The sequence below is a fragment of the Paenibacillus allorhizosphaerae genome (assembly GCF_042659105.1).
Lineage (GTDB): Bacteria > Bacillota > Bacilli > Paenibacillales > NBRC-103111 > Paenibacillus_G > Paenibacillus_G allorhizosphaerae.
In genome coordinates this window covers 519,042-746,138 of the sequence record NZ_JBHSRV010000002.1, presented here as the reverse complement: position 1 = coordinate 746,138, position 227,097 = coordinate 519,042, and the positions used below count along the sequence as shown (strand labels likewise).

At 52.2% G+C, this 227,097-nt stretch carries 249 protein-coding genes, 2 tRNA genes, 1 pseudogene, 1 riboswitch and 1 other annotated feature (2 of these 254 running past the window's edge); of the genes and pseudogenes, 26 read left to right on the top strand and 226 right to left on the bottom strand.

The features are described from left to right. The 9 genes from ACFQI7_RS12155 to ACFQI7_RS12115 all read right to left on the bottom strand — a co-directional run. Positions 1-99, bottom strand: partial view of an NAD/NADP transhydrogenase alpha subunit gene (locus tag ACFQI7_RS12155; RefSeq protein ID WP_218100583.1) — the start only. The gene continues 174 nt to the left of window position 1, outside the view; 99 of the gene's 273 nt are visible here — the first part of the coding sequence; it begins with the start codon at positions 97-99; its stop codon lies beyond the left edge, outside the window. A gap of 21 nt (positions 100-120) precedes the next feature. Further along, entirely contained in the window at positions 121-807 is a 687-nt protein-coding gene (gene nth, locus ACFQI7_RS12150; RefSeq protein ID WP_218100584.1) for an endonuclease III, read from the bottom strand. Between the two features lie 169 nt (positions 808-976). After that, complete coding sequence (locus tag ACFQI7_RS12145) at positions 977-3,709, bottom strand: S-layer homology domain-containing protein (RefSeq protein WP_218100585.1); 2,733 nt, start codon at positions 3,707-3,709, stop codon at positions 977-979. Positions 3,710-3,753: 44 nt separating this feature from the next. Continuing rightward, complete coding sequence (locus ACFQI7_RS12140) at positions 3,754-4,341, bottom strand: GerMN domain-containing protein (RefSeq protein ID WP_218100586.1); 588 nt, start codon at positions 4,339-4,341, stop codon at positions 3,754-3,756. Between the two features lie 13 nt (positions 4,342-4,354). Then, a complete protein-coding gene (locus ACFQI7_RS12135) occupies positions 4,355-6,028 on the bottom strand; it encodes an N-acetylmuramoyl-L-alanine amidase (protein ID WP_218100587.1) in 1,674 nt (557 codons plus the stop codon). A gap of 237 nt (positions 6,029-6,265) precedes the next feature. Continuing rightward, positions 6,266-7,762 (bottom strand): AAA family ATPase, encoded by a 1,497-nt coding sequence (locus tag ACFQI7_RS12130; protein WP_218100588.1) that lies wholly within the window; start codon positions 7,760-7,762, stop codon positions 6,266-6,268. Next, positions 7,755-8,291, bottom strand: a complete 537-nt coding sequence (locus tag ACFQI7_RS12125; protein WP_218100589.1) for a hypothetical protein — start codon at positions 8,289-8,291, stop codon at positions 7,755-7,757. The genes ACFQI7_RS12130 and ACFQI7_RS12125 overlap by 8 nt, the downstream gene beginning before the upstream one ends. 236 nt (positions 8,292-8,527) lie before the next feature. Continuing rightward, positions 8,528-9,031, bottom strand: coding sequence for a cell wall elongation regulator TseB-like domain-containing protein (locus ACFQI7_RS12120; RefSeq protein WP_230415220.1), 504 nt, complete (start codon positions 9,029-9,031; stop codon positions 8,528-8,530). A 6-nt stretch (positions 9,032-9,037) separates the two neighbouring features. Beyond that, on the bottom strand, positions 9,038-10,336 hold the full coding sequence (locus ACFQI7_RS12115; protein ID WP_218100590.1) for an amidohydrolase: 1,299 nt from the start codon (positions 10,334-10,336) through the stop codon (positions 9,038-9,040). Positions 10,337-10,652: 316 nt separating this feature from the next. Here ACFQI7_RS12115 and ACFQI7_RS12110 point away from each other — a divergent pair, with 316 nt between their 5' ends. Both ACFQI7_RS12110 and ACFQI7_RS12105 read left to right on the top strand, forming a co-directional pair. Then, the gene (locus ACFQI7_RS12110; RefSeq protein ID WP_218100591.1) at positions 10,653-11,273 is read left to right on the top strand and encodes a DUF47 domain-containing protein; all 621 of its coding nucleotides are present in this window, start codon (positions 10,653-10,655) and stop codon (positions 11,271-11,273) included. A gap of 57 nt (positions 11,274-11,330) precedes the next feature. Then, positions 11,331-12,332 carry an inorganic phosphate transporter gene (locus tag ACFQI7_RS12105; RefSeq protein ID WP_218100592.1) on the top strand — a complete coding sequence of 334 codons (1,002 nt, stop codon included), beginning with the start codon at positions 11,331-11,333 and terminating at the stop codon, positions 12,330-12,332. Between the two features lie 59 nt (positions 12,333-12,391). On the opposite strand, the gene ACFQI7_RS12100 is transcribed toward ACFQI7_RS12105, so the two are convergent. The 14 genes from ACFQI7_RS12100 to ACFQI7_RS12035 form a co-directional block, all read right to left on the bottom strand. Beyond that, the gene (locus ACFQI7_RS12100; protein WP_218100593.1) at positions 12,392-13,015 is read right to left on the bottom strand and encodes a redox-sensing transcriptional repressor Rex; all 624 of its coding nucleotides are present in this window, start codon (positions 13,013-13,015) and stop codon (positions 12,392-12,394) included. After that, a complete protein-coding gene (gene dinG, locus ACFQI7_RS12095) occupies positions 13,012-15,873 on the bottom strand; it encodes an ATP-dependent DNA helicase DinG (RefSeq protein WP_218100594.1) in 2,862 nt (953 codons plus the stop codon). The genes ACFQI7_RS12100 and dinG overlap by 4 nt, the downstream gene beginning before the upstream one ends. Before the next feature lie 90 nt (positions 15,874-15,963). After that, on the bottom strand, positions 15,964-16,611 hold the full coding sequence (locus tag ACFQI7_RS12090; protein WP_218100595.1) for a tetratricopeptide repeat protein: 648 nt from the start codon (positions 16,609-16,611) through the stop codon (positions 15,964-15,966). 122 nt (positions 16,612-16,733) lie between these two features. Continuing rightward, the gene (gene panD / locus ACFQI7_RS12085) at positions 16,734-17,117 is read right to left on the bottom strand and encodes an aspartate 1-decarboxylase (RefSeq protein WP_218100596.1); all 384 of its coding nucleotides are present in this window, start codon (positions 17,115-17,117) and stop codon (positions 16,734-16,736) included. 24 nt (positions 17,118-17,141) lie between these two features. Next, positions 17,142-18,008 carry a pantoate--beta-alanine ligase gene (gene panC, locus ACFQI7_RS12080; protein ID WP_218100597.1) on the bottom strand — a complete coding sequence of 289 codons (867 nt, stop codon included), beginning with the start codon at positions 18,006-18,008 and terminating at the stop codon, positions 17,142-17,144. A gap of 20 nt (positions 18,009-18,028) precedes the next feature. Next, complete coding sequence (gene panB, locus ACFQI7_RS12075) at positions 18,029-18,952, bottom strand: 3-methyl-2-oxobutanoate hydroxymethyltransferase (RefSeq protein WP_218100598.1); 924 nt, start codon at positions 18,950-18,952, stop codon at positions 18,029-18,031. Between the two features lie 373 nt (positions 18,953-19,325). Continuing rightward, on the bottom strand, positions 19,326-20,294 hold the full coding sequence (locus tag ACFQI7_RS12070; protein ID WP_218100599.1) for a biotin--[acetyl-CoA-carboxylase] ligase: 969 nt from the start codon (positions 20,292-20,294) through the stop codon (positions 19,326-19,328). Then, positions 20,291-21,574, bottom strand: coding sequence for a CCA tRNA nucleotidyltransferase (locus ACFQI7_RS12065; protein ID WP_218100600.1), 1,284 nt, complete (start codon positions 21,572-21,574; stop codon positions 20,291-20,293). The genes ACFQI7_RS12070 and ACFQI7_RS12065 overlap by 4 nt, the downstream gene beginning before the upstream one ends. 21 nt (positions 21,575-21,595) lie before the next feature. Continuing rightward, the gene (gene bshA, locus ACFQI7_RS12060) at positions 21,596-22,762 is read right to left on the bottom strand and encodes an N-acetyl-alpha-D-glucosaminyl L-malate synthase BshA (protein ID WP_218100601.1); all 1,167 of its coding nucleotides are present in this window, start codon (positions 22,760-22,762) and stop codon (positions 21,596-21,598) included. A gap of 39 nt (positions 22,763-22,801) precedes the next feature. Beyond that, entirely contained in the window at positions 22,802-23,506 is a 705-nt protein-coding gene (gene bshB1, locus ACFQI7_RS12055; protein WP_218100602.1) for a bacillithiol biosynthesis deacetylase BshB1, read from the bottom strand. Beyond that, the gene (locus ACFQI7_RS12050; RefSeq protein WP_218100643.1) at positions 23,499-23,921 is read right to left on the bottom strand and encodes a methylglyoxal synthase; all 423 of its coding nucleotides are present in this window, start codon (positions 23,919-23,921) and stop codon (positions 23,499-23,501) included. The genes bshB1 and ACFQI7_RS12050 overlap by 8 nt, the downstream gene beginning before the upstream one ends. A gap of 79 nt (positions 23,922-24,000) precedes the next feature. Then, positions 24,001-24,804: a 4-hydroxy-tetrahydrodipicolinate reductase gene (gene dapB, locus ACFQI7_RS12045; protein ID WP_218100603.1), complete on the bottom strand. Its 804-nt coding sequence runs from the start codon at positions 24,802-24,804 to the stop codon at positions 24,001-24,003. A 3-nt stretch (positions 24,805-24,807) separates the two neighbouring features. After that, positions 24,808-25,359, bottom strand: coding sequence for a tetratricopeptide repeat protein (locus ACFQI7_RS12040; protein WP_218100604.1), 552 nt, complete (start codon positions 25,357-25,359; stop codon positions 24,808-24,810). 50 nt (positions 25,360-25,409) lie between these two features. Beyond that, a complete protein-coding gene (locus tag ACFQI7_RS12035) occupies positions 25,410-25,748 on the bottom strand; it encodes a nucleotide pyrophosphohydrolase (protein WP_218100605.1) in 339 nt (112 codons plus the stop codon). 279 nt (positions 25,749-26,027) lie between these two features. Between ACFQI7_RS12035 and ACFQI7_RS12030 the strand changes: the two genes are divergently transcribed. Further along, positions 26,028-26,897, top strand: a complete 870-nt coding sequence (locus ACFQI7_RS12030) for a YitT family protein (RefSeq protein WP_218100607.1) — start codon at positions 26,028-26,030, stop codon at positions 26,895-26,897. A 20-nt stretch (positions 26,898-26,917) separates the two neighbouring features. Here ACFQI7_RS12030 and ACFQI7_RS12025 read toward each other — a convergent pair whose 3' ends face one another. The 12 genes from ACFQI7_RS12025 to ACFQI7_RS11970 form a co-directional block, all read right to left on the bottom strand. Next, positions 26,918-27,784, bottom strand: a complete 867-nt coding sequence (locus ACFQI7_RS12025) for a sporulation protein YpjB (protein WP_218100608.1) — start codon at positions 27,782-27,784, stop codon at positions 26,918-26,920. Between the two features lie 44 nt (positions 27,785-27,828). Next, positions 27,829-28,512, bottom strand: a complete 684-nt coding sequence (locus ACFQI7_RS12020) for a DUF1405 domain-containing protein (protein WP_230415222.1) — start codon at positions 28,510-28,512, stop codon at positions 27,829-27,831. Positions 28,513-28,581: 69 nt separating this feature from the next. Continuing rightward, positions 28,582-29,463 carry a c-type cytochrome gene (locus ACFQI7_RS12015; protein ID WP_218100609.1) on the bottom strand — a complete coding sequence of 294 codons (882 nt, stop codon included), beginning with the start codon at positions 29,461-29,463 and terminating at the stop codon, positions 28,582-28,584. Positions 29,464-29,520: 57 nt separating this feature from the next. Continuing rightward, the gene (gene qcrB, locus ACFQI7_RS12010) at positions 29,521-30,192 is read right to left on the bottom strand and encodes a menaquinol-cytochrome c reductase cytochrome b subunit (RefSeq protein WP_218100610.1); all 672 of its coding nucleotides are present in this window, start codon (positions 30,190-30,192) and stop codon (positions 29,521-29,523) included. A gap of 19 nt (positions 30,193-30,211) precedes the next feature. Then, positions 30,212-30,757: a ubiquinol-cytochrome c reductase iron-sulfur subunit gene (locus ACFQI7_RS12005; protein WP_218100612.1), complete on the bottom strand. Its 546-nt coding sequence runs from the start codon at positions 30,755-30,757 to the stop codon at positions 30,212-30,214. A gap of 228 nt (positions 30,758-30,985) precedes the next feature. Next, positions 30,986-31,450 carry a DUF2487 family protein gene (locus ACFQI7_RS12000; protein WP_218100613.1) on the bottom strand — a complete coding sequence of 155 codons (465 nt, stop codon included), beginning with the start codon at positions 31,448-31,450 and terminating at the stop codon, positions 30,986-30,988. Positions 31,451-31,564: 114 nt separating this feature from the next. Next, positions 31,565-31,753, bottom strand: coding sequence for an IDEAL domain-containing protein (locus ACFQI7_RS11995; RefSeq protein ID WP_218100614.1), 189 nt, complete (start codon positions 31,751-31,753; stop codon positions 31,565-31,567). Positions 31,754-31,800: 47 nt separating this feature from the next. Next, entirely contained in the window at positions 31,801-32,319 is a 519-nt protein-coding gene (locus ACFQI7_RS11990) for a gamma carbonic anhydrase family protein (protein WP_218100615.1), read from the bottom strand. 79 nt (positions 32,320-32,398) lie between these two features. Then, positions 32,399-33,523 (bottom strand): hypothetical protein, encoded by a 1,125-nt coding sequence (locus ACFQI7_RS11985; RefSeq protein ID WP_218100617.1) that lies wholly within the window; start codon positions 33,521-33,523, stop codon positions 32,399-32,401. Positions 33,524-33,666: 143 nt separating this feature from the next. Next, positions 33,667-34,257 carry a histidine phosphatase family protein gene (locus ACFQI7_RS11980; protein WP_218100618.1) on the bottom strand — a complete coding sequence of 197 codons (591 nt, stop codon included), beginning with the start codon at positions 34,255-34,257 and terminating at the stop codon, positions 33,667-33,669. A 91-nt stretch (positions 34,258-34,348) separates the two neighbouring features. Further along, on the bottom strand, positions 34,349-34,978 hold the full coding sequence (locus tag ACFQI7_RS11975; RefSeq protein ID WP_218100619.1) for an anti-sigma factor family protein: 630 nt from the start codon (positions 34,976-34,978) through the stop codon (positions 34,349-34,351). After that, positions 34,975-35,565, bottom strand: a complete 591-nt coding sequence (locus ACFQI7_RS11970; RefSeq protein WP_218100621.1) for an RNA polymerase sigma factor — start codon at positions 35,563-35,565, stop codon at positions 34,975-34,977. Before ACFQI7_RS11970 ends, ACFQI7_RS11975 begins: the two co-directional genes overlap by 4 nt. Before the next feature lie 965 nt (positions 35,566-36,530). Here ACFQI7_RS11970 and ACFQI7_RS11965 point away from each other — a divergent pair. Continuing rightward, complete coding sequence (locus ACFQI7_RS11965; protein ID WP_218099040.1) at positions 36,531-37,958, top strand: golvesin C-terminal-like domain-containing protein; 1,428 nt, start codon at positions 36,531-36,533, stop codon at positions 37,956-37,958. A 157-nt stretch (positions 37,959-38,115) separates the two neighbouring features. On the opposite strand, the gene ACFQI7_RS11960 is transcribed toward ACFQI7_RS11965, so the two are convergent. The 52 genes from ACFQI7_RS11960 to ACFQI7_RS11705 all read right to left on the bottom strand — a co-directional run bounded on the left by ACFQI7_RS11960 (position 38,116) and on the right by ACFQI7_RS11705 (position 80,204). Further along, entirely contained in the window at positions 38,116-39,204 is a 1,089-nt protein-coding gene (locus tag ACFQI7_RS11960; RefSeq protein ID WP_218099041.1) for a prephenate dehydrogenase, read from the bottom strand. Then, complete coding sequence (gene hisC / locus ACFQI7_RS11955) at positions 39,201-40,301, bottom strand: histidinol-phosphate transaminase (RefSeq protein ID WP_218099042.1); 1,101 nt, start codon at positions 40,299-40,301, stop codon at positions 39,201-39,203. The genes ACFQI7_RS11960 and hisC overlap by 4 nt, the downstream gene beginning before the upstream one ends. Positions 40,302-40,445: 144 nt before the next feature. Further along, positions 40,446-41,255: a tryptophan synthase subunit alpha gene (trpA, locus tag ACFQI7_RS11950; protein ID WP_218099043.1), complete on the bottom strand. Its 810-nt coding sequence runs from the start codon at positions 41,253-41,255 to the stop codon at positions 40,446-40,448. Then, a complete protein-coding gene (gene trpB, locus ACFQI7_RS11945) occupies positions 41,242-42,447 on the bottom strand; it encodes a tryptophan synthase subunit beta (RefSeq protein WP_218099044.1) in 1,206 nt (401 codons plus the stop codon). The genes trpA and trpB overlap by 14 nt, the downstream gene beginning before the upstream one ends. Beyond that, entirely contained in the window at positions 42,440-43,117 is a 678-nt protein-coding gene (locus ACFQI7_RS11940; protein WP_218099045.1) for a phosphoribosylanthranilate isomerase, read from the bottom strand. Before ACFQI7_RS11940 ends, trpB begins: the two co-directional genes overlap by 8 nt. Before the next feature lie 3 nt (positions 43,118-43,120). Next, positions 43,121-43,933 (bottom strand): indole-3-glycerol phosphate synthase TrpC, encoded by an 813-nt coding sequence (gene trpC / locus ACFQI7_RS11935; RefSeq protein WP_218099046.1) that lies wholly within the window; start codon positions 43,931-43,933, stop codon positions 43,121-43,123. Next, complete coding sequence (gene trpD / locus ACFQI7_RS11930; RefSeq protein WP_218099047.1) at positions 43,923-44,966, bottom strand: anthranilate phosphoribosyltransferase; 1,044 nt, start codon at positions 44,964-44,966, stop codon at positions 43,923-43,925. The genes trpC and trpD overlap by 11 nt, the downstream gene beginning before the upstream one ends. 81 nt (positions 44,967-45,047) lie before the next feature. After that, complete coding sequence (gene trpE, locus ACFQI7_RS11925) at positions 45,048-46,586, bottom strand: anthranilate synthase component I (protein WP_218099048.1); 1,539 nt, start codon at positions 46,584-46,586, stop codon at positions 45,048-45,050. A 360-nt stretch (positions 46,587-46,946) separates the two neighbouring features. Next, entirely contained in the window at positions 46,947-47,324 is a 378-nt protein-coding gene (gene aroH / locus ACFQI7_RS11920; protein ID WP_218099049.1) for a chorismate mutase, read from the bottom strand. A 3-nt stretch (positions 47,325-47,327) separates the two neighbouring features. Continuing rightward, positions 47,328-48,425 (bottom strand): 3-dehydroquinate synthase, encoded by a 1,098-nt coding sequence (aroB, locus tag ACFQI7_RS11915; RefSeq protein WP_218099050.1) that lies wholly within the window; start codon positions 48,423-48,425, stop codon positions 47,328-47,330. Positions 48,426-48,446: 21 nt separating this feature from the next. After that, entirely contained in the window at positions 48,447-49,610 is a 1,164-nt protein-coding gene (aroC, locus tag ACFQI7_RS11910) for a chorismate synthase (protein WP_218099051.1), read from the bottom strand. Positions 49,611-49,874: 264 nt separating this feature from the next. Next, positions 49,875-50,039 carry a hypothetical protein gene (locus tag ACFQI7_RS11905; RefSeq protein ID WP_218099052.1) on the bottom strand — a complete coding sequence of 55 codons (165 nt, stop codon included), beginning with the start codon at positions 50,037-50,039 and terminating at the stop codon, positions 49,875-49,877. A gap of 77 nt (positions 50,040-50,116) precedes the next feature. Next, complete coding sequence (locus ACFQI7_RS11900) at positions 50,117-50,908, bottom strand: CheR family methyltransferase (protein WP_218099053.1); 792 nt, start codon at positions 50,906-50,908, stop codon at positions 50,117-50,119. Between the two features lie 18 nt (positions 50,909-50,926). Further along, positions 50,927-51,370, bottom strand: coding sequence for a nucleoside-diphosphate kinase (ndk, locus tag ACFQI7_RS11895; protein ID WP_218099054.1), 444 nt, complete (start codon positions 51,368-51,370; stop codon positions 50,927-50,929). Positions 51,371-51,468: 98 nt separating this feature from the next. Beyond that, entirely contained in the window at positions 51,469-52,443 is a 975-nt protein-coding gene (gene hepT, locus ACFQI7_RS11890; protein WP_218099055.1) for a heptaprenyl diphosphate synthase component II, read from the bottom strand. Next, entirely contained in the window at positions 52,440-53,303 is an 864-nt protein-coding gene (locus tag ACFQI7_RS11885) for a menaquinone biosynthetic enzyme MqnA/MqnD family protein (protein ID WP_218099056.1), read from the bottom strand. Before ACFQI7_RS11885 ends, hepT begins: the two co-directional genes overlap by 4 nt. Next, positions 53,300-53,896, bottom strand: a complete 597-nt coding sequence (locus ACFQI7_RS11880; RefSeq protein WP_218099057.1) for a UbiX family flavin prenyltransferase — start codon at positions 53,894-53,896, stop codon at positions 53,300-53,302. Before ACFQI7_RS11880 ends, ACFQI7_RS11885 begins: the two co-directional genes overlap by 4 nt. Beyond that, positions 53,897-54,769: a UbiA-like polyprenyltransferase gene (locus ACFQI7_RS11875; RefSeq protein ID WP_218099058.1), complete on the bottom strand. Its 873-nt coding sequence runs from the start codon at positions 54,767-54,769 to the stop codon at positions 53,897-53,899. 17 nt (positions 54,770-54,786) lie between these two features. After that, positions 54,787-55,506, bottom strand: a complete 720-nt coding sequence (locus tag ACFQI7_RS11870; protein WP_218099059.1) for a demethylmenaquinone methyltransferase — start codon at positions 55,504-55,506, stop codon at positions 54,787-54,789. A gap of 13 nt (positions 55,507-55,519) precedes the next feature. Continuing rightward, complete coding sequence (locus tag ACFQI7_RS11865; protein WP_218099060.1) at positions 55,520-56,383, bottom strand: heptaprenyl diphosphate synthase component 1; 864 nt, start codon at positions 56,381-56,383, stop codon at positions 55,520-55,522. A gap of 89 nt (positions 56,384-56,472) precedes the next feature. Continuing rightward, the gene (locus tag ACFQI7_RS11860) at positions 56,473-56,994 is read right to left on the bottom strand and encodes a hypothetical protein (RefSeq protein WP_218099061.1); all 522 of its coding nucleotides are present in this window, start codon (positions 56,992-56,994) and stop codon (positions 56,473-56,475) included. A gap of 105 nt (positions 56,995-57,099) precedes the next feature. Beyond that, positions 57,100-57,321: a trp RNA-binding attenuation protein MtrB gene (gene mtrB / locus ACFQI7_RS11855; protein WP_218099062.1), complete on the bottom strand. Its 222-nt coding sequence runs from the start codon at positions 57,319-57,321 to the stop codon at positions 57,100-57,102. Positions 57,322-57,458: 137 nt separating this feature from the next. Further along, positions 57,459-58,379 (bottom strand): phosphatase PAP2 family protein, encoded by a 921-nt coding sequence (locus ACFQI7_RS11850; RefSeq protein ID WP_218099063.1) that lies wholly within the window; start codon positions 58,377-58,379, stop codon positions 57,459-57,461. Between the two features lie 139 nt (positions 58,380-58,518). Beyond that, a tRNA-Pro gene (locus ACFQI7_RS11845) sits at positions 58,519-58,595 on the bottom strand. Positions 58,596-58,807: 212 nt separating this feature from the next. After that, a complete protein-coding gene (locus ACFQI7_RS11840) occupies positions 58,808-59,461 on the bottom strand; it encodes a FusB/FusC family EF-G-binding protein (protein ID WP_218099064.1) in 654 nt (217 codons plus the stop codon). A gap of 401 nt (positions 59,462-59,862) precedes the next feature. After that, positions 59,863-59,939: transfer RNA gene (locus tag ACFQI7_RS11835), tRNA-Pro, on the bottom strand. Between the two features lie 163 nt (positions 59,940-60,102). After that, complete coding sequence (locus ACFQI7_RS11830; RefSeq protein WP_218099065.1) at positions 60,103-60,375, bottom strand: HU family DNA-binding protein; 273 nt, start codon at positions 60,373-60,375, stop codon at positions 60,103-60,105. A gap of 197 nt (positions 60,376-60,572) precedes the next feature. Next, the gene (gene spoIVA / locus ACFQI7_RS11825) at positions 60,573-62,051 is read right to left on the bottom strand and encodes a stage IV sporulation protein A (RefSeq protein WP_218099066.1); all 1,479 of its coding nucleotides are present in this window, start codon (positions 62,049-62,051) and stop codon (positions 60,573-60,575) included. Positions 62,052-62,321: 270 nt separating this feature from the next. Next, positions 62,322-63,047: a hypothetical protein gene (locus ACFQI7_RS11820; RefSeq protein ID WP_218099067.1), complete on the bottom strand. Its 726-nt coding sequence runs from the start codon at positions 63,045-63,047 to the stop codon at positions 62,322-62,324. Further along, positions 63,047-63,388 carry a 2Fe-2S iron-sulfur cluster-binding protein gene (locus ACFQI7_RS11815; RefSeq protein WP_218099068.1) on the bottom strand — a complete coding sequence of 114 codons (342 nt, stop codon included), beginning with the start codon at positions 63,386-63,388 and terminating at the stop codon, positions 63,047-63,049. Before ACFQI7_RS11815 ends, ACFQI7_RS11820 begins: the two co-directional genes overlap by 1 nt. A 22-nt stretch (positions 63,389-63,410) precedes the next feature. Continuing rightward, on the bottom strand, positions 63,411-64,034 hold the full coding sequence (locus ACFQI7_RS11810; RefSeq protein WP_218099069.1) for a nucleotidyltransferase family protein: 624 nt from the start codon (positions 64,032-64,034) through the stop codon (positions 63,411-63,413). Positions 64,035-64,051: 17 nt separating this feature from the next. Then, a complete protein-coding gene (locus ACFQI7_RS11805) occupies positions 64,052-64,345 on the bottom strand; it encodes a 2Fe-2S iron-sulfur cluster-binding protein (RefSeq protein ID WP_218099070.1) in 294 nt (97 codons plus the stop codon). Between the two features lie 20 nt (positions 64,346-64,365). Further along, complete coding sequence (locus tag ACFQI7_RS11800) at positions 64,366-64,527, bottom strand: DUF2768 family protein (RefSeq protein ID WP_377516909.1); 162 nt, start codon at positions 64,525-64,527, stop codon at positions 64,366-64,368. Between the two features lie 124 nt (positions 64,528-64,651). Further along, on the bottom strand, positions 64,652-64,930 hold the full coding sequence (locus ACFQI7_RS11795) for a stage VI sporulation protein F (RefSeq protein ID WP_218099072.1): 279 nt from the start codon (positions 64,928-64,930) through the stop codon (positions 64,652-64,654). 106 nt (positions 64,931-65,036) lie between these two features. Then, positions 65,037-66,086 carry an NAD(P)H-dependent glycerol-3-phosphate dehydrogenase gene (locus ACFQI7_RS11790; protein WP_218099073.1) on the bottom strand — a complete coding sequence of 350 codons (1,050 nt, stop codon included), beginning with the start codon at positions 66,084-66,086 and terminating at the stop codon, positions 65,037-65,039. A 27-nt stretch (positions 66,087-66,113) separates the two neighbouring features. Further along, positions 66,114-66,713, bottom strand: a complete 600-nt coding sequence (gene plsY, locus ACFQI7_RS11785; RefSeq protein ID WP_218099074.1) for a glycerol-3-phosphate 1-O-acyltransferase PlsY — start codon at positions 66,711-66,713, stop codon at positions 66,114-66,116. Positions 66,714-66,725: 12 nt separating this feature from the next. Further along, entirely contained in the window at positions 66,726-68,048 is a 1,323-nt protein-coding gene (gene der, locus ACFQI7_RS11780; RefSeq protein ID WP_218099075.1) for a ribosome biogenesis GTPase Der, read from the bottom strand. 166 nt (positions 68,049-68,214) lie between these two features. Continuing rightward, positions 68,215-68,403 carry a capping complex subunit for YIEGIA gene (locus tag ACFQI7_RS11775; protein ID WP_218099076.1) on the bottom strand — a complete coding sequence of 63 codons (189 nt, stop codon included), beginning with the start codon at positions 68,401-68,403 and terminating at the stop codon, positions 68,215-68,217. A 3-nt stretch (positions 68,404-68,406) separates the two neighbouring features. Next, positions 68,407-69,321 carry a YIEGIA family protein gene (locus ACFQI7_RS11770; protein WP_218099077.1) on the bottom strand — a complete coding sequence of 305 codons (915 nt, stop codon included), beginning with the start codon at positions 69,319-69,321 and terminating at the stop codon, positions 68,407-68,409. A gap of 49 nt (positions 69,322-69,370) precedes the next feature. After that, positions 69,371-69,997 carry a YphA family membrane protein gene (locus ACFQI7_RS11765; protein ID WP_218099078.1) on the bottom strand — a complete coding sequence of 209 codons (627 nt, stop codon included), beginning with the start codon at positions 69,995-69,997 and terminating at the stop codon, positions 69,371-69,373. Positions 69,998-70,074: 77 nt separating this feature from the next. Next, positions 70,075-71,145: a type 2 isopentenyl-diphosphate Delta-isomerase gene (fni, locus tag ACFQI7_RS11760; RefSeq protein ID WP_218099079.1), complete on the bottom strand. Its 1,071-nt coding sequence runs from the start codon at positions 71,143-71,145 to the stop codon at positions 70,075-70,077. Between the two features lie 30 nt (positions 71,146-71,175). After that, positions 71,176-72,405, bottom strand: a complete 1,230-nt coding sequence (gene rpsA / locus ACFQI7_RS11755) for a 30S ribosomal protein S1 (protein WP_218099080.1) — start codon at positions 72,403-72,405, stop codon at positions 71,176-71,178. Positions 72,406-72,491: 86 nt separating this feature from the next. Next, positions 72,492-73,076, bottom strand: coding sequence for a lysophospholipid acyltransferase family protein (locus ACFQI7_RS11750; RefSeq protein ID WP_218099081.1), 585 nt, complete (start codon positions 73,074-73,076; stop codon positions 72,492-72,494). A 2-nt stretch (positions 73,077-73,078) separates the two neighbouring features. Beyond that, complete coding sequence (gene cmk, locus ACFQI7_RS11745) at positions 73,079-73,765, bottom strand: (d)CMP kinase (RefSeq protein ID WP_218099082.1); 687 nt, start codon at positions 73,763-73,765, stop codon at positions 73,079-73,081. Between the two features lie 123 nt (positions 73,766-73,888). After that, on the bottom strand, positions 73,889-74,119 hold the full coding sequence (locus ACFQI7_RS11740; RefSeq protein WP_218099083.1) for a hypothetical protein: 231 nt from the start codon (positions 74,117-74,119) through the stop codon (positions 73,889-73,891). A 63-nt stretch (positions 74,120-74,182) separates the two neighbouring features. After that, complete coding sequence (locus ACFQI7_RS11735) at positions 74,183-74,836, bottom strand: flagellar brake protein (protein WP_218099084.1); 654 nt, start codon at positions 74,834-74,836, stop codon at positions 74,183-74,185. 158 nt (positions 74,837-74,994) lie between these two features. Next, positions 74,995-76,356, bottom strand: coding sequence for a germination protein YpeB (gene ypeB, locus ACFQI7_RS11730; protein WP_218099085.1), 1,362 nt, complete (start codon positions 76,354-76,356; stop codon positions 74,995-74,997). A gap of 103 nt (positions 76,357-76,459) precedes the next feature. Beyond that, positions 76,460-76,624 (bottom strand): hypothetical protein, encoded by a 165-nt coding sequence (locus tag ACFQI7_RS11725; RefSeq protein ID WP_218099086.1) that lies wholly within the window; start codon positions 76,622-76,624, stop codon positions 76,460-76,462. Positions 76,625-76,677: 53 nt separating this feature from the next. Then, positions 76,678-77,370, bottom strand: a complete 693-nt coding sequence (prsW, locus tag ACFQI7_RS11720; protein WP_218099087.1) for a glutamic-type intramembrane protease PrsW — start codon at positions 77,368-77,370, stop codon at positions 76,678-76,680. 27 nt (positions 77,371-77,397) lie between these two features. Continuing rightward, positions 77,398-78,642 (bottom strand): Glu/Leu/Phe/Val family dehydrogenase, encoded by a 1,245-nt coding sequence (locus ACFQI7_RS11715; RefSeq protein WP_218099088.1) that lies wholly within the window; start codon positions 78,640-78,642, stop codon positions 77,398-77,400. Between the two features lie 340 nt (positions 78,643-78,982). After that, positions 78,983-79,585 (bottom strand): genetic competence negative regulator, encoded by a 603-nt coding sequence (locus tag ACFQI7_RS11710; protein ID WP_218099089.1) that lies wholly within the window; start codon positions 79,583-79,585, stop codon positions 78,983-78,985. 226 nt (positions 79,586-79,811) lie between these two features. Next, on the bottom strand, positions 79,812-80,204 hold the full coding sequence (locus tag ACFQI7_RS11705) for a hypothetical protein (RefSeq protein ID WP_218099090.1): 393 nt from the start codon (positions 80,202-80,204) through the stop codon (positions 79,812-79,814). Positions 80,205-80,333: 129 nt separating this feature from the next. Here ACFQI7_RS11705 and ACFQI7_RS11700 point away from each other — a divergent pair, with 129 nt between their 5' ends. Further along, positions 80,334-81,215 carry a polysaccharide deacetylase family protein gene (locus ACFQI7_RS11700; RefSeq protein ID WP_218099091.1) on the top strand — a complete coding sequence of 294 codons (882 nt, stop codon included), beginning with the start codon at positions 80,334-80,336 and terminating at the stop codon, positions 81,213-81,215. On the opposite strand, the gene ACFQI7_RS11695 is transcribed toward ACFQI7_RS11700, so the two are convergent. Further along, positions 81,205-81,411, bottom strand: a complete 207-nt coding sequence (locus ACFQI7_RS11695) for a hypothetical protein (RefSeq protein WP_218099092.1) — start codon at positions 81,409-81,411, stop codon at positions 81,205-81,207. The genes ACFQI7_RS11700 and ACFQI7_RS11695 overlap by 11 nt on opposite strands. 1 nt (position 81,412) lies before the next feature. After that, a complete protein-coding gene (locus tag ACFQI7_RS11690) occupies positions 81,413-82,006 on the bottom strand; it encodes a CPBP family intramembrane glutamic endopeptidase (RefSeq protein ID WP_218099093.1) in 594 nt (197 codons plus the stop codon). Between the two features lie 70 nt (positions 82,007-82,076). Between ACFQI7_RS11690 and ACFQI7_RS11685 the strand changes: the two genes are divergently transcribed. Continuing rightward, complete coding sequence (locus ACFQI7_RS11685; RefSeq protein WP_218099094.1) at positions 82,077-82,988, top strand: hypothetical protein; 912 nt, start codon at positions 82,077-82,079, stop codon at positions 82,986-82,988. A gap of 91 nt (positions 82,989-83,079) precedes the next feature. Here the strand turns inward: ACFQI7_RS11685 and ACFQI7_RS11680 are convergent, their stop codons facing one another. Beyond that, entirely contained in the window at positions 83,080-83,403 is a 324-nt protein-coding gene (locus ACFQI7_RS11680) for a rhodanese-like domain-containing protein (RefSeq protein WP_218099095.1), read from the bottom strand. 132 nt (positions 83,404-83,535) lie between these two features. Continuing rightward, positions 83,536-83,784 (top strand) — a binding site (T-box leader). Positions 83,785-83,897: 113 nt separating this feature from the next. Between ACFQI7_RS11680 and serA the strand changes: the two genes are divergently transcribed. Continuing rightward, entirely contained in the window at positions 83,898-85,481 is a 1,584-nt protein-coding gene (gene serA / locus ACFQI7_RS11675; RefSeq protein WP_218099096.1) for a phosphoglycerate dehydrogenase, read from the top strand. Positions 85,482-85,581: 100 nt separating this feature from the next. Here serA and ACFQI7_RS11670 read toward each other — a convergent pair whose 3' ends face one another. From ACFQI7_RS11670 to ACFQI7_RS11550, 25 genes are all read right to left on the bottom strand, one after another. After that, positions 85,582-87,423 (bottom strand): ATP-binding protein, encoded by a 1,842-nt coding sequence (locus tag ACFQI7_RS11670; protein WP_218099097.1) that lies wholly within the window; start codon positions 87,421-87,423, stop codon positions 85,582-85,584. Beyond that, positions 87,424-88,140 carry a response regulator transcription factor gene (locus ACFQI7_RS11665; protein WP_218099098.1) on the bottom strand — a complete coding sequence of 239 codons (717 nt, stop codon included), beginning with the start codon at positions 88,138-88,140 and terminating at the stop codon, positions 87,424-87,426. It lies immediately after the preceding gene. Between the two features lie 42 nt (positions 88,141-88,182). Beyond that, on the bottom strand, positions 88,183-89,430 hold the full coding sequence (gene ccsA, locus ACFQI7_RS11660; RefSeq protein WP_230414941.1) for a cytochrome c biogenesis protein CcsA: 1,248 nt from the start codon (positions 89,428-89,430) through the stop codon (positions 88,183-88,185). Beyond that, the gene (resB, locus tag ACFQI7_RS11655; RefSeq protein WP_218099099.1) at positions 89,427-91,115 is read right to left on the bottom strand and encodes a cytochrome c biogenesis protein ResB; all 1,689 of its coding nucleotides are present in this window, start codon (positions 91,113-91,115) and stop codon (positions 89,427-89,429) included. The genes ccsA and resB overlap by 4 nt, the downstream gene beginning before the upstream one ends. Positions 91,116-91,191: 76 nt before the next feature. After that, positions 91,192-91,716, bottom strand: coding sequence for a thiol-disulfide oxidoreductase ResA (resA, locus tag ACFQI7_RS11650; protein WP_377516808.1), 525 nt, complete (start codon positions 91,714-91,716; stop codon positions 91,192-91,194). Between the two features lie 65 nt (positions 91,717-91,781). Then, on the bottom strand, positions 91,782-92,543 hold the full coding sequence (locus ACFQI7_RS11645; protein WP_218099101.1) for a pseudouridine synthase: 762 nt from the start codon (positions 92,541-92,543) through the stop codon (positions 91,782-91,784). 19 nt (positions 92,544-92,562) lie between these two features. Beyond that, positions 92,563-92,913, bottom strand: coding sequence for a hypothetical protein (locus tag ACFQI7_RS11640; protein ID WP_377516806.1), 351 nt, complete (start codon positions 92,911-92,913; stop codon positions 92,563-92,565). Between the two features lie 66 nt (positions 92,914-92,979). After that, positions 92,980-93,513 (bottom strand): spore maturation protein, encoded by a 534-nt coding sequence (locus ACFQI7_RS11635; RefSeq protein WP_218099103.1) that lies wholly within the window; start codon positions 93,511-93,513, stop codon positions 92,980-92,982. 5 nt (positions 93,514-93,518) lie between these two features. Then, on the bottom strand, positions 93,519-94,118 hold the full coding sequence (locus tag ACFQI7_RS11630; protein ID WP_218099104.1) for a nucleoside recognition domain-containing protein: 600 nt from the start codon (positions 94,116-94,118) through the stop codon (positions 93,519-93,521). An 18-nt stretch (positions 94,119-94,136) separates the two neighbouring features. After that, the gene (locus ACFQI7_RS11625) at positions 94,137-95,297 is read right to left on the bottom strand and encodes a D-alanyl-D-alanine carboxypeptidase family protein (RefSeq protein ID WP_218099105.1); all 1,161 of its coding nucleotides are present in this window, start codon (positions 95,295-95,297) and stop codon (positions 94,137-94,139) included. A gap of 204 nt (positions 95,298-95,501) precedes the next feature. Beyond that, the gene (locus ACFQI7_RS11620) at positions 95,502-96,197 is read right to left on the bottom strand and encodes an SOS response-associated peptidase (RefSeq protein ID WP_218099106.1); all 696 of its coding nucleotides are present in this window, start codon (positions 96,195-96,197) and stop codon (positions 95,502-95,504) included. Positions 96,198-96,209: 12 nt separating this feature from the next. Further along, the gene (locus ACFQI7_RS11615) at positions 96,210-97,298 is read right to left on the bottom strand and encodes an HD-GYP domain-containing protein (protein ID WP_218099107.1); all 1,089 of its coding nucleotides are present in this window, start codon (positions 97,296-97,298) and stop codon (positions 96,210-96,212) included. Positions 97,299-97,447: 149 nt separating this feature from the next. Next, positions 97,448-97,945 (bottom strand): GerW family sporulation protein, encoded by a 498-nt coding sequence (gene ytfJ / locus ACFQI7_RS11610; protein ID WP_218099108.1) that lies wholly within the window; start codon positions 97,943-97,945, stop codon positions 97,448-97,450. Between the two features lie 76 nt (positions 97,946-98,021). Further along, positions 98,022-98,711, bottom strand: a complete 690-nt coding sequence (locus ACFQI7_RS11605) for a DUF2953 domain-containing protein (protein WP_218099109.1) — start codon at positions 98,709-98,711, stop codon at positions 98,022-98,024. A 118-nt stretch (positions 98,712-98,829) separates the two neighbouring features. Next, entirely contained in the window at positions 98,830-99,450 is a 621-nt protein-coding gene (gene scpB, locus ACFQI7_RS11600; protein WP_218099110.1) for an SMC-Scp complex subunit ScpB, read from the bottom strand. Then, complete coding sequence (locus ACFQI7_RS11595) at positions 99,419-100,204, bottom strand: segregation and condensation protein A (protein WP_218099111.1); 786 nt, start codon at positions 100,202-100,204, stop codon at positions 99,419-99,421. Before ACFQI7_RS11595 ends, scpB begins: the two co-directional genes overlap by 32 nt. 36 nt (positions 100,205-100,240) lie before the next feature. Continuing rightward, complete coding sequence (gene ribH, locus ACFQI7_RS11590; protein ID WP_218099112.1) at positions 100,241-100,711, bottom strand: 6,7-dimethyl-8-ribityllumazine synthase; 471 nt, start codon at positions 100,709-100,711, stop codon at positions 100,241-100,243. Between the two features lie 44 nt (positions 100,712-100,755). Continuing rightward, entirely contained in the window at positions 100,756-101,967 is a 1,212-nt protein-coding gene (locus ACFQI7_RS11585) for a bifunctional 3,4-dihydroxy-2-butanone-4-phosphate synthase/GTP cyclohydrolase II (RefSeq protein WP_218099113.1), read from the bottom strand. 42 nt (positions 101,968-102,009) lie between these two features. Continuing rightward, complete coding sequence (ribE, locus tag ACFQI7_RS11580) at positions 102,010-102,678, bottom strand: riboflavin synthase (RefSeq protein ID WP_218099114.1); 669 nt, start codon at positions 102,676-102,678, stop codon at positions 102,010-102,012. Positions 102,679-102,682: 4 nt separating this feature from the next. After that, positions 102,683-103,798 carry a bifunctional diaminohydroxyphosphoribosylaminopyrimidine deaminase/5-amino-6-(5-phosphoribosylamino)uracil reductase RibD gene (gene ribD, locus ACFQI7_RS11575; RefSeq protein WP_218099115.1) on the bottom strand — a complete coding sequence of 372 codons (1,116 nt, stop codon included), beginning with the start codon at positions 103,796-103,798 and terminating at the stop codon, positions 102,683-102,685. A gap of 316 nt (positions 103,799-104,114) precedes the next feature. After that, a riboswitch (FMN riboswitch) is annotated at positions 104,115-104,279 on the bottom strand. Between the two features lie 57 nt (positions 104,280-104,336). Beyond that, complete coding sequence (locus ACFQI7_RS11570) at positions 104,337-104,768, bottom strand: peptidylprolyl isomerase (protein WP_218099116.1); 432 nt, start codon at positions 104,766-104,768, stop codon at positions 104,337-104,339. Between the two features lie 231 nt (positions 104,769-104,999). Further along, a complete protein-coding gene (gene lysA, locus ACFQI7_RS11565) occupies positions 105,000-106,331 on the bottom strand; it encodes a diaminopimelate decarboxylase (RefSeq protein WP_218099117.1) in 1,332 nt (443 codons plus the stop codon). Between the two features lie 122 nt (positions 106,332-106,453). Next, a complete protein-coding gene (locus tag ACFQI7_RS11560; protein WP_218099118.1) occupies positions 106,454-108,259 on the bottom strand; it encodes a spore germination protein in 1,806 nt (601 codons plus the stop codon). A gap of 28 nt (positions 108,260-108,287) precedes the next feature. Further along, on the bottom strand, positions 108,288-108,710 hold the full coding sequence (locus ACFQI7_RS11555; protein ID WP_329958230.1) for a stage V sporulation protein AB: 423 nt from the start codon (positions 108,708-108,710) through the stop codon (positions 108,288-108,290). Continuing rightward, positions 108,710-109,357 (bottom strand): stage V sporulation protein AA, encoded by a 648-nt coding sequence (locus ACFQI7_RS11550; protein WP_218099119.1) that lies wholly within the window; start codon positions 109,355-109,357, stop codon positions 108,710-108,712. Before ACFQI7_RS11550 ends, ACFQI7_RS11555 begins: the two co-directional genes overlap by 1 nt. 179 nt (positions 109,358-109,536) lie before the next feature. Here ACFQI7_RS11550 and ACFQI7_RS11545 point away from each other — a divergent pair, with 179 nt between their 5' ends. Then, positions 109,537-109,752 carry a DUF378 domain-containing protein gene (locus ACFQI7_RS11545; protein WP_218099120.1) on the top strand — a complete coding sequence of 72 codons (216 nt, stop codon included), beginning with the start codon at positions 109,537-109,539 and terminating at the stop codon, positions 109,750-109,752. A gap of 60 nt (positions 109,753-109,812) precedes the next feature. On the opposite strand, the gene ACFQI7_RS11540 is transcribed toward ACFQI7_RS11545, so the two are convergent. The 20 genes from ACFQI7_RS11540 to ACFQI7_RS11445 all read right to left on the bottom strand — a co-directional run bounded on the left by ACFQI7_RS11540 (position 109,813) and on the right by ACFQI7_RS11445 (position 127,048). After that, entirely contained in the window at positions 109,813-111,144 is a 1,332-nt protein-coding gene (locus ACFQI7_RS11540) for an ABC transporter substrate-binding protein (RefSeq protein WP_218099121.1), read from the bottom strand. Between the two features lie 108 nt (positions 111,145-111,252). Then, on the bottom strand, positions 111,253-111,474 hold the full coding sequence (locus ACFQI7_RS11535) for a hypothetical protein (RefSeq protein WP_218099122.1): 222 nt from the start codon (positions 111,472-111,474) through the stop codon (positions 111,253-111,255). A gap of 69 nt (positions 111,475-111,543) precedes the next feature. Next, on the bottom strand, positions 111,544-112,299 hold the full coding sequence (gene sigF / locus ACFQI7_RS11530) for an RNA polymerase sporulation sigma factor SigF (protein WP_218099123.1): 756 nt from the start codon (positions 112,297-112,299) through the stop codon (positions 111,544-111,546). 12 nt (positions 112,300-112,311) lie between these two features. Continuing rightward, positions 112,312-112,758: an anti-sigma F factor gene (spoIIAB, locus tag ACFQI7_RS11525; RefSeq protein ID WP_218099124.1), complete on the bottom strand. Its 447-nt coding sequence runs from the start codon at positions 112,756-112,758 to the stop codon at positions 112,312-112,314. Beyond that, positions 112,755-113,108, bottom strand: coding sequence for an anti-sigma F factor antagonist (gene spoIIAA, locus ACFQI7_RS11520; protein WP_218091279.1), 354 nt, complete (start codon positions 113,106-113,108; stop codon positions 112,755-112,757). The genes spoIIAB and spoIIAA overlap by 4 nt, the downstream gene beginning before the upstream one ends. 276 nt (positions 113,109-113,384) lie before the next feature. Further along, entirely contained in the window at positions 113,385-114,563 is a 1,179-nt protein-coding gene (locus ACFQI7_RS11515; protein ID WP_218099376.1) for a D-alanyl-D-alanine carboxypeptidase family protein, read from the bottom strand. A 140-nt stretch (positions 114,564-114,703) separates the two neighbouring features. Next, positions 114,704-116,038: a pyrimidine-nucleoside phosphorylase gene (locus ACFQI7_RS11510; RefSeq protein WP_218099125.1), complete on the bottom strand. Its 1,335-nt coding sequence runs from the start codon at positions 116,036-116,038 to the stop codon at positions 114,704-114,706. 123 nt (positions 116,039-116,161) lie between these two features. Then, a complete protein-coding gene (locus ACFQI7_RS11505) occupies positions 116,162-116,539 on the bottom strand; it encodes a cupredoxin domain-containing protein (protein ID WP_218099126.1) in 378 nt (125 codons plus the stop codon). 249 nt (positions 116,540-116,788) lie between these two features. Continuing rightward, complete coding sequence (locus ACFQI7_RS11500) at positions 116,789-117,199, bottom strand: flagellar protein (protein WP_218099127.1); 411 nt, start codon at positions 117,197-117,199, stop codon at positions 116,789-116,791. Between the two features lie 385 nt (positions 117,200-117,584). Continuing rightward, positions 117,585-118,055, bottom strand: coding sequence for a hypothetical protein (locus ACFQI7_RS11495; RefSeq protein WP_218099128.1), 471 nt, complete (start codon positions 118,053-118,055; stop codon positions 117,585-117,587). After that, complete coding sequence (locus ACFQI7_RS11490; protein ID WP_218099129.1) at positions 118,056-118,844, bottom strand: hypothetical protein; 789 nt, start codon at positions 118,842-118,844, stop codon at positions 118,056-118,058. It abuts the gene before it with no gap. Positions 118,845-119,155: 311 nt separating this feature from the next. After that, entirely contained in the window at positions 119,156-119,983 is an 828-nt protein-coding gene (locus tag ACFQI7_RS11485) for a purine-nucleoside phosphorylase (protein WP_218099130.1), read from the bottom strand. A 30-nt stretch (positions 119,984-120,013) separates the two neighbouring features. Next, entirely contained in the window at positions 120,014-121,189 is a 1,176-nt protein-coding gene (gene deoB / locus ACFQI7_RS11480; RefSeq protein ID WP_218099131.1) for a phosphopentomutase, read from the bottom strand. Between the two features lie 147 nt (positions 121,190-121,336). Then, the gene (gene xerD / locus ACFQI7_RS11475; protein ID WP_218099132.1) at positions 121,337-122,236 is read right to left on the bottom strand and encodes a site-specific tyrosine recombinase XerD; all 900 of its coding nucleotides are present in this window, start codon (positions 122,234-122,236) and stop codon (positions 121,337-121,339) included. A 101-nt stretch (positions 122,237-122,337) separates the two neighbouring features. Beyond that, the gene (locus ACFQI7_RS11470) at positions 122,338-122,577 is read right to left on the bottom strand and encodes a DUF4227 family protein (protein WP_218099133.1); all 240 of its coding nucleotides are present in this window, start codon (positions 122,575-122,577) and stop codon (positions 122,338-122,340) included. A 199-nt stretch (positions 122,578-122,776) separates the two neighbouring features. Further along, on the bottom strand, positions 122,777-123,901 hold the full coding sequence (gene ald / locus ACFQI7_RS11465; RefSeq protein ID WP_218099134.1) for an alanine dehydrogenase: 1,125 nt from the start codon (positions 123,899-123,901) through the stop codon (positions 122,777-122,779). Between the two features lie 153 nt (positions 123,902-124,054). Beyond that, positions 124,055-124,507: a ferric iron uptake transcriptional regulator gene (fur, locus tag ACFQI7_RS11460; protein WP_218099135.1), complete on the bottom strand. Its 453-nt coding sequence runs from the start codon at positions 124,505-124,507 to the stop codon at positions 124,055-124,057. Between the two features lie 100 nt (positions 124,508-124,607). Then, positions 124,608-125,252 (bottom strand): stage II sporulation protein M, encoded by a 645-nt coding sequence (gene spoIIM / locus ACFQI7_RS11455; protein ID WP_218099136.1) that lies wholly within the window; start codon positions 125,250-125,252, stop codon positions 124,608-124,610. A 54-nt stretch (positions 125,253-125,306) separates the two neighbouring features. Continuing rightward, positions 125,307-126,482, bottom strand: coding sequence for an endonuclease Q family protein (locus tag ACFQI7_RS11450; protein WP_218099137.1), 1,176 nt, complete (start codon positions 126,480-126,482; stop codon positions 125,307-125,309). Between the two features lie 2 nt (positions 126,483-126,484). Next, positions 126,485-127,048 carry an NUDIX hydrolase gene (locus ACFQI7_RS11445; protein WP_218099138.1) on the bottom strand — a complete coding sequence of 188 codons (564 nt, stop codon included), beginning with the start codon at positions 127,046-127,048 and terminating at the stop codon, positions 126,485-126,487. A gap of 174 nt (positions 127,049-127,222) precedes the next feature. On the opposite strand from ACFQI7_RS11445, the gene mciZ reads away from it, so the two are divergent. Continuing rightward, complete coding sequence (mciZ, locus tag ACFQI7_RS11440; protein WP_218099139.1) at positions 127,223-127,498, top strand: Z-ring formation inhibitor MciZ; 276 nt, start codon at positions 127,223-127,225, stop codon at positions 127,496-127,498. On the opposite strand, the gene ACFQI7_RS11435 is transcribed toward mciZ, so the two are convergent. After that, on the bottom strand, positions 127,395-128,513 hold the full coding sequence (locus tag ACFQI7_RS11435; RefSeq protein ID WP_218099140.1) for a DUF3866 family protein: 1,119 nt from the start codon (positions 128,511-128,513) through the stop codon (positions 127,395-127,397). The two genes, mciZ and ACFQI7_RS11435, sit on opposite strands and share 104 nt — an antisense overlap. A gap of 98 nt (positions 128,514-128,611) precedes the next feature. After that, complete coding sequence (locus tag ACFQI7_RS11430) at positions 128,612-129,745, bottom strand: M20/M25/M40 family metallo-hydrolase (protein ID WP_218099141.1); 1,134 nt, start codon at positions 129,743-129,745, stop codon at positions 128,612-128,614. A gap of 199 nt (positions 129,746-129,944) precedes the next feature. Between ACFQI7_RS11430 and prli42 the strand changes: the two genes are divergently transcribed. Continuing rightward, complete coding sequence (gene prli42 / locus ACFQI7_RS11425) at positions 129,945-130,040, top strand: stressosome-associated protein Prli42 (RefSeq protein ID WP_218091294.1); 96 nt, start codon at positions 129,945-129,947, stop codon at positions 130,038-130,040. Between the two features lie 9 nt (positions 130,041-130,049). On the opposite strand, the gene ACFQI7_RS11420 is transcribed toward prli42, so the two are convergent. The 4 genes from ACFQI7_RS11420 to lpdA form a co-directional block, all read right to left on the bottom strand. Further along, a complete protein-coding gene (locus ACFQI7_RS11420; RefSeq protein WP_329958231.1) occupies positions 130,050-131,417 on the bottom strand; it encodes a dihydrolipoamide acetyltransferase family protein in 1,368 nt (455 codons plus the stop codon). A gap of 14 nt (positions 131,418-131,431) precedes the next feature. After that, a complete protein-coding gene (locus tag ACFQI7_RS11415) occupies positions 131,432-132,415 on the bottom strand; it encodes an alpha-ketoacid dehydrogenase subunit beta (RefSeq protein WP_218099142.1) in 984 nt (327 codons plus the stop codon). A 1-nt stretch (position 132,416) separates the two neighbouring features. After that, positions 132,417-133,427: a thiamine pyrophosphate-dependent dehydrogenase E1 component subunit alpha gene (locus ACFQI7_RS11410; RefSeq protein ID WP_218099143.1), complete on the bottom strand. Its 1,011-nt coding sequence runs from the start codon at positions 133,425-133,427 to the stop codon at positions 132,417-132,419. A 137-nt stretch (positions 133,428-133,564) separates the two neighbouring features. Further along, positions 133,565-134,986, bottom strand: a complete 1,422-nt coding sequence (gene lpdA, locus ACFQI7_RS11405; protein WP_218099144.1) for a dihydrolipoyl dehydrogenase — start codon at positions 134,984-134,986, stop codon at positions 133,565-133,567. A gap of 146 nt (positions 134,987-135,132) precedes the next feature. Between lpdA and ACFQI7_RS11400 the strand changes: the two genes are divergently transcribed. Then, positions 135,133-135,402, top strand: a complete 270-nt coding sequence (locus tag ACFQI7_RS11400; protein WP_218099145.1) for a DUF2627 domain-containing protein — start codon at positions 135,133-135,135, stop codon at positions 135,400-135,402. Positions 135,403-135,436: 34 nt separating this feature from the next. On the opposite strand, the gene ACFQI7_RS11395 is transcribed toward ACFQI7_RS11400, so the two are convergent. The 3 genes from ACFQI7_RS11395 to steA are packed head-to-tail and all read right to left on the bottom strand — an operon-like array spanning position 135,437 to position 138,115. Continuing rightward, a complete protein-coding gene (locus ACFQI7_RS11395; protein WP_218099146.1) occupies positions 135,437-136,294 on the bottom strand; it encodes a hypothetical protein in 858 nt (285 codons plus the stop codon). Continuing rightward, the gene (locus ACFQI7_RS11390; protein ID WP_218099147.1) at positions 136,288-136,983 is read right to left on the bottom strand and encodes a glycosyltransferase family 2 protein; all 696 of its coding nucleotides are present in this window, start codon (positions 136,981-136,983) and stop codon (positions 136,288-136,290) included. The genes ACFQI7_RS11395 and ACFQI7_RS11390 overlap by 7 nt, the downstream gene beginning before the upstream one ends. Next, positions 136,943-138,115, bottom strand: coding sequence for a putative cytokinetic ring protein SteA (steA, locus tag ACFQI7_RS11385; RefSeq protein ID WP_218099148.1), 1,173 nt, complete (start codon positions 138,113-138,115; stop codon positions 136,943-136,945). Before steA ends, ACFQI7_RS11390 begins: the two co-directional genes overlap by 41 nt. Positions 138,116-138,287: 172 nt before the next feature. Between steA and ACFQI7_RS11380 the strand changes: the two genes are divergently transcribed. Continuing rightward, complete coding sequence (locus tag ACFQI7_RS11380; protein ID WP_218099149.1) at positions 138,288-138,476, top strand: DUF2524 domain-containing protein; 189 nt, start codon at positions 138,288-138,290, stop codon at positions 138,474-138,476. 389 nt (positions 138,477-138,865) lie between these two features. Here the strand turns inward: ACFQI7_RS11380 and ACFQI7_RS11375 are convergent, their stop codons facing one another. The 29 genes from ACFQI7_RS11375 to ACFQI7_RS11235 form a co-directional block, all read right to left on the bottom strand. Further along, the gene (locus ACFQI7_RS11375) at positions 138,866-139,342 is read right to left on the bottom strand and encodes an SRPBCC family protein (RefSeq protein ID WP_218099150.1); all 477 of its coding nucleotides are present in this window, start codon (positions 139,340-139,342) and stop codon (positions 138,866-138,868) included. 15 nt (positions 139,343-139,357) lie between these two features. Next, positions 139,358-139,999, bottom strand: coding sequence for a Type 1 glutamine amidotransferase-like domain-containing protein (locus ACFQI7_RS11370; protein WP_218099151.1), 642 nt, complete (start codon positions 139,997-139,999; stop codon positions 139,358-139,360). Positions 140,000-140,005: 6 nt separating this feature from the next. Continuing rightward, on the bottom strand, positions 140,006-140,413 hold the full coding sequence (locus tag ACFQI7_RS11365; RefSeq protein WP_218099152.1) for a hypothetical protein: 408 nt from the start codon (positions 140,411-140,413) through the stop codon (positions 140,006-140,008). 162 nt (positions 140,414-140,575) lie between these two features. Continuing rightward, on the bottom strand, positions 140,576-141,379 hold the full coding sequence (gene spo0A / locus ACFQI7_RS11360) for a sporulation transcription factor Spo0A (protein WP_218099153.1): 804 nt from the start codon (positions 141,377-141,379) through the stop codon (positions 140,576-140,578). 209 nt (positions 141,380-141,588) lie between these two features. Continuing rightward, positions 141,589-142,929 carry a SpoIVB peptidase gene (gene spoIVB / locus ACFQI7_RS11355; RefSeq protein ID WP_268966826.1) on the bottom strand — a complete coding sequence of 447 codons (1,341 nt, stop codon included), beginning with the start codon at positions 142,927-142,929 and terminating at the stop codon, positions 141,589-141,591. Positions 142,930-143,323: 394 nt separating this feature from the next. Further along, entirely contained in the window at positions 143,324-145,042 is a 1,719-nt protein-coding gene (recN, locus tag ACFQI7_RS11350; RefSeq protein ID WP_218099155.1) for a DNA repair protein RecN, read from the bottom strand. 20 nt (positions 145,043-145,062) lie between these two features. Beyond that, positions 145,063-145,512: a transcriptional regulator AhrC/ArgR gene (ahrC, locus tag ACFQI7_RS11345; RefSeq protein WP_218099156.1), complete on the bottom strand. Its 450-nt coding sequence runs from the start codon at positions 145,510-145,512 to the stop codon at positions 145,063-145,065. Positions 145,513-145,548: 36 nt separating this feature from the next. After that, positions 145,549-146,013, bottom strand: a complete 465-nt coding sequence (locus tag ACFQI7_RS11340; RefSeq protein WP_218099157.1) for a hypothetical protein — start codon at positions 146,011-146,013, stop codon at positions 145,549-145,551. Positions 146,014-146,083: 70 nt separating this feature from the next. After that, positions 146,084-146,923, bottom strand: coding sequence for a TlyA family RNA methyltransferase (locus tag ACFQI7_RS11335; RefSeq protein ID WP_218099158.1), 840 nt, complete (start codon positions 146,921-146,923; stop codon positions 146,084-146,086). A gap of 25 nt (positions 146,924-146,948) precedes the next feature. Next, positions 146,949-148,856, bottom strand: a complete 1,908-nt coding sequence (dxs, locus tag ACFQI7_RS11330) for a 1-deoxy-D-xylulose-5-phosphate synthase (protein WP_218099159.1) — start codon at positions 148,854-148,856, stop codon at positions 146,949-146,951. A gap of 303 nt (positions 148,857-149,159) precedes the next feature. Beyond that, entirely contained in the window at positions 149,160-150,068 is a 909-nt protein-coding gene (locus ACFQI7_RS11325; RefSeq protein WP_218099160.1) for a polyprenyl synthetase family protein, read from the bottom strand. Next, on the bottom strand, positions 150,065-150,319 hold the full coding sequence (gene xseB, locus ACFQI7_RS11320; RefSeq protein ID WP_218099161.1) for an exodeoxyribonuclease VII small subunit: 255 nt from the start codon (positions 150,317-150,319) through the stop codon (positions 150,065-150,067). Before xseB ends, ACFQI7_RS11325 begins: the two co-directional genes overlap by 4 nt. Continuing rightward, positions 150,294-151,673 carry an exodeoxyribonuclease VII large subunit gene (xseA, locus tag ACFQI7_RS11315; RefSeq protein ID WP_218099162.1) on the bottom strand — a complete coding sequence of 460 codons (1,380 nt, stop codon included), beginning with the start codon at positions 151,671-151,673 and terminating at the stop codon, positions 150,294-150,296. Before xseA ends, xseB begins: the two co-directional genes overlap by 26 nt. A 3-nt stretch (positions 151,674-151,676) precedes the next feature. Further along, positions 151,677-152,543: a bifunctional methylenetetrahydrofolate dehydrogenase/methenyltetrahydrofolate cyclohydrolase FolD gene (folD, locus tag ACFQI7_RS11310; protein ID WP_218099163.1), complete on the bottom strand. Its 867-nt coding sequence runs from the start codon at positions 152,541-152,543 to the stop codon at positions 151,677-151,679. A gap of 26 nt (positions 152,544-152,569) precedes the next feature. Continuing rightward, positions 152,570-153,028 carry a transcription antitermination factor NusB gene (gene nusB / locus ACFQI7_RS11305; RefSeq protein ID WP_218099164.1) on the bottom strand — a complete coding sequence of 153 codons (459 nt, stop codon included), beginning with the start codon at positions 153,026-153,028 and terminating at the stop codon, positions 152,570-152,572. A gap of 62 nt (positions 153,029-153,090) precedes the next feature. Beyond that, positions 153,091-153,330, bottom strand: a complete 240-nt coding sequence (locus ACFQI7_RS11300; protein ID WP_218099165.1) for a DUF2273 domain-containing protein — start codon at positions 153,328-153,330, stop codon at positions 153,091-153,093. A gap of 15 nt (positions 153,331-153,345) precedes the next feature. Further along, positions 153,346-153,906, bottom strand: coding sequence for an alkaline shock response membrane anchor protein AmaP (amaP, locus tag ACFQI7_RS11295; RefSeq protein WP_218099166.1), 561 nt, complete (start codon positions 153,904-153,906; stop codon positions 153,346-153,348). 78 nt (positions 153,907-153,984) lie between these two features. Continuing rightward, positions 153,985-154,398 carry an Asp23/Gls24 family envelope stress response protein gene (locus ACFQI7_RS11290; protein ID WP_218099167.1) on the bottom strand — a complete coding sequence of 138 codons (414 nt, stop codon included), beginning with the start codon at positions 154,396-154,398 and terminating at the stop codon, positions 153,985-153,987. A gap of 139 nt (positions 154,399-154,537) precedes the next feature. Then, complete coding sequence (accC, locus tag ACFQI7_RS11285; RefSeq protein ID WP_218099168.1) at positions 154,538-155,896, bottom strand: acetyl-CoA carboxylase biotin carboxylase subunit; 1,359 nt, start codon at positions 155,894-155,896, stop codon at positions 154,538-154,540. 148 nt (positions 155,897-156,044) lie between these two features. Then, positions 156,045-156,530 carry an acetyl-CoA carboxylase biotin carboxyl carrier protein gene (accB, locus tag ACFQI7_RS11280; RefSeq protein WP_218099169.1) on the bottom strand — a complete coding sequence of 162 codons (486 nt, stop codon included), beginning with the start codon at positions 156,528-156,530 and terminating at the stop codon, positions 156,045-156,047. Between the two features lie 261 nt (positions 156,531-156,791). Beyond that, positions 156,792-157,586, bottom strand: a complete 795-nt coding sequence (locus ACFQI7_RS11275) for a SpoIIIAH-like family protein (protein WP_218099170.1) — start codon at positions 157,584-157,586, stop codon at positions 156,792-156,794. A 91-nt stretch (positions 157,587-157,677) separates the two neighbouring features. Then, positions 157,678-158,313 carry a stage III sporulation protein AG gene (gene spoIIIAG / locus ACFQI7_RS11270; RefSeq protein WP_218099171.1) on the bottom strand — a complete coding sequence of 212 codons (636 nt, stop codon included), beginning with the start codon at positions 158,311-158,313 and terminating at the stop codon, positions 157,678-157,680. 7 nt (positions 158,314-158,320) lie between these two features. Further along, positions 158,321-159,070 (bottom strand): stage III sporulation protein AF, encoded by a 750-nt coding sequence (gene spoIIIAF, locus ACFQI7_RS11265; protein ID WP_218099172.1) that lies wholly within the window; start codon positions 159,068-159,070, stop codon positions 158,321-158,323. A 24-nt stretch (positions 159,071-159,094) separates the two neighbouring features. Further along, entirely contained in the window at positions 159,095-160,330 is a 1,236-nt protein-coding gene (gene spoIIIAE / locus ACFQI7_RS11260) for a stage III sporulation protein AE (protein WP_218099173.1), read from the bottom strand. A 69-nt stretch (positions 160,331-160,399) separates the two neighbouring features. Further along, positions 160,400-160,789 carry a stage III sporulation protein AD gene (spoIIIAD, locus tag ACFQI7_RS11255; RefSeq protein ID WP_218099174.1) on the bottom strand — a complete coding sequence of 130 codons (390 nt, stop codon included), beginning with the start codon at positions 160,787-160,789 and terminating at the stop codon, positions 160,400-160,402. 15 nt (positions 160,790-160,804) lie between these two features. Then, positions 160,805-161,008 (bottom strand): stage III sporulation protein AC, encoded by a 204-nt coding sequence (spoIIIAC, locus tag ACFQI7_RS11250; protein ID WP_041047208.1) that lies wholly within the window; start codon positions 161,006-161,008, stop codon positions 160,805-160,807. 61 nt (positions 161,009-161,069) lie between these two features. Further along, complete coding sequence (gene spoIIIAB, locus ACFQI7_RS11245) at positions 161,070-161,588, bottom strand: stage III sporulation protein SpoIIIAB (protein WP_218099175.1); 519 nt, start codon at positions 161,586-161,588, stop codon at positions 161,070-161,072. A 43-nt stretch (positions 161,589-161,631) separates the two neighbouring features. Continuing rightward, entirely contained in the window at positions 161,632-162,645 is a 1,014-nt protein-coding gene (gene spoIIIAA / locus ACFQI7_RS11240) for a stage III sporulation protein AA (RefSeq protein ID WP_218099176.1), read from the bottom strand. Between the two features lie 99 nt (positions 162,646-162,744). Further along, a complete protein-coding gene (locus ACFQI7_RS11235; protein WP_218099177.1) occupies positions 162,745-163,011 on the bottom strand; it encodes a YqhV family protein in 267 nt (88 codons plus the stop codon). Between the two features lie 355 nt (positions 163,012-163,366). On the opposite strand from ACFQI7_RS11235, the gene ACFQI7_RS11230 reads away from it, so the two are divergent. The 3 genes from ACFQI7_RS11230 to ACFQI7_RS11220 all read left to right on the top strand — a co-directional run bounded on the left by ACFQI7_RS11230 (position 163,367) and on the right by ACFQI7_RS11220 (position 165,571). Next, a complete protein-coding gene (locus ACFQI7_RS11230) occupies positions 163,367-164,206 on the top strand; it encodes a phosphosulfolactate synthase (protein WP_218099378.1) in 840 nt (279 codons plus the stop codon). Positions 164,207-164,266: 60 nt separating this feature from the next. Beyond that, on the top strand, positions 164,267-164,992 hold the full coding sequence (locus ACFQI7_RS11225; RefSeq protein WP_218099178.1) for a 2-phosphosulfolactate phosphatase: 726 nt from the start codon (positions 164,267-164,269) through the stop codon (positions 164,990-164,992). A gap of 114 nt (positions 164,993-165,106) precedes the next feature. After that, positions 165,107-165,571, top strand: coding sequence for a DUF441 domain-containing protein (locus ACFQI7_RS11220; protein ID WP_218099179.1), 465 nt, complete (start codon positions 165,107-165,109; stop codon positions 165,569-165,571). Positions 165,572-165,587: 16 nt separating this feature from the next. Here ACFQI7_RS11220 and ACFQI7_RS11215 read toward each other — a convergent pair whose 3' ends face one another. The 14 genes from ACFQI7_RS11215 to ACFQI7_RS11150 form a co-directional block, all read right to left on the bottom strand. Further along, positions 165,588-166,844 (bottom strand): aspartate kinase, encoded by a 1,257-nt coding sequence (locus tag ACFQI7_RS11215; protein ID WP_218099180.1) that lies wholly within the window; start codon positions 166,842-166,844, stop codon positions 165,588-165,590. Positions 166,845-166,934: 90 nt separating this feature from the next. Then, positions 166,935-167,525 (bottom strand): histidine phosphatase family protein, encoded by a 591-nt coding sequence (locus ACFQI7_RS11210; protein ID WP_218099181.1) that lies wholly within the window; start codon positions 167,523-167,525, stop codon positions 166,935-166,937. 178 nt (positions 167,526-167,703) lie between these two features. Next, positions 167,704-168,147: a DUF2663 family protein gene (locus tag ACFQI7_RS11205; RefSeq protein ID WP_218099182.1), complete on the bottom strand. Its 444-nt coding sequence runs from the start codon at positions 168,145-168,147 to the stop codon at positions 167,704-167,706. Between the two features lie 65 nt (positions 168,148-168,212). Then, positions 168,213-169,124 (bottom strand): sugar phosphate isomerase/epimerase family protein, encoded by a 912-nt coding sequence (locus tag ACFQI7_RS11200; RefSeq protein WP_218099183.1) that lies wholly within the window; start codon positions 169,122-169,124, stop codon positions 168,213-168,215. 74 nt (positions 169,125-169,198) lie between these two features. Next, positions 169,199-169,705, bottom strand: coding sequence for a DUF6886 family protein (locus ACFQI7_RS11195; protein ID WP_218099184.1), 507 nt, complete (start codon positions 169,703-169,705; stop codon positions 169,199-169,201). 60 nt (positions 169,706-169,765) lie between these two features. Then, on the bottom strand, positions 169,766-170,413 hold the full coding sequence (locus ACFQI7_RS11190; protein ID WP_218099185.1) for an adenylate kinase: 648 nt from the start codon (positions 170,411-170,413) through the stop codon (positions 169,766-169,768). Between the two features lie 229 nt (positions 170,414-170,642). After that, a complete protein-coding gene (locus ACFQI7_RS11185) occupies positions 170,643-171,125 on the bottom strand; it encodes an alpha/beta fold hydrolase (RefSeq protein ID WP_218099186.1) in 483 nt (160 codons plus the stop codon). After that, positions 171,122-171,859 carry an HAD family hydrolase gene (locus ACFQI7_RS11180; RefSeq protein ID WP_218099187.1) on the bottom strand — a complete coding sequence of 246 codons (738 nt, stop codon included), beginning with the start codon at positions 171,857-171,859 and terminating at the stop codon, positions 171,122-171,124. Before ACFQI7_RS11180 ends, ACFQI7_RS11185 begins: the two co-directional genes overlap by 4 nt. A 30-nt stretch (positions 171,860-171,889) precedes the next feature. Next, the gene (locus ACFQI7_RS11175; RefSeq protein WP_218099188.1) at positions 171,890-172,363 is read right to left on the bottom strand and encodes a GNAT family N-acetyltransferase; all 474 of its coding nucleotides are present in this window, start codon (positions 172,361-172,363) and stop codon (positions 171,890-171,892) included. A gap of 37 nt (positions 172,364-172,400) precedes the next feature. Then, entirely contained in the window at positions 172,401-172,823 is a 423-nt protein-coding gene (locus ACFQI7_RS11170) for an NUDIX domain-containing protein (RefSeq protein ID WP_218099189.1), read from the bottom strand. A 161-nt stretch (positions 172,824-172,984) separates the two neighbouring features. Then, complete coding sequence (efp, locus tag ACFQI7_RS11165) at positions 172,985-173,542, bottom strand: elongation factor P (RefSeq protein ID WP_218099190.1); 558 nt, start codon at positions 173,540-173,542, stop codon at positions 172,985-172,987. 104 nt (positions 173,543-173,646) lie between these two features. Beyond that, positions 173,647-174,720 (bottom strand): M24 family metallopeptidase, encoded by a 1,074-nt coding sequence (locus ACFQI7_RS11160; RefSeq protein ID WP_218099191.1) that lies wholly within the window; start codon positions 174,718-174,720, stop codon positions 173,647-173,649. Between the two features lie 2 nt (positions 174,721-174,722). After that, the gene (gene aroQ, locus ACFQI7_RS11155) at positions 174,723-175,169 is read right to left on the bottom strand and encodes a type II 3-dehydroquinate dehydratase (RefSeq protein WP_218099192.1); all 447 of its coding nucleotides are present in this window, start codon (positions 175,167-175,169) and stop codon (positions 174,723-174,725) included. A 106-nt stretch (positions 175,170-175,275) separates the two neighbouring features. Then, positions 175,276-175,773 carry a YqhR family membrane protein gene (locus tag ACFQI7_RS11150; protein ID WP_218099379.1) on the bottom strand — a complete coding sequence of 166 codons (498 nt, stop codon included), beginning with the start codon at positions 175,771-175,773 and terminating at the stop codon, positions 175,276-175,278. Between the two features lie 284 nt (positions 175,774-176,057). Here ACFQI7_RS11150 and ACFQI7_RS11145 point away from each other — a divergent pair, with 284 nt between their 5' ends. Together ACFQI7_RS11145 and ACFQI7_RS11140 are read left to right on the top strand one after the other, a co-directional pair. Beyond that, entirely contained in the window at positions 176,058-176,933 is an 876-nt protein-coding gene (locus tag ACFQI7_RS11145; RefSeq protein WP_218099380.1) for a DUF1385 domain-containing protein, read from the top strand. 32 nt (positions 176,934-176,965) lie between these two features. After that, positions 176,966-177,235, top strand: a complete 270-nt coding sequence (locus tag ACFQI7_RS11140; RefSeq protein WP_218099193.1) for a hypothetical protein — start codon at positions 176,966-176,968, stop codon at positions 177,233-177,235. An 88-nt stretch (positions 177,236-177,323) separates the two neighbouring features. On the opposite strand, the gene ACFQI7_RS11135 is transcribed toward ACFQI7_RS11140, so the two are convergent. Together ACFQI7_RS11135 and mntR are read right to left on the bottom strand one after the other, a co-directional pair. After that, positions 177,324-178,298 carry a patatin-like phospholipase family protein gene (locus ACFQI7_RS11135; RefSeq protein ID WP_218099194.1) on the bottom strand — a complete coding sequence of 325 codons (975 nt, stop codon included), beginning with the start codon at positions 178,296-178,298 and terminating at the stop codon, positions 177,324-177,326. 141 nt (positions 178,299-178,439) lie between these two features. Beyond that, complete coding sequence (gene mntR, locus ACFQI7_RS11130) at positions 178,440-178,862, bottom strand: transcriptional regulator MntR (RefSeq protein WP_218099195.1); 423 nt, start codon at positions 178,860-178,862, stop codon at positions 178,440-178,442. A gap of 197 nt (positions 178,863-179,059) precedes the next feature. On the opposite strand from mntR, the gene splB reads away from it, so the two are divergent. Beyond that, complete coding sequence (gene splB / locus ACFQI7_RS11125) at positions 179,060-180,106, top strand: spore photoproduct lyase (RefSeq protein WP_218099381.1); 1,047 nt, start codon at positions 179,060-179,062, stop codon at positions 180,104-180,106. 11 nt (positions 180,107-180,117) lie between these two features. Here the strand turns inward: splB and ACFQI7_RS11120 are convergent, their stop codons facing one another. From ACFQI7_RS11120 to ACFQI7_RS11105, 4 genes are read right to left on the bottom strand one after another with little or no spacing between them, the layout of a single operon-like run. Then, the gene (locus tag ACFQI7_RS11120) at positions 180,118-180,828 is read right to left on the bottom strand and encodes a cytochrome c biogenesis CcdA family protein (RefSeq protein ID WP_329958232.1); all 711 of its coding nucleotides are present in this window, start codon (positions 180,826-180,828) and stop codon (positions 180,118-180,120) included. A 29-nt stretch (positions 180,829-180,857) separates the two neighbouring features. Next, positions 180,858-181,661 carry a metal ABC transporter permease gene (locus ACFQI7_RS11115; protein ID WP_218099197.1) on the bottom strand — a complete coding sequence of 268 codons (804 nt, stop codon included), beginning with the start codon at positions 181,659-181,661 and terminating at the stop codon, positions 180,858-180,860. Positions 181,662-181,714: 53 nt separating this feature from the next. Further along, complete coding sequence (locus ACFQI7_RS11110; protein ID WP_218099198.1) at positions 181,715-182,497, bottom strand: metal ABC transporter ATP-binding protein; 783 nt, start codon at positions 182,495-182,497, stop codon at positions 181,715-181,717. Positions 182,498-182,529: 32 nt separating this feature from the next. Beyond that, the gene (locus ACFQI7_RS11105) at positions 182,530-183,495 is read right to left on the bottom strand and encodes a metal ABC transporter substrate-binding protein (protein WP_218099199.1); all 966 of its coding nucleotides are present in this window, start codon (positions 183,493-183,495) and stop codon (positions 182,530-182,532) included. Positions 183,496-183,687: 192 nt separating this feature from the next. Here ACFQI7_RS11105 and cysK point away from each other — a divergent pair, with 192 nt between their 5' ends. Beyond that, positions 183,688-184,617, top strand: coding sequence for a cysteine synthase A (cysK, locus tag ACFQI7_RS11100; RefSeq protein ID WP_218099200.1), 930 nt, complete (start codon positions 183,688-183,690; stop codon positions 184,615-184,617). A gap of 196 nt (positions 184,618-184,813) precedes the next feature. Here the strand turns inward: cysK and ACFQI7_RS11095 are convergent, their stop codons facing one another. After that, positions 184,814-185,539 carry a MerR family DNA-binding transcriptional regulator gene (locus ACFQI7_RS11095; RefSeq protein ID WP_218099201.1) on the bottom strand — a complete coding sequence of 242 codons (726 nt, stop codon included), beginning with the start codon at positions 185,537-185,539 and terminating at the stop codon, positions 184,814-184,816. A gap of 154 nt (positions 185,540-185,693) precedes the next feature. Here ACFQI7_RS11095 and ACFQI7_RS11090 point away from each other — a divergent pair, with 154 nt between their 5' ends. Beyond that, positions 185,694-186,563 (top strand): alpha/beta fold hydrolase, encoded by an 870-nt coding sequence (locus ACFQI7_RS11090; RefSeq protein WP_218099202.1) that lies wholly within the window; start codon positions 185,694-185,696, stop codon positions 186,561-186,563. A gap of 103 nt (positions 186,564-186,666) precedes the next feature. Here the strand turns inward: ACFQI7_RS11090 and ACFQI7_RS11085 are convergent, their stop codons facing one another. From ACFQI7_RS11085 to ACFQI7_RS11055, 7 genes are all read right to left on the bottom strand, one after another. Then, positions 186,667-187,740: a Gfo/Idh/MocA family protein gene (locus tag ACFQI7_RS11085; protein WP_218099203.1), complete on the bottom strand. Its 1,074-nt coding sequence runs from the start codon at positions 187,738-187,740 to the stop codon at positions 186,667-186,669. 56 nt (positions 187,741-187,796) lie between these two features. Further along, positions 187,797-189,797, bottom strand: a complete 2,001-nt coding sequence (gene metG / locus ACFQI7_RS11080) for a methionine--tRNA ligase (RefSeq protein ID WP_218099204.1) — start codon at positions 189,795-189,797, stop codon at positions 187,797-187,799. A gap of 478 nt (positions 189,798-190,275) precedes the next feature. Then, a complete protein-coding gene (gene yidD / locus ACFQI7_RS11075; protein ID WP_218099205.1) occupies positions 190,276-190,512 on the bottom strand; it encodes a membrane protein insertion efficiency factor YidD in 237 nt (78 codons plus the stop codon). Positions 190,513-190,652: 140 nt separating this feature from the next. After that, a complete protein-coding gene (locus ACFQI7_RS11070; RefSeq protein WP_218099206.1) occupies positions 190,653-191,339 on the bottom strand; it encodes an aspartate/glutamate racemase family protein in 687 nt (228 codons plus the stop codon). 121 nt (positions 191,340-191,460) lie between these two features. Then, complete coding sequence (gene mreB / locus ACFQI7_RS11065) at positions 191,461-192,528, bottom strand: rod shape-determining protein (RefSeq protein ID WP_218099207.1); 1,068 nt, start codon at positions 192,526-192,528, stop codon at positions 191,461-191,463. Further along, entirely contained in the window at positions 192,522-194,003 is a 1,482-nt protein-coding gene (locus tag ACFQI7_RS11060; RefSeq protein WP_329958233.1) for a sensor histidine kinase, read from the bottom strand. Before ACFQI7_RS11060 ends, mreB begins: the two co-directional genes overlap by 7 nt. Next, a complete protein-coding gene (locus tag ACFQI7_RS11055; protein ID WP_218099208.1) occupies positions 194,000-194,698 on the bottom strand; it encodes a response regulator transcription factor in 699 nt (232 codons plus the stop codon). Before ACFQI7_RS11055 ends, ACFQI7_RS11060 begins: the two co-directional genes overlap by 4 nt. A gap of 20 nt (positions 194,699-194,718) precedes the next feature. Between ACFQI7_RS11055 and ACFQI7_RS11050 the strand changes: the two genes are divergently transcribed. The 3 genes from ACFQI7_RS11050 to ACFQI7_RS11040 all read left to right on the top strand — a co-directional run bounded on the left by ACFQI7_RS11050 (position 194,719) and on the right by ACFQI7_RS11040 (position 196,365). Next, positions 194,719-195,243, top strand: coding sequence for a hypothetical protein (locus ACFQI7_RS11050; protein ID WP_218099209.1), 525 nt, complete (start codon positions 194,719-194,721; stop codon positions 195,241-195,243). 331 nt (positions 195,244-195,574) lie between these two features. Further along, a complete protein-coding gene (locus ACFQI7_RS11045; protein ID WP_218099210.1) occupies positions 195,575-195,904 on the top strand; it encodes a hypothetical protein in 330 nt (109 codons plus the stop codon). Then, positions 195,901-196,365: a type II toxin-antitoxin system VapC family toxin gene (locus tag ACFQI7_RS11040; protein ID WP_218099211.1), complete on the top strand. Its 465-nt coding sequence runs from the start codon at positions 195,901-195,903 to the stop codon at positions 196,363-196,365. The genes ACFQI7_RS11045 and ACFQI7_RS11040 overlap by 4 nt, the downstream gene beginning before the upstream one ends. Before the next feature lie 181 nt (positions 196,366-196,546). Here the strand turns inward: ACFQI7_RS11040 and ACFQI7_RS11035 are convergent, their stop codons facing one another. The 14 genes and pseudogenes from ACFQI7_RS11035 to ACFQI7_RS10970 all read right to left on the bottom strand — a co-directional run bounded on the left by ACFQI7_RS11035 (position 196,547) and on the right by ACFQI7_RS10970 (position 213,579). Beyond that, a complete protein-coding gene (locus tag ACFQI7_RS11035) occupies positions 196,547-197,023 on the bottom strand; it encodes an NUDIX domain-containing protein (RefSeq protein WP_218099212.1) in 477 nt (158 codons plus the stop codon). A 110-nt stretch (positions 197,024-197,133) separates the two neighbouring features. After that, a pseudogene (locus ACFQI7_RS11030) lies at positions 197,134-197,299 on the bottom strand (quinone oxidoreductase family protein); the annotation flags it as partial. Between the two features lie 35 nt (positions 197,300-197,334). Beyond that, on the bottom strand, positions 197,335-198,138 hold the full coding sequence (locus ACFQI7_RS11025; RefSeq protein WP_218099213.1) for an inositol monophosphatase family protein: 804 nt from the start codon (positions 198,136-198,138) through the stop codon (positions 197,335-197,337). Then, on the bottom strand, positions 198,139-198,738 hold the full coding sequence (locus ACFQI7_RS11020; protein ID WP_218099383.1) for a DUF2087 domain-containing protein: 600 nt from the start codon (positions 198,736-198,738) through the stop codon (positions 198,139-198,141). A 155-nt stretch (positions 198,739-198,893) separates the two neighbouring features. Beyond that, positions 198,894-201,128, bottom strand: a complete 2,235-nt coding sequence (locus ACFQI7_RS11015; RefSeq protein ID WP_218099214.1) for a hypothetical protein — start codon at positions 201,126-201,128, stop codon at positions 198,894-198,896. A 227-nt stretch (positions 201,129-201,355) separates the two neighbouring features. Next, positions 201,356-202,915, bottom strand: coding sequence for a right-handed parallel beta-helix repeat-containing protein (locus ACFQI7_RS11010; protein WP_218099215.1), 1,560 nt, complete (start codon positions 202,913-202,915; stop codon positions 201,356-201,358). 8 nt (positions 202,916-202,923) lie between these two features. Then, on the bottom strand, positions 202,924-204,960 hold the full coding sequence (locus ACFQI7_RS11005) for a heparinase II/III domain-containing protein (RefSeq protein ID WP_218099216.1): 2,037 nt from the start codon (positions 204,958-204,960) through the stop codon (positions 202,924-202,926). A gap of 1 nt (position 204,961) precedes the next feature. After that, positions 204,962-206,014, bottom strand: a complete 1,053-nt coding sequence (locus ACFQI7_RS11000; protein ID WP_218099217.1) for an SGNH/GDSL hydrolase family protein — start codon at positions 206,012-206,014, stop codon at positions 204,962-204,964. A gap of 27 nt (positions 206,015-206,041) precedes the next feature. Further along, positions 206,042-207,376 carry an ABC transporter substrate-binding protein gene (locus ACFQI7_RS10995; protein WP_218099218.1) on the bottom strand — a complete coding sequence of 445 codons (1,335 nt, stop codon included), beginning with the start codon at positions 207,374-207,376 and terminating at the stop codon, positions 206,042-206,044. Positions 207,377-207,562: 186 nt separating this feature from the next. Next, entirely contained in the window at positions 207,563-208,969 is a 1,407-nt protein-coding gene (locus ACFQI7_RS10990; RefSeq protein ID WP_218099219.1) for an extracellular solute-binding protein, read from the bottom strand. Between the two features lie 144 nt (positions 208,970-209,113). After that, the gene (locus tag ACFQI7_RS10985) at positions 209,114-210,577 is read right to left on the bottom strand and encodes a discoidin domain-containing protein (RefSeq protein WP_218099220.1); all 1,464 of its coding nucleotides are present in this window, start codon (positions 210,575-210,577) and stop codon (positions 209,114-209,116) included. Positions 210,578-210,629: 52 nt separating this feature from the next. Beyond that, complete coding sequence (locus tag ACFQI7_RS10980) at positions 210,630-211,433, bottom strand: heparin lyase I family protein (protein WP_218099221.1); 804 nt, start codon at positions 211,431-211,433, stop codon at positions 210,630-210,632. A gap of 219 nt (positions 211,434-211,652) precedes the next feature. Then, positions 211,653-211,838 carry a hypothetical protein gene (locus ACFQI7_RS10975; RefSeq protein WP_218099222.1) on the bottom strand — a complete coding sequence of 62 codons (186 nt, stop codon included), beginning with the start codon at positions 211,836-211,838 and terminating at the stop codon, positions 211,653-211,655. A 184-nt stretch (positions 211,839-212,022) separates the two neighbouring features. After that, positions 212,023-213,579 carry a DUF3889 domain-containing protein gene (locus ACFQI7_RS10970; protein WP_218099223.1) on the bottom strand — a complete coding sequence of 519 codons (1,557 nt, stop codon included), beginning with the start codon at positions 213,577-213,579 and terminating at the stop codon, positions 212,023-212,025. Positions 213,580-213,833: 254 nt separating this feature from the next. On the opposite strand from ACFQI7_RS10970, the gene ACFQI7_RS10965 reads away from it, so the two are divergent. After that, positions 213,834-214,025 carry a hypothetical protein gene (locus tag ACFQI7_RS10965; RefSeq protein ID WP_218099224.1) on the top strand — a complete coding sequence of 64 codons (192 nt, stop codon included), beginning with the start codon at positions 213,834-213,836 and terminating at the stop codon, positions 214,023-214,025. Here ACFQI7_RS10965 and ACFQI7_RS10960 read toward each other — a convergent pair. The 5 genes from ACFQI7_RS10960 to ACFQI7_RS10940 form a co-directional block, all read right to left on the bottom strand. Then, positions 214,022-215,200 carry a chromate transporter gene (locus ACFQI7_RS10960; protein WP_218099225.1) on the bottom strand — a complete coding sequence of 393 codons (1,179 nt, stop codon included), beginning with the start codon at positions 215,198-215,200 and terminating at the stop codon, positions 214,022-214,024. The genes ACFQI7_RS10965 and ACFQI7_RS10960 overlap by 4 nt on opposite strands. Before the next feature lie 141 nt (positions 215,201-215,341). Then, a complete protein-coding gene (locus ACFQI7_RS10955) occupies positions 215,342-217,600 on the bottom strand; it encodes a hypothetical protein (protein WP_218099226.1) in 2,259 nt (752 codons plus the stop codon). A gap of 46 nt (positions 217,601-217,646) precedes the next feature. Next, positions 217,647-218,825, bottom strand: a complete 1,179-nt coding sequence (locus ACFQI7_RS10950) for an ABC transporter permease (RefSeq protein ID WP_218099227.1) — start codon at positions 218,823-218,825, stop codon at positions 217,647-217,649. Then, positions 218,822-219,541 carry an ABC transporter ATP-binding protein gene (locus ACFQI7_RS10945; RefSeq protein WP_329958234.1) on the bottom strand — a complete coding sequence of 240 codons (720 nt, stop codon included), beginning with the start codon at positions 219,539-219,541 and terminating at the stop codon, positions 218,822-218,824. The genes ACFQI7_RS10950 and ACFQI7_RS10945 overlap by 4 nt, the downstream gene beginning before the upstream one ends. Before the next feature lie 24 nt (positions 219,542-219,565). Beyond that, the gene (locus tag ACFQI7_RS10940) at positions 219,566-221,230 is read right to left on the bottom strand and encodes an efflux RND transporter periplasmic adaptor subunit (RefSeq protein ID WP_230414944.1); all 1,665 of its coding nucleotides are present in this window, start codon (positions 221,228-221,230) and stop codon (positions 219,566-219,568) included. Between the two features lie 228 nt (positions 221,231-221,458). Here ACFQI7_RS10940 and ACFQI7_RS10935 point away from each other — a divergent pair, with 228 nt between their 5' ends. After that, a complete protein-coding gene (locus ACFQI7_RS10935) occupies positions 221,459-222,028 on the top strand; it encodes a DUF5655 domain-containing protein (protein ID WP_218099229.1) in 570 nt (189 codons plus the stop codon). A gap of 107 nt (positions 222,029-222,135) precedes the next feature. Here the strand turns inward: ACFQI7_RS10935 and ACFQI7_RS10930 are convergent, their stop codons facing one another. Then, positions 222,136-222,774 (bottom strand): NADPH-dependent F420 reductase, encoded by a 639-nt coding sequence (locus ACFQI7_RS10930; protein ID WP_218099230.1) that lies wholly within the window; start codon positions 222,772-222,774, stop codon positions 222,136-222,138. A 170-nt stretch (positions 222,775-222,944) separates the two neighbouring features. On the opposite strand from ACFQI7_RS10930, the gene ACFQI7_RS10925 reads away from it, so the two are divergent. Further along, positions 222,945-223,811, top strand: coding sequence for a LysR family transcriptional regulator (locus ACFQI7_RS10925; RefSeq protein ID WP_218099231.1), 867 nt, complete (start codon positions 222,945-222,947; stop codon positions 223,809-223,811). An 11-nt stretch (positions 223,812-223,822) separates the two neighbouring features. Here the strand turns inward: ACFQI7_RS10925 and ACFQI7_RS10920 are convergent, their stop codons facing one another. The 5 genes in view from ACFQI7_RS10920 to ACFQI7_RS10900 are tightly spaced (at most 26 nt apart) and all read right to left on the bottom strand, a layout consistent with a single transcriptional unit that may run on beyond the window. After that, a complete protein-coding gene (locus tag ACFQI7_RS10920) occupies positions 223,823-224,209 on the bottom strand; it encodes a hypothetical protein (RefSeq protein WP_218099232.1) in 387 nt (128 codons plus the stop codon). After that, positions 224,206-225,627: a hypothetical protein gene (locus tag ACFQI7_RS10915; RefSeq protein ID WP_218099233.1), complete on the bottom strand. Its 1,422-nt coding sequence runs from the start codon at positions 225,625-225,627 to the stop codon at positions 224,206-224,208. Before ACFQI7_RS10915 ends, ACFQI7_RS10920 begins: the two co-directional genes overlap by 4 nt. A 9-nt stretch (positions 225,628-225,636) precedes the next feature. Further along, complete coding sequence (locus ACFQI7_RS10910; RefSeq protein WP_230414946.1) at positions 225,637-226,101, bottom strand: hypothetical protein; 465 nt, start codon at positions 226,099-226,101, stop codon at positions 225,637-225,639. A gap of 26 nt (positions 226,102-226,127) precedes the next feature. Continuing rightward, on the bottom strand, positions 226,128-226,712 hold the full coding sequence (locus ACFQI7_RS10905; protein ID WP_218099234.1) for a hypothetical protein: 585 nt from the start codon (positions 226,710-226,712) through the stop codon (positions 226,128-226,130). Further along, on the bottom strand, positions 226,709-227,097 hold the 3' portion of the coding sequence (locus ACFQI7_RS10900; protein ID WP_218099235.1) for a metallophosphoesterase family protein. Its footprint extends 667 nt past the window's final position; the window shows 389 of its 1,056 coding nt (coding positions 668-1,056); its start codon lies beyond the right edge, outside the window; its stop codon occupies positions 226,709-226,711. Before ACFQI7_RS10900 ends, ACFQI7_RS10905 begins: the two co-directional genes overlap by 4 nt.

The window sequence follows — 227,097 nt, the reverse complement described above, 5'->3', positions numbered from 1 at the left end:
TTGTTTCTCTTCGTTTTCCTGCAGCGGCGTTTCCAGCACTTTCTCGTAGATGTCCGAGAACACTTCAAAGTCGTTTGTATATACCGATATGCATTTCATTATGGTTCAATCCTTTCTTTTTTACAACTTGGCTTCTTTTTCCTTCTGTTTAGGTTGCCTGCTCGGGGACGTTTTCATACGTTTTTTTCCCTCGCGACAGTGCTCGACCAGCGGGCAAATTTCGCATTGCGGATTTTGCGCCTTGCAATGGTACCGTCCGAAAAAAATGAGACGATGATGCGTTTGTGTCCATTCTTCCCGGGGAACCCGTTTCATCAGCTTTTTCTCGACTTCAAGCACCGAATCTTTCTCACCGGCAAAACCTAACCGCTTGGACACACGCTCCACGTGCGTATCTACCGCAATGGCTGGAACGCCAAAAGCATTGGAAACGACGACGTTCGCCGTCTTCCGGCCTACGCCCGGCAGCTCGACAAGCTTCTCATGCTCCCGGGGAACATCCCCGTTATATTTGTCAAGCAGCATGGCGCACAGCGCCTGAATATGTTTGGCTTTGTTGCGGTACAGTCCGATTCGACGTATATCCTGCTCCAGTTCTTCGAGAGGAACAGCCAAGTAGTCCTCCGGCCGTTTATACTTTTGGAAGAGCGTGGCGGTAACTTTGTTCACTGTTTCATCCGTGCATTGCGCGGACAAGAGCACGGCAATCGTCAATTCGAACGGATTCGAATGATGGAGCTCGCAGTGGGCGTCAGGGAACATGGCTGCGATCGTATCGAGTATGTATCTTGCTTCCTTCTGATTCAACGTCCCTGCCCCTTTCATTCCCTTTCTACCAGTTTACCGAATCGAAAGAGTCGAATCAATCTCTGTACTGGGGAAAATAAGAACTTTTTACGAAAAAAAACCGCCCATGCAGCAGATTGCCTACTACATAGACGGGAGAAGTCCTACAAAAGTTACATTAATTAATAGATTATTTCTTTTCGATCTCGATAATTTTGTCATCCAGCACATAAATCGTCACTTCTTCGTTCTCTACGAACGCACTCGCTGCGACGGATTGGGTCCCTTTGTGCAAATACGCTTTGGCGAAGAAGTTATACGTTGTTTTGTCGTTGTTTGAGGTTGGCTTCAAATAAAGCTGATTCAGCACCGTATCATAGGAAGAAATGGTGCGCTTGGACGGCGTAGCGACTTGAATAATCGTTTTGTCATTCGCGTCTTTAATAATTTCCACGCGGTCGTCCGGTTTGATCGAGCTCAGCGCCGACGAAATCGATCCGTTCAATTTAACGGTATACTGTTGACCGACGGGCAGTACCTGGACGCCGCCCTGGAAGTCCTGAATTGTCAGCGTACCGAGCGATACATCCATCGAAGTAACTTTCCCGCGAACCGTATTGAGCAGTACAAGCTGATCCAGCTTCGTTCCGTTGAACGTTGCCTTCACATATTCGTCAAGCCCAATATCTTCGAAACTGTGAGAGGCTTTTCCGGGATTGACGATTTTGTCGTTGTTCTCGATGACAAAAGTCAAAAGCGTCCCGTTCTCGTCTTTTACGCTAAGCTGGCGGGTACTGACGTTCGTAACCAGCGTTTTGTAAACGCCGACCTTCTTGACCGCGATCGAGCTGATGTATTCCTGCGCACCGCTGCTGATGCCAAGGGCAACCGTATCCCCGACTTTCAGGTCGGACATCGTTGCGCCCGTTTTGTCCAACGTTTCGACCGGCGTGGTCGATCCGCCCTTAAACGAAAGGTTTTGGCCGCTGGCGCTGCGGATCGTGATTTCTCCCATTTGCGCATTGAGCTGCGCTACGGTTCCTTCGATCTTCGTCGTATTTGCGATTTGCACGATTTTGTCTTTGGAAATCTTCAAATCAACCTTCGTATTTTTAACGAAAAGCGTTTGGAAGCTGCTCATCGGAATCGTGCTGTCTCCATAGCGGATAATCGTTTTGTCTTCAAGCTTGAACGCCGCTACGCTGCCGTTGTCCGTAGTAATCGTAAGCACTTTCGAATCGTTATCGTAACTCAAAATGGAAGCAAACGTATATTGCTTTACCGAACGGTTAGTGACGGTCGTATTGATCACCTTATTATTCAACAGGTCGAGCTTTAACTCGTCGCCGACTTCCAGATCGTACAAGCTGGCGCTGCTCATTCCCTCGATCGTTACAAGCGCGTTGGTGGCGATATAGTATGCCTCCAGCGCGGTGCCGCCGCTTCTGGTGATCGTCATGATTTGTTTGTCATCGCTCAAGCTGATCAGCTTACCTTGCACCGTTTCGCCGAAATCCGCCTGTTTCGTAATTTTTATTGCTGTAAGTACATTTGCTTTTACGTCATAGGTGACGGTATCGCCTACGCGCAGCTTGGTTAAATCAACAAACGTGCCGTTCGCTTGAGTAACCGCAACTCCGTTTTTCGTGGAATACGTTTCGTTTTGTCCGCTTTTTTCTAGGAACGTGATCTGGTTTTGATCCTTGTCGATGCTAAGGACGGTTCCTTCCGCCGTTTTGCTGACGGGAGCCTGTTTCACGACAATTTGCGTAATTTTCGGATCTTTGAGCAGCGTAACACGTTGAAGCGCGATGATGCTGCCTGGCGCAATTGAACCGATGCTCAAGCCGCGTCCATCTTTATCCGTTACCGTAACGTTCTGGGCGATTTCGAATAATTTCTTTTGATTGCCTTGCTGAATCGATACGATCATTTGGTCCAAATAAATTTCGTTCAGCGTGCCTTCGTTCGTTTCCAGTTGCTGCTGATCGTTCGTTAATTCGATATACAGCGCGTTGCCCGAATTTTGTACAACATAAATTTCGTTCGTCAGCTTGATGGAAGACAGCGGAATTCGCGTATCGTCCTTGGCATTATAGACGACGGTATCCGATGTTATCGAATAATCCTTCGTTTCGCCCTGCGCATTCAGAACGCTGATCTTCCGGTCTGTTTGTCCCATCAGGTAGCCGGTCATGACGCGGTCGGAGCGCGTCGTCAGATGCTTGTCCGCGCGGCTGAGGAAGGTGGCCATCTGCGCCCGCGTGACTTTTCCTTTCGGCTGAAACGTGTTGCCGTCCATGCCCTGCACAATTTGAAGCTGTACTGCGGCATTTACATATCCATTCGCCCACGAAGACATCTCGGTGGCATCATTGAACGTCGAGCCTTGGGTTGCCTGCTGATTCGCCGAATTTTGCTTGCCGATCGCGCGGATGACAAGCTTTGCTACCCATTCGCGTGACGCTTCGCGCGAGCCCCATGCGGTTTTCGAAGCGCTGTCGGCCATTTCTTCCTGTCTGTCGATCAAGCCGCGCTCGAATGCATACGCAACGTAAGGTTTAAAAAACGTATCCACGCTGACGGGCAGTACCGTATCCGCCTTGCTCTTCAGCGCTTCGGATTCAAGCCCCATCATGCGCAGCGCCATGACGATGACTTCCTGCTGCGACACGGTGTTTTCCGGTCGATATTCTTGCTTTTCGTATCCTTGGATAATCCCGAGGGAAGCCAGCTTCGTAATATGTTTGATGGCCCAGTGCGTGGCGCTTACGTCGGCAAAACTGAGCACAAGTCCGCCAATGGCACTCGTGGAAGTATTCGTCACGGGGTCCGCCGCATAGGCCGGACTGCTCATTAGCATGGACAGGGCGAGCGCGGCCGCGGCCATTTTTCGCATCTGTTTTTGTTTGTTCCTTTTCATGAATAAACTCCTCTCGGTCTATCGGTGTTCAATTCGTCATGATGTTATTTCTGGCCTCGCTTGAATGGGTGCGGAAGATCCATATGCCCCATCAAGCTCTCCACTTTCTTCCCGTCGAGCAAAACGTCGAACGTTTGAACTTCGCTAAATTGGAACAGCGTGTTTTGCAGCGCGCGCAGCAGCATCTCCTCCCCGCCGGAGCCGAGTCTTGATTCCGGTGACATCGATAAATCGATCGTCAACGCGCCGTTTTTGAATACAACGGACTTAAAGGTGAAGCCTTTAAATAAAGGAACGGCTTTCGGGTCGCTGCTGACCGTAAGCGCTTTGAGCGCGGCTGCGTACTTGTCCTGGTCCTGTTTATACGTTATCGATACTTCTTTCTCAACAAGATTCTCCAGCTTGTCATCAGAGAAATAAGCTTTCATTTTCAACTGCTTTTCCTGAGGCTGTACCGGCGTTTGCGGCGTCTGGGGCGAGGTACCCTGCGTATTGCCGCTCCCGCTCCCTTGCGAAGATGTGGCAGGAGGTATTGCTCCTGTTCCCTGCGGCGCAGGCTTTTGCCCGCAGCCCGATACCAGCAGGGCGACGACGGCTGCTGCTGCCATTCCTTTATGCCATTTCTGTAGCATCGTTACCCACTCCTTAGTCGATATTCAGTTGCTTCTTGATCGCTGCGACGATGGATGCGGCAACTTGGTTCTGGAACGATTCCGAATACATCTGCGCTTCATCCGATCGATTCGATAAAAAACCGATTTCAAGCAATACGGAAGGCATGGTCGTATTCCTTATGACATGGAAGCTTTCTTTCTTCACCTTTCGATCCGGGAAACCTGTTCCTTCCAACAAATACTTGTGCATCAGGTTCGCGAATTCCTGACTTTGCGGTGTGTAATAATACGTTTCCGTCCCGGACACGTTTTCTTTGGTAGCGGAATTGCCGTGAATCGAGACGAACAGGTCGGCCTCGATCTCATTTGCTTTCCCCGCGCGATCCGACAACTCAATGAACGTATCGTTTGATCGCGTCATGACGACTTCGATCTTGGACTCCTTTTGAAGCAGTGCGGCCACTTTCGTAGCGAGCGGGAGCACAAAATCTTTCTCGTTTCGCTTCGTTACCGAAATCGCGCCCGTGTCCGTGCCGCCGTGCCCCGGATCGATCACGACTCTGTATTTTGACTTCACTTGTCCGGTTTGACCGATCTTCACGGAAAACTCACCGGTTGGCTGCACATCCGTCATCAAAAACTCATATTTTTTCGGTAAATCTATTACTATTCTAACGATAGATGGCTCATTTGAAAATAGCGAATAACGAATTTGCGAGACTTGCTCGTTTTTTTCAGCCACAATTCCTTCCTTGTTCGGACCGACTTTTGCCGCGAGCGACTCGTCAAGCTTGGCCTTCGGCACGTCGATGACGATCCGGTACGGTTCCGCCAGTTGAAAAGCTTTCGGTTTCAATGTCTTGTCCGTCGTTTTTATCGTGACCGTATCCCCTTGAAGCAAAATGGCTTGTACGAGCGATTCACCCGGGTTTACGGTTTTGTCACCGCCGGTGGCAGGGGGCGTCATCGTATTCGGCTTTCCGGACGTCCCTGCGTTCTCCGTTTTATTGTCCGTTGGGCTATCTCCCGCTTTCACGGTCGTTCCGGGGTCTGTCGAAAATGCCGGTTGATCCTTGGAGGCGTCTTTGGACGGATCTTTGGGTTGATCTTTTGACGGATCTTTTGATGGATCTTTGGTTTGTCCCGCTGCCAAATCTTTCGATGGATCGTTCACGTTGTCCTTTTGCCCGGACGTCTCGCCTGCGTTGGCACTGCCGGGCTTGCCGTCCTGCGCGGAGCCGTTCGCTGCATTATTGCCTTGTGCGGTCGAATCCTGCTTGGGTTTATATAAAAACACCGAACGCGTCGCTTCCTCCCAAGTCACATCTACGCCAAGCTGTTCGCTGACAAAACGGAGCGGCAGCATCGTATTACCTTCGATAATCGCGGGAGCCGTTTCCAACAAGTACTGCTTGTCGTTAACGACTGCGTTTTTCTTGTCGATGAACAGCTGGATGCTCGTTTGTTCCTTGTTAATCGTTACTTTGCGCTCTTTGCCCTCCCATGCCACCTTGGAGCCGATCGATTCGGCGATGATGCGCACCGGCACGATGGTATTGCCCCCCACGATCTGCGGCGAAACCTCGGCAACGAGCGGCTTACCGTCCATAAAGAGCTGAACGGACGGCATAGCGGCATTGGCAAGGGTCGGCAGCAAGAGGATCGACATCAGCAGCATGATGAACCAAGCTGTAATCATCTTCATTTTCTGCACCTCGTTATGTATGTTTTTGAAGATTTATGTGGAACGCCGGAGCACCATCGTACTCCATGCCGTATTAAGGAACACACTGGCGAAATATACCATTATCTTAGACTTAATTCTACCAAAAAAGTTGCACTTTCTGCTAGTTTCTGATGAATTAAATAGATTACATGCGAATGAGCCAGAAAAACGGAAAAATCCGGCGGTTTTTGCACCGCCGGATCTCAATTTGCTTAATTAAATGGTAACGGTTCTCGATTGCTCGAGCAATTGTCTGAATTGCTCGCCTGATAATACTTCCTCATGGATCAAAATCCCAAGCGACTGTTCGAACACTTCCCTATGCTGCTCAAGCATCGAACGCGTGGCTTGCGTCAACTCTTCAAGAATCGATGCATTCTCCTTCATCAATTCCTCTTTGGTCACCATGTCGCGGTCGATAATGCCGAGCTTGGTAAGCCCGGAATCCATCATCGTTCGCACCATGTTCAGCGCCTGCTCGAAATCGTTGCGCGAGCCTGTGCTGCGCCCGCCGTAAAACATCTCTTCGGCAACGGCACCGCCAAGGGCGATCATAATTTGATGCTCGATTTGTTCCTTCGTGTACAAATATTGATCCTGCTGCGGGTTATGCCGCACGAAACCGAGTGCCTTGCCCCGTGGGCTAAGCGATACCTGTGAAACGGAACCCGGGCGTACAAGCTCCGCCGCTATCGCATGTCCGAGCTCATGTAGGGCTACGCGCTCCCGCTCCTCCTTCGTCGATTCACGGTCTGTCTTCTCGCCCAGCATCACTTTATCTACCGCAAGCGACAGATGCCGCTGCTGGATGTTCTCCGACTCATCGCGCATTGCATAAATCGCCGCTTCGTTCATGACGCTCTCAAGCTGCGCCCCGGAAAAATGAAACGTTTCCTGCGCAATCGACTCGAGATTGGCTTCCGGAGCAAGCGGTTTGTTTTTCGCATGGATGTTAAGAATGTGCACGCGGCCCTTTTTGTCCGGCAAATCAACTTCGATATGCCGGTCGAAGCGTCCAGGGCGAAGCAGTGCGGGATCGAGCATCTCCTTCCGGTTCGTAGCGGCCATAATGAGAACTCGCGGCGTTTCGGTCGTATGAATTCCGTCCATCTCCGTCAGCAGCTGATTGAGCGTCTGATCGTACTCGCGATGCTGGCCGCCGTCTCTTTTACCGCCGATGACGTCGATTTCATCAATAAAAACGATCGCGCTATTCTTGTTTTCCTTCACGGCTTGTGCTCTCGCTGCTTTAAATAAGTCGCGAATCCGGCTGGCGCCGACGCCTACGTACATTTCGACAAATTCGCTGCCGGACGCCGCCATAAAGATCGAGTTCGTGTAATGCGCCGCGGCTTTCGCCATCAGCGTTTTCCCCGTTCCCGGAGGCCCGGTGAGCAATATGCCTTTGAGCGGGCGTATCCCGAGCCGCTGTATATCCTCGTAGCGAATCAGGAAATCGAGCGCTTCCTGAAGCTCCCGCTTCGCGCGGTCTTGACCGCCGATCTCGTCAAATGTCAAATAGCTCGGCGCCCTGCTGCGCGATTTATGGTCGGAACCGACGCTCATACCGTTTCGGGCGCGCGTCATAAACAAAAATGTACCTAAAATAACGGTCATAAATAATACCGGAATAATGTTTACGCCAATAAACAATAGAAAAGCAATGAGAACCGGCACGGCGCCGATCATTATTTCTTTTCCGTACTTACTCATTCGGCCACACCCCCAATTGGGCCGGCGTCCGAGGAAGCATAACATATTTGCTGTTAGCGCCGTCGGTAAGCGTGATGTACACAAACTTATTATCCATCTCCGTCGCTACTTTTAAACCGCCGCCGCTCTGCTGCGCACGCGCTTCAAGCGCAGCCGGGATTTTCGCATACTGCTTCGTCTCCATCGCCTGAGCGACTTCGAATAAAGCCGAAGACCACCACGCATCCAACTTAGGAGAATCGGCGTTTACGACTTTCAGATTAAGCTCTTTTTTGCCAAGCGCCGTTCCGCCGTCTTTCATGATACGATCATACACTTCCCGGAGACTCGTTCCGGGCGCCAGCTTCAGCTCCATCGACGCTTCCGTTCCACCGAGATTCATGGAAACCAGCTCCACACCGGGAATGGAAGAAACGACTTTATTTAAAGGATTTTCCATCGCATAACTTTGATATCCGAAATATCCGCCAAAGAGTACAGCGGCTGAAATTACAACACTCGTCAAGACAGGCAAGAGACGTATTTTCATTCAATAACGTCCCCCTTTCTATGAATATATCATATTTTGTATACCATGAGTATATCACATGATATATATCAAAGCGAATGCAATGAGTGGCAACCTATCCAATCCACAATAAGGCCAAACGAATATCTCCGGGCTGACCTAACAATAAAATAAAAGCTTCTGAATCAACGACTTTTGATCATAATATATAAAAAAAGCCGCGAATACGCATCTATTGCGCACTCGCAGCCTTATCATTATCGGATGGACAATCTCCACGTATCCATTAACTGCCCGTCCTTAAACGTATAATAATCATAAAAATATTGGTCTTTCTTTTCTTCACCGGGAGGCAGCTTATAAAAGATTTCCCATACCGGTGCGTTGTTCATGATGCCCGGCAATGCCCTCACGATTGTGGCATCGGCATGCCGTTCCATTGTTGCAAGCTCGGCCTGCTGCGCCGTAATGCCCCCCGCAGCCATTTCCGAACGAATTTCATCTTCCGCCACCCATACGACCACCGGCTGTCCGATTTTATCTTCGCCTTGAATGACCGTGTACGGCTTTTGGCCCACAAAGCGATCGACCTTGACCGCCTTTGTCAAAATCGTCTTTTCGTAGGCCGACAACACCGCGGCCCGCTCCCTATTCCATTCTTCCTTCATAACCGAGTTGAAGAACCAGCTTGACAAAGCAACAGCAACGATCACGATTGCCGAGAGCAGCAATATCACTTTCCACTTGGTCTGCATCACCATGCCGCATTACTCCGCGGTTAATCGTTCAAAGCATTGCTGAGCTTCATATTTTACCTTTTCTTCGTCCAGCGTCAAGCACTCGCCGTTTCGGACAATAAAACGACCATCGACGCATACGTCCGTCACATCCCGCGAAGAAGCCGAATAAACGACATGAGAAATCATATTGGTCCGCGGGTAAAAATGCGGTTGATCCATATCCATTGCGATGAAGTCGGCCTTCATGCCTTCTTTCAACGCCCCTACGTCATTGAGCCAAATTGATCTCGCCCCGTCGAGCGTCCCCATTTTTAAGGCATCCCAAGCGGCAACCGCTACCGGATCGCCGGATACGCCTTTGTGGATCAAAGCGGCCAGCCTGATCTCTTCCAGCATATCGAGGTTGTTGTTGCTGGCGGCGCCATCGGTTCCAAGCGATACGAGCACGCCGGCCTTTTGGAGCTCAGGCACGCGCGCAACGCCGCTTGCCAGCTTCAAGTTGCTGCCCGGATTATGCGACACGCGGACATCATATTTAGCGAGCAGTTCGATTTCCTCGTCCGTCAAATGTACCGCATGAGCGACTAACGTGGGACGTGTGAATACGCCGAGCTTTTCCAGATGCGCTACCGGTCTCAAGCCGTATTGGTCTACGTTATCCTGCACTTCTCTTGCCGTTTCAGACATATGGGTATGCATCGGCAAATTGAGATCATGCGCTGCCTGGACGATTCTTTCGATATAATCCGGCGGGCAAGTGTACGGACCGTGCGGCGACATCATCGCCGTAATGCGGCCGTCGGCTTGTCCGTGCCAATTTTTCGCGAACTGAATCGCTTCGGCAAGCTTCGCATCCTGAACGTCACGCGGACAAAGGCCGATAACCCCGCGGGTCAAACATGCACGAATCCCGCTGACCGCCGACGCTTCCGCCACCTGATCCATATGATCGTACATATCGACGAACGTCGTCGTCCCGCCTTTGATCATTTCCAGCAGCGACAGCATCGTCCCGATCCTTACGTCGTGGGAAGTGAACTTCCCTTCCATCGGCCACATTTTTTCCTGCAGCCACACTTGCAGCGCCATATCGTCCCCGTAACCGCGCAGCAGCGACATCGCGGCGTGCCCGTGCGTATTGACGAAGCCCGGTAAAAATAATTTCCCTTTGCCGTCTACCTTCTCCGTATATTGCTCCAGCGGCTGCGGCAGCTGCTCACCAATATATGTAATCTTGTTGCCTTCAATCTCCATGTATCCATGAATCAAAGGCGAATCCTCATTCATCGTTATAAACGTACCGTTATAAATGATTGTTTTAGTCATTTTCGCTACACGTCCTTTACTTTCCGATTGCGACTCCATCCTCCAATGTACCCCTTTAAGCTCGTAAAATCAAGCATGTACTGTTATAAATTAGTATGGCTTCTTATAAGAAATTGTTCATGAACATCCTTTAAACGGGTGAAACTATGATTGCATTCCCATGATGTAGTATGTTATTTTTATTTTTGTGTGAAATCTTACAAATTTTCTACATAAATCTTACAAATTTCACTCGTTCCATTTGCTTTCAGTGTAGGGGTCTGTGCATGTGCAACACAAAAAAATACAGAGAAGAACAATTTTAGGAGGAAAAATCATGCTGTTTTCAAAAAAAGACGATACCGATTTTCTGCTTCTGTTGATCCATGCCTCGGAGAATACACTGGAAGCGGCGCAAATGTTTCGCACCGCCGTTATGGGGGACGAGCCGCCCGCGACGTACTATCCGAAGCTGAAGGAGCTCGAGAGCAAAGGCGACAATATTACGCATCAAATATTCAAAGGCTTGAACAAAGTGTTCATTACGCCGATCGACCGTGAAGACATTATGGAACTCGCTTCCAAGCTCGACGATGTGATCGATGGCATTGAAGCGACGATCGCCCGTTTCGATTATTTAAACATCACCGTCTCGGACAAGTATATGAAAGAATTTTCCGCAGTGATTGTGGCGAGCTGCCAGCACATCCTTGATTCCTTCAAGCTGTTGTCCAAAAAAAAATATTCGCAGCTTACGGAGCATACGGTACAAATTAACAGTTTAGAGAATGAGGCGGACCGTTTAATGCGCGAAGGCATTCGCGAAATATTTACGAATCCGAAAGACCCGTACCATGATTTTAAACTGAAAGAGCTGTATGAGCGGCTGGAGCAAACGACCGATGCTTGCGAAGACGTGGCGAATATTTTGGAGAGCGTTGTACTTCGATACTCCTGACGTTGTTCCTTCAAGTAAGCAAATTTTGGAACAACCAAGCTCACGTAGGAGGAATTTATGTTAACTATATTGATTATCATCGTTGCACTTGCGCTCTTGTTCGATTTTATTAACGGTTTTCACGATACGGCCAATGCGATCGCAACTTCGATATCGACAAGGGCGCTATCGCCGCGTTTCGCTGTAATGATGGCCGCCGTGCTGAACTTTGTCGGCGCGGTCTTTTCGTCGGAGGTAGCCAAAACGGTCGGCGGCAAAGTGGCGAATCCGGCTACGATCGAGAATGGGATGCACATCGTTATTGCAGCGCTGTTGTCCGCCATTATTTGGAACCTGGTTACATGGTATTTCGGCATCCCGTCTTCCTCCTCGCACACTTTGATCGGTTCGCTCGCCGGCAGCGTCATCGCCGGTGCAGGGGTTTCCTCCGTCAACTGGTCAGGCTTTAAGGAGATTGTTCTGATTCTGGTGTTCTCGCCTATCGTTGCTTTCGGTACCGGCTTTCTTGTGATGTGGATTATCAAAAAGCTGATCCTCGCTACGGGCAATCAGTCTCGCACGAAAATGAACCGCGTTTTCCGCTACCTGCAAGTCGTTTCCGCGGCGCTGCTCTCCTTCTCCCACGGCGGCAACGATGCTCAAAAGGCGATGGGAATTATCGTATTTGCGCTCGTAGCAATGGAATACCAAACCGATCTGGATGTGCCGCTGTGGGTCAAACTCGCGGCCGCTACGGCAATGGGACTTGGCACATCGATCGGGGGCTGGAGAATCATTAAGACGATGAGCAAGAAATTGTTGAAAATCGAACCGATCAACGGATTCGCTTCCGATCTGAACTCGTCCATCGTCATCCAAGTGTCCACGCATATGGGTATGCCTTTGTCGACAACGCATGTCATTACTTCATCGATCATCGGGACCGGTTCGGTTTTGCGGTTTTATGACGTCAAATGGGCGACGGTTACCCGGATGATCATGACTTGGATCATTACGATTCCCATTAGCATTGCGCTCGCTTATCTCATTTACAAAGTCATCTTCGTTTTCTCATCGTAATAACGAAAAAGACAAGCCTGCAGCGAATTGGCTCGCGATCAGGCTTGTCTTTTTTTTATCTAATCCAAGTAATATGCCAAACTTTGAAGCTCGGTCGTAAAATCGGCGTGATGCACCCGAATCTCGTTCGGCACTTTTATAATAATCGGCGCAAAATTCAATATCGCTTCGACTCCGGATTCCACGAATTGGTTCGCCACGGATTGCGCTTCCGCCGCAGGAACGGTAATGATGCCGATGCGCACGTTCAATTCTTTGATCGTCGGGCACAGCTCCTGCATCGGTTTGACCTTTAAATTGTTGATCGATTCCCCGACTTTGTTCGAAAGCGCATCGAACACGGCTACGATCTTCATATTGTCCTTTAAATAAGCGTTATAATTGCATAAAGCGCGGCCCAGATTGCCGGCCCCGACTAATGCGACGGGGATCACTTTATCCAGTTTTAAAATTTGCCTTATTTTTTCAATCAAATAATCGACGTCGTACCCGATCCCTTTTTTCCCGAACTCCCCGAAATAAGCCAAATCTTTACGAATTTGCGCAGGATTCAGGTCCAATTTTTGCCCCAAATCCTGCGAGGATACGGTTTGTACGTTTTTTTTATGCAATTCATTTAAAAACCGTAAATATACGGGCAGCCGGCGAACGACCGCTTCGGAAATTTTCATCGTTTTCGTCATGCTTCGTTCACATCCATCCACTGCTTTATTCTTGGCACCAACTGATTCGAGGGCATATGTTCGATTTTCGGACCCGGCAGCGAGTATAAAAAGTATTTGCCGTACGTTGTATCAATGACCCGGGTGTCGTAAATAATGACGATCCCTTTATCGGAAGCGGTGCGCACAAGACGGCCGAATCCTTGTTTAAAGCGAATCACCGCCTGCGGTACCGACAATTTCATAAAAGCGTTCTGGTTCAGCTTCTTGAGCTTTTCCGTCTTGGCCTCGACCAGCGGATGATTGGGCGGCTGAAAGGGCAAGCGTACGATCGCCAGACACGTTAGCGCATCACCGGGAATGTCGACACCCTCCCAAAAGCTACTTGTCCCGAGCAGTACGCAAGCCGGGCTGTTCTGAAACAGCCGCGTCAGCTTACTCCGGTTGCTGCTGTCCACACCCTGGCCGAGCACGTTGATGCCAAACGGAGCAAGCATATTTTTCAATGCGGTATGCGTGTTTTTCAGCATCCGATTTGAGGTGAACAGCACCAGCATGCGGCCTTTCGTTTCCAGCGCCACCTCAGCAAGCGATGGTATCAGTTTGTCCAGGAACTCTTTTTCGCCGCTGCTTCCGCCGCGAAGCGTAGGAAAGTCGCGCGGGATGGCGACTAGCGCCTGCTGACGGTAATTGAATGGCGACGGCAGGAGCACCGTCTTCAGCTTGCCGCCGTCGGCATCCTCCCGCCTCAGCCCTAATTGATCGCAGGTGTAATCGAACGATTTGCCTACGGACAACGTGGCGGAGGTCATCACTACGCTATCTTTGGCATCGAAGAAATGCTGCCGAAGCAACGCGCTCACATCAATCGGAACGCATGTAAGAAGCAAGGACCGGTTCTTGTTATAGCTGCCCGCTTCCAGCCAGTGTACATAATTGTCGTCAGGCATTGTGATGAAGAAATGCAATGCGTCGCGATGGCGCTGCAGCTGCTTCACGGTTCCACCCAAGTCGGTGACGAGGCTTTGAATGTTATATTCCTCTTGATGATCTTTCATCTCGCTGAGCATTTTATCGAGCCGCTTCAATGCCTCGTTGAATCCCGAATGCATGTTCTCTTCGATCAACGCCAGTTTATCCCAACCCGCAGGGAGCGAATCTTTCATTACGCGGTATACGTACGAACTGCCTTCGGTTTGCGACGGATCGCTGCGGGAGGCGACAAGCTGGTAAAACAGCTCCGTAATTTGATCCCATTCTTCTTTCAGCGAAATCAAATGATCGATGACTTGATCGATCACCGCGCACCATGCTTTCGGCCGTTCTTCCTCGAATATATGAATACGCGAACGAAGGGTCGAAAGCTGTCCGGAACGCGCATCTTTATACAACCAAAACAGCGTATTCATTAAGCTGTGATAATGCAGCTCAATGCCCAAATGCTTGCCTGCCACTTCTTCAAAATGATGCGCTTCGTCAATCACCAGATGCTTATACCCGGGCAGCAGCCGGTTTTCCGCGATCATGTCGGTGAACAGCAAGGAATGATTCGTTATGATCACATCCGCTGTATTTGCATCGTTTTTCGCGCGGTGATAAAAACATTTTTTAAACCATGGACAGTTGCGGTTCAAGCATGATTCCGAATCGCTCTGAACGGTATGCCAAAACTGCCTGCCTTTGCCGGCAAAATGCAGTTCTTCTTCGTCGCCGCGCTCTGTATCTCCAAGCCAAACGAGCATTTGTCCGGCGGTAATCCGATCGTCACGGCCGTTCTCAAAGTCAAGCATGTTGATTTTGTGCTCGAATTTGCGGAGGCACAAGTAGTGACTTCGGCCTTTCAATACCGCGGCTTTGAACCCGACAGGAAACAAATGCTGGAGCAAGGGCACATCCCGTTCGCGAAGCTGCTCCTGCAAATTGATCGTATGTGTGCTGACGACCACTTTTTTATCTTGCTTCAATCCGTAAAAGAGCGCGGGGATTAAATATCCAAGCGACTTGCCCGTACCTGTACCGGCTTCGATCATCAAGTGCTTCCCCTGTTCGAATGCGGATTCAACTTCTTTCAGCATTTGAACTTGGGATTCCCGGTCTTCATAAGCTTCAAACCGCTGCTGAAGCACCTGCTTCAAATGGTTGTAAAAATCGCCGAACTCCCCCGGCATCGCTTGAATATCCACTTCGCTGCGAACCGCTTCTTCCTCTCCCCAGTCGCCGACACGAAGCGCAAACTGACGAAAGTAGGATTCTGATTCCGAATCTTGATGCGGCAGCGACTCTTTAAATTGTATCATTTCATGCAGAAACCAAGCAAAATCGTTAGCGGCGGAATCGTCGAACACCATCTCGAGCCGTTGAAGCGTTAATAACGGAAGCTTTTGCAGCCGCTCTACGCATTGGAGCCAAATGAGCGCCGTCACTTCGGCGTCACTGTCCGCTTGGTGCGGTCGCTCGTGCTCAATGCCGAATTCGTGGCACACGGCGCTCAGCTGCAAGCTCGATAAGCCTGGGAACAATACGCGCAGCGCGTCCATCGTATCAAGCACCCGGCCGTCGAAGGAAAAATATCCGCTCTCGTCAAGTCCGCGCTGTAAAAATGCGAGGTCGAACCCAACGTTATGCCCGACCAGTACGGATTCCTGCAGGAAAGGGACCATCTCCGCAATGACCGAATCGATCGAGGGCGCATCTTTCACCATCTCGTCGTTAATTCCCGTTAACGTTGTAATTGAAGAAGGTATACTCATACCCGGATTGACGAGAGAAGTATACCTGTCCGTAATCTCATGATCGTTTATGATAAAGAGCCCGACTTGGATAACTCGATCCGTCGCCGTGCTCCCTGTCGTTTCAAAATCCAACACAGCAAATTTCATTGGTGCCAGTCAATCCCTTCATTTCCCGCATTCCTCATAAGCATACCAATTGTAACGGGAAAAGGGAATAGCAAACTTAACCTGCACGCCTTACTTTAAACCGCGGGATATCGTATGGGAAAACTGCAGGCTGCCTTTTTTCTCGGAACAAAGTCCCAGGTCAATTAATGGCTGAACGCTGACAGGATCGGTCCGGTATGCCAGATTGAAAAACTCGAACGCTTTTTCCATATTGCGCTGCTGCGCCTGAATGCAGCCCATGGCGTTGTAAGAAATGGCTCTCAGCTGCAAGTTATCGGTCAATTGGGACAAAAAGTGAAAGTGCGAATAGCTTTCCTCGGCTTCGCCCTTGCGTAGATAAGACATGGCGAGGTATATGCGGGCCAAGCTGAAATCCGGCTGCTTGTCTACGAGCGGCGCAAACGCATCAATCGCTTCATTAAACATGTGTAGCTTATAATAACCTTGGCCGCGGATAAACTGATCGTTTCGTTTTCCGGAAAATTCGGGATCGAACGGATCCGCCGCCAAGTTTAACAAGGAATCGCCCGTTTGACGCGCTACTTTGGCCCATTTTTCCTCAAACAGCAGCCATTCTTCAATGCAAGTATCGCTCATCGCCTTTAACGTACGCAGCTTTTCCTGCAATTCTTTCCGTTTTGTACCGGTCGCGGACGGGAGCTCGGACGCCACTTCGTCAAGCATTTCGTTCATGGAAGCAAAAAGATGATTAAACATATGCCGTATCCCACCTTGAGCTTCTTTTTTGCAACCGAGTCACTGCGAATGTGCAGCGGCGGATGTGTTGAACGTTGCAATGGTATCTACATTGTGCGCCCGGCCGTCCGGTTTCATTCTCTTTACAGCACGGTGGAATGAATTTCTTCCTTCAGTACGCTGACTACTTTGTTATTGTCGCCCATAATGGCGACTTGCGGCTTGTGGGTGCGCGCCTCTTCGTCCGTCATAACAGCATAGGATATGATAATGACGCTATCGCCGGGATGGACGAGTCTGGCTGCCGCTCCGTTCAGGCATATGACGCCTGAGCCGCGGGGACCCGGAATAATGTACGTTTCAAAACGCGCGCCGTTATTGTTATTAACGATTTGCACCTTTTCATTGGGCAGCATATCGACAAGCTCCAACAAATCCTGGTCGATCGTAATGCTGCCCACATAGTTCAAATTCGCTTCAGTTACGGTAGCGCGGTGAATTTTGGACTTCATCATGGTGCGAAACACGGCTTCTCGCCTCCTACATTTCATTTAAGCGGGTATGTGCAAAATCCGGTTGTCGATCAGGCGCGTTTTGCCGAATTTCACGGCGAGCGCCACGATGATGCGGTCAGCGCCTTCGAATGAATCGATCGGCTCCAACGAAGGATACGATAAAACTTCCGCGTAATCAATATGAGCCAAGGAAGCGGATTGAATTCGTTCGACGACGACTGCTTGCAGCCGGTCGGGAGTTAACCCTGCAGCGTCTTGCATCAATGCTTCAGCATCGGCGAGCGCCGCGGACAGCACGATTGCCTGGCGACGCTCCTCGTCGCTTAAATACACGTTCCGTGAGCTAAGCGCAAGACCGTCCTCCTCGCGAAGCGTCGGACAAGGCACAATCGTCACGGGCATGTTCAGGTCGTAAACCATCTGCTCGATAACGGCTACCTGCTGCGCATCCTTCATGCCGAAATAAGCGAAATCGGGCTGAACGATATTTAACAGCTTGCTAACTACGGTTGCCACTCCGTCAAAATGTCCGGGGCGGGATGCGCCGCACAGCCTTTCGGTAACGCCGGATACGGTGATGACCGTTTTCGTCGGAGTCGGGTACATCTCGGCAACTTGCGGCAAAAACACAATATCGGTTCCCGCCGATTGTGCGACTTCCAGATCCCGCTTCTCGTCGCGAGGATACCTCTCAAAATCTTCATTCGGCCCAAACTGCAGCGGATTGACAAAAATGCTTAGCACCACCAAAGAGCAATTGTCGCGCGCCCGCTCCAGCAGCGAACCATGACCGCGATGCAAATATCCCATCGTCGGCACAAACCCGACCTTGCTGTCAAGGTGCGAAGAACGATGCTGGCGAATAGCCTGGCGCAATTCATTTATCGTACGACATATAATCATGGGCCGTTCATCCCCTTTGTTTATTCGCGCTGTCCAGCGGGCTCTTTTACGCGTTTCTCTTCTGCCGACGCCGGTTCGGCTTGCGCGGAGCTGCCGCCTCCGCCGTACAGACTGGCTGCGACTTCATCCTCCATGTGGAACGCATGCTCTTGGGCCGGAAAGCTGCGGCCTTTCACCTCGTCTACATATTGGCGAATTCCGTTTCGAATCGCCTCGCCGATATGGGCGTACGTTTTGACGAACCGTTTCGGATGAATATCCGCGGCGTACCCGAGCAAATCGTGGAAAACTAGCACCTGCCCGTCGCAGGAAGCGCCCGCGCCGATGCCGATCGTCGGAATGGACAGCGTCTGCGTCAAATGTGCCGCAAGTTCATCCGTTACAAGCTCGAGCACAATGGCAAAAGCACCGGCTTGCTCCAACGCCTTGGCGTCTTCCAGCAGCTTTTCCGCTTGAGCGGAGCTTTTGCCCTGCACTTTATAGCCGCCGATCTGATGAATGGACTGCGGCGTGAGCCCGATATGGGCCATGACCGGAATGCCTGCCTGCGTCAATGCCTGTACTGCCGGAACGATCTCCGCCCCGCCTTCCAGCTTGAGCGCTTTGGCGAGCCCTTCCTGCATCAATCGGGCCGCATTGCGCAGCGTCTGATCGACGCTGCCGTGATAGGTCATAAACGGCATATCTGCGATCACGAAGCTCGTTTTCGCCGCGCGGGTCACCGCTTTCGTATGATATATCATATCCTCTAACGTTACAGGAATGGTTGAGTCGTAGCCGAGCACGACATTGCCTAATGAATCGCCTACCAAGATTGCATCGATTCCGGCTTGCTCCGCCAACATGGCGGAAGGATAGTCGTAAGCCGTAATGACGCTAATCGGCACTCGATCTTCTTTCATTTTTCTCAACTTTGCTGTTGTTACCGGTCTTCTCGCTTCCATCCGTTTCACCTGCTTCTTTCGTGGATTTGTCTTTCCGTTAGTATTGCGTGCAGAGGCCGGATTGTTGCAATGAGCAAAAAAACCTTTCAGCCGGCATAACGTGGCTAAAAGGTTCACATGGCAAACATCATATGATCCTTCTGTCTCGGTCCGGTTGGCTCAGAGCAGAATCCGACATATTACAAAAACGATTCAATTGTAAGAAAAGCTGCCGATCCAAATCATTTCGCTTTTCTTGATATTCCGAAATGTTGCTATGCTGTGCATTTGCACTGCATGAACTTAAACATTCCTTCATTAAGCAAACTGGAGAGTGCAGCTCATTACGATACCGCCTCTGCAACGTACATTATACCAAAGTTTGTATAAGATGTCATCTAAATTCGACAACGCCCGAGTACAGTTTTTGCTCGCTGCCGTCTTGCAGCCGGATCAGCAGCGCACCGCTGTCGTCAATCGACTCCGCTGTCCCTTCAACAGCACCTTGCGCCGTTTGTACGCGGATCGGACGGTGGAGCGAAACGGACTGCAGCTCCCATAACGTTTTGATTGGCGCAAAGCCATCCTCCCGGTACAGTGCATACAACTGCTCCAAATCCAGCAGGAAACGGCAAAGGAACGCTTCCCTGTCGATCGGATGCCCCGCTTCAATAGCCAGGGAAGTCGCTACATCCCGCAATTCCTCCGGGTAGTCCTGCGGCTCCAGGTTGACGCTGATGCCGACCCCGGCAATGACGTGAAGCAGACGTTCGTCCTCGGCGTTGGATTCGAGCAGGATGCCGGAAACTTTGCGCCCGCGGATCAATAGATCGTTCGGCCACTTAATTCCCGCATCCAGAGCTAGGTACCCGCGGACTGTTCGGCAAAGCGCCACGGCAAACAGCAAAGTAAGCTGAGGCGTCATCTGAAGCGGTATGCCGGGTTTCAGGATCAGGCTCATCCATAAGCCCTTTCCTTTAGGAGAGTGCCACTTCCGGCCCATTCGTCCGCGGCCCGCATTTTGCTGCTCGGCGATGACGAGCATACCTTCGTGCGCGCCTTCCTGAACAAGTCCGTGGGCTATGGTCTGCGTCGATTCGACCTCATCGTAATATTTGATTTGCCTTCCAAAACGCGCAGTTTCGAGACTCGTCAGGACACGTGCAATATCAAGTTTCGCCGGCTTCGCCGTCAGACGGTAGCCTTTTCGCGGAACCGCTTCAAACCGGTAGCCTTTCTCTCGGAGCCGTTCAATATGTTTCCATACCGCCGTGCGGCTAATGTTCAGTTTGCCGCTGATCTCTTCGCCGGACAAAAAAGCGCCGTTCGATTGCTCGAACAGCTCCAGGATTCGTTGATTCATTGACGCTCAATCTCCCGTATTTGTTCATAGTGTGCTTCGGCCGCCTTCAGCAGCGCTTCCGTTTCGTTGGACAGCTCGCCTAGAGCCGTTTCTTCCAGCAGCGCCGCAAGTAACCGGCCGAGCCATGGTCCCGGTTTGGCAGGGGCAAACAAACGCATGAGCTCCTGCCCCGTGACCGCAAGCTCCGACACTTCGGACACGGGCATTTCGTCAAGCCACCTCTCGCCTTCCGCAACCCATACGCGTTGTGACGGGGACAGGTGCTCTTCCTGCGAATACAATTTGTGAACGTTGCGAAGCGTACCGCGACCATAACGGATTGCCGCCAACAGCCATAGCCGTTTCCGTTGGTCCATCGACATGTCATCCATCACTTTATTATTACCAGCTTCATTCCGAAGCCTCTCGTGTGCGGTTACCATCAGCCGTACTTTTTCCGTCTGCTGCTTCGAACAAGCCAGATGGCGCATATCCGCATCCGCTTGTTCAGCCGTAGCCCCGATGCGTATGTACAAAAACGCCAAACGATGCAGCTCATCAGGCAGCCGATCCAGATTCGGCCACGGTTTTCCGTCCGCGATCGAAGCAAGGCTCAGCTTCTTTTTCGTATGCTGCAACACCCCGCTGCTGCACAGCAGATCCACAGCCAGATTCGGATTCGCGCCGGCGAGCATTTTTAGAAGCTCGGCCTGCACCCGCTCCATCGCGATATGACCAAGCAGCGGTTTTAGCAGAAGCAGTGCGCTCCAGGTTGCCGTTTCCGGCTCCAATCCATATTCGGCGGCGAACCTTAGACAGCGGAGCATGCGCAGCGCATCCTCCCGAAACCGTTCCTCCGCCTGACCGACGCATCGAAGCCGTTTCAGCCGAAGATCCTCCTGTCCGCCGAACGGGTCGATCAGCCGGCCATCCTGATCCAGCGCCATTGCGTTCATCGTAAAATCGCGCCGCTGTAAATCTTCATGCAAGTTATCGATATATTCCACTTCGGACGGGCGACGGAACCCTTCATAGTCGCCTTCTTTCCGAAAAGTCGTTACTTCGTAAGGAACGCGATCGATTAAAACCGTAACCGTTCCATGCTGAAGCCCGGTTGGAATCGTGCGCTCGAATATCGATTGCACTTGTTCCGGTCTGGCTGATGTGGCGATATCATAATCTTTTACCTTGCGGCCCAACCATTTATCTCGTACACAGCCCCCGACCATATAAGCTTCGAAACCTCGGTCCGTTAATCGTCGTATAACCTTTAGGGCCCCATCTTCCAGCTTTTCGGCCATGGGCTGCTCTCCTTCGGCAATTCAGCAGTTGATCGGCCTGGACTTCAGCTCCTCTGGCAGCGGTCGTCCAAGCACGCGATAATATATTTCTTCATACTGTCTGGTAATCAGATCGTTGCAGAATGTAAAACGCGCCCGATGCAAACAGGCCTGCTTCATCCTTGCATACATCGCTTCGTCGGATAACAGCTGCTTCGCATAAGCAGCCATCTGATCTACGTCGCCGATCCCGGCCAAAAATCCGGTTTCCCCGTGCGTGATCAGCTCCGGTATGCCTCCGGCATCGGAAGCGATCGTCGGTACGCCGCAAGCCATCGCTTCCAGCGCCACAAGACCGAAGCTCTCCTTCTCCGACGGCAGCAGCATCAAGTCGCCGAGCGATAGCAGCTGCGCCACGTCGTCCTGCTTTCCGCAGAACGTGACCCGGTCCAATATGCCGAGCTCTTTCACTTTGCAGAGCACTTTGGACAGTTCCGGCCCTTCGCCGACGAACAGAAGACGGGAAGGTACTTCCTTGCGCACCTGATCGAATATTTCTACGACGTCGGTAACCCTCTTCACCGGTCTGAAATTCGAGATATGGATCAATATTTTTTCGTCCGGATGGGCGAATTCTTTGCGAAGCTCGCTCACTTCGCGCGGATAGTAGACTCGTTTATCGACGAAATTGTAAGCAAGGTCGATCGGTTTGGTAATGCCGAGCAGCCTGCGGGTTTCCTCGATCAAATCTTGCGAAACCGCCGTTACCGCATCGCTTTCATCAATCGCATAGCTGATCAGATCGCTTAACGATTCGTCTTGCGCAAGCACCGTAATATCCGTCCCGTGCAGCGTCGTCACTACTTTCAGCTGCGGACCGACCATTTGCTTTGCTAACAGCGCGCAAACGGCATGCGGAATGGCATAATGCACGTGAAGCAAGTCCAGTTCCTCCAGCTTGGCGACTTGCGCAAGTTTACTGGCAAGCGATAGATCGTATGGCGGATATTTAAAAACGTAATAATCATTGACTTCCACTTCGTGATACGAAATGTTTTTATCGAATTTCCCAAGGCGGAAAGGCATGCTGTGCGTGATGAAATGCACTTCGTGTCCTTTTTCCGCAAGCAGCTTCCCAAGCTCCGTAGCGACGACGCCGGAACCGCCCAAGGTAGGGTAACACGTAATTCCGATTTTTAACCGGTCCATAGTGAGGGTATCCTCCCTTATCTGCGGATATATGATGGTTTACAACAGTTCTGCCATATAAGGCAGCTTATTCACAAAGCCTTCCGCATACGGCACCGATCTTCTCAAGCCGAGCAGTCGGTCGCGAGCTTCCACCCGCTCCAAATAACCTTGCGTCAGCGGTGTTTGCACATAATCGTTACCCGTTCCTGCAGGCTCGAATTGCGAGCGATAGGCGCGAAGCGAGGCGGTTTTCGTCTCGTAAACGTCCGTTACATCGACCATCACGCTCGGCTCAAACACATCGTTTATAAAATAATAATAGCTTTCCTTGACGGTATGCGCAGGCACATCCGGCATAAAACGGCGCAGCTTCGCATTGAACACCGCTTCCTGCACCAGCTTGCTGCAAGCGATATGATCGGGATGGCGGTCTTCCCAATATGGCGCGAAGACAAGACGCGGCCGCCACTTGCGAATTTCCAGTACGATGCGCTCCACATGCTCCGGCGTTACGTACAAACCGCGGTCAGGCAGCTGAAGATTGCTCCGGGCCGCAAGACCAAGCACCGCGGATGCTTCCTCCGCTTCTTTGCGGCGGCTCTCCACCGTACCGTTGGATGACATTTCGGCGAGCGTCAGATCGCAAATGCCTACGCGCCGTCCGGCAGCCGTATGCTTGGCGATCGTTCCGCCCATCCCGATTTCCGCGTCGTCCGGATGGGCTCCGAAAATCAAAATATCCAGCGAATTGTTCTCAGACATGGTCAACACCCGGCTTATATTTATGTACGAGTTCCCTCCACGCAAAATCACCGCGATCGAGGGCTTTAATCAAAAGCTCCGCTGTAGCAATATTGGTCGCGCACGGGATGCCTTGAACGTCGCACAAACGGAGCAAAGCGATGATATCCGGTTCATGCGGCTGCGCCATGAGCGGATCACGAAGGAAAATAATCAGGTCCATCTCATTGGTCGCCACCAAGGCTCCGATCTGCTGGTCTCCGCCTAGCGGACCCGACATGAATCGGTTAATGTTCAGTTTCGTTTTTTCCATAATGCGCGTACCGGTCGTTCCGGTAGCATATAACGTATGGCCAGCAAATACCCTTTCATAGGCGATGACGAAATTGACCATTTCTTCCTTTTTCCGATCGTGAGCGATCAATGCTATTTTCATTGTCATGACATCATCCCCTTATCTGCAAAACAAAGACACCTGAGCCGACCGTTGTCGGTCTGCCCAGTGCCCGTATCACCTAGTCTATAAAATGTTCGAACCCGTAAACAAGCCCGTTGTACTCCATTACCTTCTTGATTGCAACATTGACCCCTGGCATATAACCTGCGCGGTCATACGAATCGTGGCGTATTTTCAGCGATTGTCCGAAAGCGCCGAAAATGACTTCCTGCTGTGCGAACACACCAGGGAGCCGAACGCTATGTATTCTGAATCCGTTGTAGTAGCCGCCGCGGGAGCCTTCGATCGTCTCCTCTTCATTCGGATTGCCTTGTCTTAGCTCTTTGCGTACTTCCGAAATCATCTCAGCGGTTTTCACGGACGTTCCGCTCGGCGCATCGAGTTTTTGGTCTCCATGATATTCGATGATCTCAAGATGCGGGAAATACTTCGCTGCCTGTGCGGCAAATTTCATCATCAGAATGGCGCCGATGGAGAAGTTCGGCGCGATCAGACCGCCGATGCCTTGCTCCTTGCATTGATTGTCCAAGTCTTCGATATCCTGCGGCGTAAATCCGGTAGTCCCGATCACAGGACGAACCTTATGTCGGATTGCCAATCTTGTATGGGCGACAGCCGACTGGGGCGCCGTGAAATCGACAAGCACATCAGGCTTCGATTCCACGAGCGCCAGCTCCAGATCGTTGCTGACCATAACGCCGCATGGTTCCATGCCCACAAGACGTCCGGCATCCATATTTTTTGTCGAGCGATCCGTCGCTGCCACAAGCGTCAACTGCGCATCAGCCAACACCATTTTTACGACTTCGCGCCCCATTCGACCGCTTGCACCGGCCACGGCAACTTTAATGTTCTGGCTCATCCTTTACTCTGTTCCTTTCCGCTTGATCTCTTTAGGAGATGCTGTCTGCATATATTGTTTCCATTTTAGTCCATACTCTTCAAGTAGCCGGCTTGCAATCGGATGATTCGGATCCAGCTTCAAAAGTTCTTTAACCGCCCGAATGGCGTGTGAATAGTCTTCCAACTGTGAATAAGCTATACTGAGAAGCAAATATGCTTCGACCGACAGCGGATCCAAATCGACTGCCTGCTTCAAAAGCGCAACCGCCAGATATAGCTGCTCATCCGATTCCTCGAACAGCTTCTCTGCCTGGAACAGCAGTTCTTTCGCCTGCAAATGCCGATAATGCATTGTGTAATGCTCGTCATCCGGATCCAGCCGGACGGCTTCTTTCGCATGAAGCGTCGCCTGCTCCAGTTTATTGCTGCGGGCGTAAGTGATCGATAGCTTGTAATGATAAGCTGCACAGTCCGGATCCAGGGCAATGGCGCGTTCAAACCAGACGACCGCTTTGGCGAAATCATGCTTTAAGATCGATTCATAAGCTTTTTTAATGGCCTCTTCTCCGCTCAAGTACCCCATCTCCTTTGCGTAAAAAGGGATGGTACAGCATATGAACCGATCTAAGATTCCGTGTCCCGTTTCGTCCAACGATTCACATCGCGCGTGCGAAATTTATGCAATACTTTGTCATGCGCTTCGGTCAAATCAATGCCGAGCGAATTAGCGAAGCAGACGGTAATGAATAATATATCGCCAAGCTCCAATTCGATCGAATTCTCTTCTTCCGTCGGTTTTTTCGGTTTTTCGCCGTAACGGTGATTCACTTCCCTGGATAACTCGCCGACCTCTTCCGACATGCGCGCCAGCATCGAGAGCGGGCTGAAATAGCCCTCTTTAAATTGGGATATGTATTCATGGACTTCCCCTTGGATATCCTTTAATGTTTTACTATCGGCCATAAATTCGTAAGTCACCAACCTTTCATTACCATGTTAACGCAAAACAAGGGATAAAGACAAATTTTTTTTGTATGAAGATGGCAACGATAAGAAAAGACTCGGATCGAGACAATTCGATGAAGATACATTCGTGTTTAAGCGGTATCTTTTCTTGAAAGATCTCAATCGCTCAGCTCCGCTCAGAATGATAAATTGTGATCTTATAAGAAAAGATTCGGATCGATGCAACTCGATGTTGTTACATACGTGTTTTTGCGATCATCTAGCAAGGAGGAACTTATGCCGTTATCCAATCTACCTGTCATTGTACGCAGTGCTTTTCCCATCATGCTCGGCACGGCCATTTATGCTTTCGGGCTGCACTACTTTGTTATTTCTAACGAACTTATGGAAGGCGGAATAACAGGGATCGCGCTGCTGCTGAATTATATTTTCGGATTTCCTCCATCGGTGACGACGCTTGTAATCAATATTCCGCTCTTTTATATTGGTTGGCGTATTTTGGGTAAATCGAGCATGATCTATACGGTCATCGGTACGCTGTCGCTTTCGTTCTTTTTATGGATCATGGAATTGCTCATTAAGAACGGACTGCTAGTGCCGTTTCGGTCGGAGCATGATTTTTTTCTGGCCACCGCTTATGCCGGGTTTACGCTGGGAACCGGGCTCGGCATCGTATTTCGCTACGGCGGCACAACCGGCGGATCGGACATTATGGCGCGAATTGCGCATAAGCTGAAAGGCTGGAGCATCGGGCGAATCATATTGTTAATGGACGCCGTGGTTATCGGCTCATCGTTATTCTTCATCCCGAAAGAAAAGATTTTATATACATTCGTCGTCGTTTTCATTGCTTCCAAAATGATCGATATTTTAATTGAAGGCGCCTATGCAGCCCGCGCATTCACGATCATTACCTCGCATTCGGAGAGCGTGGCTGCGGCCATCACCAAAGAACTGGATCGCGGAGCTACGTTGTTTCCGGCTATCGGCGCCTATTCCGGCCAGCATAGACATGTGGTTTACTGCGTCGTCGCCAGAAGTGAAATGAAAAGGCTTAAAGACCTTGTCCATTCCGTCGATCCCCTCGCATTTCTGATTATTACCGAGGTTCATGACGTTGTCGGAGAAGGCTTTAAGCCTAAATAATAGAAGCGGAACGAGCAGACTCACACCTCTTCATTGCGCTGGATCGTGACAAGTCCTTGATCTTTCTTGGAAAGGCGCCACCCTGCGAATCCTAGTGCCATCATAATGACGGAACCGATTGCGAGCGTCCATAATATCGGATTTTGCTGGTCGTTATACGGTAAATAGGCCGTCGTTTCCTGTTTCATGAACAGTTTGTCGAGTACTTGCCGCATCGGACCGACTGCATTCAAAATATTTTTGAAAGGTTCGGCGGAAATGACGGTTTGGTTCTTAACGAAAGTCGCAAGCGAGTCCATTTTTTCCACATCGGCGGCGTTGCGGCTGATTAGCAAGCTGGGATGAACGATTCCGTAATGCTGCCCGAGCTGTTCCGCGGCTTTTTGAAGCTCCGCTTTGTTTTGTTCTTTCGCTGCGTGCTCCAACCCATTGACGTCATCCTGCAGCACCTTATAATACTGAAGCCACATCGGCTGGCTCGTATGCGTCAAAGCATCAGTGGCGAGCCTCAACTTGGCAGCGGACAGCTGCCCTTCCTCGGCATTGAATTTCGCCGCGTTGAATACCCGTTTTGCCTGCGTCACCGTTTCCGCAAGCGCATTCATCCCTTCGACGGATGTAATTCCTTCAAACCGGATACGGGTCACCTGATCGCTAATTTGCTGCAGCACCGTACGTCCTCCGTCCACATCCCCCTTCAACACCTTTTGATACATTTCGTCTGCCGTCTCATTCAGCAATTCAACCTTTTGTACTTGTTCCTGCACCGGTTTGACGGGAACCGTTTCCTTGCCTCCCTTAGCCGCACTGCAGCCGAAGAGCGCAGACGAGCTCAAAGACAACAACAAGACAACACTGATCCACTTCATATTCCGTGTCCATCGCATCGGACATCCCCTCCTAACTAAATCCTATGGGGCATGTCCTCTGTTTAGACCGCTTTTCTCCGCACTGAGGAGCGCTTTTCCCTTATAAGCCACATCGCGAGCGCAACAATGATGCTGATAAGGCTAAGGCTGATCGTATACGCCTCGATCACCGTCAGATCGTCTTCAAGCACCCTCGGCAGTCTCGGATACACGTCGAACGTATAATCCATGAAATCGTTAAGAAAAGCCCAGCAAGCGACGAGCGCCACCGACGGCCATCGATACCGGTACAAATTCAGATACAGCAGCGCCTCCGCCGCCATCCCCAGATGAGAGAACGTCAACATCCAATCTTGCCACACAAGAACGTCACCTTGGGAAGCTGCGGCAAAAATCATCGTTACAGCCCAAATGCCGTATTTCATTGAAGTAACGACAGCGAACGCTTCGACGAAGCCGCGAAACCCAACCGCACCCGTTACAGAAATTGCGGAATGCTGTTCGCGTCTTCTGTCAAGCAATAAGTAGACGATCGCACCCGTAAAAAATAAACTGGCCGTTGGGCTGTCCGGGACGAACGGCAAAAACCATGGGCTCTGCTCCTCTACGGTATACACTAGCTGTTGCCAATACCAGATGTAGCCATATATCGTCCCCAACAAGTTCACCCAGAACAAGCTCCAGAGCATAAATCCGCTGCCCAAAAAGGGGGTGGAAAAAAAGTAACGGAACCGCCATTCAGACAATCGAGTGCCCTCCCGCCTATCGAATTGATTTAAAAAACCTGACCGCATCTGCGATCAGGTTTGTTCTGGTTATTGCTTTTTCTGTCTGGACAGCCAATCCGCAATTTTATCAAGATCTGCGTCGGTCAGCCCTTGCTTGATGTTGGCATCATATTGAGCAGTCATATTGCCTTGACCCTTCTTGATGATGCCGAGAATTTCTTCTTTCGAATGTTTATCGCCTACGCCGCGAAGCGCCGGAATCCCGGAAGCCGGCATCCCTTTCAACTCTCCGCCATGACAAGCAAGGCAGGTCGCTTTCTTGTACAGCTCTGCTGCCGGATCATCCGGCGCGACAATGGCAGCTGCTTGTGCTCCCGGTTTCGGGGCACTGCCGCCTTCCTTGCCTTTGTTCGCATGCATTTCTTCTTCGCGTTTGATGTGTTCCGGAATAAGACCTTTTTCCTTCATCTCAAGCTCGTAATGGTGCCATGATACTACCGTCAAATAAGTACACGCAACCAAGCTGAGAATCATCAACGTAGAAGCGATCGGACGTCTGTAAAACCGTCTTTCTTTCCCCGTGTCCAGGAACGGCGCCAGCAATAATGCACCGAAGGCGATTCCCGGCACTCCAAGCGTACCCAATACAACGAAATGATTCGAAGTATAAGGATATTTCAGCAGCTGATACATAAACAGGAAGTACCAGTCCGGCATCGGAATGAACTGCGTATTTGTCGGATCAGCCGGATATCCGAGCGGAGCCGCTTCGGACATAACGAGTACCAATATGCCTACCAGAACAACGGCGCCGACCATCCATTCTTTCAGAAGGAAGTTCGGAATAAATACTTCCGACTTTCCGGGATATGCAGAGAAATCTTGAGGTATCATTCGCGAAGATTTGGCACGAACGCGCGAATCCCCAACATACACAATTTTTTCGTCAGATTTATGACCGTGAGCCACGTATCGCCCCTCCTTCTCGTTTTCTTTCAAAGAAAACCATATTGCAAAGTCACGCGCTTAGAGCGGCCCCGAAATCCCTTGTTTGCGGATCATAAAAAAGTGTCCTGCGAGCAGAGCGAGCAATGCGCCCGGAAGGAAGAACACGTGCAACGCAAAGAATCTCGTCAGCGTTTGAGCTCCTACAATCTCGCCGCCTTGCAGGAAGGTTTTGATGTAATCACCGAGATAAGGAACCGATGCTGCAATTTTAATACCTACTTGAGTCGCGAAATACGCTTTATTGTCCCAAGGGAGCAAATAGCCTGTAAAACCGAGTCCCAACATGACGAAGAAAATTAACATCCCTACGACCCAGTTCATTTCACGCGGCGCTTTATAAGAGCCTGTAAAGAACACTCGAAGCGTATGTAGGAACATCATAACGATAACGAGGCTGGCGCCCCAGTGATGCATACCGCGAACGATTACGCCGAATGCGACTTTATGCTGCAAGTAGTCGACGCTCGCATATGCATTAATGATATCCGGCACATAGTACATCGTTAGAAACATACCGGATAAAATTTGTATAACCGTGATAAAAAACGTCAGTCCGCCAAAGCAATAAACGAATGCGGAAAAATGGTGCGCCGGGTTTACGTGTTCCGGTACTTCATGATCCGCTACGTCTCTCCACATCGGCGTGATATCCAGACGTTCATCAATCCAGTTATAGACACTTTTAAACATCTGATGTTACGCCTCCTTCTTACACCCGTTTGTTTGGACCGAGCTGACCAAGATATACAAAGCCGTTTTCGATCTTCAATTCGTACTGATCCAGAGGCGCCGGTGCTACGGCCAGGTTTTTGCCGTCTGCCGTATAGTGAGCGCCATGGCATGGGCAATAATACTGTTCCTTATACTCAGGATTCGAATTCCAGTTAACCGTACAGCCCAAATGTTTGCAGGTTGGATTCAAAGCGAATATTTTGCCGTCTTGCCCTTTGGAGATCCACGCTTCGAGCTCCGGGTCGCTCTCATACCATCCGTCGACTTGATGCACCTTGAATTTGAAAGATTTCGGTTCGTTCGTTATTTTGGCTTCTTCCACAACCTTTACCCACGCGGCCTGCGCCTTAGGTTGAAGGACCGGATCCACAGCAAACCGAATCATAGGTACCAGCATACCGGCACCCATGAATGCACCGGCTCCGCCAAGGGTATAGGAAAGAAACTGGCGCCGGGACATTTCGCGGCGTTTGACCGGCTCTTTGCCATGATGCTGCGACTCTTGATTCGTGTGATCGTTCATTCTCGTTCTACCCCCTTTTGCCACATATATCAGTCGTTCGACATAACTTTACACCAGATACTAGGACATAACTAATAATAGCTTACGTCTTAGGGTGCGTCAAGAATGCAGACAAGCCATTCACGCATGGATCGCCAAGTGCCGAAGCCACTTTTAACGAAATTGTCACAACTGTCCGCAGGTTTAAAATGATTCGTCTTTACATAGAATTTGCATAATTACCACAGATCATACATCCGTCCTAATCGCTGCCTGCGGCTGCCACAACAGCGCCATCTCCCCAGCCGCTCTCCGTTTAGCGCCGTCGGGAGAATCCTTCAGTTCGGCGGCCCCGAAACGAAGAATCAAGTCCGCATTCGCCGCAGTGAGCGGCAGCTCCTGTTCCGTTTTGGCCGTTACGATCACGACATGCCGGAAGCCTGCCTCCGTTTTCAGCTTCAAGCATACGTCATCAAGCAGTCCCCATGGTTCGCCGTCGTTGCTTGTCCCGGCAAAATGCATGGCAGGATACGTAACTATTCTTCCTTTGAACGGAATTTCCAGCAGATCCAACGCGTCCCTTAACCGTTCGAGCTCCTGTGTCGCCTCCCATGGCGCTTCGGCTCCGCTCAAGCCGGTAACCGGCAGCAGGCATGTGTCCAAATACGGCCGCAGCTCGGCCCAGCCGCTTTCCTGTATATCGCTGAATTTCATGTATTCACCTTCTTCCCGTAACGTACTAACATACTTTAACATAAAAAAAGACACATGAACGGGATTCATATGTCTTTTAAAAAAAATGTTGAATTTCCGCTAGGATCCGCCTAATCAGGCAAGGGAACGCAGTGTGTTCAGTTCAGCCGTAAGGGCAATAAATGTTTGTTCGTCTCCCTTGGCGAGCGCTTGATCGATTTCTCTGTACAAATACTGCTCTTTGTATTTGCGAAGCGCTTCATCCAGTACCATCTCCGCGAACAGCCCCAGCATTATATCGTTAGTGATATTCATTTTGCCCATGAGAACCAACCTCCAAACTGGTCTTGATCCTATTCATTTGTTTTGTTTTACCGACTTGCTTGCTCCTGCCTGTACTCCTCAGCCTTAACGCAGTAGCTTTCCATGGTTCGCTTCATTCGTTCCATATCGTAATCCGCTAATTCACGGACGACTTTGGCCGGCGTTCCAAGCGAAAGCGTGTGCGAAGGGATCGATTTGTTTTCGGTCACCAACGCACCTGCCCCTACTAAAGCATATTCACCGATCGCGGCGCCGTTGAGTACAATAGCCCCCATCCCGATTAATGTACCTTTGCCTATCGTGCAGCCGTGGATAATCGCACCGTGTCCCACCGAAACTTCCTCCGCGACGATCAGAGGTTGATTGACGTTGACGTGACCGATGCACCCGTCCTGGATATTGGATCGTCTGCCGATCCGAATCGGGGCCAAATCGCCGCGCAGCACGGTATTGTACCAAATGCTCGCTCCTTCCTCGATCGTGACGTCACCGATAATTTGAACGCCAGACGCCAAAAAAACAGTCGGGTGAATTTGCGGCATTATGCCGTTATAGCTGTGAAGCATATATGTAACACTCCTTATGTGGTAACTGCCGAGCGCTCAGTCGTTACCGAATATTTGGGAGTGATTGTAACAAAGGCGGTTACGGATTGTCAAACGGAATGACGATCTTCTCTTCGTCTGCCACATACGTCCCTTCGATGATGCCGCTGCCCATTTTCGTCATTTGGATCACCGCTCCATGCACGGTATCTTCCCCGATTCGGAGCAGTCCAAGATGCATCATCATTTGCAAAAGACGCTGCTCGAAAATCGAATCGGGCGTATCGTAATAGAAGGGACGGATCAGCCCGCCGAGCGCTTCCTTCAGCGTCGCGACTGTAACCCATGATTTAGCCAGCTGATTGATCCAATGCACGAGAGACTGGATGTTCGGGATCGGCCCTTTGTACAGCCGGAGCCAGAATCGGTATACTTCCGCCGGATCCTCTTTCATTCCGCCGTCAGCGTGCTCCGCTCCTTTGGCTGTCAGCGCCAACACTTGATTATGCTCGGTGATGTAGTCATGAAAGTAGCAGTAATCGTAAATGAACGAAAAGCGGTTCGGATAGTCACGAAACATGCGGCCATAGCCGAATCTCCACGCCGTTTTGCCGACCGGCTCTTCCATAACCGCCATCTTCTCCAGCAGCTGCTGCAAGTTGCGTTTGTACATGGCATTATCCGCCGTCAGCATCATTTCTTGTCCACGCAAATGGAGAAGAACGTTCCGAATGTCATGAGCGATCAACTTTTGCTCGTCGCGATAAACGCCCGGCTCCGCGGTCCGCTGAAGTTTCTGTTCGAACTGTTTGCCGAGCGCGGTGATGAATCTCCGTTTCAAATCGGCCGGCACTTGAAACAAGTACCTCGTCTGATGCGAATACCCGCTGAACAACCATCCCCGCTGTTTGAATCGCGTAATCACTTCGCGCGGATTCCATGCTTCGGATGGCTCCTTTACAAACCGGCTTTGCTGAACCCGGGCGATCAGCTCCTCAAGACTAAATGAGCCTCGCTGATCGAACAGAAGCGAGTTCAAAAAACGTATATCTTCGAGCGACATGCCGTCGACTTGCCGTTCGAATATTTCTCTCCGTCCGACGGTCGATAAAATTGACTGGATCAGCTCGTTTTTCGAGTGTCCGTTACATTCGCAATTGTACGTCCCTGCTATGCGGCTCAGGTCATGAATGTCCGCGTAACTTAACATATCCGCCAAATTCATGTTCGCGTACCTCCGAATCGTATTTCTTACTATCCATTATGGGAAAATGTTCCGGATTTAAACGCGGGAGGACGAAACTTATTTCAATTCTTCTTGGCACTTCGTCCGCGAGAACAACAAAAAAAGCTTAAACCGCCGAGGGTTTAAGCTTTGTTGTCTTGTTGCGATAAATGCTCCGTACAATTCAGCAAACGGCACTCCCAACCGTCGCCGCTTCGTTCAAGTACGGTTAGCGACGTATTCTGCAGATGCTCTTCGATCTTTCGCCCCATGTGGCTTGCGAGTACCGGAGCAATGAATCCGCCGTGGCTGACGACCAGTATTCGCTTCCCGCCATAACGATCCTCCAGATCGCTCAAGAATGCGCCCCAGCGGCTTAGTAAGTTATCGTCGGGCTCCATGCCTAGATCCAGCGTGCGCCAATCTTCTCCCCACCGCTTCACTCTGTCATCGAGCGTCGTCCCTTCCAGTTCGCCGAATGCGCGTTCCCTCAGACGAGCGTCATAACCATATATCGGGGTTCCGGTCACATCCGAGATCGTCTGTGCCGTTTCCTTGGCCCGCATCAAATCGCTTGCGATGATCCCGTCCCAAGTTTCCCTCGCAAGCCTCTTTGCGAGCAGGCTGGCTTGCTCACGTCCAACCTCGGCCAGAGGCGTATCCATTTGCCCTTGCAATCGTCCGGCCAAATTCCATTCCGTCGTACCGTGTCTGATGAAACCGAGTGTCGTCATTGCTCTTTCTCTCCCCTGTCCCCAAAAAATAAAAGCCCCTGAGGGCTAGTTTGATGATATGATCCATTGCAGTATTCCAGCGGTTCGAATCTCACACTCTCGTGCGGGACAGCCAGTTCATAATAAGCAGCGTACTAGTTAGTCCGATAAGCGAAATAAACAGCATGTAATCTTTTACCGTTTGGATCGGACCTACATGATACTTGAACGGTTCATTGAACCCTTTCAGACTTGCGACCGCCGTCGGCATGGAATGCACGTTCATGGAATCCCGCCCTTGGCTGCTTGCCAAAACGACAGGATCGCCGATTCGGCCGAACACGGCGGAGTCGTTACTTGCGACCGGCTCGCCTTGGTGTTGGTTAAACACGGAATAAAGAAAAGTGAACATAAACATCGTCAAGCATACCGCAATGACAGCCGTTAAGTTTCGGCGCAGCTTGTAGGAAAAATGGTACATTCGATCGCTGATCGGCACCCTCCACGATTCGTCCTCGTAAATCCGCTTCATCACGTTCGAAGATACGGAGAGTACAGGCACTTCAGGTTCGCGGCTGCCTGCCGCGGAACGGATCAGCTCCGTGCTCTCCTGCCAAATTTCAAATTCCTCCGCACAGGCTTCGCATTGCTTTATATGTCGATCGATCGCTTGTCGATGTTCGTCATCCTCGGGCAAATCCCAATAAACTCCGAGCCACTCTTGAATATCTTCACATTTCATCGCTGATTCATCCCCTCATACTCCTCAAAGATCGGCTCAAGAAAGTAGGGTTCCAGTTGAAGCTTAACGCTCGCTCTTGCCCTGAACAACAAAGATTTGACCGAGCTGACCGTTTGACCCAATATATTCGCGATCTCCTGGTAATCAAGCTGGTCGTACTCCCGCAATATTAACGCAGAACGCTGCTTCTCCGGCAAATTGTTGATTGCGTCGCGCACCATCGTTACTTTCTCATTGCGCAGGATCATTTGCTCGGGAAGCGTCTCGAGTGACGTTACCGGCTCGTTGGTTATCTCTAAAGATACTTTTACATTTTTATTTTTTCGCAGCTCGCTGAGCACGGTATTGCGCGCAATGGTATACAGCCAGGTGGAAAACGTAGCTTCGACTTCACGGAACGAATGCAAGCTTCGATAAGCCTTGTAAAACGTTTCGTTGCACAAATCTTCCGCCATGGACTCCAAATGAGCGCTTTTCAGCATATGGAAAATAAATGCCAAAATTTTACGTTCGTAGCGGCGCATCAATTCATCGTATAGTTGAACGTTTCCATCTTTTATCTCTCTGATCAACTGGGAATCGGTCATCTTTAAGCGACCCTCCTTGTGATTCCTGCTTACCCCCAGCGATGCTACTTGTTTTTACTATAAGGGAGTAAAAAAGTTGCGGTAATCTTAAAAAAAAATTAAAAATACGGCGTAATTAACATTATTCGTGATGATAGGTCAAAAATCCTGCTTAATCGACACATTTCAGAACATTTACCAAAAATAGGTGTGCACTTTTACCACTATATGTATAAAACCGAAAAAAAATATTTACAAAAAAAAGACCGCCTGAACTTTCAGGCGGTTGCACATAGTGCCATTATTCGGATAGGAGTGGAGAGAAACCATACTGTACTTTTATTATATGTATACGTTTTCAAATTGTCAATGGTTTTTTTGAAAACGCTTAAATTTTTGGGAGAACCTCCCCTAAATCCCCTCAAGGAGGGGACCCACAGGCTTCCGAAGCCAGTTTGCTACGCAAACTCTTAAGGGGTTTCGCCCCCGGGACCACGAAATGGGAGCAAGGAGTTAGGTTAGCGTTGGATGGAGTTGCTGTTGGCAGGCCTGAGGCACGCTCTTTTCGAGCTCTGGTGGTGCCGGCGAAACGTTGCGCGGGAGTCCCGCGTTCTACCCATTGACCTGTCTGTTGCCTGGTCTCGGGCACGCTTTCATATTTTCGTCCATTACTACCTATTTTTCGCCGAGTATTTTTTTAAGGATGTAGTAAATGGTTGTTGGAATAATGATTGATCGCATGGATAATCGTTGATTTTTTCGGAGAAATCGCCTGATGCGGTTCGGTAGGCGTTAAAGAAAACATTCGTTTAATATTCCATACGGTTCGAACTTTTTTCTATTTACGCTATCGGGTGTTTACGTAATACTGAATTTGCAGAAGCGGCACATGGTTGAATGGAGCGTTGACATTTATTACGAGGGGGGATTAAAAGCGGTAGATCTTGAATACGTTGATGCTTATTCGTAAAGAGGAGGCCCGGTTTATGAAGAAATACAAGCTAAAGGCGTTATTTATGTTGGCATTGCTATTCATTTTGCTTTTGGGAGGCATCTTGCCTATGAATGCGGAAACAGCAGAAATCATTATAGATAATAACGATTCCAGCGGAGTAACATTCGCAGGAACCTGGACTACGTCCACCAGCGCTTCAGGCTATTATGGGACGAATTACGCTCATGACAGCAATACCGGCAAAAGCGCAAAATCGATACAATACACGCCAACGATTACGGAATCCGACGATTATGACGTATACCTCATATGGAACCAAGCCTCCAATCGGGCGTCCAATGTACCGATTGATATTTCCCATAGCGGGAGTACCGATACGATTATAGTGAATCAACGCGCGAACGGTGGAAAATGGATTTGGGTCGGAAGATTTAACTTTATAGCGGGAACTAGCGGTTATGTCAAAATTAGAACCGATGACACGGATGGTTATGTGATTGCGGATGCCGTACGATTCGTAAAAGCTGCACCGGCACCTGCGCCCGGGCCAACCTATTCGCCTGCCGGCTCGTTGATATTCCATTCGGGATTCGAGGCAAGTTCTACGGGTGTGTCAAATGCAGCGTGCATTACAAATATAACCGGCGTTGACCAGTCCGTCTCTTCACCGAACGATTGGGTAGCCGATCTTGATGACTATTCCAAATTCGGTTCGTTCCGATTTCAATACGAACCCGGCGATTGCACGGAAAGAAGCGCAAGTATCGTAACGGATCCGACCACCGCTAACGGCAACAAGGTACTGAAATATTCGCTGGGGAGTGTAGGAGCCGCCGCCACGAAAGGTCGTGTCCAAGCCATCTTGCAAAATAACTCCAGTAACCTGAACGAAATATACTATAAATTCCGTATGTATTTGCACCCGGACCTGGAAAAATTAAAGCAAATTCCCGATCCCCTCACTTGGTTTACAATAGCGGAATTTTGGAATCAACCGAGTTGGACTGCGGGGACGCAATATCCTTACAGAGTTTCGCTTGATATCCGAAAGCCGGCTGGAGGCGGAGCAGGACAACAACTATACTTTCATCTCAAAGGGGAACGAACGCCCATTACAAATACGGATGAAGGTGCGTTTGAAACGGTATGGACCGAAGGCAACGTCTACTACAATATTCCTACCGGTCAATGGCTAACGTGCGAGATCTATTATAAAGAAGGGAATGCCAGTACGGGCCGATTTTATTTTGCCTTAACGCCTGAGGGAGGCTCCAAGAAGGTCATTTTCGATGTAACCAACTGGACTTTTGATCCGAATAACCCTTCCCCTTCCGGACTAGTCGGTTTTCATCCCTTTAAACTGTACACCGGCAAATCAACGGTAAACTTCGTAAGAGATCACGGGGGCTCGCTGCAAATTTTATGGGATGATATCGAATTTTGGCCATCGATGCAATAGTCGAGGCAAGCCGTAGTCTATTAAAAAACGCTACATTGGCTGGTAGCGACAAAATTAGAAAATAGCCTAGATGGATTGCTTCTGCGCCGCGGAATCGAATCGTTGCGCACGCACTCTTCTCACTTTTAAAGAAAGTGAATAGCAGCATAAAAAAAGACTACACGTAAACCGCGTAGTCTTTTTTGAGCAGTTCCAGCGCTTTGTCCATATGGGACTCTTCGCTGAACGATAAGCGAAGTACGCCGGGGATATCTTCTCTGCTTTCGATAATTTGAATATTACTGAGATTGATCCGGCAGTTTCCGAGCAGCGTCGCGATTTGCCCGATAATGCCCGGATGGTCCGGTACGTCGACGTAAATGTCGTAAAAGGAATGAATGACGCCCTTGCGCCGCTCCGGCAAGCTGCTGCGGAAACCGTTCGCCTTTTGAAACGCCTGCTCGATCCCTATGCCATCGCCCGATTCGATCATATCGATGAATCCGGCGATTTCGGTGTTCCAATCCTTGAGCAGCTCCAGCAGCACCGATTTGTTATCGACCAAAATATCGCGCCACATGACCGGATCGCTGGAGGCGATGCGAGTAATGTCGTGGAAACCGCCGGCCGCCAAATCGCGGTACAGCTCGTTCGATTCGTTATAACGTGCGATCTGGTTGACCAGCGCAACCGCAATAATATGCGGCAGATGACTGATGGCGCCGACGATCCCGTCATGCAGCTTCGGATCCAGCTTCAAAATACGCGCTTTCGTCCACTCCAGCAGCTTGGCGAGCCGCTCGTACGCATCCTCCGGCGTACCAGAATCCGGCGTCAGCACATAAAAGGCATTTTCGAACAGCAGCGAGGTCGCCGCTTCCACACCGGACTTCTCTTTGCCGGCCATCGGATGGCCGCCGATAAAGTAGACGTCTTTCCGCCGCAAGTGCGAACCGCTCTCGGCAATCGACGCTTTCGTACTGCCTACGTCGGTGACGATGCAGCCGGGCTTGAGCGGCAGATCGGATAATATGTGCAAATATTCCCCGATCGTACTAACCGGAGTACACAGGAAAATAAAATCGGCGTCGCGTACCGTCTCTTCCATCGAAGTCGTAGCATAATCGACGACTTCCCGCTTCATGTATTTCTCCACGGAAGCCGGATTGTTGGAATGGCCGACGACGGTAACGTCCGGCTTTCCTTTAAAGCACAGCGCGAGCGATCCTCCGATCAGCCCGACACCGAATATCGCGATTTTGATCATGAAACGGCCACTTCGCTTAAAACTTGCTCCAGCGCCTCGAGAAACTTATTGTTTTGCTCTTCGCTGCCAACGGTCACCCGAATTTTCGTAGGGTATCCCCAGCCAGCGTCATGACGAATAATGATTCCTTTTCGTAGCAATGCTTGGAATACGGCGGCACCGGGACGCTTGACGTCTACCATAATGAAATTGCCGTGGGCTTCAAAATACGGCAGACCCATCTCGTCAAACTTGGCCGTAAGCTGGCGAATTCCTTTCGCGTTCGCTTCGCGGCAGGAATCGATGAACGCGGTATCCGCCAACGCGGCTAATGCCGCTTTTTGCGCAAAGCTCGTAGTATTGAACGGCTCCCGCACTTGGTTAATCGAGCGAATTACGTCCGGATGTCCGATCCCGTAACCGATTCGCAGTGAGGCCATACCAAAAATTTTCGAGAAGGTGCGCAGCAGGATCACATTTTTGTACTGCTTCAAAAGCTTGAAGCCGTCCGGATATTGATCGGTGACATTGTACTCCGCATACGCTTCGTCAAGAACGACAAGCACATGCGTAGGAACTTTCTCCATGAAGCTTTTGACTTGCTCTTCGCTGAGCATCGTGCCCGTCGGGTTGTTCGGGTTGCAAATCCATACGATCTTCGTCTTTTCGTTCACTTTGGCCAGCATCGCATCCAAATCATGCGAGCCTTTATCGTCTGCCGGCACTTCAATGAACACCGCGCCTTCGATTTCCGCATTATGCTTGTACTGCGGGAACGTCGGGGTGGCGGCAATCGTCTCGTCGCCCGGGACCAAAAATGCGCGCGCGATCATCAAGATGACTTCGTCCGATCCTGCGCCGAAAATGATTTGATTCGATTCCACGCCGAAATGAGCGGCTACGGCTTGCGTCAGCTTGACAGCGCCGCCATCCGGATATATGCTGACCTGGTCAACCATCGAAACGATAGCTTCCTTTGCTTTCGGCGAGCATCCGAACGGATTCTCGTTGGAAGCCAGTTTAATGACCTCGGATAATCCCAGCTCACGTTTTACTTCCTCAATCGGCTTTCCCGGTTGATAGACCGGAAGATGCATAATATTTTTTTTTGGTTGCACGACAAAGGTCACCTCGGTTACATAAGTAAAATAGCTGCTACTTGCTTCGTCATTCATTCTCTCATAAGTATGGCAAATTGTGAAGTTTTTAGTTGATTACAAAAAACGCACCCCGCTAATCCACGATTAGCGAGGTTGGTATGGTCAACCTATTAATTGTTTAACAAACGTATGAATTTCCGAGAGTCCTTGCGATTTGCTCGCTTCGTTGGTCAGCAGCGGAAGCGCCTCTTCCACTTTCCGTACGAGCGCGCTACCGACTACGATGCCGTCGCATTTTTGCGAAAATCGGACGAACTGCTCGTTGTTCGAAATCCCGAAGCCGATAGCAATCGGAACATTCGACGCTTGTTTGACCGTATCCAGGAAGTCGTCAACCCCGCTGTGAAACTGTGTCCGTGTTCCCGTCACGCCAAGAGATGAAACGCAATAGACGAAGCCGCTGGCGCGGGACACGATCTTCTGAATCCGCTCCTTGGAAGTCGGCGCTACCAGAGGAATCAAATGAATGCCGTAGCGATCCGCGATTTCGCGCGTCTCCGCGTCTTCTTCCATCGGAAGGTCGGGAATGATCAGTCCGCTGATTTCATTTTCGGCGAGAATCGGGAAAATGCGTTCCAATCCCATTTGCAGCACCGGATTATAGTAAGTAAATAAAATGAAAGGAAGTTCGCATCCTTCGCTTCGTGCGGTTTTGGCCGCTTGAATGCAGTCCATGATGGAAATGCGCGCTTGTTTCAGCGCGCGCTGCGACGATCTTTGAATGACCGGACCGTCGGCAAGCGGATCGGAATACGGAACGCCGAGTTCAAGAATGCTGGCTCCCGCTTTCTCAAGCTCTTTTATGATATCGACCGAAGTCCGCAGGTCCGGATCGCCGATCGTAAGGAAAGGTATAAACGCCGGCTGTTTTTTCTCACGAAGCTCGGCAAACGCGCGATCAATGCGATTCATTCGCTGCACCCCCTAAATATTTCATGATTGCATCCACGTCTTTATCGCCTCGGCCGGACAAGCTCACCACAATGATCTGATCTTTGTCCATCGTCGGAGCGAGCTTCATCACATGGGCAATCGCGTGCGAGCTTTCGAGCGCCGGAATAATCCCTTCGGTACGGCTGAGCAGCTGCAGCGCTTCAAGCGCCTCCTGGTCGGTGATCGGCACATACTCCGCACGTTTCGTTTCTTTCAAATGCGCATGCTCCGGCCCGATGCCCGGATAGTCAAGTCCCGCAGAGATCGAATGCGCTTCTTGGACTTGTCCGTATTCATCCTGCAGCAAGAAGCTGTAAGATCCTTGGAATACGCCAACCGTCCCTTTCGTCATCGTTGCGGCATGCTTATCCGTTTCGGTTCCGTGTCCGGCAGCCTCGACACCGATAAGACGAACGCTTTCATCCTGGACGAACGGATAAAAGATCCCGATCGCGTTGCTGCCTCCGCCGACAGCGGCTACGACCGCATCCGGCAGACGACCTTCTTGCTCCAAGATTTGCTTGCGCGACTCGTCGCCGATAATCCGCTGGAAGTCTCTGACCATCATCGGATACGGGTGAGGCCCCGTAGCAGATCCGAGAATATAGAACGTATCCTCGACTTCGCTGACCCAGTAGCGCAGCGTTTCGTTGCAGGCGTCTTTCAGCGTCCGCGTTCCGGAAGTGACGGGCACGACTTCCGTGCCGAGCAAGTTCATCCGAAATACGTTAAGCTGCTGACGTTTAATGTCTTCCTCACCCATGAACACTTTGCATTCGAAGCCGAGCAGCGCCGCGACGGTTGCGGTAGCGACGCCGTGCTGGCCCGCTCCGGTTTCCGCAATAATTTTTTTCTTGCCCATCCACTTGGCGAGCAATCCTTGCCCGAGCGCATTATTAATCTTGTGGGCGCCGGTATGGTTCAAATCTTCCCGCTTCAAATAAATTTTCGCCCCGCCGAGACGTTCGGTCAAACGGCCTGCATAATACAGCGACGTCGGCCGGCCGGAATAGCGGTGAAGCCAGTAGTTCAGCTCCTGCTGAAACTTTTCTTCCTTCGTATATTTTTTAAAAGCTTCTTCCAGCTCGATCAGTGCATTCATCAACGTTTCCGGCACATACCGTCCGCCGAATTTACCAAACCTGCCGTACTCATCCGGTCCGTTAAACAATGGTTTTCACCCTTTCGATAAACGTTCGTATTTTTTCCAAATCCTTTACTCCGTCCGTTTCCACCCCGCTGGATACGTCGACGCCGTCCGGACCATATTCCCGAATCAGCTCTGCCACATTGTCCGGCCGCAAACCGCCGGCGATAAGCAGCGGCAGCTTGGCCTCGCGGCACCAGCTCAAATAAGGCGGAATCGCGTTCCAGGCGAATGTTTTGCCGGATCCCCCGCCATACTCAGGGTCAAACGTATCCAGTAATACGCCGTCGATCCAGGACCGGTAATCTTCCAGCTGCGCCCCCGGGTTCACTTGACCCGTCGCCGCGCCCGAAACGGAAACGACTTTGAACAGCGCCGTTTCGGGAAAACGTTCCTTCACCGAACGGAAAGCGGCAGGCCCTTCCTGCCCGTGCAGCTGGATAATATCGAGCGGTGCGTGCTCCATGACCGCTTCCAGCTCCTCCAGCGTCGGGTTAACGAATACGCCGACGGCTTTCGGGCGGGAAGCGGCCGCCGCTTCATGCAGACCTTTTCGAATCAGCTCCCCGGCCTGCTCCGGCGTAACCTGACGCTTGCTTCGCGCAAACACGAAGCCGATATGATCGACCGGCAGCTCCGCCGTTTGGCGCACCATGTCGACGGTTTGCAAGCCGCATATTTTCACAGTGGCCATTGCCTATCTCTCCTTCGATACCGCCGCAGCGGCGCAAACGCCCATCAACGAATGAACCGCTTCGGTTACGTCCGGTTGGCGCATGAAGTGCTCGCCGATCAGCACGCCGCGCGCGCCGACGGAATGGAGCCACTCAATTTCGGAAGGCTGCGAGATCCCGCTTTCGCTGACAACGGTTATGCCCGCCTGGATATGTTTGATCAGCTGCTCGGTTGTGGCAAGATCGGTAACGAACGTCTTCAGGTTCCGGTTGTTAATGCCTACGAGCGTCGGCTCCAGCTCCAGCACCCGCTCCAATTCTTCGCGATCGTGCACTTCGATCAGCACGTCCAGCCCGATGCTTCGCGCAATGGTCTGGTATTCCTTGAGCTGGCTTGTGCTCAAAATGGCCGCGATCAGCAGGATAGCGTCCGCGCCGATGCAGCGCGCTTCATAAATCTGATGCGGATCGATCGTAAAGTCTTTACGCAAAATCGGCAGCGAAACGGCATTCCGAACGCGGCTTAAGTAGTCATTCGATCCTTGAAAATATTGAACGTCAGTTAATACGGATAAGCAATCCGCTCCCGCACGTTCGTAAGCCTGGGCCAAAAGGACCGGCTCGAAATCGTCGCGAATCAAGCCTTTGGATGGGGATGCCTTCTTCACTTCGGCGATAAGTCCCATCGGTCGGTTCCGGCCTTCGGTAAGCGCACGTTCAAATCCTAAGCATGGCGGAAGGTCGGCGATCGCGATCTCCATCTCTGCAATCGTAAGCCGCTCCTTCAGTTCCGCGACTTCCTGCTGTTTCGTAACTACGATTTTATCAAGAAACATGGCTCATTTCTCCCGTACATTGAACTAGTTGTTCCAGCTTCTCCTTGGCTCGGCCGGAATCGATCACCTGCGCCGCATATTTGACGCCTTCCTGCAGCGTACCGCATATCCCGGTCACATAGAAGCAGGCGCCTGCGTTCGCAAGCACAACGTCGCGGCAAGCTCCCTGTGCACCGCCAAAAATGCCGCGGATAATTTCCGCATTTACGCTCGGGTCTCCGCCCACAACGTCTTTCACCGAATACGTCCGCAGGCCCAGCATCTCAGGCGAAATCTCGAAGGTGCGGATCTCGCCGTCTTTCAGCTCCGTAATTTGAGTCGCATCGGAGATGCTGATTTCATCCAAGCCGTCAAGGCTGGCGACGACGAGCGCCCGTTTGACGTCCAGCGCGCGCATCACGTGAGCGATCGTTTCCGTTTTGCCTCTGTCGAAAATCCCGAGCACCTGACGGTCGGCTCCCGCCGGATTCGTCAATGGCCCGAGCAGATTGAACACGGTCCGTACGCCGAGCTCTCTGCGAGGCGCGGCAACATGTTTCATCGACTGGTGAAACAACTGCGCGAACATGAAGCAAATGCCGACCTGGTCCAGACAGCGGGCCGCCTGCTCCTGGTTCAGCTGAATATTCACGCCGAGCGACTCCAGTACATCCGCGCTGCCGCTCTTGCTGGACATCGCCCGATTGCCGTGCTTCGCCACACGAATGCCGCCTGCAGCCGCAACGATTGCCGAAGTCGTGGAGATGTTGAACGTGTCCGCTCCGTCCCCTCCGGTGCCGCACGTATCGAGCAGATTCGTTTGTTCCGTGCGCACCCGGCTTGCTTTTTCCCGCATCGTTTCGGCGAAGCCGGTAATTTCCTCGATGGTTTCGCCTTTGATGCGAAGGCCGGTGAGCAATCCCCCGATCTGCGCCTGGGTTGATTTCCCCTCCATAATTTCCGACATGACGTCCCGCGCTTCCGCTCTCGTCAGGTGCTGCATGGAAATCATTTTTTGAATCGCACCTTGAACCGATAATTTCGTATGTTCCATCCGTTTCATGCCTCCCCCATAATCTTCCCTTGTTCCGGCCGTTATCCTGCCGTGATTGTCCCTTGCACGATCGAACAAATATTAATGATAGTCGTGATTGATGATCGCATATTCCTTTGCTCTGGGTGCAAACACCGCTTCGGCCGTTCGGATCGATTTCAGCATGCCTTTCGCTTTATTGCGCGTTTCCTCATATTCGTTCTCCGGTACGGAATCCCATACGATGCCGGCCCCCGCCTGCACGTACGCCTTACCGTTCTTGAACACGATCGTCCGGATGGTGATGCAGGTGTCCATATTGCCGGAAAAACCGAAGTAACCGATCGCTCCCGCGTAAGTCCCCCGCGCTTCATTCTCCAGTTCCGCAATGATTTCCATCGCTCGCAGCTTCGGAGCGCCCGAGACGGTTCCGGCAGGCAAGCAGGAAATAAAAGCATCGAAGAAATCTTTGTCTTTGGCAATCTTACCGGTGACGTTGGATACGATGTGCATGACGTGGGAGTATTTTTCAATTTGCATGAACGTATCGCATTTGACCGATCCAAACTCGGATACGCGGCCTAAATCGTTGCGCCCGAGATCGACCAGCATCAAATGCTCCGCGCGTTCCTTCTCGTCGGCAAGCAGTTCCTTTTCCAGCGCGGCATCCTCTTCCGGAGTTCTCCCTCTAGGACATGTTCCCGCGATCGGCCGCGTCTCCACCTTCTCGTCTTCCACCCGCACGAGCAGCTCGGGCGATGTGCCGACAATCACTTCATCGTCCATTTTCAGGCAGTACATGTAAGGCGACGGGTTCATCGTTCTCAGGATGCGGTACACGTGAAGCGGAGAAACATCCGTTTCAATCTCAAACCGCTGGGAGAGCACCACTTGGAAAATATCGCCGGCACGAATATAGTCTTTCGCTTTCTCGACGTTAGCGATGAACTGCTCTTTGGTCAAGTTCGACTGAACGTCTCCGAGATCGACATCATCCGGAAGCGGCTGATGATTCATCGAAAGCGCCGGAAGCGGCCGTTTCAGCCTTTCGATCGTCGCATCGATCTTGGCGCACGTTTTCTCGTACTCGGCGATAATGTCAGCGTCAGTTCCATGCTGCGGTACATGCACGTTCGCAATCACTTTCAATTGCTGTTTGAAATGATCGAATACGATAACCTGATCGCAGAACATGAACTCAATGTCGTTCATTTGAAGATCGTCATGCCGGTGCGCCGGAAGCTTCTCGTAGTACTGCAGCAGATCGTATCCGAAGAAGCCGACCGCGCCTCCCGTAAACCGGGGCAAATCCGGAAGCGACGGGCTCGTGTAGGCACGCAAGTAAGCTTTGAGCACATCGACCGGCTTCTCGCGCGATTCGCGAATGCCATCCGGACCTTCGATCTTGGTCACTCCGTGTTTCGCCTGAATCAGCATAAACGGGTCGGTGCCGATAAACGAATAGCGCGCCCATTTCAGGCCGCCTTCCACGCTCTCGAGCAAAAATGCCCGCTTCTCTTCATAAAAATGCTGAAATACGCGAATCGGGGTTTCCGTATCCGCCATCAAATGGCGAACGACGGGAATCAGATTATACTGCTTCGCCAGTCTGATGACTTCTTTGGCTTCCGGTGTGTACATGAACCTCTCTCCTCTACTCGTCTCTTGTCCTGCCGTGTCTATGCTCAAAAAATAAAAAAGCCCCTACTGCAAAGTAGAGGCATTCATTCAGGGATGATCGTATCGGACTAAGGATGCAGACAAGAACCTTATATGAAGACGGCATACATAAAAAGAAAATTAAACATGATGCCGGAAGGCACATGTACGCTCGTCTGTCCAAGGCTTGCTTCCTCGCCTAACGCTGCACTCGTCTCATCTCAACTGAACTCATTGTACTGCTCTCTACTCTGCTCTCGATAAACCATACGTTCCGCCGGCCAGCTTAAGCTCCCAGAAGCCGCGCAGGCAAAACCCTTATGTTCAACTATACTACCTCTTTTATGCTTTTGTCAATTTGGATAAATCGGGACGGAGGCGCATCGCCTCTTTTTGGTATACATGATTGATTTCATCTTGGCGTTTTTCGGTATTGGCCATGACCATCAGTCGGATGCATCTGGGCAAGCTGCCTTCTACCGGAACTTCGAGGGAGCACATTAATGGTACAAGCTCCCAGCCGGCCTGCTCCCGGATGGCTTTGGCAGGAAAGGCTGCCGTCAGGTCTTGCGTCACCGTAATATAGACGCAGGCCAATTCATCCGGAACGATGCCATTTTCTGCGATAATCTGATTGAGCAGCTCGGTTGTTGCCGATAAAATTTCGTTTTCATCATTGCGTTCTACCGTCGTAGCGCCGCGAATTCCCCTTACAAACATGTGTCAGTCCTCCCGTTTCAATTGATCCACGATGTCTCTGACCCATTGCGCGGATACGTTTTTGTTAATTTCCACTTTGCCGATTTCCGTAGGGACGATATATACGATTTGGCCTTCATTGAATTTCTTATCGTGCATCATGGCACGCATGATTTCATCCGTGTCTAGATGCGGCGGAATCGAGACCGGCAGCCCAAACTTCTGGAATATGCGCTTCGTCACGGTGTAAATATGCTCCGGGTTGCCCATACGAACCGAAAGCTTTGCCGCGCCGACCATGCCGATCGCGATCGCTTCCCCATGCAGCAGCTCGTTGTAACCGCCGACCGCCTCCAGCGCATGTCCGATCGTATGACCCAGATTCAAAATCGCGCGCAAGTCGTTCTCCCGCTCATCCTGCGACACTACCGCCGCCTTGACGCTGCAGCCTTTGTACAGCCCGTACTGCAGCGCCTCCGGATCAAGACCTACGAGCCGGTCGGCGTTCTCCTCGCACCAGGCAGTGAAATCGGCATCCCAGATCAAGCCGTGTTTGATCATTTCCGACAAACCGGCACGCACTTCGCGGTCCGGCAGCGTAAGCAGCGTAGCCGTATCGTACAGCACCATCTCCGGTTGGTGAAACGCGCCGATAATATTTTTGGCGAGCGGATGGTTTACCGCCACCTTGCCGCCTACGCTGCTGTCGTGCGCGAGGATCGTCGTCGGAATTTGGACGAAGCGGACGCCCCGCATGTAGCTGGCCGCCGCAAAGCCGGCCAAGTCGCCGACAACGCCGCCGCCGAGAGCGATGATCGTTGATTTGCGGTCCAGCCCCGCCTCAAGCGCCGTAGCGACAATCTGCTCCAGCATCGCGAGCGACTTCGACGGCTCCCCCGCCGGCACAACGTGGGAAGCCACGCTATAGCCGGCCGCGCTGAGCAGTCCCGTCACCCGATCGAGAAAATGCGCAGCCACATGCTCGTCGGTGACGACAAGCAGCGGCGACCCTTTGCCGATGCCGTGCTTTTGGAACAAAGCAGCGATGTCATTCAATATGCCTTCGCCGATGTATATCGGATAAGATCTTGATCCCAAGTCTACCGTAAGCTCTCTCATCATAACCGTCTCTCCCGATTCCGATTAATATTGCTTGATTTGCTCCAGGTAGCCTTCGTAATTGCGGCGAATTTCCTCCAGCGAATCCCCGCCGAACTTCTCCATGAATGCGCGTGCCACTTCCCACGCGATGACATTCTCCATAATGACGCCGGCTGCCGGAACCGCGCAAGTGTCCGAACGTTCCACTTGAGCCGTGAACGCTTCCTTCGTGTCGATATCTACGCTCTGCAGTGCCTTGTAGAGCGTGGATATCGGCTTCATTACGCCTCGCACGACGATCGGTTCACCCGTCGTCATCCCGCCTTCAAAGCCGCCGGCACGATTCGTCGCGCGATAAAAGCCGCGCTGCTCATCATGCATAATTTCGTCGTGAACCGTAGAGCCTCTACGCTCGGCCGCTTCGAAGCCGATGCCGAACTCGACGCCTTTGAACGCCTGGATGGACAGTACCGCTTGCGCGATGCGCCCGTCCAACTTGCGATCCCATTGGACATGGCTGCCGAGACCGGACGGTACGCCTTCGATGATGCACTCTACAATGCCGCCGAGCGTATCGCCGTCTTCTTTGGCCGCATCGATCGCGGCAATCATACGCGCTTCCGCATCTTTATCCGTTACTCGCAGCGGCGACTCTTCCGTGACGGCGATCAATTGGTCGATCGGCATCTCGCTCCGCTTCGCTTCCACCTCGCCGATTCGAATGACCTGACCGGCTACTTTGATGCCGAACTCTTTGAGCAGCTGCCGCGCCATCCCGCCGATCGCAACGCGCATCGTCGTTTCCCTCGCGCTGGAGCGCTCCAAAATATTGCGCAAATCGCGCTGATTGTATTTAAGCCCTCCGTTCAAATCCGCATGTCCCGGACGAGGACGGTTAACCCGGCGTTTCGTTTCATCGCTTCCTTCAATCGGCTCAATGTTCATCACCGTCGTCCAGTGCTTCCAATCGTTATTCTCCACAATGAGAGCAATCGGAGCGCCCGTCGTTTTCCCGTGTCTTACACCGCCTGCAATAGTAGCCGTGTCTTTCTCAATCTGCATCCGGCGTCCCCGGCCGTAGCCTTTCTGGCGCCGTGCGAGCTGAAAATTCACTTCGTCAAAGTCAATCGTAATGTTGCTTGGAAAACCTTCAATAATGCCCGTAAGCTGCGGACCATGCGTCTCTCCCGCTGTTAAGTATCTCACCTGCGTTGTCCCCTTTCATGTTGCGGCCGCACATCGGCTTCGCCTACGCCGGCCGTCAACCTTCCTATCCGTAAAAGCGAAACCGTCGTTTGCCGGTCAAAACCTGCTGAGGTTCAACCCCGTCTAACGCTTTAGCGCTTTTATGTACTATAATTCCTGTGCTAATTATAGTATAGGTCCCACCGTTTGACAAGAAACGCACACACAAAAAAAGCACTGTCCTTCGGCATTCCGCCGCAGACAACGCTTCTCTTGTTTTTCCGTTCAGCCGTTTACGGGCTGGCTCTTCAGCAGTCTTGAATTATCCATCCAGTCCGGATCGTTCACCAAGCCCATAATCTGCAAGGAATCGATGCCGAGAATTTGCGCGCACTCCTGTATCGTGATGAAGCCGCGCCGGTATGCCGTAATAACCTTTCTCTTGTCCATAAAATCCTCCTGAGTGAAATGCCGAAAGGTACGGGTTACAAACCTATAATTCTCATTATCGGATCGTTTGGAAAAATTTATTCATGAGTGCTTGTTTTTCGATAAAAAAACGTATCGGCCGGTTCTAATCCGTACTGTCCGGGGCTGAAAATTTGCTCCGTGCTTCCCACGAACAAAATGCCGCCCGGTTTGAGCGCGCTGGCGAACTTTTGATACAGCAAATGCTTCGCTTCTTCCGTAAAATAAATCATCACGTTGCGGCAAACGATCAGATCGAAATTCGTTTCGAAACGGTCGGTCAGCAAGTTCTGCTTTTGAAAGCGGATCGATTTCTTAAGCGAATCCGGAATACGATAAGTCAAATTTTCTTTGATATAGTATTTTTTCAAATAAGTCGCGGGCACATCGCGTACGGAACGGTCGGAATATACCGCCTTCTTCGCTTTTTCAAGCGCCCCTTCATCAATATCGGTGGCGATCAGCTGCGTGTCCTGCAATGCTCCGTGCTCGGATAAAATCATGGCCAGCGTATAAGGTTCTTCGCCGGTGGAACAGGCGGCGCTCCAGCATTTGAGCTTTGCCGATCTGCGTCGGAGTTCCGGCAGCAGGCGCTGCTCCAGCACCTCCCACCGGTTCGGATTGCGCCAAAATTCCGACACGTTGATCGTCATCCGGTCGAGGAACTCATAGAATAGCTCTTTGTCCTTCGTCATGGCCTCGAAAAAGGCCGCAAAGCTCATATACCCTTTTTTCACCCGCAGCGTCGTCAGCCGGCGCTTCATCTGGGCTTCCTTATATTGCGCCAAATCGATTGAAGTATAATCCTTTACCTTCTTTATAAATAATAAAAAATCTTTATCGTCTTCCAACGCGCAAACCCCGTCCCGTCAAATCCATTGTTCGATATTTTTCGTGTAGTCTACAAGTTCTTCCGGTTTAAAATAATTGGCGATTTCACGCTCCGCACTTTCCGGCGAATCCGAGCCGTGAATTAAATTCAAGTTCGTATGTACCGCAAAATCGGAACGAATCGTCCCCGGCGCCGCTTCTAGAGAATCGGTCTTGCCGATCATCGCGCGGGATTGGACAATGACGCGATCCCCTTGCCATACCATCGCAAATACTGGCCCGGAAGTGATAAACCGGATCAAGTTATCATAGAACGGCTTACCCAAGTGCTCGGCGTAATGCGCTTCCGCCTGTGTCTGGCTGACCTGCAAAAATTTGGCGGCGACGAGCCGGAACCCTTTTCGTTCGAAACGGCTTACAATTTCACCGATCAGACCGCGCTGCACACCGTCCGGTTTTACCATTAAAAACGTCTTTTCCATGCCTATCGTCTCCCTTCAGCAATATCAGAATATCATCAATATACCATGGTTTGGGTCAAGAAACATATAACTTGAACAATAAAAGCCGGAAGCCGGTATTAATAAGAACGGTTGCCGATGAAATGGGCGATGCTGATCAAATCTTTCTTCGCCTGAATGTCGGGCAATGGTTCCAATGCAGCAATCGCTTTATCTATGTACTTGGAAGCAAGTTCTTCGGCCCGCGCGATGCCTTCGCTGCGCCTTATCATATCGATAAACGCACTCGTGTCTGTTTGCCCGTCAGCCGCTTGAATGACAGCAAGCTCGCTGAGCAGCCGCGGACGCAGCTGAGGGTTTTGCAGAGCGAATAGAACCGGAAGTGTAATATTGCCCTGCTTAATGTCGCTTCCGGGCGGCTTGCCGATTTCTTTCTCCGTCCCGCAAATGTCGAGCAAGTCGTCACGGATTTGAAACGTCATTCCTGCATTGTATCCAAACGAGTACAGCTTGCGTGAGATCGAGCTGGGCGCACCGACCGCAATGGCTCCGAGCTGGCAGGAGATCGCCAAGAGCAGCGCCGTTTTTCTTTTGATGCGAAGCAAATATTCGCGAATCGTCTGTTCGCTGTTGAAAAAGAACCGAATTTGCTCCATTTCCCCGAGCGACATTTCGACCAACGCTTTGGACATAATCTGATGGATCGTCGGGTCGGGCAATTTGGTCACAATGTTCAATGCTTTGGCGAATATGTAGTCCCCGGTATACATCGCGATGCGATTATCCCATTTGGAACGAACCGTCAGCTGCCCCCGGCGAGTATCGGCATCGTCGATCACGTCGTCATGCACTAGCGAAGCCATATGGATCAGCTCAAGCGGAACCGCCACATGCTTCACCCGCTCCAAGTCGTACGTGCCGAACTTGGCCCCGAGCAGTACGAATACGGGACGAATCCGTTTGCCTCCGGCTTTCAGCAGATGCAAAGACGCTTCGCGGAGCATCGGATGATCCACATCAATGCTCCGCTCCAGTTCCTTTTCGATATAATGAATGTCTTTCTTCAGCTTGGCGTAAATATCCAACAATTTCATTCCGTCACCCGTACTACAGAATTATCGTTCCATATTTGCAGCGGCACTTTTCGGCTCAGGAACCCGAGCTCCGCCGCATAATCGTAATACATTTGAAGACCGGCCCACTGCTTCGGCCCGAATTCATAACAAAGATTGGAAAAGTAATGCTCCCAGTATGGAATCGTGCCGCCAATGAGCTGCTGCGCATCCTGTACAAGGGACGTCATATCGGCCATGGACTTGCGCTTGCTTTCCAGAAATGCTTCGTAAATGCGCCTCACTTTATCCGGCTGCTCCCGTACCGTCTGTTTCCGGATCGCACATACCGCAAAGGACATCCATTGTCCGGTCAGCCGCGTCCATTCCGCTCCGAGGTCGGTTACCAAATAGCCGTTATCCTGCCAGTTGGCGCGTATCGCATGGTCGCCGATCAAAAGCGCGGCGTCGGTCGTACTCATCATCGTGTCCAACTCCGGCGCAGCGTACACATAGTTCGGCTCAAGACCGTAAAATTTGTTTAAAATAATTTTCAATAAATTGACTGAAGTGGCCGAAGTCGTCGGCAGCGAAATCGTCGCATGCCCAAGCTCTTCGAGCGGTTTGCGATGAAAAAACAATATGGAATTGACATGGTTATAGGAGCTCACCGACATATCCGGGAACAACATATACTCATCAAAATTATCGCCGTAAGCAAAGGAAGATATCGGCCCGATGTCAATCTCGCCCTTCGCCATTGCTCGATTAAGCCCGGTCGGCACTTGCTGTAGCACTTCTACCTCGCCTTCGAACGCGGTAAAAGGGAAATAAAAAAAAAGTGGCCATACGTTCGTAAAATCGATGCGACCGATGCGGATCATCTTGGATATGTTTGTCATTTAGCGCTACCCCATCTTGTATACAGCTCGTGATCCAGCTCCATGCTGTCCGCGATTTTGCCGACCATAAAATCGACCATATCGTCCATGGACTGCGGCCCCTGGTAGAAGGCCGGCATGGCTGGAACGATGCGCACGCCCATACGCGCCAGTTTAAGCATATTTTCCAGGTGGATGGCATGCAGCGGCGTTTCTCTCGGCACCATAATAAGCTTTCGGCCTTCCTTCAGCATCACGTCCGCCGTTCGTTCCAACAAATTATCGGACGCTCCGTTCGCGATGGCCGATAAGGTGCCCATTGAACAAGGCACGATGACCATGCCTTTGGTCAGGAACGAGCCGCTAGCCGTTTTGCCTCCGATATCCTGGACCGGATAATATTCCAGCTTCCCTGGACCGCCAGCGAATTGCGCTGCAATCGTGTCTTGTCGTTTGGCTGCGTCCCAGCCAAGCTCTTCCTTTAATACCCTCCACCCGGCATCCGTTATTATCAAGTGCACGTGCTCGCCCTCAGACAGCATAAAACGGCACAGGCGCACGCCATATGCCGCGCCGCTGGCGCCGGTAATGCCGATAACCCACGGCTTGATCATCTACACATTCACCACCAAATCTATGAGCGTAAAAATAAATACAGCCATACTAAGCACACTGTTCATCGTAAAGAACGCGGTATTGACGCGGCTTAAATCGTCCGCTTTCACTATAAAATGCTCGTACATGAGCAGCGCATACGATACAAGAACCCCGATCAGATACACCCAAGATAGGTCCGTCAGGAAAAACAGGCTGATGAAGCCGACCGCCGTGATGATATGAAACCAACGCGCAATTTTGAGCGCTTTTTCTACGCCGAAACGGCTCGGGATCGAATGGAGCCCTTCCTTGCGGTCGAAATCAACATCTTGGCAGGCATAAATGACGTCAAAACCTGCAAGCCAAAACACGATCGCCACATAAAAAACGAACGCCGTCAGCGAGAAGCTGCCGGTCACGGCCACCCAGCCGCCAAGCGGCGCAAGCCCGATCGTTAAACCCAGCACGATGTGGCACGCCCACGTAAAACGTTTGGTATACGAATAAAAAACAAGAAAAAATACGGCAATCGGAAGCAGCTTCACGCAGAGCGGGTTCAGCTTGAAAGCGGCCCAAAATAACAGGATGAACGAAATGATTACGAAAATAATGGCTTCTTTCGAAGAGATGAGTCCGGCCGGGATAGCTCTCATCGCCGTACGCGGATTTTTCGCATCGAACACTTTATCGATAATGCGGTTTAACCCCATTGCCGCGCTACGGGCGCCGACCATGGCGAGCAGGATCCATCCGATAGTGGCCCAGGAGGGCAGATGCCCGAACATGACGACAGAGCCGAGCAGTGCACCCATGAAAGCAAATGGGAGCGCAAACAGCGTATGCTCGATTTTAACCATTTCCAAAAATATTTTTGTCTTTCTCCAAACCATGGTGACATCTCCTCAGATCATTTGTCCTCTTTGGGCTTGATACCGATGTGCAGAGCGGCGATCCCGCCGGTAAGCGGGTAAGCCTGAACTTCGGTCAAGCCGGTATTCCGGAAAATGTCGGCGAGCTGTTTATGGTCGGGAAACTGAACCAATGACTCCGGAAGCCATTTATACTGTTCGTAGCGTTTGACGATCAGCTTGCCGAGCAGCGGCAATATTTGTTGAAAATAAAAGTAATAAATCGACTTGAACGGCTGCCATGTCGGTTTGGATAACTCCAGGGAAACGATCATTCCCCCGGGCTTTACGACCCGCTGCATCTCTTCAATGACTTTTACCAGATCGGGCACGTTGCGCAGCGCAAAACCGATCGTCGCGTAATCGAACGTGTTATCCTCAAACGGAAGTTCCATCGCATTGCCGCGGACAAGACGAATCTGCTTGTCCAATCCGATTTGCTTGATTTTCTCCGCGCCGACGTCGAGCATGTTCTGGCTGAAATCAAGACCGACCATCGGCCCTGTCCGGCTTGCTTCCGCAAGCGAGATGGTCCAATCGCATGTGCCGCAGCAAAGGTCGATGGCGGTGCTCCCCGGGAATACCTGCATTTTTTTCATCGTAAATTTTCGCCATGCTTTGTGTCTTCGAAAACTTAAAATATCGTTCATCAAATCGTATTTCGGCGCTATGCTCTCGAATACGGAGTGAACGAACTGCTCTTTGGATTTTCCCTGCATCGTACCATTCACCTCAAATTTCCTGTGTAGCGCCCGGGCTGTTTAAGTAATGACGGATGGGCTCTCCGATGGAAAGCAGTTCCTTGCCGAACTTTTCCGGGTCAAGGTACTGCAGCTTTTCCTGAAGCTCCCTTAGACAAGAGTCGAGCATATCGTACAACTGCGCGGTCACCTTGTACTTCAACCAGATGGAGCGGAGCTTCGTAGGATCGGGCTCCTCCTGCTGCAGCACCTTTTTCTCTTCTTTGGTGCACCATTGCAGTACATGCCAAAATCCCCAGCTGTCTCTGAATTGCTGGGAAATTTCAGAGCGGCCGATTTCCTGAATCAACAGTTCGCAGCGCGTGAACAGGTTCAAAATATCGGGCCATATAGCAGAAACCCCATCTTCCAACAGGTTCGCAAACGAAAGAAACAACTGGGTTTTGATTTGTATCGTCTGCCGCATATATTCATCAGCCGTAAGCTTGAGCTGCTTCATCTTCAAATACAAATTCATCTTTAGCCGGTTCGCCTCGCAAATAGCCCCCGACAAGATGCCCACCAGATCGATATGCCCGGCATGGGAAAGCAAATAATAAAACCGGCTGCTGTAATAATCGCCGGCCAATACTTTCAACTGCCGGGAGCGGGCTGCTTTCTGCTCCTTCGAATCGTTGGTGATACTTACCGTGTCGTGCGTATCAAGACCTACCTGAACGAGCGACGTAACGAGAGTGTACAGCTCGCTGTGTCCGGACAAACTGCTATGTTTGTTCAGAAAGGCATACAGCAGCCGAGTGCGATACTCGGGGAAGCTTGGCAATTCCGTGTGTTTCATAATCATATCGTGCTCGATGTACTTCTTGGCGATTTCGGGAATCCGATAAGAGTTCATATGTAAGCCTCCGAACCGTTGCAAATCAGTCTAACTCCATGCATCCAAACTATTATAGCACAAATGAAAAAGAATCGCATGCTGCGCCGTCAGCTTTTTTCCTTCAGCCGATCATGCCATTTGGCGGTATAAGTCATGCGGTAATGCGAGTCCAAATACTGCGACAATTCCTCCATGCTTTGATGGCCGAATCTTAGATCGCCGGGCAGCCATTTTTCCCGTCTGGCGTCGGAGGCGACGAGCAGCTGGGGACTTCCGCTTCCGTCTGCGGAGGCGTCAAGCACCCGAACAAACACTTGATGAATGTTGGTGGACGACCCGAACAAATGACGCGGAATTTCGTATATGTCATTCAACATGTCCATCGATTCGGTCGATTTCACGGCAAGCAGGTCGATCGAGACGATCGAATGGCTGATTTCTACGCGCCGAATGCGAAGGTGCAGCTGCATTTTCGACACGACGTCAACGATATTTTTTTCCGATACGGGTTGCGCACTGACGGTCCGAAATACGCTGGCCGTCTTATCCAGCTCGGATAAATACGATAAACCCGCCATAACCCCGATCGAAATCGTTGTCAATACAAGGATCCGGGAAAACCAGTTCATGAAGCCGCAGCCTCCTCTGTAGGTGTTTCCGTGCTTGGCCAAAAGCTCTGTCCTTATCATTGTACAACGAAAAAAAGCAGGCTATGCCTGCGGCGGGTTAAAAAATTATTCCTGCGTATCCAGCGTGCCGAACTTTGTCATCACGATCGCTTTTCCGCGGATTTTCACGGCCGAAGTATGATCCGTAAACTGGGCGATCATCACTTCACCCTTGTCCAGCTTTTCCGTGTGATGAAACTTGGTATCCTGCCCCCGGGTCAAACCGATCACCTGCACTCCGTTTTCTTTTGCTTTAATGACAAAATAGTCGTTTTGATTTGCGTCCAACGTTATCCATCCCCTTCCAATCCGTATCTGCTATTACTTAATGATGCAGAAAAATACGACCGCTGTCAACCTGGTACAATTCACGCACCCTACGCCATCAGATCTCGCAAAGGAGAAACGCGGAAAAGCCGCCCAAATCAGGCGGCTAACTTATTGGGAGCATACTCCTTCTTCTTGCTGTAAAACCGCTGCACCGAGCTCGGAATGATCCGGGAAGCCAGGTAAAGGACCAGATCCGCCAGCTTGACCACCCCGTAGGCGAACGCCATTCCGGCCAGCACGTCGAGCACCCAATGAATTTGCAGGTACATCGTTGAGAATATAATTGAGGCACAGTAAGCGACCATCATGTATTTGAAAATGTTGTCCTTCTCGCGCAAAGCGAGCAGCAGCATCGCGAACGAAATTGAGGTATGCATGCTCGGGAAGCAGTTCATGACGTTCACTAGCATGTCGTTCTCGGTGGCGAATACGCGTCCCAGCAAATCCGGCTGCCCTTTCACCCACCATACTTCACGGAGCAAGATCAGGTTGTAAAACGGCAGGATGAGCGGAAATTGCAGCAAATGCCCCGACAAGGCATACGACAACATTTTCTTGACGCTTCTCGTCCAGTAGCTGCGTACAATGCATATCCACAGAGACAGAACGAATCCGAAGTTATAGATCCACACCATAATGCTATCCAGCAGCGGGCTGTGGAATGCCCGGGCCCACGCCGCGTCGTTATAAGGAATGCTATTCATAAAGTCGTCCCAAGTCCAAGGATGGCGGTTGTTCTCGAACATCCAGTTGGCGATTTTCCACCAGAGCCCGTTCCCCGATCCATAAAAATAATAAAATATGCCCAAGAGCGGAATCCCCAACACAAAAAAGCGGCTCCACTCGATGTCGATCTGATCTTTGCGTATACCCATTAGGCAAATCAAGAGCAATATCCAGCACTCGACGGTCCAGCCCCCTACTTCGCCGATCCGCCACACCAAAAAGATAGAAACGAGTATTCCATACATGACCCAGTCGTTGCTTCGAACCCAGCGGTTCAAACTTTCTTTCATCTGCGTTATCCTCCCAAAAATACCACCGACTCATCGTTCATATAACGACAACTCAGTATAACAAACAATCGCGAACATTGGCGGTAAAATATATTTGACAAAAAAAGAAAAAGACACCGGATTGACGATGTCTTTTTCATGGTCGGAGTAGCGGGATTCGAACCCACGGCCTCACCCACCCCAAGGGTGCGCGCTACCAGGCTGCGCCATACCCCGAAACTAGCAATGCCGCCGGAGATCGTGAACTGAACGTTCCCCGTTGATTATACAATACTGTCACTTACTCTTTGCAACCGTTGCAACGCATATTTGTCCGGATGTGCCTGCGGCAAACGAGCTCCGGAAGCGGGAAGTTGATTGTGGGCGTTAAAAAAAGGAAAACTCCCCAAAAGGGAGTTTTCCTGGAAAAACCTCTTTACGACTGCGACTTATCCGATTACGTTTTGAATGAATTTTTCCAACGCGGTTACATCGGTGATGCTTTTGTTGCAATCCTCACTGTGAATGCACATATAGTTGCCGACCGCTTTATAATAATCCGGCGACGCGTTCGCAGGCCTTGTTTTGGATACTGCCGTAAATAAAGCCGCTTCTCTTTGCTTGTTGCATATAAAGCAAGTGCTTTTCTTGTTTGTGGGCGTAAATTTCCCTTCAATTCCGATGATTTGTCCGCTCTGTTGATATACAAGGAACATTTTATTCGTCGATATATCGATCCATCCTAAATAAGTAGAATGTGCATAATCGATCGATGCGACCTTCGGAATATCCAGCTTTTTATTTTTGTGAAACAGCTTCTTAATCTGCTTTTCCGTTACTTGAGGAAAAGGAATTACATATGGCTCTAACGCAAGCGCGTATTTCTGGAAATCATCCGCGGTTTTCAATGCGGAGATCTCGGAGAGCAGTCGCTGCTGATCCTCCGTAACGTGACCAAACGCTTCTATGATTTTGGCTTCCGCGCTGTATTTGACGGACTCCACGACTTTTTGATCGGAAACCGTATTGTAGGCATGCTGCAGAAGATCCAATTGCTTCGTTATGAGGTTATATTGATGGTTTCTAATAAATGGTGTAATCATGATTTTTCAGCCCCTTATAGGATGTGAGAATGCGTATAAGGTGCAAAACCATATTATTAGAAACGACATAAGCTATTTTTCTGGGCGATATAATGATTCCGTATCCCGCCCCATGCAAAGTATCGCCTCTAATACCAGGCTTTGCATGAGTCGCTGCGGATCCCGGCAAATTGGTTTGCCATTGCCTACCACCTCCTTGCAACGTATGTTCATTATAAAATAATTACCGGCAAGCGTCCAGCGCCTTATTCTTGCAGCAGGGCAAATAAAAAAAACGCTCTCCTCGACATGTATCGAAAGAAAACGTTCCTTCCCGAAGGCGCTAGTGCTGCTCGAAGTGCGCCCGTATAAAACGGTCAACGCGTAGCTCCATTATAAGTTGACACGCTTGTTTAAAAAAATGGTCGGAGTAACACGATTCGAACGTGCGACCTCACCCACCCCAAGGGTGCGCGCTACCAGGCTGCGCCATACCCCGAACTTGACGGAAAGTTTTCCGGCAAAGGAAATTATATCTTACCACACAAGCGTTGTAAAGGCTTTTATGCAGTTTCCTTCCAAAATAAAAGCGCCTGAACCATTCACCGGTTCAAGCGCTTTTGAAACTTGACTATGTAGAAATGCTGAGCCTATCGGCCGGATTACTGAATTCCGTCTTTCAATGCTTTACCTGGCTTAAACGCCGGGACTTTGCTGGAAGGAATTTCGATCTCTTCACCGGTTTGCGGATTACGGCCTTTGCGGGCGGAACGCTCGCGAACTTCAAAGTTTCCAAAACCGACCAATTGTACTTTATCGCCACTTTGCAATGCTTCGGAAATAGCGTCAAATACGGCTTCCACCGCTTTGGTTGCGTCTTTCTTGGAAAGCTCAGAGGATTCGGCTACCTTGTTGATCAAATCGGATTTATTCATGCGATTCACCTCCCCCCACTAACGATATTACTGTTATTCTCTTTGTTAACCGTTTCTTCGCAAAATATACATGCTAAGAGGTAATTCCACCATGGAAATCAACATTATAGTAATACAGGCGCACATCTTTTTCAAGTAAAACGTAAAAAATGCACCCGCCGGAGTGCATTTTCTTTGTTCTTGCTATGTCCAAGTGCCTACAAAATGATTGCAATCAACCCGCCCGAACCTTCGTTAATGATGCGTCCCAGCGTCTCTTGCAGCTTGTAACGCGCATTATCCGGCATCATGGCGAGCTTCCCTTGGATGCCTTCGCGTACGATGGAATGGAGCGAGCGTCCGAATATGTCGGATTCCCAAATTTTGAGCGGATTTTCTTCGAAATCCTGCATCAGGTAACGAACGAGCTCTTCGCTTTGCTTCTCCGTTCCGATAATCGGGGAAAATTCGGATTCCACATCGACGCGGATCATATGGATCGACGGCGCCGTCGCTTTCAGACGCACCCCGAACCGAGACCCTTGACGGATCAGTTCCGGCTCGTCAAGCGCCATCTCCGCTAGCGACGGTGGCGCAATGCCGTAACCGGTCGTCTTCACCATCTCAAGCGCTTCGGCAAAGTGGTCGTATTCCCGCTTCGCATGCGTAAATTCCTGCATCAGCTGGAGCAGGTGATCTTTACCGCGGATTTCCACGCCGACCACTTCCATCAAAATGCGGTCGTACAGCTCATCCGGTGCATACAGATCGATCTCGGCGATGCCTTGGCCCATGTTCATTCCGGCGAGAGCCGCTTTATCGACAAATTCGTATTCCTCGAAGTTGTTGACCACCCGGTCGACATCGCGCAGTCTCCGAATGTCCTGTACCGTTTCGCGTACGGAACTTTCGAAGTTGGAACGGAGCCAGTGATTTTCTTCCAGCACCATGACCCAGCTTGGCAAATTCACGTTCACTTCATGGACAGGGAACTCGTACAGCACTTCGCGGAGTACGGACATCATATCTTCTTCCTGCATATTGGCGACGCTCATCGCAACGACAGGCACATCATGCTTCGCCTGCAGTTGCCCGCGCAGCTCCTGCACCGAATCGCTTTGCGGTTTCGTGGAGTTGACGATGACGATGAACGGCTTGCCGACTTCCTTAAGCTCCGTAATGATACGCTCTTCGGCATCTACATAGGACGCCCGGGGAATTTCCGCTATCGAGCCGTCCGTCGTAATGACAACGCCGAGCGTAGCGTGCTCTTGAATGACTTTGCGCGTACCGATTTCGGCCGCTTCCTGGAACGGAATCGCCTCTTCAAACCAAGGCGTATTGATCATGCGAGGCCCGTTTTCGTCTTCATAGCCTTTCGCGCCTTCTACGACGTATCCCACGCAATCCACCAAACGTACGTTTACATTCAGTCCTTCTGCAACATGCAGCTGCACCGCATTATTCGGTACGAATTTCGGCTCTGTCGTCATAATGGTGCGACCCGCTGCGCTTTGCGGCAGCTCATCGGTTGCCCGAATCCGGTCGGCTTCATTCTGAATGTTCGGCAGCACGATCGACTCCATAAAGCGCTTGATAAACGTTGATTTTCCCGTACGGACCGCTCCAACGACCCCCAGGTAAATATCCCCGCCAGTACGCTCTGCAATGTCCTTAAAGATATCCACTTTTTCCAATGAGAATCCCTCCTACAGGTTGTTTAAGACGAAACTCGTACATGCTTCGGACTAGTACAAATATATGTATCGCGAATCAAAATATGATGGGTTTTGCCAACTTTTATTTTGACCACTCCTTGCCGCAGCTTGATGGACTTGAGGCTTGCGTACATTCATCCCTTTCAAATATATGTGTGCCTGCAGCAGGTTATTCTAGCTTTTTTGGAAAAAAAGAAAAACCTCTATCACCTTGCGAATCAAGGTTGATAGAGGCTCTGTTTGCAAGAGTTACGGCGCGGTAATCGGGACCGGCTGTCCGCTTCGCCAAACGTACGGAAACGAACGCGCAGGCACGTAGTACGACTCACGCACCAGCAGCTCCCGCAAATCTTGGGTGGCGTTCAAGCTGCTCTGCAGCTTCTTTTTATCGATCATCCTCATGATTTCGGGCGCGTAGTCAATGGCCACTTGACCGGAATCGTGGAGCAAGAACGGCAGCTTAAACTGCGGCGAGTACATGCTGTTTACTTCCGCCGGCTTACGGTTCAGCTTCGCATAGTCGATGGAAGAAAATCCGGGAGCGATCGCTTGTCCTTTCGGCAGCTGCCCGCCCGATTTCGACTTGTAGTCGTCTACGGCTTTCTGGATTTCCACCGTTTGCTGAAACGACGTCAGATCCATCATTTTGACCGTAGGCTTCGTTTCCGCATCAACCAGCACATAAGAGGCCGAGCCGCCGTTCTCGAACGCGTTAACGGGCGCCGAGCTAAGATAAGGCCCGACCAGTTTCTTGAAATCAATCGGATATTTCTCATACAGCGGCGTCGTTTCCTCGCTGTTTTTTATCGGCAGCACACCGGTTTTCGCTTTAAATTGATCGACGGCGTTTTGGACCAATACGACAAATTCGCCGCTCGCGATCTGGTTTTCTTTCCGCATCTCTTTAGGGTACAAGCACCCGCTTAGCAGCGCGAAAACAACAATCATCAAGGCTGCGCGCAGCACACGTATCATTACCAATCCTCCTCCTGCTGCTTTTCCAGCTGTTTGCGGATCGCCGCTTTAAGCGGGTCTTCGGGAATCGTCACCGTGACATCGCCCAAAATTTTCGCCTGGCACGCCAGCCTGAATCCGCTGCCCTCGTCAGAGCTGCCCAGTTTCATTCGTTCGCTGGGGTTCGGTGCGGTGAGGCCCGTTCCGCTCTGAACGATGACTTTGCACATCAGACAGGCGGCTTTGCCGCCGCAGCGCGTCCGGATATGCACTTTGGCTTTAGCCGCGGCGCCGAGTACGGTCGTTCCTGGATTTACTTGAACTGTCTTATTGTTCGGCAAAAAGGTGATGTGAGCCGCCATGTCGTCCTGCTCCCTCTCTTTATTATCGGGGCTCGCGATTCGATTCGTTGAGCAGACGCTCCAAAGTGTCCGTAAGCGCGGCGCTGAACCGGTTTCGTGACGCAAGCCGTTCAAGCATAAGCCTGTGTATCGCCGTATCCTGACGTCGGCACAAGTCTGCGATCGCTTCGTACCGGTCGGGTCTTGCTCGCAATACATTGAAGATCAGCTCATGCATAAGCGGCATTATGCGGACGCTCTCCAATCCGGGCTGTGTGAGCCATGGTGCTTGCAATTGCGACAGATAAGCCGCCTCGACCTTATATTCGCTCTCTAGTGCCCGAACTTCAAAAGCGCCGACCAATTCCACCTTCACTCCGCCAATGTCGTAATGGCTAAGAATGGAGCGGTATAACGCGGTCTCGCTTTCCGCTTGCTCATCTACGGCGTATGGCTTCAGCGCTTCATGCATTTCGGCCGCTTGCTCGCGGTCTATGTACAGATCGAGATCCCTCGGCGGAGCCGCGAGCGATACGCCTTGCAGCATTAGCCCCGTGCTGCCCCCGACCAGCCATGTCAATGGCCTGTGCCCCCCCGATTGTTCCCGAATCGTCTTCAGCGCGGCAAGCAGCGATTCGGACAAAGGGGTATGGATAAAATTCGTCATATGTGATCATCCCGCTATCAAAAATATGGTTTGTTCGTCACCGTGACACTGCCGACGGTTTTGATTTTCGCCTGGCAGCCAAGACGAAACCCTTCTTCGAGTTCCTCCGGCTCCAGCGCGTCCAATTCCGCATCGGATGGAGCCGACAAATGCTCCATCCCTTCGGCGACTTGACAGCGGCAGCGGCAGCAGGTGCCCCGCGTGCAGGAAAAGCCCCAATCGACGTCATGCTTCAATGCCATATCCAAAATGGAAAATCCGGTAACCGGCTCCACTGTTTTTTGTACTCTGCGTCCCTTCAAGCTAATCATAGCTGGCGGTATCCCTCCTGTTACATTATGGAAACGATCATATATAGCAGTATCGGAATAAACAAAACAAAAGCGATGAAAGACAACACAAATCGAATGACGCCTCTTGTTTTGTTTCTTGCATATGTTATTAGGAACGATGCGACAAACATCAATCCGATGGCAATAAAAGATGCCCACATCTTGTCCATGGACGACACTGGAATCACGACCCCCGTTTATGTACTTTCGCTGTAGCTATCATATCATAAAAAAAGCATAAGCGCGCTTTCCGGCGGCTTATGCCATGAAAATGTTGAAAAAGAATCATTTTTTCATAATCATCTTCATCAGCTGCTCCATATTGTTCGGATTCATCTTGCTGCTTTTAATCGCTTGGATCAGCTCGTTCATCGTTTGTTCCGATACCGGCACTTTCACGAGGCTGGACACTTGCTTGATGAGCTGCTTCAGCTGCGCATCGCTTTGCATCGTCGTTGGCTTGACTCCGCTCGCAAGCTTATATATGTCTTTCTCCGTAACGTTTTTGCCGGTTTTCTTCTTTACGACATTCAGCACGTCTTTCTGCACGTTTTTGTCGGGCACCGTTCCTCTACCTCCTCAGACTTTGACAAAACAACCCGTTCTCCAGGTGAAACAGTAAGTCTGAGGTATTATATGATCGAAAGCGGCGGTACGTTCAGGCTCCTGCCTATATGGACCAACCGCTTTGAAAAGGTTCGGCCAAATCTTCCATTTCGTGCGTTCGACCGCGCTCCATCAAATCTTCAACGGCCGCCTTCGGCTCCTTCCCGTCAAACAGCACGTTGTGCAGCTCGTCGGCAATCGGCATAGTGATCCCATACTGCCGGGAAAGCTTATACGCGGCCTGCGTCGTCTTCACGCCTTCGACCACCATGCCCATGCGCTTCAAAACTTCCTCCAGCGATTGCCCTTCGGCCAGCATAGCTCCGGCTCTCCAGTTGCGGCTGTGCTTGCTCGTACACGTCACGACCAAATCGCCGATCCCGGCCAGCCCCGAGAAGGTAAGCGGGTTCGCACCCATCGCCATTCCCAGCCTGGCGATCTCCGCAAGCCCGCGGGTAAGCAGCGCCGCTTTGGCATTGTCGCCGAAACCGAGGCCGTCGCTCAGGCCCGCACCGAGCGCTATAATGTTTTTGAGTGCGCCGCCGACTTCCACCCCGACGACGTCCGGGTTCGTGTAAACGCGAAAATACGGCGTAATCAGCAAATCCTGTGCCGTCTCCGCCGCCGTTTTGTCTTCGCAAGCGACCACGACGGTCGTCGGGCGACGCTGAATGACTTCCTCCGCATGGCTTGGGCCGGACAAGACGGCAAGGCGCTTCGGATCGTACCCGTTCAGCTCCTCGGCCAGCACCTCGGTCATCCGTTTCAAGCTGCCGGCTTCAAAGCCTTTCGTCGCGTGAATGACGGTGGTGCGTTCGTGAAGGTGATGCTTCATCTGCGAAGCAACTTCCCGCATGGCGGCAGATGGCGCAACGACGATGACGGCTTCCGCATCCTCAAGCGCTTCCTGCATGGAGCGGGTAGCCTGAATGCGGTATGAAAGCTCGGCACCGCTCAGAAACCGCGAATTTCGCCGCTCCCGGTTGATCTCCTCCACCTGTTCTTGATTGCGCGACCAAAGCATCACTTGATGCCCGTTATCCGACAGCACGGAAGCGATTGCCGTCCCCCAACTGCCTGCAACAAGAACAGCCGTTTTGCTCCTTGCGGCCATACGAGTACACCTCCGATGAATGTGCGATCAAGCTTGCCTTTTGGCTCCGAGCTTGTTCTCCCTGCCCGTCAACAGCTTCCCGATGTTGGACCGGTGACGAACCCAGGCAAACACGAATAGCAGCAGGCTCAATATGAAGATAGCGACAGGATAATGCATGAACCAAATAAGAATAGGTAAAATTGCTGTAAACAAAAGCGATCCTAACGAAACGTAGCGTGTTAGAGCAATGGATGCAATCGCAATCAATCCTGCGATCAGAGCGGGCAAAAAAGCAAGCGTAACCATTACGCCGATCGTCGTTGCGATCCCTTTGCCGCCGCGAAAGCCGAAAAATACGGGCCAGTTATGTCCTGCTATGACACATAGGCCGGAGAGCACTTGAATCAGCGGGTCGCCGCCGCTCAGCCAAGTGCCGATCCATACGGCGGCAACGCCTTTGATCATATCGAGCAGCAGCACGGTAATACCCGGTCCCTTGCCGAGAACCCGCAGTGTGTTCGTCGCCCCGGCGTTGCCGCTCCCATGCTGTCTTATATCGATTCCTTTGAGCAGTTTGCCTGCCAAATAACTGAAGCTGATCGAGCCCAGCAAATACCCGATCAGCAGCGATGCATAACTTAACAAGTCGATTGCCTCCTATTCGTCATCCGATTTTCTTCGCGTGAAAAACCGAAGCGGCGTACCTTCGAACCCGAACGCGGCGCGAATTTTATTCTCCAAGTAGCGTTGATAGGAGAAATGCATAAGCTCCGGATCATTGACGAATATGACGAAAGTCGGCGGTTTTACAGCAACCTGGGTCGCGTAGTTGATTTTCAGCCGCCTTCCTTTATCCGTCGGCGGCGGAGTGATGGCGACCGCATCCGATACGACGTCGTTGAGCACATGCGTTTGCACGCGAAGCGCGTGCTGTTCCGCTACGGAATTGACGACAGGCAGCAGCTTGTGGAGCTTTTGCTTCGTTTTTGCCGACACGTACACGACAGGAGCATAGGTCATGAACAAGAAATGATCGCGTATTTTCTGGGTGAACTGATGCATCGTTTTGTCGTCCTTCTCGACGATATCCCATTTGTTTACTACGAAGACGGCCGCCTTGCCCGCTTCATGCGCATAACCGGCAATATGTTTGTCCTGCTCGATAATGCCGGTTTCTCCGTCGATGACGACAAGCACCACGTCCGCTCGCTCAATCGCTTTCATTGCCCGCATGACGCTGTATTTTTCCGTCGTTTCGTATACTTTTCCACGCTTGCGCATACCGGCCGTATCGATGATCACGTATTTCTGCCCGTCCTTCTCGAACGGCGTATCGATCGCATCGCGGGTCGTGCCTTCCACATCGCTGACGATCACGCGCTCCTCGCCGAGAATGGCGTTCACGAGCGAAGATTTGCCGACATTCGGCCGCCCGATCAGTGCGACGCGAATGACATCCTCGCCGTACTCTTCCTCCGTCGCTTCCGGAAAATGCTTGATGACTTCGTCCAGCAGATCGCCGATCCCTGTGCCATGCGAGCCCGAAATGCCGACGACTTCGCCAAAGCCAAGGCTGTAAAACTCATAAATATCGTCCGTCCGCTGCAAATTATCTACTTTGTTGACGGCCACGACGACCGGCTTTTTGGCGCGATACAGCAGTTCCGCCACTTCACTGTCCGCCGGCGTTACGCCTGCTTTCGCATCCACCATAAAAACGATGACATCCGCTTCTTCAATAGCAAGCTCCGCCTGTGCGCGAACGGAGCGCATGATTTGATCATCGCCTTCAATCTCAATTCCACCGGTATCGATAATGCTGAACTCGGTTGTCAGCCATTCTCCGATTCCGTACAGTCTGTCACGGGTAACCCCTGGTTTATCCTCGACGATCGCGAGCTTATCTCCGATAATTCGGTTAAAGATCGTGGATTTTCCCACGTTCGGGCGGCCGACGATCGCTACTACTGGCCTTGCCATCAAACTTCATTCCCTTCTCCGGTACACCTTAAGCCTCGTTAAAAGCGGCGCAAACATCTTTTATTGATCATTTAATTGTAGTGACAAACCGTATCGCCACGGCTTGTAAACTAAGATATTATAACAAAATCAAGGGGACAAGTAAATGAAGCGCACTCAAGACGGTTCAAGCGCCGCTTGAATGGTCAACGATAATAAAGGTGCCGTTTTGAAGATCATGGGCCGCCGCATCCAGTATTTTTTCCAGCTTAAATGCGGTTTGCTGCTGTTCCTCCGGTGATCCGGCTACAAAGATCGGAGCACCGCCGCCCACTTTTTGATCGTCCAAGGTTACGACTGCCACAATTCTCCCCATGCTCTACGCCCTTGCCCTTTCTTCCTTGTTCACTCCGGCTTCGCTCGGCATACGTACCGCGCTTTCCAAAATCGGCGAACGCTCGGCAACCGTACGCGCCTTCTCCGCGTCATGCTCCTGCGGCAGCAGCAGCACGCCGAGTCGTCCGTCGTTCATATCGAGCTTGGCCAGCGGCATTAACGCCGGTTCGCCTTCATCGCGATAAACGCCCATGATGGTCGATACATCGTGCAGCAGCGCCTGCCGTTGCCCCGGATTGGCGATCGTCACCCGACTGTTCCGGTTTTTTGGCACGAGCACCAGACCGATCGCTTTCTCTGCAATAATTTTTCGCGTATCGTCAAGGCCGACATTCATCATGTAGATGTCATCGACAAACAAGTTCGGTCCGTCCAGCTTCACTTGGCCCACTCGTACAACGGCGATATGAGATATATTTTTTCCGCTTTTGAAAAAATTCGTGACGAGCATGGATACCACTCCCGCCGCAACGCCCCAATACCACGCGAATACGATACTGAAAAAGGAAGTGACAAAAGCCGACAAAATAACCAAGTAATTTCGGCCCTCGAACACCATCGCAATGCCTTCGATATACGAAGCGCCTCTCGGCACGAGCTCCATGCTGTCGATTTTACTGAGCGACTGCCGTTCCATGTTGCGTACATCTCTGAATTGCTGCGCAGCCAATGACAAAAAAGTGACGGCGGTGTAATTTTTATCGATCAACGACGGAACCGCAACCGCTCCTAGCCCGGCCGCGATCACACCAAGCGAAATGTGAACGATTCTTCCGTGCGGATAGGTCGGGTATTGCCTGTAATCGGTTCTCAGCATACTGAGCCTGGAGGCTACTCCGAACATAACTCCCAGGATGATGCCCACCGTATACTTTTGCTCCACGATCCAAGCCCACATTTATGTTCCTCCTTTTTGCAGCGCCGTCTCATCATGCGCATCGGGCAAGCTACGGCTTCCGCTGACGAATGGTTTCCCATACAAATACGGCCGCTTTTTTAAACCCGAGGGCCGTTTGCTGCAAGACGAGCGAAATGCCTCTCGCTGCAAATACAGTAAGCCACCACAAGTCCTGAAACGAAGTGCCGCCCAGGCTGACATGCGTCTGATTATGATGGGAATAGGCATACATCGCTTCACCGGTGACAAAGCCGAGAGAAATGGCGGCAATTTGAACCGCAGGCCGGCGCAGGGCGACCGAGACCATCGTACCGGAAATTAAGGCGATGGTTACGCTGCTGCTGTATACGATGAGGGCAGGCATCAAATGGATCGTCTCCTTCAAAAAAAAGAAAATCGATCCGAGCAGCAGCCCTACCGATAATGCATGTAGTCGCTGAAACGCTTCGTATGAACGAAGAAACACGAATAAAGCTGTGAAAAGCAGCAGCGGCGCAACGCCGTAAATTTGCATACCGTTCCATTCCATGCTCCAGCGGAAAGCAATAACCCAGGCAACAAAAAAAAGAAGTAACCTCGAATGAGAAATACCTCTTATTAGTATGTCTTTCCAGCCGCTGGCAAACAGAATGAGGGAAACGACAATTAATACGAACGACAAATATCCTGCATTCATGCGCACCCACCCAAAGAAAAGCTTGTCCCTTCTTTTCCTTAGTATGGCTCTCTATGTAGTTTTATAATCGCTGCCCATCAATTGGCATACCCGTTGCGACGCGCATAGACTTCGGTCGAAATGCCTCTGGCGCTGCACCATCGCTCCGGCTCGCCGACGATCACGACGGGCTTCGTTCGAAGCGCGCCGATCGAACCGGCTCCCATCGCGGTCATCAATAAACGAAGCTCGTCATGCATGGCCGCGACGGTTTCGATCAAAGCGGCCGTCCCCTTCGTCCGCTGCACCTTCAGAAACGCGCCGGCGATGCCTACGGCCGAAGCGCCCAAGGTTAATGCTTTGCATACATCCACCGCATGGGAAATGCCACCCGTCGCGAGCAAGGAAACGTCGGTATTCGCCCGATGTATCGCTTCGATCGCTTCCAAAAGGGATATCGCCGTGTTGCAGCCCCAATCGTTCAGCCAGCCCATCGGCTGCCCGCGCCTCGCATTTTCTATCGCGGCGAAGTTGGTTCCCCCGGCCCCTCCGACGTCAATCATCTTCACGCCGATCGATATAAGCGATTCCACGCTTTCTCGAACCATGCCGAAGCCGACTTCCTTGACCATTACCGGCACCCCGGTTTGCCGAACGATCGCGCCGATCCGCTCAAGCATGCCCGTAAAATGACGGTCTCCTTCCGGCATGATCAGCTCTTGCATGACGTTCAGATGAATTTGCAGCGCGTCGGCGCGGAGCATTTCTACAGCCCGCTCCGCTTGCTCTACCGTAGCTTCGCTGCCCAAGTTTCCGAACACGAGTCCGTTCGGATTCACTTTTCTTACGATCTGATAGCTCGAAGCCACTTCCGGATTTTTGATTGCCGACATCTGCGAGCCGACCGCCATCGCGAGTCCCGTTTCCCGAGCGGCTATCGCCAGCTCCCTGTTAATTTCCTCCGTTTCGTTCGCCCCTCCGGTCATCGCATTAATAATAATCGGCGAGCTCAAGGTGAGTTCGCCGATACGGGATTTTAACGCTATTTGATCGGAGGAAATGTCCGGGAGACAGTTCGGAAGCAGCTTGACGCCGCCGAAACCGTTGTTGCCTCCCGGTCCAAGCTGGAGAGCATGGTGAACATGCTCCAGTTTCCTTGGGATCCGCAATTCCACTCCTCATTTCGTTACAATAATGGCTTACTTGAATTTGCTCAGCTTGTCGCCGAATTTCTCGCCGAGTGTCAGGTTGAAACCTTGATTTTCTTCGTAAGACACCGTTTCCTTCTCTCTGCGAGGTCCTCGTTCTCCTCTTTCGCCTCTTTCGGCTCTAGGCTCGCGGGCAGGCGCTTCTTCCGTTTCCTTAATGCTCAAGGAAATGCGTTTATCGGCAGGATTCACGTCAAGCACTTTCACTTGAACTTCCTGGCCTTCCTTCAATACCTCGAACGGCGTTGCGATATGGCGATGGGAGATTTGCGAAATATGAACCAATCCTTCCACGCCCGGCGCAACTTCCACGAAAGCGCCGAATTGCACAAGACGTTTGACCGTCCCTTTAATGATATCGCCGATCTTGATATTGCCGATTTGCTGCCAAGGACCCGGCTGAGTCGCTTTGATGCTGAGCGAAATGCGCTCGTTCTCCGGATCGACTTTCAGCACTTGCACCTGAACCTTGTCGCCTTCTTTAACGACTTCGGACGGGCTTTCCACGTGATGCCATGCCATCTCGGAGATGTGCACCAGACCGTCGACGCCGCCGATATCTACGAATGCACCGAATTGGGTCAGACGCTGAACCGTGCCGTCGAGCTGCTGGCCGACGGAAAGGCCGGATAACGTCTCCTTCTTCTTCGCTTCCACTTCATCGTCAAGCACGTCTTTTTGCGAAAGGATGACTTTGTTCTTCTCGCGGTCCATTTCTTTCACGCGCAGACGAAGCGTGCGCCCTTTGTAATCGCTGAAGTCTTCCACGAATGTGCGTTCTACCATAGATGCCGGTACGAAGCCGCGCAAGCCTACGTCGACAACGAGTCCGCCTTTTACGACTTCGGCGACGATCGCTTCGAGGATCGTTTTGTTTTCCATATCAGCCGACAGCTTATCCCATGCTTTCTCGCTGTCGATGGCGCGTTTGGAAAGAACGACCTTCTCGTTTTTCTCATCGATGGACAGCACTTTCAGTTCGACTTCCTGTCCCAATTCCACTCCGTGCGATGCATCCTCCAAAGTGACGGAAGAGAGCTCGCGCAACGGAATGACACCGTCATATTTGTAGCCGACATCGACAATGGCTTGATCCGCATCCACTTTAAGAACTTTGCCTTTGACGATATCGCCTTTCTTCAAAATGTTCACGTTCGCCATCGACTCCTCTTGGGAAACCACGGCTTGCACTTCTTGCTCTGCTTTAACTTCTTCTGACATGTCGAATACCCTCCTTAACAACCTGGCAACATTTAATGTATTTGGGAAATAATTTACTTCATCTGATTTATTCAGTATGCCACGATTTATGATTTCGATTCGTGCTGTTTCACGAGGCTGCGTATAGCTGTCATAATTTTATCGGTTGCGTGCTCCAAGCCTTCGGACCCGCTCTCGGCAAACTCGCTGATGTCGACCGGCGGCCCGTAAACGACTTTCATTTGACGGAATAATTTATAATTCCCAACAATGGCTGCTGGTACAACGGTTGCGCCCGATTTCAATGCCAGACTGGCGGCTCCCTTCTTGCCCATCCCCCCGGCATTGCTTCGCGACCCCTCCGGAAAGATCCCGAGCATTTCCCCATCCTTCAAGAGTTGGATGGACAATCGGATCGACTCTTTGCTGACGCCCCCCCTTTTGACAGGGAACGCGCAAATGCGGGGTAGTACGTAGCTTAGCACAGGAAGCTCGAACAATTCGGCTTTGGCCATATAATGAACTTTCCGTTTCAACGGGGTCCCAAGTACAGGCGGATCGAAGTTGCTGATATGATTGCAGCACAGCACGACCGCACCTTCGGCAGGGACGTTCTCCTTGCCGACCGCCTTCAGCCGAAACAACAAGCCGAACATGATTCGAAATAGGAAGCGAAGCGTAAGATAGAGCATTCTTACTTCCCTCCGTGTACTTGCGTCTTGCACAATTCAAGAATGGATTCCACCACTTCCGGAATCGGCATGTCGGTCGTATCCATCAACACGGCGTCAGCAGCCCGCACAAGCGGCGATGCCTCCCGCTGCTGATCCATCCGATCTCTTTCCGCGATATCGCGCTCCAGCTTCTCCAGCGTAATGTCGACGTCCGGTTGCGCCTCTTTCATTTCTTTGTACCGGCGTTCCGCACGAATGCGAACGCTCGCCGTCAAAAAAATTTTTACTTCGGCGTCGGGGAGCACATGGCTTCCGATGTCCCGGCCATCCATGACAACGCCTTTGCTTTTGGCGAGCTCCTGCTGCTTTGCCGTCAAAATCGCTCGGATTTCGGCGATGGAAGAAACCCGAGATACATTACCCGTAACATCGGGTGTCCGAATCAATCCGGTAACGTCTTCTCCGTCCACATACACAAGTTGGCCGTTCTCTCCAGGCATCAACCGAATTTCCATGCGGCTGGCGAGTGCAACCATTTCTTCCGTCTGATCCGGTTGGAGTCCTTCCTGCAGCACTTTCCACGTTACGGCCCGATACATGGCACCCGTATCGACATAAATGAAGTCAAGCTCCTTGGCGACGAGACGGGCAATCGTGCTTTTCCCCGCCCCGGCCGGGCCGTCGATTGCAATATTAAACTTTTCCAAAACTGCGGCCTCCTAACAAAATGAGCGCGGACAAGCTTCCTGAAAAAAAAACAGGCCGAAGCCTTGAACGATGAAAATTATACCATAGGTTCGACATGGAATGCAAAACGAACGACCGTCCCGTCACTTCACCTGCGTCTTCGCCAATGACGAATCATAGCGGTTTCCTTCAAGCTGCTCCACCTTTACGATCAAATAACGAAGCCGAGGATTTTGCAGCATCAGCTGCGATATCACTAAAGCAAACAGCAATATCGCAATTGCGGCGAACAGCCATTTTTCAACCTTGCGTCCAAACGCTATAAATAACTCTTCGTAACCGTCGTCCGCTTGCCGATGCCGGTTTCGATCCATATATCGTCACTCCGCCCATTCGATTTGGGTCGTAGTGTGCCCCGATCTCACCGATCTTATGCATCAATTTTTTCTGAATTCAAATTGCCGTTCGAAGCAAAACTGAATAATCTTTTGCCGATCGCGGTCGGAAATATCGGTAAATCGCATCATCACCCGCTGCGTACCGGGAGCCAGCGGCGCCACCCTGACGACCTCGCTCTTGAAAGGCACGTGATCGTTCTGCCCGTTCTTGTTCGGGACGAGCAGCCAGCAGCTGACAATGTTCTGCTCCGCCAGCGGTATGTAATCATCGCATAGAAGCGATAGGCCGCCTCCGCCTATATCGTCCGTCAAGGCAACGAACTGGAGCTGTTCGGAATGCTTAACGGCGACCTCAAGCTCTGCCTGTACGCGGAGAAAGTTGCGCCGCTGAACCTTCGTAACCGCTTCGGGAGCCGGTTTCGTAATATGAAACAAATGCATTATGTTGTTGGAAACGCCGATGACCGTGCTTATGAAATAGTTTTTAATTTCCATGTCATCGAAAAAATAAGCAGACAGCACGTTTCCATATGACAGCGATCGTGAGATGCCGGTGTTCACCTCTACCGGAATTTCGACGAATATCGTATCGTCCGTCATATCGGCGATTCTTGTCTTGTATTCGTCTACTGATTCCCCCCCATCCATCGAGTTGATTTTTATATATAAAATTTGATTGATTTTCGGAAGCATGACTGCACCCCCTTTCCCTAAAGCATACATCCGTCGCAAATATTATAACATGAGTGAACTATATGGAAAGTAAAATATACAGGCCATCCGTCAGCCGATGCAGCTCGCGCCAAAAAGCCCGATGAATTTCATCGGGCTTAGCGATTGGGCCTATCATCTTATGATTTTCTGAGCTGCGCTTCTTCACTGCCGATTCGGTCGATTTTTTCTTGGGCGCCGCTGTCCGCATTAATATAGATGCGGTAAATGCCGCCGTTGACCCGGCCGATATATTGATAGCACTGCACTTCTTCGTCAATATCGTTTCGGATCAGCGCTTTTTCCGCGCTTTCGACTTTGAAATTCGGGCTCAGCGTTTTACGGGCTTGTTCGTCCGACAGCTTCGGAGCGTTCATTTGCCGTTCTTTTTTGTCATACACGTAATCCGCCGCGTCCATCCCAATGACCTCGCCGTTATCGAGCGCCACCTTCACAGCCACTTTCTCCAGGTAGTTGATGATGCCGTTCTTATCGGTGGCAAACGTCATATTGGCCACGTTATTGTATTCGTCATAGCTGACGGCCGTCATATCTTTATAGTCGCGTTCGTCCAAAAATTGGGCGGCGACATCGCGCGCCGTACGCAGATCCAATTGTTTGGAAGGAACATCCCTCGAAGCAGAGAACCACAACAGCTGCCCGCCTTTTTTGGAATAATCCATGTAGACATTGCCGTCCGAAGTGCCCGTCTTAGGCATGCTCACGCTGTAAGACTGATTTTCCGTGCCTGCGCCGTTCTCTACAACTTGTAGCCCCGAGCTGTCCTGCAGGCCGAGAAATTTGGCAGCCTTCTGCTTGATTTGGTCGGTGCCTTCTTCCTGGCCGGAGAGCATGCTCATATTGCGGTTTTGGTACACGCTCATGACGGTCGGGCTCCATTCGATCTCCGGATATTCGCCCACCTTTTTATCCACGGTGCTGAACCCGTCAATAATCGCGTTGTCATGCGTCTCGCTTTGCTTCGCCAGCGCAAGCTCCACGTCCATCCAGCGCAAGTTGTTCTGCAGCACTTTGCTTTGCACGCCCCGGAGCTCCGAAGCAATCTCGCCGGAATGCTCATAGAGTGTATTCAGCGTTTTCATCTCTTTCTCATCCAAAGGCTGCTTGCTTAAATCGCGGACGGCTGCGCGGTAAGTTAAGTTGGAAATATTTGCCAAAAAGTCATCCGTTTTGTTGAATGGAAGCAGCGTCAGCGGCAGCTGGCTGATTTCATTTTGCGCTTGGCTCGTGATACGCCACACGTTGATTAATCCTTTTTTATACGCATCCTGCGATGTGGAGTTAACGGCCAGCGTATTGCCAAGCTCGGTATGAAGCTTATCCACGTGGAAAGACAAATCGTGAAACGCCCGTTGATACTGGTTCTCCGCCTTGATCAACACAGAGTTTTTCTCCTGATGCTCTAAGTACCCCCATATGCCGGTACCGATGAGGGCAACGAGTAGAATGGGGAACATGACGATGCTCAATCTTTTATACATATGCGAGAAATCTCCCTTCATCAGCAAAACTTGGGCTTAGTTTTCACCTGAAGGACTGCGCTTATACATGAAAAAAAACCGACGTCATCGCCGGTTTCTCCGCTCAAAACTCATTCGTTTCAATTTCAAAATCATTCTCGTTGTTGCAGATGCATTGTTTAAAGCCGGTATCGATCCGGCCTTTTTCTTTTCTCCCTTTCAAAATAAACCGCTCGCCGCAAGCTCTGCACCGAATCGTTACTTTAACGCGGGTATTGGCACCAGTCATACATTCCCTCCGCACTTATAGAACGTTACTGGTAACCATTATAGACAAATTTGCTATATTTTAACCCGTTCCTCGCGTTGAATGACGCGAAGAGGCGATCGGGCGTTCGCATGGCTGACTTTCCACAAGCTGCGGATCCATAAAAAAGCCATCAGCGGAACCATAAACCAGATCCAATACGTTTTCGTTACAATCATCGTATAGTCGAATACGCCGTGCCAAAAGATCGGCAGGAGCAGAGCGTAGCTTAAATGCTTCCGGCTCGCTTCCGGATTGAATTTGGCTTTGCCGAGATGATAACCCATAATGACGCCGAACATCGCATGCCCCGATACCGGCAAAAAGGCCCGCATCATAAGCGTTGAAAAGCCGGAGGAGTTGAAAAAGGCGTAAAACACGTTCTCCAGCGTCGCGAACCCGAGCGAAGCGGCAACGGAGTACACGATTCCGTCATACGGCTCGTCGAACGACGTATGCTTATAAATCACGAAATACACTAAAAACCACTTAAAAAATTCTTCCGTCGCCGCGGACGTTATGAAGGAAAAGACGAAAGGATTATCTCCGAGCCCTTGTACTAGCGCACGCTGCAAAACCATGATCGGGAATACGAGCAGCACGCCGAACAGAAACAGCTTCAGCACTTGGGAAATCGGCTCCGGGTCATACCGGTCTTTCAAGTAAAAATAAGACAGCAGAGCGACACCTGGCGCAATCGCCGCCATCAAGACTGACAAGACGCTCATAGTGTCCCTCCAATCTACACAAGTTGATTAGACCCAACCGCGGAATCGTGCGGCCTCCGCCATTTTGCGGACACCGACCATATATGCGGCGAGTCGCATGTCGACATTTCTCGTCATATGAACATTATAGACATTTTCAAATGCTTTTTCCAACATTTCTTGGAGTCTGGCATGCACTTCCGATTCCGTCCAGTAATAACCTTGGTTGTTCTGCACCCACTCGAAGTAAGAAACGACGACTCCGCCGGCGCTCGCCAGCACGTCCGGCACGATAAGCACGCCGCGGTCGGACAAAATTTTGGTTGCTTCGAGCGTCGTCGGACCGTTGGCCGCTTCTACCACGATCGAGGCCTTAATCCGATGCGCGTTCTCGGCGGTGATCTGGTTTTCGATCGCGGCGGGCACCAATATATCGCATTCCAGCTCGAGCAGCTCTTTATTGGTAAGCGTGTCAGTGAACAGCTTGGTAACCGTTCCGAAGGAGTCGCGGCGATCGAGCAAATATTCGATATCCAGCCCATCCGGATTGTGTAGCGCTGCATACACATCGGAAATGCCGACGACCTTCGCGCCCATCTCGTGCATGAATTTCGCCAGGTAGCTGCCGGCGTTACCGAAGCCCTGAATGATGACGCGCGCCCCTTGCAGCGGGATACTGCGCTTCTTCAGCGCTTGCTCGATCATGATGGTGACGCCTTTCGCGGTTGCCGTTTCGCGGCCGTGAGAGCCCCCGAGCACGATCGGTTTGCCCGTGATAAAGCCCGGCGCGTCAAATTCCCGAATTCGGCTGTATTCATCCATCATCCATGCCATAATTTGCGAGTTGGTCATCACGTCGGGAGCGGGGATGTCTTTGGTCGGACCGACAATTTGGCTGATCGCCCGAACGTAGCCCCGGCTGAGCCGCTCCAGCTCGCGAAAAGACATTTGACGAGGATCGCAGATGATCCCGCCTTTGCCGCCTCCGTACGGCAGGTCGACGATGCCGCATTTGAGGCTCATCCAGATCGACAGCGCTTTGACTTCATCCTCGTTTACATCCGGATGAAAGCGAACGCCGCCTTTGGTCGGGCCGACCGCATCGTTATGCTGTGCCCGGTATCCTTTGAAAATTTTAACCGAATCATCGTCCATTCGGACCGGAATACGCACGGTCATCACTCTCATCGGTTCCCGTAACAAATCGACCATCGCAGAGGAGTAACCTAGCTTGGTGAGCGCTTGCTCTATAATATATTGTGTGGATTCAAGTACGTTCAAATTTTCGGCCATAGCTCATACCATCCTTTGTCTGATCGTAATTGTGGCACGCAGGGCGTGATTGTGAATGTGTGAACAGTCCGTAACAGCGGTACCACGTATTCGCTTCACCTCGAAAGGTCAGGTCCGCCTCATTTATTTAAGTCAGCAATGGCATTACATAGTATTGTAACACTTTCGCGACGCCGCGATTCATCCGTTTCCGGTTACATTCCTTTTTGGCCGGGCACCAATGCAATGTCCGAGTTCCGTTTCCTTACCGTTCTCCACTTCGCAATAAAAAAGCACTCCGCAAAAACTTGAACGTTTTTGAGAATGCTTGCCTATTTCAGGTTCGTATAAATCGCCCGTTTTATGAAAACTTGGCGCAAAGTATTTTTACCGCGTCGGATTCGATAACGGTTTTCCCATATTCTTGAAGTACAGCTTCCGTGACCGATGCCGCCTCCCCGAACTCGGAAAGGACCGCCACAATGGATTGGAGCTGCTTTTCATCCATCTCTTCCGCATCAAGAAGCAAAATCCACTTGTCCTTGTACGAATAAAGCGAACCCCCGTCGGTTAAAAGCGGATTCAACACTTTGGCCATGCGCAGCAAATCCTCGAAATCATGGAATGCGTAAGTAACCTGATCGGTTTCGTCCATCGTGACTTCAAGTTCGTATACTTCTTCCACTTCGTCATCGAGGGTATCGTCCGTGTGGCTAAAATTCATCTTACCGCGAGTGACGATGACAGCCATGCCTTGCGCCGGCATATTAAGAACTTCAACAGCGAGCGGCCCCGATGCGTCAAAACCGAGCTCCGTATAAGCCTGGTCCATCATTTCACTGAACAACTCGTGAACTTTCGGGATTTCTCTCCACATGTCATCCTTATGAATGCCGCGCTCCGTTAAGTCATCGAATGTGAGGAAAATCCGTATCTTGTCCTGACTTAAACGCTCCATTTTCATACTGGATTCCTCCTTGCCGACTATAATAACAGCTTATGAAGTGTGGTTACAAAAGGTGTAACGTGGTGTGCTAACAAGAGCTTGTATTAATACTACCACTATTATATCACAAACGTAAAAGAAAAGAACGGTTATAAGCTGAATTTTACCACCACAACGCAAAAAGACGCGGTCACCGTCCCACAACGAGACGATTTCCGCATCTTGAACATATTCCGGCTCTTTTTTACTGTACTTGCAGTTGTTCCTTTTGCTTGTTGCTTGTCAAAATTTCTTCTACTTGCGACTTCAGATTCGGATCCTGATTGACAATATCGGATACTTTGTTCCCATGCCCGGAAGAAAAAACTTCTTCATAGTCGCTGCCTTTCGCCGATTTTGCCGGGGAACTCGATTGGCTTGCTTGGCCGGACGAGGCTGCCGACTTGGAGAACGCCGGAGTATCGTTAAGCTTGGTCTTAGCGGATTCCGATTTGTCACTATTCGTTTGATTCATCATGCTGCCAAGTGAGCCGTTCTTGGTCAGAACGGACCATAGCATCGATTTGTTCCGATTCGATAAATAAACAACGGCCGCAGCTCCAACGATGCCGCCAAATAAAAAAGAACCGAATCTCATGGCCATCCCTCCATTAGTAAAATGTATTCCTCCGTATTTTCCGCTATCTCGAAGAGACGCATGCATGATAAAATAAGGAAACCTCACCAAGGCATCGTGATATGTTCAAATACGAAGGAGTCGATCCGCATGTCAATCAAATGGACCCTGATCGCCGCCGCGGCGCTGCTCTTCTGTTCTTGCTCCGCCAAACCTGCCGCAACAGGCCCCGCACCGTCCGGACCGTCAAGCAACAGCCAGGCGCCGGAGCAAAAGGCTCCTGACGCATTGCCGTTGCCCCGCGCCGAAGGCCAGGACATCGCAAAGGAACCCGCGCAACCGCCGATCCCCGTTCCTGCTGCCGCTCCCGAACAACCGAAGGGGGTATCCAAAACATATAAGCTGAATCCAAAATCATACGATATCGTCCCCATCAATCCGGAAGCAACCGAGAAAAAAATCGTGCTGCTGACATTCGATGACGGACCGAAAGATCTGGAAATGAATACGGGACTGCTTGATACGCTCGATAAACATAAGGCCAAAGCGATCTTTTTCGTAAACGGCTATCGCGTCAAGCAAAAGCCCGAGCTCATCAAGTTGTTGTCGGAGCGCGGTCAAACGATCGGAAACCACTCCTGGGATCATATCGACTTGAAAAAAGAAAGCAAAGAGAAGGTCGACGCTCAAATCGGGGACGTGCAAAAAGCGATTCAGGATATAACGGGAAAAGCCCCGAGCTTCTTCCGGCCGCCATTCGGCTCAGGCAGCGATGAAGTCAGGGCGAAAGCGAAAGAAGAACATTTGCTGTATATGACATGGTCTAACGGGTCCAAAGACTGGGAAATGTCGAGTAAGAACAATAATCCGAAGCAGGTGGTCGGCAATGTGCTCGAACAGCTCCGGCCCGGCAGCAATATATTGATGCACGAGCTTCCGTGGACGGTGCTGGCGCTGGACGAGCTGTTGACGAAGCTTGAAGAAAAAGGTTACGGGTTCGTCGACCCGGAAGCGATCGACATTAACCTCTGAGCAGCTTCCAGCCCCAGACAAGAAGCCCTACGACAAGAAAAATAAACAACCAGAGCAGCGTTCGGTAAAAATATTTGAGCCATTTTTCTTTTTCCGGTTGATGTACCGTCCTCCTGGGAGGCAAATAGTCGTCGGGCTTGTCCGCTTCCGGACTTGCCTGCTCCGGCGGCATCGATGTCGGTCGTTTGGTGTTCATTCTATTCCTCTCTCCTGTAACGAAGAATGCAGCCCATGGCAAAGTCGATCATAAAGTGGGCTGCAATCGGCGTCCACAGCGTTCCCGTATGAATAAATATATACCCGAGCCCGTAGCTGATGCAGAAAACGAGTCCCGTCATCAGCCAATGCTGCAAATAACGGACATGAATCGCCGCGAAGATGATGCTGGTCCAGTATGGACCGCACCACGTTTGGACGGCGCCCCGAAACAACAGCTCCTCGCAAAATGCGACAACAAACGACAACAGCGCAATGTGCCATAGCGGCCGGTTTTTGAACAATAATTCGTTGATTCCGCCATCATCGGTCACTTCCGGCGGTACCCATCTGGATATGAGCAAATCGACGACCAGGACGATCAGCGCAAAACCAAAGCCCCAGATCAGGATCGTTTCCTTAGGCTTGAGCGTAAACACAGCGCCCAAATGCGGCTTTTGAAAAAGCAGCAGCAGCGCGGCGAGAATCAGGATAAGCAGCTGGGTTATATACACATTGACAAGCAGAAACTTGTCGTCGATTTCGTCGATGTTTACTTTATGGAACTTTAGTCGCTTCATGTCAAATTTCTTCATAATTGAGATTCCCTTTTTAGACAATTTCACCTATACTAACAGCATAGAAATAGGATTAGGGGGCAGTACCATGGAGAAAAGGCTGAATCGAACGGACTATTTATTTGCCGCCACCTTTATTTTTATGCTGGTTGTGGCGCTAGGGGCCTTCTTTTTCGGCTTACGGATGGGTCAAGACCGCGCGGCAGTCAAGTATGAGGATCTCATCGTCAAACAGAACGATGCCGCCAAAGGCTTTACCGCGTACCATCAACAATATTTGGTGTCATTCTATCATACCATTTATGCGCCCTACAGGGAATTTCATAAAAAGTGGTTCGATAAAATGGACGAGCTGCAATCCAATCGTTCGTCCGATGCGTCGCTGATCATGAAAGATCTCAGTAAGCTCGCCAACGACAATTATAGTGCACTAGGAACCAAATCGATGCCCGACTCCTCGCCGCTGCTGCAGGATGCGCATAAAAACTACATGAAAAGCCTGAAACTGTTCAGCGAAGCGCTTCGCGGCTACACGACCAAAGCCAACGCCGTCACCGGCCCGGATCTGGCGGGACAACTGAACGGCGACGCCTACCTCACTGAGGCAAAAAGTTTCGCATTGACGGCGGAAAAACAATATTACGACGCGATCGTCAAATGGAACGAAAGCGTGAATCCCCAGCTCAAGGCAATCGATTCCTCCAAATCTCTGGCGTTGAAAGACTGGAGCGAGCTCGCCTTCAATATGAAAAACGACTATGTCGCGCAGCAGCTTTCATCCGGGAAAACGTACGCCGCTTTTACACCGCAAGACTTGACGAGCCGGATCGACGAGATGATCGTCACCGGGCAGGCCAAGAAGCTAAACTTGAACGATGTGAAACAGGTCATCGATTTGCTCATTGGAACCGACGCGGTGCGCAGCGGCGACTTCCTTCGTTATAAAAACCGTTTGTATGCCAACGAAACGTTGCCTGAGCTGCCTTTTTTCACGAACTAATACATAAAACCCTCCTACCGGAGTCCCAGAAACATGCTGAATCGTTCAAAAGCCGCAGGAACCGAAAGCTCGGTCGGCGGCTTTTTGACTATTAGTCGTATTGAAAACCCGTCAACTGTGCCAGCGCAGCCATCCCGCCTTCTATATTGACCACTTGCTCAAAGCCATGCTGTTTCAAATAGTAGCATACATGCATGCTGCGGACGCCATGAGCGCATACGACATAAAGCGGCCGATCCTTGGGCAGTTCGTCCAGCTTGTCCGGGATCGTATTCATCGGGATCAATTCCGCTTCTTCCATGTGGTAATATTCCCACTCGCTCGGCTCTCTCACGTCGATAAAAAGCGATTCGCGCAGCTCGCCGCGCTCCAGCTTTTCCATAAAATCCGCCGGTTCGATATTGTCAATCGTCATAGGTTTGCGCCCCTTCCCTTCCTTCTTATCTTAGCATGGAGCAAAGGTTCAACGAAAGTTTACGGAAAAATTCGACGCCTATTGACAAGGGCGAAACGATCATGGTACGCTAATTAAAAATTTCAACATTTGGATAAAACGAAGACGGAGACAAGGATAGCGCGAAGCGTACAGAGAGCCGGTGGTTGGTGCGAACCGGTCGTACTTCACTATTCGGAGCACTCCAGAGTTGCTGCGGTGAACCATCATGATCATGTAGCTGCAGCCGGCGGGAAGCCGTTACCCTTCCGGGTCTGGACGTTCCAGACCGAATGAGGCTGTTTGCGCGAGTAAGCAGCGAATTAGGGTGGTACCACGAGAATAAAGCTCCTCGTCCCTTGTATGCGCTAGACGTATCGGGATGAAGGGCTTTTTGTTGTTTCGCGGATACACGGCCGGCACGACGAGCAAACGAATGCGCAGGGGCAAAGACAAAATAACGGAGGGAAATCGAAATGTACAAAGTACTGGTTATGGACGGCATCAGCGACATGGGGATTCAATTGCTGTACGACGCTCCGGATGTGGAAGTAGAGAAAAAGAACGGCCTTACGGAAGACGAACTGGTTGCCATTATCCCGCAATACGACGCACTGCTTGTGCGCAGCGCAACCAAAGTAACTGACCGGATTATGAGTGCAGGCGATAAGCTGAAAGTGGTCGGACGCGCGGGCGTTGGCGTAGATAATATCGATCTGGAGGCTGCTACCAAGCACGGCATCGTCGTCATCAACGCTCCGGACGGCAACACGATCGCGACTTGCGAGCTGACGTTCGCCATGATGATGTCAGTAGCCCGTATGATTCCGCAAGCATACAAAAAAACCGTCAGCGGCGAATGGGACCGCAAAACGTTCGTCGGCGTAGAACTTCGCAACAAAGTGCTCGGCGTACTCGGCATGGGCCGGATCGGGAGCGAAGTAGCCAGGCGGGCCAAAGCGTTCGGCATGATCGTGCTCGGCTACGATCCGTTCCTGACCGAAGAACGCGCCGAAAAGCTCGGCGTTAAGCTCGGCACCGTTAACGAAATTTGCGCGCAAGCGGACTTTATTACGGTTCATACGCCGCTTACAAGCGAAACCCGTCATATGATCAGCCGCCCGCAATTCGAGCTGATGAAAAAAGGCGCGCGCATCATCAACTGCGCCCGCGGCGGTATTATCGACGAGATGGCGCTCGTGGAAGCGATCGATACCGGCATCGTGGCAGGCGCCGCATTCGACGTATACGAACAAGAGCCGCCGACTGCGGATCATCCGTTCCTGAACAATCCGAAAATCGTCGTCACGCCTCACTTGGGAGCTTCGACGGTGGAAGCCCAAGAAAACGTGGCGATTGACGTTTCGGAAGAAGTATTGCACATTTTGCGCGACGAACCGTTCAAAAATGCGGTTAACATGCCGCCGGTTCCGGCCAACGTACTTAATAAAATCCAGCCGTACTTCAATTTGGGCGTCAAGCTCGGCGAATTCGTCGGACAAACGGTCGAAGGCGCGATCGGCGAAATTACGGTCAGCTTCTCCGGCGATTTGATCGATACGGATACGTCGACACTGACGCGGCATATCGTTAAAGGCGTACTGTCGCATCAGCTCGAAGGCGTCAACATCGTCAACGCGATGCATCTTGCCAAAACACGCGGCGTCAATATCGTGGTTCAAACTTCGGCAGCTTCGCAAACCTTTACGAACCTGATTACGCTCACGCTGAAGACGAAGAGCGGACAGCGCACCGCGGCAGGCACGCTGCTTGCGGGCTACGGCGAACGGATCGTGCAAATCGACCAATTCCCGGTTGACTTCGCCCCGGCCGGCCATCTGCTGCTCATTTCGCACAATGACAAGCCTGGCATTATCGGCAAAGTAGGTACATTGCTCGGAAATAACGATGTGAACATCGCTACGATGCAAGTTGGACGCAAAACGTTCGGCGGTTCGGCGATCATGGTGCTTACTACGGATAAAGAAACGCCGAAAGATGTGATCAAGCAGTTGGAGCAGCTTCCGGAACTGATCGCAGTCGCGGAACTGACGCTTTAATCCAACCGCACCTAGCGCGTAAAATGCACCTCCAAAAGCACGCTTGCAAACAAGAGGAAACAAAAAAGAAGCTCCGGCATGCCGGCAGCTTCTTTTTTGTTCAGTCTTTACCCCGTTTACACGGGAGCAGGATGGAAAACGTCGTCCCCTGTCCTAACTGGCTTTTGACCTGTACCGTTCCATCATGCGCTTCCACGATGTTTTTGACGATGGACAGGCCTAGACCCGTCCCGCCGGAAGCGCCTCGCGTACGGGCCTTATCCGCCTTGTAGAACCGTTCGAATATAAACGGCAAATCTTCCGGCGGTATGCCGTGGCCTTGATCGGCAATATCGATCTGTACGGCTTGTTCGCCCCGCCATTCCTGCTGCAAAGCTCGCAATTCGATCGTCGCATGCGGCGGCGTGTGCCGCAGCGCATTGTCGAGCAGATTCGTAAGCACCTGTTCCAGACGGTCTTCGTCCGCCAGCATTAACACAAGATCCTCGTGTGAAAACGAGCAAGTGATCGCGACATCCCGCTCTTTCGACAGCGCGGCGAATTTCCGGTGAATCCGTCTCAGAAACGGCTCCACTTCGAGCCGGCGGAAATTCAGCTCTATGTTGCCCGTCTCCATCTTCGCCAGGTCCAGCAAATCTTTGACCAGCCTGCCCATTCGCAGCGATTCGTCATGGATGACCTGGGCCAATTCTTTCCGTTCCTCCGGCGATGCCGCGATATCGTCGATCAGCGCCTCGCTGTAGCCTTGCAGCATCGAAAGCGGCGTTCGCAGCTCATGCGACACGTTGGCTACGAAGTCTTTGCGCAGCTTATCCAGACGGTGTTCTTCCGTCACGTCCCGCATAACGGCGACGACGCCGCGCACCACGTCGCGCGAATACAGCGGCGCCATGACGACGTCCCACACCTCGCTTTGCACATGCAGCTTGGAGGTCATTTCTTTCGCCTCTTGGATAACCGCCTGAAAGAGCGGCTGCATCGGCAGCGGAATGCGGTTCCCCGGCTCGCCGGAAGAACCCGGTCCGTCCGGCTCCGACCAGCCGATCCGTCCCCACTCCCGAATGATCCGTTCTCCCTGCGGGTTCGTCAAAATGACTTGACCGTCCGCATCGGACGTGATGACGGCATCCGTCATGCTTCGCAGGACACTGGCCAAGTGCTCCTTCTCATGGCTGAGCGCCTTGATCGTATCCGAAAGCTGCTCGCCCATATGGTTAAACGTTTGCCCAAGCTCCCCGATTTCGTCCGAAGACGTGATCGGCACCCGGGTGCCGTACTCTCCTTTGGAAATGAGATCGGCGGCTTTGCGCAGCTTTTGCAGCGGCTGGGTAATTTTCGTCAGCAGAAAGAAGGCGAAAAACGTCGTCATCAGAAAACCGCAAACCCCGACGACTACAAACAAACGTTTCACATAGGATTGCGTTTCTTCATAAGACTGCGTAAGCTGATACAATATGAGCGCTCCGCCGATCTGCGTCTGCGACTCATTCATGAATGGAACGGCGACAGCCGTATATTCTCGGTTCATCGGCGTCTGCGGAACCGGACCTCCGATTACACGGTTATCGATAATTTGACCGGCGAACACTTTTTGCAAGTCGGACTTCAGGAAAAAGGATTCAAAACCGAGGACAGAGCCTTTCGGCTGCTCGACCGGCGAGTTGATCTGCATGAATTCGGTATCGATCACGATCGTGCTTGCTTCCTGCGCGCTCAGCAGTTCATTGACGACTTGCAGGTACCGCCGCTCTTCCCGGTGAAGCGTTATTTCGTCCGCGACCTTGACCGCCATTTTACGCAAATTGTCGACCTGGTCCTGCGACTTCGGAAACGACGTCTCGATATACTGGAATAAAAAGAGGCTGAGCGTCAACAGCACAACGACAACCAGCCCAATGATCGTAATCCACAATTTGCCTACGATGGTTCTAAGAATAAACACTTATTTCGGCACCTCGAGTTTGTAGCCGACGCCCCACACGGTCGTGATCATGCCCGCAGCATCCGGCGACACTTTATTCAGCTTCTCTCTGAGCCGTTTCACATGCGTATCCACCGTACGCAAATCGCCGAAAAATTCATAATTCCACACATCCTTGAGCAGTTCCTCCCGCGAGAACACCTTATCCGGAGAAACCGCCAAGTAGTGAAGCAGCTCATACTCTTTCGGCGTAAGCGCCACTTCCTGACCGCCGGCCGTTACCCGGTGCGCGTCGTGCTCGATCACAAGATTCGGAAACACGATATTGTTGCTCGTGTTCACCTCTTTGGACAAGTAAGCCGTAACTGAGGAACGGCGAAGTATCGCCTTCACCCGGTATATGACTTCCCGAGGACTGAAAGGCTTCACGACATAATCGTCCGCGCCTGATTCGAAGCCTTGCACTCGGTTCGTCTCCTCGCCCTTGGCCGTCAGCATAATGATCGGCGTCGATTTCATCTGGCGCAGCCTTGCGCATACCTCATTGCCGTCAATGCCCGGCAGCATCACATCTAGCAAAATGAGATCGAAGTCGGTATCCATCGCTTTGCGCAGCGCTGTCTCTCCGTCTTCCGCTTCTTCAATTACGTAATTTTCTTTCTCCAGGTACATTCGCAGCAGTCGGCGAATCCGTTCTTCGTCGTCAACGACCAAAATCGTCTTTTTCGGCTCTGTCATCTACCTAACCTCCTTAGGCATGTTATTTCAAAATTCAAATCGTTACACACCGGAATAAGAATGCAGTCCGGCGATGACAAGGTTAACACCGATCAGCGTAAACATGACCACAATGAAACCGATAACGGACAGCCAGGCGGAACGTTTGCCCTGCCAGCCCCGGGAGAGCCGCAAATGAAGATAGGCCGCGTAGAAAAGCCAAACGATCAGCGCCCACACTTCCTTCGGGTCCCAACCCCAGAACCGTCCCCATGCTTCCGCCGCCCAAATCATCGCAAAAATAAGCGCGCCGAGCGTAAAGATCGGATACCCGATCGCGATAGCGCGGTAGCCGATTTCATCCACATCGTCCGGGTCCATTCCGTGCAGAAGCGGCTGAAGCGCTTCGCCGAGCGGACGCCTCACGATAAGCCGCAGTATGACGTACAGCAGCGCGCCGCACACCACCGACCAAATGACGGTGTTCAGCTTCCTGCCGGCGTTCGCCCCTTTCATCCAGGAAGGAGCCTCGAACAATGGCTCTTTCATGCCGAGAAACGGCTTCATCTCGACGAGCTGTCCCTGGTATGGCGCAACGATCGGCGGTAACACATAATCCACATTTTGCTTGATCACTTGTTCCACATTATCTTTTCCCGTTACCGTCACTTCGTTTGCAAAGCGGGCGTGATAACCCGAGCCGTTAAAGCTGAAGATGGCGGCGACGAACGCAATGATCATCACGAGGGTGAATAACGTGAACTCAACCCCTCGCTGCTCCCTCCGGTCCGCTTTCTCCGCGCTCTTGAAATTGATGCTTTGCAGCAAATACATCAGTCCGGCAGCGAAGCCTACGGCGAAGAACGCTTCCCCGAAAGCGGCGGTCGTAACGTGAATTTTCAGCCAGTAGCTCTGCAAAGCCGGAATGAGCGGCTGCACTTCATGCGGGAATACCGAAGCGTAGCCGATAATAATGATCGCGATCGGTACGGCAAAGATGCCGAGCACCGGCGTGCGATACAAGAAAAAGACGATAATGAATGCGAGTACAATCATCATGGCTAGGAACGTCATAAATTCGTACATGTTGCTGGTTGGAATATGCCCTGCTTCCGCCCAGCGGGTGAAGAAGAAAGCCAGATGGGAAAGGAACCCGATAATCGTCAGCACGATCCCTATATTCCCCCAGCGTTTCCCGTAAGCTTCCGGGTCCGTAACCATCACGGACTTCTTGCCGGTGATCGCGATGACAAAGCCGATCAGCGCCAGCGCGTAGACGATAAAAGCAACGAGCAAAAAGTTACTGCTCACGTTTCAGCCACCCTTCTCTCTAACGACTTGGGATCGACGTCGATCCCGCTTTTTTGCAGCAAATCCGCTACTTCCTTGCGTACGCCGAACCAGTTTTTGTTCGTATGAGCACCGAGCGTGATCCGGTTGTCATCGATTCGCAGCCAAATGCGCCGGTGCTGCCAATAAAATCCCATGATCAAACCGACCATCGAAATGGCGGCTCCGACCCAGATCAGAGGCATCGCCCGGTCGATCCGAATGTTGAGATAGCTTACGTATTCCGAAATCGCCACATCCGCCATCGATCCGACCGACAGATCGAGTTTGTCGGCGAGGGCGCCGTTGATTTCGTCTTGACGGAAGTTTGCTTTGTCGACTTGGCGAGGGAAATAAATAAAAGGCTCGCCCTGGGACGAAATCCCCGGTCCTGTAATCGTGAAGACGAAGCCCGGCATCTTCGGCTCATTGGACTTCGTGAGCGGAACGCCTTTGTCATCGAGTGCGAATTCCGGAAAATAGGCTTTCAGCTTCAGCTCGTAAGGTCCCGCTTTGTAAACCTCCGCCGGCTTGTCCATGCGGATGTCCAGCGTCCCGTACACTTCGCCGGTCTTTTTGTCCTTCAGCGACGGTTTCACCTCAAGCAGCATCGGCGACAGGTTGAAATCAAACTGATACGCCATGAGTCCTTTGTATTCCAGCGGCTTGTTCACAACGATATCCTGTCGATGCACTTCCTCCAGCACCGGCTCCTTGACCGGATCGTTGCAGCTCGCTTTACACTCGTAAAGCACCGCCTTCGTTTCGTAAATCTTCGGGACGTCCTGTCCTTTCGAACGGAATTCTTCCGACATTTCCTCCGGCGCATAAAAGTCGATCGTAAACTTCTCATTTTTCAAGTAATACGGCGTATCTTGAATTTTCACGAGCTTTCCTTCGGGAAAAGCGACATGCTGGTCCATATGCCAGCCGGGGATGCTGCGCATCAGAACGGCTCCAAGGAAAATGATCAGGCCGATGTGGTTAATGTAAGGCCCCCAACGGCTGAAGCGGTATTTTTCCGCGAGCAGCGCCGTACCGTCGGTATGTACGCGGTAATGTCTCTTTTGCAGCAGTCCGGCCGCTTTCGAAGTCCATACTTCCGCCGCCTCTTCGTTCGAAGCGCTTGCCCCGGCTCCGGCGGGAAGCGGCCCGCTGAACGTTACTTTCTGTCTCGTCAGAAAGCTCAGATGCTTGCGGATTTGCTGCTTGCTCAGTGCCCGGTACAACGGAAGCACCCGGTCCAGGCTGCAGACGACAAGCGAAGTGCCGATCATAAAAAGAAGTAAAATATACCACCAAGACTCGAATGTATGGGACAAGCCCAAGAAATAATAAATTTGACCGAGCGTGCCGTACGTTTCCTTGTAGTATACCGACGGATCGATGTTCAGAAACGTACTTTCCTGCGGATAAATCGTTCCCAGCACCGAGACCAGCAGCGTGATGACAATAAGATATACTGCGATTTTTACGGATGAAAAGAAATTCCACACCAGGTCCAGCGCACCCGGATTTTCCCGCTGAGAACGTCTGGCGACGCCGTCGTACTTCATCTCCAGCACATCGTTGCCGCCTTCGTCCTGAAGCGGCTTGCCGCAGGATTCGCATAGGACGGTACCGATATGATTCTGGTGTCCGCATTCGCATTTTGTATTTTGAATCATGGCGCCTCCTACGTATACGCGAAAAAAAAGCAGTGGTTTTTCACTGAACTCGCTGCTCTTTTTCGGCAAAACACGCTTATTTTAATAAAGTCGTTATCGTACTCTCAATGGTAGCCTCGCTCATCTCACCGATTTTGATTTCGGCGATTTTGCCGTCGGTGCCGATGAAAAACGTTGTCGGGTATTGGGTGACGCCGTACCGTTTGCGGTTCTCTTCATTTTTGTCGAACAAAATCGGAAACGTCACTTTATATTGATTAATGAAGTTTTCCACCGCCACGCGCGGTTCGTCGAGATTAAGCCCGAGAATTTCCACGTTTTTGCCCGTCCACTTTGCATGCTGGCGCTCTAGCGCCGGCATTTCGTTGCGGCAAGGTTCGCACCAGGTTCCCCAGTAATTGACCACGACGACTTTCCCTTTGGCATCCGAAAGCTTATGCGTCTTGCCGTCCAATCCGAGCAAAGTAAAGTCCGGGGCTTTGGAGCCTACGACAGGCTTCTTATCGCTCAAAAACAAATTGCTGACAAGCGTCAATGCGCCGATGACGACAATGACGGCGAATATGGCAATCTGGATCCACTTTTTATTTTTCCCCATCATCCCACACCTTCAAACGAGTTACTGCTAAAGCATCAACTTTATTATAGCGAAAATTTAAGCTTGCATTATTCGCCTTTTTGAATTTTATGTGACTCTGCATCGCCTGCGGCCAGCGCTTCCTCGCGAAGCTCGCGCACTTCCTGCGGCGTCAAATGCCGGTGCTTGCCGCGCGGGACGCCCGACAGCTGAAGCGGACCGAATTGGACGCGTTTCAGTTTGATCACCGGATGATGAATGGCGTCGAACATACGCCGCACTTGCCGGTTGCGTCCTTCGAAAATCGTGATTTTGACGACCGTTTCGTTTTTCTGTGGATCGATGTCGTGGTAATCCACTTCGGCCGGAGCGGTCATGCCATCCTCCAGTTTGATTCCGCTTTTCAGCTTGTCCAATGCGGTTCCGTGCGGAACGCCTTTGACGGTAGCCAAATAGGTGCGCGGGACATGGTGCTTCGGATGGGTCAGCAGATGCGCGAATTCACCGTCGTTCGTAAGCAGCAGCAGCCCTTCCGTATCGTAATCCAGTCTTCCGATCGGATATATCCGCTCTTTCAAAATTTTGAAGAAGTCGGTTACCGTTTTCCGGCCTTCCGGATCTTGCGCGCTTGTGATGACGCCCTTCGGCTTGTTGAACAAAACGTACACCTTGGATTCGCGCCGGATCGGACGCCCGTCCACTTTAATTAAATCCTGGGCCGGATCAACCTTGACGCCCAGTACCGTTACAACGCGATCGTTGACTTCTACCCGTCCGGCTGTAATCAATTCTTCGCATTTGCGGCGGGATGCGATGCCCGCTTCAGCCAATACTTTTTGCAATCGTTCCATGAATGGAATTCACCTCATGCTAATGATACCTATCCTCGGGTGAAATCACAAGTTGAGACCAGGGAAATTTCGGTCCCGGACAAGAATTCGAATGCGGGAATACGTCCTGCGGCTGAAAATCGTTTAATTCGGCAAGGCGCAGCACCAATTTGTTCAGGATAAATATCTGTTCTTTTTGTTCGGCACTCCAATGATTTCGCGGCTGGGAGAAGTCTCCTTCGAGGCAAACATGAATGTAAAGCGGATCGGTTTGTTCGGAAGAAGGGATGATTGCACCGGCTTTGGCGATAAAGAAATCATACCCTTTTCCATTAATGGAGTAACATGCGGAATGATGAACGACGACTCCGTAGTATGGCAAGCAGCTCACCTCTTTGTCAAGGGTTTACTGCTACAATATATGTGCGGGGCAAATGGGGGGTGCAACCGGGGGAATTTATCCAAACACCAGGTAACAAATCACGATGGATGCGACGAAACCGACGGCGTCGGAGATGAGACCGACTTTCAGCGCATAACCGGCTTTGCGAATGCCGATCGCGCCGAAATACACGGTAATGACATACAGCGTAGTGTCCGTGCTGCCCTGAATGGTCGAAGCGATGCGACCGATCATCGAATCGGGACCGAATTGGGAAATCAAATCGGTCGTGAAGGCGAGCGATCCGGCTCCCGTAATCGGACGAAGCAGCGCGAGCGGAATCACTTCGGTCGGGACGCCGATCCATTCGCAGACCGGCTTCAGCCAGCCGACAAACAGCTCCATCGCTCCCGACGCGCGAAATACGCTGATCGCCACCATCATGCCGACCAAATGCGGGATGATGCGGATCGCGGTGTCGAAGCCGTCTTTGGCCCCGTCCACGAACGATTCGTAGACGGGGATTTTGCGGTACGCGGCATAAAGCGGAATAAATACGATGATGACCGGTATAGCCCATACCGATATGACATTCACGAAGTTGTACATCGGATTCATCCTTTCCCCGGACCGATCGGCGTATTGCGCTTGCGGTACCACCTGTCTACAAATATGGCGGCCAGCGTGGATACGAACGTTGCAAGCAGCGTCGTACCGACGATGTCCGTCGGACTCGCGGAATTATAGCTCATGCGAATCGCGATCAGCGTTGTCGGAATCAGCGTAATGCTGGCCGTATTGAGTGCAAGCAGCGTACACATGGCGGGGCTTGCCGCTTCTTTGTTCGAGTTAAGGCGCTGCAGCTCCTGCATCGCTTTGATGCCCATCGGCGTCGCGGCATTGCCAAGTCCGAAGATGTTGGCGCTCATGTTCGACATAATGTAGCCAAGAGCCGGGTGATCCTTGGGAACGCCCGGGAATAAAAACCGGACGATCGGCTGCAGCAGCTTCGCCAGCTTCTGCAGCAGTCCCGCGTCTTCGGCGATCCGCATGATGCCGAGCCAAAACACCATAATGCTGATTAAGCCGAAGCAGACCGTTACCCCGCTCTTGGCCCCGTCAAAGACAGCCTCCGTCACTAGCTCGACCTTGCCTTGAAAAGCGGCTACGACAAAACCGGCAACGATAAAAAAGAGCCATATGAAGTTCACCATGCGCGAAGTCCCCTTCCTCTAATCGATATGTCCGGTGAACATGACCCGCGCGAGCGACTGTAAAATGTAAAGCCACTTGTGAATGCGGGTTCCGCTGTAATCCGTTTCCACAAAGGAAAAGGATGTTTTGTCTTTCATTTGCAGCCTTGGGCTGTCCTTCGGATAAAGCGGCACGCTGCCAACGACTTTGCCATCCAGCGACAGCTGCAGCTGTCCCGCTTCGCCGAGCCGGTATCCTGCCGACGCCGGGTCGTTCAGCACCGTTTTACGGGTAAACCGGCTGTTTTCGGCTTCCAATGCGGCGTACCGGAACGACGCCCCGGCCACCAGCTCCGTTCCCTCAATCGGTTCGCCTTTCTGCACGACGGAATGCAGCGGATAGTTTCGGAAGCCGTAGTCGAACAGTCTCGCATGGTCCACCCAATCATCCGGATCGTTCAACGTAACGACCACGAACTGCTGCCCTCCGCGGGTCGCGGAGGAAATCAGGCAGCGCTTGGCCAGTTTCGTATAACCGGTCTTTACGCCGTCAGCCCCTTCGTACATCGAGAGCAGCTTATTTTTATTGACCCATGTATAATCCCATGATTCATTCGGATTCGGCACTTTTTTGACTTTCGTTTTTACGATTTCCTGAAAGACCGGATTTTTCAGCGCATAGGCGGTCAGCTTGGCCATATCGTTCGCTGTGGAATAGTGCCCTTCTTCGTCGAGTCCCGAAGGATTTTTAAAGCTGGAGTTCGTCATCCCGAGCATGCGTGCCTTCTCGTTCATCAAATAGGCGAACCCCTCTACGCTTCCTCCTACGTGCTCGGCAATCGTTGTGGCCGCATCGTTACCCGACCGCAGCATCATTCCATACAGCAAGTCCTTTAAGTTCATTTCTTCGCCCAGCTTCAAATAAATGGAAGATCCTTCTTTGCCGAATGCATTTTTGCTTACTTTGGCCGTATCCGACAATGTGCCGTGATCGATGGCGACAATGGCGGTCATCACTTTGGTCAGGCTTGCGATCCGCATCGGCTTGTCTCCTTTGGCGCTGTACACAATGCGGCCGGAAGTTACATCGATCAGCGCGGCCGCCTCGGCGCCTGTAGATACCGCGGGGGCGGCATACGCACCGGCAGGCACTATGACCCCTGTCCAAACGAGAAGCAGGGCAAGCAGTAATTTTTTCATGTTCATCCTCCTACAGGCTACAAGGAAAATACAAAACCAAGACAAGCTCAAACCCATCTTGTACATGTATATGCTTGTCAAGCCGGGTTATGTCCGGTGAACATCACAAAGACCACTGCTCCGCAAAAGCCGATTCCACGCAAAAAAAGCGCCATCGCAGCTACGCTGTCAATGCGCTTAAAATAAAAGGAGCTTCACGATTCGCTACAAGACCAACGGCTCGATGCAGTCCGGCGCATCGTATTGCACGCGGCCGACCTTCGGGTTCACCTCGTACATCCGCATCTTATCGGCCGGGTACGGCACAAGCAGCGGCAAAAGCTTGCGTTCCTCGCGTATTCCTCGATCCAGCCACAGCCGTTCTCCCTCACGATCCAATATAACCGGCATGCGTTCATGGATGCCGCGAATCAGCTCGTTGGCTTCCGTGGTCAATATGGTACAAGTATGCAGCTTCTCGCCGGCCGGCATCAACCACGTATCGTATAACGCCGCCATCCCGAACAGCCCGCCGTCTTGCAATGTAATGCGGAACGGCTGCTTGGTCGCTCCGGAGCGGCTCCATTCGTAGAAGCCGTCCGCCGGAATAATGCACCGCTTCGACTTGAGCAGCGGACGAAACGACGGCTTCTCGCCGGCCGACTCCGATCTCGCATTGATCATCCGCGCAGCAGACTTATCGTCCTTCGCCCAGGAAGGCACAAGCCCCCAGCGCAGCTCACCGAAACGGTTGAGCGTCTGCTGCAGCTCCGAACCTTCCCGGATGGAACCGATAATTGCAGGAATCCACTGGCCCGGCGCCACATTATACCGGGGCGCATACTTGGCCGATCTCCGATCAAGCAAAAAATGCAATACAAGCTCATCCCAACTGACGGTTATCGTATACCGTCCGCACATGACATCCCCTCCTTATATCTCTTGCACCTTCGTTACAAATACGGTGAGATGCTTCGATAAGTCGACTTCGTACGGTTGGGAAAACCGCTCTCCGCCCGGTCCGGTCAGCACCCGCACAACCGGACGCTGCGGAGCGGTCGGATTGACGCCGACGACGACGCCGGTTTCCCCGGTGCTGAGCGATACGGTCAGGCCAAGCGGGTAAATCGCTACATTGTCGCGAAACAGCGCCACTTTTTTTTGCTCATACAACGATCCGACCCCTGCAAACAGCACTTCCATCGCCTGATGCGGGAGCATGGCCAGCCGATGAGCGCGGTGCGTTGTCATGGCGTCGTAGCTGTCGGCTACAGCGATCCATTTGGCATATTCATGTATATCCTTGCCGCCTATGCCTCTCGGGTATCCGCTGCCGTCTTCCCGTTCATGATGCTGAAACGCGCAGTGTGCCGATAGCAGAGGCATATTCGGCTCATCCTTCAACAAACGATAGCCGATCTCCGCATGCTTCTTTACTTCCGCGAACTCTTCCGCCGTAAGACGGCCTTGCTTTTTAATAATATCCTGGTTAATTTTCGTTTTCCCGATGTCATGCAGCAGCGCGCCGATGCCGAGCGTCATGATATCGTCCTTGGAGTAACCGTTTACCATTCCGAGCATCGTCGTATAGATACACACATTCAAGGAATGCTGGTATAAATAGTTATTCAGCACGTTCATATTCATCAGCATGATCAGCGTTCCCTGCTTCTCGCTTAAATCATCCACGATCATCTTCATCACATTGCCGAACGCGCGCCCCAGCAGGTGGCTCTTGGAAAACTTCGACCGACTGTTCGCTTCCATAAACTGGCGATAATGCGTTCGAATTTCGGAAAGCGCTTTAAGCCGCGTTTCATCGGAAAGCGGATCTTCTATTTTGACGTCATCGGTCACATCGTCTTTAATATAAAGAAAGTCGACGCCATATTGCTTCAAACGTTGAATCAATCCTTGCGTCAGTTCCACATTTTCATTAAGAAGAACTACGCCTTCTTCGCTATGAATGCTTTTTCCAAGCCGCATACCGGGCGTACAGGATCTAGTTGGCAGCAGCCTCACGCGAACCACGCTCCTATGACATAAGTCCTATATCTGTTTCTAAAAATTAATATTAAGACATCGCCAACGAAAGAGCAATGCAAATGTAACGTTTACGCATAAAAAAGCTGCCCCGGATAGAGCAGCCATTGTTTATAAGCTAAAGATCGTTACACGATAAAGTTCTGGTTCTCGATATTGTTCGTAACCTGCGTTCCCGATCCCGAAGTCGATCCCATAGTTGAGCCGCTTGTTCCGGATTGCATAGTGCCCTTCATCATCGTTTGGATCTTATCGACGACCTGAGGCGCGGAGTCGATCAAGCGCTCAAGAAGATGCGTTTGGTTATCGAGCGGAACAATTTTGACGCCTTGCTTGCCTACAACAAGAAACGCAATCGGCGTAATCGAGACCCCTCCGCCGCTTCCTCCGCCGAACGGCAAATGAACTTGCGCGTTCATCGCGTCATTGCGTCCGTTAACGGACGTATCGTCGGTAACAAACTCGCTGCCGCCCGCGGCAAAACCGAAACCTACTTTACTGATCGGCATAATGACGCTGCCGTCCGGCGTTTCGACCGGATCGCCGACAATCGTATTGACGTCGACCATTTCTTTGATGTTTTCCATGGCCGTCTTCATTAAACCTTGAATCGGATGATCTGTCATCGCTTTTGCCCTCCTGTGCTCATGGTGTTAAAGGCGTTACCCATTCGTTAGGCTTCCCACGCGCCGCACCCGCTATTCAAGCTGCCCGTTTTGCGGATCGCATCACAATGGTGCGCCATGTTTTCCATCCGTCTTTCACCTTCAATATGCGGATGAGGAGCAGTATTCCCGCTTTTAATGCAAACGCGAAGCGTACATAGGCTTCAATCACGGCTTCCATTTCAAACCGCATCTGATTAAACATCGGCATCACTTGCAGCTTGGGTTCCGTTTCCAGATGGACGAACCGGAAAACGTAGCCGAGCAGCGAAGTTTTGAGACCCCATAGCGTCCCGACGGAAATCGCCGTATTCGCTGCATCGTCAAGCCCGATCGATGTTTTCCAAACAAATCGGTCGCAATGTACATGCGACAAGCCCGCTTTTAGCCAATCATGAAAATGAAAGCAATGCTGCAAAAGCAGCTGCACGTTGTGAAAAGCGCGTCTTACTTTTTCTATGGTTATGTGTCTGTGCTGATTTCCGATCAAATGCCCGGCGTTGGCATTTACCTGCTCCGTCTTCAGTTCGAGTCCTTCCAGCATCCCCTTGAATTGAAAAACCGGCATCGAATAACGCAAGTGAATGAGGCCGAACAACGCGCTGACGTCGATTAACAGATCGTCGTTCGTGTCCTGCCGGTTAAAAGAAACGCGCATGCGAATTTTGCTGAAAAGGATAATAAGCAGCACAAAGCACAAGATGCCCGCAACCCAAAGCCAGATCATAAAAAATATCACCCTCCCGCGCCACAATCGGCCAAAACGCAAAAAACTTCCAATTCGGGAAGCTTGCAGCTTCGATTCCTTGGAAGTTAGTATAGCCCTGATTTGTAAGATCATGCGTTCAAGGTTCGATCTCGCCGGACGCAGGGATGTCCTCAAAGGTCATCTGTTTACCGTCCAGTTTCTCGAACAGCAGCCTGGTTTCCTCTTCAAGATTATCGTCATTTTCAAACAATGAAGTTTCCGGCAAGTCTTGAATCGATGCCAGTGCGAAGTAATCCAAAAATGCCTTGGTCGTACCGTATAAAATAGGACGCCCGGGCGCATCGGCCCGATCGACCTCCTGAATCAAATCTTTGGCGACCAGCGTCTGCAAGGCGCGATCGGACTTGACGCCGCGGATTTCTTCAATATCGACTCGCGTGATCGGTTGTCGGTATGCAACGATGGCTAGCGTCTCCAAGGCGGCTTGCGACAGCGAAGCGCGGGAAGGCGAATGCGCCAGCTTCTCAAAATAAGGCGCATGCTCGGGGATGGTCGCCAGCTGAAATGTACCGGCCAGCTCGACGATTTGGAGCCCTCGCTTTTGCCGTTTCAAATCGCTTTGTAAGTCTAGCACCAGCTCGGCCGTAAACTTAGGGTCCTGCTCCAGTACTTCAGCCAGCTGCTTGGCGTTCAGTCCTTCGTCACCCGCCACGAACAGCAAGCCTTCAATAACTGATTTCATTTGCCCAAAATCCATTGGCCGTTCCTTCCTCCCTTGCCTCGATCACGATATCGTCAAATAGCTTATGTTGAAAACAAACGATGCGCTTCACCTTCATAAGCTCCAGCATCGCTAAAAAGGTCACCACAATGGAATCTTTCGTCACTTCCGCATCCAGCAGCTTGGAAAACATCATTCTCCCGCCGCTGCGCTCCAGCGCATCGACCACTTCCAGCATCCGGTCCTTGACCGAGATTTCATCCTTGCGGATTTTGGCGATCGTGTTACGGCTTTGCATGCGGCGCATCGCTTTGCGAAACGCTTGAACGAGATCGGAGATATGAAGCCCTTTTACCGGATTCTCGGGAACCGTCGGTACATAAGGCGTCAAATCTTCCGGCTCGCGCGTAAAAATGAGACTGCGTTCCACTTCTTTGTCCCGCAAATGTTCGGCAATTGCCTTATATTTGCGGTATTCGATCAGCTTAGCCACGAGTTCGGCGCGCGGATCGTAGTCGTCATCCATCATGTAATCGTCGAATTCCATTTCCAGTACCGGCGGCTTCGGCAGCAGCATTCGGCTCTTGATGGAGAGCAGCGTAGCGGCCATCACCAAAAACTCGCTCGTTACTTCAAGTTCCAGCTCCTGCATGGCATCAAGGTATTCCATGTACTGATCGGTAATTTCTTTGATCGGAATATCGTAAATATCGACTTCCGCTTGATCGATTAAGTGCAGCAGCAAATCAAGGGGGCCCTCAAAGGTATCCAGTTTGACTGTGACTTTCACGTTCTGTATGTTCCCCCTTAACTGTCATGAAGCTGCTTATTTGGAAAATTGCTTGGACAAATTCGCCATTTCTATGGCCGTTACAGCCGCTTCCCAGCCTTTATTCCCGGCTTTTGTACCGGCGCGTTCCACGGCTTGCTCAATGGAATCCGTCGTAAGTACGCCGAAAATGGTCGGCACGCCGGTTTTCAGACCGATCGCGGCAACGCCTTTGGCCGCTTCGTTGCAAACATAGTCGAAATGTGGCGTCGATCCGCGAATAACGGCCCCAAGCGTAATGACTGCGTCGTAACGTCCGCTCTCTGCCATCTTTTGCGCGATTAAAGGAATTTCAAATGCGCCGGGAACCCAAGCGATTTCAACCTCGTCTTCCTGTACGCCGTGGCGTTTCAATGCATCCTCCGCGCCACCCAGCAGCTTATGCGTAATAAATTCATTGAACCTGCCTACTACGATACCGTATTTCAGTCCTTGCGAAACCAAATGTCCTTCGTATACTTTCGCCATTTGCACTCTACATCCTTCCGATTTGTCGAATTTTTTTGTGAAACTTACTTATTGAACTCGAGCAGATGCCCCAATTTCAGCTGCTTCGTATGCAGGTAATTCGTGTTGTCTTCGTTTTCTTCCATTTGGATCGGCACCCGCTCGACCACTTCCAGACCGTAGCCTTCCAGACCGCGGATTTTGCGGGGATTGTTCGTCATGAGGCGCATTTTGCGGACGCCTACATCTTTCAAGATTTGCGCACCGATCCCGTATTCCCGCAAATCGGGGGCAAAGCCTAGTTTCAGGTTCGCATCGACCGTATCGAGGCCCTGTTCCTGCAGCTTATAGGCTTTCAGCTTGTTGATGAGACCGATGCCGCGGCCTTCCTGCCGCATGTACAGCAGCACGCCGGAGCCCGCTTCGTCGATTTGCTTCAGCGCCGCAGCGAGCTGTGGTCCGCAGTCGCACCGGTGCGAATGAAACACGTCGCCGGTCAAGCATTCGGAATGGACGCGAACGAGCGTCGGACGGTCGCTGTCGATTTTGCCTTTGACCAGAGCGACATGCTCCTTCTGGTCTAAGACATTCGTGTAGGCGATAGCTTGGAATACGCCGTAATCGGTCGGCATCCGCACCTCGACTTCGCGCTGAACAAGCTTCTCCTTATGGTTGCGGTATTCGATCAAATCGCGAATCGTGATGATTTTCAGCCCGTGCTTCTCGCTGATCTGCATCAAATCCGGGACCCGGGCCATCTCCCCGTCCTCTTTGATCACTTCGCAAATGACGGCGGCCGGATAAGAGCCGCACATCCGCGCCAGATCCACCGATGCTTCGGTGTGGCCTGCGCGGCGCAGAACGCCGCCTCTTTTGGCGATCAGCGGGAAAATATGTCCCGGACGGCGAAAGCTTTGCGGCTTCGTCTTCGGATCAATGATCGATTGGATCGTAAGCGAACGTTCCGCCGCGGAAATGCCGGTCGTCGTCTCTACGTGGTCGATGGACACCGTAAAGGCGGTGCCGTGGTAGTCGGTATTGCGCGCGACCATCGGCGGCAGATCAAGCTCCTGCGCCCGTTCCTCGGCAATCGGCACGCAGACGAGGCCGCGGCCTTCCTTGATCATGAAATTGATCACTTCCGGGGTCGCTTTCTCCGCAAGGGCCACAAAGTCGCCTTCGTTCTCGCGGTCTTCGTCGTCCACGACGATAATGACTTTCCCCAGCATCAGATCGTAAATCGCTTCCTCAATCGAATGAAATTTCAAATCGGACATCTCCACTCACTCCTTCTCTGTGTATTCAAAGCGGCGTGCGCTTTACATAAATCCGTGATCCGCCAAAAACGATGCCGTCAGCTTGCCGGAGCTGCGCGATGACGCGCTGCCTGCGACCGTTCCATGCGTCAGCAGCCGCTCGATGTATTTGCCGAGCACATCGCACTCCAGGTTGACTTCATCGCCCTGTTTCTTATGCTGCAGAACCGTTTCGGCGAGCGTGTGCGGGATGATCGACACGGTGAACGTAGTCTCTGATACATCGACTACCGTTAGGCTGATGCCATCGATCGTAACCGAGCCGTGCGGAATAATGTATTTGAGTATATTCGTCTCGCGAGGCGCTATCCGAAAAACGACGGCATTCTCCTCCGGCGTCCGGCTTTCGATGATGCCGGTGGCATCGACGTGCCCTTGCACGATATGTCCGCCGAACCGGCCGTTTGCCGCCATCGCGCGTTCCAGGTTGACCGAAGCGCCGACGGCCAGCCGCGACAAGTTCGTGCGACGGAACGTTTCCGGCATCACGTCGACCGTGAACGACTGGCCGTCGAAAGCGATGACAGTGAGGCATACGCCGTTCACTGAGATGCTGTCGCCGAGCTTCACGTCCGTCAATATTTTGCGGGCGCCGATCGTCAGCACCATCGCCTGCCCTTGCTTGTCGATGCGGCGCATGGCGCCCATTTCCTCAATTATGCCGGTAAACATCGGCTTACTGCACCTCGCTTTCATATCGGGGGTATCCGGTGATGCAAACATCGTCGCCGACCTGATCCACGCTGACACGCTCCAGGCGGATCGCTTCCCGCATGGCGTCGAAGCCGGCGAAGTCGAAATTGCCGGGAGCGAGCGCGCCCCCACCGATGATGCGCGGCGCGTAGAACAGCACCAGCTTATCGGCCAGGCGCCGCTCCAGCATCGCGCCGCTCAGCTTGCCGCCGCCTTCGACGAGCAGCGAGCCGATCTCGCGCTCGCCGAGCCGCTCCATGGCGGCGTTCAGATCGACGGCCGGCCCCGGGCCGCAGTCGATGACCTCCACGCCGAGCGCTTCGAGCTCGCGGCGGCGCGCCTCCGGCGCCCGTTCGGTCGTCAGCACGACCGTAGGCGCCGCCCCGTTCCGCACGAGCTTCGCATCGTGCGGGATTCTCAGCGTCGAGTCGACGACGACGCGGATCGGGTTCAGACCCGGTACTTCGAGCCGGGTCGTGAGCGCGGGGTCATCGGCCAGTACGGTTCCGATGCCGACCATGATCGCCTGATGGCGGTGGCGCAGCGAGTGGACCCGCGATCGCGCAGCGTCGCTGGTGATCCACTTGCTGTCGCCCGTCTTCGCGGCGATCTTGCCGTCCAGCGTGCTGGCGGACTTCACGGTGACGAAGGGCCGGCGGGTGGTGATGAACTTGTTGAATGCTTCATTCAACAAGTTCGCCTCCCGCTCGAGCACCCCACTTGTCACCTCGATGCCGTGCGCGCGCAGCCGGTTCAACCCGCTCCCCGCGACGAGCGGGTTCGGGTCGGTCGCCGCGACGACGACCCGCTTCACGCCTTCGCGGATGAGGCGGTCGCTGCAAGGCGGCGTTCGGCCGTGGTGGCTGCACGGCTCCAGCGTGACGTACGCCGTGCTGCCTTCGGCTTCTCGGCCCGCCATTTGCAGCGCGTGAATTTCCGCGTGCGCTTCGCCCCGCTTCAAATGCGCGCCCATCCCTACGATACGGCCGTCTTTCACAAGCACGCAGCCGACAACGGGGTTAATCCCCGTTTGCCCGGCAGCGGCGGACGCCAGCTGCAGCGCGAGCCGCATGTAATATTCGTCAGTCAACGGCTCCATGCCACTTCGTCCTTTCTCTCCGGTTGTATGCAAAAAAAGCCCGCTTTTTGAAAAATCAAAAAGGGGCTTGGAGAATTTTGTCGGAATGCAGCGGCGAAACGGTTTCGGTTGTCATCCCTTGGCTGACAGACTTCAATAAGCCTAAGCATATGCGTTATCTGCACGCATCAGGAACCAAACCGTGGGACGCCGTTCAAACCGCAAGCTGCAGAATGCCATCGGCATTCGGAAGATATGCTGAATTGGACAGACGTACCCGGTCGATCCTTACATGTGAAAATAAGCACATATGAGGATACGAACTGAACGTTTCCCGCTTTCCCTTCTCCCATCCAGACTATACTGTCGGTCTCGGAGTTGCACCGAGTCCACCGGCGGCTGCGTTAACGCTTGATGCAGCCGCACGGGTCACGGACTGATCCGGCAGCAAGCTGCCGGAATCACCGCCGGTAGGGAATTTCACCCTGCCCCGAAGGTTTAGCTTTTATTGTAAAACAGTATAACGTGTGTTTTGCGCTTTGTCTATAGCTGCCTCAAATCAAACTTCTTTCACTTCTACGGATTCCATCTTGTCGCGGCCTTTGAACGCATCGACATGCTCCATGCCTTTGACTACTTTGCCAAAAACGGTATGCTGTCCGTCCAGATGCGGCTGCGGCGCATAGCAGATGTAGAATTGACTGCCGCCCGTATTGCGTCCGGCATGGGCCATGGCGAGTGTGCCGCGCTCATGCTTGTTTGGGTTGATTTCACAGTTGATCGTGTAGCCGGGACCCCCAGTGCCTGTCCCGCTCGGGCACCCGCCTTGGGCTACGAAGCCCGGAATGACGCGGTGAAATACAAGCCCGTTGTAAAATCCGGAGTTGGCGAGCTTCTCGAAGTTAGCGACCGTATTCGGCGCGTCCTTGTCGAACAGATCGAGCACGACTTCGTTGCCGTCAGCCAATTTGATAAATGCTTGCTTTGCCATAAAGTATGTACACTCCTTTAATGCATCGGTTGTCGTTAACCTCATTATTTTACTATGAATCCACGGGATATACAAATACCAGCCGCAATTCCTTCGATGCAGCAAGCTGCGCTGTTCGTATGCACACGCGAAAAGAACCCTCCGCCGCAGTCGCTCACGCTTCCGGAGGGTTCTTCGTAATTCGCATTTGTTAAACGAGGTTCTATGAGAGCCCCCGCTTTGCCATCTTGATTATACCGTCCTGCTTACTTGCTTCATCCGTTCCGGTACAACGTCGTTGCCCGCGATATCTTCGAACGATTCGCGTTTCACAACGACATCTGCCTGGCCGTTTTGCACGAATACGACGGCTGGCCGGCGAATCCGGTTATAGTTGCTCGCCATGGCATAGTTATACGCGCCAGTACTGGCAACGGCAAGCAAATCGCCGGTCCGCACTTTCGGCAATTGAACGTCCCAAATCAGCATATCGCCGCTTTCGCAGCATTTGCCCGCGATCGACACCAACTCTTCATTCGCTTCCTTGCCGCGATTGGCCAGCATCGCTTCGTATACCGCCTCGTACAGCGCCGGACGCGGATTGTCCGTCATCCCGCCATCCACCGAAACATATTTGCGTACGCCCGGGATATCCTTGTGCGTGCCGACTGTGTACAGCGTCGTGCCTGCTTCGCCGACAATGCTGCGGCCCGGCTCCGTCCAAATTTCCGGGAGCGGGTATCCGGCGCGGCTGAAATTCGATATGACCGCATCCGTAATAGCTTTCACATACTCGGATACCGGAAGCGGCGTATCGCCTTCCACGTAACGGATGCCGAAGCCGCCGCCCAAATTGACGACCGGGAACACCACGTCCAATTCATCCCGTACTTTGATCACGAATTCGGTTACTTTGTCGACGGCCATCCGGAAACCGGCGGTTTCGAAAATTTGCGAACCGATGTGCGAATGAACGCCGAGCAGTTCAAGCTGCGGAAGCGCGGTCGCTTGCTTCACCGCTTCGAACGCGGCACCGTTCTCCAGGTCGAAACCGAACTTGGAATCGGTTTGACCCGTCGATATATACTCATGCGTATGCGCTTCGACGCCCGGCGTAATGCGCAGCAGCACTTTAACCTTTTGCCGTTTTTCATCGGCAATCGCATGCAGCATGTTCATTTCCACGAAGTTGTCGACCACGAAGCAGCCAATTTTGGCATCGATCGCCATTCCAATTTCCTGCGGCGTCTTATTGTTACCGTGAAAATGAATCCGTTCCGGCGGAAAACCGGCTTGCAGCGCCGTGTACAGCTCGCCGTCCGATACGACGTCGAGCGACAGCCCCTCCTCTTCTACGAGCCGGCACATCGCCATCACGCAAAACGCCTTGCTCGCGTATGCCACTTGAAATTTCAAACCGGATGCGCGGAATGCTTCTACGTATTCGCGGCAACGCTGGCGAACCAGAGCTTCGTCCATTATATATAAGGGGGTTCCGAACCGTTCGGCCAATTCCGTCGTATCGACTCCGCCGATTTCCAGATGCCCCCGCTGGTTGATTTTGCTTGTTCCGTGTAAATACATCGTCTGTTATCGCCTCTTCCTGAAAAGACATTACAAATAAAGTACCATACAACCGCATAAGCTGACAACAGCAAAAAGAACCGTTGCAGCCTATTTGCTGCAGCGGTTCCCGTAGCGGCGCTTTATTGCGGCTGGCGCGTGGAATCTGTCGTTTTAGTCAGGCTCAAACGGCGTGTCATCGCCAGAAACGGACGCCGAACCAACAGATCGTACATAGCTTTGGCGTTAAACGGAATGAACGGCCACATGTAAGGCGTGTTATAAGCGCGCTGCAGGGTTAGGAAAACAAGCCATACCGTGCAGCCGATTACAAAGCCGGGAACTTGGAACACGGCCGTTGCGATGAGCAGCAGCAGTCTCGATATGCGGTTCGCCAAACTAAGCTCATAGCTTGGTGTCGCAAACGTGCCTATGGCCGCTACGGCAAGATACAAAATGACCTCATTGACGAACAGCCCCGTCTTCACGGCTATATCTCCGATCAATATGGCGGCAACCAGCCCCATCGCCGTTGCCAGTGGAGTCGGCGTATGCACGGCGGCCATCCGCATAAGATCAATGCCTAGCTCGGCTATTAAAAATTGTCCCAGCAGCGGGATTTCCGCGATCTTCTGCGGTCCGAGAAAATCGAGTCCCGCGGGCTTAAGACCGGGCATGCTTACGATCAAATACCATAGCGGCAGCAAAAAGATAGACGCAGCGATCCCGATATACCGAACCCACCGCAAGTAGGATCCGACCAGCGGCGTTTGCCTGTATTCTTCCGCATGCTGCACATGGTGGAAAAACGTCGTAGGCAAAATCATAACCGAAGGCGACGTATCGACGAAGACGATCAGATGGCCTTCGAGCAAATGCGCCGATACGACGTCCGGCCGCTCGGAATACCGCACCATCGGGTACGGATTCCAGCCTTTGCCCATAATCGACTCTTCCAGTTGTTTTTCCGCAAGCGGTACACCATCGACCTGCACCTGCTTGATTTTGTCCCTTACCGCCTCGACTAAACTCAAATCACATATATCCTTGATATATCCGATGCACACGTCGGTTTGCGTCCGCGCGCCGACCTGCATGATTTCCAGCGTCAGCTTCGGATCGCGGATTCTGCGTCGTACCAGCGTAACGTTCGTGAGCAGCGTCTCTACGAAACCGTCACGCGAACCGCGAACGACCCGTTCGAGATCCGGCTCTTCCGTCGAGCGGACGGGGAATGTTTTGGCATCGACGAGTACGGCCTCGTCTTGTCCTTCGAAGAAGAAAGCCGTACCTCCCATTGCCACGTTATCTACCGCTTCCTTCAGCTTGCTTGTCCGCTTGACTTGAATGTGCGGAATGAGCGCTTCATCGAATAGTCCGATGACGCCGCGTCCCCGCGCGCCGCTGTCCGTATCCCTTTCATTCTCTTCTGACCGCTTGCTTCTATCTTCCACGTTTCCGCCATGCCGCGATCCTGTCCTTAGATCCGCGTAATGGTGTTCATCCCTTTTTTCCGAACTGCGCTCCCCGCTCGCATAAGAGAGCCGCGCCAATATTTCGGTCAGCACTTCATCCTTCGCAAATCCGTTGTAGTAAAAAATGCCTGTCTTTTGGCCGCCAAAAACCATTTCGCGAAATACGACGTCAAAGCTTTGGTTAAAGCCGACGGTTGCTTCCAGCGATTGCTTCAACTCATCGAAATTATCCGGGATTACGGTATTGTGATCCAATTTCCGGCCGGCTGCGTGTTTCGTTTGCCGCTGCTGCTTCGGATGCTCATCCGGTGCTCCGCCTCCTTGATCATCCTGCGCTTTGGCATGCACCGGCTTACTTTGTTCCCCGATAATGTTGCCTTCGGCGTCAATAATGAGCGCAGTCTCCTTGTCCCGATCCGGTTGCGAAACGGTTTTGCCTTTGACGAGTTTGGCCCGTTTCATCTGCTTGTACATCGTGTCCTTCCTCCTATCGTTTATTTCTTTAACCCAGCACGCCGAGCCAATCGATAATGGAACCGATCACTTTGCCGAAAATCATCGCCATCAGCATCCAAATCATGTAGGACTCCATCCCAATTCGTTTGGCAAGGATAGGTAATACGTTTATGACTTCCGTCAATGCGGCGGCGAGCATTCCGACAAAGCAACCGGCAAAAACGCCGAATAACGCAGCCGACATTGGAAACAAGGCGTATGACCAATCGAAGAAATCCGTAAATGTAAAAAACAAGGAGCCCAGTACGACGGCACCTTCATAAAAACGAATATATCCGTAAGACTTTGTCGTCTGGGCCAGCCTTGGAATCACGTCGAGCACAACGAGAAAAGCAACCATCCCGCTCCCGACGGCAAGCCCGCCGCCAATGCCGATCAAAATCTGCAGACACCCGCTTACGATTCCCACTACTTCGCCCCCTTGCTTTCTTGCTCGGCTTTTTCGTGAATTTTCCCGTATTCTTCGGTAATGACGTAATGGTTTACGTTTTCTTGATACATGAACATTTCTACTTCCAGCGGGCTCGGCTCTTCGTTGAATTTTTTCTTGAACAAATGATTAAAGAACACGATCATCCCGATGCCGATACCGATCGAGTACGGAATTTGCAGAAGCAGCGGGTGCTCCGCTTCTTTTCCGGTAAGCAGCCGATAGATGCGCCTATGCACTTCCGCCATGCTGACATCGGCATGAAAATTCATAATCGCCAGCCCCGAACCGATAAACAGCAGCACGCACACCATGGTAATGAGCAGCAGCTTCGGCGGTTTCGGCGAGTCATACACTTCGACCAGAATATGCGGTTCGCCGTAATGCTCGATCTCCAGTTCGGGGTACAAAGCTTTGACTTTCCGGACAATCATCATCATATCGATCAGTACGAGATTGCCGTCGTGCTGTTCAGGCCGAAACAGAAGAACCCGTTTCAATTCGTTCTCATACTCCGGGTCCACGATGAGCTGGGCGATATCGCCGAGCAGGACGCTTTCTCCTTTGCGCACCCGCATTCTTTTGCGTAAACGAAGATACAGGGTTGGGATCGATGCTCGCGACATGTAACCGAATCCTCCCTTGCAAAGCATTTATTCCGTAGTATGGGTAAAATTTATCGTTCGATACGACGGTGCCGTGTGGCAAAAAATTCTCGGTTTTTTATGCATAAAAAAAATGATTCCGACACACCGTATAACCAAGTACAACAAATACCAATATCATCACAAGGAAGGTGTCAAGCATGGCGAAAACAGCATTAACGCTTGTTATCATTGGGGCACTGAATTGGCTGCTTGTGGGATTGTTCGAATGGGATTTGGTTTCGGCATTGTTCGGCGGGGACGCGCACCGCGAGTCCTCCGGTCTCAGCCGCATCGTGTACACGCTCGTTGGATTAGCGGGGCTATACTGCATCGGGTTCCTGTTCCGGGACGACGTTCGCAGAGCCGCGAGGTAATATATCTCCAAACAAAAAGATCGCTCACCCGCCGCAAAGGCAAGGAGAGCGATCTTTTTGTTATTTTTTGGCCGCTGCTGCCGCTTCAAGCTCCTGAATTTTTTTGTTGGCGCGTTCTGCGGCTTCTCGGAGCAGCGTATTCGTATCTTTTTTGTTTACAATCGCATCCCGGATGCCCGTATTCAGCTCTCCGCTCGCGGTAGCTGTATACTTGCTGTAAGCCCCGAGCAGCGAATAATTTTCCGGTTGAAGCGCTTTCACATTTTTGCCTTTATAAAGCGAGTTCTCCGTACCAAACTGCGCTCTAATCGATTTATTGGTCAAAGCGCTAAGGAATTTTCCGTCTTTCACGTTTTTGAGCTGAAATTCATCGGATGTCAGGTATGCGATCGCTTCGAACGCATCGTCCCGTTTCTCGGCTTGCGAAGTAATGTAGAAGTAGGCCGGATACGGCTGCGGACCTGCTTGAGGCGCGTCTTTGAAGACTGGGAATGAGGCGATATCGAAATTCATGTCCTGTACTTCCTTCTCGTTATGAAGGGCCGTCGTCGCTAGGAACATCGATATATTGCGATTTTTGAAGAAGCGGTTTCTTTCAGCCGATTCGGACAGGTCGCCCGTTTTGAATACCTCAAAGCCGGGTACTCTGTAGAAACGGATCAAATTGTCTACAAACGTTTTCCAGCGTTCGTCCTTATCGAAGGTAGCCGTTTTGTCCGGCCCGACAAGGGGGATCGACATTTGGTTCATCGTCGCCAGATGGCCGTACGACGAACCGAGTCCGTAATACTGCGTGCCGCTGTCGTTGCGCGTCATCTTCTTGCTGAGCTCGAACAATTCGTCCCAAGTCATGCCGTCCTTCGGATAAGGAACGCCGAACTTGTCGAACAAATCTTTATTATAATAAATAGCTGATGGCGGCACATACACCGGTATGCCGTAAATCCCTTTTCCACCGGTTACTTTGCGCGCGGCATCCACCATTGCCGGATCGAGCCGGCTTAGGTCGAAGTTAAACTTCTTGATTTCCGGACTGATGTCGGATTCCAGACCCCAATCCAGTAAATGAGCCTGCGAAGCCCCGATCGATGCGTACACGATGTCGATTTTTTGCCCGGACGTTATGAGTTCCTGCGTTTTGCCCGAGTTAATGAATTTGAGCGTGATATGCGGAAATTTCTTTTGAATCGGATCACCGAACGTTTTAAAAAAGTCCTCCTCGGGCCAGTCCGCCGGAAACGGATGGTATACTACGAGTTCTACAGGATCTTTTTTTACATTGCCGCCTTCACCACTTTTACCTGGTGCGTTTTGCGTGGAGCATCCGGTGATGAGGAGAGTAGTCACGAGCATGGATGATACCGTGAAACGGTACATTGTTGTGCCGATCATCTAATTTAACCCCTCCGATTCAATTGTCAAATATCGTTCACATTTTGTATTATCTCATTTTATGCACACGCTTTCAATACATATAATGGATATTTTATATATCCATTCTTACTCTCGAAGCGCCTCCTTGAGTTTGCTTGACATTCGTTCCGGTGTGCTGGAATTCCGCAATTTCCGCAGCTTGGCCAGCTCGCTGCGCATGCGATCCGCGCTATCCTTCAACTGCTCCAGGCTGCGGATCAGTTCCTCATCCGTGCGTCCGGTTTCCTGGAACAATCGCTCCAAACCGGATTTTAACGTTTCGTAAGACGATTGATATGAAATACTCATGTTGGTTCTCCCCCAGCTGATGCCATTATGTTTCTATCATACTATCACAAAAAAAGAAGACCAGCACAGCTATTGAGCTATCTGGTCTTTGATCGATTGCAATATTTTCTTCTCCAATCGGGATACCTGCACTTGGGAGATGCCGAGCCGCATCGCCACTTCCGACTGTGTCTGATCGCGGAAATAGCGGAGATAGACGATAAGTCGTTCCCGCTCGCTGAGCGTCCCGATCGCTTCGTTCAGCGCCAGTTTGTCAAACCATTTGTCCTGGCCTTCGTCCGATATTTGATCCATGAGCGTAATCGGGTCGCCGTCATTTTCAAACACAGTCTCATGAATAGAAGAGAGCGGTTTGTTCGCCTCCTGCGCGAAGACGACGTCCTCGGGTGAAATCCCCAGCTCTTCGGCCACTTCCTTGATCGTCGGAAGACGGCCGTTTCGTTTGGACAGCTCGTCCTTCGTCTTCCGTATTTTGTTGGCCAGTTCTTTCAAGGATCGGCTTACTTTCAGCGTCCCGTCATCCCGCAAGAAACGCTGTATTTCACCGATGATCATCGGCACCGCGTAGGTTGAAAATTTAACATCATACGAAAGATCAAACTTATCCACCGATTTCAACAAGCCGATACAGCCGATTTGAAACAGATCCTCTGCCTCGTACCCGCGGTTCAGAAAACGTTGTACCACCGACCAGACCAAGCGGATATTGCAGCCCACAAGCCTTTCCCTGGCGAGATTATCGCCGGATTGGCTCAATGCGATGAGTCTTTTGACTTCAGAATCGTCCAAATAGCCGTGCGACGCGTGTTTCAAATCTACATCCATCTGATCAGACCCCTAATTGAACAAAGCTTTTTTCGATTCGATTCGCTTTTTCATTCGAATGGTGGTACCGGTCCCTACAATGGTTGTAATCTCGATTTCATCCATGAAATTTTCCATAATCGTAAAGCCCATCCCCGAGCGCTCCAGCTCCGGTTTGGAGGTGTAGAGCGGCGTCTTGGCCAGCTCCAGATCGTCGATGCCGGCTCCGCGGTCCTCTACCGAAAGGAACACGGTATCCCCTTCGATCTCGGCGGTAATGGTCACAATCCCGTCCGGGCGGTTATCGTAGCCGTGAATGATCGAGTTCGTCACCGCCTCGGAAACGACGGTCTTGATGTCGGTTAGCTCGTCGAGCGTCGGATCCAACTGGGAGACGAAAGCAGCAACGGTTACCCGGGCGAACGCCTCGTTCTCAGAACGGCTGGCAAATTGAAGGGTCATAAAATTTCGTTCGCTCATGATACGACCTCCAGACTATGAAGCGCTTGTCTTTCATTTTCTTGGATGGACAAAATTTTGAACAGCCCCGACATTTCAAACAACCGGTATACGGCAGGATTCACATTGCAGACGACCATTTTTCCGCCCTTCGCGGTGATCAGCTTGTATCGCCCGAGAATGACGCCTAGACCGGAGCTATCCATGAACGACAAATCTTTCAAGCTTAAAATGATATGGCTGCTGTTCCCCCGCATGATCGCCTCTTCCATACGGGTTTTTACCGACTCGGCCGTATGATGGTCCAGCTCGCCTTTGAGCCGCACGATCAATGCTTTGCGGTAATGCTCCAATTCAATTTGTAAACTCAAAGCTGTTCACTCCTTCCATGTTGCAACTGTTACTCTTGCGCAGCTAGAGAGTCAGTTGTCAACTGATTGCAACTGTTACTCTTGCACAGCCAGAGAGTCAGTTGTCAACTTCTTGCACACTCATTTCTACAGCAGGGAAACCTTTTCCTGCCCCCCGACAAAACTAGAAGAAATGCGCTACAAATAGAAGAAATGCGACACATTACGCAGATGTGCAGGGACCCCGAAAGATGCTTCGATCTTCGGGGTCTCGCTGCCTGAGCCTAAGTTGTGCCATTAATCAAAGAAAAACATTTTCTTGGCGGTCCGCTTCGTCAAAGTCCACCAGCCGGCTTTTTTTACATCGACCGGCGATTCGAGCGCGAACTCGGTCAATACTTCATTGCCTTTATATACAACGATTTTGCCGATCGGCTGTCCGACCGCGATCGGCGCCTTCAGATTCGGCGCAAGCTGCACCTCGTGGCGTATTCCTTCCCCGGCCTCTCCTTTTTTCAGCAGCAGGCTGTAGGAATGTTTGGCAGTAAGCGGAACGACCGGAACTTCACCTTTGCCGATCTTCATTTCTCCCAGTGCATCGCCCTTCTTGTAAATCGGCAGGTTCGTGTATTGGGAGAAAGCATAGTCGAACATTTTGGACACTTCCGCGTTGCGCGTTTTCGTATCGGGCTCGCCCATGACGACCGAGATCACGCGGAAATTATCGCGCTTCGCCGTAGCGGACAAGCAAAACTTCGCTTCGCTCGTATAGCCAGTCTTCAGCCCGTCCGCACCAGTATAGAAGCGCACCAGCTTGTTCGTATTGACAAGCCAAAACGGCTTCGGCGTGTCTTTGCGGAGATAGTCCTGGTACGCTCCCGTAAACTGCGTAATTTCCTCGTGCTTGAGCAGCTCCTTGGACATTAGCGCAATGTCGTAAGCGGAGGAATAATGCTTGTCCGCCGGGAGACCGTTCGGATTGGCAAAATGCGTATTTTTCATCCCGAGCTGCGCAGCGCGCTCATTCATCATCCGTACGAATGCTTCTTCGGAGCCGGAAATTTTTTCGGCCATGGCAACGGAAGCGTCATTGCCGGAAGCCATGGCGATGCCTTTCAACATATCCTGAACGGTCATTTCTTCGCCAGGTTCCAGAAAAATTTGCGATCCGCCCATGGAAGCGGCATATTCGCTGGTACGAACTTTTTCGTCGAGTTTGATCTTCCCTTGATCGAGCGCCTCCATGACCAGCAGCATCGTCATAATTTTCGTGATGCTGGCCGGCGGAAGCTTGGCGTCTTTATTTTTCTCGAAAATGACGGTACCGGTATCCGCATCGATGAGGACCGCCGAAGCCGCATTCGGTGTTATATCCACCGGTGCCGGAGCTTTCGCTTCTTCTGCATATGCAGCCGGAAGCGCGAAAAGCAGGAATAGCTGCGCAGTCATAGCGACTTTCAATATTTTGCTGAACATCACCTTGTTCTACCCCTCCTGATGGATTTGTAAGAAAGTTCTGGTAATCAGTGTTGACGTTTTTGGAGGTAAATATTCTTGCGTCCGCAAAAACAAAAACCGCAGCGCCCCTGGAAGGGCTGCTGCGGCTTAAACATTAATCAATTATAATATTGTACGCCTGAACGGGTGACGACGGCGTATATAAGCTTCGGCTTCACCGTCTGTTCCGGACGTATCGCAAAAGCCGATGCGGCTCTTTCCGTCATCTGCCGGACCGTATCCGGATCGTCACTGCTCATGTACAGCTCCGCGATCGTCTCGCCTTCGCGAACTACATCTCCGACTCGCTTCGCCAGCTTCAAACCGACGGCAAGATCGATCCGGTCCTCTTTGGTCGCGCGGCCTGCGCCGAGCAGCATGGCTGTCAGCCCGAGCGATTCCGCGTCGATCGCAGCCACGTTTCCGTCCGATGGCGCCGGCACCGCGACGCGAAAGCGCGCCTCCGGCAGCCGCTTCGTGTCGTCAACGACACCGGCATCCCCGCCTTGCGCCGCGATCATCTGCCGCAGCTTCTCCAAAGCGGCGCCGCTCGCCAGCAGCTCCTGCACTTGGCGCTTGCCTTCCGCAACGTCCTTCGCCTTGCCTCCGAGTACGACCATATGTGCGGCAAGCTCCAGGCACAGCTCCGTCAGTTCAGCCGGCCCGCGGCCTCGGAGCGTCTCGATCGCTTCGAGCACTTCCAGTGCATTGCCGATCGAAGGTCCAAGCGGTTCGTCCATATTGGTAATGACCGCAATCGTCTCGCGGCCGACTTCCGAACCGATCGCTACCATCGCTTCCGCCAGCTCCACGGAAGCTTCCAACGACTTCATGAATGCGCCGCGGCCTGTTTTCACATCGAGTACGATGGCGTCTGCGCCGGATGCGATTTTTTTGCTCATGATGGAGCTTGCGATCAGCGGCACCGATTCGATCGTGGCCGTAACGTCGCGAAGACCGTACAGCTTTTTGTCGGCCGGCGTCATATTACCCGATTGCCCTACGACCGCAAGGCCGATCGTGGTCACTTGCTCCAAAAACTGCAGTTTCGTCCGCTCCGTCTGGAAGCCGGGAATCGCCTCCAGTTTATCGATCGTGCCGCCCGTATGCCCGAGACCCCGGCCCGACATTTTGGCAACCGGTATGCCCGCGGCCGCAACAAGCGGAGCCAGAATCAAGGTTGTCGTATCGCCGACGCCGCCGGTGCTGTGCTTGTCGACTTTCACGCCGGGGATGGAGCTGAGATCGGCCTGATCGCCGGAGCGGGCCATCGCCAAAGTCATATCGGCCGTTTCCCGCGCCGTCATGCCATTGAAAAAAACGGCCATCGCCCATGCCGACATTTGGTAATCGGGTATGGTGCCGTTCGTATAGCCGTTAATCAAAAATGCGATTTCTTCTGCGGTCAACTGTCCGCCGTCTCGTTTTTTATGTATGATATCTACTGTTCGCATCTCATGCACTCCCTCGCTTTCGGTATGCCCTGATGAACTGATATCAAGTATTATATGCGCCGCTGGGCAAAAAGAAAAGAAAGCTCCCGGGACTCCCCAAAAGCTTTCTTCAACAAATGTCTGTTATTGAACAATCAGTTTCGTTTTCATTTCCGCATGTCCCGGTCCGCATGGAAGGGCACAGTGAACTTCGTACGTGCCTGGTTTGTCGAACGTGAATTCCATCGACTTCGTATTGTTGTCCAGTTTCACGCCAAGACCAACAATTTCAAGTGCGTGCAGCCCTTCCTTGTTTTGCAAGGAAACGGTCATTTTCTCGCCGGCTTTTACCGTATATTCCGGTTTATCGAATTGATAGTTCGTCGCAACGAACTTCAGTGTCGGTCCGGCTGCCGCTTCATGAGCCATCTCCGCCTGACGAGTCGCGATGTTTTGGAACAAAACGCCCGTGCCGAGGAGACAAGCGATGATGAACAGTGAAAACATGATCCACTTTTGCATAGGTAATCCCCCCTTACTATTTAGCCGTGAAGACGCATAGTCTTATTGTACAAAATACATGAACATTTACACATGCCCTTTGGCGTCGATCCCGTGAAAACTTTGTGACAAATTTAAACAGGAGCGGTTGCCTCATTGATATCCTTTGACATTTTAGCATAAGTTAGTCGTTCAACCAAATAAAGGCCGTGCAAAAGAAAACCTCCGCGCCAAGGCGGAGTTGTCAGTACCTCTCTAGTATGAAAAATGTTAGCGCGTGAGCCGCTCCCGAATTTGAAATCCGATGCCCCGCTCAGGCTGCTGGTGCTTCTCCGTCTGGTCTTTTAATTTATTGATCTCCGAGACGAGCCTGATACGGCAATCGCCGCAGAGATGATGCTGGCGAATCGGAGCACTGCAGGAGTTGCACGGATACGTAATATGCGGGTAACTGATCAGCGGCAGCCGATTATCTTTGATAAAGATATGGATGTCCTGCGGCGATACACCGGCTGCACCGGCCAGTTGTTCCGTCGTCGCTTTCCGATTAAACCGCAAATGAGTCAGGCAATCATTCAATTTCCCGTCATAAGAACGAATGCATTCCTGGCAAAGATTACGCAAGTTGTTCTGATATACCTTTCCGCACTGCGGACAGTTGGAAACCTTTAACATCGTCATCCCGGGTACCTCTTTTCGCCTGCCTATGATCCTTTAGAATTACGTTTATAGTGCCTTTTGCCCAATTATATCATGATACCCTTAGTTCGAATAGTTATTTTATGCTAAAATTTTCTGAATTTTAGTTCTTTGGATGCAAACGGTTTTGGGTTGACTACGGCTCATGCAACCATCGGATCAAGGCAATACTATGAGCGAAACAGCCCATATTTATTATTGCACCATTCGATATGGAGGTGAACATCATGGCCAAGCAGCAGGGTCACGCCAATCAAAATACGACGACACGCAATAGCGATAAAGGTTCCAAGAAATCGAAGTAACGCAAATAGCCCTTAATGCTACGCACTAGAGCGTTAAGGGCTTAATCTCTCCTTGCATGCCTTCAGCTGTTTTCATCGATCCTTCCGATCGACAATACCCGGTACTGCAGCAGAACGAGCCGGAGTTCATGAAAGGAGGCTTCCGTGCAGCGGATTATAACCACCAGTTCGGGAAGAGGGCCTTTTCCCGGATTCTCGTTGCGCAAATAATGCCGCTGTATCCAACGTGTAATGCCCGTACCCAGCGTAAACCCGAGCAAAGCGCTAATGATGCCCCAAAGAATCGGTCCCCATTTTAACACGAAACCAAAGCTGATTCCGATTACGGAAAAAGCCGTTGCGGTCGCCATGCCGATTTCGAATGCGAGCGTTTTTTTATGCGGGTACCGCGTTGCCGTAACATCCGAGAGTCGGCTGCTCTTATCCATTACGACCGTCATGATCGACTTGCGGGGAACTCCCGACTTTTCGAGAACGGACAATGCCTCTTCCACCTCTATCGAATGTTCAAACGTACCGATAATTAGCATCATTTATTCCGCCTTAGGGAAAATATCAATCTCAAAATGCGGATAGCGTTCACACAGATACTGTATTTGTTCCGTTCGGAGCAATTGATTATTGTCATGAGCCGTCATATATGCGTCATACATTGCTCCTCCGATCACCGAGGGCATAAATAACAACCAATGGGGTTTGAGTATCGTCTTAGACTCTTCAAGACGACCCAGGATCAGCAATATCAGCGACTCGTGCGAATGCGAAAACGTCATATATATCGTCCACCAGATTACCCCATAAAACCCAAGCGATAGCCTGTTATTATAAAGTTGTCCGAGACCCGGAAAAATGAAAGAACAGTACAAAGCGGACAACGGCCTTTTCTTGGCGATGTATACAATGTTAAACGTCTGGATGCGAAAGGCCGTTAATCGGGCTCCTTCCAGTTTCGCAAGATGATACTGCTGATTCGCATCGACTGCTTTTATGTAGCTGTCCCAAATCGCGAAGAGATAAACGATCAAATATGCCAACACCCACTTCGGTTCCAAGACCGCCGTAGCCAACTCGAATCTGCCGCTGAATGAATAAACGATGGCCTCGTTCATATGAGTTAACGTATTGATTATCACTTCCCAGAAGGACAACACAAACCCCCGGATATACTGGTGCAACAGGAAGTGACCGAATCCCGGGAAAGATATCGACCACCATGCCACAATGTACGGATTTTGCCAGCGCAAGTATGTAAACCCATCTTGACTGATCAGAGCTTGACGTCTTCGGACTCGGGCAGGAAAGGATTTGTTAAATGTTTTCAAGCTTAAGCTCCTCTCCCTGCTTTATTACAGACCAATGATGGTAAAGTTAGTATGCGGTACTCGCTGCCGAAAAATGCAGTTTACCATAACCAGCGAATGAATCAGAGCTTAACAGCATTGGCAAAACACAAAAAGACCGCGTCAGATCGATAGCGGCATATCGAACGGATACGGTCAATCTATGGGACATTTTACATAGTACCAGCTCGGCTGCGGAGTGATTACAGCGCACTTTCGCGTATAAACCTGCACACCAACCGGGTAAATACCGGCTTCGTGCGATTCGCCGCTTCGACTACCTTGCTGCGTTGTTACAGTCGCGGTAAAATCCCCAAAATCAACTGCAAAAATGTTTGTTTTACCCGCTCGGTCGTCTCCATTACTTCTTCATGCGACAGCGGTTGATCCAATATGCCGGACGCCATATTGCTGATACAAGAGAAGCCAAGCACTTCAATGCCTGCATGTCGCGCCACAATGACTTCGGATACGGTTGACATGCCTACGGCATCTGCTCCAAGCGTGCGCATCATGCGGATTTCCGCCGGCGTTTCATAGGTAGGTCCAAGCAGCCCGATATATACGCCTTCCTGCAGCTTGACGCCCTGTTCCGCCGCTACGGCCTTCGCCACCTCGCGCATCCGTTTGCTGTAAGCTTCGGACATGTCCGGAAAGCGGACGCCGAGCTCGCTTACATTCGGTCCGATCAAAGGGTTGCGGGACGTAAAATTGATGTGGTCCTTGATCAGCATCAAATCTCCAGCTTCATAGGACGTATTAATGCCGCCTGCCGCATTCGTAACGAGCAGCTTGCTGACGCCAAGCTCTTTCATGACGCGCACGGGGAACGAAACCGTTTCTACGCCATACCCTTCGTACATATGAAAGCGGCCCTTCATCAGCACCACTTGTCGTCCGCTTACAGTACCAAGAAGCAGCTCTCCGGCATGCCCTTCCACGGTGGACACAGGAAAATGCGGGATGTCCGAATAAGGGATCGTTACTGCGTTCTCTACGAGCTCCGCAATGACGCCCAAGCCGGAACCGAGAATTAATCCGATTTCCGGTTTCGCCGCGTACTTGCTGAGAATATAGGCCGCCGCTTCTTTGATGTTTTGCAAAATAGGATGTTGATCCATCGGTCTGACCGTCCTTCCCAATATATGATGCTATTTCAATTGCTGTAAAAAGCTGTTCCCGTTACCGGTCGAGCCTGCTTGAAAATTGTCGGCGACCGTCGCGCCGAGATCCGCGAACGTCGGTCTGATTCCTAACGAACCCGGCTCTTGAAGCGACGGGCTGTAGACCAATAACGGGACATATTCCCGCGTATGGTCCGTGCCCGGATGCACCGGATCGTTGCCATGATCGGCTGTAATGATCAGCAAATCGTCCGGACCCGTCTTCTCCATCAGCTTGGGCAGCCATTCATCGAACTCGTTGAGCGCGCCGGCGTAGCCTTCCGGGTCTCTGCGGTGGCCGAATAACGAATCGAAATCGACCAAGTTCGTAAACAGCAAACCTTGAAAATCATGATCGAGCAGCTCAAGCGTTTTGTGAATGCCGTCCAAATTGCTTTTCGTCGACGTTGCTTTCGTAACGCCTTCTCCGTCAAAGATGTCGTTGATTTTCCCGACCGCGATCACATCGTATCCTTCATTTTTCAGCATATTCATGACGGTAGGCGCGGGCGGCTTCACGGCGTAGTCGTGCCGGTTCGGCGTGCGAACGAAGGCGCCGGGCTTCCCGACATACGGACGGGCAATGACACGGCCCACGGCATACGGGTCTTCCAGCGTCAGCTTGCGGGCAATTTCGCAGCCGCGGTACAGTTCGCCGAGCGGGATGATTTCTTCATGCGCGGCAAGCTGGAACACGCTGTCTGCCGAAGTATATACGATCCAGGCGCCGGTCTTCATCTGTTCTTCCCCGAGCTCAACCAATATTTCCGTTCCGGAGGCCGGTTTGTTGCCAATCACCTTGCGCCCCGTTTCCTTCTCGAACCGCTCGATCAGCTCCGGCGGAAAGCCTTCCGGGAAGACGTTGAACGGAGTCGTTACGTCAAGTCCCATAATTTCCCAATGGCCCGTCATCGTATCTTTTCCAACCGATACTTCCGCCATTTTTCCGTAATAAGCTTGCGGCCGTTCTACAGCCTCCACCCCATGAAGCGGCGCGATTCGCCCTAACCCGAGCCGTTCGAGGTTCGGCAATCGAAGCGACGGTACCCGCTGTGCAATATGTCCGAGCGTATGCGATCCGGCGTCGCCGAACCGCGGCGCATCGGGAAGTTCGCCGATGCCGACGCTATCAAGAACGATCAAGCATATCCGTTTATATTTCAAGTGAGTTCCTCCTTACCGGATGACGGGCTTATCTTTAGTTTACCGCTATTATCGCAAAACGGATGGTTGTTTGCAAAGACGGAAGCCGATGCGATAGTTGAAGGAATGAGCCCGCTCTTCAGCTAAGAGCGGGCTCCCTCGGATCGGCTATTCTATTTTGGCCCGGGGATGTGTCCGGTCATACACTTCTTTTATTTTGCCGCGGGCGACTTGCGTATATATTTGCGTTGTCGATATATCCGCATGGCCGAGCATTTCCTGCACGGATCTTAAATCCGCTCCGTTCTCAAGCAAGTGCGCTGCAAAAGAATGCCTCAACGTGTGCGGCGTAATTTCTGAACGAATCTCAGACTCCTGCGCGTACCGCTTTATGATTTTCCAAAAACCTTGCCGCGTAATGCGCGTCCCGAGATGGTTCACGAACAGCGCGTTTTCGATTTTGCCGGGCTTGAGCAGTTTTCTGCGGACGGTTTCCGTATATGCGATGACGTATTTGGAAGCGACCTTACCCAGCGGAATCACACGTTCTTTCGTACCGTTCCCCGCGCAGCGCACGAATCCGAGCCCCGGATTGACGCTCTCCAGATCCAGCGAGATCAGCTCCGATACGCGTATGCCGGTCGCATACAGCACTTCAAGCATCGCCTTGTCTCTCATGCCGCTTAACGTCGTTGTTCGCGGCGCTTCGAGCAGCTTCTCCACATCTTGAACGGACAAAATAATGGGAAGTCTTTTTTCCAGCTTCGGCGTTTCGAGCATCAAGGTCGGGTCGCTATCGAGCCGGCGTTCCTTCACCAAATACTGATAAAACGAACGAATCGATACTGTGCTTCGCGATATGGTCGCCGTTGCCCTTCCGAGCTGCTTCAGCTTCAGCAGATAGCTAGCAACATGCACTTTCCCGCTATCTTTCAGCAGATGTACGCCGGATTGCTCCAAATAATCTATGTATTGCGTTAAATCTCGTTTATACGAGTCCAATGTATTCGGGGCGAGTCCTTTTTCCTCTGTCAAATATTGGATGAATGACTGCAGATCCATTTTCATGCGTCAACGATCCCCTTCTATGTTGTACAACGGTCAATTTGTAAAGCCGTTACATAAATATTCCACATCAAGGGGCCATTTCCTGCCGAAATGCAAAAAGCTTATTCGCCGATTCGATAAAAAAGCTTGAGCCGCTCTCCCATGCTGGTATTAGAATCGGGAAAAAGGGACGGCTCGCTTTGGAATACTTTTACCGCATGACCGGCAGGCTCTTTGTATTTGTGCGCAGGTTCGAGAAAATGCGTAAGCAGCAGCAGCCCGTGATAGAGCATAAACGTCAAGGCGATAAACAGCAGCATGAAACGAAACCGTTCCATCCACTTGCGGGCGTGAATAATCATAGCCTGTACCTCCTATGGTGACGCCGCTGCGATTCGGCTTATAGACCGAGGCATAGCGGCGACCTTCGTCTGCAGCGGTCAAGCGACCGATACCGATTTTAGGTCCTTTAAAGTAACACTATGATTGACACACCCGATTTATGTCCGCCCCTGTCCGACACAGCTTGTCGGCTGCCGCATGCGGCAAGCGCCGTTCGGATCAGCTGAGCGGCAGAAGCGTATCCAGCCCGGCAAAAGGCAAACCGACCGCTTCCGCCACCGCCGGATGGGTGACATGCCCCTGAAACGTATTGACCCCTAGCCGCAGCGGAGGATTGCTGTACAGCGCCCGGGTTACTCCCTTGGACGCCAGCTCCAAAGCATAAGTGATCGTTACGTTCGTCAGCGCCAAGGTTGAGGTTCGGGGAACCGCTCCCGGCATGTTGGCGACCGCATAATGCAAAACGCCATACTTCTCGTAGGTAGGTTCGCTGTGCGTCGTCACGCGGTCCACGGTCTCGATCGAGCCGCCTTGATCAACCGCTACGTCGACGATCACGGCTCCCGGTTTCATTTGCTTTACCATGTCCTCCGTGACGAGCTTCGGCGCTTTCGCTCCGGGGATGAGCACCGCACCGATCAGCAGATCCGCCTTCTGCACCGCGTTGGCGATATTGTAGGGGTTCGACATCAGCGTTCGAATGCGCCCCAAGAACACGTCGTCCAAATACCGCAGCCGTTCCGCATTACGTTCGATGACCACTACGTTCGCTCCAAGACCTAGCGCCATCTTCGCGGCATTCGTCCCGACGATCCCGCCGCCAAGTATGATGACATCCGCCGCGGGAACGCCTGGGACACCCCCGAGCAGCACACCTCGCCCTCCATAAAACTTTTCCAAATATTGCGCTCCAACCTGCACCGACATCCGCCCGGCCACTTCGCTCATCGGCGTCAGCAGCGGCAGACTTCCGTTCGGCAGTTGGATGGTCTCATACGCGATGGAGGTCATTTTATGACTGACGAGCGCTTCGGTCAGCTTCGGCTCCGCCGCCAGATGAAGATAGGTGAACAGCGTCAATTGTTCGCGAAAATAATCGTACTCGGCGGGGAGCGGTTCCTTGACCTTCATAATCATTTCCGATTGAGCCCATACTTCGGGAGCACCGGGTACGATCGTCGCTCCCTCCTGCGCATATTCTTCGTCGGAAAATCCGCTGCCCGCCCCCGCTCCGGCTTCGATCAGCACTTGATGGCCTGCGGCCGTCAGCATCGCGGAGCCGCCCGGCGTAAGCGCCACCCGGTTTTCATTATTTTTAATTTCCTTCGGTATTCCGATAATCATACGGTAGCCGCCTCCTGTTCTGGTGCGCATAATATGCTTAGTTTTGGCCAAAACGCCGCCAATATAGATGTGAAGTGCAGGAAAAGCAAAAAACCTTCTACTTGATCATACTCAAGTGGAAGGTTTTGTTGAATATTATCGGATTAGGCTTGTTCAAGTCTTGCTTTTGTCCCGGCATCTGTGGCAAATACCCTGGAAGTCCAATCGGTGATCCAGTACCTGAAACCGGTATTCCCGCTCAAGCCGTTCTTCCAGCGCCAAAAGCCAATCTTCCATAATTTCATCCACCGCGCCGCACTGCACGCAGATCAAATGATGATGATGGTGATGAGTGCTGTCGTTGCGCAAATCGTATCGAGCGACACCGTCGCCGAAGTTCATCTTTTCAAGCACATGCAGTTCGCTCAGCAATTCCAACGTACGGTATACAGTAGCCAAACCGATCTCGGGCGCTTTATCCTTTACAAGCATGAATACATCCTCTGCGCTCAAATGATCTTCTTCATTTTCGAGCAGCACCCTCACGGTCGCTTCCCGCTGGGGCGTCAGCTTGTAGCCTTGCGATTGCAGCTGCTGCTTTATTTTTTCAATGCGAGATTCTTCCATGCTTCTCCCCCTGAGGGCTTTGCAAACAAAGCACAAAACCGCTGCGAAGTATGATTTTATTATAGGTTGAGGCTGCAGGGAAAGTCAAACCTTTTCAATTTCAAGATAGATGAAGCGAAGCCAGCATCGGAGTCACCCATTTCATCATGACGGGGGACATATAGGCCTCGAAAAAGGAAACGCCGATGAATAATACGGCCGATGCCACACTGACGCCGCAAAAACGCATAAACGGTTCATATATCGAGCCGTTGCGGGAAACGAAACGATTTTTCACCAAATGAATCGAAAACGCCATCGCCGTTACGCTGCATACGATGAGCGCCGGTATGATAAGCAAGTTTTGCGGAACGATCGAAACGAGCGCGAACAGCAGCCCTTTCCATGACATCGTGCCGACCAAATAACCGACCGTAAATCCGACCAGTACGCCTTTCAGAAAATCGAGAATAAGAATCAGCGGCAGTCCAATTACCGATAAACCCAATATCCAGATGAGCAGAACCCATTTGATATGCATAGAAAAAGAGTCTTTGAACGATCCCGGTATATCGCCCTCCAGCGCTCCTTGCTGCACCGAGGCAAAAAAATTGCCCAAATATCGTGTAATTTCCTGTTTCTGCTCGATGGACAGGGCATTCACCATAACAGCCCCAAAGACGACACCCGTCACGAAGATGACGCCGACGAAAATATAGAACGACAAATGCTCCTTCAAATACAACTCCAGCGTTCGGTTCCGCATCCTGTGCTTCGCCCCCTTGTCCGAATAGTACAACTTATGACAAGGATTCGCGCTTTATGCCTTCACTTTCCCGTATTTGCCTCCGCCGCCGGTTTCAAGCTGCAGCGTTCCTTCCCGTGCCTGAATCAGGTAACGGGCAATCGCGTCTCCTGCCGTTTCGGCAAGTTCATCGTATGATGCGCGATGAAGCAAATTCATTTCCGTGCCGAAGCGCTCGATGAGCCGCTTGAACGTTTTGGGGCCGAGCTTCGGAATATATTCCAGCGGCACTTGGTAGTAATATGGCGGCCTGTCGGCGGGAACCCTGGGCTCTTCCCTGTCGGCGAGGCTCCGAATGCGGTCCATGACGCCGCGAACGATTTTCGCATGGCCGCAGTACAAGCACCGTTCCACTACAGTAGTATCCTGCTCGTCCAAAATGCTACCGCACTTGTCGCAGTAGGTCCGGTGGTATTTGCCGAGCCGCGGATTCAAGCCGTAATTCGCCAGCACCTTTCGGCCGTCCTCGTGCGCCAGCGCTTTGCGGAACTCTGCAAACGAGGGCCGCTCCAGCAGCAGCTTATTATATTCCCGGCCGATTTTCGGCAGCGAATGGGCATCGGAATTCGTTAGAAACGTGTACCGGTCCAGCTCGCTGATGTAACCCGCCATGACCGAGTCGGCGCTGAGACCGAGTTCGACGGCCGCGATCGCATCCAGATCGAGCAAATGCTCCATCCGGGTCGAGCTGCTGCCGTAAATACTTTTGTGCGGCGTAAAGATGTGCGCAGGGATGAGCAGGCCTCCGCGGTCCAGCACTTCCTGCTGCAGTTCCCTTGCTGTCACGTAGATGCGCTGAGAGCTGAGCTGAACGTTTTTCATATGTTGCTTCAACCAGGCCGTGAATTGCTGCATATCGCCAAGAGTTGGCATATACGCAAGCAAATGCGCGGCGCCGCATCCGGGATCCCGCACTTCGATTTCGCAGCCGAGCAGGATGGTCGTATGATGATACAGGATGCCGCCGCCCGGAAGCTCTTCCATCTCGCCTTTGTCGAGATAATGCATCATCTCCCGCTGCACGCCAGGAGAATGGCAGTCGATAATGCCGACGATGTCCATGCCTTTTCGTTCCGAAGCTTCCTGCGCAATGTTGTAGAACGTCAAGTTGTTAGCGGCGCTAATCTTCACCGCCTGTCCTTCTTCGGTTCGCCCGATGTGGATATGCAGGTCTGCGTAGTAGGCTTGCATCGTCAAATCGTCCCTGTCAGCTTATAAACTTGCCAGGCATATACCGCCATGATCGTCTTGGCGTCACTGATTCGGCCTTCCCGCATGTAAGCTTGCGCCTGCTCCAGCGTAATCGCCTCAAGCTCCAGAAACTCGTCCTCATCGGGGTTCGCTTCTCCTTTGCTCAACTGTTCGGCGGCGTATAGATGCAATATTTCATCGGCAAAGCCAGGCGAAGTGTAGAAGGAGCTGATATGACGAAGAGACGCGCAGCGGTAGCCGGTTTCTTCCTCAAGTTCCCGCTTAGCGGCATCAAGCGGGTTTTCTCCCGCATCCAGCTTGCCGGCCGGTATCTCTACTTGGCTTTTCTCCAACGGCTTCCGATACTGCTCTACGACAAGCATCCGCTCGTCCTCCGTCAAGGCGAGCACCGCTACCGCGCCGGGATGCTTTACGATTTCGCGGGTCGCCGTGGCGCCGTTCGGAAGCTGAACCGTATCCACCTGCAAGGAAATGATTTTTCCCTGAAAAATCGGTTCCGTGCTCAAAGTCACTTCTTCAAATTTTTTAGGATTGGATGAGTGCATATCTATGATCCCTTCCTTTCGAATGTTGGTATTGATACTGAAGCTCGCGGTCGTATACAGTCCATTATAACATGTTCGCGAACACATTTTGATTTTCGCTCGAGTGAGGCATAAGTGTACTTGCCCTTACATAGGCTTGAACTATATGAATCTAGCGAAAGCGGGGATCTTCCTATGAAAACTTATTATGCTTCCAATCATATCCGCCTCGTCGGCAAAGCGCGCGAAATCAAAAACTATATCAAATCGATGCTGCAAACGGCGCCTGAAAACATGACTTTGTCGGAGTTCATGCAGGGTAAACGCAATAAAGACGCAGCGGATCCGATCCTACTGCGTCAAGCGCTTATCGATCGGCGGCAAAAAGCTTCCCGAGAGCCTCATCGGCAGCCGCACACACCGAAGCAAAAAATGGCGGATCGTCGCGTAATCCCCTTCCCATCGAAGTAATCGAGACGCCGTATGCCTGCATCGCGGTTTCCATCCGGTCGAGTGCGGGCGCTTCGCGCCAGACGATCTCATGTTTGTCCATAAGCCGCGATGTTGCCGTTTGGCTGTCTACAATGCCGGATTGCGCCGGCGAGGAAAGTATCGGCAGCGGCACGACCGCTCGCGCGACGGCAGCTGTCTTCAGCGCCGTTATCGAGTGGTGGCTCAGTCCGCGATGGCGCTCTCGCCTGTCGCCGAAGCTGACTCTGGACATGAATATGGGGATGCCTTCCAGCGCAGCGACGGCATTAACAAGCTCGCCCGTTTCGATCCCGGTGTAACCGTACGCTGTTCCGGTGCCGACGATGCCGGGACCCATCGTGACGATAGCGATGTCCGCCTGAAGCACATGCTTCGCGGCTAGAAGCGCCGTATATTTATTTACGGCTTCGTGGTCGCCTCCGTATGCGTGTCCATATGTAATCGTTCCTGCGAGCCAGCGGAGCTCATTCAACCGCTCCACATGCTGGCTTATCGCTATGGGCAGCGCCGCTCCGTCTGTCATTACATAAGCGATTCGCAACGGACGCTCGCCGCAGGCTTGGTATCGCAGCCAGGACACGGCTGCCGGCAGCATGCTGTGCAGCTCGCCGATCAGGACAGGCATTCGCTCCAGCGTGTTATTTCCGGCCAGTTTCTCTTGCGCGCCGCTCTCCGCTTCTTCCACCGCCAACACGGCTCGCTGCAGCGCGGTATACCGCAGCTTCATGATGTGGCCGGGCGGCAGCGCTCCTCCGGTCGAAAGCTCCGGCGCAAGCGGCGCAAGCACGAAGTGCGCCCCTCCGGTTCCTAAGCCGAGCGTGACCGCTGTCGTGTTCGCCAGCACCTGATGGCCCGGCATAAGCGGCGGAAACGCGGAAAGATCGTGATAGGCGCGGCAACTGCTTCCGTCGGCCATCTCCAGCACGATTTCCTGCAGCTTCGCGCGCACCGCTATAATTGACTTGACTGTGCCTGTTTTCCATTCGATCCCCACTCACGTCACCCCGCCAGCAAAAAAATACTGCTTCACCGCATTGCAATCGCAGGCATTCAGCCGGCCGGCAATGACGGGAAGCAGCATATTCGAATAAATTAGCCTTTCGCCACTTCTTTAATGATGGCGACAACCACTTCGGTCGTTTTTACAAGGTCGGCTATGGCAATGCGTTCTTTCGTCGTATGGATGTCGATGTAGCCGATAGCCAGATTGACGGTAGGGATCCCCATTCCGTTGAACATATTGGCATCGCTGCCACCGCCGGTGTGGAATGTCCTAGGCGTGCAGCCGACCTCGGTCAGCGCCTTCATCGCCAATTGTACGACCGGCGCAGTTTCGTCATGCATGTATGCGGGGTAAATGACGTCGCTTTTGAATTCCGCCTTCGCGCCCATTTCTTCCGCCACTTCTTCGCACGCTTGACGCATTTTTTCCACTTGCGTATACATTTTTTCGTTTACGATGCTTCGCGCTTCACCTTCCAGCTTCACGCGTTCAACCACGATGTTCGTCGCGCCCTCGACGCCTCCCTCGAACCGACCGATATTGGCCGTCGTTTCGTTGTCGATACGGCCGAGCGGCATACGGGCAATCGCTTTGCTCGCTACGGCAATCGCGCTGATGCCGTCTTCCGGGTTGACTCCTGCGTGCGCGGAGCGCCCCCAGAACGTTATGTATATTTTCGCCTGCGTCGGCGCCGCCACGGCAAGGTCGCCGATCTTGCCGTTCGAATCGAGCGCATAACCCATATCGGCATCCATCCATTTGGCATCCATGGCGCGGGAGCCACGCAAGCCCATCTCTTCGCCTGCGGTAATAACGAACTGGATTTGGCCATGCTCGATGTTGTTTTCCTTGAGCACCCGGATCGACTCGATCATCGCGGCAAGTCCCGCTTTATCGTCGGCCCCTAAAATGGTCGTGCCGTCGCTGCGGATATATCCGTCCTCGCCGATTTGCGGCTTTATCCCTTTACCCGGCGTTACGGTGTCCATATGGGAAGTAAAAAACAGCTTGGGCAGCGCATTGGCAGATGTCGCCGGAAGCGTACAGATCAAATTGCCCGAGCCGTGTCCCGTCACCGCAGCCGAATCGTCTTCTTCCACTTTTAGTCCAAGCTCCGTGAACTTCTGCTTAAGCACCCGACTGATTTCCTGCTCATGCTTCGTCTCGCTGTCGACCTGCACAAGTTCCAAAAATTCATTTACCAAACGATTTTGCTGTATCATAAGCTTTCCTCCAATATGCCGCATGAGTTAATATATAAAAGAAAAGCTTCTAAATCAAAGACCAGGCCCTCTAGGCAAAGGTCATTCGATAGTAGATGAAGCTTTTCTTGAAGGATCCGAAAGACGAACCATCGGTTCGGAACGGTGCTCTTTCCGATCTCATAAATATAAGTATTACCATGAAGAGGAGCTGAAACGCATGCAGAACAAGCTGATTTTTAAAATCATCATCTACGTTATGATCGCTTCCATGGTGTTATCCACTTTGCTGTTCACGGTCAATTTGTTTATCTAGGACAAGCTCCTAATAAAGCTTCGTGTCCTGATTGTAAGATTCCAGGTTTTCTTTGACCCGCTGCATGAACCGCCCGCAGATTACGCCGTCAAGTATCCGGTGATCCAGCGACAAGCACAAGTTCACCATCGATCTTACGGCGATCATGTCTTGAATGACGACAGGCTTTTTGACAATCGATTCGAAAGTCAGAATGGCTGCCTGCGGATAGTTGATGATCGGGTAAGACAAGATCGAACCGAATGATCCGGTATTGTTCACCGTGAACGTACCGCCCTGCAAATCGTCGAGCGTCAGCTTACCCGCTCTGGCTTTCCGGGAATATTTGTCGATCTCGAGTGCGAGGCCGGCAATATTTTTTTGATCGGCATTTTTGATGACAGGCGTTACGAGCGAATCTTCCGTGCCGACGGCAAGTGAAATGTTAATGTCCCGTTTTACGATGATCTTATCGACGGCCCACACCGAATTCATGATCGGGTAATCTTTAATGGCGTTGACGACCGCTTTCAGCAAAAAGGCTAAATACGTCAGGTTGATGCCTTCCTGTTTCATAAATTCGCCTTTCAGTTTGCTGCGGAGCAACACCAAATTGGTCACGTCGACTTCGATCATCATCCAGCCATGAGGAATTTCGGTTTTGCTTTGCCTCATGTTTCTTGCGATCGCATTGCGCATCGGCGTGACGTCCATCAAATACTCGCCCCGGCCTTCCAGCGGCTGGCCGACCACTTCGATATTCGGAAGCGGCGGATTTTGCGACAAATGAATTCCTGTCGAGCGTACGGACACTTTCGGCGGCGAAGATACAAACACGCCTTGCTCCGCGGCGGCAGCGGAAACGGCCCTATTTACTTCGTCCACCGGTCGGGAAACGACCTTATCTTTACCCGCTCCCGCCGCTATATAATTCTCCACGTCTTTGCGCGTAATCCGCCCGCCTAAACCGGATCCTTTCACATTCGCCAGTGTTATGCCATAATCAGCGGCGAGCTTCAGTACGGCCGGTGAATATCTCCCCTGCATTTCTCCGCCTTCTTGCCGCTGCGTGCCGTCCGCAGATGCTGATGCGGCTGCTCCGCCTACCGGAGCGCCCGCAATCGCAGACTCCGCTTGCGCGTGCTGCGGTTCGGCAATGATACAGATCGCTTCGCCCACGGCCGCCGTCGTTCCTTCCTCAACCAACAGCCGTACAAGCTTGCCCTCTATCGGAGAAGGCATATCCACTGTTACTTTATCGGTGATAAGCTCACACAGCACATCGTATTGCTCGACATAATCACCCGGCTGCTTCAGCCATTTGGCCACCGTCGCGGAAACGAGACTTTCCGCCAAATGAGGAACAGTGACTTCCGTACCACCCAATGTTTCGCTCATGTTCTCGTCCCTCCCTAAAACAGCGCCAGCTTGCGCATAGCGTCCTTAATTTTATCCGTATTGAGCAGGAAAAACTTTTCCATCGGCGGATTCATCCCTACGGCCGGAACATCGGGTGCGCACAGGCGCATGATCGGAGCATCCAGCTCGAACAGCAGCTCTTCCGCGATAATGGCCGACACTTCCGCGCCTACGCCGCCGGTTTTGTTGTCTTCATGAATGATGAGCACCTTGCCCGTTTTCCCCGCGGCCTCAAGCACCGCCGCCGTATCGAGCGGTTGAATGGTCCGCAGATCGAGAATATGCGCGCTGATGCCTTCTTCCTTGGCCAATTCTTCCGCAGCCCGAAGCGCATATTGCACGGTCAATCCGTAAGAAATGACAGTGATGTCGGTACCTGCCCGTTTCACGTCGGCCTTGCCGATTGGAACGATATAGTCGTCTTCCGGCACCTCACCGGTTACGCCAAGGTAGCACTTCTTGTGCTCGAAGTAGAGCACCGGGTCGGCATCGCGAATCGCCGCTTTCAACAGGCCTTTGGCGTCGTACGGATTCGAAGGCGCCACGATTTTCAACCCCGGCGTCCCGAAAAAGACCGATTCCGGACATTGGGAATGGTACAGCGCGCCGCCGCCGGTGGCACCGTAAGGCGCCCGAATGACAATCGGGCAGCTCCAATCGTTATTCGAACGGTAGCGGATTCTGGCCGCTTCGCTGATGATCTGATTCGTTGCCGGAAAGATGAAGTCCGCATACTGCATCTCGGCTACCGGCTTCATGCCGTACATCGCCGCACCGATTGCTACGCCGGCGATCGCAGATTCCGCCAGCGGCGTATCCATGACGCGTTCCTCGCCGAATTGGTCGCGCAGCCCTTTGGTTGCGTTCATGACGCCGCCTTTGCCAACATCTTCGCCGAGCACGAATACGTTCTCGTCCCGCTGCATTTCTTCTTGCATTGCTGTCCGAATCGCTTCCAAATAAGTAATGACAGCCATGTTACACCTCTCCTTCCTCGGCGAATACATGCCGAAGCGTATCTTCCGCCGTAGGGAATGGAGCGAGCTCCGCATATTTCGTCGCCTCTTTGACTTCTTCCAGTAAAGCAGCCGCCAGTTCGGCATCCTGCGTCTCGGTCCACAGACCGCCATCGATCAAATATTTCCGGAACATCGGCAGTCCGTCCTTCGCTTTATTCTCCTCGACTTCCTCCTTCGTACGATAAAGCATATCGTTATCCGAGGTGGAGTGAGGCGGGATTCGGTACATGACGGCTTCAATTAATGTCGGTCCTTCGCCGCGAAGCGCCCGCTCTCTTGCTTCCTTCACGACGCGGTACACTTCAAGCGCGTCTCTCCCATCCACTTTGATGCCCGGAAATCCATAGCCGATGGCCCGCTCCGCGATGCTGCCGCTCACCTGTTTGTGCAGCGGGATGGAGATGGCGTATTGATTGTTTTCGCACATAAAAATGACGGGCAGCTTGTGAACGCCGGCAAAGTTACAGCCTTCGTGAAAATCGCCCTGATTGCTGGAACCGTCTCCGAACGTAACGAACGATACGAAGTCTTGCTTCTTCATTTTGGCCGCAAGCGCAAAACCTACCGCATGCGGTACCTGCGTCGTAACCGGACTCGACCCGGTGACAATATTCAGCTTCCGGTGGCTGAAATGGCCGGGCATTTGCCGACCGCCGCTATTCGGATCTTCCGCTTTGGTGAAAACCGAGAGCATCAGCTCACGCATCGTCATGCCGACGGTGAGCACAAAGCCGTAATCCCGATAATAGGGAAGGAAGTAGTCTTTTTGTTTATTTAACGCGAAAGCGGCGGCCACTTGAGCCGTTTCCTGCCCGATCCCGGATACATGAAAAGCGATTTTGCCGGATCGCTGCAGTACAAAGCTGCGTTCATCGAAGGTTCGTGCTTTCAGCATGTATGTGTACATCTCGATGACCTGCTCATCTGTCAATCCGAGCTGTCTGTGCTTCAATAGTTGTCCGACGGACATGGGGCAGCGCCTCCTCTTGATTTACATTAAAATACGCTTTGACAAGCAATGGATCTTTTTATAACCAAACCTTAATACCTGGTGCTAATACTTAGCACTATATATATTATAATCGGTTTCGATTATGAACACAATTTTTATATGCTGATCGCCTTTCCATCCACGGCGAGCATCGCTTCGCCCAATATTTCCGACATGGTCGGGTGCGGATGAATCGTTTGCCCCACTTCCCATGGCGTCGCGTCGAGCAGTTGAGCCAGCGCCGCTTCCGCGATGTAATCGGTCGCGTGCGGTCCGATGATATGCACGCCGAGCAGATCATTCGTCTCCTCGTCGGCGACTACTTTGGCGAAACCGTCGCTCTCGCCGTATACAAGGGCTTTGCCGAGCGCTTTAAAATGCACTTTGGCCGTTTTGACCTTGTACCCCCGCTCTTTCGCTTGCGTCTCCGTCCAGCCGACGCTGGCGATTTCCGGACGCGAGTAAATGCAGCGGGGCACCTGGTGCGGCGCATAACGATGCGGCTCCATCCCGCTCATATGCTCGACCGCGACGATCCCTTCATGCGCGGCTGCATGCGCAAGCTGCAGCCCGCCGATGCAATCGCCTACGGCATAGATATGAAGCTCCGCAGTTTGCATCGAATCGTTGACGCGAATGTAGCCGTTATCGATTTTGATATCGGTATTCTCCAAACCGATTCCTTCGATGTTGGCCTGACGCCCTACGGAGACAAGTACCCGCTCGACTGTAATCGGCACATGCCGGTCTTTATGTTCAACCGTCAAAGCAACACCTGTTTCTTGCTTTTGTACCGTCTCCGGCATCGCTTTAGCGCCCGTCATTACTTTTACGCCGCGCTTTTTGAGCAGCCGTTCCAGCTCGCGGGATACGTCTTCATCTTCTCCGGGAACAAGCCGCGGCGCGTACTCGATCAGCGTGACGTCGGTTCCGAAATCGCTGAGCATCGAAGCCCATTCCACGCCGATGGCGCCGCCGCCGATAATCAGAATCGATTCGGGCAGACGATCGAGAACTAACGCATCGTCGCTGTTCATAATCAGCTCGCCGTCGCGTTCCAGACCCGGGATTGATCGCGGTCTGGAGCCTGTCGCAATCACGAGCCGCTCCGGAACCAGCGTCAAAATCTCGCCGTCCTCCTGCTCCACCGATACGGTACCGCTGCGCGGAGAAAAGATGGAAGGGCCTATAATTCTACCGAGGCCCCGATATACGGTTATTTTATTTTTTTTCATTACATATTGAAGACCGCTATGAAGCTGTTCCACAACGGCGCTTTTGCGGCTCATGATTTTGCCGAAATCGATATGGACGGATTCGGCCTCGACGCCGAACCGCTGGCTGTCTTTCATCAGTGCATATACTTCAGCAGACCTCAGCAGCGCTTTACTTGGAATGCACCCTTTGTGCAAGCAAGTGCCGCCGAGCTTGTCCTGTTCTACGATCGCCACGCTCTTGCCGAGCTGCGCGGCGCGAATGGCTGCCGTATAGCCGCCGATTCCCCCGCCGAGGACGATCACATCATATGCTTGGGTCATATTATTTAGATTCCTCCTGCCCTCTATGATTCTCTTATTTTAACCATATTTGCCCTAAGAAATATAGTCCATTTTGTGAAATAGAATGAATTCGCTTTAATTTTATGGTAACGTAGGATCGAACAATTGTACAAAAAGGAGCACATATGAAAGCGATCGTTTCCCGGTTTATCGCCATTCTCCTTCTCGTCGTACCCGGCATCTCCGCGACGTACGGCTTTCTGGCCATGAAAGATTCGCTATTTACGGTATTTGATCCGGCTTCCGCCGTGAGCGGTTTTCCATGGGGCAAATTTATTCTCGGCTTTATCCTGTTTTGCGCAGGCGTCGCCTTCATCGGCGGCTGGACTTTTTTCCGCGATCGCAAACGCAATTACGTCGCCCCCCGTTTTCGGGCCAAACGCAAAAAGAGGTAGGCCCCTGCTGCAAGCCTGCCTCTCATTCCTGCATTCAAATTCGCTCCCGGCCGATACCGTCGATGAAGCTTAACCAACGGTTACCCTCGATCATCCGGGTAAGCGATCGTTTCCATGTCAATGCGTGCAGCCCTAAAAGCAGCAAAATCAGCGTCATTTGAGCGGCAACCGACGCATACCATACCCATCCGCACCCGAGTGTAAATCCGAGCACATTGGCCCCGGTATCCCCGAGCATCGCCCGCCCCTTTACATCGGCATACGTTAATACCGCCGCTCCGGCCGTGATCGGAAGCAAAAACACCCATCCGAGCCCCGAATATAGTGGATCCACCGCGCTACTACCGAAACTTGCCGCAGCCAAGAGCAGTGCTAGCTGCAAATAATAAAATTTGAGCGCCCTTCCAGGCCGGACATCCATCAAATTGACTGCATTGGTCGTTAATAGCAGCAACAGCACATGCAGTATCATTTCGATTGAAGAAGCAGCGCTCCCTGCAAATAACAAAATACCGGCTGCTCCGGCCGCCGCAGCTTTGACCACCGCCGTACTCGGCATCCCCCTCTGCAGCCATGCTCTCCAATGATTCGCGATGCCTTTCGTCTTTTTATCTCCGATCAGATCATCGAGCAGCCCGGCAACTCCAACCAATACGGCTGCCAAAACAAACTCCGCCTCCGACGGAAGCGTCGTCCATCCCGTCAGCTTCTGCAGCAAGTAGCCGATCAGCAGCACAAGCAGTAAGAATAAACCGCAGGCGGTTGGTATCGATTCCCCGCGATAGTTGACTTCTACCAACCGATGCTCCTGCATGAATCGCAAGTAACCCGGCAGTAATACCGTTCCCGCGGCCAACAGCAGAATCGCGGTTAGTGCGGCATCGATCAGCATACCGGCTTCCTCCAACACTGCCACAAGGCCTGACCAACCGCATAAAACTGTTTTCCCCGGTGCAGCCAGCCATGTACATCTCTGCCCGTTTCGCGATGCGAAAACGGCACCAGTAGCTCGCTCACGCGATATCCCATCTTTACCGTATCTACGAGCATCCCTACTTCAACACCGAAACCTTTGAAAGAACGTCCGCACCGTTCAAGCACTTCCCTCCGAACGGCCCTTTGTCCGGAGAGCGGCGCAACGGGAGTGTGCCCGCACAACGCTTGCACGCCGTGCTTTGCCAGCTTCCTGACGAGCCCGATACCTCCGCGCTTGACCGCCGGAGGAAGTGCGGCGATGACCAAATCGGCTTCTTCGCGAAAAAGCGGCTCGAGCAGCAGTGGAAATTGATCGGCCGTTTCCGCCAAATCCGCGTCGAGGAACAGGATAATGCTTCCGGAAGCAGCTTGCCATCCGGCATGCATTGCCGCTCCTTTACCTTCGTTTTTCGGCAATTGCAGCACCAAGTCCGCCCACGGGTGCGCGGCCATGCTTGTTCCGTCCGTGCTGCCGTCGTCGACGACGATGACTTCGTAAGCCGTTTCCGTCCGCTCCTGGCGGACGCGTTGAATGGCAATGAGCGTGCTGGGCAGCGTTTCTTCTTCATTCCAAGCGGGAATGATGACGGAGATGAGCGGCGCCATGGATTTTCTTCTCCTTCCGCGAAAAAATGGAAATACGGCGGCATAGCTCGAATAATGTACGTGAGGCTGTGCCCTTGCTTCTATCTTGCAAGTCGCGCCCGTGGCGATCATACTGCGCTAAAAACGGGTACAATGTACTTAGACCTCTCGCATCAATGAGCCGATTGCCAACTTTCATCAGCACGAGCCACGTACTGCCCATCCCGCTTCGTCCTTTGGCTGCGAAATCATGAAGGTGACTGTGCAAACCGACCGTCACGATCCGTTCGCATTGATGATCATAAGCAAGAAGGAGCGCCAAATCTTCGCTTGTTCCGCCTACCGCCAGCTCATGTGCGTCTAGTCCCAATTTCTGTAGACGCTCCCTTCCCGGTGCTCTGCCGTCCCGGTAAGCATGAACGATCAGTTCAGCGCCGGAATGAAGCGCCCGGTCGGAGACGCTGTCCATATCACCGACGATCAGATGCGGTATATAGCCTTGCTCGATCAGCGCATCCGCTCCGCCGTCGACACCTACAAGGACGGGGTTCACGCCGGCAATATACGGTTTCAAGCAAGCTAAATCTTCCACGTAGTTTTTCCCGCGCGCAACGATGACGACCGACTTGTCTTCAAAGCGTGTCCGTATTTGTTGCGCTTGTATCGGCTCCAGCATGAAGCGTTTTTCCAGTTCCGCATGATGCAGCGTATTGTCAACGAAATCGGAAAGACAAGCCGCTTCTTCCGCTCTTGCCGCTTGATACGCTTGATGCCAATCTTCCATACCAAAGCGTCTGCTAGGAATCCAGGCGGAAGGCAAACATATGCCGCGCTCGGCTATGACGATTTCATCTTCTTCATGGATTGCCGCAAAATCATTCGGCTCAATTTCATACAGGAAAATCCCACGCTCCAATAAGAGCCGTACGGCTGTCGAAGCCAATCGCCCGCTCATCGTCCGTCCAGCGTTGACGACGGCTTTTACCCGCGCTTGCAACAGCCCATGAACAGCCAGCTCGTCCAGATCATCGTGCGCGATAACTGCGATCGCCCCGGATCTTATACGACGCAGCAGCATTTTGGTGCTGCGGTCGACTTGCACGATCCCTTTGATCGGTTTGGTTTTGCTTCGGGATAAGCTCAACTTGGTCATCGTGACGTTCAACCCCGATTCGATTTTCTTTTCTTAACCTAACCAAAACCAGATGGGAACATTCATCGAATGCGCGTCTTATCCTGTATTTGCATTCGCAGCTTCGGCATTAGTTCACCCTTGCTTACCCATACTAACAGATGATTTCAGCCGATGATGGAGGTGTCTGTCCATGATTAATCAATTGGAAAGCAACTACGATTGCTCCAATGCGGGCAACGACCTAAACCAATTGCAAGACGAGCTTCAATCTTTACAGCAAGCTTCAGGAAGCAATGCGGACCAAGACTTGCAGGAACGACGGAACCGCCTCGAAAATCAAATTAGCTTCATTAAGAACAAATGTGAAATTCGTCCTTAATGCAGCAAGCTAAACGAGCCGGGTGCAAAATGCACCCGGCTTTTGACGTAAATATATCTGGAATCATTTTTCCAATAATGTTTGCCATCTCGCAAATAAAAAAGTAATATATTACCACTGGACAAATGGGATTTGTTTTATAATATGCATGTAACTACTCATTAAGGGAGCTTCTTCATGACAAGCGATTTATATTATTACTGCTTTATTTGCGAAAAAGTGGAACCGATCCATACCGCAAAAAAAATTTTTAAAACAGGCTTCAGTCGCATCGGAAGCGATAATTATCACGTTGGGTATTGTAAGGAAAGCAAAGACAACGAATCGAAGTGGAGCTCGTTCAACCGTTCCTTATTCAAGTCGGATACTTAGCATACCTAAGTAAAACGTCACTGCTGCCAATTTTCATTCAAAGCAGTTTTTTCTGCAGTTTGCTTAATATATTCGTTCCTTTGGACAAGGAATTTTTTCATATAGTTTTCCAAAAACAGTTTATCGGCCATACTGCCCAGCATCCCTAGCGGCGAAGTATAATCAAACACATCAATCATCAAGGTGCCACCGGCTGCTGACTTAAATTCATGCATATGCCGGAACCGCTTGAAAGCACCGCTTACCATTTCATCGACAAAATACCAAGGTCTCTCGAATTCTGTTATTTTCGCCGTGAGCCGCTGCCTGATTCCGAAATGAACGGCTTCCCATGTAACCGATTGCCCGAGTTCAATAAAGCCATGGGTAATTCCAGCCACCGCCTTTTCCCGCGTTTGCGCTGTCGACTCAGCATGGATATCGATGCTTCGAGCAAGGTCAAAACATAGCTCCCTTGGTGCCCTGATGTACAGTTCGGTTCGGATGATCGGCATGGACCATTGCAACTCCTAATGTGGATGAATACATTCGATTTTTTCACCGCGCTCGAACCGAATGACTTGATTGATCGGCATCATGCAGCTGCCGTTCCAATGTAAAGCGCTGCCATTCGGCAATGCATAGATGGGACGTCGATCGGATAAGCCGTACAATTCTTCATCAATCGCCTGCTTATAGTGTACTTCCACGCTAAATTCGACGATGCCCAGCCCATTTACGACTTTCGTTTGCGGATAATCTTCATCTTTCGTAATAATACAGTCTTTGCAAAAGGCTAGTGCGCCGGCGCTAAATCCGATCAGTATGCCGGAATGAGCTTTTATCGCATCGACGATTCGTTTCTGTTCCAACCTCTCGAGCAGTCGATCCGGCAAACCTCCTGCGAAATACAACACTTGTGACGACTCCATTTTTCGGATCATCGTCTCCGTGTTTTCATGGATGCTTAACAGACTGAGACGGTTAATGCCTATTTGGGCAAATGGTAATAACACACCGTCAAAACAAGGCTCATAACGGCTTATTTCGGTCGCAAAAGGAATAACGAGTACGTGATCCGACGGTTTTATATATCGGGCCATCGTTTCATATACCGATTCAAGCTCTTGCGCCGAACCTCCCCCTATAAAGAAGACAGCTTTCGCAGTCATGTGCTCTTATCCTTTCAAGTTCTCAATGGCTTTTTGGACTTTCTCGCTTGGTTCGGTGAGTTCTCTTGCCTCAAAGATCAGCACATTTTTGACTTTGTAGATTTCGGACAATACCGCTTTTACGTTGACCGTTTGCGCCTCGAAATCTTCCAGCGCGGCGGGAATCATTTCGGAAGATTTGTAAACATAAATGGCAAAAGCGCTTCCGTCGGCTTCAAACATAAAAGGTTCTTTTCCGTAAAGCGTAAAATAGGTAGCGTCCGGCACCGGTGCGAGGGGAATTCCGGCTTTTTGAAATGCAGCCTTTATTTCATACATCGCAAGCCCTTGACTTTCTTTTCCTTTAGACCAATCTTGATACAGTGCGGTAACAATGATTGCAAAAACAAGCACATACATTATTGCTTTCTTCATCTGTTGTTCTTCCTCCGGCTCGCGTAAAGTCGTATTGAATACATTTCCAGCATAACATGTGGACACGGAATATAAAAATAAAGCCCAATAAATCGTTTCGATTTATCGGGCGAGTTTGGAACACGATCGTCGTTCCGTATAATTGCACTAATCCTTACCCTTTCACGACACTTTATGCTCGATTCTGAGCTTGTCCGCAACCATGGCGATAAATTCGCTGTTCGTCGGCTTCGCTTTGGAAATATTGATCGTATATCCGAATAAATGGGAGATGCTGTCGATGTTACCGCGCGTCCAAGCGACTTCAATCGCGTGGCGAATCGCGCGCTCCACGCGGCTCGGCGTTGTTTTATATTTTTCGGCGATGGCCGGATAAAGCGTCTTCGTAATGGCGCCAAGAATCTCGATATTGTTGTAGACCATCGTAATCGCTTCACGCAAATATTGATAGCCTTTAATGTGCGCAGGCACGCCGATTTCATGGATGATCGTTGTAATGTTGGCGTCCAGATTTTTGCCTTTAGGCAACTGGACGACGTTCGCTTTCAACATATTCGACGAAGAAACCATCGGCATCGATTGGTTCGTACCAAAGAGCTGACGAATCCGATTGGTTAATACTTCCATATCAAACGGTTTTAATATATAATACGATGCGCCCAACTGAACGGCTCTTTGCGTAATGTTTTCTTGACCGAATGCCGTGAGCATAATGATTTTCGGCTGCGGATTCAAATCCATCTCGCGCAATTTTTCAAGGACGCCCAATCCGTCCAAATGCGGCATAATGATATCTAAGATGAGAATATCAGGCACTTTCTGGCTCTGCTCTATTAAGCGGAGAACGTCGTTCCCGTTATAAGCAATCCCAGTTACTCTCATATCGTCCTGATCGTCGATGAATTCGGATAGTAAATTTGTAAATTCACGGTTGTCATCTGCTAATAGAACTTCAATGGTTTGCAACGTTAAGCTCCTCCTTCGATTACAAGCAAAAATCATTAGCATTATTTACCTATAATACAATTTCGACATGGAATATAATTTTCCTTCTGTCGAATATTATTTTTCTGGATTTTTTTTTGTTTTTATTTTATAATGAATATTTCTATCCAATATAATACATTATTCGACAAAACCAGTTCCATTCCACCAAAAAAATAAAGAACTGAAGGTTAACTCGCCTTCAGTTCCATCGCTTCATTCTTACCTGACGTGCGCAGCATAATTCCGGCATCCTGCAGCATCCATTCGATAAAACATCCGTAACCGCTGGTCGGATCATTCACGAATACATGGGTGACGGCGCCGATCACTTTATCGTTTTGCACGATCGGACTACCGCTCATCCCCTGAACTATGCCCCCGGTTTTTTCCAATAGCCGCGGATCGGTTATTTTAATGACCATCCCTTTGGTAGCGGGATAATCTTGTTTCGCCACATGAACCACTTCAATATCGAATTTCTCAACCTTCTGACCATTGACGACCGTATAAATTTGCGCAGGTCCCTCTTTCACTTCTTCCGCAAAAGCGACCGGCAATGCTTTATTGATCAGCGCATGATCCGGCGCATTGAACATTTTACCGAAAATGCCGAACTGCGTATTTTTCTCGATATTTCCGATCGCTTTGCTTTCTTTTGAAAATTGGGCTCTCTTCTCTCCCGGCTCACCGTTCTGGCTCTTGGAGATGGACGTGACGTTAGAATGGACGATTTCACCGTCTCCGACTACAATGGGGGTCTGAGTATCCATATCGGTAATTACATGTCCCAGCGCACCGTAAACGCCTTGATCCGGAGCATAAAATGTCAACGTACCGACACCCGCCGCGGAATCGCGAATGTATAATCCGAGCCGGTAAGCTTTATCCGTAACATCGTACGCCGGCGTAATGGAAATCTCAATTGTTTCTTTATTGCGGATTACGGTCAAAACAATCGGTTTTTTACTTTCTCCCGCCGCCTTAACCAAATCCGCCACTTTGCTGACATCGTTCACCGGCTTGCCATTCATTTTCATAATCAAGTCGCCAAGCTGTACTTTCGCTTCTTCGCCAGGTGATATTTTCTTGTCATCCGACACGGCAACCAAATGATGGCCGACGACCATAATTCCTGCAGCTTTGAGTTTGACGCCGATGGTTTGGCCGCCCGGGATGATTTTCAGATCCGGCACGACGTTGACTTTTACGGTTTTCAGCGGAATTTTACCAAAAAGCTTCAGTTTCATTTCCGCTTGGCCTGCCTGATACGATTCGAGTGAAAGGGGATGATTCAAGTCGACTTGAAATGAGTGCTCAGCCAATCCATTGACTTTCAATACTTCCGGGTGGTTTACGATGACCTGCGCACTGACCGGCATTGCTAACTGCAATCGGGTCTGCTGTCCGGTGAATAACCGGAGTTCCTCGGGGAATGAGGCAAAGCTTCGGAAAGGGGTAGTAAAACATCCCAAACAAACGAAGAGGACGAGCATTAATCCAATCAATCTTTTTCTCTGGTTGGAACTCAATTCGCTCACGCTCCCTTGCTTCCTTGGCTTGGCGGCAGCCGGTTTAACTGTAAAAATTACGTTGGGCAGCGGCCCGGTTTCCGGTATAATAAGCTTTCGGGCCTTGCGCTGTAAAGCTTAACCGCCGTTTGTGTACCTTTAAGTTAACCCCTGACCTTTTGTTTTATAACTCCAAAATGCTCCCACCCACGTTGCAACTGAACATCCAAGTTACGGTGATGACCAGTTGTCAACAAACGTTGCAACTGAACATCCAAGTTATGGTGATGTTCAGTTGTCAACAATATCTCCGAGGTACCACTGTCGTCAAACGTCCTTTATCCAACACCTCATGCTTTGGTTGATTCGCCTAAAAACCCGAGCCTGCCTCGATGTTCATTTCTTTCCGTACAGTCTATAGTTTTGGCAATGCAGCACCGATCGATGCCTTCTTATCATTCGCCAATGTGATCATTTCTTGGGCGTGCTGCAGCGTCTTATCGGTTACTTCCACTCCGCCAAGCATCCGCGCCAGCTCGTGGATCCGCTCACCGTCGCTTAAGTCGTCAATATTCGTATAAGTGCGTTCGCCATCCGTCATTTTATGAATTCGGTAATGAACATCCGCCATACAAGCCACCTGTGGTAAATGGGTAATCGAGAATACTTGGCAGCCGCGGGACAGCTTTGACATTTTCTCAGCGATGGCTTGCGCCGCGCGTCCGCTGACTCCGGTGTCGACCTCGTCAAACACAAGAACCGGAATTCGGTCGACTCTTGCGAAGATTGACTTGAGCGCGAGCATCACCCTCGAAATTTCGCCACCCGAGGCGATTCTGCTTAACGAACGCATCGGCTCACCGGGATTAGCCGAAATGAGAAACTCCACTTGATCGGCGCCGTCACGGCTCATCTTATGAACATCAAGCGCATCCATCTGCACTTTAAATTGCGTTCTTTCCATATGAAGCTCCCGCAGCTCGGTTACAATTTCGGAAGCCAGCCGTTCGGCTACAAGCCGGCGCTGATCCGTAAGCTTCTTGGCCCGTTGATGAAGCTCGCGGATCGCGGCTTCCTCTTGCTGCTGCAGCTGCTGCAGCTTTTCGTCCTTGTTCTCGATCAGGTCAAGTTCTTGCTCGATTTTCTCGACATGAGCCAAAATATCGGCGACGTTCTCGCCATATTTCCGGCGAAGCGACGAAATCAGGTCGAGCCGCTGCTCGATAAAGTCCAGCCGGGCAGGATTGAATTCGATCTCATCCCGATAATCACGCATTTGATAAGCGGCGTCCTCCAGCTGGTAAAATGCGTTCTGCACCTGCTCGGCGAGCGGCTGTAGCTTGGCCGGATCGATCGCGGCGATATCCTGCAGCTTTTGCGCGGCACGCCCGATCGCATCAAGTCCCTTGCTCCCGCCATACAGCAGGTCATACGCATCCGCTGCGTTCTGGAACAGCTTTTCGGCGCTGGAAAGTTTGCGTCTTTCCTCCGTGAGCTGCTCGTCCTCTCCAGGCTTTAGCTTGGCGGAACGAATTTCCTCCACCTGAAAACGATACAAATCCATCATTTGCAGCGCTTGCTTGCTTGTTTCCTGAAGCTCGCGCACCTGCTTCCTTATCGACTGGTACTCATCGTAAGCCGCTTGATACGCTTTCTTGACCGGTCCGATTTGTGCATCGCCGAACAAATCAAGCCAGCGGACATGCTCTTCCACTTTAAACAGCGATTGATGCTCGTGTTGGCCGTGAATATTCACCAGGCATTCTCCGACTTCCTTGAGCATGGCTAAATTGATCATTTGTCCGTTAATCCGGCTGGCACTTTTTCCTTGCGCCGTAATTTCCCTGCGAATTATAAGATGCTCTTCTGCGTCGCCTTCTATTCCCAGTCGCGACAAAATCGTCCAAACGGGGTGATCCGAACCTACTTGAAACGATGCTTCGATGGTCGCTTTGTCGCTGCCGTAGCGCACCAAATCGGAAGAGCTACGGCCTCCGGCGATCAAGCCGAGCGCATCGATGATGATCGACTTGCCGGCGCCCGTTTCACCGGTTAGTACGTGAAAACCGTTTTTGCAATGCAATTCCACCTGCTCAATAACCGCTAAATGACGGATAGACAACTCTTGAAGCATACCGACACCTCTTTAATATTTTAACTGAGCATCCCCAGAATTTGATTTACGATATGCCCGCTGTGCTCTTTGTTACGGCAAATAATCAGAATCGTATCATCGCCGCATATCGTCCCCATAATTTCGTTCCATTCCAGGCTGTCGATGAGCGCGCCGATGGCGTTTGCCGTTCCCGGAAGGCTCTTCAGCACAACCAAGTTTTCCGTATAATCGATATGGACAAAATGATCGTTCAGCGCACGCTTGAGCCGGTGCATTGGATTATACCGCTGATCCGCCGGCATCGAGTACTTGTATCTGCCGTCATCCAGCGGCACCTTGATCAGATGCATTTCTTTAATATCCCTCGAAATCGTTGCCTGCGTTACATGAAATCCGGCTGCCCGCAGCTGTTCTACAAGCTCGTCCTGCGTTTCGATTTCGCCGTTTGTGATGATTTCCCTTATTTTAATATGTCGTTGGGCCTTCATGGCATCCTCCCTGGTAAGTCAATCCTGCTTATTTATTCATTCGCCCTTGTCCAAAACAAACACAAAACGATCAATTTGATGCTCAAGCACGTCCACGTAAAGAACGCCGGACGTTTGCGGGTAAACGAGCTGGTAGACGAGCAATCGGTCGCGTATAGCGCTTCCCGCCATGTCCAGAGGCTTATGCTCGCTCGCAAGCTTGACGGTATAATATAGGCCATCCTTCTCTACCATATAATCGATATACAAGCGGCTGTGCAGTTCCTCATCATCGTTCACAGAAATAGTGATCGGTATTCGTTTCTTACCGGATACGAGCCTATACCCTTCTTCCTCCAGCAGAACCGTCGCATCGTCTTCCGGAACGTCCTCTTCCTCGATTAAATCCAGTGGAGCCGGTTGCCCGACCGTGCGACGCAATTGTGCCCGAATGTAAAAGTAAAGCCAAGCGCCGATCAGGACCACGATCAAAAAAATAACGAATCCGTCCCCGCTTTGCATGGAATCACCTCAACCTACCTATTCGAGCAAAACCGCCCAAAATCCTCTAAAAAAGGCAAAAAAACTCATCCTAGACAGATGAGTTGTTCATGTTTTGCGATGCTTCAACGACTTCAACAATCGCACGGTCGATGGCGGCATCGTCCCATCCCGGCTCGCCAGCAAGTTCCAGGCAGGTTAAAAATTCAATATTCCCTTCCCCGCCTTTAATGGGGGAATAAGTCAATCCTTTAACCGCAAAGCCGGTGTCAACCGCGAACGCCAAGATCGCTTGCAGCACTTCCTTATGCGTAGCGGAGTCCCGAACAACGCCTGATTTGCCCACTTTTTCCCGACCTGCTTCAAACTGAGGCTTAATCAAAGCAACGACTTTGCCTTTTGGAGCCAATAGCTCCTTAAGTGGCGGCAAAATCAATTTTAGCGATATAAAGGATACGTCAATGGAAGCAAAGGAAGGCTGCGGTCCTTTCAAATCGCCCGGCTGCATATACCGGAAGTTCGTACGTTCCATTACGCTTACGCGCGGATCTTTGCGCAGCGACCAGTCAAGCTGATTGTAGCCGACATCGACGGCGTACACATGAATGGCACCGCGCTGCAGCGCGCAGTCCGTAAATCCGCCGGTCGACGCTCCGATATCTAGCATGATGGCACCGTCCAGATCGATTTGAAACAAGTCCAGCGCTTTCTCAAGCTTCAATCCGCCGCGGCTCACGTAAGGATGAATCGCGCCTTTTACTTGAATTCGGGCATTTCGCGAGATCTTCGTCCCCGCCTTGTCGGCGGGCTCGTCGTCGACGAGCACAAGCCCCGCCATCAGCGCGGCTTTCGCTTTCTCTCGCGTTTCGAAATGTCCCAGCTCAACGAGTAAAATATCCAGTCTTTCTTTTTCCGTCTTCTCTCCAGCCATAACAATGAATAGCTCCTAAGTTTCTTTAAGCCCTTTGTCTTTTGCGCGGGACTAACGCTTGCAGTTCGGACACAAGCCGTTCCACCGTAAATCCGACTTCATGACGCTGCTCGGGTACGGACCCGTGCTCCACGAAATAATCCGGAACGCCGATAATTTTGACCCGCATCCCGTGTAAATTTTGACTCGAATAGTATTCCAAAACTCCGCTGCCGAAGCCGCCCATCTGTACGCCTTCTTCGAGCGTAATCAGCGGCAAGTCTTCTTTCGCCAGCTGCAGCAGCATCGCCTCATCCATCGGTTTAATGAAGCGGGCATTGATGACGCGCACCCCGACGCCTTCCTTGCTCAGCAGTTCCGCTGCCTCCAGCGCTACTGGAATCATCGGCCCGACCGCAAGGATAGCCGCATCTTCTCCCGGTCGAAGCACTTCCCACGTTCCGATCGGAATCGTCTTCAGCGGTTCGTCCATCGGCACGCCTAAGCCGTTAATCCGCGGATAACGGACGGCAATCGGCCCGTCGTTATATTCGACCGCGGTCTTCAGCATATGTCTCAGTTCATTCTCGTCCTTGGGCATCATCAGCGTCATGTTCGGAATGCTGCGGAGATATGCGATATCGTAAATCCCTTGATGCGTTTCTCCGTCCGGTCCGACGAAGCCGGCACGGTCGATCGCAAACGCAACGTTCAAATTGGCGCGGCATATATCGTGAACGACCTGGTCATATGCGCGCTGCAGGAATGTCGAGTAGACGGCAAAGACCGGCTTAAGCCCTTCCGACGCAAGTCCGGCCGAGAACGTGGCTGCATGCTGCTCCGCAATCCCCACATCGAACATCCGGTCCGGAAACGTGTTCGCAAATTTGATCAGCCCCGATCCGGACGGCATGGCCGGCGTAATCGCAACGATTCGTTCGTCCTGCTTGGCAAGCTCAATGAGCGTATTGCCGAACACTTCCGTATACATCGGAGGCCCAACGGCTTTGATCATTTTTCCCGACTCGATCTTATATGGACTGGCGCCATGCCAGTTTTGCGAATCGGCTTCGGCAGGGGAATACCCTTTGCCTTTCCGCGTGATGACATGCACAAGCACAGGTCCGATTACTTTGTCGGCCTGTTTCAACGTTTCAAGCAGTAACGGCAAGTTGTGACCGTCGACCGGTCCGAGATACGTAAAGCCGAGCTCCTCGAACCATACGCCGGGGACAATCAAATATTTGAACGAGTCTTTCAGCCGCTCGGCGGTTTTGGCAAGCGTGCCGCCGATCGCCGGAATTTTTTTAAGCAAATATTCGACTTCTTCCTTCGCCTTGACGTAATGCCGGTCTGAACGGATACGGCCCAAATAGTTATGCAGCGCGCCGACGTTCGGAGCGATCGACATCTCGTTGTCGTTCAGAATGACCATCAGATTACGCTTCTCGTGACCGATATGGTTGAGCGCTTCAAGCGCCATTCCTCCGGTTAACGCCCCGTCGCCGATCACGGCAACGACCCGGTTGTTCGCTTTCTTCAGATCTCTGGCCACCGCCATCCCCATCGCCGCCGACAAAGACGTACTGCTGTGTCCCGCTTCCCATACGTCATGCTCGCTTTCGGAACGCTTCACAAAACCGCATAATCCTTTATACATGCGCAGCGTATCGAACCGGTCTTTCCGTCCTGTCAAAATTTTATGAACGTACGATTGGTGCCCCACATCGAATATAAACTTATCGTCAGGACTATCGAACAAATAATGAAGTGCAATCGTTAACTCGACAACACCAAGGTTTGGTGCGAGGTGTCCACCTGTGACCGAAAGCTTTTCGACAAGAAACTCGCGTATTTCCGCCGCCACTTGCTCCAGCTGTTCCGTTGTCAAATGCTTCAAATCTTCAGGCTGATGAATATGATCGAGCAGCACGTTTGTCCCCCCGCTTTCCATGGTTGATTTTTTCGCTTGCTTGAAAAAAATGTATGCCGAGACGATGCTCTCATATGTAGTACAGCTTGTTTTGAAAAGCCTTCCAATCATATGGGCGTGAAATGGTCCGGCATGGCCGAACCGTAATTTATTTGTATTCCGTTACCATTCCATCGCAATCGAAGTGCACTATAAATGAACCGTCGTATTCGGGCATCATTCCTGCATGACACTTGAAGTCATTATAGCATACGACCAAAAAACGCTCAAATGAAACACGATTTGCAAATATTAGACAAGTTTAGCCTTTCCCAGCGGAAGCGATTAATAATCGCGCTTCACCAAATAGTCCGCGAGCTGCAAGAGCCTCTCCGGATTCGCAAAACCTGCGCCGGTGATGGACAGCTTGGCTTCGGCCGTCAACTCTTCAACTTTCGCCCGCGATGCCTCGATTCCGATGAAGTACGGATACGTTACTTTTTGCTGTTTAATATCGCTTTGCACCGGTTTGCCCAGCTTCCGCTCATCGCCGATCAGATCGAGAATATCGTCCTGAATTTGATAAGCGAGCCCGATGCATGTCCCGAACCGCTCCAGTGCAGCGAGCTGTTCCGCATTCGCCCCTGCGATGCGCCCTCCCGCTTTCAAGGAAAATACGATCAAATCGCTCGTCTTGTGAAGGTGAATGTACTCCAGCTCCGACAGCTTCGTCAAGCCTTGTTCTCCTTCCATGTCGGCGGCTTGTCCGCCCACCATCCCGGGAGCGCCCGCAAGTCGTGCGAGCTCTTCCACGATGTCGGCCACGACGCCGGCCGGCACGTCATGCGCGCGCGAAGCCTGCACTATGGTAAAAAACGCGTGGGTCAGTAGCGCATCGCCGGCGAGAATCGCCATGGCTTCCCCATACATCTTATGATTGGTCGGCTTGCCTCTGCGGAAATCGTCATTGTCCATAGCCGGCAAATCGTCATGGATGAGAGAATACGTATGAATCATCTCGATTGCCAATGCGACCGGCATCGCCGATTCCGGATTTCCTCCGAGCGACTCGGCTGCCGCGAGCACGAATATAGGGCGCAGCCGCTTGCCGCCGGCCATCAGCGAGTACATCATGGCTTCCCTTAAAGTCTGCGGGATGTTCCAAGCGGAAGGCACGGATTCCAGCAATGCGCTTTCCACCTTAAGCGTATATTGCTCTAGATACTGTGTAATGCTGCCGTCTGTAACGCTCATCGGTTGTCCCCTTTTTCTTCACCCGGCTGAAACGGTTTCTTCACCATTCCGCCGTCCTGTTCCAGCAAAATTTCAATTTTTCGCTCAACCTGTTCCAGCTTCTGGCCGCAAAGCTGGGAAAGCTTCATTCCTTCCTGAAACAGCTCGATCGCCTTTTCCAGAGGAACGTCCCCGCTTTCGAGCTGCGCTACGATCCGCTCCAGCTGATCCATCGCTTGCTCAAAGCTAGGCGTCGCTTCCTGATTTGTCATTATGCTTCTCCTCCATTGACCAAACATGACAATCAATACGTCCGTCCATCATACGCAGTTTCACAATATCCCCGATCTGAACCTGCTTTAACGATTTGATCAGATGCTTTTCCTTTTCATCGTACACGAGACCATACCCGCGCTGCATGATCTTTAACGGACTCAGGGCATCCAATTGGCGGATGGCCGAGACAAGCTCCTGCTTTTTCCGCTTCACAATCGTCGAGCTGGACAGCTCAAGCCCACGGCTTGCGGCTTCCAGACGCTTCCTCGAATAAACGATTTGCTCCTTCGGATTGAAACTGGCAATCCGCCGCTCCGACCGCATTAACCGCTCCTGAGACTTCGTCATACGGCTGCGCATTTTATATATAAGCTGCTCGCGGACGCGATCGAGACGTTCCGTTTGCTGCAGCAAAAGCTGCCTTCGCGGATTGGTCAAATATGGCGAGCGCTGCAGCCTTTTAAGCCTCTCTTTGCCGGCGGCAAGCTGTTTGGACAAGCCGGCGTACAGCTGCTGCTGCAGGAAGCTGAGCGTCTGCTTCAACTCGAGGTGATGCGGTACCGCCAGCTCTGCGGCCGCCGTAGGCGTCGCAGCGCGCAAATCGGCCACGAAATCGGCAATCGTAAAATCCGTTTCGTGGCCGACCGCGGAAATGACCGGAATCGCCGAGCGAAAAATGGCGCGGGCGACCGCTTCCTCGTTAAACGCCCACAGTTCCTCGAGCGAGCCGCCGCCGCGGCCGACGATTAGGACGTCGACTTCGCCGCGCGCGTTCATTTCTTCAATCGCTTTGACGACGGAGGGCGCCGCCTGGGCCCCTTGAACGAGAACGGGGTACAGCAGCACCGGTACCGCCGGATGACGTCGCTGCAGCGTAATGATAATATCGCGCACGGCAGCGCCTGTCGGCGAAGTGATTACGCCGATCGCCCGCGGGAATCGCGGAATCGGCTTTTTGCGGGCGGCTGCGAACAGCCCCTCGCCTTCAAGCTTTTTCTTTAACTGCTCGAACGCCAAATACAGGCTCCCGATGCCATCGGGCTGCATTTGGGTGACGTAGAACTGATACTGCCCGTCCCGTTCGTACACCGAAATATTGCCGCATGCAAGTACTTTGGAACCTTCTCGCGGGATAAAACCGATACGCTGATTGTAGGACGCGAACATAATGCTTTTCAATCGGGAGTCCGCATCTTTCAGCGTAAAATACATATGTCCGCTGGAATGGTGCGTGAAATTGGATATTTCGCCGCGAACCCATACATCCTGCAGCCGGTCATTGCCTTCGAGCAGCATCTTGATATACCGATTCAGCTCTTTAATCGAGTAGATTTGCTGCTTTGCTTTCATAGGCTATACAGTGACGCGCACGCCGGCCGCACGCTCTGCAGCCTCAAGCGTGTTGCGCAGCAGCATCGTAATGGTCATCGGACCTACGCATCCAGGCACCGGCGTAATATAGCTTGCCGTATCCAGCACATCGTCAAAATCGACGTCGCCGGCCAGTTTTCCGGTATCCAGTCGATTGATGCCGACATCGATAACGATGGCCCCCGGCTTCACGTGATGGCTCTTGATCATCTTCGCTTTGCCGACTGCAGCAACCAATATGTCCGCCTGACGCGTAATCTCTTCCATATTTTTCGTGCGGGAATGGCAGACGGTCACCGTTGCATGCTCGCGGAGCAGCAGCATCGCCATCGGCTTGCCGACGATATTGCTGCGTCCGATCACAACCGCATGTTTGCCGGCAATGTCGGCCCCGATTTTTTTCAAAATTTCAATGACGCCAGCCGGTGTGCAAGGCAGCGGACCTTCCTTGCCGATCATCAAATTGCCCACATTGACCGGGTGAAAGCAGTCCACATCCTTGCCCGGTGCGATCGCCTCCACGACCCGCTCTTCGGAAATGTGCTTCGGCAGCGGCGATTGCACCAATATCCCGTGAACTTTCGCGCTCTGGTTCAGCTTCTCGATCAGCTCGATCAGCTCTTGCTCCGGCGTGTTTTCCGGCAGCTTATGTACTTCGGAATACATGCCCGCTTCCTCGCAGGCTTTAGCCTTGTTGCGCACGTATACGTGCGAAGCGGGATCGTCGCCTACGATGACGACGGCGAGTCCCGGCTGAACGCCTTTGGACTGAAGCGTCGCGACTTGCTCTTTGATTTGGGCTCTGTATTCACTTACAATTTCTTTTCCGTTGATGACTTGTGCCGACATAAGGCTCGCCTCCCCAAATTTGCGTTTTAAGCTTCCGGCGACTTTTGCCGGATCGCATCCAAATCCTTGATCATTTTCCCCAAAACCCCGTTCACGAACTTGCCCGAATCGTCGGTACCGAAATGCTTGGCCATCTCGATCGCTTCGTTCACGACGACTTTCGGCGGCACATCGTCGCGAAACACCATCTCGTACGTGGCAAGCCGTAAAATTTCCCTGTCGACTCTCGACAGCCTGTCCATTTGCCAGCCCTTCAAATAATCGAGCAGCAGCCCGTCGATGGGTTGTTTGTGCGATAAGGTGCCTTCCACAAGCTCCGTAATATGCTCCGGTGAGATCTGGTCGCGTTCCCGGGTTAGCTGTGCTTCGTCATCCGTACGTGCTTCCTCCACGACAATCGATACCGCTTCCGCTGGAGTGACACCGTTCATTTCAATCTGGTAAAGGCTCTGTAGCGCAAGCTCCCTTGCTAATCTGCGTCTCATTGTGAATACGTCCTCCTGCTCTCCTTGCGCCATGAAAAAAATCCTTGGGATTCTCCAAGGATTTACCGGAACAATCTCCATTTGTCCATGAGCTGGCGCCAAATGTCTTCAACGGGAAACGCCGGCTCGCCCCGGTCCAATCTTTTCCCTATATAATATCCAGTATATACGATTAGGGCAAATATTAACATATGCCAGAAACCGAAGAATAAATAAATGATGCCCAGCACCGCGCCGATCCCCAGCCCCGCTGTCTTTCGCGGGTGCCCTTCCCACAGCTGCTCCAACATCCGCTTCCACATCCGGGGAGCTCACCTCTATTCCACGCGACTTTTGAATGTCGGAGTCGATTGTTGAACATTCGCGATAAACACGGAGACGAATGCAACCGGGATGCCCGTAATTTCTTCGACATGCCGCTTCACATTGGACTGCATCTCTTCGGTCAATGCAGGAATCGAGCTTTCGCCGTCGACAATCGCGCGAATAACGATCTCCAGACCCGCCTGATTTACTTTCACCCTTGCGCGCAAATCTTTGACGCCGCGCGAACGGTTCGCCGCTTTCAGCGACAAATTTTCCACCGTATCCATCGAGATCCGGATATCGCCGATTTCGGTGCGCTGATCGATCGACGGAGCAGCCGCTTTCCCGCGGCGGACGGAAACGTATAAAAACCGGATGCTGATGAGCGCAACAATGATCGTCACGGTAATAAAGGGAATGGCCGCATCCTTGTCATAATAAACATCATGAGCAAAATTGTTCGTCGCATCGAGCGGAATGAAACCGAATGCAGCAAACAGGAGAATGACGGATGCAATCAATATGACGATACTAAAGAGGCACAGCAGAAGCTTGTCCAAAACTTTTACCACGAATGCATTCTCCTTCCATATATGGAGGAAACCCCCTGACGGTATGCAGGGGGTTCAACCGAGCGCTTTAAGGTTTGTTTATTTAACGCGTTGCTGTGAGGCGGGTTCCACCTCTTCGATTTTTTCCGGCCCTTTGAAAATGACGTCATGGATATGAACGTTGACCTGTACAACGTTCAAGCCGGTCATCGATTCAATCGCATTTTTGACATTTTGCTGAACGCCGCTTGCGACTTCCGGAATGCGCGAGCCGAACTCGATCACAATGGATACGTCAATCGCCGCTTCGCGCTGACCGACCTCGACCTTCACGCCTTTGGACATGTTCTTGCGTCCGAGCAGTTCCGCTATGCCGCCCGCGAATCCGCCGCTCATCCCCGCAACCCCTGGTACTTCCACCGCAGCCATTCCGGCGATGATTTCGATTACCTCAGGGGCAATCTGAATCGCGCCCATCTCGGTCTTTTCATAATCCGCAGCTATGATACTCATCGTTTAAGGTCCTCCTCCAAGTTATTGTTTTACCCTCGGAACAATAACTGCATCACGCGTTCGACGCTATCGATTCAAAAACTTGTCTTACAGTATACTATACCATTCTCATATAAATATGACAATGAAGTGAACGGTGTTACGAATTCGGGTCGTTCACGTCGTGTTCTTCCAAAAATTTGATATCGAAATCCCCGGCCAAAAACTTTTTATGCTCCAGCAACTGGAGATGGAACGGGATTGTCGAATGGATGCCTTCGATGGCGAATTCGCTAAGCGCTCGTTTCATCCGCTGCACCGCTTCATCGCGGTCTTTGCCCCATACGATCAGCTTGGCGATCATGGAGTCGTAATGCGGAGAAATCGTATAACCAGGATATGCCGCACTGTCCACGCGCACCCCAAAGCCGCCCGGCGGCAAATAAAACTGGATTTGGCCGGCCGACGGCATGAAATTGCGGTTCGGATCTTCGGCGTTAATCCGGCACTCGATGGCATGGCCGTTGATCTGCACCTCTTCTTGCGTAAATGAAAGCGGCTCTCCTTCGGCGATATGGATCATTTCCTTAATGATATCGATCCCGGTAACGTACTCGGTCACGGGATGCTCCACCTGAATCCGCGTATTCATTTCCATGAAGTAAAACTGTCCGTCCGGACCGAGCAAAAACTCGAGCGTACCCGCTCCGGCATATTGCACGGCTGCGGCTGCACGAACGGCAGCTTCGCCCATCTGCTGGCGAATCTCCGGCGTCAACACCGGGCAAGGCGCCTCTTCAACCAGCTTCTGGCGACGGCGCTGCACCGAGCAGTCGCGTTCGCCGAGATGCACGACATTGCCGTGCTTGTCCGCCAAAATTTGGATTTCGACGTGTTTCATTCCCGTCAAATATTTCTCAAGATAAACGCCCGCATTGCCGAACGCCTTCTGGGCTTCCTGCTGGGCCGTCGTGATCTGCTGAATGAGCATCTCTTCGTTGTCCGCAAGACGAATCCCTTTGCCGCCGCCGCCTGCCGTCGCTTTAATAATGATCGGATACCCGATCTCGCGGCCGAGACGGATGGCCTCGTCCATATTTTCCACAAGCCCGTCGGAGCCCGGAATGACCGGCACGCCGGCGTCCTTCATTGTCTGCTTCGCGACCGATTTATCGCCCATCTTGCTAATCGCTTCAGGGGACGGGCCGATGAAAGCGATGTTGCAGCTTTCGCATATTTCCGCGAAGTCGGCGTTTTCGGCAAGAAAACCGTATCCGGGATGGATCGCATCCGTCTCGGTCAATGTGGCCACGCTCATGAGATTCATATAATTCAAATAGCTGTCCTTGGAAAGTGTCGGTCCGATGCAATAAGCTTCATCGGCAAGCCGCACATGCAAAGCGTCGCGATCCGCTTCGGAATATACCGCAACCGTCGAAATCCCAAGCTCGCGGCACGCTCTGATGACGCGAACGGCGATCTCTCCGCGGTTGGCGATCAATATTTTTTGAAACTTCAAGTGTGTTCTCCTCCTAAGGGCTTTCCATTAGGAAAGCCGACATCGAAAGCATCCGCTGGGCTTTCCGTTAGGAAAGCCGACATCGAAAGCGTCTGTCGTTTTCAAACGCTGGCCGGGCATCGGAATCGCCGCGCCCGTCAAGTTCGGATTACTCCGGCTTCACCGTAAATAAAGGTTGTCCGAATTCAACCAGCTGTCCGTTTTCCACGAGAACCTCGACGATCTCGCCCTTTACTTCCGCTTCGATTTCGTTCATCAGCTTCATCGCTTCGATAATGCAGACGACCGTTTTCTCCTTCACGTCGCTGCCTTTGGAAACGAACGCCGCTGCGCCCGGCGACGGCGCTTCATAGAACGTGCCTACCATCGGGGAGACGATTGTATGTAAATTGGACGCCGGTTCAGGCTTAACCGTCTCAGCTGCAGGTGCTTGTACGGCTTGTACAGCCGGAACTTGATGCGTAACCACTTGCGGAACAGCCGCAGAAACGGCACCGGAAGCAACGATAACTTGCTCGGTTTTATTCGGTTTACGGATTAAAAGGCGGGAGCCTTCGCTCTCGATTTCGAGTTCTTGTAAAGAGGTTTGATCTACGAGCTTAATCAGCTCTTTAATTTCGCTTAGTTTAAACACTTGGGTTCACTCCTTTAGGCATCATGCAGACAATAAACGGCGCTTTGCGCCGGAAACAAAACAAACGACGTTGTTATTATAACATAATCTTCATTTAAGGAAAGTGTTTCTTCAAATGAACCGATGTCGTACATTTTGTCATCATTTGTCCGTTCCGGCGGCCGCTTATGGTTATTGTCGAAACATTGCGATGGATGAGGAACCCGGAAAACAAGCCGGAGCCCGAGCTAAGCCCGGGCCCCGTTTCGCACCCTCTCTAACTTAAGGAATGTACTGGATCGAGAGGTGATCCGCAGCGATGCCCAGTTCTTTCATTGCTTTGTCCGCGATGCTCAGCGCCTGGCTTCTTTCCAGCTTCGTCGCCTGCACGGTTACCTTCCATTTGGTTGCTTCCTGTGTAATGACGGCCTGCTTAAAGTCTTTCATCAGCACTTCTTCGAGGTTCGTTACTTTCGCTTCCGTATCTTCGATCTTCCGCATATCTTCCTGCGCTTTAGCGGCCGCCTCCGCCGTTTGCTTCGGATCGGCGATAATATTCACCAGGTTTTCCACTTGCTTCGCCAGTTCTTCGTCCCGTTTCATTTGCAAGTTTACGAAGTAGTCGGCACCGGATTTAGCTTGCGTCTGCATTTGCTGAAGCACTTTCGAATCTTCTTTGCTGATTTGGCCGCTGGAAGCTTTGGAAGCGGGTTCGCCCGCCGCCGCGCCAGATTTGGCGTCCGGTTTCGCCGAAGATGGCGTATTGGTTTTTATGCTGCTCTCTTTCGGTTCGGATGTTTTGGCGCCGTCTACGGGAGCGGTTTGTTTGCTTGCATCCGTCGTAGCCGAACCGGACTTTGCGTCCGTTGCCGAAGGAGTCGTTTCGGTTTTTACGTCGGTCGCTGCCGGTTGCTTCCCGTCAAGCTGCCCGCCGGTGATGCTCATTTCTTTCGTAATCGAGCCGGACTGGCCGACCTCGATCGTACTTGCATCCTCCGTAAACAAGTAGTACGCCGATAATACGACCATCAAGCTAAGCATAGACACGAGCCAAACCGTTTGTCTTTTCGAGTTCATTGTTATTCCTCCTCAAAGTTTTCGTAGAAAACTTGCTTCGTAAGCATTTCCTTAAAGTTGTTCAGTGATTAATCCCAGGTATGAAGCTTGCTCATTGCTTTCGCGGTAAAATGGAGATGCGGTGCGCCGGAACGTCAAGTCCCCGTTCCACCGCTTCGGCGATCATCTTTTTCACCGTCAAATTCTCGGCTCCTTTGGCAACAACGACGACGCCCCTAATTTTCGGCTTAATATATTTGGTGATCAGCGGCTGCTTGCCGCCCGATACTTCGTAGATCACCACTTCTCCGCTCCGAGTCACATCGGTGATATGCCGCGTCGCTCCCTGCTGATCTTTTTCATTCGTCACCTGTTGGGTTTCCTTCGTATTTTGCTGAACAAGCACTTCTTCTGTCGATTCAATGCTCACCAGCACTTCCACTTCGCCTACTCCTACAATTTTCGTCAATATCTCTTTCAGCTGCGATTGATAACTTTCCTCATATTCCCGGAACGAGCTGCGTTCCTTGCTCCCGGAGCCGAAAGCCGGTTTCGTCTGATCAGGAGGGGAAGCCCGGCTTGCTTCGCCGACCGGGTCTACGTCTTTCACCGTAATGAAAGAGTTGAGAATCATGAAGGCTACGCCGACAAGTCCCGCAATCAGCAGCCACCGGAAGGTTTGCATCCGCTTTGTCCCACCCGGACCGCCGCTGAGCCAATTGCTGAATCCGTTCCACTTCTCGCCCATCCGGCGGTCACCTCCCTTGTTCTATCGTAAGCGCGATCTGGGCTGGCGACAGCTGCCAGTCCTGCTCCAGCATGAGCTGGATTTGCGTTTTCTTTTGGGCCAGCTCCGGAGGCAACAGCTCCGCGTTTCCACCCTGCAGGCGGGCAACCGGGACGGCCTTCGAAGCGTCAGATCCGACTCGTATGTCCGGTGCCGCAACCGGTTCGACCGGCTTGACAGGCTCCATGGCGGCCACAGGCTTCGTTCTCTTCTGATCCGCAGCCGATACCGGCGTTACGGGCGATTCCGGATAGAGTGCGATCGATACGTGCTTGATCACCCACTGGCCCTTGTCGTCCGCAGCCGTTTCCACCTGAACCCGCTGCACTTTCACCCCGGCCGTTTGTTCGATCTTCCGCTTCATCAAATCGGCCGCTTGCGTTTCCGCAAGGCGTCTGGCTTCCTGCTGCTGCCGGTTTCGCAGCAGTTCCGCGCGTTGTTGTATTGCCGGAAGCGACTCCAAGGATGAAGCATCCCCGGCGCCGGTACCAAGCAGCAGGCTGCCTTCCTTGAACAGCGAGCCGCTCAGCGCCTCTTCAATTTGCGTATGCTTCTCAAGGAGCGACAGCAGCGGCTGCAGCAGCGTTAGAAGCAGGAACAAGCTCATGACCGTTTTCACATAACGCTGCATCGTATGATTCGGGAGCAGCAAATCGACGAAGGTCGCCAGCAGAATGACCAGGATAACCGTCTTCAGCCATCCGCTTAACCATTCCAAGTCCGAGTGCCTCCTTCCATGCCGCTAGCGCATCATAACGGAAACGTTGCCTGCGGCGATCATCACGGTGATGGCAAGAAAAAACATAAATCCGATGACGGCGAGTGATGCGAATACGTAGAGTAAACTTTTCCCGATCGTTTCCAGGCAGCCGATCATCGGGTTATCTCCCAAAGGCTGCATGATCGCGGCGGAGATATTATATATGAAGGCTAGCGCCATTATTTTCATGGCGGGAAACGCACAGATGATCAGAAGCACGACAACGCCGGCAAGCCCGATCGTATTTTTGACCAAAAGCGAAGCGCCGATGACCGTTTCCGAGGCGTCGGAGAACAGCCGGCCGACGATCGGCACGAAGTTGCCTGCAACGTACTTGGCCGTTCGGATCGCGACCCCGTCCGCAACGGCGCCGGATGTGCCCTGCACCGAGATGACCCCTAAAAAGACGGTGACGAATATCCCCAGACAGCCCAGGCTGATCATGCGGAGCAGATCCGCCAGCTGCGTCACTTTGTATTTATCCGAAATGCGGCTGACGATATGCAGTATCGCCGAGAAAAACAGCAGCGGAAAAACGATGAAGTAGATCGCCGTTCCGACGGCATGGATCATAAAGATGATCAGCGGGTGCAGCACGGATACCGAAACGACATTGCCCATCGAAGCCAGCAGCATCAGCAGCAGCGGTACGACCGCGATCATGAAGTGAATCATGTCGTTGATCGCCGATTTGGCGTATCCGATCGCGACGCTGAACGAATTGACTGCCATTATCATCAGCACCATAAATGAAATGGCAAAGGCGATCTTGCTCACGGCATTTTTCTCAAACGAGCTTTGCAGCGTTTCCAGCAGCATACTGAAAATGGTGATGATGACGATCGACACAAGCAGTTTGCCGTTATAGAGCAGCTCGTGAAAGAAATACCGGAACAGTCCGCTGACGATCGAGCGAAGTCCGATTTCCTTATCGCCCATGATCAAATCGATAAACCGGGGCGCCGGACCTTCCGGAAAATAACCGCCGTACTGTTTCATAAGCTTGTTCCAAAACTGCTCAATCTGATCCGTCGGCAGATGTTCCACCTGCCCTTGGATCAACTGATCGATCGGCGCCGCCGCGTAAACGGCGGCACTGCATCCAGACGTGCTCCAACAGCCGGTTCCCGCTCCTGCGTTGAGCAAAAGCGCCGTTAGCAAAGCAATCCATAGCAGTAATCCGCAAGTTCCGCCCTTCCGCCATTCGGCCAGCTTCATGACATTCACCTTCTTTGCCGCATCTGGGCTTCATTCGTTATCGCTTCGGCTGCCTCTGTGGTGTAAGGCTCAAGCCGGGAGCAGCTTGACCACCGTTTCAATGATGACGGACACAATCGGAATCGCCATGACCATGATGAGAATTTTGCCGGCCAGCTCGATTTTGGAGGCAACGGATTCTTGCCCCGCGTCGCGAATAATTTGCGCTCCGAATTCGGCGATATAGGCGATGCCGATAATTTTCAATATCGTTTTGAGAAAGATCATATTGATATCCGCTTTGTTTGCAAGCTCTTCAAGCACGCCGATGATGGTCGAGATTTTGCCGATCAGAAACAGAAAGATGGCGATGCCGGTAAACGCGGTCAGCAGAAAGGCGAACATCGGCTTTTGTTCTTTGATGATCAGCACGAGAACGGTTGTGATCAATCCAAGGCCGACGATTTGTATAATCTCCATGGTCAGCACCCACTCCTATTGAAACAAGAAGATGGTCTTTATTTCTTTGAACAAGTTATCCAGCATGCTGACGACCATGAACAGCACGACCACAAATCCGATCACCGTCACCCAATGCGCCATGTCTTCTTTGCCCATCTGTTTGAGCACGGTATGAATCATCGCGATAATGATACCGATGCCGGCAATCTGGAATATCGCGTTTACATCCACATTCATTGGCGGCACCTCACCCCAAACCCTTTTCCAGCTTTGCCTGCGCGACTCTTCCTTGAGCAGGCTAGTACATTAATATGACGACGAGTGCGCCCATCAGCACACCGAGACTTTTCCACATCCGTTCGTAGCGCTGCTGCTCCTCTCTGGCATTGTCCGACTCGGTCTGCAGCTGGCTGGCGGCAAGCCGGAGATGCTTTACTTGATCTTCTTTATCCGTCAGACCAAGTGTGGAGCCGATTTGCAGAAACACTTCGCGCTCCTGCATTTTCATTGCAGTGTTCCGCCACTCTTCGGATACCGATTCTCGCCAAATCATCTGTACGGAACGTCCTTCGGCTCGTCTCAGTTCCTCTGCCGCTCGGAGAAACAATCGGCCCGCCGGCGTGGAACAGCTCCGGCCCGTAGACGCCAGCGCTTCCGGCAGTGGAGTAAACCCATACACAATCTCGGTTTCAAGACGCTGCAGCGAGCGGATCAACTCGGCAATCTGCTTCGGTCTGCGGGCGAGCAGCGAAGCCTGGTAAAAGCCGAATAACGTGCCTGAAAGCAATATGAGCATTGCACCGAGCAGCTTCAGCATCCGGGACTTCCCCGCCCTTGCTTGTACTTATGCACCGTGCCGTTCATAAGGTCAGCCCCCCTTTCAGCGCCAGACGCTCGTCAAGCCGTCTGCCCTGCTTGTCGTATACCGCAAAGCCGGGTCCTCCGTTCGGCGTTTCTCGCCTGCGTTCCAGCACGACGAAACGTTCGAACACTCCCTCGCTCAGCAGCCCGCGCAAGATCGGCCTTCGCTGCACGTCGGCCGCATTCCGGCCGTGCGCTGTGGCGATGACACTAATGCCGGCGTGAAGCGCTTCGTGAATCGCTTCTGCATCCTCGACGCGCCCGATTTCATCGGCAATAAGCACCTCCGGCGACATAGACCGGATCATCATCATCATGCCTTCCGCCTTCGGACAGCCATCCAGCACGTCCGTTCTCGGACCGACATCGAACCGGGGAACGCCCTTCACGCTGGCGGCAATTTCGGAGCGTTCATCGACAATCCCTACCTTGAAGCTTCGGCCCGAACCGGTGTGGCCGGTCGCCTGCTGGCTTCTTTCGCTGCTGAGCAGCCGGGCCAAATCGCGGATCAGCGTCGTCTTGCCGAGCTGCGGCGGCGAAATGACGAGCGTGCGGTATACTTGCTCGCCTGAAGGATCTATCAAGTAGGGCAGCACGCCGGCGCCCGCTTGTTTCCATTCGCGGGCAATCCGGAAGTTAAACCCGCTAATGTCTTTCACATATTTGACCTTTCCTTGCTCGACGACGGTTCTGCCGGCCAATCCTACGCGATGGCCGCCGGCAACGGTTATAAATCCGCGTCTCAATTCTTCCTCGAACGAATACATGGAATGCTGGGTAAGCTGCTCGAGTAAATTGGCGCAATCTTGCCTGGTCGGCCGGTAAGCTTGTTCCAATTCGCGGCACAAGGTTCCGCTCGCGGAAACAAATCCGCTTCCCGATCCCCAGATCACTTCGAGCGGCCGATGTTCCCGAATGCGAATCTCTTGCAGCTGTTCCTGAATCCGCTTTGGTAGAGTTGATAGGATGTTTCGCATGGTGCCGGAAAAATAGGGCAATATCGATGAGATCAACGGCTATTCCTCCCCAAGCTGTCCATCTTTTCGCGGGTACAGCATGTTTAAGCTCGCTATATAATGATGTGTATGCCTCGCCTAGTGAATTATGACAGATTACTTTTTTAAGATTCCGATAAAAATGCAGCTGACTCCGATGAGCACCCACAGCATTTTTCCGAAAGACAGCTTATCCGCTAGTCCGACAAGCCCGATGGTCGTCGTAGTCAACAGGACGAGCGGTCCGACCAATGCCAATCCCGAATTGACAATGAGCGCCTTATCGATTTGATTCAGCCTGAGCATGACCAGCGCCGCGATAATTTCAATAGTGCCGGACATCAGCCGTAGCGAAGCCATACTCAATACGATTTTGTTTAGCAAGTGGCACACTTCCCCTCATAGCTTGGATTTATTTCATCCTATGCAGGCTCGTCTTCATTTAGAGCAGAAACCGGCAATTTTGCAGGCAGTTTTATGGATATCGGCCTTCAAAGCTTTGTCGGGTGCGGGGCAGCCAGTTGATTCATGCCGGAATGTCCCTGTGCGCCCTAACTACCGATCTTTATTGAAGACGGATGATCCATCATTTTAGTGCGATACCGTGTTTGCTATTGGAACGGCAACCGTATCTGCAGTTATACCCGGATAACCGTAGCAATTTGGTGGGCACACCCCTAGTCGAAAATGCATATGATGACACAGAAATCCTACATTTGTAACAGCGAGGCGATAGATGATGGAGGGTAGACCACCACTGCAGTGGAGTCCGCAGCTGAACGATCCTACGGGCTGCCGAACGACCAAACCGCGAAACCTGGGAAAGACGATGGTCATTGACAAAGGACTTGGGCTTCATGCATTGGAAGATTTGCTGGAAACGGCAGGCGCATACATCGATATGCTGAAAATCGGATTCGGAACTTCACCGCTGTATTCAACGTCTTTTTTGGAGAAAAAAATAGAAATGGCCAAAGCAAACCATATTACCGTTTACCCCGGAGGAACGTTTTTGGAGGTGGCGATTCGGCAAGGAGCGATCAAAAACTTTTTCGACATGGTGCGCGGGCTTGGATTTAACGGGTTGGAAGTTTCCGATGGCACTATCGAAGTTTCCCGCAAGCTTCGCAGCGAGCTGATTGTGCGCGGTCTGGACGCCGGTCTGACGGTCATAACGGAATATGGCAAAAAATGTTGGGGCTCGACGATTGAACTGGGCGAATTGATTGAAACGGTCACGGTCGACACGAGTCTCGGCGCGGAGCTGGTGACGATCGAAGGCAGGGAATCCGGAAAAGGCGTAGGCATCTTCGATGATTCCGGGGCATGCAAAGATGCGGAGATCGAACAGGTGCTGCGCGAAGTGCCCAGTGCGGATGTCCTGTTGTGGGAAGCCCCGCACAAAGAGCAGCAGGTTCATCTGCTTCATATGCTCGGCACCGATATTCATCTCGGCAATATATTGCCGGGCGATGTCATTTCGCTCGAAGCGCTGCGCCGCGGCCTCCGCTCGGATACGCTGTTGCTCGGCAAGGAACGCAAGCCGGAATCGGTCGATTCGCTGACATGGGAAATATAAGCAAACGTTAGGAAAACAAAGAGAGCTTGTGAGAAGAATGGGAAAGGAGGCACACCAGTCATGAACGTCCAGGTCATATCCAGTGTGAATGAAGCAAGGGCGGAAGATTTGAATCAAAAAACGGTCATCGTGATCGATGTACTGCGCGCCACCTCCACCATGCTGACCGCGCTGGCGAACGGCTGCCGCGAAATTACGCCGGTTGAGACGGTAATACAGGCCAAACAGCAGCAGGAAACGGGCGCCCTTCTGGGCGGAGAGCGAAATTGCAAAAAAATTCCGGGATTTGATTTCGGCAACTCGCCTCTGGAGTATACCGGACCCCATGTGGACGGAAAATCGCTTGTCATTACGACGACCAACGGCACCAGGGCGATTCAAAAAGCCGGAAAGGCACACCGCATCTTGATCGGCTCGATGCTTAATGCAAGAGCTTGCGCCGAAGCTGCCGCCGCAAGCGGAGAAGCCGTCATCCTTTGCTCCGGTACGAATGACGCATTCGCGCTCGAAGACGGGTTATGCGCAGGTCTCATCGCGCAGGAGCTGATCGATTGCATGCCCTCCGGCAAGCAAGTCACATTGAACGACTTCGGCCTGTCCATGCTTTACGCCTATGGGAGCGTGAGAGACCGTTTGACGGAGACGCTGCTGTCCTGCTCGAACGGAAAAAGACTGACCCGGCTCGGCTTTAGGGAAGACGTTCTCCACTGCGCGCAGGTCAACATTCTGCATTTCGCTCCTGTCGTCCAGGACGGGAAAATGGCTGCGTCTCCTGCCTATTTTTAACGAAGCAAGCTTGTATGCCGGACGTTTCTCGCCGTCCCAAAGCTTAAAAAAGTTCTAAAACAAGCCCCTTTTCATACAAATAAAGAGAATCTATAAGGACAAGGGGCATAAGAGATGAGCGGAGATCTATTATTGGTCGCATTGATCGTGATCGGGCTGCTGGGCCGTTCCCATATTATTACGACGGCAGCCTGCGTCCTTCTTGTCGTGAAACTGCTCAGCCTGGACCGGTATTTGCCGACGATCGAGCGCAGAGGGCTTGAGCTTGGCCTGTTGTTTTTGACCATGGGGGTGCTCGTTCCGTTTGCAAGCGAACGTATTTCCGTCAAGGACGTCACTTCCATGTTCACGACGTGGCCAGGCATTCTCGCGCTGCTGGGCGGAGCTATTGCAACTTATATGAACGGAAAAGGGCTGGAACTGCTAAAAATAGACCCACAAATGATTGTGGGTCTTGTTATCGGTTCGATCTTCGGTATTATTTTCTTGAAAGGCATTCCTGTCGGGCCGCTTATGGCAGCAGGCATTACTGCATTTTTGCTCAAGGTGTTCACGTTCATGTTCGATAAGATTCGCTAACCGTCTCGCTGTTACCTTACCTTCTCTCGGAAGGTCCGCCTACAAATACGGTGGAATCGGTATCGAGGCCGTAGGCCGTGTGCAGCGCTTGAATCACTTCGTTCAAACGGCCGTTTTCAATGACGCAGGATGTCTTGATTTCGGACGTGCTGACCATCAGGATGCTGATGCCCAGATCGGAAATGACTTCGAACATTTTGGCGGCGACGCCCGGCGTGCTCACCATGCCTGCGCCGACGATCGATACTTTCACAAGGTTGCTTTCGGAGGTAACCTCACGGAAGCCGACCGTGCCGCGAATGCTTTCGATGACGCTCTGCGCTTTATCCGCATCGGACAGCGCAACCGTAAAGGAGAAGTCGGCAAGTCCGTTCAATACGCCGCTCTGCACGATAATGTCCACGTCGATTTGTTCTTTGGCGAGCGCGGTGAATACTTTGGCCAGTTGACCTGGCTTCTCTTCCACACCCAGAATACTGATTCGAGCCACATTTTTATCGTAAGCGATACCGCGTACCACGATGCCTTGTTCCATCGCTGCTTCCTCCTTCACATTCGTACCTTCGTTATGATTGAAGCTGGATCTGACGACCAGCGTCACGTTATAGTTTTTCGCGTATTCCACAGCTCTCGGATGAAGTACCGCCGCACCCAGATTGGCGAGCTCCAGCATTTCGTCATACGAGATTTCGTTCAGCTTGCGCGCGCATTTGACAATACGCGGATCGGTGGAGTACACGCCGTCCACATCCGTAAAAATTTCGCAAACGTCCGCATCGATGCCGGCGGCAAGCGCAACGGCCGTCGTGTCCGAACCGCCCCGTCCGAGCGTAGTAATTTCGCCTTCCTCCGTCATCCCCTGAAACCCTGCGACAATCACGATTTTATCTTCAGCAAGCGCCTTCTTCACGCGATCCGGCTTCATGTCCGTAATCCGCGCCTTCGCGTGCACCGCTTCCGTATATAAACCGGCTTGCCATCCCGTAAAAGATACCGCAGCGTACCCTAAGCTATGTATAGCCATAGACAAGAGCGCCACCGATACTTGCTCCCCGGTCGACAGCAGCATATCCATCTCGCGAGCAGGAGGCGTTACCGTACATATTTGTTTCGTCAAGTCAATCAGATCGTCCGTCGTGTCCCCCATGGCGGATACAACGACAACGCATTGATGTCCTTCACGCTTTCTCTCCACGATGCGGTTTGCCACACGCTTCATCCGCTCTGCGTCACCGACAGAGCTTCCGCCGAATTTCATAACAATAAGAGACAAAGCTGTTCACTCCTAACCGATACTTTTGCATAACAATTGTTAATTATAGCATATCCCCTAGTACTCCGAAATAGAAAAATGTCGAAAAGTTCATACGGGGAGCGGAACGCTCCACCGGCTTAGCCGTTTGCCTCTTCCAGCGCTTTGCCGGCCCCCGGACGAACCAGCCGCTAAATGCGCCCGATACGCCTGCAGCGTGCCTTCCGCGGTAACGATAAAGACGCGCGACTTCTCCAGATTGCGGCACCATGCCAAAAACCGTTCGGCATGCTGAGCGAACAAAATCCCCGGAAGCGTATGAATGCCTTGCAGCCACAGGTGCTCCGGCAAATGGGCCGGCGGCAGAAACTCGGGAAAGCCAGTGGTGATCCGCTCGGACTCCATCGGCCATTCACAGGGGGGCGTTCGAAAATCATAACGGAACGGATGTTGTCTCGGGCCTGCAAGCGGATGAACAAATCGGGAACACCCCGTCCCCTTCGACCACAAGTCCGCCGTTTGCAGCAAATAAAGCACCGGGCCCGCCACGATTGCATCCGACTCGCTAAGCGGCTCCAATCGGCTCAGTCTGACAGCCTCCCGCTTGCCCTTATCCGTAAGCGGCGGGTCTTGGGCATGAAGGCGGCTCCCGCCGCCCAACTGATGCATCGCTTCTCCATGCTGCACAAAAACGATTTCCATATGCCTCACCTCGGCAAGTGATGTTTTATCATTTTATGCGCATCCGGCGCGTCCTACGATAGTTTTATGAGAGGGCTGTCAACCTGCAGGACGGCATGGCAAAAAGGCGCAGCCGTTCCTTCCTCTCGGAATGGCGCGCCAGATCGATTCTATTAACGTAATCCGATTCTCTACGAATCTAGCTTTTGAACGAAATATTAATGTCGTGCTTTTCTTTCAACTGCTTGGAGATCGCTTCCCGCATGGCCGCATGCTTCGATGCCGTACGGGGGAACATGAAATAATCGATCATCTCCGCACGCAGCAAATCGTACTTCGTTTTTTGCTTATCGTACTGCGTTGTGAAATAATTCATCAAATAATAGGATGAGATCAATCCGAGCAGCATGGAAAATAGCAGTTTATTGTTCCCGAAGGAAGCCAGAATGGTTATCATATTTTTTTGCGACGGAACTAAAACATAGTTATAGAAATAATAGGAGAAGAATAAAAACAAGCAAACCGCTGCCCAGGCAAACCCGATTTTCAACCGTTTGTAGCGGTCCAGCTTTTGCTTTCTTGCAATCAATTCGCGCATTATCGCCTGGACATCCTCCGAGACATTCATATCTATCCATGCCATGGACTTCCCCTCCTTATAAGGAGTGTATGCGCATGTCCACGAACTTTAGAGCATCCCGGCGATAATTATTTTTCGTTGGCACTGCCGGCGTTCAACAATCCCTCAACCCAAGCGTAGCACCGCTCCAGCTGTTCGTCCGTAATCGCATCGGATCTGTGCTCGAACAAAATGTTCACGTTCGGATTCCGTTCCCGAACGATGCCCAGGTACCGCGCAATCGGCGCCCAGCCGTCGCCCGGGTCAAGCTCAGGCAGCACGGGATAATGATGACATTGTACCCGATCCGTGAACTGCGTATTGGATAAATGGATGAGATCCGCATAAACCGCATACCGGCGGATCACTTGGGCGGCGTCAAAGTACGGATCGAGTTTATGCTGTAAAAATAATCTTCCGGTATCCAGACAAAGCCGAATATCAGGATACCGCAGCAGCAGTTCCTCGAGCATATCGGTTGCATATACATAACGGTTCAGCGCATCGAATTCGAGAACAGGCGTAAACCCGTATTCGCGGCCCCGATCCGACAGCCACTCAAACAGCGCTTCGCTCTTCTCCTTGCATTCTTCCAAACGATAAGCGCTCTCATAGACGAACTCGCTTGCATCGGCAAACCGCCAATGCTTCCAATCGACCCGGTCATCCAGTACAACGGGCTTCGGATAATGAAACAAAATATAGCTCGGCTTCACTTTGGCCATATAGTCGAGTTCGTTAGTGACATAGTCGTATGCCTGCTGTCTGACCGCATCGTCCGGAGACAGGAATAGTGCGTCTCTTAGCTTCGACCGCCCTGCCCGCAGCGGAAAATGGATGCCAACCTGAAAGCCTCTGCCGGTTGATTCTTCGATTAATCGAGCAGTATGTTCTTCATTTTCAAGCAAGCACGCTTCGATCCCGTAAAAACCCGGCTTGAAATCTCGCTTATATTTGCGCTCATCGAAACGCCCGTGTTGTCCGATTAAAAAACGGTTCATGCTTTCCCCCTACACTTATATTCATACTATTGAATTACTGTCAGCCGGCGTTTCCCGATTCAAACCGTGCCGCTTTATTGCGCATATTTCATTCGGATCATGGAGAAATTTACAGTGGAAGACAAAATCGCTTCTTTTAATGGAAATAAAGACGGTGTTATGCGAACTTCGATATCAAGGCAGGTCAAGCTGTGCAGCAAGTCATCCATCCGCTCCACCGAGACCGGCTGTACCGTCTGTGTCGAGGTGTAGTACCCGGCGTTCGCTTCATACAGCGAAAACTGATCCGGAGCAAATTCGTAACGATAGATCGCGGCCGATTTTACACGCTCGAACCATCTGGATTCGATGGCGACCACCCGTTTCGTGACGGAATGGCCGAAAAACCGCTGTATGTCCGCTTCGGTCGTGTCGTCGCTCGGCCATATGCATACCCTGGGACAATCGCGGGGGAAATAATAATGCGGTGCGTGAAACTCGTCAATCGTCCATACCATCGCAGGTTCGTTTTGGCGGTAATCGAGTTGTCTTGGCGTAAACGAGCGAATGTCGGATTGCTCGCTGAAATGATATAACTTCATTGAATCACGATCCTTCACCTGTTTTTGATCCTCGGCTTAATCCGCACCAGGCAGCCGGGCTTATGGAGCAGCGAATATTTTCAGCAGTTGTTCCGTCACGTCCCCGATCTCCTTCGATCCGTCGATGACCCGCAAGCTTCCTTCCGTCTTGTAATGATCTGCAAGCTGGTCCGTCAGCGCCTTATTGATGTTCAGCCGTTCTGCTACGGTATCCGCCTGATCATCGTCTCTTTGAATAACGACCCCTCCGCAAGAGTTGCAACGCCCTTCCACAGCCTGCGGTTGATACGCAATGTGATACGTTGCGCCGCAGCCGCTGCAAACCCGTCTTCCCGTTAATCGCTCGAACAATAACCGTTCATCGACTTTTACATAGATCACATGGTCGATGGCTTTGCCGCTTGCGGCCAGGTAACTTTTCAATGCATGCGCTTGATTCAAATTTCGAGGAAAGCCGTCCAGCAGGAACCCTTCCTTACAGTCCGATTGCGCCAGTCTGTCCTCGGCGATCCCGATCGTAATCTCATCCGGGACGAGCTCGCCCGTGTCCATGTACGCCTTCGCTTTTAAACCCAGCGCCGTACGTTCCTGAGCGGCTTTGCGGAACAAATCGCCCGTGGAAATATGCGGAATGTGCAGATGCTCCACGATTATTTTCGCTTGCGTTCCTTTCCCTGCTCCAGGCAGTCCTAGTAAAATGATATTCATGAGACACCCCCATGTTTTTCATCAGCTTTCTGTCCGTCCAAAAAATGCATTACGATCCGATTGAAATGCTCTGGACACTCCATATTCGCCAAATGTCCGGCGTTCGGGAATGTATATGCGGTGCAATGCGCTATTTCGTTCGCTAAGTGCTCCCCTACATGTTTGAAATCCGGCAAATCCAGCTCTCCTGTCAATATAAGGCAACGCTTTTTCAACTCGCCAAGTCGATCTATCGCTTTTTAGATTCGAACTGCAGTTCGGCGGCCGCGGCCTCAATGTGTTCATACACTGCGTTCAAGTCGCCGCTCGCAGCGCTCGGCCTGTAACCGTTCAAGGCCGAATTCGAAAGGATGAGCGAAGATACGCATTCCGGGTAATCCAAAGCAAAATCGAGCGCGATCCCGCCGCCCATGGAGATTCCAACCAGAGCCGCTTGTATTATCCCGATACGGTCCAGTAACCACTTCAAATCGTTTTGATGGGAGTATGGTTCCTTTTCGGGCATGGTAGATTTCCCATACCCCCGAACATCGTAACGGATCGCCGTGTATTGCCGGGAAAACGGTTCGAACTGATCGTCCCACATGCGATGGTCCAATCCCATCCCATGAATGAAAATGATTGCATACTCGCCTGAACCGGCCGTTTCAAAATAAAGCCGCCCGTCGTGAAGTTCGGCATATCCCGAACGGATCAACGGGTCGACTATCATTCTGACACACCCTTCGGGTCCGCCGCCTGCCGCAAATATTGCCGCAGCTCGGCCATATCGCTAATCATGCCGAAAGGGGTCGCCCCCTCCGGAACGGATGCCATCTTCTTGTTATACCAAATCGAACGCATCCCCGCTCTCATCGGTCCTATAACGTCGTTGTTCCATGAATCGCCCACAAATAATACTTCCTCCGGCTTTACGCCAAAATAGTGCAATGCCTTCCGGTATATTTCCGAAGAAGGCTTCTCGAAGCCGACTTCGTCGGAAATAAAGACGGCTCCCGGCTCGAACAGCGTTTGAATCCCGAGCGCTTCAAGCTTATCCCGCTGCCACCGGCTCGTTCCGTTCGTCACGATCCCAAGTTTATAGGTCCCATGCAATTCCTTGAGCAATTCGAGCAGCTCGGGGCTTGCTTTCATATAGCGCTTGCTGATATCCATATGCAGCATATTGAAATGTTCCGCCGTCTGCTCTGCCATCTCCTCCCCGACACGGGACATCGCATGCATCAGGCGATAGTTGCGGAACTGCCGCAAAGTAATTTGCTGTCTGTGGTACTGATCTTCAAATATTTGATTCATTTCGGAAAGGACGCCGAACAATCGTTTGGGGTCGTACTCTTTCGTAGCCGGGTGACGGCGCAGCGTCTCCAGCAAGCTTTCCTCCCAATAATCGTCAAAATGAATGAGCGTATCGTCCAGGTCAAATACCACGACTTTAACGGAATGCATCCCATCTCCCCCATCCTGCTATACCGGGCTCTAAGCCCGCATGTCTTTGCTCATTACGTACCAGCTGTCGGTTCCCCCCGGATAATATTGCTGTTCTAATGTTTCATAGTGAAGCCGCTCATAGAACTTCATATTTTCCGGTACGGAAAGCCTGACCTCTAACCGCGTCTCGCGGCAAGAACGGCGCCTCGCCTCGGCTTCCAAATAATGAATAAGCCGTTTTCCCAACCCGCTCCCTCTATATTGGGGAATGACCGCTACGCGGCCGATATACATATAGCCGTCTTTAAAATAGTACTGCGCAGAGCCTGCAGGTTCATTATTGTTCCATGCAATGATCGCCCCGCCGCCACCCGATATTTTGCGCTCGATATCTTCCATCGTCTCTCTGAGCGCCCCGGACTCCGGCTGCAGTTTCCCTGCATATTCCTTGAAGGCTTCTCGCATCGTTTCATGCACGACGTTCAGTTCGTTGCACTCCGCTTGCCGTATGCAAAATTCCATCGCGATCACCCTGGCCTGAATTTGTTAACACAAGATTTCATTGAATCGTGTGGAGCATCCGTCCCAAATATCCATGCAGCTTCAAGGATGGATGAAGATCCGTCCAACGATAATTGTAAATCCAGCCGTTATCTTCGTCATTGCTTTGAACGATATGCGTAAATTGCTCGGCGCAGTCGGCTTTCGCCTCGAAGTAATAACGCCTCGTCTCCGCCCGGTTCACTTCCGAAATATAACAATATTCGCCGAGCGGCTTGATGTCGTGAGGCGTGATTCCCGCTTCTTCACTCAGTTCACGGATTAAAGCCTCTTCCAGACCTTCGCCGCTTTCCACCGTTCCCCCCGGCACTTGAAATCCAAGGTGCTCGAATCCGTTTTCTTCAAAAACGAGCAGCTGCTTCACTCCGTTCATTTGCCGCGTAATGTAAGCGGTCACTTTTACGATCGCTGTTTTTTCCATTTGGAAACCCCTTCCTTCTATGTCTCGTTATCATATTATATTTGCTGTAAGTTTGGCTATCCTTATTATTTACATTTCCTTCCACGCTCCGGTTATTCCCCTACAAATGAAAAAAAGCCATATCCCGTTACAGGATAAGGCTTTCGTTGCGTTGTATCGAATTAAGCGCGCGAAATGTATTTGCCTTCGCGGGTATCGATCAGAAGCACGTCCCCTTCGTTAATGAACAGAGGCACTTGCACGTTCAGGCCGGTTTCGAGCTTGGCGTTCTTCGTTGCGCCGGTAGCGGTATTGCCTTTAATGCCCGGCTCGGTTTCGACCACCTTCAACTCGACGCTGTTCGGCAGGTTGATCCCCAAAATTTCGCCTTGGAAGCTCATGATATGAATCATCATGTTTTCCTTGAGGAAGTTGAGCTCCCACTCGATTTGTTTGTTCGTCAAGCTGAATTGGTCATACGATTCCGTATCCATGAACGTATGGTCTTGACCGCTGGCATACAAGTATTGCATTTCACGGTTTTCGATGTGTGCGCGGCTTACGTTCTCGCCGGCGCGGAAGGTGCGCTCAACGGTGTTGCCGTTGCGGATGTTCTTCAATTTGGAGCGGACGAATGCAGCGCCTTTGCCCGGCTTGACGTGTTGGAAGTCAATGACGGTGAATAGATCGCCTTCTACTTCGATGGTTAAGCCTGTTTTAAAATCGTTTACTGAGATCACTACAAAAAACCTCCCTGAAAATGTGAGCAGCCGGCATTCTGAGAAAAAAGCGATGGTTCGTCTTATTTCATAACAGTGTTACCGCCACAATAAGTTATATTCCTTTATGGAAGCACAATCAAGTCTTTGCTTGATTGCGTTAACCTGCGATTGCCTGTCTCCGTGATGACAATGTCGTCCTCGATGCGAACGCCGCCGAACCCGGGCAAATATATGCCGGGCTCCACCGTAACGGTCATGCCGGGGGTCAGCACGATATCGCCCAGCTTGGAAAGCCGCGGCGCTTCATGCACTTCCATCCCGAGCCCGTGTCCAAGACCGTGACCGAAATGATCTCCGTATCCGTAACGTGCGATGATGTCTCGGGATACGGCATCCGCTTCCCGGCCGGTCATTCCCGGACGAATGCGTTCCAAAGCGGTGAGCTGCGCCTCAAGCACGATGTCGTATATTTCACGATGCTTATCCGTCGGCTTTCCAAGCACGACCGTCCGCGTAATATCCGAGCAATAGCCTTTATAGTACGCTCCGTAATCGAGCTTGACGAATTCGTTCGTGCCGATCACCCGGTCGCTGGCTTTGCCGTGCGGCAGCGCAGAGCGTTCCCCGGAGGCTACGATCGTCTCGAACGAAGTGGAAGCCGCCCCGTTCTTGCGCATGAACATTTCGATCTCCAGCGCAATGTCGAGTTCCTTCAGCCCCGACTTGATCACGCCCAAAATATGCGTGTAGGTGCGGTCCGCGAGATCCGCCGCTTCCTGCATCACGGCGAGTTCTCCCGCATCTTTGATCATGCGCAGCGTTTCGACGAGTGCGTCGGTCGGAACAAGTTCGATCCCGGACAGCTTCTCCGCATAAGCGCGATACGAGCCATACGTCAAGTCGTTCTGCTCGAAGCCGAGCTTCGTAATGCCCGCTTTAGTCAGCAGCTCTTTCACGGTTTCCATCGGGCTTGGAGCATGCTCGATCACTTCGTAACCGGCCGCTTGCTGAGGCGCTTGCGTCATATAGCGAAAATCGGTGAGCAGCACGGCGCGATCTTCCGTAATCAGCACATACCCCGCTGATCCGGTGAAGCCGGTCATGTATAAGCGGTTTGTCGCATTCGTAATCAGTACGGCTTTGAGACCCTTCTCATGCAACAGCTCGCGCAAGCGGCGAATTCTTTGTTGCTGCATCATTATCCCTCCAACCGTTCAAGATGTTGAACCAACGCACGTAAACCAAGCTCGTAGCTGTCCGCTCCAAATCCGGCGATTTGTCCGAGGGCGACAGGAGCGATGACCGAAGTATGGCGAAACGCTTCTCTTTTATGAATATTCGAAATATGTACTTCGACCGTAGGTATGCCGACGGTGCTGATCGCATCGCGAAGTGCGTAGCTATAGTGCGTAAAAGCACCCGGATTGAACAAGATGCCGTCCTTCACACCGAATGCGGCATGAATCTTATCGATCAAACCGCCCTCATGGTTGGACTGAAAGCTTTCGAGCTCGACGCCAAGCTCATTCGCCGTCTTTTCAAGCCCGTCGATGATCGTTTGAAGCGACAGCGAACCGTAAATCCCCGGCTCCCGAATGCCGAGCATATTCAGATTTGGACCGTTTAGCAGCAATATTTGCTTCAATCGTGGAACCTCCTACCTTGCGACAAAAAAGCACATGCTCAAATATTTTACCATAAGTTTCCCCGATTTGAGAACTTTTTTTTGCAGCGCATCCCATGATCCGGCGTCACTTTGCCGTTTTTTTGTAAGGCTCCCTAATGCGCTCATCCGTAAATTCAAAGGAGATGGAGTACCCGATAAACAAACCCCATACGACGAATAAGCACAGCTCGGTTATGATCGTGTTCCAATCCATGATTCCGATCCAGTTCGTCATGCCCGATACGGGCCCGATCAGCAAAAAAATAACGCCCCACCAAACAAGCCCGTATACGATGCCGACCCACGGCCCCTTGGCTTTGGCCAAAAAAACGGCATACAGCAGCGCGGCAATAACGGACATGACGATATATGCGAGCCACCCCATAATATAACCGTGCGCCGTCATCAAGTAATGATGCAGAAAAAAAGGCTCGATTAAAAACCCGGGCGAGAGCGACGTGAGGTGGAAATAGTTCTCGATCATTTTGATTCCGCCCCAAATGAACCCCGCAAAAAAGCCGATATATACCGCGAAATTCCATTTGTTCGTGTGCGGTTTTTCTTCCTTTCCGTTTCGGAGCATATTCACTTCTCAATCCTCCTCTTTCATGCCAAACGTACTCGACAAATCCTTGCCAGGCGCAATATTATCAATAGTTGGCGACGCTGCCATATCATTGTCAACGGCAATAATAGTATGCACAAAACTTTGTACTATAAACGGTGGCATTATGCTTACGGATTCGTTACAATAAGATCAAGCCCACATATCGATCTACTCATATTCATACCAGAAGAAGGTGCATATACTTGTCCGAAAATCAACAGTGCGCGATTTATGGCGGCCAGGCAGTCATCGAGGGCGTCATGTTCGCAGGGCAGAAGGTTCATGTTACGGCGGTCCGCCGAAAAGATAACGAAATTCAATTTCTCGAAGTGCCAAAAAAAGAAATTCCTTGGGTGCAAACGCTCAAAAAAATTCCGCTCATTCGAGGCATCGTCGGCATAATCGAGTCAAGTGCCAAAGGAGCGCAGCACCTCAATTTTTCAGCGGAAGTATTCGCCGGAGAGGACGGAGACACCAAACAAAACGAGAAAGAATCGCTGACCGGACGACTGACGATGATCCTAGGCGTTGCCGTCGTTGGGGTATTATCTTTCATCTTCGGCAAATTCGTCTTCACGCTCGTTCCGCCGACGATCGAACAACTGCTCTTCGGCAAGCTGTTTACGAATCAAATCGGCCATAACTTGCTGGAAGGATTAATCAAAATCATCCTGCTCGTAGCATATATTTACTTTATTTCGCTGACGCCCATGATCAAACGGCTGTTTCAATACCACGGAGCGGAACATAAGGTCATCAGCGCTTACGAAGCGGGGCTCGAATTGACGGTGGCCAACGTGCAAAAATTCAATACGCTCCACTATCGTTGCGGGAGCAGCTTTATCGTCTTTACAGTCATCGTTGGCGTAGTCATTTATTCATTCTTCCAATACGATTCGTTCGTAGAACGGATCGTGCAGCGTCTCATCCTGCTTCCGCTCGTCATCGGGGTATCTTATGAAGTGCTTCGCTTCACAAACAGCCTTCGCGAAGTGCCTGTGTTGAAATACCTAGGTTATCCTGGGCTTTGGCTGCAGCTGCTGACGACAAAAGAACCGGACGATTCGCAAGTGGAAGTTTCGATCGCTTCGTTCAACCGGATGCGAGAGCTTGACCGGCAAGCATCGAACATGTAAAGAAATTCTTTCTCATCCAAGGGGGAATTTTTGTGAAAAACCGTGATCGCACCATCGGCTACATCATTTTCGGATTGATCGCAATCGGGCTCCTCTCCAGTATTTTCTCGAATCCCGGCGCGTACATCATTCCTATTCTGGTGTTCGGCATCGTGTTTTGGCTGTACAAATATCCGCCGAACCGTTGGCGTTATAACCGGACGACACCGCCGCGATTCGGCAAAGGGAAACGCCGCAACGCGACGTTCCGCGTCATTAACGGCAGCAAAGACGATTCCGATGATACGCCGAAATACCATTAAACAGAAAAGACAGCTTCAGCATATTGCTGCAAGCTGTCTTTTCTGTTTGGGATTCGGCCGGACAGAAGCTTACGCATCCGCGGTTTCGCTACACGTTTGACCTTTGGGTAACGTAGGTGAGATACTTTTGCTTATAATCGGTAAGCTTCCACTTGGCGAAAAAGGCGTTGGTCGCTGTTTGCCCTGATTCGTACAGCCCCACGCTTTGCTCTTGGGTTAAATCAAAGTGGGTGTTGCTGATTCCGAGCGTCGGTATTTTTACGGTACGGAACCGGTTCGGCTCTTGTATGTACCGTTCATCGTGAGCGTCGAGCATCGTAGAAAATAATGCATGCAGCATACTGACGGGGCCGTTGATCACATTCGGATTGCTGTTGCCGCGGCCTACAAGCTGAAAGCCGATCGTCGGCACCAGTTGGTCAAGGGGCGGCATGACTGACGAATCGAACAGCCATAACGGGAAGTTGCTGAGCAAGCCGCCGTCGACGATATAAACAAACTGGTCGGGAAATTTGCTCCCCGCCTGCTTTAAATGCGCCGGTTTGCGGATAATGACCGGGTCGAAAAAATACGGAATGCTAGTGCTCATCCGTACCGCTTTGGCCACCAAAAAGCGATGCGGGTCAATGCCGTATTGGGCAATGTCGTCGGGAAGCACAAGCAGCTTCCGGCCGGAAATATCCGAAGCGATAATGCGCAGCTGGTCTTTGGCCAAATCACCGAAAGTGCGAATGCCTTTGGCGAGCAAAAGCCGGTATATCCAATGCTCCAGCGCTTCGCCGGAATACAGCCCTTTTTTCACAAACAACCGTAAGAGCGGGCCGATCACTTTCGTATCGAATACCGGAGCACGCTGCAGGAAAGTATGGAATGGAGTGGCTTCGAGCACTTCTCTCAATTCTTCTGCACGATACCCCGACGCCACAAGCGATGCGACGATGGCTCCCGACGACGTTCCGGCAACCTGATGAAAACCGATGCCCAGCTGCTCCACGGCCGATACCGCACCGACAAGCGCAATTCCTTTGACTCCTCCGCCTTCGAATACCGCGTTGATTTTCACCGGATCCCCGCCCCCGTTATAAACTCTACTAGAGTTGTATGACGGAACGGATTGTACATATGTCCGAACTGCAAAGGTTCGGCTCGGCCGATAAAGAAAAACACCGGCTCCTATGGAAGCCGCTGTCCCGTATTTTCGTTATTAAGACTCTTCCAATTCTTTTTTCAACTGCATCAAATCATCCATCCGGCCGGCATCGCGTTTGAAATACTCGACCAGCGTCTCGATGCAAGTAATGGAGTCGGAGCTAAGATGATGCTCAATGCCTTCCACGTCTTTATATATATTTTCATCGGATACCCCGATGATCGTCAAAAATTGTTCCAGCAATTGATGGCGGACGACGAGCCGTTTGCCGACCTTTTGTCCTTTTGTCGTAAGAACAAGTCCCCGATATTTTTCATAAATGAGGTAGTTGTCCTTATCCAGCTTCTGAATCATCTTCGTCACAGACGACGGATGAACCTCAAGCCCTTCGGCAATGTCGGAAACGCGCGCATAGCCTTTTTCGTCGATCAGTTTATATATTCGCTCCAAGTAGTCTTCCATGCTTGGCGTTGCCATCCGCGTACCTCCTGCACTTCCTTGATTTCCATGACTGTCCTGCCCGTACATGACGCAAACTATGTTACGATAAGCGCAATTTAATATATCACAGCCATGCCTTGTAAGCAAGTCTTGCCACTTAACACCCCATTGGAATGGTATGTACCGTATATATACATGCAGGGAGGAAACATGTTGTGACAAATACGGGATTAATGGCTCCCCCGGCTCGCGATACGAGCGTATTCGTGCCGGAACTCGTCTATTTTGAGCCGGATGCGCTACATTATCCGAAAGGCCAAAAAATTCACGAATGGGCCAAGCAGCAAGGGCTCCCGATCCGCATGACGACATCGCACAATCGGATTACGGATCTTCCCGGCGAGACCGATCTGGAGAAATACCGGATTGCCAAAAGAACGCTGGTCGTGGGCATCCGCAAGACGCTGAAATTCGATCAATCAAAGCCGTCTGCGGAATACGCCATTCCGGTAGCGACCGGCTGTATGGCGCATTGCCATTATTGTTATCTTCAGACGACGCTTGGAAAAAAACCGTATGTTAGAGTGTATGTGAATACCGACGATATTTTGCAGCAGGCGAGGCGCTATATCGAGGAACGGGCGCCGGAAGTGACCCGCTTCGAAGCGGCTTGTACGTCCGATCCGGTTGGGCTCGAGCATATCAGCGGCTCGCTCAAAGAATATATCGAATTTATGGGCAAAGAGCCGCTGGGCCGGCTTCGCTTTGTTACCAAATTTCATCATGTGGAGCCTTTGCTGGATGCCAAGCATAATAAGCATACGCGCTTCCGTTTCAGCGTGAATGCCGATTATGTCATCAAAAACTTCGAACCGGCCACGTCGAGCTTTTACGAACGCATTCAGGCCGCGGGCAAAGTGGCTCATGCCGGCTATCCGCTCGGTTTCATCATTGCGCCGATCATTTGGCACGAGGGCTGGGAAGACGGGTATGCCGAGCTGCTCGCGAAATTAAAAGAGACGCTCCCGCTGGAAGCCGTCTCCGATTTGACGTTTGAATTGATTCAGCACCGCTTTACGAAAACGGCGAAAAACATTATCGAGCAGCGCTATCCGAAAACGAAGCTCGAAATGGATGAAGCGAAGCGGAAATACAAATGGGGCAAATACGGTCAAGGCAAATATGTATATCCCGACGAGCAAGCGCAGGCGTTAAGAGAATTTATTACCGAGCAGATCTTCTCCAACTTCCCTGAAGCGCAGATCGACTACTTCACCTGATCATCGCAAAACTACACTAACATCCAGGCGGGGGTTATATTTTGCAGCCAGATCGTGATTCTTGTCATTTGATCGGTATACAAGAGTACGGCGATGACCAGCATGACTCCCCCGCCGATTTTCATCATTGCCGAGGAATAGCGCAATATCCATTTGGTCGAGCCTATGAAGAAAGCAAGGACGAAAAACGGTACGGCAAAGCCGAGCGAGTAGGCCGAGATGAGCGGCAGCCAAGAATCCGGCTGTGTGGTGGCCAGCATCAGCATAGCGGACAAGATCGGGCCGATGCAAGGCGACCAGCCTGCGGCGAAGCCGATGCCGATCAGTACCGAGCCGAGGTAGCCGGCGGGCTTGAATTTCAGCTGCAGCTTGCGTTCTTTCATTAACCATTGCGGCTGGAAAATGCCGAGCAGGAACAACCCCATCGCGAAGATCAGAATCGCGGAAATTTGTCTCAGCAGATCGCGGTAATCGACGAAAATGTTGGCAAGCACGCTTGCCCCAAGCCCCAAGCTGTAAAAAATAATCGAAAAACCGACGATGAATGCGAGCGTATGCGAGATCAGCTTGAAGCGGACCTCCCTGGCGGATTGCTCATCCTTCAGCTTGTTGACGGACACGCCGGTAATGTAAGATAAATACGAAGGGTAGAGCGGCAAACAGCAGGGCGATATGAAAGAAGCGAAACCTGCCCATAAAGCGATCCATACGTTGATTTCCACGAGTTCGATCCTCCTCCTTACACACCATCTTAATGCCGCAAGCCTCTTTTTACAAATAATATGCCGATCAGCATCGCAATTAACACAAGCACTACCGTGGCGCCCGGGGCCAAATCCCATAGGCCCGCCGAAACAAGGCCGAGCACGACGGCCAGCTCCGAAAACAGGATCGCCCAAAATATCGAATGCTTGAAGCTTCGCGCCACGAGCAAGCTGCACGCGACAGGAATCGTAAGCAGCGATGAGACGAGCAGCGCGCCGACGATCTTGATCGCTACGCTGATGACGAGCGCTGTCAGCATCGTGATCAATATGTTGTAAAACCGCAGCGGCAGACCGCTCACCCCGGCGGCATCCTCATCAAAAAAAAGCAGAAACATCTCTTTATAATTGACGAACACGGCGGCCGAGACGATGACCGCTACGCCGGCTACGACCCATAAATCGGTGTTGTCGAGCGTGTAGATGCTGCCGAAAAAATAGCTCATGACATTGATGTTAAAGCCTTTGCCGATCGTGAACAAAAACGTGGCGAGCGCAACGCCCCCCGACATAATGATCGCGATCGACAGCTCGGCGTACGTTTTGTACGCTTTGCGCAGTTTCTCAATGGCGAATGACGCCAGCAAGGCAAACACGAGTCCTACCCCGACCGGGTAAACGTTAATGAGAAATCCGAGCGCCACGCCCGCGATGGAAACGTGCGCCAGCGTGTCCCCGATCATGGACAACCGCCGCAGCACCAAAAATACGCCCATTAGCGGAGAAATGAAGCCGATCAGCAGTCCGCCGATCAGCGCCCGCTGAAAAAAATATTCCGAAAAAATGTCCAAGCGTGTTCTCTCCTATTCTGTCCCTGCCTCCATACGGGAAGGCTGCTCACCGCTCAAGGTAAAACCTCGAACGTTTCCATCTCCTGCTGCATCGAGTGGGTCAAATCGGTTTCACGGCAGTTCTCTGGCGCATGCGTATGCTTCACATAGAACGAAAGACCGCCGCTCTTTTGCAGCGGCTGCTCGCCGAGATACGATTTCATCATGTCCATATCATGGGAAACCATCAGGAAGGTGATATGATGATGCTGATGCATGTGGCGGATCATTTGGAAAAAGCTGTCCTGCGACTCCGCATCGATCCCTACGGTAGGCTCGTCCAAGATGAGCAGCTCCGGATTGTTGATCAGCGCTCTGGCGAGAAATACGCGCTGCTGCTGTCCGCCGGACAGCTGCCCGATCCGCCGGTCGGCCAAATCTTCGATCCGCATGGCGCTGAGCGCGTCGTCCGTCTTTTGCAGCTCGGCCTTGGACAGCCGTTTGAACATATTTTTTTTGCCGAACAGGCCCGAGTTGACCACTTCCCGTACGGTTGCCGGAAACAGCGGATTCAGCGCGTTCTTCTGTGGAACATAGCCGATGCGCTCCCAATCGCGAAACTGGCCTATCGGTTCTCCGAACAGACGGATTTCGCCGCGGCTCGGCTTCAGCAAGCCTACGATCATTTTCAGCAGGGTCGTCTTCCCTGCGCCATTCGATCCGATCAGTCCGACGAAATCGCGTTCGAGGATCGAAAAGTTCAAGCCGCTTATAACCGGTTTGTTCTCATAAGAAAAAAAGACGTCATCGATCGAGACGATTTGCCGATGACATCCGTTGGATTCAGAAATGTTCATAGTGCGATGCTCCTAACACAAAGGTCTCTCTTCTATTGTAATGCTTTTATCAAATTATTCAAATTGTTGTCCATCACCGATATATAATTGGCGCCAAGTTTCGCCTGCTCCTCCGTCAACCCTTCCACCGGGCTAAGGACGAGCGTCTCGACGCCCGCATCTTTAGCCAGCGTTTTGGCAAGCTTGTCGGAAACGAGTTCTTCGAAGAAAACATATTTGATCTGGTTGCTCTTAATGAATTGCAAAATGTCCTTCATGTCTTTGGAAGTCGGCTCGGCGTCCGGGGACAGCCCCATGATCGGTTTTTGCGTCAAGCCGTATTGTTTGGCCAAATAGCCGAACGACTGGTGCGTAACGACGATTTCTTTTTTCGGCGTCTTGGCCAGCTCCGTCTTGTATTTATTGTCGAGCTGATCGAGCTGCTCGGCATACTTCTTATAGTTCGCTTCGAAATCCGCCTGATGGGCGCTGTCCGCCTTGATCAACGCTTCTTTGATATTCAAAGCGATTTGCTTCGCGTTTACCGGACTCAGCCATACGTGCGGGTCGTATTCGGATTCGTGGCTGTCCTTCTTGCCCTTCTCCTCGTGGTCATGGTCGTGCTGCTCCGTGGCCGGCAGCAGCCCAATGCCCTTGCTCGCTTCGACGACGACGGTCTTCGAATCTTTCGGCATGCTCTTCAGCGTATCTTCCACCCAGCCTTCGAAGCCGGCGCCCAAGTAAACGAACAGCTCCGCCCTGGTCAAATTTTTCATATCGCGGCTTTTCGGAGACCAGTCGTGCGGCTCGACGCCAGCCGGAACCAAGTTAATGACGTTCACGTGTTCCCCGCCGATGTTGCGGGCAAAATCGTAAAGCGGGTAAAAGCTTGCGACGATATTGATTTTACCGGAAACAAGCGTGGCTTGGGAACGACCGCCGCAGGCGGAAACAAATAAAGAAAGTATCAATACGGCAATAAGCGGCAGGATCATTTTTCGAGATAAAGCAACAGACATCAATAACGCTCCTTTTCATACGCGACTATTAATCGTAATTTTTATTAACAAGCACGATTATACGTCCCGCCCATACAGATGTCAATCGATTCAAGGCGCTTTATCGGAAATTTTACAAATAATTTTTTTCATGTTAAGTTTAATATACCCTACTATACGGATAGGGGATTATTTATTTTGGAGGATGGTAACATGCCTGGCATTGCGAAAAACTTGACCGAACTAATCGGCAATACCCCTATGCTGGAACTGGGCTCCTTCGGCCAAGAAAACGGGCTGCAAGCCAACATTATCGCTAAATTGGAATATTTCAATCCTGCGGGAAGCGTGAAGGACCGGATCGGCTACGCGATGATCAAAGACGCCGAAGCCAAAGGATTGATAACGAAGGATACCGTCATCATCGAGCCGACAAGCGGCAATACGGGTATCGCCCTCGCTTTTGTCGCCGCTGCGTTGGGTTACAGATTGATCATCACGCTGCCAGACACGTTCAGCGTTGAACGAAGAAACCTGCTTGCCGCTCTAGGCGCGGAGCTGGTGCTTACTCCAGGTGCGGAAGGCATGCGGGGAGCGATTGAGAAAGCGGAGCAATTGGCCGCGGAAATTCCGAACGCATTCGTCCCGCAGCAGTTCAACAATCCGGCGAACCCGGAAATTCACCGCAGGACGACGGCGGAGGAAATATGGCGCGATACGGAAGGCGCTGTCGATATATTCATTGGCGGCGTCGGGACGGGAGGCACGATCACCGGTGTCGGCGAAGTGCTCAAGCAGCGGAAGCCCGGCGTGCAAATCATTGCGGTGGAGCCTTCCGATTCGCCGGTGCTATCCGGCGGCAAGCCCGGGCCGCATAAGCTGCAAGGACTCGGTGCCGGATTTGTCCCGCAAACGTTCAATCCGTCCGTCGTGGACGAAATTATTCAAGTCTCGGCGGAAGATGCGTTCACCGCCGCGCGCCGGTTGGCGCGTTCGGAAGGACTGCTTGCCGGCATTTCCTCCGGAGCCGCCGCTTTCGCCGCTGTGCAAGTGGCGAAAAGGCCGGAGAATAAAGGAAAAACGATCGTCGTGCTGCTTCCGGATACAGGCGAACGATATTTGTCGACCGACTTGTTCCAATAACCGCTTGCTGCATCCTCTTCGGATAGGTCATGGCCTCAACCATAACGGGTATCGGATCGCCGCCGGCGACTCGATACCCGTTGTTGTTTGCACCCGCAGTACGCAGCATTTGCCCGTACTGTTCCGTTTTTACTCTTGTGGTGTAAAACAATAAAGACCCCTTAGTCAAGGGGGCAGCCCATCGTGTTGAACCGTCTCATCCGGACATCTGCGGGATATCCTTTTTCAAGAGTTCAATATATTTCATTAGCTCGGCGATTGCCTCATATTTCCTCGTCAGTTGATGGTTTAGATTTTGCAGTGCAAGCTGGTACGATCGATCGATTTTTGAGTAATTTTGCCGGTCCAGGTCATTTAATAGGTCTTTCATATTTTCAATGTAATATATTGTTTTTCTTAGGCTGCTAATGACTAATATTTTTCTCAATTCAGATACCGTAAACATGCGATATCCATTTTCCTGGTCTCGTTCCGAATGAATTAACCCCTCCTTTTCCCAGTGTCTTATGGCAGAACTGTTTACCCCGGCAAGCTCCGCTGCTTTTCCAATCGTCATCCTATTCGTTATTTTGCCATTTCGTGATTTCGCAAAATCCACATTTTTAATCATCGCAAGCATCTCTTCCACTCTTTGTTTTTCTGCTTGCATTTGATACAGCTGATGGTTTAACAACCAAAGCGCTTGATTGATATCTCCCTTCTTGATGCTTCTCATTGCCTCATAAACTACGGGTATATCATATCCGCTTAATAACGATCGAATGGCAATAAAGGCTTGAACATGTACGGACTTATAGTATCTGTGATTGCCTGTTGTTCTTGGGACATCGGGAATTAATCCTTGCTCTTCATATCTCCTTAAAGTCGTCGTACTTACATTCATTTCTTCGGCAACGTATGCAGGTGAATATGTACGGTGCATTTCCCCACTCCTCATTATTGAAGTGAAACCTTCATGTGCTGCGTTAACATTTGAATCGAAAAACCGCATGTATGATCGGCATATCAACAGTAGAAACCGAAATATTGCATGAATGTTGTATGGTAGTATTATAAACAAATGAGGAGTGAATGCATTGAAAAAGTTCGTAACATTACATGACGGCTCACAATTGGAAGTCGGGTTAACCGGAAATCGCTCCGGTAAAGCCATTATGCTGCCGGTAGCAAAATCATCCGTCTACGGCCAAAAAGCCGAATATTTGAAAGCATGGGGAGTGGATCCTGAGTTAGGTAAGCATTTTGTTGAAGGGCTGTCCGACCCATTTCAAGTGTTGTACTTTGATTATGAAGGGCATCGATTTGAAAATCCGCAACCGGATCATCTCACACCAGAAACCATCGCAAATGATTTATTACGCATTGCCGATGAAATGAATATTGGGCCATTCAGTTACTATGGCTACTCTTGGCTCGCTCTTGTCGGGCTGCAATTGGCTATCCGAACGGATCGGCTGGAAAGCTTAATTATGGGCGGTTACCCGCCTTATGAAGGACCATACAATGAAATGCTGATCGTAACCGAAAAGACGTGCGAGCAAGCACTCAAAAATGTAAACGGATCTGAATCCCAACATGAAGTAAACAGCAGCCCTGAAGAAGTGGATTGGGATAACATCCAAGTGAAAGTAGATCCGAATCTTACGAAACAATTTTACACGATGTATAGAAGCTTAATGGAGTTTGATGACAAAGCGATTCAAGCCAAGTTAACCTACCCTAAACTAACGTTCGCGGGAGAAAAAGATACGATTGTTTATGGCGAACCGTTTGGAAGCGTAATCGTTGATATCGTTGGGTTATTACAGAAAAATGAAACCGAATTAAGACACTTTGGGTGGGATGTAGAAATAATAAGGGGAAAAGACATGGATCATACCAAAGCGATGCAGCCTGCTGCCGTACTCCCGTTGATAAAACCTTGGTTGACCGCTAATTTATTGTAGTTATGCCCGGAAAAAAAATAGGAGATTAAAAAAAGCCCCATCCCCGATCGACATTCGACCGGGAACAAGGCTAACAGGCGGTGTTGAAATTTCAGATCGCCGTCTATTCCACGCGTACCGCTTGCTGCTGGGCTTTGAGGCACAATTCCGCCGCTTTGAACGCGTGCTTTTGCGTCATGGCGTTTTCCGTACGGTTGATGCAGTCCAGAATCAACTGACCGAAGAACGGATAGCCGACTTGTCCTTTGACCGCAAAATGCTTCTCGCCTTCATGGTTGACCAAGTAAACGTGATCCCCCTGCTTTTCGCGGGCGATATCCGTATATTTGCGCAGCTCGATATAGCCGTCGGTGCCAAGGATAATCGTCCTTCCGTCGCCCCAAGTGCCGAGACCGTTCGGTGTCAGCCAGTCGACGCGGAAGTAGAACGTGGCCCCGTTGTCCCCGACCAGCGTCGCATCGCCGAAGTCTTCGAGCTCCGGATAGTCTTTGTTGTTGTAATTGGCAATCCGCGCGCTCGTAACGGTGGCGTCTTTGGCGCCGGTATAGTAAAGAAACTGTTCGATTTGGTGGCTGCCGATGTCGCACAAAATGCCGCCGTATTTCTCATGCTGGAAAAACCACTCCGGACGGGACGGCGCATTCAGCCGGTGCGGCCCCCAGCCCATCACTTGAACGACACGGCCGATGGCGCCTTGCTGAACGAGCTCGCCCGCGAACATCGCGCTCTCCACATGAAGCCGTTCGCTGTAGTAGACCATGTACTTTTTGCCGGTTTTCTTCACTGTCGCCCTGGCGGCTTCCAACTGCTCCAGCTTGGTGAACGGCGTCTTGTCGGTAAAATAGTCTTTGCCGGCCTCCATAACGCGGATGCCGAGCGGTCCGCGTTCCGAAGGAACGGCCGCCGCGGCGACGAGCTTAATGTTCGGGTCCTGCAAAATTTCCTCCACGGATGCAGCCGGTCTCGCTTGCGGAAACTTTTTCACGAAAGCTTCCACTTTTTTCGGGTCCGGATCGTACACCATGACCAAATCGGCGCCGGCTTCGATGAGCCCGTTGCACATGCCATAAATATGGCCGTGGTCCAGCGCCGTGGCGGCAAAAGCAAATTCGCCCGGCCCCACGACCGGATTCGGTTTCCCCTGCGGTGCGTAGTTCATTCCGTCGCTTGTCTGCATGAGTTTGAGCAGCCTCCCCATATCGGTGATCTTCAAATTGTTAACGTGAACAAACCTTATTTTACCACAGAACCATTAGGAATTTCATCAGAAACTGTAGCTAAAGTTAGCTGATCTCCTTGGGAGGCGGCTAAAATCATGCCCTGCGACAGCTCGCCCCGCAATTGGACAGGCTTCAGGTTCGTGACGCAAATCACTTTGCGGCCGACCATCTGCTCCGGCGTGTAATATTTGGCGATGCCCGAAACGACCTGGCGCTGCTCATTTCCAAGATCAAGCTGCAGCTTGAGCAGCTTGTCGGCTTTCTTCACCGGCTCGGCCGAAATGACCTGCGCGACGCGAAGCTCGACCTTGAAGAAGTCGTCGATCGAAATCTCGCCGGCCCCTTCAGCCGCAGCAGGCTCGGCTGACGCTTTCGCTGCGGTCGCTTTGGCTTCCGGCTTGGCCGGCTCCTCGGCCGCTTGCGCTGCGCCACCGCCCATGGAAGCGGCGATAAAGGCGATTTCCTTGTCCGCTTCCAGCCGCGGGAACATCACTTCGCCTTTCTCCACGCGCGTGCCTGCAGGTAGCGTGCCGAACGCATGCACCGTGTCCCAGCCGGTAAACGCGCTATTGTCGATACCGAGCTGCCGCCACATCTTCTTTGGCGTCTCCGTCATGAACGGCTGCAGCAAGACCGAGGCGATGCGCAGCGATTCCACCAGGCAGTAGAGCACGGAGCCGAGCACCGGACGCTTCGCTTCGTCTTTCACAAGCGCCCAAGGCTGCGTTTCGTCGATATATTTGTTCGTGCGGCTGATCATTTGCCAAATCGAGGCGAGCGCAACGGAAAATTCCAGCTTCTCCATCGCTTCTTCCACTTTGGCGGCGGAGGTGCGAACCGTCTCCAGCAGCGCAGCGTCAAATTCCGTCGCTCCTTCGATGTAAGGCTGCACCGTGCCGTTAAAATATTTGTCGATCATGACGACGGTGCGGCTGAGCAAGTTGCCGAGATCGTTCGCAAGGTCGAAATTGATCCGTTCCACGAAGCTTTCCGGCGTGAACGTCCCGTCCGAGCCGAACGGCACTTCGCGCATCAAATAATAGCGAAGCGCATCGAGGCCGTACCGGTCGATCAGAACGACCGGGTCGACGACATTGCCTTTGGACTTGGACATTTTGCCGTCTTTCATGAGCAGCCAACCGTGGCTGAATACTTTTTTCGGCAGCGGCAGCCCGAGCGCCATCAGCATGGACGGCCAAATGATCGTATGGAAGCGGACGATCTCCTTGCTCATCAGATGGACGTCGGCCGGCCAGAACTTGCTGTATTTCGAATCGTCCTCGCTGCCGTAGCCGAGCGCGGTGATGTAGTTCGAGAGCGCGTCGATCCAGACGTAGATGACATGCTTCGGATCGCCCGGAACCTTGATGCCCCAGTCGTAGGTCGACCGCGAGACGGCCATGTCTTCCAGCCCCGGCTTGATGAAGTTGTTGATCATCTCGTTGCGGCGCGATTCCGGCTGAATAAAGTCCGGATGCTCCTCGTAAAACTGAATGAGCTTATCGGCGTACTTGCTCAAGCGGAAGAAATAGCTCTCCTCCTTCACCCACTCCACCGGACGGCCGCAATCCGGACAATTGCCGTCCACTAGCTTGCTCTCAAGAAAGAACGACTCGCAGGGCGTGCAGTACCAGCCCTCGTAATGGCCGAGATAAATATCGTCCTGCGCCTTCAGTTGGTTGAAAATTTTCTCGACCGCCTGCTTATGGCGCGGCTCCGTCGTGCGGATAAAATCGTCGTAGCTGATGTCCAGCTTTTTCCACAAGTCTTTAATGCCCGCGACGATATCGTCGACGAACTGCTGCGGCGTCTTGCCTGTTTCCTGCGCTTTGCGCTCGATCTTTTGCCCGTGCTCGTCCGTTCCCGTCAAATACATGACGTCGTATCCGCGCAGCCGCTTATACCGGGCCGTTACGTCTCCCGCCACCGTACTGTAAGCATGGCCGATATGCAGCTTGTCGCTCGGATAATAAATCGGCGTCGTAATGTAATAGCTTTTCTTCGTTTCACTCATTGGCTTCTTCCTCCTTCAGAAAATACAAAAAAGCTCTCATCCCTTTGGGACGAGAGCCTTGCGCTCACGCGGTACCACCCAACTTCCCCCATACTTGCAGCAGCTTTATGCCGGTAAAATACCGGATGCCGCCGGGGCTTAGCAGCCGGACGTTCGCCGCAACTGTTACATCGCAATTCAAGAGATGTCAGTTGTCAGTTTGCTCCGACCTTCCGTTAACGCCGGAATTGCGATGAAGGCTTGCCGCTAACGCCGTGCCGGACCGTGCCCGCACCTGCGGCTTAGCTGCCGCTCACCCTCATATCCTCCAGGACCATCTTCCTTCGCGTCCGCCAACCGGTTCTCAGCTCCCCCGGCTCTCTGTATGGCTTTCATGCCGGCACGGACAAAGCGAGTTCTGCCCAATCCGTGACAGCGAACGAAGTACTTATCCGTTCACAGGATGTTATGCACAATATATCGAATCTGACCAGACGTGTCAAGGCACATGGTCTACGCCGCCCGGATGAAACGGATGACACTTGCAGATCCGCTTCACGGCGAGCCAGGAGCCGCGCACCGCCCCGTGCCGCTCCAGCGCCTCCAGCGCGTAGGCGGAACAGGTCGGGTAAAATCTGCAGGTCGGCGGCTTGAGCGGCGAAATCACCTTCCGGTAAAAAAGAACGCCGCCCTTGAGCACTTTATTGATCAATACGGCCCACCGTCCTTCCCTCATCCTTCTTCCATGTTCTCATCATGCCAAGGTGCGGCCCGAATGTCAAACGAACGGGACGCAACCGGAAAAAGACCCGCAGCGCCGGTCTCCTCAGCCCGGGAACGAGTCTCCTTCGATATATGTCCTTTTTCATATCTTCTCTATGAACTTACGAAAATATGCTTGAACCTGCGCTGCAGCGCGCTTACCGGCTGGATCAGCTCGACGCCGAGCGATCGTTCCACCCGCCGCGCGGCCTCCGTCATCGAAAGCTGCGTCACGACGACTTTCTCCGATCGGCTTCGGATCAATTCTTGAAGAAAAGATTCCACCTTCTCATCATATGCCTCTGCACGGCCCTGCAGCAACAGCTGGAAACAATGATCCGCCACCGCCGCCACCGCATTCAGCTCTGCGCCTTTGGCGGCCGCATGCTTTCGCAGCCGTTCCATCGTTCCTTCCACCGTCGCGGGATTCGTAAACGCCAGCACCGCTTCTCGGCTGTTGTCCAGCAAATCGTCAAACCATGGTTCATCGATCGGAATAACAGGTATGGAGCTCCGGTTATGTTCCGCCGGATCCGGGGACGCATCGAGCAAGGCGATATAATTCGTACAGGTAATGATGATCGCTTCCACGCCGCTGCCTTCGATCCAGGCAAGCTGTTCCTTCACTTTGGCGGCCGCCTCCGCCATCCCGGCCTCGCGTCCGGTCAGTCGGTGGATCAGTCCGGGATCGACAAAGTGCAATAGCTCCGTTCCTTCGGACGTTAGCGCCTCCTCCACGTAACGAATATTGGAATGGTGCGCGTGCAGGCATCCTATGCGCATTTGCTTCCTTTTGTTCATAACGATCAGCTCCATTCGGGTACAGCGATCTCTCTATCATATGTTTACCGGAGGCTGCAATGCAATACCGCTACGAACAGGAACGCCGCATGAATGGATCTGGCCGCCGCAAGCGGCGAAACTATTGCGCCGCTTCCACCGAATCCGAGCCGGTAGGCGACGACCCGCCGTACGGGAACCGATCGCGCTGCGACTGTCCGGCGCGGTAATCCAGCATTTGCCCCGCTCCGAGTGCCGTGCAATCCAGCGGATGCTCTGCAAGGTGAACGGGGACGCCGGTTTCCAAGCGGATGCGGTCGTCCAGTCCGCGGAGCATCGCCCCGCCGCCGCAAAGCAGAATGCCGTGCTCCACTACGTCGCCGGCCAGCTCCGGCGGGCACTGCTCGAGCGTAGAACGGATCGCCTCGACGATGATCCACAAAAAATCGTCCAGCAGGCCGAATATTTCCGCCGACGAAATCGTGACGGAACGCGGCAAGCCGGTGATCAAGTCTCTGCCCTTAACATCGATGGACGGCGCGTTGCGGTCCGGCTCAACCGCCGTGCCGATCCGCTTCTTGATTTCTTCGGCCGTCCGTTCGCCGATCGCGAGGTTATAGGCGCGCTTCACGTAGTCGGCGATATCCTTGTCGATAGACATCCCTGCGCGACGTACGGTATGGCTGACGACGATACCGCCCAGCGACAGCACCGCCACCTGGCTCGTTCCTCCGCCGATGTCCAGCACGAGCGAGCCGACCGGCTCATCCACGGGCAAACCGGCTCCGAGCGCCGCGGCCAGCGGCTCTTCGACCGCTATCGCCTTCTTCGCCCCTTTGTGCACAACCGTATCTTCTACCGCGCGCTTTTGCACATTCGTAATCCCGCAAGGAACGGAAATGTACACCTGCGAACTCCGGAACCACGGCGTTCGCCCCTGAATTTTTTTAATAAAATATTGCAGCATTGCCGACGTCACATCGAAATTCGCAATGACGCCGTCTTTGAGCGGATAGATGACATCGATATTTCCCGGCGTTCGCCCGATCATCGCCTGCGCCTCTTCCCCGACGGCTTTAATCTCGCCGGTATCTAGACGAACGGCCACAACGGACGGCTCTCTCAGTACAATGCCTTTTCCTTGCTGACATATCACCGTATTGGATGTGCCCAAATCGATGCCGTACAACGCATCCCATCGTTTTAACATGTTTTGTTGCCTCCTTCATTGTTGTAATCGCCGGATGCGGACGTCGTACCATGCAGCAGCGGAAGCCTTACCTCGAAGCTCGTTCCTTTCCCGAACTCGCTTTCCACCGTGATATCCCCTTGATGCAGCTCCACCAGTTCCCGGACAATTGCCAGTCCTAAACCGGTGCCGGAGTTTTTCTTCGAGCGCCCGCGGTCTACCTTGAAGAACCGCTCCCAGATCAATTCCTTATCTTCCTCGGAGATGCCGATTCCCGTATCGGATACGGAGAAATGCAGCTTGTCTGCGCTGCTCCACGCTTTAATCGTAATCAAGCCGTTTTCCGTAAACTTCACGGCGTTCTTTACCAAATTTCTAACGATTTGCTCAAGCCGGTCCGGGTCCGCATATGCATACGGCAGCGACTCATCCACATGCAATTCAATCTTGGTGTGCTTGTCCGCCGCTTCCGGCTGCAGCGTAAAAGCGACGTGATGAATGAGCCGACTGACGTTGACAGGACTTGAATGCAGCGCAATTTCGTCGTTCTCAAGCTTGATCAAATCCATAATATCGTCGACCAGTCTGCTCATATGCAGCGTTTCTTTATAAATAATGTCGTAGTAACGAGGCTTGGCCGCATCGTCGATCAAGTCGTCCTGCAGCGCTTCGAGAAAGCCCTGCATGGCGGTAAGCGGCGTGCGCAATTCATGGGAAATGTTGGCCAAAAAATGCTGCCGAATTTGCTCCAGCTTGCGCTTCTCCAGGTCGATCCGCTCCAGCTTCCCCGCCATCTGATTGATTGTCGCGGCAAGATCGCCGATCTCGTCCTTCGACGGGATGTCGATGCGCTCTCCGTAGTCGCCCATGCCGATTCGGCTCGCCGCCCGGTCGATTTGCCGCAAGGGCCTGGAGATCGACCATGATAAGTACGAAGCGATCGCCACGGAGAAGACGAGCCCGAACAGTGTGACCCAAAGAATCGTCTCGCGAATGTTGTTGATCGTTTCATTCATCCCGATGACCGGGGCATGCAGCACGATGCCGCCGTATACCTGGTTATCTTTCCCCCAAGGCACAACGACGGACAGCATCGACTCCTTCAGCCCCTCGAACTGCAAATTGAGCACCGCATCGTCGCCCTGGGTCACTTTGCGAACGATCGACGCATCGACGGATTTCCCTACGGACACCTCGTCCTTGCTTGACGTCGCGACGATTTTGCCTTGTCGGTCAAAAATCCAGATCCGGTTATCGAACGACTGGTCGTAAAACAGCAGCAGTTCCTTCAAGCCTTCTCCGCCGGGCGCAACGTTTTGAATGGAAAGATTGATACGCTTTGCTTTGCGCAGCAGCTCCTCCTGCTTCGAATGCACGATGTAATCTTTCGTCCAATACGACATCAGAAGCCCGGCGAAACAAAGTCCGAGAAGCACCGTGATCATATAACTGAACAGCAGACGGCGAAAAATGCTCCGATGCGTACCGAAAATCATTGCTGTACCTCGAACTTGTACCCGACCCCCCACACGGTGTGGATGCAGTCGTTCCCGAGCGGGTTCAGCTTCTCGCGCACCTTCTTCACATGAACGTCGACGGTGCGGATATCGCCGATAAAATCGTAGCCCCATACTTGCTCCAGCAGTTGTTCTCTTGTGTAGACCGTCCCGGGAGACTTCGCCATGTGCGTCAGCAGGTCGAACTCTTTGGGGCGCAAAATGATTTTTTCCTCCCCGGCGAGCACTTCGCGCCGATCCGGAATAATCGTCAGTCCGTCAAACTCGTAAATTTGCTGCGTTTCCTGGTCGCTCCCGCTTCGCCCTTTCTGCATTCGGCGGAAGATCGCCTTAATCCGGGCGACGAGCTCTCGCGGGCTGAACGGCTTCGTGACGTAATCATCCGCTCCGAGTTCGAGACCAAGCACACGATCGAACTCGTCGCCTTTGGCCGTTAGCATAATAATCGGAATATCGAATCGCTTCAATATTTCCCGGCACGCTTCGTAACCGTCCATATTCGGCATCATGACGTCGAGAATAATAATATCCGGCGATTCTTTCTCCACCAGCTCCAGCGCTTCTTCACCGTCCTGGGCTTCGATCATTTGAATATGCTGCTTTTCGAAATATAGCCGGATGATCTCCCGTACGTTCGGATCATCGTCGGCCACGAGCACTTTCCAAGGGTTCATCGATACCGCTCCTTTAGCAAATGGAGTACTATAGTCTTCTCCATTACCCTCAAGTTTGCGGGGGGAAACACGAAAAAGGAAGCCATTTCCTTTTTCCAAGCCGGAAAAAGAAAGCGGCTTCCCCGTATATTCGTTACTTCGTTGTGCTTGGACTGGTCGTACTGCCTGCCCCGGTGGTTCCTCCACCCGCCGATGATGATGGCGCCTTGGTCGAACCGCTATCCGCGCCGGCCCCCGTACTGCTGGAGCTGGAAGAGCCTGTGCTGTCAGAACCCGCAGAAGGCTTGCTTGTGCTTGACGAGCCAGGGCTGCTGGAGCTTGAAGCACCCGGCGTAGTCGAGCTTGACCCGCCCGGGCTGCTGGAACTGGACGATGAACCGGAAGTGCTGCCGCTGCCCGTTGAGGACGAGCCTGCGCCGGCTCCTGTACCGCCGCTTGTGCCGCTGCTTGATCCAGAGGTCGAACCGCCCGGCGAAGTCGTATCCGATGAAGATGGAGCTTTGCTGCCGCTGTCCTTCGGTGTCGTACCGGCAGGAGCGTCCTGAATCCCCCCTTCTCCGCTGGAGCAACCTGCGAGCAATCCGGCAACCAACACCCCCGATAACATCATTCCTGTGTACCATTTTTTCATGGACATATTCATTCTCCTCTCCGTTATGGTTCGGTTATGATCTTACACAACCAATCTACCCTAAAATGATGATCATCCTGTGGGTATTCCGTAACCGAAAGGTTAAAAAAATATGATCATTTCATGAATCGTCCAGCAAACGACAAAAAACCCTACCAAAATCATGCTTTGTGTCGAATGATTTAGGAAGGCGTCTCCACGACATGCGGGCGCCGAACCATGTTTTTTTGAAGGGTGTGACGTCCGTGAGCAATTCCAAGCAATTTATGCAAGGCCAGCTGAGAAGATGGAAATCCGCCGCATCGCAGCTGATTTCTTCCGGCGAGCCGACATACGAGTTGGAGAATTTGGAGCTGGAAAACGACATTTATGACAAATGCAAGCAGATGGCCGAAGCGGAGCAAACGACCGTATCTGCGGTAGTCCATTATATTCTTGAGCAGTATTTTGCGGGAAGATCCCATGAATTGATGGTGCAGGCGACGATGGAGCAGAAAGAGAAAAATCCGCTGCTGCAACTGGATGCGCTTGTCAAACGCAATGAAAAGTTTCGGGGGGAGGAATCCGGCCTATGAGCGACGATCACGTGAATTACCCGCAAGCTATCTTTTTGGAGCAATCGGCTCTGACCGCGTTTATGAACCCGGAGGATCCGTATTATTTGAAAGCAAGATCGTTATTCTTCGATCTGGACGATATGGACAGACAGCTCGTCACGACCAACAACGTTTTGTTCGACACGCATCAATGGCTGCGCAATCATTTTGATTATGCGGATGCGCAGTTTTTCCTCAATACGATGGACAAAGCGGTGCAGAAAGGCGTGCTTACCGTCATTTCCGGACGGCCCGAACTGGAACAGGAAGCGAAGCGGCTCATCCTCGAATTCCCGAACTACCAATTCTCGCTCACCGAGGCGTTGATCGCGGTCGTGATGCTGACGTACCAGATGAAGCGCATTTTTACATTCAATCCGAATTACGCCTTTTTGTCCAAACTCGACCGGGAAATCAAAGTCATCCCGAGCGTATGGTAAACAAACGCAAGCGAAAAAACCGGCGGTTCCTTATACGGAACGACCGGTTTTGTTATAAGAGCAGAATTTATAAGTTTTCAGCGGAGCTGAACAATTCTGATCTTTCAAGAGCTTCCGCTAAAACACGTATGTATCTTCATCGAACGGCTTCGATTAGAAGCTTTACTTATTGTGTCGTCGGTCAGCGAACCCGCTCCAGCCGGTGCTCCTCGATAAGCTCCAGCGTCCGCGAGCGGTTCGCCGCGTAAGCCAGTATTTGACTCGCAATGTTCGGATACAACACGATCTCGTGCAGCTGCCGCAGCGGAACCCACTTCACGCCGCACTGATTCTCATCGGGCCTTGAAGGCATCCGCGGACGCGACCCTTCCTTGATGCGGCAGTCGAACATAAGGCTCAGGCTGTGTGTATCGCCGTACTCTCCATGGTTAAAATGCGGCGCATATTCATAGACGAGGGCAATCGGTCCGACTTCGATATCGACGGAAGCTTCTTCTTTCGCTTCGCGGATCACCGCCTCCGTGACCGACTCTCCCGGTTCGGCCCCGCCGGCCGGCAAATTGTAATGGATGCCGTTCTCGTCCTTGAATTCAATGAGCAGCACGGCATCGTTTTCTATGATGAGCGCGCAAGCTCTTACCCGAATATGATAGTTCATCGATTCTCGCCTCCCTGCAGCGATTATACCATAATATGGGTGATCGGGAGGTGGTTGTATTACACACGAAGATGCGGCGATCGGCGTCGGCTTAGACCTTTCTCTCTCCCGGCTTCCCTTGATCTTTTTTCCCATACCGATTTGATATCGGTAAAATTGACGCTCGTCGTTTCGACCCGAATGAGCACCTGCCCGGCGCCAATGCGGGGGTATGTCAACGTCGCTGTACGCCATCGTTTCCGGACCGCCGAATTGTGCAACGAGAATGGCTTTCATAACAGGTTCCTCCCAACGTCTGATTCAAATGGGCATTATTGCCTTTGCAATGCCGCTCGCACCATCTCCAGCATTTGCTCCAGCCGATCCGGGTGGCAGGCGATAATATACGGCTCCGGATTCATCCCTTCGAACGGGTTCCCGTCAAAATCAACAACGGCCGCTCCCGCTTCCTTCGCCATCAAAATACCCGCGTACAGATCATCGCCTTCCGAATTGTACAAGACGATGCCGTCAAGATCGCCTCGGGACAGCATGCACCACAGCAGCGCCGGCGCCCATATCCGCAGCACACGCTTACACTTTACGTCCAGTTCATGCTTGAGCCGCATCGCGCGCTCGTCTTTTTGCACCTTGTGTCCTTGAATCCATCCTACCGTCATCTTCGCTGCGCCGGCGCCGGGACGCGCGATCAGCGATCGGCTGTTCATTAGCGCGCCTTGTCCTTTCTCCGCAATGTATACATGACCCAAGTGGGAATCGTAAATGACGCCGAGTACAGGGTCTTTCCGGTAAAGCAACGTGATGGACACGCCGTAAACGGGAAGTCCGATGGCATAATTATTCGTTCCGTCGAGCGGGTCGACCAGCCAGAGCCAGTCCCCTTCCACGCCGGACCAGCCGGTCTCTTCGCTGCGGATTTGATGGTCCGGGAAACTCGCCGCAATCCTGCTCAATATTTCCCGTTCCGCAAGCAGATCAACTTCGGTAAGCAGGTCACCGTCATCGCCTTTGGACATAATTTCTTTCTCTTTGTCAAAATATTGTTTCGCCAACTGCCCCGCGATCGTGGCCGCTTCCACTGCGACTTCTCTTGCCCTGCTCAACAAAGATTGCATTTACCTTACATCCTCCCACTTGGTCCACATCGATTCGGGGTTCAGCTCGTATACTTCCTGTTCCCGAAACATGAAGTGATGCATAATCCATTCACGACGAATCGTTGCAAAGTCGTCGTGAAACTTTTTGATGAATTCGTTCAGTTCCGCTTCGGCGTACTTTTTCCCTTGCTCCAGTTCGGAAACGATCCGTTCCAGCACGATCAGCTTCTTCTTGTACTGCGCCGGAAGATGCTTCAAACGGCCATCCTTGGTAAAAAAGTTTTTCAGCACCGACGCCTTTAATTTCTCGTTCTCCACGGCGTGTTCCTCCTTTTCCTCCGGATGCTGCTCGAATAAAAATGCAACCGACGCTTTCGCGTTTTGCTCGAGAAAATAGCGGTTTAACTTGAAATAAATCGTGTTCTTGTCCCTACGCTCATGCAGCAGCGCGGCTTCCCTCAGTTTCATCGCATGGTGGGTGACGGTAGCCGGGGAAAGCTTCAAACGATCCGCCAGCTCTTGACCGCTTAACTCTCCGTGGGACAGCAAAATAAGCATCCGGATTCGGGTCGGGTCTGCCATTGCCTTGTGGTATTGGACGATTTTATCGAGTTGAATCATGGAGCCGTTGATCCTCCTTCGCAATAAATCATAATTCGAACGTCATCTAATTAGATACTATTTGAAACAAAATGAAATGTCAATGGATTCAAAGGGCTGCCTCCGAATCATCAAGGCCCCCCTGTTGTGACATTCCCATATCAAGTTTCGCATTAATGGGACTGCTCCGGCTCCAGCGTATAAAAGTCGAGCCACTCGCCCGTATGCGCATCCAGCACGGACTTATAAGCCGACTCTGTCGTCGGGACGAGGCGGTAGCGAATGGAAGCGGACGGGTTCGTCAGCAGTACGCTGTCGCTGGCGTAATAAGCTTCAACGCGGTAACGGCCGAGCATCAGCTTCCGCACCTCCTCCTTGGAGATGAGCGATGGTCTGCTCTGCGGGTAGGCGGCAGGCATCAATTGATTATCAAGTCTCATCCATTTCCCCGTTACGGGACTGATCGATACGGTCACCTGCTGCCGGTCTCCCCAAATGCCGTCGATGCGGCGCTGATACGTAAACAAATACTCCGGATTCGAGACCGTAATGCCGTCCGTAAGTCGAAGCTCCGATCGGACCCGGTATAACTGATGCGTATAGGAAGGCAGCAGATGCCTGAGTGTTTCTTCCGCCGACATTTCCGCCTGAGCTTCGCTGATCGAGGGCACGGTGATCCAGGAGAACGAGCCGCTGTTATCGGTCGTGCATTGCACGATGTCCCCGGACACGGTACTGACTTCAACGAAGTAAGAAGCGGCCCTGTCTTCGGCTTGGGGAGGAACTTTCACCTGGAACAGCCATGACCTGCTGCCTTCCCTGGCATTTTCCACGGCGACGTCTGCCGGCAGCCCGAGCTTTGCACGTGCGGCTTCGACCGCTTGTTCGAGCGATAAATTCAAGTTCTCACCCGGCATCTCAGCTAGCGGTTTCCATGTAACCGGACCGCGGACCTCCATCGTACCGGAGCTGTCAATCCAATGGCCGTCCATCGCATCCAATGTATCGTACAAACGGGGGACAATGGCGTGTACAGGTGACATTTGATCGCGGGAAACCGGCGGTGTCCTATAGATGGTCTTGGCTAAAAAAGCATCTGCAAAAGCAAGTTCGGCTTCTTCCTGCGTCATCCTTTGTTCCTGTTCTATTCCGTTGAAACGCTTGTTGTCGCTCCAGAGCAAATCATAGGAAATTTCATCGCGGTTTGGATGGACGGTTACCTGAAAGTAATTATCAGGGAAGGGCAGTCCGTTCACCGTCCGGATGTAACGGAAGGAAGCTGAGGAGCCATCCAGCCTGTTCCACCGATTTTGTAATGGATTGGCCGGCGTCTGATCCAGCATCCACTCGGCGTCCGAAGCGGGCGAATGGTCCGCGATCAAGCGCTCCATCCGTTGTTTCAGCGCTGCCGGATCGTTCGCGAGTTCCGAAAGTCCGGGTACGATGACCGTATCCCGTTTGGTAAACCAGTCAACCGTCCCGTCGCCCGCGCTTAAAGTAATATCGCCAGACCCGACTACCGTACCGTCTTGTTTCTTGTAAAAAATGACGCTCCATCGCTTAGAGCTGACATCCGTCCTCAACAGATGGACGCCTTCCAAGGCATACTCTTCGGTAAACCCGAGGCGCTGCCGTGCAAGCTCGATCGCCTTGCTTTGGCTGATAGACACATGCTCGCTGCCGTTAGGCTGCCGGTCTTTGTCGTCTTGATGGATATAAACCCAACCATCCCCGAAGTCCCCCTGTAGATGGTGCCATTCGTCTCCCCGCTCAACGGGCAGTATGGTTTGCGGATCGATTACGCCGACTTCGCCGGAAAGCCCAAACGGATATTTGTACAAGGTCGCTTTGGTATCGAGCGTTATTGGTTCTTCAGGCGGCCGGAGCCGCTCGGGTAATGCATAGGCGGGATTAATCCATTTGTCGCCTGTATGCGTGCGGATATGGTACCAGGAACGCCACTTTCCGATAACGTGCAGGGGACCGGATAGCGTCTTCCCGGAATTGAGACCGATGAGCGGGGCATCGAACAAGTACACCGGAGCATCAGGTACAAGTTCCGTCTCCACCGGTTCGACGTTATCCAGCACACCTTCCCTCGGGCGAATCCATTTGTCGCCGACCCACGTGGAGACAAGAAAAAAACCCGTATCGGCGGAAAAGCCAAGCGGCGCGATCGTTTGCGGAGACAAGTACAAGCCGGTTCCAGCATCGTCGCTGGGGCGATCATACAACTGCTCGCTGCCGATGAGCGTCATCTCGCCGGACGGCCTCAGAGCGGAGACGGCATTATCGGAAGGTGCAGCCGACTGCGCCTCGGCGGCGATTGCCTGTGCAGCTACCGGGTATTCGGCTGTTGCACAAAGCGAAGCGGCTAATGCTATTGAACATGCAAGTCGTTTCTTCATAGCTATGGGAAATCATCCTTTCCGGAACCAAATGACATCAATGCAAAGGATTGAGGCTCAGTACTGATGTAACGAAGTCCGATGCCGAATTGTTCCACCCGAGCATAGAACGTATATAAACATTTTATCGCGTACGCGCCATAGCACAACACAAATTTGTAAAAAAGATCCAATGCAAAAATGCAGGAAAAACACACTTCGTGTTCTCCTGCATCTTTAAGATGATCCTATGGCCTATTGCTGACCGTGTTGTTCTCGATGACCGTACCGGTTCCTGCATCCTGCTTGATCGCCTCCGCATGACCGACCAGCGTATTTCCGGTAACTTTGGTGTCTTGCGGATCGCCGGCGCCAAGCCCGTTATTGCTCGGGTCGCCGTTATCGTGGGCAAGCCATATGCCGACAGACTTTTCTATCGTCTCGTTGCGAATGACGTTATCCCGCACAATCGTTCCGATGGCGTGCTTCATTGTAATCCCGCTGCGCATCGGGGCTGCATCCGGCTGCCCGGACACCGATTCAATCTCGTTATGCTCGATGAGCGTGTTGGGCGTGCCCATGATCACGACGATCCCGTCCATCGAATTGCGAATCACATTATGGTGAATATGGTTATACGGACCGGCAGCGCTGTGATTGTTCGGCGGCGTTCCGCCGGTGTTGCCCGCGCCGATGCCTGCGCCTTTTTGCGTGCCGTACACATGGTTGCCGTATATTTCGTTATACGACTCCCCGTCGCCGTGCAAATCGATGGAATCGAGCCGGGTACGGTCGAACGTGTTGTTGCGCACCGTATTATGATGGGCCGCATAGCCGAGCAGCGCGCCGTGGCGCAGCGAGACGCTGCCGTCGAACTTGCTGTTTTGCACTACGTTATAGCTTGCGTCTTCTGCCGGCCCTTTGGCCCCGAATTTCGGCGTGCCGATGAACGTTACGCCGTAGCCGGCGCCGCCGCCGCCCATATCCGTCGCTTTGCGGAAGATGCAGTCATCCACGACCACGTCATGCGCCTTGCTGATGCGGACGCCAGTTCGCTCGAATTTCTCGACCGCCACCCGCTTGATCCAAATATTGGACGGCGCCGGCCCCGAACCAGATTTGTCGATGTAAATGCCTGCTTTCGGGCCTCCCCGTAGTTCGCTGTTCTTCTTGTGGTCCGTTGGAAACGTGCCCTCCCAGGACGAGCTGATCGTTAGATCGGATATCACGATGCCACTGCGGCCCGTCATATCGATGACGGCAGAATTGCTGTGGGTGAGCAGGCTTGCGCCCCCCGGCTGCGCACGGTTGTCGAAGTCCGAGTCAAGTACAACCTCGTCCCGGCTTTGCCCGCGCAAATTCACCCCGTTTTTCATGATCAAATGGGCGGCGCGATTGACTGAATCGACGCTTTTCAGCGCATACACGCCTTTGGGAAAATACACTTCATCTCCCGGGCGAGCCGCTTGCAGCGCACGCGCAACCGCAGGGCGGTCGTCCTTCCCGTCATCCGCCGGATCGGCGCCGAAATCGACGACGTTCAGCGTCTTGCCTTTGACCGGATTCGGATCGGGCAGCTTATGCTCCGTCCCGTCCGGGTTCACAAGGCCAGCCTTAACCGACGACATCGGCATGGCCGGTTTCGACGGCTCCTCTTTCTTGGCCGCTGCCAAGCCCGGCGCCTCGGCGGACTGGCCGGCTTGTTGCGCCCCTTGAACAGGCGCAGGGAGCGGATTCGCGGGAGCAGCGGTTTGGCAGCCGCTTGCGATAAACAAGAAGGAGGCGGTCAACAGCATATGAAATCTCATCAAGGAATTCACCTCGGCATGAAATTTACGGACAAGGCACCGCCGTCCGCCGCGGAATGGAGCGTGTATACCCATGAAACGTCTCCAGCGTTCACTTGAACCGCCTGCTTGCCCGCTGCGTCGCTCCCGAGCCAGATCAAATCGGCATGCTGAGAGCCGGCGCGATAAACCGTGATGAAATCGGCTCGGTCTCCCGTTTGCCGATGGAGCAATCCGGCATACGGAATCGACGGATCTTCTGCAGTCCCCGGGACGCAGGTCAGCCGCAGCTGCGAAGCCGGAAATAACAGCGTCGACATGGCGACCGCACCTCCCGGTTCGCCGCGCATCAGCGTATGGCACAGTTCTCCCGTTTCCCCCGAGAACACGGATTTCCTATTGACATAGGCGTACGGACCGCTATCGCTAAAAGATCCCTCCTCCGCAGTCCACGACCCGCCTTCTTGCGGATCGAGATGACGGCTGTGCATCCACCAATCGATCGTATTCGCTTCCGTCAGCTTCACTTGAAACCAGTCGAACAGCAGTCCGTCCGTCAGCAGCAAATGGCGCTCCATCTCGCAGCCATCGTAAGCCCCGGTCGTACGAAGCTGGCAGTAGGTTCGGCCTTCCGCTTCTTCGAACCGGACGCACTCCCCTTCGTGGGCACGCTGTGACAAGCCGCCGATCAGGACGGTGTTATGGCTGGCCGTCGCCGCATACCACTCCTTGCGCATCGCGGAGCCGTAAGGCACCATGCCCATATCCGGCGCAATCTGGACGCCGTCGCATTCAAGCGATATATGCAGCTTGTCGTAATGTCCATGCGAGCCGCCATGAGAACCGAAATCCGTGCAGAACGACAGACTGCCCCGCCCTCTCCCGACAGCAAGGCCGGATTCCTTGAACAATACGGACGGACGGGCCGTTGAGGTGACCGGTCCGCCCCAGTCGCCTTCGCCGTACAACAGCGCCTCGAGCCCTGTCCGGACCGGCGCTCCGTTTAGCTGCCGATACGCTTCCGACAGAACCTGTTCGTACTCCTTATTGCCGAACCGGCTCATGCCTGCCTCATATACTTCCACGATTTCCCGGGCGTATGGCCCCCGACGGTAAGGCCCGTCGTGCAGCGCCGGCAAAAAACCGCTGTCGTCCGCAAGCAGAGCAGCCGCATCCAGCATGCCGCGCAGCGACTGTCCCTGAGCCCCGTGCAGCCCGGCCAGATCAATGCCTTGCCGCAAAGCCATCTCGGCGGTAATCCAATACGCCCGCAGCACGAAAATATGGTAATAAAGGGTTCCCTCATACTCCAATTGATCCGGCTTGACACCGATGGTCAGGTGACGAATATAACCGGCTTCGCCGTCTTGGACAAGCTCGGCCATGCGCTCGCGGTCGCCTGTCGCCGCGTACACGCTGGCAAGCGCCGCGTTGAGCCACGCAGTGTAATTGCTTTCCGGACTTTTCCGGTCGACGACGAGCACCTGCCGGGCGCTGCGCATGTTGTCTCCCAGCAGTTTGAAGAACGTCTGAAACGCTGCGTCTCCCTTTTCCGGAGCATACCCGTGATCCGCAAGCAGCAAATAGGCGCGAATGAACGTCGTCGCCCAAATCGCCTCCGTCAGCGCCTGGTGGAACGCCCGCCCCTTCAACATCCACGGCTCGGCGTCCGGATGAACCGGAAAGCGCGGATACTGCAGCGCATAGCGATGCAGCACGCTCGCGCTCCACGCCGCATACCTGGTCTCACCGGTGCCTGCATATACCGCCGCCGCTTGCAGCGCCAGCCGCACCAGCGACTGATGCTTTACGACGAGCCATGCGCCGCGATAGGGCTCGCCCGTCAGCGTGCAGCCTTTCGGGCAGCGGTAGCGCGTCGCGTCGCTCTCCCTTTCGTCAAAGACCAGCTCCGTATGATGCTCCGGGCATACGTATTGATGCCACCAGCCTCCCGGTTCCTCCGGGATATGCGTCTCTTCCGACAGTAACGGCTCTAGCGCGGCCTGAAGCCGTCGCAAGCTCTCCTGCGCCCATGAATAACAGGCCGTTTTTTGTTGAATGTTCATCCTATAGCTCCCCCTGTTTGCGTTGTTCTCTGAGCTGCTCGGCTACAGGCCGCATCATCTCGGCCAAACGCTCTCCCATAAGCATATGCCCGTAATCGGAAGGATGGATCAAATCGCTGGTCAGCGCCGTAAAATCAGTCAATATATCCGCACCTTCCAATAGGTGAAGCTGCGGGTGCGCTTTGGCCGCCGCGTAGTTTCGCAGCACATCGTTGTACCGTTTTTCATGGTCGGTCAGCGCATGCTTCGTTTCGTTGAAATGCGTAGCCCGGTTCGGATATATCGTGGTCAGGAACACCGGCTTGTCGGGATTGCGCTCAATAACCCGGTCAAGCAGATAAGAAGCACGGCTCTCAAATTCCTCGACGGTAAATACCGAGCGCATATTGACTCCGATTTCGAGAAAAGCGAAATCCCAGTCGCCCCGCGAAGCGATATGATCGGCCGCCGCTTTCTCGCAAAGGCAGGAACCGCTAAGTCCCAAATTCAACACATCGGCTTCCAGTCTGCGGGCGGCTTGCTGCACATAGCAGTTATAATGGCTGACAGCACCCACGCCCTGCGTAATCGAAGAGCCGTAAGCGACAAACCTCAGCTTCGGCAGCTCCGAAGCTTCCGGCGGCCGGACTTCGTGACCGAACGCATCGATATCATGGAAGACGGCGCCGAACCGTTCGAAGAAGATACGCCATACGTTCGAACCGAACGCCCGGTTATTCAGACGGTCGGGAACGACTTCGGCAAACCGTTCCGGCTCTTCCAGTGAGAAGGTTTGCATCACACCAGCCTGAAGCTGATGCGCCGAATGGAAGAAGTCGCCTTTGAAGACCCCGATTTTGCCGCCGGATTCTACGGATGACAGCGTTACCCTGACTGTCCTGGCGTCCGTCACGAAGCGCATTTCGCAGTTGTTGGATTGTACCGCCTTCGTCCTACCTTTATCCCCGAGTCCGTCGCGCACCTCTTTCGGGAAGCGCTGCAGCCGAAGTCCCGGCAGATGCTCTCGCTGCTCCAGCTCACACACATTATGAAATAGCACATTTTTGACAATCATGGTTTTCCCTCCGCCGATCCGCCTATTTTATTTTTTCTGCTCTGCGGCAATCGCTTTGTCCGCTCGTTCCGCCGCTTCGCGCAGCGATGTGTTCAGGTCTTTGCCTCCGGCTACGTCGACGAGAGCGGCGAGCATTTCTTTATCCGCGATCGCTTGATATTTCGTCTTTACCGTCGGCGCCGCGAATTTGGCGGGAAGATACGATTTAATGTTTTTCCCTTTCAAATACGGCTGGTTGGCTCCGAAGCTTGAAGCCAATTTGCTGCCGTCCTTCAAGATGGATGAATTGCCGCTCTTCACGTTAAATTCCTGGAACTCATCCGACGTAATGTAGGTAAGCACCTGGAACGCCGCATCTTTATTTTTGCTGCCTTTGGAAATATAGAAGTAGTTCGGGTACGACTGCGGGCCGACGCCCGGTTTGTCTTTAAACACAGGCAGCTGTACCATATCCCAGTTCATCGTATCTTTCAACGTATTGGCCGTCGTGCTCAGCGATGCATACATGGCGACATTTTGTTCTTTGTAAAAAGGATCAAGCTGGCTGGCCTGGCTGTATTTGTTGTTGACAAGACCGTTGCCGGATATTTTATAAAAGCGGGCCAAATTATCGAACGCCTGCTTGAATGCATCGGACGTGAACAGCGCCTTGTACGTCTTGTCGTCAAGGTGAGGCGCGGACAGCTGATTGAGCAGCATCAGATGCTGTACCGACATCGTCAAGCCTTTGTACTGCTGCCCGCCGTCGGAGCGGGTAAGCTGCTTCGCCAGCTCGTATACTTCATCCCACGTCATGCCTTCTTTCGGATACGGCACGCCGAATTTATCGAACAAGCTTTTGTTGTAGAACAGCGCGGCCGATGTCGTATTGACGGGCAATCCGTAAATTCCTCCGCCGGCGAGCTGCTTCTGAATCTCTATGGTCGACGGCTCAAGCCTCGCCAAATCGTAATTATATTTCTTGATCAGTTCGGAGATGTCGTACTGCATATCGTAAGCGAGCAGGAAGTTGGAGGTCAGCCCGATCGAGCTGATCATAATATCGACGTCCTGTCCTGCGGTAATGATGCTTGGAAGCGTTTGCGGACCTTCCTGCGGAATAAACTTGAGCGTATAATTGGGGAACTTTTTCTTGATCATGCTGCCGTACGTTTCCATGAACTGCTGTTCCGTCCAGCCGTTGACCGTTACATAGAACGTAAGCTCGGCCGGCGTTTCGCTTATTTTTTTCGCCGCGTCGCCTCCTTGAGCCGAAGTGTTTCCCGGTTTGCTGCCGGGCGAATTTCCGTTGCCGCTGCATGCGGCAAGCGATGACGCGATCATAAGAACCGATACGGCGGCAGACCATTTATTGAATCTCATTGCAAATCCATCCCCTCTTTATTGACTCGTATCTAACTCGTAAATAAATATAACCCACGTTTGGAAACGCAGTCAATATGTATTTATGCATTTTACGAGTCAGTAACGAGTTAGTGATATGTGTAGAGGATAAAAAAAGACGATAGGCGGTTGTCCAATCCTATCGTCCGATGGTTTGACTCTTGTCTAACTGTGGACCGGGTGAACCGGTTTTAGCCCGTTCAGCACGGCTTCCACGTTTTTGCAAAGCGTTTCGCTCTCCAGAAACCCGGAAATATAAAGCAGCACTTCGCGTTGGATCTCTTTCAACTGCCGGTTTTGCAGCCCGAGATCCTGGATGAGCCGGAACGTCGGAATAATTTCGCGGTACATGAAGAAGCGGGACGGGCGGTATATTTGCTCCTCTCCCTGCCATTCGGACACGAGGCGATGCGCCGGAATATTGAGCGTCGTGCGGCGAATATGCAGCTGCGTTTCGTAGGAGGCCAGAAACTGCACAAGCAGCCGCGCCGCTTCCTTATGCCGCGACTTGCTGTTCACGGCCAGTCCGCTGATCACGAGCAGCGTATTGGCATTGATAAATCCGGGCAGCGGCGCCACATCGAACGACGGCTTCGCCTTCTTCAGCTCGTTGAGAAAAAAATACGTCGTCATAATGACCGACACTTTTCCTTCCAAAAAAAGCGCCTCCACGTCGGCATTGCTCTCCGACAGCACCATCGGAAAAATATCCGTCTGCGTGATCAGCTCCCTGCACATTTCCAATCCGTTGACGAGCTTCGTACCGCACATCACGTATTTCCCGTCTGCATCGGGGGTGAATGACGCGCCGCTTTGCAGCATAAATACCGGCCAACGGTTTCTTGACGGCAGGTGAAAATAAAATCCGAACCGCTCGTTTTTGACGGCCAGCTTGCTTGCCTGACGGAACAATTCCATCCATGTCCAGCTGCTGTCCGGCTCAGGCACTTTCATCTCCCGAAAGTGGTCGCGGTTATAGCATAGAATGACCGGCGAAAAAATAAACGGCTGAATGAGCGTCTCTCTGCCCGACTGAAAAGGCTCCGTCAGAAACGGGTAATATTCGTCCGATACGGGGAGCGGTTCGAGCAATGACGTGCTGTCGTTTTCCACAAAATCTTCAAAGTTATTATTGTTGATCATGACAACATCAAGCATTTCCGCTTCCATGTACTCCATGATCGCGTGGCCGTAGCGGCTCGTCGGCAGCTCGAGCGGCTGCACCTGCACATGCGGGTACTGCTTGTGGAATTGCTTCAGCAGCTCGTCCATTCCGATCTGGTTGCCTGCATTGTTCTGGTAACCGAACCGGATGGTCGTTACTTGCTCGGGCGCCGGGCTCGTCACCCGATTGCCGACGCGGGGAATTTTCACGATCAAACCTTCTTGAACGAGAACTTCCAGTCCTTTGCGGACCGAGCTGTTGCTGAGCTGAAACCGACTTTCCAGGTCGCTTTCGGACGGCAAGTACGTATCGATCGCAAGCTTGCCGGATATAATGTCTTCTTTAAGCGTATGTATCATTTCGTCCAGCCGCTCGCGAAAATGTTTGCGGCCCCGTTTCTTTTGCATACGGAAAACATCGCACCTCGCATTCAGGTCATACTTTCTGTAATCATAAGCATATCGGAAACAAGCCGACTCCACAAGACATCGAATTCATAATAAAGGACCGAACGTCAGGCGGAATCGCCCCGTCGGTCCTTTATTTACCGATTAACTGGAATACACTTCGAATTCGTCCACATTCGCTTCATCGGAGGCGGAATTGACATACAGGCGGATGTACCTGGATGTTACCGGCGAGAACGTAATGGTTTTGGACGCGCCGATGGTCGTGCCGCTCGTAATATCGGTAAAGTTCGTTCCGTCGCTCGAAGACTGGAGCTTGAACGATGTAATATTGGCGAATGACGTTTCCTTGATCAACACTTTGCCGTAGGTTTGGTTCGAACCGAAGTCGATTCTAAGCCATTGCCCGCTGCTCGTTCCCGACGCCGATGCCCATCTGGTGCCTGTCGATCCGTCCACCGCCTTCGCAGCGGCGTATGTAGCGCTCCACTCCGTGGATGCGGCGGCCGATTTGTTAAGCGCCAAATTGACCGCTGTTCCCGTGCCGTACACGGCTCCGCCTTCGCCGCTCCACGTCATTTCCGTAAAGGAAGAAGGGCTGGAGGAAGTGGCCGTATTGGAGCCCGACGCGTACAAACCGCCGGAGACGCCGGTCATCGTGTAATCGGTAAACAATTTGTTCGAAGTGTAATTCGTATAGATCATGGCTCCGGCCAAGTTGACGGCGGAAACGCCCTTGAGCTCCAGATTGCTTCCGTACGATATTCCGTCGGATGCCGTTATTTTGCTTGTGCGGAACGCTTGACCGGTCCCCGCATTGTTCTTAACGGCCGTATTGATGACCTGGACATTGTTCGCACGCATGAACAATCCGTTGTTGCCTACGGTCGATTCCGGAACCGTGTTTTGAAAATCGATCGTACTGCTTACGACTTTAATGTGATGCGTACCCTCTTTAAAGTCGAACCCGTCGTTTTTCGTTTGAATGGCACTGCAGCGAAGGAACGTGATGTAGCCGCTTTGATCCGGATTCGGAGCGGTCGTCCAGTTCTGGTCAGCGTCGCCGACATAGAAGCCTTCGCCGAACTTGCCGCTTTGACCGGTGTTTTGCGCCGTACTGTCGCTAATCAGCCAATATTGGCTGTTTTTTCGGATTTTGAACCCTTCGGCCAGCGTGTTTTTGACCGTTACGTTCGTAACATTGCCGTGAGACGCCTCGATGAGCAGCCCTTTGTTCGATTGCGAATTGGAATTGATCGTGAGATTTTCAAGCTTGTAATAATTGTGTTTGACATGAAAGGCGGCATTTCCTGCGGATGCGGTAAAGTTGAACGTCGCGCCGCTGCCTGTGCCGCGGATCGTAATATAATTGCCTGCTGTCCCGCTAACGCCTGTTGCGATCGTTCCGTCGGACACCGTAAAAGTCCCCGATACTTCAATAATGTCGCCGGGTTGGGCACCGGCAAGATAATTGCGCAATGTCTCCAGGTCGCCGGCCGGAACCGTCTTCGTTGCTGCATACACGGCCGGTGCGCCGTAAAACAATGGCATGGCAATGAAACATAACAGCAGCATAAAAGCTAAGGCGAACGATCCTTTTCTTATCATGGGCATCCTCCCTCATTTGGAACATAAATGGGCGAATCATCGATTCCCGATCTTATTTGGTAATATGAAAATCGGCAAATTGCATTTTAGCCTCGGTCAGTCCGGAATATATTTTGCGGTAAATGCCCCATTTCGGACGATTGAAATCGGCATCTTGCCGCCAGTTGTCTTTGTTCCCGCTGTAAGACATCAGCGTCGTGCCGTCCAGCTTCTTCAAGCTCATCGTAATGGTGCCGCTGTCCGTATTCTGCACGGTGACCGTCGCTTCCACCCACTGGCCTTCCACATTGGAGAACGCCGTTTGCGCCAGCGTAACGACTTGGCTCGTATCCGCTCCAATCGGATTGTGGCGGAATTTCAAGTAGCCGTTATCAAGAGAAAACGTTAAAATCGGAGCTCCGTCGTCTCCGCCGGACGCTTTGATTTGGAAAATGTGGTGGAAGTTGCCGGACGGCGGCATCGGATACGGAGTCATCGGCCGAAACTTCCAATTGTAAGTAACTGTCTCTCCTTGGAACGCTTTGACATTGCTTGGCGAGCTGTTGTAGGCTTTCATTTCCACACGCTGCCTGTCGGTGTTGGAGCCGTCGATCACCGCGGTGTCGGAAGCGTTGCCGGCTTTGAACACAAACACGTTGCCGACATAGCTGGAAGTGGACTCATACAAGTGACTTGCGTCCGTCGGTCCGTCGACGGGATCGGTGCCGAGATATTGCTGGAAAATTTGCAGCGCCGACTTTCCAGTATCCGGGCCGTCGGAGCTGATAGTAACCGTTCCGGCGAACACCGTTACCGTACCTAACAGAATCGTAGTTAACAGCGATAAACCGATAGCAGTTTTCCGGGTTTTCTTCATGATACATCCTCCTTTACTAAGTTCTTGCAGCCGTTCATTGTTTCCGTCTCGCCTCTGGCAGAAGCAACCAGCACCTCCCGGATATGAAATGGTACAAGCAGGTTAAAGCGCTTACAAAAATAGATTATCGCATTCCCCGTGTTTCCGATATGCCGAATCCTCACCAGTTTTTTGTGGAAATTAATGTATTTATATCCATATAAAACATGTTTTTCTTTGTTATCTACGTTTGTCGAAACTTGGTTTGTCCAGCCTGATCGGCCGCTGAATCTCCGCGTAATTTTCCTCGATATCTCTCGTAATCGATTCAAGAAGATGCAGTGCCTCACGCTGTTTCTCCCCGTCGCCCATCGATTGAATCAACGATTGCAAGTAGTCGAGTCTTGTTTTCGTAACGAAACGCATGCCGTTCTCCTCCCGTCTTCGCAAGCTGTCTCTACCATAACGTTCGTAGACATACGCGAGTTTCAGGCATGAGACGCGCTACTAGTGCTTCGCAAGCAGCCTTCTCGGCTTTGCCTCCGTCCGGGCGAGACTGTATCACAAGCGGCGCATTGCGCTTATGACACAGTCGTCCGGATCGGAGCGCTTAATGCGCCGATTCGCGAAATCTGATGGAAATCACTTTCTCCGTAGACGTTTCGAAGCGGATGTGGACGTTAACGCCGAATTCGCGGCCGTTCTGCACAAGCCATAGCTTGAACTGCTCTTCCGTTATACCCGCACCCGGTTTACTTCGTCCGATGTATCGATAATCCTGGATGCGTGCTTCTTTATACCGATTGGCCGTTTCCTGCATGGCCAGCCGTCCCCACTTCGCATACGGCGGGACCGTTTCCTCCGCAATTTTCGCCGCTGTGCTCCGTGCGGATACGGCCGGTTCGTACCAAGCGAGCACCGACTCCCAGCTCCACGATTCGTAATAGCCGGAGCCCCCGCCAATGCGGGAAATGTAGCGCTCCGCATCCGAACCGTCCACCCGTGCCGTCCACACTTCCCCGTGTTCGCGGTCCGACCGGATCCATGTAAGCCGCCCGGAACGCGGCAAATACTGTGGACTGAAATCGCCCGTATTGACGGGAGGCGACGTCAGCTTCACTTGGCTTTGCACATGGCCTTCGGCGCCTTTGACCGATGTGTCGATGCGGTACAGCGACGGCAGCGGCCGCAGCTTCGGATCGTTGTTCCACTCGCTTTCCACCGAGCGGGAGACGATAACCGTGCGGTCATCCACCCAAGTAAGTCCGCGGTCGACATAGCCTTTCGGCGTATAGCTTTGAGGGAGAAACGAAGGCAGCGCTTTGATCCGCAGCCGCTTGTTTTGGGTTGCAACGCGCCCTTCTCCCTCGATATAGCCCAGCTCGCTTCGCTTGGGAGCCCACTTGAACCATTCTTCGTTCCGCAGCATATGACCCGCCGTATGAAAGACACGCGCATCGGAAGAAAGCAGGCAAAGCGTGTTGCTGTCCGCCGACCACGAAGCGGTCGGTTCCGCTATAAAGGCGATCCACTTCCGGTCGGGCGACCATTTGAACTGGCTTGTCGCTACAGCGAAGAAATCGTTGCTCTCCGGGGGAAGCGAGAAAAGCAGCTTCATCTTTTTCCGGTCGAGCTTCGCGTCCGCCGGCACCTTGTACAATTTCACGCCTGTCCAGCCGGTCGGGAGCAGCTGCGCATCCGACGAAACAAGGAAGCCGCTGCCGTCGGGAAGCCAGGAGAAGTTGCCGACCCCAAGCGAAACATTGACGAAGGCATCCGCCCCATCGGGGCCGACCTCGGACGTATTCAACACCCGGTCGATCTGAAAGGCAATGGTGTTCCGATTCGGGGCCCACTCGTAATGATAGCCTGCGCCGCGGTACACCGAAAGCTGTTTATTTGAGCGCAGCGAATAAATTCGAAGCTCCCGCTGCTCTTCTTCGCCTTCCGTGTAGGCGATAAACTCTCCGTCATGCGACCATTTCGGACTCGATGCGCGGCCTTCCGATGTCAGCTGCCGTTCCTCGCCGCCTTGCTTCACCCACAGGTGGCCTTCCCGAATGAATGCCGCTTTGGGCGATTCCGGCTCGGCATCCGCCGACGCGCCAAATCCGCAAAAAAGCATCGTGCATAATAAAACCCAAATGACGGACCGCAACGGTTTCATCAGGATAAAATCCTCCTTTCGAAGATATGGTACAAGGCTATTTTTTCCTCGAAAGGCTCACACTATGAAAAAAAATCCCCCTGCCAAAGAAGGCAGGAGGAGACGAACACTGACTTTGCAGCGTCCAATGATCACGCAGCCGATTTTTCGAAATCGGGAGCGAATTTTTGATATAATGACGGAGTGGCGCAGCAAATTCCCGTGCGAAACTTCGGGTATGCCGACGCTGCCGCAAGCGTAGGGGGATGAACCTCATGAAATGGAAAATAGCCGCTTTTATTATTATATTGCTGTTGTACCCGCTCTTTTTAAGATGGGTTCACATGACCGATCTTCGAGCGATCCCGATTATCGTACCTTATTGCTTAGCCGCCTTGTCCGTTATCATTATCTTCTCTGAAATGATCGGGGCGATTGCGGCCTTGCTGAGCAAAAAGAAATCTTAGCCCGCAAGCGCACCGCCCGCAGCCCCGACCAGCACGACAACCCATGGCGGGAGTTTCCATAACGTCAGCATGCCGTACATCAGCAGCACGAGTGCAAAATCGGTCGGCCTCGAAACGGCGCTAATCCAAATAGGCTGATACAAAGCGGCAAGCAAAATACCGACCACTGCCGCGTTTACGCCGATTAAAGCACCCTGGATGCGCGGATTGCTCCTCCAGGCGTTCCAAAACGGGAGCGCACCGACAATGAGCAAAAAGGCCGGCAAGAAAATCGCCACTGTGGCAATAAGAGCTCCGGACAAGCCTCCGGCGACGGCTCCCAAATAGGCGGCGAATGTAAATAGCGGCCCAGGTATCGCTTGCGCGGCGCCGTATCCCGCAAGAAACTGCTCTTTCGACACCCACCCGGCCGGCACGACCTCCCGCTCCAGCAGAGGCAAGACAACGTGTCCGCCGCCGAAGACAAGCGACCCGGAGCGGTAAAAGCTGTCGAACATTCGAACCCAATCGGGCGCTCCCCACCGAACGGCCAGCGGCAAACAGGCAAGCAGCAGCACGAACAGCGCAAGGCATGCGATTGCGGTCGATTTATTGACCGTAACCGGAGCCGCAGCGACCGGAGCGTCATTGCGGCTTTTATACAGGAAAACGCCGACGAGACCGGCCAACGCGATGAGCAGCACTTGGCTGAGCGCCGTTTGCCACAGCAGAGCGACCGCCGCAGTCCCTATGGCGATCGCGCCACGAGACGGTCCTGCCGCAAGCTTCTGCCCCATTCCCCATACCGCCTGCGCCACAATGGCGACCGCTACCAGCTTCAGACCGTGCATCCATCCGGCCGCTTCAAACCCCCAACCCTGCATCAGATACGCAAAGACGACCAGCGCGATAACGGACGGAAGCGTAAAGCCGAGCCATGCCGTCACGCCTCCCGTTAAACCTGCGCGAAGCAGCCCGATGCCGATTCCAACCTGGCTGCTCGACGGCCCAGGAAGAAATTGGCACAACGCGACGAGATCCGCGTAATCCCGTTCGCCGATCCAGCGGCGCCGCACAACGTATTCCTCATGAAAATAACCCAAATGGGCGACAGGCCCGCCAAAAGAAGTCAAACCAAGCCTCACGGATACTTTAAGCACTTCCAACAACGATTTCCATTTCACAGGTACGGGCATATACACATTCAGTCCTTTGCATCCGCTAGTTTCATATAGGCAAACGTAACATACGCGTGCCAGAGAAGTAAACGATTCATTGCTTCTTTACATAAAAAATAAGAGCGGAATCGTCAGATCCCGCTCTTATTGACCTTGCCGCTATTGCTGCAGCTTGGTCACAAGCCGTTTGGCCGTACCGGTAGCCGTCTGCATCGTTTCGTATACATTCACGGTGATCGGATAGCTGAATTGATCCGACTTGATCTCCGTAAAGTCGAACGTTTGTATGCCGTTCACCAGCTTATTGGTGCCCTGAAGCGTTTGGGTCATGCTGCCGAGCACCCTGTTCTCTTTATCGACAAGCTCGAATTCCAGCGAAGAGAACGAGTCGTCCACCAGCACTTTCGCATCTTTGGCGATGTCCAGGTTCATTCGCAGCTTATACGAATATTTGCCGCCGGTATAGTAGGTCGCCAAATCCCAATTTAGGATGTTAACCGTGTACGGATAGAGCGATACTTTGCCCGACATTAGAGGCGTATCCTCATCGGTGGAATGAACGGCCACCTGATAGGCGGCAATCGGAAGCTTCAGCTTGCTTGAGCTCGTTTCCTCCAATATGCTCAGCTTGAAAGTGCCTTTCGCCGATGGCGGCATCAAATAGGAGTAGCTGTACACGTAAGCCGACTGTGGAATCAGCTGCTGCAGCGCGGTTGTCTGTCTCGCACCGGGATACGATGTGCCTGCGGCGTCCTGCATCTCCGTAGAGAAATTCGGAAGATCCAGCGTCTTCGTGCTGTTGTTCAGGAATTTGAACTTGGCTACAACCGTTTGATACCCGTTCTGCGCGTTCGTATGCGAAGTCAGTTCCACGAGAGATACTTCCAAGTTGGAATCGATCGTGTTATTGTCCGGCGTGAACGCCATCGGTTGGCCGATTTCGTAGTTACCGGCCGATGCGAGGCCGCTGCCGGCGGTCAATCCGGCATCCAGGTCTACGGCAATGACCGGAACGCCGCTCGCTTGCGTCGAAGTTCCGCTCGACTGCGAACTATTGGTACTCGCATTGGTGCTCGAATTGGTATTCGCATTGGAACTTGTGCTTGTATTGCTGCTCGTATTGGAATTCGTATTCGAGGTTGATCCTGTCGTCCCCGTTCCCGATGTCGAAGTGGAAGACGACGATGTCTTCTGATCCGACGTTTGCGTCGATTTCGTTTCCGAAATAAAAAATTCGTACGTTCCGGAGACGACTTCATCTGGGAGCTCCACAATAAACTGATATGTCGCCGTTTTGCCCGCCACCAAATATTTATCCGTATCCACGACGGTTTCCGTTGCGAGCGAGATGGCCTGCTCCTTTGATACGAGAATACCCGTCAAAGCCGGATTGGCGATCGTCCGTTTGCCGTCGTTATGCAGTTCCGCCGTAACCAGCGCTTGCCGTTTACCGGATTGGTTGATTTCCTCCGCTTTCGTGACCGCAATCGAGACCCCTTGCTTCCCTACGCTGTTGAAAGAGCCTTTTTCGCCCAATTTTACGTATTGAAACAGCGATCCCAAATCGATCTTGCCGAGGTTCGTGACGGCTGCGTCGTTTTTGTTCATATCCAGCGTAAGCTTCTCGAGCTCAGGCTGCGTTTCCAGCGTTGCCGTAAGCAGCAGATCGGTAGTGGTAGCTCCGTCCACCTGCGAGCTCTCCACGGTCGACGCTTTTAACGGGAATGTTTTTCCGCCGCCCACATTGAGCCCATAGTTCAGATTGGCCGGATTCCAGTTGTCGGTTCCCGACACTTTCACTTTCGTCTGCAGCGTAATTTTCCACTGATTATCGCTCGGGATCGCGAATGCTTTTACGGCTTGCACGGATACGAATGTATTCCCCGTGTAGCTCTCGTCCGCATCGGTCAAGTTAAACACGAACTGATGATCGTTTTGCTGGAACGAGATCGCTTTCTGTACCGAAAGCGCGCCGATGTCGGCATTTCCGCGGCTTCGGTCGAAAAAGTCCACCAGCAGTTCATCGGATGTCAGACCCGGAGCCAGCTTGGCGATAAAAGCGTAAGACTTCGACGTTCCCGGTTGGACCACGGCGTCGGCCTTTTCGCTCAGGCTAGCGTAGTAGCTTCTGCCGTCGCTTGTCATGACTTTGACGCCGTAGTTGTTGAAGTTCAGCGCGGTTTCGCTGTCGTTGTTGAGCATGACGCGGAACTGCATTGACTGGCTGTCCGTTCCTTTGGACAAGGCGACTTCTTCCAGCGTAAAGTAGGCGGAGCCGTTTACGAACACGCCTTCTTTGCCCGCATAGGAAACGCCGGGAACCAGATTGTACGCGAGCATGCAGATTAATGTGAACACAAGAGCAATGGCCGTATATTTCATGCGGTTATGTTTGCGGTTGCTTCGTTCCAGATTCAAGGGGAGTACCTCCTTATTTATGTCCTCTCATGCAAGCGATGTGCGTTTAATCGGTGCGCAGCGCGTCAATCGGACGCAGCTTGGATGCTTTGTTGGCTGGATAAAGACCGAACACAATGCCCACGCCCACCGAAAATAAAAAGGCGTAAAAACTAATGTCCCACGAGATGACGGTAAGCTGCTTCGAATTGAAATGCGGCCACGCCATCGAAAGTCCGACGCCGAGCATGAGCCCGATCAACCCGCCGAGTCCGCTGATGACGACGGCTTCCACCAAAAACTGCATCAATATGTTTTTTCGTTTGGCGCCGATCGATTTCCGTATCCCGATCTCCCGCGTTCGTTCCGTCACCGTCACAAGCATAATGTTCATGATGCCGATCCCGCCAACCAAAAGCGAGATGCAGGCGACGGCGACGAGCTGGCCTGTCAACGTGCTCGAAGCTTCTTTCCGCGCTTCCACCAGCGAGTCCTGGTTCATGATACGGAAACCGTTGCTGCTTTTGAATTTCATCGTCAAATAATTAGTGAACGTCGATTGGGCTAACGAAATTTGGTCTTTGCTCGACGCTTCGATATAGGTCGTCCGGATGTTGCCCATCCCCAGCTGTCGCTGCGCCGTCGGCAGCGGGACAATGATCGATTCGTCGACGGATGCGCCTCCCATGCCACTGCTGCCTTTTGTTTTCAGCGTTCCGATGACCGTATACTCGAAGCCTTTAATATTGATCCGCTTGTCGATCGGGTCGGTTCCGCCGAACAGTTCCGACACAACGGTGCTTCCAAGTACGGCGACGTTTGTACGGAAGCTGAGATCCGATTCGGATAGAAACCTTCCCGACGCCAACTGATTTTTGGTGATCGAGGCATAGCGGTCGTTCGTCCCGACAATCGAATACGATTCCTGCGTCCTGTCGTACTTTACGTTGCTCGAGGAGGTGACGGCCGGCGCAATATAATTAAATTCCGGCAGCTGTTCAATCTCCATCACTTCATCGTAGTCCAGCTGGGTGGCCCGTCCCTGTCCGAGGATATTGACCGTCAGCAGATTGGTGCCGAGATTTTCGTACTGCTTCTCGATTTGAGCGGAAGTCCCCCGTCCGATCGACACGAGGGTCACGACGGAAGCAACCCCGATAATTACGCCGAGCATGGTGAGCAACGTTCTCATCCAGTTGCCGGTCACCGTTTTGAGCGCCATGCTCATTAATTCAGACGCTCTCATGCGTGCACCTCCGTCAAAGGAGCGGATGGGACAGTGTCGTTCCTTTTATCTCCAATAATGAGACCGTCCCGGATCGTAACGACCCGCTTCGCATGATCGGCAATATGTAGATCGTGGGTAATCAAAATGATCGTGTTGCCCGATGCGTTCAGTTGAATCATAAGCTCCAGCACTTCTTTACCCGTCGATGAGTCCAGCGCGCCTGTCGGTTCGTCGGCAAGCAATATGGCCGGTCCGATGGCAAGCGCCCTTGCGATGGCGACACGCTGCTGCTGGCCCCCGGACAGCTCGCTCGGACGATGGTGGGACCGTTTGCCCATTCCCAGGTTTTCCAGCATGAGCATACCGCGTTCCCGTCTTTCTTTCTTCGGCATGCCTGCATAAATCATCGGAAGCTCCACGTTTTCGATTGCGGTTAGCCTCGGCAGCAAATTAAACTGTTGGAAAATGAAGCCGATTTTGCGGTTTCGCACTTCCGCCATCTGGTCGTCTCTCAACTTCTCCGTCGCCACCCCGTCCAGCATGTACGATCCGGATGTGGGCACATCGAGCAGCCCGATCGTATTCATCAGCGTCGATTTACCGGAGCCGCTGGGCCCTACGATCGCTATGAATTCACCCTGCTCGACGGTTAGATTGACCCCTTTCAATATTTGCATCTCTTCTACGCCGCGTTTGAAACTTTTCACGATGTCTTTTAGCTCCATCAAGCTCATAACCGAGTTCCCCCTTCTCCGGCATTATCGGTTTCCGCCGCCACCGCCACCACTAGGGAATATCATCGTGCCGCCACCGCCTGCGCCGCCGCGTCCTTGCTGAAACTGCTGACGCATTTGATCTGCCTGCTGCTGGGTCAGGTTGCTCTGTCTCGATGTCCCTTGAATGACGACCTGATCGCCTTCGTTCAAGCCTTCCGTGATTTCCACCATCGTACTGTTATTCGAGCCGACTTTGACTTCCTTCTGCTCCGTCGTACCGTCTTCCTTCTTAAGCATGACGGTTCGTTTGCCCACTCTCGTCTGTACGGCTTGTGTCGGCAGCTGCAGCACGCCGCGTTTGTCTTCCACGATGATGTCCGCGCTCGCCGTCATTCCATATTTCAGCTCAGGGCTGCTTTTCAAGCTAAGTACGACGGTGTACGAGCTGACGCCGTTGGAAGTCGTGCCGACGGTAGATACTTGCGTTACCTCGCCTTGGTACGTTTTACCGGATATCGCGTCGACGCGAATTTCCGCCTTTTGCCCGGTTTTGATTTTCGGCAGATCCAGTTCGTCGACGCTGATCGGCAGCTGAAGCGTATCGAGACTGGCCACCGCACCGAGTTTTACGTCGCTCTTGATCGTCGTTCCGACCGGATAAGAAGTGAGCACGTTCTTCTTCGGATCGGCGAAGTCCGTGGAGAACACGCCGTCAAACGGTGCATACACCTTCAAGTTTTGAACCTGTTCTTCCATGTCTTGTATCGATTTGGTCTGCTGTTCGATTTGCTGCTGCTTGTTCGTAATGTCCTTGGACAAGCTGTCGTTGACGATTGTTGCAATCAATTCTCCCGCCTGCACGTCCCGGTTTTCCTTAATTTCCAGCTTGTTGACCGTACCGCTGGCATTCGCGAACACCGTCGTCGTCGTTTTATATTGAAACTTGGCTTTGCTCATCGATTGGATTTTGAGTCCGTTAACCGTAATGTTGCCTTGCGCCGTAAGATCGGCATCCATCGTGCCGTCATTGTCCACCCGAACGGTTACATCAGCCAGCCGATTCCCCTTTGTATCGGATTTGCTCCCGGCAGCGACCGATTCGACGGTACCCGTCTTCGAAAGCAAAAAACCGTCGATGGCAAGTTCCATCGTATCCCCCGCTTTGATTTGCGCCGCCTCTTCCTGAATAAACGGCAGCGTGACAAGCAATGTACCGGGGTCTGCAATCGTAGCGACTTTCGTCGTTTTCGATACCGAAGCGCCTTCGCTTATATTTGTGGATAAAATCAATTTTCCGCTCTTCGGCGCGACGGTCTTTAAGGCCCCCTGCTGGGACAAAAGGTCTTGCAGATCCGTTTGGTACTGGTTCAGCGTCTGCCTTGCCGTAGCCAGCTTTTCGGTAAGGGTCGAGTCCGACAGCTCCAGCAGCAGATCTCCTTCTTTCACGTTCTGATTTCGGCTGAGATTGATCGTCTTGATCACGCCTTCCTTCGGCGGTACGATCATTTGCACCTGCTGCGCTTCGAGCTGGGAAGTACCGGTAATCGTGGAACGAATGTTGCCCTTCGTCACCTTAACCGTGGTTTGTTGCACATTGGCGGCCGTGTTTTTCATATTTTTCGAACCCTGCATGTAATAAACCGTAGTACCTCCCCCTGCGGCGACCAATGCAGCGATCACAATAATGGCGGTCTTTTTTTTATTCACTGGCGACGTACCTCCCGACATGACAATCTGTTAATGGCTTCTTAAGGATACATGCCTTTTGTGAAACGTAGATGAAACGAAACTTAAAGCTTGCTGAAAATTTCACATCATTAATCAATGTGATAAAATGGCGATAACCCTTTCCACTGCGCATCTAACAGATCAAACTTGACGCCTGCCGCTGGCAAATTACAAGACAAAAAGTAATGCTGAAATGAGGGAAAATGGATGGATCCGAAGGAATACGAACGAAAAATGATTGCCAGCATGAAGTCGCGAACCGGCAAAACGCTGGAGGAATGGGTCGAGGAAGTAAAGGACAAGCCGATGCCGGAAAAGCACCGCGAGCGGATGAAATGGTTTAAAGACAACTACGGCCTCGGGCAAAATTCGGCAGGCCTCATTTTCGGCGCGCTTGCCGGCGATGTCGGAATCGGACGTGGCGACAGCCCGGATTCCGATCTGGTCGATCAGCTGTTTGCCAAGCATGCGGAACTGCGTCCGCTGCACGATTGGATTACGGAACAAATCGAAACTATCGGGCAGGACGTGCTGGTGCGACCTTGTAAGACGTACGTGCCGTTCTACCGCAACAAACTGTTCGCCATGTCGAAACCGCATAAAGGGCAGCTGCATATCGGGCTCGCGCTCCCGGAGTCGACGGAGTATGCAAAGCTCGATTCGGCCAAAGGTCTCGGGGCGTCCGCCCGCATTACGCGGAAAATCTCGATCGTTTCGCGCGAGGAAGCGGACGACGGCTTCTGGAAGCTTGTACGGGCCGCATATGATTTAAGCTAAAAGACAAGGCCGGATGCCGATGAGCACCCGGCTTTTTTAGCGCAAGCCGTCAGTCGAATCTGCTTATTCAACGGCTTCCCTCACAGCTTCATGCCCTCCGCTGCTTGTCATTCGTTCATTCCGAACATCCGGAAAGAAACGTAAGGATAATTGCCGTAGCGGACAGCCACTTCCCGTTCAAATAACGTCATGCGCTCGATCGTCCGATTATTGCAGAGCCTCCCGCCGTCCCAGACGCGGAAAGGAGCGGGTTCGATCAGCTCCATCACGGTCCGTTTCGCCTCTTCGTCATTTCCGGTGACGTATACGTCGCTTCGAAGTCCTTGATGAAGCGGCTCTTCGAGCACCTTGAAAAAGGTGTTTTTAAATGCGCCGACGACTTTCGTATCAGGCAAAAGCTTTTGCAGCTCTTCCGCAGCGGAGGTTCCCCAGTCCGTAACAAAATCGTTAAAGTCTTCGGTAAAAGGGTTCGCAATATCGACCATAATTTTGCCGGACAATTTGTCCCGGTTCGCCCGTGCCCAAGGCAATACATCCCGAAACCAGAACGCATGAATAATGACATCCGCTTCTAGCGCTTCTACGTAATCAACCGGAACAATCTTTGATCGGTATGCATGCCCCTGGATAAGCTCCGTAAGTCTTTGGACCGAGCGCGATCCCCATCGCAATTCCTCCAAATGGGGAAGTAAATTGTTGACGAGCCCTTTTCCCATTCTTCCTGTTCCCAATATGCTTACTTTCATGTTCGTCAGCTCCTTCTCCTCTAGGGGAATGAGGCTATAGTAAAGCGATCTCGGGCGTTTCGGAAGAGCGAAACGGTTACAGAGCTGTAACTAAAAGTTTCATCTCATTCCTTCCATTATGCTATGATGAACAATGTCGGTTAAAACGCAAAATGAAGGAGGCCGCGCAGATGAACTTGGAGTTTATCGCCAATTTTATACAGACGGCGGATCACAGAAGCATCGCCAAGGCAAGCGAAGCGCTTAACTTGACGCATCCGGCGCTCGGCAAGCAGATCCGCAAGCTCGAGTCTTATTACGGGGTCACGCTGTTTTACCGCTCCGCGGCCGGCGTACAGCTAACGGAAGCCGGAAGGGTGCTGTATGAGCGGCTGTCTCGCGTTCTGGGGGAGCTCTCTTCCATTCGCTCCGAAATGGCGACGTTCAGCGTACATGCCGGAATGACAACGGTGCTTAAGGTCGGGACACTGCCGAGCTTGGCTGCTTATTATATGCCGCATAAAATGGTTGAAATGGAGCGAAAAGGTATCCGTCTAAACGTCTCCGTGCAAAATACATCGGAGCTGCTGCTTCAGGATGTAGCGGCAGGCGAGCTTGATGCGGCCATGATCGACGATAATAAAACTTCGCATATGGTATGGAGCAGGAAACTATTTCACGAGCCTTACTACATCATTGTGCCGGATAACCATCGTTTCTGCGCGGAAACTTCCGTCTCGATCCGCGACCTAGCCGCAGAGCTCTTCGTCATGTATCCGAAAGCATGCAGCATCCGCAAGTGGGTAAACGATATGTTCCACAAGCAAAGACTGGATTCCGTTCGGATCCAAACCGAAATTCCGTTCGGCGATTACATTCCCGGGTATGTTGCAGCCGGAGCCGGAATCGCCGTCGTACCGCAAATGACGGCCCAACATTTGGGGCACCCGACTCTGAAAGCGATCCCCATCGCCGATCCGGAGGCGGGCAGGACCATCACACTTATCGCCGCTGCGGAAACGGTAGGGAAACAATTATACTCCCATGTTAGAACATAGTGCATCTGCCCTCACCATACCCACGTCCCCGGCTTCCCGCCAGCGCCTTCCTTCACCTGCAGCGTAAGCCGATGAGGCTTTCCTTGCTGCGGGTCGAACGGATGCCCGTCTTCATCCCGAAATTCGCTGAGCGGAATACTGCTTGCTCCCCGTGGCAGCAAAGCGGTCACATAGCGAAATTTATTGTTTATTTCCATGCTCGCGTCTTTCCACACAAAATCGTTCCCATTATCGATCATTACATGCTTTCGGCTGAACGACAGCTTGACCATGAGTCCGGGATCGCCGGGCGGCGACGATTCCGGACCGGAACAAGCTGCCAAAAGGAGCAGCACGGACAGCGCCGCCGGCGTCAGCAGCCGTTTGAGGCGAGCGTTCGGAACGTTTGTCGGCTTCATGGCGCTGCCGCCTCCTTTACCGTTGTTTTGCCGGACAAGCTGGCGTCGAACCAGAACTCGGGCGATTCCGGGTGGCTCGAATGCACTTCCACGGCGATCGTATTGATCCCTTTGACCAGAACATCCTTATGACCGGTCAAAGCATAAGTTTCAAATCCTGCATTCTCATGCGGCGACGCGAGAGACCGGTAGTCGACCAGCCCTTCGCGGATCGAGTCGCGCGCCACTTCCGTGCCGTTCAAATAAGCGATAAATCCGTCTTCGAAAGCGAGATGCAGCTGCCAATCCGAATAGTTCGCCGGATCTTCCTCCAAGACGAACGTCTTGCGGAAGTAGTACGCCGGCGATTCCGGCTGCGCGGGCAGCGCCGTGCGAATGCCGCTGCGCTCCGCGCCCTTCCGCGACCGCCCGAACGGCGAGGGAGCCCATGTCCAGTCCGCGTCTTCATACGCCGGACTGCGCCAATCGCCGGGCGGCAGCGTAAAGCGCCCCTCAATCGGCCGCTCGCCCGCAGGGTCGAGCTGCGGCGGAACAACGGCGCGCACCGCGGCACTGCCCGCGCGGTAACGCCACGTGGCACCGATGGCCACCGGCGCCCGCTCCTGCACCGCCGCCGTATGGCGCAGCCCGGCGGCGTCCAGCGCCAGCCGGCCCGCCTCGCGGCTGGCTGAGCCGTGCACCGCGGCCGCGAGGCGGCTGCCGCGGCCGTCAATCGTGAGCAGCGGTGTCGTCGCGGCGCCGCCGCTGCTCACGGTCCATTCCGCCCACCCGCGGTGGGCGGAGCTGCGGTAACCGGCCGCCGGCCGCTCGGTTACTGCAGACTCGGGCGCGTACAGGCGCGGGCCGATCAGTACCAGATCGACGCCGCTTTCCGCGAGCCCTTGCCATAGTTCCGGCTGCCCCGGCTCCTGCGCCAGCAGCACGATCCGATGCGTCTGCGGATTCACCTCGGCTGTCCGCTTCAGCCATTCGAGCTGTACCGTTGGCTCCGACGCCAGCCGCCCCGCATCCATAAACCAGAACCGCGCTTCGCCGAAATCGACGAAGTAAGCGGATCGGCCGTATCCCGGCAGCTGGTCTTCCGGGATATGCGGAAACCGCGCCGCGTTATCTGCCGCGGACCAGCCGGCGGCCGGCACGGGGAAAAAGCTGCGCGGCGCCGGTTTCGCCGCGGAGACATCGCCTGTCACCGAGAGCTGCGCCGCTCCGGCAACGAAAGGCAACTGCGGCAGCCGGGCCATCAGCTCGTTCAAGGCTTCGGCCGACGTACCGCCGATGTATCCGAACGTCCAGGCTTTCCCCCCGGACGTGTCTCGTTCCGCTATGCCCTGAACCGGAGGTCGGGACAAGCCAAGCGATACTCCAAGACCTATAAAGAGCAGTACCAACAATGTCGTCATTACATATTTGTTCGCCATAACATCCCCCTACACCGGCCAGCCGTAGATCCGGTGATATACCGGAGGCCATAGCAGCAGCAGAAGTACAAATACGCCGGCGAGAAAAACGTACATCCAAGGCTTAAGCGAAAATCGATGCCTCCCAAAGAGCAGCAGCAGCAGCGACCAACTGCCCAGCCAAACGGCTAATGCAACCAGTTCCTTCCCGCCGTAAGGCCCAATGCGCCATCCGTTCGGCAGCCAGGAGCTGTAGCGTAACAGCGTCATATTCGCTCGGCCGGGATCGGCGGCGCTCCACCAATGCGCGCCCGTCAGCGCCGCCATGGCGAAAACAAGCGACAGTAGCGCGGCGACCACTTCCCCGGAACGGCGCAGCTTTGCACCGTGATCGGCGCTCCTGCGCAAACTCGCCGCTCCTTCCGTATCGCCGGATTCCTCCATCACTTGTTTTCCTGCATCCCGGCTTCGTTTGTTCCATTTCCGGTGCTTCAAGACCGCATTCCTCCTGCCGCGAACTGTTATACCATTTTCCATTTAGCGAGCATGAGCCCGAACGCAAACCCGACCAACAAACAAAACCAAAGCAAGGTGAGCAGCATTCCGATGATATAACGGAATACTTCCGCCTCGCCTCCGGAAGTTTCCGGCATACGCCACAGCAGCACGCTGGCCGCCGTGCCGAACGGAAACGCCATCAGCGCGACAAACTCTTTGTATTCCATGAGAACCCAGTGTCCGGCGGGAGCGTGCAGCTTAAGCCATTCCGAGGCCCCGTCCGGCGCCTGATAGTCGGCATACAGCCAATTGGCCGCTACGATGGTGCATAGGGTCAGCACGTTGGTCAACAGCAGCCTGTTTTGCAGCTTCGTTTTTGCTGCGGCGTTCCCTTTGGCGTACCCGTAATAGGCATGCATCGCATACGTCGAGAGCAGCATCGTCAGCGCGGCCCCCAAGCCGTGGAGCATCGAGGCCGTCCGCTGGTAGCCGGGCCCGAAAATGTTGACGAGCGGAACGAGCAAAAAAAACAATAACGCCATCATGCCTTGCGCCACGGCCACGTCCTTGTAGAAGGGTCTGTCCTTCTTCGTTTCAGGACCGCTCATCGCTCGACCGCGAACGAGTCGATCTCGTTCCCCTGCAGGTCATACACTTTATGGAGCGCTTGACCGCCTTTCACGTCCACGACCATGTAATGGTAACTCGCTTTCGGACCGATGACGACCTGCTTCGTTTCTTTCCCTGCGGAAGTAAGCGGCGCCCCGGCTCCGCCTAGCGTGACTTGGAAGATCGTGTTTTCAAAATGAAACCCGTTGCCGTCAAAAGCGCTGTCAACTTTTCTCCGGTTATAATTATGCTCGTGTCCTACCAGTACGGTCGTCACCTTATAGCGGTCAAACAGCGCCCACAACGCGTCGCGGGAAGCCGGGTCTCTGTCCAGCGAATCGCCGAGATGCGCCCCGACCGGATAGGCAGGCACGTGAAACTGCA

Bases quoted from the DNA above. Each gene is read 5' to 3' on its own strand.
- ACFQI7_RS12145 (WP_218100585.1), bottom strand. From the start codon at position 3,709: ATGAAAAGGAACAAACAAAAACAGATGCGAAAAATGGCCGCGGCCGCG.
- ACFQI7_RS12140 (WP_218100586.1), bottom strand. From the start codon at position 4,341: ATGCTACAGAAATGGCATAAAGGAATGGCAGCAGCAGCCGTCGTCGCC.
- ACFQI7_RS12135 (WP_218100587.1), bottom strand. From the start codon at position 6,028: ATGAAGATGATTACAGCTTGGTTCATCATGCTGCTGATGTCGATCCTC.
- ACFQI7_RS12130 (WP_218100588.1), bottom strand. From the start codon at position 7,762: ATGAGTAAGTACGGAAAAGAAATAATGATCGGCGCCGTGCCGGTTCTC.
- ACFQI7_RS12125 (WP_218100589.1), bottom strand. From the start codon at position 8,291: ATGAAAATACGTCTCTTGCCTGTCTTGACGAGTGTTGTAATTTCAGCC.
- ACFQI7_RS12120 (WP_230415220.1), bottom strand. From the start codon at position 9,031: ATGGTGATGCAGACCAAGTGGAAAGTGATATTGCTGCTCTCGGCAATC.
- ACFQI7_RS12115 (WP_218100590.1), bottom strand. From the start codon at position 10,336: ATGACTAAAACAATCATTTATAACGGTACGTTTATAACGATGAATGAG.
- ACFQI7_RS12110 (WP_218100591.1), top strand. From the start codon at position 10,653: ATGCTGTTTTCAAAAAAAGACGATACCGATTTTCTGCTTCTGTTGATC.
- ACFQI7_RS12105 (WP_218100592.1), top strand. From the start codon at position 11,331: ATGTTAACTATATTGATTATCATCGTTGCACTTGCGCTCTTGTTCGAT.
- ACFQI7_RS12100 (WP_218100593.1), bottom strand. From the start codon at position 13,015: ATGACGAAAACGATGAAAATTTCCGAAGCGGTCGTTCGCCGGCTGCCC.
- dinG (WP_218100594.1), bottom strand. From the start codon at position 15,873: ATGAAATTTGCTGTGTTGGATTTTGAAACGACAGGGAGCACGGCGACG.
- ACFQI7_RS12090 (WP_218100595.1), bottom strand. From the start codon at position 16,611: ATGTTTAATCATCTTTTTGCTTCCATGAACGAAATGCTTGACGAAGTG.
- panC (WP_218100597.1), bottom strand. From the start codon at position 18,008: ATGATTATATGTCGTACGATAAATGAATTGCGCCAGGCTATTCGCCAG.
- panB (WP_218100598.1), bottom strand. From the start codon at position 18,952: ATGGAAGCGAGAAGACCGGTAACAACAGCAAAGTTGAGAAAAATGAAA.
- ACFQI7_RS12070 (WP_218100599.1), bottom strand. From the start codon at position 20,294: ATGAATCAACGAATCCTGGAGCTGTTCGAGCAATCGAACGGCGCTTTT.
- ACFQI7_RS12065 (WP_218100600.1), bottom strand. From the start codon at position 21,574: ATGGCCGAAAAGCTGGAAGATGGGGCCCTAAAGGTTATACGACGATTA.
- bshA (WP_218100601.1), bottom strand. From the start codon at position 22,762: ATGGACCGGTTAAAAATCGGAATTACGTGTTACCCTACCTTGGGCGGT.
- bshB1 (WP_218100602.1), bottom strand. From the start codon at position 23,506: ATGTCTGAGAACAATTCGCTGGATATTTTGATTTTCGGAGCCCATCCG.
- ACFQI7_RS12050 (WP_218100643.1), bottom strand. From the start codon at position 23,921: ATGAAAATAGCATTGATCGCTCACGATCGGAAAAAGGAAGAAATGGTC.
- dapB (WP_218100603.1), bottom strand. From the start codon at position 24,804: ATGAGCCAGAACATTAAAGTTGCCGTGGCCGGTGCAAGCGGTCGAATG.
- ACFQI7_RS12035 (WP_218100605.1), bottom strand. From the start codon at position 25,748: ATGGCCGATAGTAAAACATTAAAGGATATCCAAGGGGAAGTCCATGAA.
- ACFQI7_RS12030 (WP_218100607.1), top strand. From the start codon at position 26,028: ATGCCGTTATCCAATCTACCTGTCATTGTACGCAGTGCTTTTCCCATC.
- ACFQI7_RS12025 (WP_218100608.1), bottom strand. From the start codon at position 27,784: ATGCGATGGACACGGAATATGAAGTGGATCAGTGTTGTCTTGTTGTTG.
- qcrB (WP_218100610.1), bottom strand. From the start codon at position 30,192: ATGTTTAAAAGTGTCTATAACTGGATTGATGAACGTCTGGATATCACG.
- ACFQI7_RS12005 (WP_218100612.1), bottom strand. From the start codon at position 30,757: ATGAACGATCACACGAATCAAGAGTCGCAGCATCATGGCAAAGAGCCG.
- ACFQI7_RS12000 (WP_218100613.1), bottom strand. From the start codon at position 31,450: ATGAAATTCAGCGATATACAGGAAAGCGGCTGGGCCGAGCTGCGGCCG.
- ACFQI7_RS11995 (WP_218100614.1), bottom strand. From the start codon at position 31,753: ATGGGCAAAATGAATATCACTAACGATATAATGCTGGGGCTGTTCGCG.
- ACFQI7_RS11990 (WP_218100615.1), bottom strand. From the start codon at position 32,319: ATGCTTCACAGCTATAACGGCATAATGCCGCAAATTCACCCGACTGTT.
- ACFQI7_RS11985 (WP_218100617.1), bottom strand. From the start codon at position 33,523: ATGAATTTGGCGGATATGTTAAGTTACGCGGACATTCATGACCTGAGC.
- ACFQI7_RS11980 (WP_218100618.1), bottom strand. From the start codon at position 34,257: ATGACGACACTCGGTTTCATCAGACACGGTACGACGGAATGGAATTTG.
- ACFQI7_RS11975 (WP_218100619.1), bottom strand. From the start codon at position 34,978: ATGAAATGTGAAGATATTCAAGAGTGGCTCGGAGTTTATTGGGATTTG.
- ACFQI7_RS11970 (WP_218100621.1), bottom strand. From the start codon at position 35,565: ATGACCGATTCCCAGTTGATCAGAGAGATAAAAGATGGAAACGTTCAA.
- ACFQI7_RS11965 (WP_218099040.1), top strand. From the start codon at position 36,531: ATGAAGAAATACAAGCTAAAGGCGTTATTTATGTTGGCATTGCTATTC.
- ACFQI7_RS11960 (WP_218099041.1), bottom strand. From the start codon at position 39,204: ATGATCAAAATCGCGATATTCGGTGTCGGGCTGATCGGAGGATCGCTC.
- trpA (WP_218099043.1), bottom strand. From the start codon at position 41,255: ATGAATCGCATTGATCGCGCGTTTGCCGAGCTTCGTGAGAAAAAACAG.
- ACFQI7_RS11940 (WP_218099045.1), bottom strand. From the start codon at position 43,117: ATGGCCACTGTGAAAATATGCGGCTTGCAAACCGTCGACATGGTGCGC.
- trpC (WP_218099046.1), bottom strand. From the start codon at position 43,933: ATGTTTCTTGATAAAATCGTAGTTACGAAACAGCAGGAAGTCGCGGAA.
- trpD (WP_218099047.1), bottom strand. From the start codon at position 44,966: ATGGAACATACGAAATTATCGGTTCAAGGTGCGATTCAAAAAATGATT.
- trpE (WP_218099048.1), bottom strand. From the start codon at position 46,586: ATGTACACACCGGAAGCCAAAGAAGTCATCAGACTGGCGAAGCAGTAT.
- aroH (WP_218099049.1), bottom strand. From the start codon at position 47,324: ATGTTTGTAAGGGGAATTCGCGGCGCTACGACGGTAGAACGCAATGAT.
- aroB (WP_218099050.1), bottom strand. From the start codon at position 48,425: ATGATGAGAGAGCTTACGGTAGACTTGGGATCAAGATCTTATCCGATA.
- ACFQI7_RS11905 (WP_218099052.1), bottom strand. From the start codon at position 50,039: ATGGACAAGAGAAAGGTTATTACGGCATACCGGCGCGGCTTCATCACG.
- ndk (WP_218099054.1), bottom strand. From the start codon at position 51,370: ATGGAAAAGACGTTTTTAATGGTAAAACCGGACGGTGTGCAGCGCGGT.
- hepT (WP_218099055.1), bottom strand. From the start codon at position 52,443: ATGAAATTGTTGGATATTTACGCCAAGCTGAAGAAAGACATTCATTAT.
- ACFQI7_RS11885 (WP_218099056.1), bottom strand. From the start codon at position 53,303: ATGACAAACATATCCAAGATGATCCGCATCGGTCGCATCGATTTTACG.
- ACFQI7_RS11880 (WP_218099057.1), bottom strand. From the start codon at position 53,896: ATGATCAAGCCGTGGGTTATCGGCATTACCGGCGCCAGCGGCGCGGCA.
- ACFQI7_RS11875 (WP_218099058.1), bottom strand. From the start codon at position 54,769: ATGGTTTGGAGAAAGACAAAAATATTTTTGGAAATGGTTAAAATCGAG.
- ACFQI7_RS11870 (WP_218099059.1), bottom strand. From the start codon at position 55,506: ATGCAGGGAAAATCCAAAGAGCAGTTCGTTCACTCCGTATTCGAGAGC.
- ACFQI7_RS11865 (WP_218099060.1), bottom strand. From the start codon at position 56,383: ATGAACTCTTATCGGATTCCCGAAATCGCCAAGAAGTACATCGAGCAC.
- ACFQI7_RS11860 (WP_218099061.1), bottom strand. From the start codon at position 56,994: ATGAACTGGTTTTCCCGGATCCTTGTATTGACAACGATTTCGATCGGG.
- ACFQI7_RS11850 (WP_218099063.1), bottom strand. From the start codon at position 58,379: ATGAAAGAAAGTTTGAACCGCTGGGTTCGAAGCAACGACTGGGTCATG.
- ACFQI7_RS11840 (WP_218099064.1), bottom strand. From the start codon at position 59,461: ATGATTACACCATTTATTAGAAACCATCAATATAACCTCATAACGAAG.
- ACFQI7_RS11830 (WP_218099065.1), bottom strand. From the start codon at position 60,375: ATGAATAAATCCGATTTGATCAACAAGGTAGCCGAATCCTCTGAGCTT.
- ACFQI7_RS11820 (WP_218099067.1), bottom strand. From the start codon at position 63,047: ATGATACGTGTGCTGCGCGCAGCCTTGATGATTGTTGTTTTCGCGCTG.
- ACFQI7_RS11815 (WP_218099068.1), bottom strand. From the start codon at position 63,388: ATGGCGGCTCACATCACCTTTTTGCCGAACAATAAGACAGTTCAAGTA.
- ACFQI7_RS11810 (WP_218099069.1), bottom strand. From the start codon at position 64,034: ATGACGAATTTTATCCATACCCCTTTGTCCGAATCGCTGCTTGCCGCG.
- ACFQI7_RS11805 (WP_218099070.1), bottom strand. From the start codon at position 64,345: ATGATTAGCTTGAAGGGACGCAGAGTACAAAAAACAGTGGAGCCGGTT.
- ACFQI7_RS11800 (WP_377516909.1), bottom strand. From the start codon at position 64,527: ATGTGGGCATCTTTTATTGCCATCGGATTGATGTTTGTCGCATCGTTC.
- ACFQI7_RS11790 (WP_218099073.1), bottom strand. From the start codon at position 66,086: ATGGCCGCAAGGAGCAAAACGGCTGTTCTTGTTGCAGGCAGTTGGGGG.
- der (WP_218099075.1), bottom strand. From the start codon at position 68,048: ATGGCAAGGCCAGTAGTAGCGATCGTCGGCCGCCCGAACGTGGGAAAA.
- ACFQI7_RS11775 (WP_218099076.1), bottom strand. From the start codon at position 68,403: ATGGGGAGAATTGTGGCAGTCGTAACCTTGGACGATCAAAAAGTGGGC.
- ACFQI7_RS11770 (WP_218099077.1), bottom strand. From the start codon at position 69,321: ATGTGGGCTTGGATCGTGGAGCAAAAGTATACGGTGGGCATCATCCTG.
- ACFQI7_RS11765 (WP_218099078.1), bottom strand. From the start codon at position 69,997: ATGAATGCAGGATATTTGTCGTTCGTATTAATTGTCGTTTCCCTCATT.
- rpsA (WP_218099080.1), bottom strand. From the start codon at position 72,405: ATGTCAGAAGAAGTTAAAGCAGAGCAAGAAGTGCAAGCCGTGGTTTCC.
- ACFQI7_RS11750 (WP_218099081.1), bottom strand. From the start codon at position 73,076: ATGCTCTATCTTACGCTTCGCTTCCTATTTCGAATCATGTTCGGCTTG.
- ACFQI7_RS11740 (WP_218099083.1), bottom strand. From the start codon at position 74,119: ATGGATCGAAACCGGCATCGGCAAGCGGACGACGGTTACGAAGAGTTA.
- ACFQI7_RS11735 (WP_218099084.1), bottom strand. From the start codon at position 74,836: ATGCTTCCGAAAATCAATCAAATTTTATATATAAAAATCAACTCGATG.
- ypeB (WP_218099085.1), bottom strand. From the start codon at position 76,356: ATGTATAAAAGATTGAGCATCGTCATGTTCCCCATTCTACTCGTTGCC.
- ACFQI7_RS11725 (WP_218099086.1), bottom strand. From the start codon at position 76,624: ATGACTGGTGCCAATACCCGCGTTAAAGTAACGATTCGGTGCAGAGCT.
- prsW (WP_218099087.1), bottom strand. From the start codon at position 77,370: ATGAGCGTCTTGTCAGTCTTGATGGCGGCGATTGCGCCAGGTGTCGCT.
- ACFQI7_RS11715 (WP_218099088.1), bottom strand. From the start codon at position 78,642: ATGGCCGAAAATTTGAACGTACTTGAATCCACACAATATATTATAGAG.
- ACFQI7_RS11710 (WP_218099089.1), bottom strand. From the start codon at position 79,585: ATGAAAATGGAGCGTTTAAGTCAGGACAAGATACGGATTTTCCTCACA.
- ACFQI7_RS11705 (WP_218099090.1), bottom strand. From the start codon at position 80,204: ATGAGATTCGGTTCTTTTTTATTTGGCGGCATCGTTGGAGCTGCGGCC.
- ACFQI7_RS11700 (WP_218099091.1), top strand. From the start codon at position 80,334: ATGTCAATCAAATGGACCCTGATCGCCGCCGCGGCGCTGCTCTTCTGT.
- ACFQI7_RS11695 (WP_218099092.1), bottom strand. From the start codon at position 81,411: ATGAACACCAAACGACCGACATCGATGCCGCCGGAGCAGGCAAGTCCG.
- ACFQI7_RS11690 (WP_218099093.1), bottom strand. From the start codon at position 82,006: ATGAAGAAATTTGACATGAAGCGACTAAAGTTCCATAAAGTAAACATC.
- ACFQI7_RS11685 (WP_218099094.1), top strand. From the start codon at position 82,077: ATGGAGAAAAGGCTGAATCGAACGGACTATTTATTTGCCGCCACCTTT.
- ACFQI7_RS11680 (WP_218099095.1), bottom strand. From the start codon at position 83,403: ATGACGATTGACAATATCGAACCGGCGGATTTTATGGAAAAGCTGGAG.
- serA (WP_218099096.1), top strand. From the start codon at position 83,898: ATGTACAAAGTACTGGTTATGGACGGCATCAGCGACATGGGGATTCAA.
- ACFQI7_RS11665 (WP_218099098.1), bottom strand. From the start codon at position 88,140: ATGACAGAGCCGAAAAAGACGATTTTGGTCGTTGACGACGAAGAACGG.
- resB (WP_218099099.1), bottom strand. From the start codon at position 91,115: ATGATTCAAAATACAAAATGCGAATGCGGACACCAGAATCATATCGGT.
- resA (WP_377516808.1), bottom strand. From the start codon at position 91,716: ATGATGGGGAAAAATAAAAAGTGGATCCAGATTGCCATATTCGCCGTC.
- ACFQI7_RS11645 (WP_218099101.1), bottom strand. From the start codon at position 92,543: ATGGAACGATTGCAAAAAGTATTGGCTGAAGCGGGCATCGCATCCCGC.
- ACFQI7_RS11635 (WP_218099103.1), bottom strand. From the start codon at position 93,513: ATGTACAACTTCGTGAATGTCATATCGGTATGGGCTATACCGGTCATC.
- ACFQI7_RS11630 (WP_218099104.1), bottom strand. From the start codon at position 94,118: ATGGTGAACTTCATATGGCTCTTTTTTATCGTTGCCGGTTTTGTCGTA.
- ACFQI7_RS11625 (WP_218099105.1), bottom strand. From the start codon at position 95,297: ATGAAAAAATTACTGCTTGCCCTGCTTCTCGTTTGGACAGGGGTCATA.
- ACFQI7_RS11620 (WP_218099106.1), bottom strand. From the start codon at position 96,197: ATGTGCGGACGGTATACGATAACCGTCAGTTGGGATGAGCTTGTATTG.
- ytfJ (WP_218099108.1), bottom strand. From the start codon at position 97,945: ATGACAGATCATCCGATTCAAGGTTTAATGAAGACGGCCATGGAAAAC.
- ACFQI7_RS11605 (WP_218099109.1), bottom strand. From the start codon at position 98,711: ATGATCTGGCTTTGGGTTGCGGGCATCTTGTGCTTTGTGCTGCTTATT.
- scpB (WP_218099110.1), bottom strand. From the start codon at position 99,450: ATGGATTTTGGGCAAATGAAATCAGTTATTGAAGGCTTGCTGTTCGTG.
- ribH (WP_218099112.1), bottom strand. From the start codon at position 100,711: ATGGCGAAAGTATACGAAGGACATTTGGTTTCGCAAGGACTGAAATAC.
- ACFQI7_RS11585 (WP_218099113.1), bottom strand. From the start codon at position 101,967: ATGTCCGATTTGAAATTTCATTCGATTGAGGAAGCGATTTACGATCTG.
- ribE (WP_218099114.1), bottom strand. From the start codon at position 102,678: ATGTTTACCGGCATAATTGAGGAAATGGGCGCCATGCGCCGCATCGAC.
- ribD (WP_218099115.1), bottom strand. From the start codon at position 103,798: ATGGAGCCGTTGACTGACGAATATTACATGCGGCTCGCGCTGCAGCTG.
- ACFQI7_RS11570 (WP_218099116.1), bottom strand. From the start codon at position 104,768: ATGGCAAAGCAAGCATTTATCAAATTGGCTGACGGCAACGAAGTCGTG.
- lysA (WP_218099117.1), bottom strand. From the start codon at position 106,331: ATGTATTTACACGGAACAAGCAAAATCAACCAGCGGGGGCATCTGGAA.
- ACFQI7_RS11560 (WP_218099118.1), bottom strand. From the start codon at position 108,259: ATGTACAAGCAGATGAAACGGGCCAAACTCGTCAAAGGCAAAACCGTT.
- ACFQI7_RS11550 (WP_218099119.1), bottom strand. From the start codon at position 109,357: ATGTCGCGAGCATCGATCCCAACCCTGTATCTTCGTTTACGCAAAAGA.
- ACFQI7_RS11545 (WP_218099120.1), top strand. From the start codon at position 109,537: ATGGCGAAAACAGCATTAACGCTTGTTATCATTGGGGCACTGAATTGG.
- ACFQI7_RS11540 (WP_218099121.1), bottom strand. From the start codon at position 111,144: ATGATCGGCACAACAATGTACCGTTTCACGGTATCATCCATGCTCGTG.
- ACFQI7_RS11535 (WP_218099122.1), bottom strand. From the start codon at position 111,474: ATGAGTATTTCATATCAATCGTCTTACGAAACGTTAAAATCCGGTTTG.
- sigF (WP_218099123.1), bottom strand. From the start codon at position 112,299: ATGGATGTAGATTTGAAACACGCGTCGCACGGCTATTTGGACGATTCT.
- spoIIAB (WP_218099124.1), bottom strand. From the start codon at position 112,758: ATGAGCGAACGAAATTTTATGACCCTTCAATTTGCCAGCCGTTCTGAG.
- ACFQI7_RS11515 (WP_218099376.1), bottom strand. From the start codon at position 114,563: ATGTTCAGCAAAATATTGAAAGTCGCTATGACTGCGCAGCTATTCCTG.
- ACFQI7_RS11510 (WP_218099125.1), bottom strand. From the start codon at position 116,038: ATGCGAACAGTAGATATCATACATAAAAAACGAGACGGCGGACAGTTG.
- ACFQI7_RS11505 (WP_218099126.1), bottom strand. From the start codon at position 116,539: ATGCAAAAGTGGATCATGTTTTCACTGTTCATCATCGCTTGTCTCCTC.
- ACFQI7_RS11500 (WP_218099127.1), bottom strand. From the start codon at position 117,199: ATGACGATGTTAAAGGTTTCCAACTGTCCGCAGTGCGGAAAGGTATAT.
- ACFQI7_RS11495 (WP_218099128.1), bottom strand. From the start codon at position 118,055: ATGATGCTAATTATCGGTACGTTTGAACATTCGATAGAGGTGGAAGAG.
- ACFQI7_RS11485 (WP_218099130.1), bottom strand. From the start codon at position 119,983: ATGGATCAACATCCTATTTTGCAAAACATCAAAGAAGCGGCGGCCTAT.
- xerD (WP_218099132.1), bottom strand. From the start codon at position 122,236: ATGAAAATGGATCTGCAGTCATTCATCCAATATTTGACAGAGGAAAAA.
- ACFQI7_RS11470 (WP_218099133.1), bottom strand. From the start codon at position 122,577: ATGATTATTCACGCCCGCAAGTGGATGGAACGGTTTCGTTTCATGCTG.
- ald (WP_218099134.1), bottom strand. From the start codon at position 123,901: ATGATTATCGGAATACCGAAGGAAATTAAAAATAATGAAAACCGGGTG.
- fur (WP_218099135.1), bottom strand. From the start codon at position 124,507: ATGGAAGAATCTCGCATTGAAAAAATAAAGCAGCAGCTGCAATCGCAA.
- spoIIM (WP_218099136.1), bottom strand. From the start codon at position 125,252: ATGCGGAACCGAACGCTGGAGTTGTATTTGAAGGAGCATTTGTCGTTC.
- ACFQI7_RS11450 (WP_218099137.1), bottom strand. From the start codon at position 126,482: ATGCAAGCCTACTACGCAGACCTGCATATCCACATCGGGCGAACCGAA.
- ACFQI7_RS11445 (WP_218099138.1), bottom strand. From the start codon at position 127,048: ATGCACTCATCCAATCCTAAAAAATTTGAAGAAGTGACTTTGAGCACG.
- mciZ (WP_218099139.1), top strand. From the start codon at position 127,223: ATGAAAACTTATTATGCTTCCAATCATATCCGCCTCGTCGGCAAAGCG.
- ACFQI7_RS11430 (WP_218099141.1), bottom strand. From the start codon at position 129,745: ATGATACAGCAAAATCGTTTGGTAAATGAATTTTTGGAACTTGTGCAG.
- prli42 (WP_218091294.1), top strand. From the start codon at position 129,945: ATGCAGAACAAGCTGATTTTTAAAATCATCATCTACGTTATGATCGCT.
- ACFQI7_RS11420 (WP_329958231.1), bottom strand. From the start codon at position 131,417: ATGAGCGAAACATTGGGTGGTACGGAAGTCACTGTTCCTCATTTGGCG.
- ACFQI7_RS11415 (WP_218099142.1), bottom strand. From the start codon at position 132,415: ATGGCTGTCATTACTTATTTGGAAGCGATTCGGACAGCAATGCAAGAA.
- ACFQI7_RS11410 (WP_218099143.1), bottom strand. From the start codon at position 133,427: ATGTCCGTCGGACAACTATTGAAGCACAGACAGCTCGGATTGACAGAT.
- lpdA (WP_218099144.1), bottom strand. From the start codon at position 134,986: ATGACCCAAGCATATGATGTGATCGTCCTCGGCGGGGGAATCGGCGGC.
- ACFQI7_RS11400 (WP_218099145.1), top strand. From the start codon at position 135,133: ATGAAAGCGATCGTTTCCCGGTTTATCGCCATTCTCCTTCTCGTCGTA.
- ACFQI7_RS11395 (WP_218099146.1), bottom strand. From the start codon at position 136,294: ATGCTGATCGATGCCGCACTAACCGCGATTCTGCTGTTGGCCGCGGGA.
- ACFQI7_RS11390 (WP_218099147.1), bottom strand. From the start codon at position 136,983: ATGGCGCCGCTCATCTCCGTCATCATTCCCGCTTGGAATGAAGAAGAA.
- steA (WP_218099148.1), bottom strand. From the start codon at position 138,115: ATGACCAAGTTGAGCTTATCCCGAAGCAAAACCAAACCGATCAAAGGG.
- ACFQI7_RS11380 (WP_218099149.1), top strand. From the start codon at position 138,288: ATGATTAATCAATTGGAAAGCAACTACGATTGCTCCAATGCGGGCAAC.
- ACFQI7_RS11375 (WP_218099150.1), bottom strand. From the start codon at position 139,342: ATGCCGATCATCCGAACCGAACTGTACATCAGGGCACCAAGGGAGCTA.
- ACFQI7_RS11370 (WP_218099151.1), bottom strand. From the start codon at position 139,999: ATGACTGCGAAAGCTGTCTTCTTTATAGGGGGAGGTTCGGCGCAAGAG.
- ACFQI7_RS11365 (WP_218099152.1), bottom strand. From the start codon at position 140,413: ATGAAGAAAGCAATAATGTATGTGCTTGTTTTTGCAATCATTGTTACC.
- recN (WP_218099155.1), bottom strand. From the start codon at position 145,042: ATGCTTCAAGAGTTGTCTATCCGTCATTTAGCGGTTATTGAGCAGGTG.
- ahrC (WP_218099156.1), bottom strand. From the start codon at position 145,512: ATGAAGGCCCAACGACATATTAAAATAAGGGAAATCATCACAAACGGC.
- ACFQI7_RS11340 (WP_218099157.1), bottom strand. From the start codon at position 146,013: ATGCAAAGCGGGGACGGATTCGTTATTTTTTTGATCGTGGTCCTGATC.
- ACFQI7_RS11335 (WP_218099158.1), bottom strand. From the start codon at position 146,923: ATGGCTGGAGAGAAGACGGAAAAAGAAAGACTGGATATTTTACTCGTT.
- dxs (WP_218099159.1), bottom strand. From the start codon at position 148,856: ATGGAAAGCGGGGGGACAAACGTGCTGCTCGATCATATTCATCAGCCT.
- ACFQI7_RS11325 (WP_218099160.1), bottom strand. From the start codon at position 150,068: ATGAGCGTTACAGACGGCAGCATTACACAGTATCTAGAGCAATATACG.
- xseB (WP_218099161.1), bottom strand. From the start codon at position 150,319: ATGACAAATCAGGAAGCGACGCCTAGCTTTGAGCAAGCGATGGATCAG.
- xseA (WP_218099162.1), bottom strand. From the start codon at position 151,673: ATGAAAGCAAAGCAGCAAATCTACTCGATTAAAGAGCTGAATCGGTAT.
- folD (WP_218099163.1), bottom strand. From the start codon at position 152,543: ATGTCGGCACAAGTCATCAACGGAAAAGAAATTGTAAGTGAATACAGA.
- nusB (WP_218099164.1), bottom strand. From the start codon at position 153,028: ATGAGACGCAGATTAGCAAGGGAGCTTGCGCTACAGAGCCTTTACCAG.
- ACFQI7_RS11300 (WP_218099165.1), bottom strand. From the start codon at position 153,330: ATGTGGAAGCGGATGTTGGAGCAGCTGTGGGAAGGGCACCCGCGAAAG.
- ACFQI7_RS11290 (WP_218099167.1), bottom strand. From the start codon at position 154,398: ATGAGTATCATAGCTGCGGATTATGAAAAGACCGAGATGGGCGCGATT.
- ACFQI7_RS11275 (WP_218099170.1), bottom strand. From the start codon at position 157,586: ATGAACTCGAAAAGACAAACGGTTTGGCTCGTGTCTATGCTTAGCTTG.
- spoIIIAG (WP_218099171.1), bottom strand. From the start codon at position 158,313: ATGGGCGAGAAGTGGAACGGATTCAGCAATTGGCTCAGCGGCGGTCCG.
- spoIIIAE (WP_218099173.1), bottom strand. From the start codon at position 160,330: ATGAAGCTGGCCGAATGGCGGAAGGGCGGAACTTGCGGATTACTGCTA.
- spoIIIAD (WP_218099174.1), bottom strand. From the start codon at position 160,789: ATGGAGATTATACAAATCGTCGGCCTTGGATTGATCACAACCGTTCTC.
- spoIIIAC (WP_041047208.1), bottom strand. From the start codon at position 161,008: ATGAATGTGGATGTAAACGCGATATTCCAGATTGCCGGCATCGGTATC.
- spoIIIAB (WP_218099175.1), bottom strand. From the start codon at position 161,588: ATGCTGAAGCTGCTCGGTGCAATGCTCATATTGCTTTCAGGCACGTTA.
- ACFQI7_RS11230 (WP_218099378.1), top strand. From the start codon at position 163,367: ATGGAGGGTAGACCACCACTGCAGTGGAGTCCGCAGCTGAACGATCCT.
- ACFQI7_RS11225 (WP_218099178.1), top strand. From the start codon at position 164,267: ATGAACGTCCAGGTCATATCCAGTGTGAATGAAGCAAGGGCGGAAGAT.
- ACFQI7_RS11220 (WP_218099179.1), top strand. From the start codon at position 165,107: ATGAGCGGAGATCTATTATTGGTCGCATTGATCGTGATCGGGCTGCTG.
- ACFQI7_RS11210 (WP_218099181.1), bottom strand. From the start codon at position 167,525: ATGGAAATCGTTTTTGTGCAGCATGGAGAAGCGATGCATCAGTTGGGC.
- ACFQI7_RS11205 (WP_218099182.1), bottom strand. From the start codon at position 168,147: ATGGCATGGATAGATATGAATGTCTCGGAGGATGTCCAGGCGATAATG.
- ACFQI7_RS11200 (WP_218099183.1), bottom strand. From the start codon at position 169,124: ATGAACCGTTTTTTAATCGGACAACACGGGCGTTTCGATGAGCGCAAA.
- ACFQI7_RS11195 (WP_218099184.1), bottom strand. From the start codon at position 169,705: ATGAAGTTATATCATTTCAGCGAGCAATCCGACATTCGCTCGTTTACG.
- ACFQI7_RS11190 (WP_218099185.1), bottom strand. From the start codon at position 170,413: ATGAATATCATTTTACTAGGACTGCCTGGAGCAGGGAAAGGAACGCAA.
- ACFQI7_RS11185 (WP_218099186.1), bottom strand. From the start codon at position 171,125: ATGATAGTCGACCCGTTGATCCGTTCGGGATATGCCGAACTTCACGAC.
- ACFQI7_RS11180 (WP_218099187.1), bottom strand. From the start codon at position 171,859: ATGCATTCCGTTAAAGTCGTGGTATTTGACCTGGACGATACGCTCATT.
- ACFQI7_RS11175 (WP_218099188.1), bottom strand. From the start codon at position 172,363: ATGGAATTTTGCATACGGCAAGCGGAGTGCAACGAACTGAACGTCGTG.
- ACFQI7_RS11170 (WP_218099189.1), bottom strand. From the start codon at position 172,823: ATGGAAAAAACAGCGATCGTAAAAGTGACCGCTTACATTACGCGGCAA.
- ACFQI7_RS11160 (WP_218099191.1), bottom strand. From the start codon at position 174,720: ATGCAGCAACAAAGAATTCGCCGCTTGCGCGAGCTGTTGCATGAGAAG.
- ACFQI7_RS11150 (WP_218099379.1), bottom strand. From the start codon at position 175,773: ATGCTCCGAAACGGAAAGGAAGAAAAACCGCACACGAACAAATGGAAT.
- ACFQI7_RS11145 (WP_218099380.1), top strand. From the start codon at position 176,058: ATGTTCGCAGGGCAGAAGGTTCATGTTACGGCGGTCCGCCGAAAAGAT.
- mntR (WP_218099195.1), bottom strand. From the start codon at position 178,862: ATGGCAACGCCAAGCATGGAAGACTACTTGGAGCGAATATATAAACTG.
- splB (WP_218099381.1), top strand. From the start codon at position 179,060: ATGGCTCCCCCGGCTCGCGATACGAGCGTATTCGTGCCGGAACTCGTC.
- ACFQI7_RS11110 (WP_218099198.1), bottom strand. From the start codon at position 182,497: ATGAACATTTCTGAATCCAACGGATGTCATCGGCAAATCGTCTCGATC.
- ACFQI7_RS11105 (WP_218099199.1), bottom strand. From the start codon at position 183,495: ATGTCTGTTGCTTTATCTCGAAAAATGATCCTGCCGCTTATTGCCGTA.
- cysK (WP_218099200.1), top strand. From the start codon at position 183,688: ATGCCTGGCATTGCGAAAAACTTGACCGAACTAATCGGCAATACCCCT.
- ACFQI7_RS11095 (WP_218099201.1), bottom strand. From the start codon at position 185,539: ATGCACCGTACATATTCACCTGCATACGTTGCCGAAGAAATGAATGTA.
- ACFQI7_RS11085 (WP_218099203.1), bottom strand. From the start codon at position 187,740: ATGCAGACAAGCGACGGAATGAACTACGCACCGCAGGGGAAACCGAAT.
- metG (WP_218099204.1), bottom strand. From the start codon at position 189,797: ATGAGTGAAACGAAGAAAAGCTATTACATTACGACGCCGATTTATTAT.
- yidD (WP_218099205.1), bottom strand. From the start codon at position 190,512: ATGAGGGAAGGACGGTGGGCCGTATTGATCAATAAAGTGCTCAAGGGC.
- ACFQI7_RS11070 (WP_218099206.1), bottom strand. From the start codon at position 191,339: ATGAACAAAAGGAAGCAAATGCGCATAGGATGCCTGCACGCGCACCAT.
- mreB (WP_218099207.1), bottom strand. From the start codon at position 192,528: ATGTTAAAACGATGGGATGCGTTGTACGGCATCGATTTGGGCACATCC.
- ACFQI7_RS11060 (WP_329958233.1), bottom strand. From the start codon at position 194,003: ATGATTTTCGGTACGCATCGGAGCATTTTTCGCCGTCTGCTGTTCAGT.
- ACFQI7_RS11055 (WP_218099208.1), bottom strand. From the start codon at position 194,698: ATGAACCCTTGGAAAGTGCTCGTGGCCGACGATGATCCGAACGTACGG.
- ACFQI7_RS11050 (WP_218099209.1), top strand. From the start codon at position 194,719: ATGGAGTACTATAGTCTTCTCCATTACCCTCAAGTTTGCGGGGGGAAA.
- ACFQI7_RS11040 (WP_218099211.1), top strand. From the start codon at position 195,901: ATGAGCGACGATCACGTGAATTACCCGCAAGCTATCTTTTTGGAGCAA.
- ACFQI7_RS11035 (WP_218099212.1), bottom strand. From the start codon at position 197,023: ATGAACTATCATATTCGGGTAAGAGCTTGCGCGCTCATCATAGAAAAC.
- ACFQI7_RS11025 (WP_218099213.1), bottom strand. From the start codon at position 198,138: ATGCAATCTTTGTTGAGCAGGGCAAGAGAAGTCGCAGTGGAAGCGGCC.
- ACFQI7_RS11015 (WP_218099214.1), bottom strand. From the start codon at position 201,128: ATGAAGAAACGACTTGCATGTTCAATAGCATTAGCCGCTTCGCTTTGT.
- ACFQI7_RS11010 (WP_218099215.1), bottom strand. From the start codon at position 202,915: ATGAGATTTCATATGCTGTTGACCGCCTCCTTCTTGTTTATCGCAAGC.
- ACFQI7_RS11005 (WP_218099216.1), bottom strand. From the start codon at position 204,960: ATGAACATTCAACAAAAAACGGCCTGTTATTCATGGGCGCAGGAGAGC.
- ACFQI7_RS11000 (WP_218099217.1), bottom strand. From the start codon at position 206,014: ATGATTGTCAAAAATGTGCTATTTCATAATGTGTGTGAGCTGGAGCAG.
- ACFQI7_RS10995 (WP_218099218.1), bottom strand. From the start codon at position 207,376: ATGAGATTCAATAAATGGTCTGCCGCCGTATCGGTTCTTATGATCGCG.
- ACFQI7_RS10990 (WP_218099219.1), bottom strand. From the start codon at position 208,969: ATGCAAAAGAAACGGGGCCGCAAACATTTTCGCGAGCGGCTGGACGAA.
- ACFQI7_RS10985 (WP_218099220.1), bottom strand. From the start codon at position 210,577: ATGATAAGAAAAGGATCGTTCGCCTTAGCTTTTATGCTGCTGTTATGT.
- ACFQI7_RS10980 (WP_218099221.1), bottom strand. From the start codon at position 211,433: ATGAAGAAAACCCGGAAAACTGCTATCGGTTTATCGCTGTTAACTACG.
- ACFQI7_RS10975 (WP_218099222.1), bottom strand. From the start codon at position 211,838: ATGCGTTTCGTTACGAAAACAAGACTCGACTACTTGCAATCGTTGATT.
- ACFQI7_RS10970 (WP_218099223.1), bottom strand. From the start codon at position 213,579: ATGAAACCGTTGCGGTCCGTCATTTGGGTTTTATTATGCACGATGCTT.
- ACFQI7_RS10965 (WP_218099224.1), top strand. From the start codon at position 213,834: ATGAAATGGAAAATAGCCGCTTTTATTATTATATTGCTGTTGTACCCG.
- ACFQI7_RS10960 (WP_218099225.1), bottom strand. From the start codon at position 215,200: ATGCCCGTACCTGTGAAATGGAAATCGTTGTTGGAAGTGCTTAAAGTA.
- ACFQI7_RS10950 (WP_218099227.1), bottom strand. From the start codon at position 218,825: ATGAGAGCGTCTGAATTAATGAGCATGGCGCTCAAAACGGTGACCGGC.
- ACFQI7_RS10945 (WP_329958234.1), bottom strand. From the start codon at position 219,541: ATGAGCTTGATGGAGCTAAAAGACATCGTGAAAAGTTTCAAACGCGGC.
- ACFQI7_RS10935 (WP_218099229.1), top strand. From the start codon at position 221,459: ATGGATCCGAAGGAATACGAACGAAAAATGATTGCCAGCATGAAGTCG.
- ACFQI7_RS10930 (WP_218099230.1), bottom strand. From the start codon at position 222,774: ATGAAAGTAAGCATATTGGGAACAGGAAGAATGGGAAAAGGGCTCGTC.
- ACFQI7_RS10925 (WP_218099231.1), top strand. From the start codon at position 222,945: ATGAACTTGGAGTTTATCGCCAATTTTATACAGACGGCGGATCACAGA.
- ACFQI7_RS10920 (WP_218099232.1), bottom strand. From the start codon at position 224,209: ATGAAGCCGACAAACGTTCCGAACGCTCGCCTCAAACGGCTGCTGACG.
- ACFQI7_RS10915 (WP_218099233.1), bottom strand. From the start codon at position 225,627: ATGGCGAACAAATATGTAATGACGACATTGTTGGTACTGCTCTTTATA.
- ACFQI7_RS10905 (WP_218099234.1), bottom strand. From the start codon at position 226,712: ATGAGCGGTCCTGAAACGAAGAAGGACAGACCCTTCTACAAGGACGTG.